The sequence below is a fragment of the Actinokineospora lacus genome (genome assembly GCF_053813445.1).
In genome coordinates, this window is record NZ_JBQERA010000007.1 from 169121 (window position 1) to 399806 (window position 230686).

The following is a 230686-nucleotide window of genomic DNA, read 5'->3' on the forward strand; positions in this document are numbered from 1 at the left end:
AGCGGTTGACAGCACCGGGTGATCAGTGGTTCGTTGTCCTTGGGAGCGCTCCCAAGGAAGGGACACCGATGTCTCCGAAGACGTCTCGGGCTGTCGCGGCAGCGGCGCTGACCGGCGCCGCCGCCCTCCTGTCGGGCATGGCGCTCGTCAGCACAGCCCCCCACGCCGCCGCCGCTCCGGCTTGTTCGGTCGATTACCGGGTCAACCAGTGGCCCGGCGGCTTCACCGCGGAGGTGGCGCTCACCAACGCGACCGGCGCCGCGCTCTCGTCGTGGCAGCTGACGTGGACCTACGCGGGCGACCAGCGCGTGACCAGCAGTTGGAACACGACACTGCGCCAGAGCGGCCCCGCCGTGACGGCGGCCAACGCCCCCTACAACGGTTCGGTGGGACCGGGCGGCACCGTGCGCTTCGGCATCCAGGGCACCTTCACCGGGGCGAACCCGGTGCCGGTCGACTTCGCCCTGAACGGCCAGTCCTGTCAGGACACCCCGCCCCCGACCACCACGACCACCACTGGGACAACGACAACGACAACGACCACCAACCCGCCCCCGGGCTGCCCGGCCACCGCGGTCTGCGAGAACTGGGAGACCCAGGCGGGCCCGGCCCCCGGCGGCCGCTGGTCGCTGACCTACCCCAACTGCCAGGGCACCGGCACGGCCACCATCGACCCCACAGCGGGCCGAGGCGGCGGCAAGGCCGTCCGCGTCAACGGCGGCGGCGGCTACTGCAACCACGTGTTCGTCGGCACCACCCTGGCCGACCAGAGCGGCAGCACCCTTTTCGGCCGCTTCCACGTCCGCCACTCCACGGCGCTGCCCGCGGCCCACACCACCTTCATGGCCATGCGCGACGCCACCGAGGGCAAGGACCTGCGCATGGGCGGGCAGAACGCGGCCCTGCAATGGAACCGCGAGTCCGACGACGCCACCCTGCCCGAACAGAGCCCCACCGGCGTGTCCATGAGCCGCCCCCTGCCGACGGACCGCTGGACCTGCGTCGAGTTCTCCGTGGACCGGACCTCGGGGGCGATCAACACCTGGGTGGACGGGACCCTGGTCCCCGGGCTGGTGGCCGACGGCGTCGCCACCCATGACGTGGACGGCCAGTGGGTCCGCGGCAAGCCCGCCTGGCGCCCCAACCTCACCGACTTCCGGCTGGGCTGGGAGAGCTACGGCGGCGAGACCGACACCCTCTGGTACGACGACATCGTCCTGAGCCCGACCCGCGCGGGCTGCTGAGGGCACCGGCCCTGTCCAGCGGCTGCCCGGCGGGGTGGGATACGCCTCACCCCGCCGGGCACCCCCGCGCTTGCTTTCGGCCTCAACCACGTGGGGCGGGCAGAGTGCGACTGCGTAGCACTTGCCTGTTCGCGTCAGCTGTTCCGTGACTCAGTGCTTTGTGGTCATCCCCAGATGGCGGGGTCGAGCGGGTCGGGCATGGTGGGGCCGGGGGTGCGCGGTGCTTTCCATCGCTGCCAACGGATACCTGTGGGCCGGGAGCCGGTGCGCGCGTACTCGTGCACCGCGGCGCGGACGTCGGCGACGGGAATCTCGGCGTCGGGGGGTAGTTCCAGCTCATCCTGCTGAACCGCGTAGCTGAGTACTTCGCCGTCGCCGGATGCGTCGCCTCGGCTGTAGTGAGCCGCTTCGGCGTCGGTGTAGTGGAGGGCTCCGGCGTCGCCGTTGATCCCGGCGTGGAGGGTGGTGACGTCGTCACCGCTTCGGGTGATGGTGGCGACGACGCCATGGTTGTCGGCGAGCCCGGCGACGTGGTCCAAGGCCGCGTCGATCTCCTCGGCCGTCGCGGCGAGGTGGCCGCCGTCCTGGTCGTGGGCGTACCAGAGGATCAGGGCTGTCACCCGTGCTCAGTGGCCTCGCAGGTGCTGCACCAGCGACGCCAACGCGATTCCCCGGTGTGAGCGGGCGTCCTTCTCCGCGGGCTCCAGCTCGGCCGAGGTCTTGTCGTCGCCGTCGGGTACGAAGATCGGGTCGTAGCCGAAGCCGTTCTCCCCGCGGGGTTCTCGCGTCAGGGTGCCGCGCCACTCCCCCCGGACGACGGTCTCCTCGCCGGTCGGGAGGATGAACGCCACCGCGCACACGAACGCGGCGCCGCGTCGGGAGTCGGGCACGTCCCGCAACTGGCCCAGCAGCAGGTCCAGGTTCGCCTGGTCGTCGCCGTGCCTGCCCGACCACCGGGCGGAGAGCACCCCCGGCATCCCGTTCAGCGCGTCGACCGCCAGGCCCGAGTCGTCGGCGATGGACGGCAGGCCGGTGGCCGCCACCGCGTCGCGCGCCTTGGCGAGGGCGTTCTCCTCGAACGTCGCCCCCGTCTCCGGGGCGTCCGGGAACGGGGGGAGGTCGTCGAGGCCGAGCACCTCGATGCCCACCAGCCCGGCCGCGGCGAGGATGCGCCGCAGCTCCTCGAGCTTCTTGGTGTTGCGCGAGGCCAGCAGCACCCGGTTCATCCCTTGCCGCCCTTCGGCTTGGGCAGCTCGCCCGGGTACGGCAGCGCGAGGGCCTGGGCCTGGAGCCGGGTCAGGTCCGAGCACCCGGCCAGCGCGATGTCCAGCATCCGGTCCAGGGTCGACCGTGCGAACGTGGCGCCCTCCCCGGTCCCCTGCACCTCGATCAGCGTCCCGGCGTCGGTGGCCACCACGTTCATGTCCACCTCGGCGCGGACGTCCTCCTCGTAGGGCAGGTCCAGCCGCACCCGGCCGCCGACCACGCCGACGCTCACCGCCGCGACGGAGCAGGACAGCGGGTTCGGGTCCTTCAGCAGCTTGGCCGAGCCCAGCCACGTCACCGCGTCGGCCAGCGCCACGTACGCCCCGGTGATCGCCGCGGTCCGCGTGCCCCCGTCGGCCTGGATGACGTCGCAGTCGAGCTGGATCGTGTTCTCCCCGATGGCCGACAGGTCGATGCACGCGCGCAGCGAGCGCCCGATCAGCCTGCTGATCTCGTGCGTGCGCCCGCCGACGCGCCCCTTGACCGACTCCCGGTCCCCCCGGGTGTTGGTCGCCGAGGGCAGCATCGCGTACTCCGCGGTCAGCCAGCCGAGCCCCGAGCCCTTGCGCCAGCGCGGGACCCCCTCGCTCACGCTGGCCGCGCACAGCACCCGGGTCCGCCCGAACTCCACGAGCACCGACCCGGCGGGCCAGTCCTGGTACCCCCTGGTCAGCTTGATGTCGCGGAGCTGATCGTCATTCCTGCCATCGCTGCGAGCCACCCGGTCAGCGTAGTAGGACGCTCAGACGGTGTAGGTGACGCCTTGCTCGACCCGCAGCGCCTCGCCGGGGTACGCCGCCCGGACCTCGGCCAGCACGGCGTCGCCGTCGGCCCACGGCGGGATGTGCGTCACCAGGACGCGCCCGACGCCGCCCGACGCCGCCAGCTCCCCCGCTTGGCGCCCGGAGAGGTGCAGGTCGACGGGCCGGTCGTCGGCGTGGGTCCAGGACGCCTCGGTCAGCAGGACGTCGACCCCGTCGACCAGCGCGCTCAGCGCCGGGTTCGGCCCGGTGTCGCCGGTGTAGACCAGGGTGCGGCCGTCGTGGCCGATGGCGAAGCTGTAGGACTCGCACGGGTGCGCCGCGGGCGCCACGGTCACCGAGAACGGCCCGATCTCCACGGTGCCGGGGCTCAGCGCGCGGAAGTCGAAGACGTCGGTCAGGTCGGTCTCGGCCAGCTCGGCGTCGTTGGTCGCGTAGGCCATGGCGAAGCGGCGCGGGGCCGTCGACGGCGCGTACACCGGCAGGCGCTCGGCGCGCGGGTCGCGGCTGGGCGCGGGGTGGTAGCGGCGCAGGACGGTCAGCGAGGCGAAGTCCGAGCAGTGGTCGGCGTGCAGGTGCGAGAACAGCAGCGCGTCGAGCTGGAACGGGTCGCGGCGGGACTGGAGTTCGGCCAGGGTGCCCGGGCCCAGTTCGACGCCGAGCAGGAAGCCCTCCGCCTCCACCAGGTACCCCGATGCGGGAGCGTCGGGGCCGGGGAGGCTCCCGGAGCAGCCGAGGATCGTGAGCAGCACGCGGTCAGCGTGTCACACCGCCCGCGGGCGGCGTGTGATCACGGGCCGGTCAGGGCGAAGCTGGCCAGTTCGGGGCCGAGGAAGCGGCGCGCGAGGCGGTGGAACGGCTCGGCGGGGCCGGTGGCCAGGAACTCGTGCGCCGGGTCGCCGGTCGCGTCGGTCAGCAGCTCGCCCGCGGTCAGCACGCCGAAGACGCCCTTGGCGCACTCCTCCGCGCTGGACACGAGCGTGACCGAGGGCCCCATGACCACCTGGATCAGGCCGCTGAGCAGCGGGTAGTGGGTGCAGCCCAGGACCACGGTGTCGACGTCGGCCTGCTGCAGCGGCTCGAGGTAGGTCTGGGCGAGCCCCAGCACCTGGCGCCCGGAGGTCACGCCGCGCTCGACGAAGTCCACGAACCGGGGGCAGGCCGCGCTGGTCACGGTGACCCCGGGCGCGGCGGCGAAGGCGTCGTCGTAAGCGCCCGAGCGGACCGTGCCCTCGGTGCCGATCACCCCGATCCGCCCGGTGTGCGTCGCCGCGACCGCCCGCCGCACCGCCGGGACGACGACCTCCACCACCGGGATGGCGTAGCGCTCCCGGGCGTCGCGCAGGCAGGCGGCCGAGGCGGTGTTGCAGGCGATGACCAGCAGCTTCACCCCGCTGTCCACCAGGTCGTCGGCGATGCTCAAAGCCAGCTCGCGGACGCGGGCGATCGGCAGGGGGCCGTAGGGGCCGTTGGCGGTGTCGCCGACGTAGCGCAGGCGCTCGGTGGGCAGCTGGTCGAGGATGGCGCGGGCGACGGTCAGGCCGCCGACGCCGGAGTCGAACACGCCGATCGGCGCACGGGGGTCCACGGCCTAGGAGCGTACGGAGGTCGTCCGCCGGTTGGCGACCGCGACCAGCCAGGCGGCGAGGACGCCGCCGAGCGCGCCGAACAGGTGGCCCTGCCAGGAGATCCGCGGGTCGCCGGGGAGCACGCCGAAGAGCATGGTGCCCCAGTAGAGCAGCAGCGCCGCCGCGACGACGAGCTGCCCGACGCTGCGGTTGAACAGCCCGCGGACCAGCAGGAACAGCATCCACCCGAACACCAGCCCGGACGCGCCGACGGTGACCGAGCCGCTGTCCGCGGTCAGCCACACGCCCAGGCCGCTGACCAGCCAGATCGTCGCGGTGACGGCGATCCACTGGGCGAGCCCGCCCGCCATCGCGAGGAAGCCGAGCACCACGAAGGGCAGGGTGTTGCTGAACAGGTGTCCCCAGCCGCCGTGCAGCAGCGGCGACCAGATGACCCCGTCGAGCCCGGCAGGCTCCCTGGCGAGGATGCCGTTGTGGTCGAGGTCGGCGGGCAGGACGGCGTCGAGCAGCTCGACGAGGTACAGCAGGACGGTGAACGCCCCGACCACGATCGCGGCCTTGAGCGGCTCCCTCGGGAGCACCCGGCCTGCGTCGGACTTGGCGGGTTGGATGGTCACCCGTCGAGGTTACGTCCGATCGGCGGGTGGCGGCTCGGGGAGAAACCCCGAGATCAGACCTTCAGGTCCTTGCGCAGCTTCGCCACGTGGCCGGTGGCGCGCACGTTGTACTGGGCCTCGGAGACCGTCCCGGCGGGGTCGATGACGAAGGTCGAGCGGATCACCCCGGTGACGGTCTTGCCGTACATCTGCTTCTCCCCGAAGGCGCCCCACTCCTTCATCACCGTGCGCTCGGCGTCGGAGAGCAGGGGGAAGGGCAGGGACTCCGCGGCCGCCCACTTCGCCAGCTTGGCCTGCGAGTCCGGGGAGACGCCCAGCACCGCGTACCCCGCCGAGGTGAACACCCCGAGGTTGTCGCGGAAGTCGCACGCCTGCTTGGCGCAGCCGGGAGTGGCCGCGGCCGGGTAGAAGTACACGATCACCGACTGCCCGCGGAAGTCGGACAGCGACACCGGGGCGCCGGTGCTGTCGGGCAGGGTGAAGTCGGGGGCGGGGTCGCCGACGCTCAGGCGCTCAGTCATGCGGCAACGCTATAGCGGCCGCACTGGGGCGCGGGCTCCGCATCGGTGTGCTGGCCGCGTCCGCGGTCGGCCACCACGTGCCGTCCTGGGCGACGTACATCAGCCGTGGCCCGATCTCGCTGATCGTGCGCACCGCGTCCACCAGCCGGTCGACGTGCTCGGTGCCCACGCCCAGCCCCAGGCTGGCCCGTACCGCGGTGGCCGACTCCTCCGCGCGCAGCAGGTGCCGGGTCAGCGGGTGGGCGCAGAACCACCCGTGCCGCACCCCGATGCCGTACTCCACCGACAGCGCCGTGGCCAGCAGCCCGGGGTCCACCCCGTCGACGGTGAACGTCACGATGCCGACCCGCTCCGCCGTCGGCCCGAACAGCGACAGCTCCCGCACCTCGGGGATCTCGGCGAGACCCGAGCGCAGCCGGGACAGCAGCACCGCCTCGTAGGGCATCAGCGAGTCCCACGCCACCTGGAGCGTCTGGCACGCCGCCGCGAGCGCGACCGCGCCGATGGCGTTCGGCGTGCCCGCCTCGTGCCGGGACTCCCCGACCGCCCACTCCACGGAGCCGCAGTCGTCGGACACGTGCACCGTCGCGCCGCCCCCGGGCAGGTACGGCTTGGCCGCCGAGAGCCAGTCCGCCCGCCCGGCGAGCACGCCGATGCCGAATGGCGCGTACATCTTGTGCCCGCTGAACGCCACGTAGTCGATGTCCAGCCCGGCCACGTCCACCGGTCGGTGCGCCACCAGCTGCGCGGCGTCGACGGCGATCCGCGCGCCGTGCCGGTGGGCCAGCGTGACCAGGTCGGCCAGCGGCAGCAGCTCGCCGGTGACGTTGGTGGCCGCGGTGACCGTCACCAGCGCGCGCCCGTCCAGCTCGACCAGTGCCCGTTCCAGGTCGGCGAGCATGTCATCGACGCGCGGCGGGATCGGCAGCGTGCGCGACTCGCGCCACGGCAGCAGGTTCGCGTGGTGCTCGTGGGCGAAGACGATCACGGTGGTGCCCGCCGGGACCGCGCCTGCCAGCAGGGTGAGCGCGTCGGTGGTGTTGCGGGTGAAGATGAGGAGGTCGTCGGGGCGGGCGTTGATGAACCGCCGCACCGTGCGCCGGGATTCCTCGTACCGGGCGGTGCACATCGTCGAGAGCGTGCCCGCGCCGCGGTGCGTGCTCGCGTACCAGGGCAGGAACCCGGCCACCGCGTCGGCCACCGCGGCCAGGCACGGCGTGGTGGCCGCGTGGTCGAAGTTGGCGAACGGCGCCATCGTGCCGTCGGCCAGTGGGACCCGCAGGTCCGAGCCGAGCACGGGCGGCAGAACCGACGCGGCGGTCCGGCCCGCGAAGGGCCTCGCGGTCACGGGTGTCCTTTCATGTGCCCAGTTCCAGGATGGTGATGTACAGCCGCTCCAAGCTGTTGCCCTGCCGCTTGCGGCGCAGCTTCACCTGGCCGATCTCGCCGGTCGAGCGCACGTGCGTGCCGCCACAGGGGATCGTCATGTCGCCGCTGTGCCAGATCCGGGCCTCGTGCTCGCCTGCCACCGGGACCGTGCGGATCTCCAGGTCCTTGGCGATCATCTCGTTGGCCTTCTGCTCCCACTCGGCGACTTCCTCCGCGGTGATGCGCTCGCGGGTGTGGAAGTCGAAGCGGGCGGTCTTCCCGTCGATGCGCGCGCCCTTGGTGTAGAGGTCGGGGCGGGCGGTGGTGGCGAACCAGAAGCCCAGGTGCGCCGCGGAGTGGTGGCGCATGTTGGCCATCCGCCGCTCCCAGTCCACCCGGACGTCGACCTCGGCGCCCACCTCGGGCGGCGCGGTGTCCTCGGCGAGGAGGTGCCCGACGTCGCCGTCAATCATGATCATGTCGGGGAAGTCGTCGTGCGCGAACGGGCGCCCGCCGACCTTCTGCGTGTCCGCGATCCGCGACTCGCCGACCCACCCGGTGTCGCCGACCTGGCCGCCGCCCTCGGGGTAGAAGACCGTCTCGGACAGGAACACCTGGTTCCCGCGCACGCCGGTCACCCGTGCCGCGCACTCGCGGCGGTACGGCTCGTCGATGTAGAGTTTCGCGACCAAGATCATCCTCCAGCGGCGTCGGACACGACAGCGTCGACTGGGGAGTGGGGGTGATCGGGCAGTGCGTCGAGATAGTCCAGCACGCCGTCGTAAGCGAAGGTGAGTATACAGGCGCCCTCGGGCATCTCCCTGGCCAGCCTGATCGCCGCGACCACGTTGGCCGCCGAGGAGATCCCCACCGCGAGGCCCTCGGTGCGCATCAGCCGGGGGATCATCGCCACCGCGTCGTCATAGGACACCTGGGCCTCGGCGTCGACCAGGGTCATGTCCAGCACCGCGGGCACCAGACCCACGGCCAGCCCCTGGATGCCGTGCGTGACGAACCGGTTCTCCCGCAGGGAACAGCCTTCCGGCTGCACCGCGACGATCCGCAGGTGGGGGTCGCGCTCCTTGAGCACCCGCCCGACGCCGGTGATGTGCCCGCCGGTGCCCACGCCCGCGACCATCAGGTCCGGGGTGCGCCCATCCATCGCGGCCAGGATCTCCAGCGCGGTGGTGCGCTCGTGGATCTCCGGGTTGGCCGGGTTGCCCTGCTGGTTGAGCATCACCCAGTCGGGGTTGTCGAACAGCAGGCCCAGCGCCATCTCGGCGTGGGAGTTGTTGCCCAGTGTGTGGTCGGAGAGCCGGACCTCGGCGCCGTAACCGCGCAGCAGGCGCATCTTCGAGCGGCTGTAGTTGTCCGGGATGACCAGGACCAGTTTGTAGCCCAGGATCGCCGAGGCCATCGCCAGGCCGATGCCGGTGTTGCCGCCGGTGGACTCGATGATGGTCTGCCCGGTGCCGCGGGTCAGCTCCCCGTCGCGCTCGGCGGCCAGGATCATGTTGAGCGCGATGCGGACTTTGTGGCTGCCGCCCGGGTTGACCAGTTCCAGCTTCACGAGCAACTCGCGGCCGAGGTCTGGTTCGACGCGGGAGAGGCGCACCATCGGCGTCCCGCCGATGACGTCGAGGACCGAGTCGCCGATGGCGCCGCGAATGGCGGTCACGCCTCGACTCCCGTCTGCGCCGGGGTGCTGGCGCGTCCGACCGGGTCGCCGAACGCGGCGATTTCCACGTAGCGGCCCGCCGTCTCGGAGAAGTCGAACAGCCGCGCGCCGCGCGCGCCGTCGGCGGTGGCGTCGATGACCAGGTGGCGCACCGGGTACACCGGCATGCCCTCGAAGACCGCGTGCCGGTGGTCCTCGTCGCTGAAGTACGCGCCGACGTCGGGGTGGGAGTGGTAGATGACGCGCACCGGGTCTTCCCCGTCGAAGGACTCGGCCAGCGTGCGCAGGTCGGCGCCACCGAAGGCGTACCCGGTGTGGACGGTGCGGGTGAAGTCCTCGGGGCGGCCTGCGGAGAGTTGGTCGATGACGTTGGCGCACTCGGTCACCCCGCTCTCCCTGATGAACCCGCACGCCTCGGCGGGGTGGGCCGCCGTGGCGTGGCGGTAGAGGCGGTCGAGGGTGTCGGCGGTCGGGTAACCGTCGGCGTCCACCGTGCCCTCCACCACCGGCTCCGGGGTCGCGCTCCGGCGCTGGCCGTACTGGGTGACGGCGAAGGCGCCCAGGATCAGCAGGGTCAGCGCCAGGTCGATGAAGTCGAAGCTCGCGCCCTCGACGAACACCCCGAAGAACTGGGCGACGATCGGGAACAGGACGAACACAAAGGACACGGTGACGGTGTCCATCCGCTGCACCAGCCAGAAGTACACGGCGAAGCCGATGACGGAGGCGACCACGCCCAGGTACAGCGTCGCCCCGACGCTGCGCGCGGTGAACGCCTCGGCGCCGGGGCGCTCGATGAGGAACCCGAGTCCGGCCAGGATGACCCCGGCCAGCGCCATCGGCATGGTGTTCAGCGTCATGGAGTGGATGGCGCCGCCGTGCTTCTTGATCAGGATGTACGCCAGCGCGTGCATGACCGCGGCGGACAGCACGGCGGCGATGCCCCAACCGCTGGTCACCGCGACGCCCTGGGAGTGCAGGATCAGCGCCCCCAGCGCGGTGAAGGCGACGATGACGGCCAGCCCCTGCACCACGGTGATCCGGGTGCGCAGGATGGGCACGCTGAAGACGACCATCATCACCGCGACCGAGGAGAAGATGATGGCTGTCAGGCCGGAGGAGATGAACTGCTCACCGTAGTTGTAGAGGAAGAACGGCACGGCGAAGTAGAAGGCCAGGATGAACCCGAAGAACCAGGTCAGGTGCTTGGGGTACCACAGCGGCTTGCCCATCGCCCGGCAGGCGATGATGAACACCGGCGCGGCGACGACGAAGCGCAGCCCCGAGGCGGTCAGCGGCGGCATGTCGGTCACGGCCAGCTTGATGGCGATCCAGGTGGACCCCCAGATGAGGCAGACCATCACGAAGCTGGCGGCCAGCAGCAGCGTCGGTTTGCGGGAACGGCGCGACGCGGCCGTGTCTTGCGTGGACACAGGACTCTCCAAAGATGGCTGGCAGGGGGAGGTCAGGCGAGGCGGGCGAGCGGGCGTACTCGGGCCCGCCGGGCGACCGGGATGCCCACGGTCACCTCGGAGCCACCGTGCCGCAGCCGGACGTGGGCCACCGAGCGCAGTCCGCGCGCCCGTGGCGAGATCTGCAGGGTCAGGCACTTGGCGTTGCCCTGCAACAGGTTCCAGTCCCCGGGGGCCAGCGGCTCCTGGCTCGGGCCGAGCAGCTGGACCTCCATGCCGGGGCGGTCCAGGTCGGTGCCGTAGAGGCGGAACCGGTATTCGCCGAGGGCTTCCACGCCGTAGACGGTGATCGGGCGGGGACCGGAGACCATCTGGAACTGGTGCAGCACGGCGACCTGGGCGCCGTTGGGCACGTCGGCGCGGACGAGGGCGTGGCTGCCGATGACGACGTCGTCGCCCACCGAGACCGGCCCGAGGACGCGGGCGAAGCCGCCCACCTGCACCCGGTCGCCGAGGCGGGGGTGGCGGCGTCCGCCGGGGTTGTCGGCGATGCCCAGCGCGCCGAGCACGACGCCCTGCAGGATGTAGCAGTCCGCGCCGATGGCGACGTCCTCGCCGATGACGGTGCCGATGCCGTGGTCGATGACGAACCGCGGCCCGATCGTGGCCGATGGGTGGATCTCCACCCCGGTGCGCACCTTGGCCACCTCGGCGATGGCGCGGGCGGTGATCAGCAGCTGCCACGGGTCGCCGGGGGCGGTGCGCACCGCGTGCGCGACGCGGTGGGCGAGCACCGCCTGGAAGCAGGAGTAGGCGGCCAGGACGTATTCCCATGAGCCGTGGCTGGCCGGGTCGCGGTGGGCGAGGGCGATGAGGTCGCCGACGGCGGACCCGCTCGCCGCGGCCACGACCGCGTCGGAGTCCACCCCCAGCCCGGTCAGACGGGACGCCCAAGGCGCGAGTAGCTCGGCCGCGGCGGTCGCGACGGCGGGGTGCGCGTCCTGGTCTTCCCGGTCGGCATCGAACTGGGCGAGCGACATCAATTCCCCCAAGGCGGCTCACTGCTGTCGATGAGCTTATCCTTCACGTACGTCGCCACGGGCTCGAACGGCAGGATTGAAACGAGTCCCAAGAGTGGGGGAAACGGCCCGCGATCACCATGTGTAGCGTGTCGTGGCGCGCTCGACGTCGATGTCAGGGGCCACGTGGAGTTATTCGAGTTCGCGGCGATAAGTGAGCGTGAGTCCGCTTTTCTGACCGGCACAACCGGTCGCGGTCGGACTCTGGTTTTTATCACGGGCCGGCGTGACGGATTCAGAAAAGTGCCGGTCTCACCCATTCAGTCCAATGGGTGGCGGTTCTTGATTGACCAGTCAATTACGGAAATCCGGTGCCCGCTGCGCGCAGGGTGTTCCAGGGCTCACGCTTCGCCGTCGAAGACGGTCACCGCGACCGACGCCGCCGGGTCGGGCTTGGCCTGCACCCGGATGTCCGCCTTGCGCTCGGGCACCGCGAAGGCGACCGAGAACCGCACGCTCTGGCCCGGCGCGATCTCCTCGGCGCCCACCAGCCCGCTGTAGCCCTGCGTGGAGTCGACCACCTGCCTGGTCTCGCGTGCCTCGACGCTGGCCCTCAGCGCCAGCAGCGTCGGCTGGTACGGGCCGGTGCCGTCGTTGCGGACGGTCATCTCGAAGCCCACCGCGCGCGCCGCGGCGGGGGTGGCCGACGTGGTGGGCACGAAGGAGGTGGGCGGCGAGACCGCGATCGACAGGCCGCCGCCGAGCGCCGTCAGCTCCCCGCCGGGGGCGATGGTGCCCGGCCGGGCGGCGCGCTCGGGGGCGGAGGTGAGCGGCTGGCTGGTGGGAGTGCTGGACTCGGCCGCGCCGCACCCGGCGAGCACGGCCAGGAGGACGCAGGCGGCGGCACGCCCGACGGTCTTCACGTCTCCAACCACTTCCTCGCCTGGGGGGACACAGCGGTACTCGTCCACGATGTCCGCTGGCGGTTCGCCATGCCCATGCCAAAGCCGGGATGAGTCGCACCTGGGGCCAGGCTGTGGCCGAGCCGTGACCGGAGCGGCACCAAGAGTGACCGGGGTCTCAGGCCGCCATGGCGAAGAAGAGGACGACCACACCCACCGTCGCCAGCCACAGCGCGATCAGCCAGCCGAAGTCCCGCCACGGCGAGATGGCCTGGTTCTCCTCGCCGGGCACGTACACGCCGCGCTCCTCGAACCGGTCGACCCACCGGAGGAGCACCGCGATCGGCCTTGGCCTGCGCATGGCGTGATCGTCCCACGCCCGGTGGCCAGAGGTGTGGCGGATATCGCCCAGCGGGACCGCGGTCCGCAGGCAAGCGTTGTCACCCGATTGGTACTCCCTGAGGATGATCCGGTATCCGCCCGTGGATCGACGCCCGCGTACGGCGGGGTGGCGAGACTGGGGCGCATCACCGATGAGGGGACCGAACAGTGGGGATCAGGAAGCTGGCGGCGCTCGGCGCCGCCGTGGTGCTCGGGCTGACCGGGACGGCGGGCGCGGCCGTCGCCGCTCCCGAGGGGGCCGGGGCCATTGACCGGGCCGTGGTGCAGGCCGCGCTGGACCGGATGGCCGCCGACGGCGCGCAGGGCGTGCAGGTGCGCGTCGTCGACGGCGGCAGGACCCTGCTGCTGCGCAGCGGGACGGCGCGGCTGGGGAGCGCGCGGCCGGTGCCGCTCGACGGCCGCTTCCGGGTGGGCAGCGTGACCAAGACCTTCACCGCGACCGTCGTGCTCCAGCTCGTCGCCGAGGGCAGGGTGGCGCTGGACGAGCCGGTGGCGTCGTACCTGCCCGGCCTGCTGCCGGACGGCGACCGCGTCACCGTGCGCATGCTGCTGCAGCACACCAGCGGCCTGTACGACTACACCAGCGCGATCGGACTGGACCCGGAGAACTTCCCGAAGATCCGCTTCCGCGAGTTCGCCCCGCGCGAGCTGGTCGCGGTGGCCACCGCCCGCCCGCTGGAGTTCGAGCCGGGCGCCCGGCACTCCTACTCGAACACCAACTACGTCGTCGCGGGCCTGCTGATCGAGAAGGTCACCGGCCAGTCCTACGACCGCGCGGTGGAGCGCCGGGTGCTGCGCCCGCTGGGGATGCGCGAGACCCGGATGGGCGGGCGCACCCCGCACGGCCCGCACGCCCACGGGTACATGTCCATCGGCGACCGCCCGGTCGACGTCACCGCGATGAACTCCTCGATGGCCTGGGCCGCGGGCGCGATGATCTCCACGACAGCGGACCTCGACCGCTTCTACGCGGCCCTGCTCTCCGGCCGGGTCCTGGCCCCCGCCCAGCTCGCCGAGATGACGACGACGGTCGAGGGATACGGCCTCGGCCTGCACGAGACCCCCCTGCCCTGCGGCGGTTCCGTCTGGGGCCACAACGGCGGCATCCCCGGCTACGCCACGTTCGTCATGAGCACCGAGGACGCCACCACCCGCGTGGAGATGTCGGTCACCACGGCGCCGGACAACGAAGCGGGTCTGGACGGCCTGAACGACGCCCTGATCGAGGTCTTCTGCCCGTAACCCAACAAACGACGGCCCGCCGCGAGCCCGCGGCGGGCCGTCGTCGGGTCAGTCTGTCGTGAACGGCGTGTGGCCCGGCTCCAGCCGGGTCAGCCTGTCGTCCAGGGATCGGCTCCACACCGCCGCGGGCACGGCCGACGTCACCGACGCGCGGACGCAGTGGGTGAAGCGGTAGCGCAGTATGCTCCCGGTTGTGACCGCGGATGAGTTCGTGCCGGTCGGCTTCGACCCGCCGACCTCACTCGTCACCGACCGGTTCCGCCTCGAACCGCTGGGGCCGCGGCACAATGCGGCCGATCATGCCGCCTGGATGTCGAGCATCGAGCACATACGCTCCACTCCCGGCTATCCGGACGGCGACTGGCCACCACGCGACGGCATGACGCTCGAGGAGAACCTCACCGACCTTCGCCGCCACGCCGACGACTTCACGCGGGGCGCCGGTTTCACCTTCACCGTCCTCGACCCGGGCGAGGACGACGTCATCGGTTGCGTCTACCTGTACCCCTCGGCCTCCGAGGAGTGGGACGTCACGGTGCAGTCCTGGGTGCGGGCCGACAGATCGGGCCTCGACCTGCCACTCGCCGACGCCGTCGCACACTGGCTCGCCACGGCCTGGCCCTGGAAGCGTGTGGACCGCTGCGGTCGCTGACCCCGTGACGGCACCGCTCAAGCCGCGAGTCGCGCGATTCCGAACGTCCACCTCTGCCGCACGGCGGACCTGGGACAGACCAACCCGAGTTCTCACACCGACCAGACCTGGCCATGTAACCGCTGGTCGGCGCTGTCGTGGGGCCGGAGAGACTCGAACTCTCACTGGCACGGACCTAAACCGTGTGCCTCTGCCAATTGGGCTACGGCCCCCCGCGTGGTAGCCCGGTCAGCCTACTGGTGGCCCATGCGGAAGGCGGAAGGGCCGGTGATCTACCGTGGGGCAGCACCCCCGCCCGGCGAGGAGGACACGTGGCCCGCGACCCCGAGACCATCCAGCGCGAGATCGAGCAGGCGCGCGACGCGCTGGCGGTCACGCTCGACCACCTGGGCGAGAAGGCCAGCCCCAAGCGGATGGTCGACAGCGCCAAGGCCAGCGCGCGGTCCACCCTCGACGACCCGAAGGTGCGCTACGCCCTGATCGGGGTCGGCGTGGTGGTCGGGCTGCTGATCGTGCGCGGCCTGTTCCGCTGACCCCTGTTCCGCTGGCCTTGTCCCGCCGGCCCTGTTCGGCTGGTCTCAGCCCGCGGGCTCGGCGACCGGGGTCTCCTTCGCCGCTCGCGGCGCCGGGGTGACCGCCTTGTCCGCTTCGGCGGGCTCGGCCTCCTCGGCGGGGCTCCCGGAGTTGTCGGCGGATTCGTCTGCGGAATCGCCTGCGGGGTCGCTGGCAAGGTCGTCGGCGGGCTTGGCCAGGCGGGCGGACAGGTAGGCCTCGGTGAAGCCGAAGGCGTCCCCGTCGAGGGTGTGCACGACCGTGCGGACGTTGTCGCCGGGCACCAGCTCCTCGACGAGCTGGTCGGCCCGGTCGCGGGCGGCGATCAGGCCGGGCGCGGTGGCGGTGAGCGTCTTGCCCGCCGCGGTGACCTCGACCGCCCAGTCGTCGCCGTCGGGTGTGTAGTTGGCCAGGATCGGCTCGAACATGACTCGCGCCCCTCAGGTCGTCGGCGTTCCACCAGTGTGGACTGCCGCTCATCCGTCCTATGACGCACTAAACCCAATCGGCTGTGTTCTCGCGCGCCGAATGTGCATGTTGTGAGCCCGGAATCGGTAATGTATCTCACCCGGGCGGGTGAGTCGGACCGATCAGGCCACTCAGGCCGTCCCAAAGCGAGGTCAGCAGGTATCCGGCCGCCTCGTCCGCGCTGACCGAATCGTCCTGGTTGACGTACCACAGGGACAGTCGCTCGCAGGCGCCCACGACGATCTGCGCCGCCGCCTCCAGCAGCACCGGCGGCGCGTCGGGCACGAAAGCGCGGAACAGCGCGATGTCGATCTCGACCTGCTCCTGGCGCCCGGCCTCGATCTCCTCGGCGGCGGCCGGGCCCGCGGCGGCCGCCGCCCCGCGCAGCATCAGCGACCAGGCCCTGCGGTGGGAGTCGGTGAAGCGGAAGAACGCGGTGACACCCCGGCGCAGCGCCTCCTCGGCGGTCCGCGCCCCGACGACGGCCTCGGTGGTGGCCCGCGCCAGCTCCGTGCGCGCGGCGCGGATGCAGGCGACGAGCAGGCCCTCCTTCGAGCCGAAGTACTCGTAGATCATCGGCTTGGAGACGCCGCAGCGCTCGGCGATGTCGTCGACGGAGGTGGCCAGGTACCCGCGCTCGGCGAAGATCTCCTCGGCGACCGCCATCATCTGCCGCTCGCGCTCAGCGCGCGGCATCCGCTTGCGTCGCTCCGTCGTGGTCACGAGATTGACTCTACCCGAAGTAACCTACTCCCAGTAGGATGGACCGCGAGTAACAGTCACGAGCATGGAGGACCGGGCATGGGCAAGCTCATCCACACCGGTGTGGTGGTCATCGGGACCGGGTTCTCCGGCATGGGGATGGCCATCCAGCTGCGCCGCGAGGGCCGCGACGACTTCGTCGTGCTGGAGAAGGCCGCCGACTTCGGCGGGACCTGGCGCGACAACACCTACCCGGGCTGCGCTTGCGACATCCAGTCCCACATGTACTCCTTCTCCTTCGAGCCCAAGGCCGACTGGTCGCGCTCCTTCGCGCCGCAGCCGGAGATCTGGGCCTACATGCGCGCGGTCGCCGAGAAGTGGGGCCTGCGCCGCCACACCCGCTTCGACTGCGAGGTCGCGGGCGCGCGCTGGGACGCCGACGAGGCCCGCTGGCACATCGCCACCACGACCGGCGACACCTACGTCGCCCAGTACCTGGTCGCGGGCATCGGCGCGCTGCACCTGCCCGCCGTCCCCGCGCTGCCGGGGATCGAGAACTTCCAGGGCAGGACCTTCCACTCCGCGCGGTGGGACCACGACTACGACCTGAGCGGCAAGCGGGTGGCCGTCATCGGCACCGGCGCGAGCGCGGTCCAGTTCGTGCCCCGGATCGCGCCCGAGGTCGAGCGGCTGACGCTGTTCCAGCGCACCGCGCCGTGGGTGATGCCCAAGCCCGACCACGCCATGCCCGCGTGGTCGCAGAAGGCGTTCGCCGCGCTCCCCGGCGCGCAGAAGGCGTACCGCGGGTTCCTGTACTGGCTCAACGAGGTGCGCGCGGTCGGCTTCAACGGAAGTCTCGGCGTGCTCAAAGCCGCGTCGCGCCTGGCGGCGTGGAACATCCGGCGCTCGGTCAAGGACCCGGAGATGGTCGCCAAGCTGACCCCGGACTACGTCATGGGCTGCAAGCGGGTGCTGATCTCCAACGACTACTACCCGACCTTCAACCGCCCCAACGTCGACCTCGACACCTCCGGCGTCGCCGAGGTGCGCGCGAACAGCGTCGTGGGCGGGGACGGCCGCGAGCACGAGGTCGACGCGATCATCTACGGCACCGGCTTCCACGTCACCGATGCCTTCGACCACCTCGACATCACCGGCCGCGACGGGGTGGACCTGGCCAAGACGTGGCGGGAGAAGGGGATCAACACCTACCAGGGGATCACCGTCGCGGGCTTCCCCAACCTGTTCTTCCTGCTCGGCCCGAACACCGGCCTCGGCCACAACTCGGTGGTCTTCATGATCGAGTCCCAGATCCGCCACATCGCCGACGCGCTGCGGCTGGTGGACCGGCACGGCGGGCAGTCCATCGAGGTCCGCCAGGGCGCCCAGGACCGGTTCAACGCCGAGATCCAGCGCAGGCTGGCCGACGGCGTGTGGACGCGGGGCGGCTGCACGAGCTGGTACCTGGACTCCCAGGGCGTCAACCGCACCATCTGGCCGGGCTTCACCTGGCGCTACTGGCTGCAGACCCGCGCCGTCGACCCGGCGGCGTACGAGGTCGTCGCCCGCCGCCGCGAGCTGGTGGCCAAGTAGGGGTCAGGGCGCGGGTTCCGGGGCGGCGAGCGGGCGCAGCTTGGAGATCAGCTCCACGGTCTCCAGCCTGCACAGCTCGGCGAGGCGCTCCAGGGCGTCGCTGTCCAGGAGCACGATCGGCGGCTCCGGTCCGACGTGGCCCGCCAGCCGCCCGGCTGCCCAGCGGCGCAGCGGCGTCAGCTCGACCCGCGCGTCGCCGACCACCCGCCGCAGGTCGACGTGGACCCGGCCGCTCGGGGTGCCCGCGAAGACGCGGTCGTGCACCCGCGACATGACCACGTGCGGCAGCTCCTCCAGCGCCATGCACAGCTCCACGAACCGCACGACGGAGCACTGCCGGGTGCCGAGTTCGTAGGTGGCGAGGGTCTGCAGGGAGATCTCGGTCTGCAGCCGGTCGTTGAGCTCCTTGCGCGTCCACCCGCGCCGTTTGCGCACCTTGCGCAACTCGTCGCCGAGCACCCGCTGGTAGACGGCCGCCTCGATGCGCACGTCAGCTCCCTTCCCCGCAAGCCCGGTCGACGCCGGACATGAACGGAAGTGCCGAACCGGCCCTTTCTGACGCGGATTCCGCCGATTCCCGCGCAAGTTAGGCCGAACGGGTGGTCGCCATTCCCATGTACACCTGATCTCGGTGTGGCAACGCGGTGGCGGCGGCGTCCTGGCCGGGGCTCACGAATCGACATCATCCACCGTCTTCACCCAACACCGGCCATCCCGGCCGCCGATGGCCGCGATCGCTTGGCGAGCCGGGACCCGCGGCCTAGCGTTGGGCCATGGAGCTGGAACTGCGCCATTTCCGGATCATCTGCGCCGTCGCCGAGGCGGGCAGCATCACCAAGGCGGCCTCGACGCTCGGGCTGGCCCAGCCCGCCCTCACCGCCCAGCTCCACCGCATCGAGCGCGCCCTGGGCGGACCGCTGTTCGAGCGCGACCGCCGCGGCGCCCGGCCGACCCCGCTGGGCGAGCTGGTGCTCGCCCGCGCCAAGCTGCTGCTGCCCGCGGTCTCCGGCCTGCGCGAGGAGGCCGCCCGCTTCGCCAACACCGCGGCCCAGCCCGGCGACACCCCGGCCCGGCTGCGCCTGGGCTCGGCCACCGGCCCCGTCCTCGGCGGGCTCGTGCACCACCTCAACGCCGTGCACCCCGACCTCGACGTCACCACCCACGTGTCCTGGTCGTCGGAGGAGCTGGCCGGGATGCTCGCCGACGGCCGCGTCGACTACGCCCTCGTCGGCGTCTGCGGCGACGCCCCGCCACCGGCCCAGCCCGGCCTGAACTGGCGCACCCTGGCCACCGACCCGGTGTTCGTGCTGCTGTCCACCGACCACGCCCAGGCGTCGCAGCCCGAGGTCGAGCTGTCCGCGCTCGCGGGCGAGCAGTGGGGCGCCACCCCCGGCGACGGCTGCTTCGCCGAGTGCTTCGCCATGGCCTGCGCCCGCTCGGGCTTCACCCCCCGCACGCTGTACGAGACCGACGTGGTGACCTGCATCGACATGGTGGAGGCGGGCGACGCGGTGGTCCTGTGCCAGCCGATGTTCCGCGAGATGCCCGGCGTCGTGGCCGTGCCGATCGCGGGCAACCCGCTGCGCTGGCGCAACCTCATCGGCTGGCACCCCGACAGCGCCACCGCCCCGTTCGCCGACCAGCTGGTCAAACTGGCGGGCGCGGCGTACCTCGACGTGATCACCCGCAGGCCCCGCTACGCCCGCTTCCTGGAGCGGTTCCCGATGTTCGGGGTGGAGCAGCCGGGCAAGGCGCGCTCGGTGCTATGACCAAGTGTTATTACCTGTGACCGATTTCTCTGGTTACCGTTCGTCCACTGCCTACCCGGGTGGCAGCCATCGTCGTAATCTCGCCCCTGCGTTCAGAGGAGACGGCATGGCTAGGACTACTCCTGCCTTGCTCGCGGCCGTATTAGCGGCCGCAGGAACATTCGTGGCACTCGCCCCCACGGTGTCCGCGGCCCCCACCGACACCGCCCAGATGCACAGCGCCCTCCAGCGCGACCTGGGCCTGACCCCCGACCAGGCCACGGCCCGGCTCGCGGACGAGGCCAGCGCCTCCCGCGCGGACCGCGCCATCCGCAAGGGCCTCGGCAGCCGCTTCGGCGGCAGCTGGTACGACGCGGCCAAGGGCGCGCTCGTCGTCGCGGCCACCGACCCGGCCTCGGCGCGCACCGCGCGGGCCAACGGCGCCGAGGTCCGCATGGTCGCCCGCAGCGAGTCGACCCTCGACGCGCTCAAGGGCAGGCTCGACGCGAACAAGGCCACGAGCCCGCGCTCGGTCGTCGGCTGGTACGTCGACATCCAGACCAACTCCGTCACCGTCCTGGCCCGCCAGGACGGCCTCGCCGCCGCGCACCGCTTCGTCGCGGCCAGCGGCGTGCCCGCCCGCGCGGTCCGCGTCGAGGCGTCCACCGAGTCCCCGCGCCCGCTGATCGACGTGGTGGGCGGCAACGCGTACTACATCGGCAGCGGATCGCGCTGCTCGGTCGGCTTCTCGGTCAACGGCGGGTTCGTCACCGCGGGCCACTGCGGCCGCACGGGCGCCTCGACCACCCAGCCCAGCGGCACCTTCGCCGGGTCCAGCTTCCCCGGCAACGACTACGCGGTGGTCAACGTCGCCTCCGGCAACACCCTGATCGGCGCGGTGAACAACTACTCCGGCGGACGCGTGGCGGTCGCCGGTTCCCAGGACGCGCCGGTCGGCTCGTCGATCTGCCGCTCCGGCTCGACCACGGGCTGGCGCTGCGGCACCATCCAGGCCCGCAACTCCTCGGTCACCTACCCCGAGGGCACCATCACCGGCCTCATCCGCACCTCGGCCTGCGCCGAGCCGGGCGACTCCGGCGGCTCGGCGATCTCGGGCAGCCAGGCCCAGGGCGTCACCTCGGGCGGGTCGGGCAACTGCCGCACCGGCGGGACGACCTACTTCCAGCCGGTCAACGAGATCCTGCAGGTCTACGGGCGCACGCTGATCACCAGCGGCGGCGGCCCCAACCCGCCGCCGCCGGGCGACTGCTCCGGCGCCACCACCACCTACACCGGGTCGCTCTCCAGCGGCGGCCAGCAGGTGCAGCCGAACGGCAGCTACTACACCTCGCAGGTCTCCGGCACCCACAAGGGCTGCCTGACCGGCCCGTCCGGCAGCGACTTCGACCTGTACCTGCAGAAGTGGAACGGCTCGGCGTGGGCGTCGGTGGCCAGCGGCACCACGCCGTCGGCCAGTGAGACCGTCTCCTACAACGGCACCGCGGGCTACTACCGCTGGTCCGTGCTCGCCTACAGCGGCTCCGGCAGCTACACCCTGAAGGCAGGCAGGCCGTAGCACTCGCGCTTAGGCCCTGTCCAACCGACGCGCCCCACCCCGTCCCAGGGTGGGGCGCGTCGCCAGTTCACGGTGGCCAGTTCACGACGGCCAGTTCACGACGGCTCGCGACGGCTGGTTCACGACGGTCGGTTCCGCGACGGTCAGGTCGCGACGCGGATGCGGTCGCGGCCGTGCCGCTTCGCCTCGTACAGCGCCGCGTCCGCCGACCGCAGCAGCGTGTCCAGGTCGGTGCGCGGCCCCGCGCCCCCGGCGATCCCGATGGACGTGGTGCGCCCGAAGATGGTCACCCGCCGCCCGCGCTTGTCGGTGGCGGAGACCCGCATCTCGGCGATCCCGCGCCGCACCCGCTCGGCGACGGCCAGCGCGGCGACCGCGTCGGTGTCGGGCAGCAGCAGGACGAACTCCTCGCCGCCGAAGCGCCCGACCACGTCGCCGTGGCGGGTCGTCTCGCGCAGCACCGCGCCGACCGCGCGCAGGACCGCGTCCCCCGCCGGGTGGCCCCAGGTGTCGTTGACCTGCTTGAAGTGGTCCAGGTCGATCACCGCCACGGCCAGCGCGCCCGCCGAGCGCCTGGCCCTGGCCACCTCGCGGCCCGCCTCCTCGTGCCAGCCGCGGCTGTTGAGCAGCTGGGTCTTGTAATCGGTGCGGGCGTCGCCCCGCGCGGTCTCGATCTGCAGCGCGCCCCAGTCCAGGGCGGCCAGCAGCGGGACGAGGAACAGCGGCGCCATCCAGGCGTGGGCGATGGCCAGGGCGGCGACCACCGCGAGGCAGACCATCAGCGCGCCGCCCAGGTTGTCCCGGCGGGTGCCCGCGATCGCCTCCCAGGTGGGCCGCTCGCTCGACAGGGCGATCACCCCGGCGACCGCGGCGGCGTTGACCAGGAAGTAGGCCGCGCCCGCGCCCGCCAGGACCAGCGTGTCCCGGACCCCGAAGGACGCGTCGACCGTCACCCCGGCCAGGCGGACGACCGCCATCGACGCCAGCGCGGCCAGCAGGATGCCCGCCGTGCCGAAGGTGTAGCGGTAGAGCGGGCGGCGGGCCACCGGGTACAGCTGCGCGCGCAGCAGGATCAGCGCGGCCACCGCCATCCAGGCGGGCAGCAGCACCATGCCGGGCAGAATCCACACCACGCTGGTGTCCATGTGCGGGCCGGATGCCTGGTCGCGGCGGGCCTCCTCGGTGCGCCGCGAGAGCCAGCGGTGCGCGGCGCCCGCGGCGACCAGGACGAGGAAGCGCCGCCAGTCCAGTGCCCCCGGCGCCGCCGCGGTGGCCATGGCGGCGACGGCGGTGGCCACCGTGACCGCCTCGAACGCCACCACGTAGCCGCGGGCCGGGCGGGGCAGGTCGGCCAGGCGCGGGCGCCCAGCCAGCCGCCGCGGCACCGGCTGGGGCACACTGGCCGTGGCCCCGGCGTCCGGTGTGGACCCCGCGGGAGGTGTGTCCGATGAGCCGGGACCGGTGACCTCGACCCCTGTCCCGTCGTTGTTCCCGGTGCGGTCCGATTTCGTGCAGGCCGGTTCGGTGCCGTCCGGATTGGCGCCGTCCGGTTCGGACATCTCCGGTGAGGGAGGAGACCCCGATGAGTCGCGATTGGTGATGCTTCCGTGGCCCGTCGTCGCCACCTCCTCACGCTGTCGCAGAGCTGGACGCGGGAGCCACGACCGGGTTCCACCGACACCGTCGCCCCGCGCCCGCCGCGCGTGTCGACCCCCGTGCCCACGGTAGTCCTTTCGGCACGGCCACCTGCCGCTGAACGGACCAGGTGGGCCGGTCAGCTGATGCTGGTGCACGTGATCGTTCGCGGGCAACGTGACCGAACTCACCTGAGCGCGGGTGTCTGCCACTCCCGCAGCGACGGCGGCTGGCGGCGCTCCAGGCCGTAGGGCTCGAGCACCCCGCCCAGCACCTCGGCGAACGCCCGCTCCACCGAGGCCAGGTCCCACTCGTCGCGCTCCAGCACGGGCGCCTTGAAGGACGGGCTGCCCAGCAGGTGCAGCCGCGTCCCCGTGCAGCGCACCACCTGCCCGGTGATCCCCGCCGCGCGGTCCGACAGCAGGAACCGCACCACCGGCGCGATCCGGTCCGGGGTCTCCGTCGGCCCGGACAGCTCGGCCCTGCGCGGGGACTCCCACACCATCCGGGTGTACGCCTTGGGGCACAGCGCGTTGACCCGGATGCCCGCGTCCTCCAGGTCCAGTGCCCACGACCAGGTCAGCGAGGCCACCGCGCCCTTGCTGGCGGCGTACACGCCGAGCCCGCGCTGGCCGAGCAGGGCCCCGGAGGACACGTTGACGATCGAGCCCGAGCCCGCCTCCCGCATCCGCGCGATCGCGGCCAGCCCGACGTTGACCACCCCGAGCACGTTGACCTCGACCAGCTCGCGCGCCCTGGCCGGGTCGTCCTCCCACGGCATGGCCGAGTAGTTGAGCCCGGCGTTGTTGACCAGCCCGTGCAGCGCGCCGAACTCCGTCACCGCGGTGTCGACGATCCGCTCGGCGTCCAGCGGGTCGGCGACCGAGGCGACGCACGGCACCGCCGCCCCACCCGCCGCCCTGATCCGCTCGCACACCTCACCGACCACGTCGGCGTCGACGTCGTTGACCACGACCCCGGCCCCCGACGCGGCGAGGTACGTGGCGAAGGCCGCCCCCAGCCCCCGCCCGGCCCCGGTGACCACGACCGCCTTGCCGTCCATGCCGCTGTCCCCGGTGTGGCCCACAGTGCTGTTCATCTCGTGTCTCTCCCGACAGCCGGCCCCGATCAACACCGCGACCCCACGGCGTACAGCGGCTCACTGCCGCACCGGCTGGTGTCGAGTGTCCAGTCCGGAGGTGGAACACGGGCCGGGCAGACGCCGAGCGGCAGGTTCCGGCGGTAAAGCGCCAGAAACTCACCAAATCGGTTCAGTCGGGCTGAACAGGCGCGCCGAACACCTTGGCTGTCGCCGGCACCGCTTAACACCCTGTTATGTCAGCTGTCGCTGAAAGTAATCAGGGCATCTCATGCACTGCTCGCCGGTAACGTTCCAAGCACCGCAGCAAGGCATCGCGCAAGTCGCGGTACCAGCGTTCCGCGAAGACCAAGCCCACCAGTCCCGTGCCACCCGACCCAGGGTGAGCAGAGCAGCGAACGGGCGCGGTCATGGGCGGGCGAAGGCGGCCAGGAGGGCCTTCACGTGGGCTTCCTCCGGTACCCGCAGCTCGGCGAAGATCGACAGCGCCGCTCCCCAGTCCGCGACCGCGCCCGAGATGTCGCCCGACACCTGCCGCACCAGTGCCCGCACGTGCCGGGCGCGGCCGCGGGCCAGGCGTTGGCCTGCCCGCTCGGTCACCGCCAGGCTCTGCTCGGCGAAGTCCGCCGCGGTGGCGGTCTCGCCCGCGTCGAGGAAGGCGTGGGCCAGTTCGGTGAGGGCCCTGCCTTCCAGCAGCCGCATCCCGGTGTCGCGCATCAGCGCCAGCGCCGCCGTCCCGTGCCGGACGGCGGACTCCAGGTCCCCGGTCCGGCGGGCCAGGGCGCACAGGCCGGTCAGGACCGACGCCTCGCCGTAGCCGAAGTGGATCTCGCGGGCCAGGTCCAGCGCCGCCTGGTAGTGCTTGGCCGCCGCCGACCACTCGCCGGTGCGCTGCTGGATGGTGGCCAGCACGTCCAGCGCGCTCACCTCGTGGCGGCGCTCGCCCAGCTGCCGCGCCAGGTCCAGGGCCGTGCGGACCCCGGCGGCGCTCTCGGTGAACTCCCCGGCGTCCAGGCCGGTCTCGGCCAGGCACACCAGCATCGCCACCTCGCCGTGGCGGTAGCCGTAGCGCCTGCACACCGCCAGGGCGCGCTGGTAGCACTCCGCCGCCATCCGCAGGTCCCCGAGCGCCCAGTACGCCAGCCCGAGCCCCTGCGCCGCGGCTCCCTGGACCTGCCGGTGGTCGATCCGCGTCGAGAGCTCCAGTGCCTCGGTGTGCCGCTGGATCGCCGCCTCGGGCTTGCCCAGCGACAGCGCGACCGCCCCGGTGTAGTGCAGGGCCGCCGCCTCGCCCCTGCGGTTGCCGATCGCGCGGTTGATCACCAGGGCTTCCTCGTAGAACGCCTCGGCCTGGGCGGGCTGGCCGAGCTGGGAGTACGCCCGGCCCAGGTTGTGCAGGGCGGCGGCCTCGACCACCCGGTTGCCCGTGCCCCGGCTCAGCTCCAGCGCCCACCGGTGGTGCTCCACCGCCGCCGCGTAGTCGCTGAGGTTGCAGTGCACCAGGCCCAGCAGGTCGTGCACCGACGCCTCGGCGTCGACGTCACCGGCGGCGCGGGCCGCGGTCAGTGCGGCGGTCGCGGCGATCACCCCGTCGGCGCCGCCGCCGCGGTTGACGAAGTAGCCCCGCAGGGCCTCGGCGAGGCGCCACGAGTGCGACGGCAGGCCGATCTCGGGTGCGGCGATGGTGGAGGCCACCAGGTTGGCGCGCTCGTCGTCCAGCCACGCCAGTGCCGAGCGCTCCGCACCGGGGCTGGTCACCGCGGGCGCCCCGATCTGCCACAGCACCGCGCTGTGCGCGCGGATCGACTCGATGTAGTGGTCGAACAGCCTGGCCAGCGCGGCCCTGCGCTCGGCGGGGCGGTCCTCGCTCCCGGCCCGGCTGCGGGCGTACTCCCGCAGCAGGTCGTGGAAGGCGTGGCGGCCGGGCGCGGACTCGCGGATCAGGTTGCCCTGCACCAGCACGCTCAGCAGCCGGGTGGTCGCCGCCGGGGCCAGGCCCGCCAGCGCGGTGGCCGCCGCCAGGTCGACGTCGGCGCCGGGCACCAGCCCGAGCAGCCGGAACAGCCGCCGCGCCGCGGGCGCGAGCTTGTCGTAGGACAGGTCGAAGGCCGCCCGCACGGCCGCGGACTCGTCGCCGTCGACGGCCAGCCCGCTGAGCCGACCACGTGCGCGCAGCTCCCGGGTGTGGTCGGCCACGCTGTCGCCGGGGCGCACCGCCAGGTTCGCCCCGGCGATGCGCAGCGCCAGCGGCAGGTGCCCGCAGGTGTCGGCCAGCTCGGCGGCCGCGCGCGCCTCCCGCCGGGCCCGGCCCTCGCCCAGCAGCCCGCCGAGCAGGTCCACCGACTCGGCGGGGGCGAGCACGTCCAGCGGCACCGAGTGCGCGCCGTCGCGGGCGGTGAGGCCGGTGAGCCGGTCGCGGCTGGTGATGAGGACCAGGCAGCCCGGGGCGCCGGGCAGCAGCGGGCGCACCTGCTCGGCGGTGGCGGCGTTGTCCAGCAGCACCAGCACCCGCCGCCCGGCCAGCATCGTCCGGTACAGCCCGATGGCCTCGTCGCCGTCGACCGGCACCCGCTCCGGCGGCACGCCGAGGGCGTGCAGGAACCGCACCAGCACCTCGTGGGTCGACGGCGGCGTCCGCGAGGCGTACCCGCGCAGGTCGACGCTGAGCTGCCCGTCGGGGAACCGGTCGCGCACCTGGTGGGCCCAGTGCACGGCCAGCGCCGTCTTGCCCACGCCCGCGCTGCCCGAGACCACCGCCACCACCGCGCCCGCCTGCCGCTCCGGCGTGGGCAGCAGCGCGGTGAGCCCCGCCAGCGCCGCGCGGCGGCCGACGAACCCCGGCGGGTCCGGCGGCAGCTGCGCGGGGGCGCGCCGCGGGTCGGGGCCTGGGTCCGGCGCGCGCAGCACCCGCAGGTGCGCCGCGCGGATCTCGGTGCCCGGCTCCACCCCCAGCTCGTCGCCGAGGCGGGCCCGGATCTCGGCGAACACCCGCAGCGCGGCGGCCTGCTCGCCGGTGCCCGCCAGGGCCAGGATCAGCCGGGCGTGCAGGCCCTCGTGCAGCGGCTCCTCCTGGGTCAGCGGCCGAACCCGCTCCACGGCCACCGCCGGTCTGCCCAGGGCCAGTGCCAGGTCGGCGTGCGCCAGCGCGGCCTGACGGCGGCGCACCGCCAGCCCGATCGTGGCGGGGTGGCTGCGCAGCCTGCTGCCCAGGTCGGCCAGGGCGGGGCCGCGCCAGCAGGCCAGCGCGCGGTCGTAGAGGTCGAGGGCGGCGGCCGGGTCGGTGCGCGCGCGGGCCTCGGCGCGGGTCAGCAGGTCCTCGAACACCAGCGCGTCGACCTGCTCGGGCCGCACGTCCAGGGTGTACCCGCCGGGCACCGACGTGATCAGCGTCCGATTGCGCCTGCTGACCGCGCCCAGCGCCCGCCGCAGGCGGGAGACGTAGGTGTGCACCAGGCCGACGCAGGTGTCGGGCGGCCGGTCGCCCCACAGGACGTCGACGATCTCCTCCCGGCGCACGGGCTGGTTGGCGCGCAGCGCCAGGAGTGCCAGGAGGGACCGCTGTTTGTGCGCGCCCACCTCGACCGCGCGCCCCCCGTGTGCCACGCTGAGAGCGCCGAGGACGCCCAGCCCCAGCCGGGCGGTCTGCGGCGGCGCGGTCTCGCCCGCGCGCCGGGTGAGGTCCTCGGGGGCGACGCCGACAGCGGCGGCGAGCTTGCGCACCGAGTCCGACCGCGGGTGCTCGACCGACCCGCGTTCGATGTAGCGCAGGGCGCGGACGCTGACGCCGGACAGCTCGGCCAGCTGCCGCTGGGTGAGCCTGGCCCGCAGCCGGTGGGCGCGCAGCACCTCGCCGAAAGCGGCGGCACCCTGCCCGCCCATCCGCACCACCCCTCTCGGGTGAACTTGCCGCCAGCCTGCCGGGAAAGTTGCCGGTACGATCATCCTAGGGCAACTCGCCGCGACATTGTCGCAGGTCGCGGCCATTCTATTGGGCCAGCGTGAAGATCGCCCGCAGTACAGGACTCTTGCCAACGGTAGGCCGTAGCCTGGTTCGGCGGGCGGCGTCCTGGGGGTGCGCCGCCCGCGCTGATCGGTAGCCTGCCGGGGTGGGGGGAACCACGAACGCGGCCAAGGCGCCGGTCCGGCTGCGGCTGGGCTGGCTGTTGTTGATCATCGTCGCCGCCTGCGGGTACGCGGTGGTGGCCTCCCGCGCGCCCCGCCCGCCGGACGCGGTCCCCGCGAGCCCGGTCACCGCCGCGGTCGACGCGCTGCTCGACCCGCGCCCGCACACCGATCCGGCCGCGCTGCTGCCCGCCGACTTCGCCGAGGTCACCGGGGCCCTGCACGCCCTGGCCGGCGCGCCGGACGGCACGGTCCGCGTGGTGCACGTCGGCGGCGGCTGCTCGGCTCCCTGGGGCGACACCGCGACCCGTTGGGACTTCTCCGTCGGCTGCCAGGCCCACGACCTCGGCTACGACCTGCTCCGCTACGCCGCGGCCACCGGCGCCCCGCTCGACGCCGAGCGCCGCCGCGCCCTCGACGCGCGCCTGTCCGCCGACATGCACGCCCAGTGCGTGCTCAACCCGCGCGACTCCGCCGGGCTGTGCCGGATCGTGGCCTCGCTGTTCACCGTCGGCCTGGTCGTCAACTCCTGGCACCAGAGCTGGGGACCGCCCGCCGCGGAGCCGGTCGGGGTGTGGGCGGTGGTCCTGGTGATGGTGGTGGTGCTGCTGGCCGTGCGGCTGCCGGTGTTCCGGCGCTCGCCGCGCCCGCTGCCGGGCCCGCCGCCCGCGCCCGACCCCGGCCACGCCGACCGCGCGGCGTACGTCGGGCTGGCCGGGGTGGTGGCGCTGGGCGCGGTCGTGCTGGCCGAGACGGTGCTGGCCTTCGCCCCGCTGACGGCCGTGCCCGCCGCCGCCCTGTGGCCGCTGACCTGGGTGCTGCAGCTGGTGCCGCTGTTCTTCTTCGCCTGCGGCCACGCGAGCCTGCTGGCCTGGCGGACCGCGCGGGCGGGCGGCCACGGCTACGGCGGGTACCTGGCGGGGCGGCTGTGCTGGCTGCTGCGGCCGGTGCTGGCCCTGGTCACCGCGTGGCTGGCGGTGCCCCTGTCGCTGGAGCTGTTCGCCGCGCCCGCCGAGGTCGCCACCGCGTTCCGGCGGCTGGTGGTGCAGCCGCTGTGGCTGCTGGGGCTGTCCCTGGTGGTCGTCTCGCTCGTGCCACTGCTCAGCGCCGCGCACCGCCTCTTGGGGAACTGGGCCTGCGTCGTCTGGCTGGCCGTCCTGCTCGGGCTGGAGTGGGCCGGGCCGAGCACGGTCGCCGACTACGCCGCGGGCATCGCCCTGGCGCTGCTGTTCGCCCAGCTCGCGCACTCCTACGCCGAGGGCTCGCTGTGGCGGGTGCGGCGGTTCTGGCTGGTCGTCACGGGTGTGCTCGCCGCGGGCGTCCTCGCGGTGGCGACCGCGGTCGGCTGGGTGCTGCCCATGCTGATCGCCGAGCCCGCGGGCCCGCCGAGCTTCGTGCCATCGGCGCTCGGGGTGCTGCTGGTCGGGATCGGGCAGGTCGCGCTGGTGGCGCTGGTGCGCGGGCCGGGCGTGCGGGCGGTCGCCGCGAGCGCCGCGGTCCGGGTGGTGCGGATCGTGCGCACCGCGCCGATGACGGTCTACCTGGCGTACCTGTGCGCGGTGCTGCTCATCGCGGGCCTGCTCACCACGCTGACCGCGGGCGCGGTCCCGGGGTTCGCCGCGCAGTGGCTCGCCCAGCCGTCGACGCTGCTCGCCCTCGGGCTCGTCGCCGTGCCCGGCCTGGTCGGGTTCCTGCTGTTCGAGTGGCGCACCGCCCCGGAGGTGGGCGCGGCCGATCGGCTCTCCCGGTGGGACGGCGTGGCGGCCGCCCTGGGCGTCGCCTACGCCGCGCTGGGCGTGCTCGGGTTCGCCGCGGGCCCCCAGGCGTCGGTGGCCGGGCTCCCGCTCGACCCGATGGCGGGCATCATCCACCTGCTGCTCGGGTGGTACCTGCTGCACTCGGTCCGGGTGGGCACCAGCTCGCTGCCGGGGCCGTGGCTGCTGGCCGCGCTGGCCTGCGGGCCCGCGGTGCTGGCCGAGCCGAGCGTCGCGGGGCTGGTGGTGCACGGGGCGACGGTCGCGCTGGCGATCATCGCCGCGGTCGCCTGCCGGGGGCGCCGACATGTGCGGGCAGCTGACCGGGGACGACTCCTCATGTGCCACGCTAGCGAGCAACCCGGGAGCGGGTGACGGCGTCCTCTACGGGAGGGACTCGTCAGGGGAGGGAGTAGGGCGTGGAGTACCGGCCGCCGAGGTCAGGCAGTCGCGACGGCGCGCGTCGCCCGGCCCCGCCGGATGAGCGGCGTCCGCGCAGGCTCTCCGAGCTGCGCACCGAGCGCCTGGCCCCCCGTCCCGCGCCCCGGCCCGTGGAACGTCCCGCGCGCCGCCCCGCCCCGCCCCCACCGCCGCGGCCAGGCGTCGTCGCGAGCAAGGTGTTCGCGGGCCTGCTCTCGCTGCTGGTGCTGGCCGCGACCGGCTACTACTGGCAGGTCGCCGACGACTTCTCCGACGGGCTGACCACCACCAACGTCATCGCCGGGCCCACGGAGCGCCCCGAGGACGGGGCCATCGACATCCTCATGGTCGGCATGGACAGCCGCACCGACGCGCAGGGGAACCCGCTCTCGGACGAGCAGCTGCGGATGCTCAGCGCGGGCGAGGCCGACGGCGAGCAGAACACCGACACGCTCATCCTGATCCGCATTCCCAACGACGGCGGGCAGGCATTCGGCGTGTCCATCCCCCGGGACTCCTATGTGGACATCCCGGACCACGGCAAGCACAAGATCAACTCAGCCTACGCGCGGGCGAAGATCCAGTCCCGCAAGGACCAGCAGGCCGAGGGCGTCTCCGACGAGCGCACCCTGGAGCAGACGGGCAACCGCGAGGGCGCCGTGAGCCTGATCGCCACGGTGGAGAAGCTGACCGGCGCCTCGATCGACCACTACGCCGAGGTGAACCTGCTCGGCTTCTTCGACATCACCAACGCCGTCGGCGGCATCGACGTCTGCCTCAAGAAGGCCGTCCGCGACCGCTTCTCCGGCGCGAACTTCCCCGCGGGCCAGCAGAACCTCAAAGGTGTGGCCGCGCTGGCCTTCGTCCGCCAGCGCCACAACCTGCCCAACGGCGACCTCGACCGCATCGTCCGCCAGCAGGTCTTCATGACCGGCATGGCGCGCAAGGTGTTCTCCCAGGACATGATCGTGCCCGGCTCGGCGAAGCTGACCGCGCTGCAGGAGGCCATCAAGAAGTCGGTGGTGCTCGACGAGAACTGGGACATCATCCAGTTCGCCCAGCAGATGGTGGGCTTCACCGGCGGGAAGCTGGAGTTCCTGACCATCCCCACCGGCCGCATCGACCTGCCGACCCCCTACGACGGCTCGGCCGTCGAGGTCAGCCCGGCCGCCGTCCGGACCTTTGTGGACAGCCTGCTGCGCGGCGGCCCGGCCGCGGCCCCGCCGGAGGACGCCGCCGCGGCCAAGCCGACGGTGACGGTGCTCAACGCCACCGGCCGCACCGGCCTGGCGGGCGAGGTCAGCACCGAGCTGCAGGCCGCGGGCTACGAGACCGGCGAACCCGACAACTCCGCGATCCGCGACAAGACCGTCGTGCGGCACGCCACCGGCGAGGAGGCGGGCGCGGTGGGCGTGGTGGGCGCCCTCGGCGGCGACTACGCCGTCGAGCCGGACGCGAACCTCTCCGCGGGCCAGGTCAAGGTCTTCCTCGGCCGCGACTACCAGGAGGCGGGCCAGGGCCTCGCCGCCGACCCGCTGCTGACCCTCAACGGCGCCAAGCAGGGCCCGGTCTGCGTGAACTGAGGAACGCGGGCCACTCCCCGTCCGGAGTGGCCCGCGTCGTGGGGACGGATCAGAACTGGAGCGCCCAGCTGTCGATCCGGCCCACGTCATTGCTCGCGACGTCGGTCACGCGCAGCTTCCAGGCGCCCGCGGCGGTCTCGCTCGAGGCGTTGACGGTGTAGGTGGCGATGACGTTGTCGGCGGAGTCCGAGCTGGAGGAGTTCTTCAGCCGGTACGGCGACCCGTCCGGCGCGACCAGGTCGATCTGCACGTCGCCCCGGTAGGTGTGCAGGATGCTGACCGACACCGACAGGTCCGAGGGCGCGTTGCCGCTGACGCCGGAGACCGTGATCGAGCTCTCGACCGTGGCCAGGTCCTGGATCGCCACGTCGGTGCCGTTCTCGAAGCGCGGGTCGGGGTCGCCGCCGCCGGTCCCGGCCAGCGTCCAGATGCTGTGCGCGATGGCGTCGGTGTTGCGGTCCAGCGCGGTGGCGTTGACGTTGCTGGTCCGGTCGCACGAGCGGTGGTAGCAGGCGTCGTAGGCCACGCCCGCCGTTCCGCCCCACTTCTGGGCCTGGGCGCTGGTCTTGATGCCCTCCGCGCCGGTGAAGGTGCCGCCGACGGGGATGCCCGCGCGTGCGAAGGCGGCGTGGTCGGAGCGGCCGCCGACGGAGGTCAGCTCGGTCTGCACGTTGATGCCGCTGAAGTAGCCCTGGAGCACCTGCTGCAGCTGCAGCGACCCGGCGGGCTGGCCGGAGGCGCTGTAGACGAAGTACCCGGGGTTGGGCGAGCCGGTCATGTCGAAGTTGAGGTACGCGCTGATCTTCGACTTCTCCGTGGTGGGCAGGCTGTTGACGTAGTTCGTCGAGCCGACCAGGCCCAGCTCCTCAGCACCCCACCAGCCGAACCGCAGGTGCTTGCCGGGGGAGAAGTTCGTCGACGCCACCGCGAGCGCGACCTCGAGCAGCCCGGCCGAGCCGGTGCCGTTGTCGTTGATCCCCGGCCCCACGGACACGCTGTCGAGGTGCGCCCCCGCCATCACGATGGAGTTGGGATCGCCGCCGGGCCAGTCGGCGATGAGGTTGTAGCCGGTCGCGCCGTTGTAGGTGAACGACTTCACCGACGTCGTGTACCCGGCCGCGTCGAGCTTGCCCTTGACGTAGTTGACCGACGCCAGGTAGCCGGGGCGCCCGTGCGCGCGGTTCCCACCGTTGTTGGTCGCGATGGTCTGGAACTGGTTGAGGTGCGCTTGCACGTTGGCGACGGGGATGTTGGGCGCGGCCACGGTCTGCGTGGCCGTCGCCAGCGGGGCGACCAGGAGCGCGCCGGTCAGCGCCACTCCGACCGCGATGGGCAGGATCGGATAACGGGACATGGTTGCTGCCTCCAGCAGGGTATGGGGAGAACCGTGCTGGATGGTCGCGCAACGCGCGTTCACTCAGTAGGGGCCGGGCGAGGGGTGAAATTGCCAGTTGCGCATCAGTGAATACGGCAATTGCCCCACGCGCGGCGTCCGGGGGGTCAGCAGTAGACCGAAACGAGCTGCCCCGAGTCCAGTCGGTACAGGTCATAGGCCAGGCCCCACGGCGGCTGGACCGTCCGCACGAACTCCGCCCCCGCGGGCGCGCGCTCCGGACAACGCGGCCCCGCCGCCTGCGCCGCCGTCGGCACGGCCAGCATCAGGGCCACCGCCACGGACACCCCGGCCACGAACTTCCTCGCTGACATCGCGTCGCTCCTCCCAGTGGATGATCACTGATGTCGAGTGTGGTCGGCGGCACCCGAGATGTCCGGCGCGAATCAGGGACTTGAAACCGATGTCTTCCCGGCGTCGTGGTCGATGTCGCTCGCGCGGGCTGTGAGCGAGCGGAGGAGAGGACGCCACTGTGCGGCCTGACGGTGACGACGATCCAGGGTGGGTGCTCGCCATCCGCTGCTTGCCGCCACAATGGCGGATATGACGGAGGGCACACCGACACCGGCGACGCCCTTTGCCCACCTCGACGCCCCCAACCGCGACCTCTACCGCGCCGCTCTGCGGACGTTCGCCCGCGCCAGGGATCGCTTCATCGTGCACATGCGGCCCGAGGACGTGGCCGCCGACCTCGGGCGCCCCGGCGACGCCGAACCGGTGGCCGAGGCGCTGAACAAGCTGGTGCACTGGGGCAACCTGCACCGTGACCCGGACACTGGCCGGGTCACCACGGTCTCGGACTTCCACCGCGCCCGTTACCTCTACCAGCTCACCGCCGAGGGCCAAGCGGCTGAGGCGGCGATCGCCCTCTACGAGGACGCCATCGGCCGACGCGGTCAGCTCCAGTCGGTCGCCCTGGCTGACATCGCCGACCAGCTCCGTGCCCTGGTGGGACTCGCGGCTGATCCCGACCCGGCCAAGCTGCACCTTCTGATGCTCGGACTCGCCGACCGGTTCACCGGTTTGGCCGACAACGCGCAGGCGTTCATGGCCTCGCTCCGCCGGGTGATCGACTTCTCCGATGGAGACGTGACTTCGTTCATTGCCTACAAGCAGCGGCTTATCGACTACATCAACCGGTTCATCGCCGACCTTGCCAACCGCGGCGCTGAGATCGCGGCCCTGCTAAGCGGCATCGAGGATGTCGACCGGCTCCTGACTGTTGTCGCCCGTCGCGAAGCCGCGGACGCGGGGCCGGACGCCGACCAGGCCGCCGCGGTCGCCGCTGCCCTGGACACGTGGCGCAACCGCTGGCGCGGCCTGCACGACTGGTTCATCTCCGCGGACTCCCGCCACCCCTCCCAGGCCCGTCTGCTGCGCGGCGCGGCGGTCACCGCGATCACCCAGCTCATCGACACCGTCGGCGTGCTCAACGAGCGCCGGGCAGGCCGCTCGGATCGCTCGGCGGACTTCCGCGCGCTGGCCCGGTGGTTCGCCGAGGCTCACGACGACGACGCGCGGCACCGGTTGTGGCGGGCCGCCTTCGGCCTCAGCCCGGCCCGGCACCTGTCGGTCACCGCCGCCACACTCGCCTCCTGGCAGGAGGACCCACCCGCACCGGGCACCGCCTGGCGCGACGCGCCCCCCGTCCATGTCAGCCCGCAGTTGCGGCGAACCGGCTCCTACGAGCGCCGCGGCCGCCCATCGCAGGTCGCCGACCGCGCCGAACACCGCTGGGTCCTCAAGGTGCGGGCGGAACGCGAAGCCGCCGAGGCGGCCGAAGCGCGACGGCGGCTGGCCACCGGCCCGATCCGGCTCTCCGACCTGGGTACCCTCGACACCAACGAGTTCCGTCTTTTCCTGCGGCTGCTCGGTGACGCGCTCTCGGCCAGGCTGCCGCACGAGACCGAGGTCAAGACCTCGACGGGCGACGGGACCATGCAGATCCGGCTCTCCCTCGTCCCGGACGGGGTCGTGGTCGAGATCCAGACCGTGGACGGGGTGCTGCGCGGTCCGGAGCACATCGTGGAAATCGTCGACCTGACCGTACAACGGGAGCGTGGATGACCTCGTTCAGCACGCCGGATGAGCTGGCCGCCCAGCGGCGCACGGCGCTACGGGCGCTGCTGGCCCGGCCACTGCTGGTCGCGGGTCGCGACGACGACGCGATCCGGCTCGTTCGCAGGCACGAGCGCGACCTGCGTGACTGGCTGTCCCAGGAGACCGGCTGGCGGCTGCGGGTGGACTCCGAGGCTGTCCGGCTGTTCAAAACCTCGACCACCCACGACGACAGCACCCACCCCGCCCGCGACGGTCGGGGCAGGCCCGCGTTCGGCCGCCGCCGGTACGTGCTGCTGTGTCTCGCGTTGTCCGTGCTGGAGCGCGCCGACGCTCAGATCACGCTGGGCAGGCTCGCCGAAGGCGTCCTCGCCGCGGTGGCCGAGCCTGAGCTGGCCGACGCGGGGATCGAGTTCACCCTGGGCCGCCGGGATGAGCGCTCCGACCTGGTGGCCGTGGTGCGCCTGCTCATGGGATGGGGAGTGCTCGACCGGGTCGCGGGGGAGGAGGACGCGTACTTGTCCGCCACCGGCGACGTGCTGTACGACGTGCGCAGACGCGTACTGTCCACTTTGCTCACTGGGCACCGCGGTCCGTCGACGGTCGCCGCGCCCGACTTCGACGGCAGACTGAGCGAACTCACCGACGAGCCCACGCCGGACACCGACGAGCTGCGCAACCGGGCGCTGCGCCAGAGGCTCACCCGCAGGCTCTTGGACGACCCCGTCGTCTACTACGACGAACTCACCGAGGACGAGCGCGCCTATCTGGTCAGCCAGCGGCACGCGATCACCAGGCGGATCGCCGACGCCACCGGCCTGGTGACCGAGATGCGCGCTGAGGGTGTCGCGATGGTCGACCCCGACGACGACCTCACCGACGTGCGCATGCCCGAGCAGCGCACCGACGGGCACCTCACGCTGCTCATCGCCGAGCACCTCGCCGCCGCGGCCGCGCCGGTGCCGGTCCAGCGGCTGCTGGCGCTCGTGCGGGATCTGACCACCCAACACGCCTCCTTCTGGCGCAAGGGCGTCACCGAACCGGGTGCGGAGACCGAACTGCTCGACGGCGCACTGGGCAGGCTCCGCGCCCTGCGCCTCGTGACCGACCTGCCCGGACCGATGATCGCGCCGCGACCCGCGATCGCCCGCTACGCCGTCGAGGCCCCGACCATCCGCGAGCAGAGGAGAGCCCGATGACAAGTCCGGTTCCGCGGGTACGGCGATGGCAGCCCCTGCGCGCCGGTCTGGTGGACATCTTCTACTACGACATCGAAGAGTTCCACTTCCATGACGGGCGCCTGCTGCTGCGCGGCAACAACGGGACCGGTAAGTCGAAAGTCCTCGCTCTCGTGCTGCCGTTCCTGCTCGACGGCGAACTGGCCCCGCACCGCGTCGAACCCGACGGCGACCGCAACAAGCGGATGGAGTGGAACCTGCTGCTCGGCGGACGGCACCCGCACACCGAACGGCTCGGCTACACCTGGCTGGAGTTCGGCCGCCTGCTGGCCGACGGCACCGCCGAGTACCGCACGGTCGGCTGCGGGCTCAAGGCCGTCGCGGGCCGCGGCATCGCCCGGCACTGGTTCTTCGTCACCAGCCAGCGGGTGGGCTCCGAGCTTTCCCTGGTCAGCCCCACCAGGGTGGCGTTGACCCGGGAGCGGCTGCGGGAGGCCGTGGACGGATTCGGCACGGTCTACGACACCGCGACCGAATACCGCAGGGCTGTCGACGAGACCTTCTTCCGGTTCGGCCAGCGCCGGTACGAGGCGTTGGTCAACCTGCTCATCCAGCTTCGTCAGCCGCAGTTGTCCAAGCGCCCGGACGAGAAGCTGCTGTCGAGGGCGCTCACCGAGGCGCTGCCGCCCCTGGACCCGGCGCTGGTCACCACTGTCGCGGAGGCGTTCCGCGGACTGGAGGAGGAGCGCGACGCGCTGCGCGGGCTCACCGAGGCCGAGACCGCGGCCAAGGCGTTCCTCGGCCACTACCGCCGCTACGCCAGGGTCGCCGCCAAGCGCCGGGCGGCGCCGCCCCGCCTGACGCACAGCCGCTACGAGAAGCTGGGTGCCGAACTGGCCGAGGCCGAGACCGCGCATGGCGCCGCGGAGGCGACGCTGGCGGCCGCGGAGCGGTCGCTGGGCGACATCGAGGCCGAGCGCAACCTGCTCACCGCCCGGCGCAGGGCCTTGCAGGACAGTCCCCGGATGCGCGACGCGGAGCTGATGACCCAAATCCGCACCGAGACCGAGCGCCTCGCCGCGTTCGCGCGTTCACGCGAGGGCGAGCGCGGCGCCGCCGCCGAAACGACCCGCCGCAGGGAGACCGCCCACGCCCGCGCGCGGGCTGCCGCGCAGGGGGACGGTGCCGCCCTGCACGGCCTCCGACAGGTCGCGGGCGACACCGCCGAGGCCGCCAGGCTGACCACCCGGCACGCCGAGGTCGTGGCCGCCTTCGAGGCCGACGAGCCGCCCTTCACCGCCACCGTGCGGGCCGGGCAGGACGTGGTGGACCGGCAGGTGCGCGCTGTCGAGGAGCTGGACCGGCTGCTGACCGCGTCGGGCTGGGCCGAGAACGCGCTGATCGTCGCCCGCACCGAGGTGGACCGGGTGACGGGCGAGCAGCAGGCCGCCGCCGAGCGGATCGCCGCGGCCGAGTCGACGGCGTCCGCCGAGAGCCGCGCGGTGGTCGAGGTGTGCGCGGCGTACCTGGGCCAGGTCACCCGGTTCACCCTGCCCGATCCCGACGAAGCGCTGGGCTCGCTCGACGCCTGGGCGGTGGCACCCGAGGGCGCCAACCCGTTCGCGGCGGCGGTGGAGGACGCGGTGGCCCAGGCGACGGCCGACCTGGGCAGGCGGCAGGCGCGCGTCGAGGCCGAGGCCGCCGCGATCGCCGCCCTGATCGCCGAGAGCCGCGCGGAGACGGCGCGGCTGGAACGCGGCGGTCACGACGCCCCGCCCGCCCCGCACAGCCGTGGTCCCCGGTCAGACCGGCTCGGTGCTCCACTGTGGAGGGTCGTCGACTTCGTCGACTCGGTGTCCGAAACCGATCGCGCGGGTGTGGAGGCGGCGCTGGAGGCGGCGGGCGTGCTCGACGCCTGGGTCGCCCCGGACGGCACGCTGCACGACGCGATCACTGACGACGTCTTGTTGCTGCCAGGGGAAAGCGCTCCGCGCGGCGGGCTTTCGGCTGTCCTGCTGCCCGCCGTCGACCGGGCCGACGAGCACGCCGACGCGCTCACCGACGACGCCGTGCGCGCCGTGCTCCGCTCGATCGGGCTCGGCCCCGGCGCCGCGAGCTGGGTGGGCACCGACGGTCGGTTCGCCATCGGCGTCCTGGCGGGTTCCTGGCACAAGGACGCGGCCGAGCACATCGGCGAGGGGGCGCGCGAAACCGCCCGCCGCGCCCGGCTGGCCGCGCTGCGGGCCGAGTTGACGAACCTGACCGCCGAGGCGGACCGTCTCGTCGCTGCCGCCGACGCGCTCGTCGCGGACCTGTCCGCGCTCGCCGGTGAGCGCCGGTCCCTGCCCGGCGACTCGGCGCTGCGAGAGGCGCACTTGCGGGTGGCCGCCGAGTACCAGGCGAAGCAGGACGTCGACCGCAGGCTGGCCGAGGCGCGCGCGGCGGCCGAGTCCCGTCTTGAGCAGGCGCGCGTCGCCCGCGTGCGGGTCGACGAGTTCGCACACGATGTCGACCTGCCCGGTGATTTCGACGCGTTGCGGGACATCCGGGATGCCGTCGGTGACTACCGGGTCGCGCTGGCCCGGCTGTGGCCCGCGGCCGTCGCCGCGCACCGCGCCGAGCGCGCCGCCGCCACCGCCGCCGAGGAACTGGCCGCGGCGGTGGAGCACCAGGCCGAGTCCGAGGCCGCGGCTGAGGACGCGACCGCGAGGGCCGATGCCGCCGCCGAGCGGCTCCGGGTGCTGGTGGACACCGCGGGCGCGGGAATCGACGAGCTCTACGCCGAACTCGCGGCCGTCGACACCCATTTGTACGGCTGTGATGAGCGCGCGAAGACCGCCCGCGGCGAAGAACGCGGGGCCTTGGAGGCCAGGGGTGAGGCGCTGGGGCGTCAGCGGACGCTGCGGGCGGAGATCATGGTGGTGACCCAGGAACGGGACCGCGCCATCGCCGAGCTGCGCGCGTTCGCCGAGACCGGCGTGCTCGCCACCGCCCTGCCCGACCTGGCTGTTCCCGACCCGCGAACCGAGTGGGCGGTCACGCCCGCGGTCACCCTGGCCAGGGCCATCAACGGTGATCTGTCCGATGTGGATGACAGCGAGCGGCAGTGGGAGCTGGTGCAGCAGAAGGTGTCGCACGAGCAGAAGACCTTGACCGACGTGCTGTCCGCGCACGGCCACTCCGCGGGCTTGGCGGTCCACAGTGGAGTAATGGTGGTCGACGTGCGCTTCCAGGGCCGCAGGCACGACATCCCGGCGCTGGTGGACTCATTGGCGGCCGAGATCGGCCAGCGCGGCAGGCTGCTGTCGGCCAAGGAGCGCGAGATCCTGGAGAACCACCTGGTCAACGAGGTCGCGGGAACTCTCCAGGAGTTGATCAGTGGCGCCGAGGACCAGGTGCGCGGCATCAACGAGGATCTCGACGCCCGCCCCACGTCCACTGGGATGCGACTGCGCCTGCTGTGGCGGACGGCACGCGACGCGCCCGACGGGCTGGGACGGGTCCGCGACCGGCTGCTGCGCCAGACCGCCGACGCCTGGAGTGCCGAGGACCGCGCTCTGGTCGGCGGCTTCCTCCAGGAGCAGATCAACCGCGAGCACACCGGCGACAGCGGGGGAAGCTGGGCCGAGCAGCTGACCAGGGCACTGGACTACCGGTCGTGGCACGAGTTCGCCATCCAGCGCCACCAGGACGGCCAGTGGCGTTCGGCCGCCGGGCCCGCCTCGGGCGGTGAACGCGTGCTGGCCGCGTCGATCCCGCTGTTCGCCGCGGCGTCGTCGTTCTACTCCTCGGCAGGCGATCCCGACGCGCCCCGGATGATCGCGCTGGACGAGGCGTTCGCCGGGGTGGATGACGACTCCCGGGCCAAGTGCCTGGGCCTGCTCGCCTCGTTCGACCTGGACGTGGTGATGACCAGCGAGCGTGAGTGGGGCTGCTACCCGCAAGTGCCCGGCCTGGCCATCGCCCAGCTCTCCCGCCACGACGGCATCGACGCCGTCCTGGTGACCCCGTGGCGCTGGGACGGCCGCGAGCGGGTCATGCTGCTCAGACCCGAGCCCGCCGTTCTCGCGCCGGAGGTGCCGAGGCTGTTCGGGTCGTGAGCGACATCGAGCGGCTGCGCAGGCTGCTGGGCACGCCCGCCACCGCCCGCTTGCTCGCCAGGCTGCGTCGGCGGGTGGAACTGGGCCGCCCGCTGACCGGCACGGTGACCCTGTCCGACGCGAGCCCGGACGAGCGCCGGGCCGTCGAGCAGATCCTCGGCAGGCGGGCCGGGCTGGGTGCGTCCGTGACCGTGCCCCTTGACGAGCTGGACGCCGTGCTGCGGCGCGCGGACATCGTCCCGGCCGGATTGGCTCACGCGGTGGCGCTGCTGGTCGGGGAGATCCCGGGGCCTGCTGAGCGCGCGACGGAGCAGGCCGCGTGGGCCTCGGCACTGGCACAGGCGGACGAGCTCGCCGAGCGCAGGCCGCGGCTGTGGCCTTGGCGGGAGTGGCTGGCCGCCACCGGCATGGTCCGCAGGCTGGAGCCGGACGCGCGCCGCGCCGCCGAGCTGGTGGCGCGGGCCGTCCGGGTGGTCGACGCCCTGCCGTCGACTGGGGTGGCCCTGCGCACGCTGGCCGCCGAGCGGGCCGGTGGCTCACACGCGCTCGACCACGGCCGTCCGCTGGCCACCCTGGTCCTCGCGGCGGCCAGGGTGCTGGCCGGGGAAGCCCCTTCGGGGAGCGGGGTCGCCGCCGAGCGCCAGGCGGCGTGGGCGCGGGTCGGGGTGTACCGGGACGCGCTGTCGTCATGGGTGCTGTGCGCGGGTCTGCCGGGCGGAACCGGCACCACCACGGCCCGTGCCCTGGCCGTCGCGGGGGAGGGTGGCGAACCGGTGGTGCTGACGCTGCGCCAGCTCGCGGGCGAGCGTCCCGACTGCGGCGTCGGCGCGCGGCGGGTGTGGGTCTGCGAGAACCCGATCGTGGTGGCCACCGCGGCCGACGAGTTGGGCGCGCACTGCCCGCCCCTGGTGTGCCTGGGCGGGCAGCCCTCCACAGCGGTGCTCACCCTGCTCGACTTGCTCGCCGCTGGCGGCGCGACCTTCAGCTACCACGGCGACTTCGACTGGGGCGGTCTGCGCATCGCGAACACGCTGGCGGGATCGGTGGCGTGGCGGCCGTGGAGGTTCGACGCGGCGGCCTACCGCGCTGCCCTGGAGACGACCACCGGGGACGCGCTGACCGGCAAGCCGGTCCAGGCGAGCTGGGATCGCGACCTGACGGCGGCGATGGCCGACGCGGGCAGGCGCGTTGAGGAGGAGACCGTCCTCGCCGACCTGATGGGTGACCTGAGGGCGGGATGAGCGCCCTCAGCTCGACGCGCGGAACTCGCCAGGCCTGCTGGTGCGGAGCCGAGCAGCGTCACTCCCGGTCTGGGGCCGCCAGTCGCGCGGTCACCCGCTCCCGTAGGCGCGCGGCGCGCGGGTCGTCGAACTCCGACAGGATCGACAGCGACTCGGCCCAGGACGCGCGGGCTGGTGCGTGCTCGCCGGTGTCGGCCAGCGTGGTGGCGAGGTTGTCCAAGGCGAGTGCCAGGTGCCAGCGGTCCCGGAGGTCGCGGTGTGCGGCGACGGCGACCCGGTGGAACTGGGCGGCGTCCTCCGGCCTGCCGAGGCGTCGGTAGGCGAGACCCGCACCGTCCAGGGCAATGGCTTCCCGGCCGCGATCGCCCAGTCGCCGCAGGATCGACGCCGAGTGGTGGAACAGGGGCAGGGCGTCCGCGGGGTCGTCCTCGGCCAGGCACAGCCGGGCCGTTTCCAGCAGGCCGACCGCCTCGCACATCGGGTAGCCGTCCTCGCGCGCGATGCTCACCGCGGCGCGCAGGGTGGAAGCGGAGTCGGGGTACTGGTTCAGTCCGCGATGGGCTATGGCCAGGCAGATCAGCGCGTTGCTCTCAGCGAGCCGGTCGCCGACCGCGCGGCTGATGGACAGCGATTCCCGCAGCAGGTCCAGGCCCGCTGCGGGCTCGTCGAGATCGCATCGAAGCACACCGAGATTGCTCAGCAGCCAGGCCTCGTGGCCGCGGTCGCCGATCTCGCGGAAAGCCGCGAGCGACCGCTCGAAGTGCTCGCGGGCTTCGGCCAGTCGGTGGCGGCGGTTCGCCAGCAGGCCGAGGTCGTTGGTGGACTGGGCGATCCCGAACCGGTCATCGATGGTTTCGCGGACCGCGAGCGCGGCCTGGTGGTGTTCCTCGGCCTTGTCGAGCTGGTTCGACTGCAGGTACGCCATCCCGAGGCTCGCCAGCAGTTGGGCTTCTCCGAACCGGCTCTGCGCTCGGCGTGCCGCGGCCAGTCCGATGACGCCGGTCTCGATCCACTCGCTGAACGGGTTGTGGATCGCGTAGACGCTCCAGAGCACCGCGGGCAGCTGCCAGGCCAGCTGGTCCCTGCCGGTGTCGGCCGCGGCGCGGGTGGCTGCGACGAAGTTCGCGCGCTCCATCTCATACCAGCGGAGAGCGGCGTCGTTGTCGGTGAACACCAGCGGCGCGACGTGTGCGTCGGGCGGGTCGAGCAGCACCTCCCGGTCCAACGGGCAGAGCACCGCCACGGCAGCGCGCGCCGACCGCACGTACCAGGTGATGACCCGCTCAACGGCTGCGATCTGGTCGGCCGCCGTCTCCTGCGCGATCGCCTGGTCCAGCGCGTAGGCCCGCAGCAGGTCGTGGAACTCGTACCGGCCAGGCGAACGCTGTTCGAGGACATGGGAACCGACCAGGGCGTCCAGCAGCGAACGGGCGCGTCCGGTGCCGACGCCCATCAGCGCGGCGGCGGCGGGCACGCTGATCTCGTGGCCGGGATGCAGGCCGAGGAGCCGGAACATGCGTGCCGCGTCGGCGGGCAATGCCCGGTAGGACCAGGCGAACACCGCTCGAACCGCGTCGGACTCCTCGTCATCGTCGGAACTCAGCGCGTCCCACAACCCGGACTCGTCGCGCAGGTCGGCGATGAGTTCGCTGAGCAGCATCAACGGTCTGCTCGACGCGCGTTCGGCCGCGATGCGCAGAGCCAGCGGCAGCCGCGCGCACAGGGCCGTCAGCTCGACGAGGTCAGCCAGGTCGTCATGCCCGCGATAGCCTGCCGTGACGGCTTTCAGCAGCTCGACCGCTTCCGCCTCGGACAGCGTGTCCAGGGGCAGCCTGCGCGCGCCGTCCCTGGCCACCAAGCCGGACAGCCGGTTGCGGCTCGTCACCAGGACCAGGCAGTCCGCGTTCCCGGGAAGCAGCGGCCTGATCTGTCGCACGCTCGCGGCGTTGTCCAGCAGGATGAGCACCCGCTGGTCGGCCAGAATGGTCCGGTACAGCGACGCCTTGTCCTCGATGTCGGCGGGAATGGCGTCAGGCGGAACGCCCAACGCGCGCAGAAAGCGGTCGAGGGCCTGTTCCGGCGTCACCGGTCTGCCCGCGTCGTAGCCACGCAGGTTCACGTGCAGTTGGCCGTCGGGGAAGCGGTCCCGTGTCCGGTGCGCCCAATGCAGTGCCAGCGACGTCTTGCCGACGCCCGCGGTTCCGGTGATGACGTGGATCCCGACCACCAGGGGTTCGCCGCGATCGGTCACGGCAGCGCTCAGCCGGTCCAGTTCCGCGGCGCGATTGACGAAACCGCTCACATCGCCGGGAAGCTGGCGCGGAATCCGCCGCGCCGGGTCGCTCTGGCCGCCATGGATGTGGACGCCACCGTGCACAGTGCCTGCCTGGACGATCTCTGACGCCGACCCGGCGACTTCGGCGCTGTTCTCGCGGGCGGGTTCCTCGTCTCGGGACATCGAACGTGGTCCTTGGGTCGCCGGTGCGGTTGGCTTCCTGCTACGCGACCGGAGGGGCGAGGTGAACGACCTCGCGCTCGTAGAAGCTCTCGATGTCTTCTCCGATCGCGTAGAGATCGGCGAGGAATCGCCTGCAGCGGGCGATGGTGTCCGGGGCGTGGATGCGGATAGCGCCGTTGTGGCTTCCGTTTTCCCCGTACGCGATCTCATACATCACCGTCTCGCCGAGAGTGATCATCTCCGGAAGCGGTTCGTCCTCTTCGAAGCCGGTGATCTCATCCGCCCGAACTATCCGCAGCTGCTCCCCTGCCTGGGCGCGCACCCGGAGGGGCTCGAACGACCACTGGACGTACGGCTGGATGGGCAGCTCCACGACCTTGATCCACCAGGTGCGGATACCGCGCGCGGCGTCGTCGCGGTACTCGCGCTCCAGTTCCGGCCGGAGTGACTCGGCGAGTCGCCTCGCCTCGTCCCAGTCGCCGCGGAGGTAAGCGTGCCAACTCGGCATCTCCGGCTCTTGGAAGAGTTGTCGCCTCTCCAGCTTCCAGAACTCGCCGCCTGCCTTGCCGAGCAGGCTGTAGTCCTTTCTGAAACTGTCTTGATAGGAATTGAGGTCCAGAAAGTTCCCGTCCGCACCGGAAAGCAGCTCATGCATTAGGAATATCGATCTTTGCCGCGACAAGCATCGCCCCGGGCAGGACGACCAAGCGTTCGTCATCGCCGACGGTGACGTCCTCGGGCAGTTGCGCCCGATAGAGCTCGGTCAGATCTCGACCTATCACGGCGACGTCGCCGTTGGAAAGTTCCCAGATATCCGGGCAGCCGTTCTTGCTGGTGGCACTGGCGGAATCGCCGCTGCGCCAGCTTCCCGGCTGCTTTGGTGAGATTCCCAGCCGTCGGGCCAGAGTCGCGGACGGGTCGGGTTGCCAGTTTTCCATTGAAACTCCCTGTTGGGTATTGTTTACCGCATGATCAAGGGTAGCAATGAATATGACAGTGCGGCGCGCGGGCATGGTAAGCCGGTTAGGTGAGATAAGTAGCCTGAACGTGTTTCGGTCGCAACGCGCAGTGCGCGAGAACCGTCGCGTCCGCCATTTGCCGCGCTTACCGTGGTCCTGTCGGTCGAGTGAGGATCACGCGGAGTGCGATTGGCTGCTGACCGGTGTTGCCGGAACAGGGGGCGGGCGGACTCTCGCGGTTCCGGATCGCGGTTGCCGCGTGGGTGCCCGTACGGCCGCAGGATAGGGCCTCGCTCAAGCCCACGCCGAGGTTCTGCCCGCGACCTCCGCGGGTGTGGCTCAAGTTGCGCGCCTCCAGGGGCGCGGGTGCGGCGGGAGGCGGCCGGGAACTTGCCCGGTCATCGGTCTGGGCGATGCCCATTGAGACGGAACCGCGAGAAAATCGAAGGGTCTAGACCATGCGGCAATTCGCCCGATACTGTGCTGGCAGGTGAGTGAGTCGCGGTTTTCGCATCGACGTGCAGCGAATGGTTTGGCCTGCGAGGGAGTCCCCATGTGGTTGCGAGTGAACAGAAGTCCTGTCCATCGCCTGCGGGGGCGCAGTCTCCTGGTCGCGGGCATGACCGCCGTGGTCGGGGTCGCGGGTGGGCCGTCGGCCGCGGCCGGAAGCGGGGCGTCCGCCGCCGTGGGCGCCGCGCTCGTCCCGCTTCCGGTGGTCGTCGAGCACGATCCGGAGGCGGCGCCATTCGTGCTGAGCCGTTCGCTGGCGGTCGTCGCCCGAGGCGGCACGGCGCACGTCGGCGAGCAGCTCGCGGTCCAACTCCGCAGGGCGACCGGGTTTCGGGTGCCAGTCCGGGCTCACGGTGGCGGGAACACCATCCGGATCACGGTGGACCCGGCCGCGGACTACACCGTGGGCGGCGCGCTTCCAGCGGCCGAGTCCTACGTCTTGGACGTGCGCGAACGCGGGGTGGAGATCACCGCGCGGACAGAGCACGGCGCGTTCAACGGTGTCCAGACGCTGCGCCAGTTGCTGCCCGCGTGGGCGGAGTCGGCGACGCCCGTCGTGGCCGACTGGCGGGTGCCCGCGATCCACGTCGAGGACGCGCCGCGCTTCTCCTACCGCGGCATCATGCTCGACGTGGCCCGGTCGTTCCAGGACGTCGAGGAGGTCAAGCGGCACATCGATGTGCTGTCCGCGCTGAAGATGAGCGTGCTGCACCTGCACCTGGCCGACGACCAGGGCTGGCGCATCGAGATCACCAACGAGGGCAAGGCGCCCGGCGACCCGATCGACTACACCGCGCTGACCCGCGAGTCCGGCGTCACCGCGATGGCCGAGCGCGGCTACCGCAACGAACTGGGCCGCAGCGGCCACTACACCCAGGCGCAGTACCGCGAGATCGTCGCCTACGCCCGCGACCGCTTCGTCACCGTCGTCCCCGAGGTCGACGTCCCCGGCCACACCAACGCCGTCCTGCACGCGATCCCGCAGCTGAACACCGAGCGCTCGCTGCCCGCGAGGAACCCCGAAACCGGTGTGGTCGACTGGAACGGCACCGCCGCGGTCGGCTACTCTGCCCTCGACGAGCGGCTCGACCTCACCTACACCTTCGTCGAGCACGTCTTCGGCCAGCTGGCCGAGCTGACCGGCGGCCCGTACGTCCACCTCGGCGGCGACGAGTCCCATGCCATGGGGCACACCAGGTTCGTGGACTTCGTCACCCGCGCGGTGCCGCGCGTCCAGGCCGCCACCGGCGTCGGCACGATGGGCTGGACCGAGTACGCCGAGGCCGGGCTCGCGCAGGGCCCCGGCTACTGGGACGGCTCGGTCGTGCAGTACTGGATCGGCTCCGGGGACTGGGTGCGCGACTTCGTCGCCAAGGGCGGCAAGGCCATCGTGTCGCCCGCGAGCACCTCCTACCTCGACCAGAAGTACAACCCGACCACCCCGATCGGCCTGAGCTGGGCGTGCAAGGGGATCTGCGACTTCGAGCGGTACTACGGCTGGGACCCGACGACGACGGTTTCCGGCGGCCTGCCCGAATCCGGCCTGCTGGGCGTCGAGGGTCCACTGTGGTCGGAGACGGTCCGCGGCGGCGACCAGGCGCAGTTCCTGATGATGCCCCGCGCCGCGGCGATCCTGGAGATCGGCTGGACTTCCGCCGCCCGCAAGGACATCACCGACTTCACCACCCGACTCGGCCTGCTCGGCCCTCGCCTCACCGTCGCGGGCGCCAACTTCCACGAGAGCCCCGGCGCGCGGTGGGCGACCACGGTCGCGGGCACCGACGCCACCGCCCGGCGCGGCGCCACCGCCCGCCACGCCATCGGCCTCGTCGCCGCCCCCGGCACCACGCTGTCCGCCGACGGCAGCCAGATCCTGTCCGCCACCGCGCTCACCGCGACCGCGACCTGCGGCCGCCGCGTCCTGCCCGTCACCTTCACCCAGCGCCAGGCCGCGGGCCCGGTCCACGCCACTGGCCTGTACACCGCCGGTATCGAGGCCGCCTTCACCAAGGACACCGAGTGCGTGCTGACCCCGTCCACCGGCGACCCGGTCACCGTCCGGGTCCGGGTGTCAGACCGCGATCTGAGCGTGGCTGACGCATCGGGCACCCCGACACTCTCGATCGGAACCCCGGGAGCAGCCGTGAGGCCAGGCACCTGGGTGCCACTGACCCTGACCGGCTTCACCCCCGGCTACGTCGACATCCGCATCGACGACACCACGGCGTACACCGTCCGCACGGGACCCGACGGCCGCTTCACCCGCACCGGCCTCATCCCGGCGACGACACCACCCGGCTCCCACACGATCAGCGCGGTACAGGGCGACCGCTCGGCGAGCGTCCCCTTGACGGTCGCCTCCGGCTGACGCGCGCCGCCCACCTCACGACGGGTCTGCACGTCGTGTACTTGATCCGCGATGGAGAGACAGTAAGTGGTCGACAGACTAACTTGGCCTATTATTGAGACCATGACGATAGCGGCGACCCCCATCCCGCTGTCGGAAGCGAAGGCCCAGCTGTCGGCGCTGGCCCGAAGGTCCGCCAGCAACACGAACGGATCACACTGACTCGCAACGGCGAGCCCGAAGCGGTGCTGCTGTCAGTCGACGATCTTGAGGGTCTTGAGATGACCCTGGAGATCCTGGGTGACAGTGAGTCATCCGCGCGGATCTCCGAGAGCCTGAGCGCGCTCGGCCGGGGTGCGGCAGGGGCTGACCTGGCCACCCGGCGAGCGGTACGAGATTCGTTTCCAGCCTGCGGCGCGGCGGGCGTTCTCTCCTCGACTGCCCGAATCGGTAGCCGCCGCGGTCATCGAGTTCTGCGACAACGCTCTTGCAGTCAATCCCCACCGTGTGGGAAGCCGTTTTCGGTCCACTCGCCGGGTGTCATGGCGCCCAACGAGGCGCCTACCGGATTGTGTATCGGGTCGACGACTCCGGTCTGGTGGATGTCGATGAACGCGAGCCGGAACTCGGATGGGCACCGTCGTTTAAGGGATCGCTCGGCGTGGTCACGATTGAGGTGACACCTCGTTGACGCGTTCCCTGGTCGCGACGACGCGGGCGTAGCGGGTGCCCGCGGTGAGCAGGATGAGGCCCGCGGCGATGAACGCGGCGACGCGGGCGATGCCGTCCAGGGCGGCCAGGTCGAACAGGATCAGCTTGGCGACCGACGCGGTGACCAGGGCCAGGCCGGTCGCGCGTAGCGCAACGCTGCGGATGCCCTTGGCCAGCAGCACGAGCGCGGCGGCCGTCCAGGAGACGGTGATGAGGACGTGGCCGGTGAGGAAGCCGGTCCGCCCGGGGATGGCCAGCAGGGTGGTGCTCAGCACCAGGGCCGCGGCGCCGTAGAGGGCGACGGCGCCCATGGCCAGCCACGGCGGCAGGTTCTGCGCGGGGGCGGGCAGGGCGCCCGCGCGGGACGCCGCCCACGGCACCGCGATCGCCGCCGCCAGCAGCAGCGCCGCGACCAGCGCCGCCCCCGGTCGCGGGGCGTGCCGGAACTCGGCGAGCAACTCGGGCGGGATGTCCTCGGTCAGCGCCCGGATGGCGCCGAGCGCGGCGAACCCGCCGCCGCCGTACAGCGCGGTGCGGTCGAGGGTCTTCCCGGCGACGGCGGCCAGCAGCAGCCCCTCGGCCAGCAGCGCGCCCGCCAGCGCGGCGCCGTCGAAGACCAGCGCCGTGGCCTGCAACGCGGCGACCATGCCCGCGATGCCCGCAATACCGATCTTGGTCATGGCCCAGACGGCCAGCAGCGCCACCGCGGCGCCCGCGGTGATCGCCACGGCCTGGCCGGTCGGCAGGAAGACGGCGGCCGTCATCACGGGGATCACCGCGACACCGAGGGAGGCGAGCGCGCCCGGCTCGGCCGGGGTCCGGCGCAGGGTCAGCAGGGCGAGGACGACCCCGACGACGCTGGTGGCCACGGCGGTGGCGGTGTTCGCCCACGACCCGGGCTCGGCCAGGGTCACCGAGGCCACCGCGGAGGCCGCGACCGGCGGGACCCGCGCGGCGAGGGCGGCGATCGGCCAGTCGCGGGTGAGGTGGATGGGGGTGGTGGCCAGGGTGACCACCAGCAGGAAGGTGACCAGCGCCGGCGTGAACCCACTGGTGATCACCGGGGCGCAGACCGCGCAGCCGATGACCACCGCGGCGGCCAGCAGCGCCGAGTCCCACCGGGTCGCCAGCAGCACCCCGCCCACGGTGATGGCCAGCCCGAGCGCGAGCCCGACGACGACCGGCAGGTAGTCGTAGAGCGCCGTGGCGGCGACGGTGTCCAGGTAGAGCACCGCGATGCCGGTCGCGGCCAAGGCGAACGCGCCGGTGCGCGCGGCCGGGTTGCGGTGCAGCCGCAGCCCGGTCCCGATGAGCCCGAGCCCGAACGCGGCGCCGACGAGCACCCGCGGCAGCGGGCCCAGCCAGCCCCGCTGGATCGCCAGGACCAGCAGCAGCACGACACCGAGCAGGGTCACCGCGCCGCCGACCCAGGCCAGCAGCTTGCTTCCCGCGCCCTCCTGGCTCAGCCGCTCGCCCAGCGTCACGCGCCGCGGCGGCGGGACGGCGTTGGGCATGGGGCCGGGTTCCCCGGTCATTGGCGGGCCGAAGCCCTGGTAGGGCGCGAACGGCTGCTGCTGCGGGAAGGGCTGGTGGGAGAAGGGCTGTTGCGCCGAGGTGGGCTGCGGAATTCGCGGCTGCTCGGACCCGGGCCGGCGGGGGAAGGGCTGTTGCTCCTGGGTGGGCCGCTCCGGGAAGCCGGGCTGTTCAGGGATGGGCTGCCGCGGGAAGCCCAGTTGTTCGTGCGTGGGGGAGGCGTGCTCCGGGGTGCCCGTCGCGTCCGGGCGCAGTGTGCGCAGTTCGGCGCCGACATGGGAAAGCCTGCGGCTGAGATCCTCGACCTCGGCGGCGAGGCGCACAAGCGGGGAATCGGACATGCCACCAGGGTGGCGCTACCGGCGGCTCCGCAGATGCGTAACCCTACTCAACCTGACGTAACAATCTCACCGAAGTCCACTGTGGATAGCAGTCGGCCTGCCCGCTCGGCGACGATCAGCCGAGCCCGCGGCGTGTGCGTCCACTCACCCTCCGGCACTCGACCGAGGAACTCCGCCCGCAGCCCGTCGACGAATTCCGCACCCCGCTCCATGGCGAACCCCCGCAGCGACCCATGCTGGGTGATCGCCTCGAAGAACGTCGCCGCGCTCGGATGGCTCATCGGATAAGACGCGGGCTCATCGCGCCTGACCACCCCGCTCGACCCGTTCACCGCAGCGACGAGCCCGGCCTCCCAGGAGTGATCACGCACCCCCACGTGCGGCCGCACGGTGTCCCGGATGGCCGCGAACGGTCCCTCGACCTCGGTGACACCGGGCCAGTACACGACGGAGAGCCGACCCGACGGCCGCAGCGCCGAAGTCCACGACGCGATCGCGCTTTCCGGATCGGGGAGCTGCTGGAGCCCGAACACCGACACCACCGCCGCACACCCCAAACGCCGGATCAATCACCGACGCGTCGTCCTCGCGCACACTCACCATCGGCCACCCCGCCGCCCGCTCCCGCGCCAGCCGCGCCATCCCGCCGGAAGCGTCGATGCCGACGACCTCACGGTCGGGGAAATGCCGGACCAGTGCGGGCAACTCGGGGAACGTCCCACAACACGGCACCACAATCGGCCCATCGGGCAACGCGGCGCCGGTGACCGCCCCCACCGCGGCCTCCACCCAAGGCGCGAACCGGGGAACGAAGTACGACTCGTACCCCTCGGCGGCCTCGTCCCAGCCGTTTCCAGTCATGCGCGCTTCCCCAGCCTCACTGCGGGGGTATCACTGCGGAGTATCACTGCGGGTCGCCTCGCACCCAACGCACTCTGCCACGACAACGCGCACGCCTACCACGTCGCCTCCCGGCCGTTGGCCGTCACGACGTGGAGCTCCTCGCGCCGGTCAGCGTCGCCCCGACCAAGAGCATGGGTGGCAGGGGGTTGTGTGCTCAGCGACCGTGTTGTCGCCATCAAAAGGGGTATCCCCACCGCGACGACCAGCCACAGCGGGGCGATCAGCCGGTCCCCCTGGGCCGCGATCGGGTGCATCACCTGCGTCACCACCCCGGTGGCGGCGACCGCCCCAACCACCACCAACCCTGCCGGGCTGTACCGGGCGAGTCCCCACACGCCCGCCGCGACCGCGACCAGCAGCATCGGCGCCGCGAGGTGCGCGCCAGCCCACTGCTCCCAGAAGATGCCGTTCATCTCCCACAGGCGCTCCCACGGGTCATGCACGTCCGGCAACCGGAAGTGATCGGTCCACTTGTCCTGGAGGGTGTCCGTCGTGCCGGACCAGCCTCGCCACACCGACGCCGCGTGGACCGCGACCGCACACCCACCGGACACCAGGGCCAACGCCCGCACCCCGCGATGCCGGTACCGGGGCCACGCCAGCAGCAGCAGACCGGCCCCCGCCAGAGCCGCGGCGAGCATCATGCCCGTCGAGTACTTCGACGCCGACGCCACCCCCAGCCCGGCCATCAACACCGCCAGACCGTGGCCACCACCGCGGTCGACCAGCATCCACGCCCCCAACAACGCCCCAACGGCCCCGGCGAACACGACGCCCTCGGCGAGAGCCCACGACCCCCACACACCGATCGGGGACACGTACAACAGCACCTGCCCCACCACCGCCCACCCAGGGCTGACACCCATGCGTCGCAGCAGCAGCCACACCAATGCCCCCGCCGCCGCTGTGCAGAGGGCCGCCGCGAGCCACATCCCCCAGGGCACCCCCAGCACAGCGACCAGCGGCGCCGCCAGCAACGGGTACCCGACCCTCGGCGAGAAGATCGCTTGGTAACGGGCGCCGATCGGTATCATCGCGTCCCGGTAAGTGTCCGCGCACCGGGCCTCCGCCCCCGTAGGCGCGGGCTCGCGCAGCTTGACCGGGTTGCGCTGTCGCGCCCGCTCCGCCCCCTGGGCGGCGGCTGAGCAATGCGCCCCCACCGCTCGTGTGTGCGCGGCGCGCGGATCGACCCCCAAGTAGTACAAGGCCGTCACGCTGTACTGGTAGGAGTCGGAGCTGTACCGCAGTGTCGGAGACGACAGGGCTCCCGCAGCGAGGTAGACGAGCGCAGCGACGAGCGACATCACGGTCAGGCGCGCGGGCATGGGGGACGGTAGGCGCGGCGGGCCTTCCACGATCGAGAAGGGTGACGGCGGGAAATCGCAGCGCTGCGTGAGGCATTGGCGCCAATGTCACCTGATTGGGACCGGGGGCATCGGGGCAAAGCCGTCCGTAAACCGTCCCTACGCAGAGACCCCGTCCAGTGTGGACGGGGTCTCATCTGCGTTTATGTGCGCCGCCAGGGACTCGAACCCCGAACCCGCTGGTTAAGAGCCAGCTGCTCTGCCAGTTGAGCTAGCGGCGCTCGATCTGACGGGGAGAAAGTTAGCACAGGGTCAGCGGCCGGAAGAAATCGGGGGTGGGGGGCGACGCAACCCGACCACCCGGTCAAGCGTCACCCATTCGTGCGGCACACTTGTTCGCACAGGTCAGCACGGAGAAAAGGTGGGGGAGATGGCGCGGCTAGGGGGACGGGTGGGGGTGCTCGTGGCGGTGTTGGTGGCGCTCGGGGCATGTTCTGCGGAGGGGCCTGAGCAGCAGGCGGGGCCGGGGACGGCCGAGGTGACGACGACCACAACGACGCCGCCGGAGCCGTTCAGCCTCAAGCTCACGCCCGCGGACAAGGCCGACGGGGTGGAGCCGGGGCGGCCGGTGACCGTCGCGGTCACGGGGGGTGTGGTCGCCGAGGTCGTCGTCAAGAACGAGGCGGGCAAGGTGGTCAAGGGGGCGTTGGCGGCGGACGGTCGCGCGTGGACCTCCGCCGAGCCCCTGGGCTACGGCAAGACCTACACCACGACCGCCACCGGCAAGGACGCCGAGGGGAAGGCGACCACCTCGACGGCGACCTTCACCACCGCCAGCCCCGCCCGGCAGACCGCGCTGTCGATGAACCCGCTCGACGGGCAGACCGTCGGCGTCGGGCAGCCCTTCGCGTTCTACTTCAGCAGCCGGATCGCCGACAAGGCGGCGGCGGAGAAGGCCATCAAGGTCACCGCGTCGCCCTCGGCGGAGGGCGCGTTCTACTGGTTCGACGACTCGACGGTGCACTGGCGGCCGAAGGAGTACTGGAAGCCCGGCACGAAGGTGACCGTCGACGCGCGGGTGTACGGCAGGCACTTCGGCAACGGCACCTACGGCCTCGAGGACCGCAAGGCCGTCGTCACCATCGGCGACTCGGTGGTCATGACCGCCGACGGCAAGTCGCACACGATGACCGTCAAGATCAACGGCAAGGTGGCCAGGTCCATCCCCATCTCGATGGGCAAGCCGGGCCACGAGACGCCGGTGGGCACCTACGTGGTCATGAGCGAGCACACCGACTACACGATGGACTCCTCCACCTACGGCGTCCCGATCGACGCCTCCGAGGGGTACCGGACGACCGTCGCCGTGGCGTCGCGGATGTCCAACAGCGGGATCTTCTACCACTCGGCGCCGTGGTCGGTGGGGGACCAGGGCAGGCGCAACGTCAGCCACGGCTGCATCAACGTCTCCACCGAGAACGCGCGGTGGCTGCAGAAGATCTCCCGCAAGGGCGACGTCATCACCGTGGCCAACTCCGGCGGTCCGAAGCTGGAGCCATGGGACGGCCTGAGCGTCTGGCAGGTGCCGTGGGCGACCTGGAAGGCGGGCGGGGCCCGGTAGACAGCAGCGGGCCCCCGGCCGGGACAGCCGGGGGCCCTTCCTGTGGAGAGACCGGCCTTACGGCAGGGTGCCGGTGTACTGCTGGATCCAGCTGCGGAACACGGTCACGTCGCCGTAGATCGACGGGGTCACCGCGCACGTCGACCCGCCACCGGAGCGGCTGGTCGCGCCGATGAGCTGCCAGGCCCCACCGACGGACTTGATCTGCGGACCGCCGGAGTCGCCGTAGCAGGCGCCCGCGCGGCCGCCGGGGTTGCTGGTGCAGATCTCGACCGGGTCAGAGATGCCGGAGCAGCCGCTGGCGGAGACGATCGAGGTGTCGAGCTGCTGCAGGGTGACCGGCGCGCCACAGCCGCCGCGGACCGGGCAGGTCTGGCCCCAGCCGATGATGCGGGTCGGGGTGCCGATCGGGCCCGCCTCGGCGGCGATGCGCACCGGCGCCTGGGTGACGCTGGTGCTCAGCTGAACGAGCGCGATGTCGTACGGGCCGCGGTAGGACGGGTGGATGATGATGCGCGACGCGCGCGCCACCGTGCCGCCGCTGGTGCGGTTGGTCGTGCCGATGCGCGCCTGCGTGCTGCTCGGCGAGCGTCCCTGCACGCAGTGCGCCGCGGTGACCACCCAGTCGGCCTTGATCAGCGAACCGCCGCAGAAGTGGCCGCCAGTGGTGGACTGCAGGGACACCATGAAGCTGTAGACCTGGGTGGCGTTGGTACCGCCGACGATCAACGTGCCGACGTCGCCGTCACCGGACGGCGGCGCGGCAGTCGCCGCGGTTGGCGCCATCACCGCGGCAGCCGCGGCGACCAGGCCGACCAACAGGGTGCGAACCTTCATAGTCGGGACTCCTTCCACCGCCGGGGCCCTCGACCCGGCGATGGTTCGTCACGCTAGGTGCTCCAGAGCACACTCCGACACCCGCCGACCGGTGGTCTTGCTTCCCAGAGGGGGTGGGGGTTCGTGGGAAATAAACAGGCCGTTGGATTATCGCCATTCACGCGCGGCAGGCTCCCAGCCCACCCCGGGCGGCATGGACCCCACGAGCGGGTCGGCGAACCGGACCACCCCGGCCACCACGTCCGCCAGGCTCTCAGGCAACCCACTGCCAGGCCCGAGGCGACGCCGGAACTTGTCGTACTCCCCCTGCCGCAGTGCCGCGAAGGTGCCGACTTCCTCCGAGAGCGGCCGGATCCGCACACCACGATGATTGGTGGTGGCTTCCAATGCGGCACGCGCCGTGGCGAATGTCATGGACTGTTTGCCGGTCAATGTGTAGATGTCGACGTAATCGCGGACCCTCGTGTTGGCCTCGCCCAGTTCGATCGCCGTGCTGGTCTTCTCGGCGAGAACTGATTCAATCGGGTAGCCGAGCAATTGCACGTCAGGGAGGTCGGGCCGTTGGGACGGCAGTCTGATGACCTCGGGAGCCGGAGTCACCGGATCGCCTACATTGATGTCGAGCTTGAGCCGCGCTCTCGCGGGCGACACCTGGCAGTCCATGGTGACCCGCACACCGGTGTACTGCGCGTCCTCCCGGATTGTCTGCATGGCGAGTGTGTCGGGGAGGTAGAGCACACCATCGTCTTGGTCGAGGGAGACCTGGGTGATGGCATGGACCCGATCGGCGATGGCATCCTGTTCGTTGGTGAGATTCTGGGCGAGCAGATCGACGTCGGAAGTGGGCCTGCGGGCATTGAACACGGCCAGTAGTAGGCCGCCCTTGAGTACAAACGAATCTTGATAGGGGGATGCCGCGAGCCTGGCTAGCCAGCGCTCCAGGACGTAAAGGGTGATCAATTCATCGGTCGAATAGGTTTCCCGGCGTGCCCGATTTTGAAGTTCCAGGTACGCACGTCCGGATGCCGTCTTCTTCGTCGGCTTGCTCATCCCGCGCTCGCCACGTCGATAGCCATGCGCACAGGGCCATACACGCCCAGGGTGCGGGCGAGTTCGAGAAGTTTGCCCGGGCGCGCGTCGCGGAGGCGCAGATAGCGGCGCAAGGCTCCGAGCGCGAGGAATTCACCGAGCCGGTCGCGCAGGCGCATCATGTCCACCACCGTCCGCTCGGCGCTGTACACACGCACGTTCTCGCCGGGGGCCGCTTCCACCTGGGACAATCCCAGCTCAAAGGTGTTGGTGGCGAAGCGGAACACCTCGGTCGGTGGAAAGTCGATTCTCGGCGGTCGGTGTGGACGTGGCACGGCTATCTGCACCTCTCTGGGGATCTCATCGGTCAGGTCATGGACGACCAGCGCGGAGACGCAGCACACGATGGCGACCGGAGTTCGGTAGGCAATGCCGAGCAGGTCGACCCACGTCGGGAGGGGCGCGTCGATTTGCCGGAAGACACCTCGCGACAGCTGCATCAGGTCACCCGCGTCGCGCATCTTGTATAAGGCACGAGGGTGGATCCCGGCTTCACGCGCGATGCGGGTGGTGAAGGTCGGCGGCAGCGCGTCCAGACTGGCGTCCATGGATAAGAGTGTCGCCATGTCGGGGTTGTCTGGCAACAGTTTGTCCACCCCGGATCGGGTGAAACAACGAAGGCCGATCCGGGGTGCGGATCGGCCTTCGGGTGGGGTGAGTGACGGGACTTGAACCCGCGACATCCTGGACCACAACCAGGTGCTCTACCGGCTGAGCTACACCCACCATGTGCTGCCGCCACATCGTAGCGTGTGCGGTTGGGGGGTTTGAACCGGGTTAGGTCAGCAGGGTCCCGGCGACGGCCTTGGCCTCGTCCGAGGTGGGGCCGGGCTGGGGGACGAAGACGGTGCCGCGGTAGTAGCGCAGCTCGCGGATGGACTCCTGGATGTCGGCCAGGGCGCGGTGGGCGAGGCCCTTGTCCGGCTGGGCGTAGTACACCCGGGGGTACCACCGGCGGGCCAGTTCCTTGACGGAGGAGACGTCGACCATCCGGTAGTGCAGGTGGGCGTCCAGCGCCCGCATGTCGCGGGCGATGAAGCCGCGGTCGGTGGCGATGGAGTTGCCGCACAGCGGCGCCGTGCGGACCTCGGGGACGTACTGGCGGACGTACTCCAGCACCTTCTGCTCGGCGTCGGCCACCGACAGGGTGGAGGCGCGGACCTCCTCGGTGAGGCCGGAGCGGGCGTGCATCTCGGCGACCACCTCGGGCATGCCCGCCAGGGCCGTCTCGTCGGCGTGGATGACGAGGTCGACGCCGTCGCCGAGGACGTTCAGCTCGGAGTCGGTCACCAGGGCGGCAATCTCGATCAGGGCGTCGCGCCCGAGGTCGAGGCCGGTCATCTCGCAGTCGATCCATACCAGGCGGTCCGTCACCCGAGGTAGCTTAGCCGGATAAGTGATCCGCGCTCGCGCTGCGGATGGGGCACCGCCGATCTACGCTGCCGCTGGACGCTGAGTGTTGGGGTGATCGCGGTGAGTGAGGCCAGGCAGATCGCGGACGGCTACGCCACCGAGGGCGCCGCCGTCGAGCTCGGGTCCGTCGTGCTCGACGGCACGGCCGACCCCGCCGCCGCCGTGCGCGTCCCGCTGGCGACGATGAACCGCCACGGCCTGATCGCGGGCGCGACCGGCACCGGCAAGACGAAGACGCTGCAGGTGCTCGCCGAGCAGCTGTCCGCGGCCGGGGTGCCGGTGGTCATGGCCGACGTCAAGGGCGACCTGTCCGGCTTGTCCGCTCCGGGTGCGCCGGACGCCAGGATCGACGCCCGCGTGCGCGACACCGGCGACCGGTGGAGCCCCACCGCCTTCCCCGTGCAGTTCCTCTCCCTGGGCACCGGCGGCGTCGGCGTGCCCGTGCGCGCGACGGTCACCGGGTTCGGCCCGCTGCTGCTGTCCAAGGTGCTCGGTCTCAACGACACCCAGGAGTCCACCCTCGGCCTGGTCTTCCACTGGGCCGACCAGCGCGGCCTGCCGCTGCTGGACATCAAGGACCTGCGCGCGGTCATCACCCACCTCACCAGCGACGAGGGCAAGGCCGACCTCAAGGGCATCGGCGGGGTGTCATCGGCGACCGCGGGGGTGATCCTGCGCGCCCTGGCCAACCTGGAGTCCCGCGGCGGCGCCGAGTTCTTCGGCGAGCCGGAGCTGGCCGTGCCCGACCTGCTGCGCACCGACGGCGACCGCGGCGTGATCAGCCTGCTGGAGCTGGGCAACCTGCAGGCCGACCCGGCGCTGTTCTCCACCTTCCTGATGTGGCTGCTCGCCGAGCTGTTCGAGGAGCTGCCCGAGGAAGGCGACCTGGACAAGCCCAAGCTGGTCTTCTTCTTCGACGAGGCCCACCTGCTCTTCGCCGACGCGTCCACGGCGTTCCTGGAGCGCGTCGAGCGGACGGTGAAGCTGATCCGCTCCAAGGGCGTCGGGGTGTTCTTCTGCACCCAGCTGCCCTCCGACGTGCCCAACGCCGTGCTGTCCCAGCTGGGCGCCCGCGTGCAGCACGCGCTGCGCGCCTTCACCCCGGACGACCAGCGGGCGCTGGCCAGGACCGTCAAGACCTACCCCGCCACCGAGCACTACGACCTCGGCGCGGCGCTGACCTCCCTGGGCACCGGTGAGGCGGTCGTCACGGTCCTGTCGGAGACGGGCGTGCCGACCCCGGTGGCCTGGACCCGGCTGCGCGCCCCGCGCTCCCTGATGGGCACCATCGGCGACGACGCCATCCGCGCCGCCGCCGCGTCGTCGCCCCTGCACGCCAAGTACGCCGAGACCATCGACCGCGAGTCGGCCTACGAGCGGATGGCGGCCAAGGCCGCCGTGCCGGAGCTGGCCGAGGACGACCCGCCACCGCCGCCACGGCAGCAGGACGAGCCCGCCTTCTTCGAGAAGGTCATGGCCAACAGCGCGGTCAAGTCCTTCCTGCGCTCGGCTGCGAGCGCGCTGGGCCGCGAGATCTCCCGAGGCGTCCTCGGCACACGCAAACGTCGCTAGTGCCCCGCGCCGGGAGTTCGGCGCGTTTCTCGACGGCCCAGCTTCCCGCTGGCCGCACCGGGAAAAGATCCCGAGTACCACCCAGTACGAGGGACTTTGCCCGGCACGCCCAGCCGAAACCTGGACCACCGACAAGACACCCAACTCCCGGCGCGGGGCACTAGTCCACTCGGCGTAGTCGGTGTGGCGGGCTGCCCGCCCATGGATCACGCTGTGCGGCATGGGCAAGGACGTCGAGCAGACCGAGTTCACCCGGGCCGACCGGCAGCGCTTCCGGCAGAAGGTCCGCACCTGCCTCGACGTGTTCGCGCGGATGCTCGCCGAGGCGCGGTTCGAGCCGAGCAAGCCGATGGCGGGCATGGAGGTCGAGCTCAACCTGGTCACCGCGGCGGGTGAGCCCGCGATGCGCAACGCCGAGGTCCTCGACGCGATCGACGACCCGGCGTTCGTGCCGGAGCTGGGCCAGTTCACCATCGAGATCAACGTGCCGCCGCAGCGGCTGGACCCCGCCGGGCTGGCCGTCTTCGAGAAGAAGGTCCGCGACGACCTCAACGTCGCCGAGTCCAAGGCCGCCGGGGTCGGCGCGCACATCGCGATGGTGGGCATCCTGCCGACGCTGCGCCGCGAGCACACCTCCGCCGCCGCGCTGTCGGAGAACCCGCGCTACCAGATGCTCGACCAGCAGGTGTTCGCCGCGCGCGGGGAGGACCTGCAGATCGCCATCACCGGCGCGGAACGGCTGGCCATGCAGGCCGAGTCGATCGCCCCGGAGGCCGCGTGCACGAGCGTGCAGTTCCACCTGCAGGTCACCCCCGACGACTTCGCCCGGTTCTGGAACGCCAGCCAGGTCATCGCCGGGCCGCAGGTGGCCCTGGGCGCCAACGCGCCGTACCTGTTCGGCAAGCAGCTGTGGGCCGAGACCCGCATCGCGCTGTTCGAGCAGGCCACCGACACCCGGCCCGACGAGCTGAAGGCGCAGGGGGTGCGCCCGAGGGTGTGGTTCGGCGACCGGTGGATCACCTCGATCTTCGACCTGTTCGAGGAGAACGTGCAGTACTTCCCCGCCCTGCTGCCGATGTGCTCGGACGAGGACCCGGTCGCGGTGCTGGAGCGCGGGGACGTGCCGCTGCTCGAGGAGCTGCGGCTGCACAACGGGACGGTCTACCGGTGGAACCGCCCGATCTATGACGTCGTGCGCGGCAGGCCGCACCTGCGGGTGGAGAACCGGGTGCTGCCCGCGGGGCCGTCGGTGGTCGACACCATGGCCAACGGCGCGTTCTACTTCGGCCTCGCCAGGGCCCTGGCCGACGAGGACCGCCCACTGTGGACGCAGATGAGCTTCGTGGCCGCCGAGGACAACTTCCACGCCGCGGCCCGCAACGGGATCGAGGCGCGGGTGTACTGGCCCGGGGTGGGCGAGGTGCCGCTGACCGAGCTGGTGCTGCGCCGCCTCCTGCCGATGGCGCACAGGGGGCTGGACGCCTGGGGCGTCTCCGGCGAGGACCGGGACCGCCTGCTCGGGGTGATCGAGCAGCGGTGCCTGACCGGCCGCAACGGCGCGACCTGGCAGGTCTCTACGGTGCGGGCTCTTGAGGAGTCGACGTCGATGGACCGGGACCAAGCGCTGGCGGAGATGACCCGGCGCTACCTGGAGCTGATGCACGCGAACCAGCCGGTGCACGAGTGGCCGCTCTGACCTCCAGGAACGGGGTCAGCAGGTCGGGGATGGCGGCGTCGGCGAGGACGACGCCGTCGGACTCGGCGATGTCGGTGACCGCGTAGTGGCCGTTGCCCGCCGCGGTGACGGCGGTGACGGTGACCAGGCCGACGCGGCGCTGGAACACGGACTGGTCGACGCGCCAGCCGATGATGCCGGTGCGCTGCAACGCCACGGTGCGCCGGTTGAGTGAGCCCGCCCGGGTCACCAGGTAGCGCTCGGTGAGGGCGTGGCCGAGGTTGCGGTAGCGGTCGAGTCCGATGAGGACGGACAGCGGGACCGTCGCCGCGACGAGGGCCCACGGCCAGTGCGGCCAGTCGGCGACGGCGCTGAGGACGGCCAGGGCCGTGGTGACGACCACCGGCGGCGCGGTGGCCCGGACGAGGCGCCGGGTGCGGGCGGCGCGGGGATGCCTGGTGAGCGCGGTGGTGGTCGGGGTCTCCGCCAGCCGCAGGACGTCGGCGGCGACGCGGTGGGACTCGGTGCGCGGGGCCGGGGGGACGAGCAGGCTGCTGGTGGCCTGGCGCGCGCCGAGGCCGGTGGTCACCGCGTTGAGCCGGGCGCCGCGCGCGGCGCGCAGCAGCAGCGGCTCGTGCAGGGCCACGCCGCGCAGGCGGTTCTCCTCCACCGAGACCGAGCGGGTGGTGAGCAGCCCGCGCCTGATTCTGAGCGTGTCGTCGGAGTGCCTGCTCAGGCGGAAGTTGTGGTTCTGCAACAGGTAGATGAGCAGTGAGGCCACTGTGGACAGGACCAGGACCGCGGCCGCGGCGATCAGCAGCACCGTGGCCAGCGGCTGGGCGCTGAGCCAGCCGAACATCCCGCGCAGGACGCCCACCTCGGAGAATTCCAGGTCCAGCTCGCCGGCGATGTTCATGCCGAAGCCCACGGTGATCGCGATGCCGAGCAGGCCGGACAGGGTCAGCGGCGCGTAGCGGTACCAGCGCTTGTCCAGCCGGGTGATCTCGGTGTCGGTCTCGGCCTGCGGCGCGGCGGCGCGGCGCAGCAGGAACGCCTGGCGCAGCCGTTCGGCCTCCACGGTGGTCACCGCGTCGAGGACCACGCCCTCGCCGGGCTGGCGCTCCTGCTGCCCGGTCCCGACCCGCACGGCCGAGAGCCCGAACAGCCGGTGGCCGAGCTTGGCCGTCAGGTCGACGGTCCTGATCCGGTCGCGCGGGATCGCCTTGCGCTGGCGGAAGACCACGCCGCTGTGCAGCTCGACCTGGGTGTCGGTGACCCGGTACTTCGTCGTCAGCCAGGCGAACAGTCCATAGAGGATGATCAGCGCGACGGTGCCGACCCCGGCGACCACCCGCCAGGTCTCCACGTTGCCGAGGAACACCAGCGCGAACAGCAGCGGCAGCAGCCCCAGCAGCTCGTTGAGCGGCTTGACCACGATCATCCGCGGGTCGAGCCTGCCCCACTCCGACGGCGGCTCCACGACCGGGGGCGCCGCGGGCAGCGCCGCCTGGCTCACGTCGCGTCCCCCGGCACGGCCTGGGTGGTGGCCGTCAGCTCGTCGACGATCCGCGCCGCGACCGCCTCGTCCAGGCCCTCGATCTTCACCGGACCCGCGGCCGACGCCGTGGTGACCGTCACCGTCGCCAGGCGCAGCACCTGCTGCAGCGGCCCGCGCCCGGTGTCGACGGTCTGGATGCGGGACACCGGCGCCAGCCGCCACTCCTGGTTGACCCACCCGCTGCGGGTGAACACCGCCGCGGGCGTGGTCTCCCAGCGGTGCACCCGGTACCGCCACGTGGGCATGACGGCGACGTGCACCAGCGCCACCGCGCCGAGCACCGCCAGCCCGGTCCCGAGCCACCAGGGCGCGTCCGCGGCCAGCGCGAACCAGATGCCCAGCCCGCCGAGCACCACCGCCCAGCCCATGCCCGCCCGCAGGGTCCACTGCAACACAGCCCGTTTGCTGACCAGGTTCACCGGCGCCCGGAGCCGCCACTCGTGCTCGCTCACCCGCCCAGTCTGCCGCCTCCGGGAATCATCCGACGTCAGCCTCAGGTCGCAGCGTGCGCCACAGTGGCCGCAGCACCGCGCCCGCCAGGACGGCCGCGGGGTGTTCGCCGTGGTCAGGGGCCTCGGGGGCGGTCTCGGGGGTCAGGCGGTGGACCAGGTTCAGCGCCTGCCGGTGGACCGACGGGGCGAGGGCCCGCAGCAGTTCCAGCGCCAGCCCCTCCGGCCGCTGCACCACCTCGGCCCTGCCCTCCAGCGCGGCCACGACCATGCGCGCGGCGGTGTCCGGGAGAACGCCGGGACGCCGCGGTAGGCGTCGGTGGCGTTGATCATCGGGGTGCGGACCAGCGGCATGCGGACCGAGCAGAAGGTGACGCCGTCGGCGAGGAGTTCGCGTCCGGCGGCGCGGCCGAAGTGCTCCAGGGCGCCCTTGGAGGCGAGGTAGGCGGCGAAGCGGGGGGTGTCGCTCTGCAGGCCCATGGTGGTGACGTTGACGACGCGGCCGAAGCCCTGGGCGCGCATGGCGGGGAGCAGGCCCAGGGTCAGGCGCAGCGGCGCGAAGTAGTTCAGGGCCATGGTGCGCTCGTAGTCGTGCAGGCGGTCGACGGAGAGGTGGACCGAGCGGCGGATGGAGCGGCCCGCGTTGTTGACCAGCATGTCCACCGGGCCCAGCTCCTTGACCAGCGCGTCGACGGCGTCGCCGTCGGTCAGGTCGCAGGGGTGCGCGGTGGCGTGGGCGCCGATCTCCCCGGCCACCTCGGCCAGCTCGTCGGCGCGGCGGGCGACCAGCAGGACCCGCGCGCCGCGCGCGCCCAGCGCCAGGGCGGTGGCGCGGCCGATCCCGGACGACGCCCCGGTCACCACGATCCGCTTCCCGCGCAGCCCGCCCCGCTCGCGCTCCGGGTCGAGGTGGGCGGCCCAGTACCGCACCAGGCGCTCGGCGTAGGAGGCGAACGGCGCCAAGGTGACCGCGCCCGCCAGGGCCGCCTCGGTGCGCGTGGAGTCGAAGACCGCCCGCATGTCCAGGTGCGGCATGACCTCGCCGGGGATGCCCGCCTCGGCCAGCACGGCGCGCGCCACCGGCCCCACGCGCACGGGGGGCAGCCGCACCGGCAGGGTCGCCGCGACGCGGGGCGCGCCGAGGGCGGCGGCGAAGGCGTTGTAGACCTCGGTGACGGGCTGGCGGCCGTTGTGCGTCAGGTGGTACGTGCTGCCCGACGGCGCGTCGAGGTGCATCAGGTGGGCCATCGCGTCGACGACGTAGTCGACCGGGACGACGTTGGTGGCGCCCAGGTCGGGCACGACCAGCGGCAGGGCGCGCGGGAGCCGGGCCAGCCGGGCGATGGTGGGCAGGAAGTAATAGGGACCGTCCACTTTGTCCATCCGGCCGGTCCGCGAGTCGCCGACGACGGCCCCGGGGCGGTAGATCCGGCACGCGACCCGGTCCTGGGCGCGGACCAGCTTCTCCGCGGCGAACTTGGTGGCGTGGTAGGGGGAGTGGTGGGACTGGCCGAGGTCGAAGTCGGCCTCGGTGAAGCGCCCCCGGTGATCGCCCGCCACCGCCACCGACGACACGTGGTGCAGCAGCCCGGCGCGCACGGTCGCGGCGAAGTCGATCACGTGCGCGGTGCCGGTGACGTTGACCGCGTCGTTGTCGTGGCGCGACGCGGTGAGGTCGTAGACCGCGCCGAGGTGGACGACGTGGTCGACGCGGCCGGTGAGCGGTCCGGGGTCGACGCCGAGGCCGGGTTCGCGGAGGTCGCCGACGACCGGCGCCAGCCGCTCGTCCCCGGTGGGCAGCTTGGGCAGGGACTGGGCTCGCACCAGCACGTGGACGGTGTCGCAGTCGGGTCGGGCAAGCAGCCGGGCGAGCAGCGCGCGGCCGAGGAACCCGGTCGCGCCGGTCACGAAGTACGTCGCCATCCTGTGCCTCCTCGCACAGGATTCTGCCATTATCTACTGACAAGTAGGAAGGCGGTCAGTGCTCCACCTCCGCGGCGTCGACCACGGCGTCGCGCAGGGCGGCGCGCAGCCTGCCGACGTCCAGCGGCGAGAAGACCGCGGTCTCCCCGGGCGGGGCCACGAGCACCACCCGGCCTTGGCGCACGAAGATCGTGACGTCCCGCCTGCGACCCGCGATGTCGCGGCAGTTGACCGTCCACTCCCGGTGGCTGCTCACCGTGTCCCACCCTCTCCACGAACCGACGTCTGCCCGTTCCCTACCTATGCGACGCGGACGGTAACGAGCCGTGACGGTGTGAGGTGACGGCAATTTCGGGAAATCACTTTCCGCCTGGTGGAAGGGCCACGGGACGGAACCGGACCGTCTCGGCCTCCCGCCGGACCACGTACCGCCCTGGGCGCCGGGCCGTGGGTCTGATCAGCGCGAACGCGGCCAGGCCCGCCACGGCCAGCACCGCGACCACCGCGGCCATCGGCACCGCCGAGCCGGTCCCGCCCAACCCGACCAGGGGAGCGGCCAGCCCGCCGATGAGGAACTGGACCACCCCGAGCAGGGCCGAGGCCGTGCCCGCCCGGCTCCCGTGGTCGGCCAGCGCGAGCGCGGTCGCGTTCGGGTTGACCACGCCGACCGCGGCCACGACGACGAACAGCGGACCCAGCAGCCACAGCAGGCCCAGCCCGCCCACCGCCGCGGCGAGCACCCCGATCCCGCCGAGCGCGGAGGCGAGCAGCCCGACGGTGAGCAGCTTGCGCGGGGTGAACCACCGCAGCAGCAGCCGGTTGCCCTGCGCGGCCGCCACCAGCCCGAGCGCGTTGACGCCGTAGACCACGCTGTAGGTCTGCGGGCTGAGGCCGTGCAGTTCCCGCAGCACGAAGGGCGAGCCCGCGACGTAGGCGAACATCGCCCCGGACGCGAAGCCCACGCACATCGCGTACGCCACGAAAGTGCGGTCGGTGCCCACCCGCACGTACGTGCGCGTGATGGTGCGCGGGTCGGCGGGGCGGCGCCTGTCCTCCGGCAGCGTCTCCCGCAGGCAGACCAGGACCGCGATCAGCAGGGCGACGCCGAAGTAGGCCAGCACGACGAAGACGCCCGACCACATCGTCCAGCGCAGCACCAGGGCGCCCACCAGCGGCCCGAGGATCGGCGCCAGGCCGGAGACCAGTATCAGCATGGAGAAGAAGCGCGCCACCGCGGCGCCGGTGAACAGGTCGCGCACGGCGGCGCGGGCGATCACCACCCCCGCCGCCGCGCTCATGCCCTGGATGAAACGCAGCGCCACCAACGTGTGGATCGACGGGGCGATCGCGCAGGCCAGCGACGTCACGCTGTAGCAGGCCAAGCCGATGAGCAGGGGATTTCGCCTGCCGTAGGCGTCGGAAAGCGGACCGGTCACGGCCTGGCCCAGTGCCAGGCCGACCATGAACGCGGTCAGCGTGAGCTGCACCTGGGCCTGGCCGGTGCGCAGCGCGGCGGCGATCTCGGGGAACGCCGGGAGGTACATGTCGATGGATAACGGACCGAACGCGGAGAGCCCGCCGAGGAGTAGCGCCAGCCGGACCTTCACCCACAGCGACGGTCTGCTCACCCGATCAGTCTAGATCTCCGGGCAAAAGAGGGTTACCCCCCATCGGCTATCTGGGTCACACTGGGTTGGTACGTCCGTGCGTTGTCACTGATCAACAAGGCCATGGCCCGCCAGGGGGCCAGAACGCGGTGTTTCCCCCTGGCGGGTCGGCTGGGCACCAGATCGGTCCCTTGACAGACTGGCGACCGACAGACTGGGCGACTGACAGACTGGGCGACCACAGCGGGAGGGGAGCCATGGCCGAGCTGATCGACGCGGTCCTCGCCGATGCCGCGCGTCTCACCGCCGCGGGCAGACCGCAGGCCGCCATCGAGACCCTGCGGCCCGTCATCGCCGAGCACCCCGACCACCCCGGCGCGTGGTGCGGCCTGGCCGCCGCCCTGCTCGACGTCGGCGACGCGCAGCACTGCCTGGACGCGGCGAAGCGGGCGATCACCCTGGGCGAGCCCGCGTGGGCGCACCGGCTGGCCAGCCTGGCGCTGACCGAGCTGGGCAGGCATGAGGAGGCGGCGATCTCCGCGCGCGAGTCCGCCCGGCGCAGTCCCGGGGACTGGCGCGGCTACGTGACGCTGGCCGAGGCGCTGGGCCCGATCGCGCCCGCGGAGGCGCTGGCGGCGGCGCGGCGGGCGGTGGCGTCCGCGCCGGAGGAGCCGCGCACGCACGAGGTGCTGGGATCGGCGGCCGAGCGGGCCGGGGACGCCGACGCCGCCCGAGAGGCGTACGCGGAGTCACTGCGGCTGGACCCGACGAACCCCGACGTGCGGGAGGCGCTGGCCCGCCTGGGGCGCAGGACCTCCGCTGGCGGGCGGTTCGGGGATGTGCCGTGGGAGCGGGTGACCGGGTGGCAGGAGGCGGAGCCGGAGCCGGAGAAGCCCCCCGCCGTGGACTGGGTCCTGGTGGACGCCGAGCCCGCGGGCTTCGGCGGGGAGTCGGCGGAGCGCTTCGCGAAGGCGCGGCGGAAGGGCGCCCGGCAGCCCGCGGCCCACTCGGGCGCGAACGGGTCGGGGACAGCCCGGTTCCCCGAAGACACCGAGGACGCGGCTGGCGGGGACGCCACTCGGTTCGACGCCAAGCGGTTCGGCAAGGACTCGACCCGGCCGCGCAAGGGCACGGGCAAGGCCCGGTTCGAGGACGTGGCCGAGGAGGCCGGGACCGGCCGCGGCGACAGGGACGCGACCCGGCCGCGCAAGGGCGCGCGCAAGGCCCGGTTCGAGGACGTGGCCGGGGACGCAGGCCGGGCTGACGCTGGCCGGGCTGACGCTGGCCGGGCTGACGCTGGCCGGGCTGACGCTGGCCGGGCTGACATGGGCCGGGCTGGTACTGGCCGGGCTGATGCGGACTGGGTTGACGCGGACCGGGTTGACGCTGGTCGATTCGACGCGGGTGGGTTTGACGCCGGTGGGTTTGACGCGGGCCGGTTCGAGAAGGACTCGGCGCGCAAGGGCGCCCGGTTCGAGGGCGCGGCGCGGGAGGGGACCGGGTCGGCTCGGGTTGGCGCGCGGTCGCGCAAGGGTGCGGGCAAGGTCCGGTTCAAGGACGCCGCGGACCGTGACGGCGCCGGGTTCGCCGCGGTCGAGGACGTGGCGGGTCGCGATGGCGGGCAGCGCGATGGCGCGCGGCCTGGTCCCGGTGACGACCGGTCGCCGTTCGTCGAGCGGGCCGAGCGGGTCGTCGAGGGCGGCACCGAGCGGGTCGTGCGCGACGGGTCGGCCCCGCGGCGGGACCCGCGGTTCGGGCGGGCGCAGCGGATCGGGCTGTGGCTGGTGCTGCGGCGCTGTGCCGGGTGGCTGGCGGTGGGCTCGTTCGTGCTGCTGATCGCCGGGATGCCGACGCCGAACCCGCTGCTGGTGTGGTTCGCGCTGGGGTTGCTCGTGGCGGTGGCGGGAGTGGGCGGGCGCGCGGTGCTCAGGCTGCCCACCGACCTCCGGCTGACCCCGGGGTTCCTCTGGGCCCGCGACCGGCTCATGGCGGTGACCGCGGGCGCGCTCGTGCTGGGGCTGGGCCTGCTCGGGCTGTGGTCGGCCGCGCTGGCGCTGGGGGTGGCAGGCATGACGCTGCTGAGCCCGGTGACCGTCCTCGGGCTGTTCGCGCTGCTGCTGGGCAGCTTCGGCCTGTGGCGGGTGCACTCCGACCGCGGGCGGTGACACACTCTCGGCCGACCCGCACGACGACGGTGAGGACGAGCGATGGGCCAGCACGCCGGCTACCAGAACGAGATCTACCTGCAGGGCCTGGCCGAGAAGGTGCCGCCGTTCACCACTGACGGGACCCGCCTGGAGGAGGCCGCCGCGGAGGTGATGGAGTCCGGGCCGCTCGGCTACGTGGCCGGGGGCGCTGGCTCCGGGGCCACGGTGCGCGCCAACCGCGCGGCGTTCGACCGCTGGCGGATCGTGCCCAGGGTGCTGGCCGAGGCCACCGACCGCGACCTGTCCACCACCGTCCTCGGCACCGCGATGCCCGCCCCCGTCCTGCTGGCCCCGGTCGGCGTGCAGTCGATCGTGCACCCGGAGGGCGAATTGGCCACGGCGCGGGCGGCGGCGGGGCTGGGCGTGCCGACGGTGCTGTCGACGGCGTCGTCCTACGCGCTGGAGGAGGTGGCCGAGGTCGCGGGGCCGCGGTGGTTCCAGCTGTACTGGCCGAACGAGCCGGAGGTGTGCGCGAGCCTGCTGCGGCGGGCCAGGGAGGCCGGGTACGAGGTCCTGGTGGTCACCCTCGACACGTGGACGCTGGCGTGGCGCCCGCGTGACCTCGACCAGGCGTACCTGCCGTTCCTGCGCGCGACCGGCGTGGCCAACGCGTTCACCGACCCGGCGTTCCTGGCGGGCCTCGACCGCTCGCCCAGCGAGGACCAGGCGATGGCGGTGCTGCGGTGGGTGTCGCTGTTCACCGGGCAGGACAAGAGCTGGGACCGGCTCTCGTTCCTGCGCGACCACTGGGACGGGCCGATCGTCCTCAAAGGAATCCAGCACGTCGAGGACGCCCGGCGGGCCGTGGCGGCCGGGATGGACGGGATCGTGGTGTCCAACCACGGCGGGCGGCAGGTCGACGGCGCGGTGGGGGCGCTGGAGGTGCTGCCGGAGATCGCCGCGGCGGTCGGCTCCCGGCTCTGCGTGCTGTTCGACTCCGGCGTGCGCACGGGGGCCGACGTGCTCAAGGCGCTGGCCCTCGGCGCGCGGGCGGTGCTGGTGGGGCGGCCCTACGTCTACGGGCTGGCGCTGGCCGGTGAGGACGGCGTCCGGCACGTGCTGCGCGGCCTGCTGGCCGAGCTGGACCTGACGCTGGGGCTGTGCGGGAAGCGGTCGCTGTCCGAAGTGGACTCCGGCCTGCTCAGGGCGGTCTGACCGGCCTACTTCGCCTCGGCGTAGCAGTCGACGACGACCGCCTGGAGGGGGAAGCGGACGGGGGTCTCGGGGAAGACGAGGGCGGTGGCCTCCTCGGCGGCGGCGTCGAACTCGGCGGCCACGGCGGGGGCGTCCGCCTCGGGGCAGTGGACCATCACCTCGTCGTGCTGGAAGAAGACGATGCCCGCGTCGGGGGCGGCCCCGCGCAGGCGGCGGCGCAGGGCGGCGAGCATGGTCAGGGCCCAGTCGGCCGCGCTGGCCTGGACCACGAAGTTGCGGGTGAAGCGGCCCCAGTCGCGGGCGGCCTGGCGGCCCCGGCGGGCGGCGGCCTCGTCCTGGTCGTCGGTGGTCAGGGCGTGCCAGTCGGCGCTGGGCGGCGGGCTGGTGCGGCCGAGCCGCGAGCGCACGACCCGGCCCTGCTCGCCGGTGCGGGCGGCCTGCTCCACGTAGTCCACCGCGTCGGGAAAGCGTTTGCGGAGCACGGTGAGCAGGGACCCGGCCTCGCCGCTGGTGCCGCCGTACATGGCGGAGAGCATGGCGACCTTCGCCCGGCCGCGGTCGCCCGCGAAGGCGTCGGCGGCCAGGCTGGTGTACAGGTCCACCGACGCCGACACCTCGGCGAAGCGCCGGTCGCCGGAGAGGGCGCCGAGGACGCGGGGCTCCAGCTGGGCGGCGTCGGCGACGACCAGGGACCAGCCGGGGTCGGCGCGCACGGCGGTGCGCAGCGCCTTGGGCAGCTGCAGCGCCGCGCCGCCGCGGGTGGCCCAGCGGCCGGAGACGACGCCGCCGACGACGTAGTCCGGGCGGAACCGCCCGCCCGCCACCCAGGTCTCCAGCCACGACCAGCCGTGCGCCACGTAGAGCCGGGCCAGCTCCTTGTACTCCAGCAGCGGCTCCACCGCCGGGTGGTCGACCTCCCGCAGCACCCACGCCCGCGCCGAGGCCACCTCGATGCCCTCCCTGGCGAACGCCGCGACGATGCTCGCGGGCGCGTCCGGGTTCACCGACCGGCCGCCGAACGCCGCGGTGATCCGGTCGGCCAGCGCGGCCAGCCGCGCCGGGCGGGCCCCCGCGGCCGGGCGGGGGCCGAGGGTCTCGGCCAGCAGGTCGGCGTGCACGTCGGCGCGCCAGGGCAGGCCGTGGTGGGTCATCTCGGCCGCGGCCAGCGCGCCCGCGGACTCGGCGGCGGCCAGCAGGCGCAGGCGCTCGGGGTGCGCGGTCGCGGCGACGCGGCGCTCCTGGTCGGCGTAGACCGCCACGGCCGCGTCGAGCGGGTCGACCCCGGCCGGGGTGGTGCCGCGGTCGGGCTCGAACAGGGTGGGCTGCTCGCCGCGCACGAGCGGGCGCGGGTCGGGCGGCTCGGCCCCGCCGCGCAGCCTGGCCCACGCGGCGGCGAGGTTGCGGGGGCGGCGCGGGGTCTCGGCGAAGCCCAGCAGCAGGGCCTCGACCAGGGCGAGGTCGTGGCAGCGGGCCAGCAGGACGCCGTCGGCGAGCAGCCCCGGGTACAGCTCCTCGGCGGTGGGCACCACCCACCGGGGCGCGTGCGCGGCCTCCACCCGCCCCATCCAGTCGGCCAGGTCGGCGGCCTCCACCGGGGGATCGGCGGCGTCGAGCACCCTGGCCCGACCCCGGCCATCCCCTGTCGGCACCACCACGACCCGCACGGACGTGATTGTGCGCCATGGGACCGACAACCGGGTGACTCAGCGCCCCGCCGCCGACTTCGCGGCCACCGGGACGACTCCTCCGACGCTCGGTTGACCGGTGGCCAGGGCTTGTCGTACCACGCTGTCCAAAGTGGACAGGAGTAGGTCGACGAGGGTGGACCGGTCGCCGCGGCCGCGGCCGGTCCACTCGATGGTCAGCTCCTCGGCGAAGGCCCACCACGCGCGCACCGCCAGCTCCGTGACCTCGCCCGGCGACCCCAGCCCCAGCGCGTCGATGGTGCGCTCGGTCAGCGCGCCCTGGGTCTCGTCGTGGACCAGGCGGACCCAGTCCTGGCCGCCCGCGCGGAACAGCCCGACGTACTGCGAGCGGCGCCGGGTCAGGAAGGCGATGTAGCCCTCCACCAGCGCGCGGGCCCGCTCGGGGGCGGGGGCGTCCTGGTCGACGCGGGTGGCGCGGAGCATCCTGCGGCTCGCGGCGCGGACGACCTCGACGTAGTAGTCCTGCTTGGTGGGGAAGTAGTGGAACAGCAGGCTGCGGGAGATGCCCGCCTCGGCGGCGACGTCGTCGACGGTGATGTCGTGGATCGGCGTCGCGGTCAGCATCCGCAGGCCGATGCCGATGAGCTGGCGGCGGCGGTCCTCGGCCGTGCGGCGCACCCGCGTGGTCCGCGTCACCTGGGTCATCGGTCCTCCTGCTGTTGAGCGCTGCTCGATAAGGAGGGTACCTTGTCGAGCAGTGCTCAACGAGGAGGCAGCCGTGGAATTCGCCCACTCCGCCAAGGCCGCGGACCACCTGGCCCGGGTCACCGAGTTCATCGCCACCGAGATCGAGCCCGTGGAGCCCGCCTACCACCGCGAGCTCGCCGCGCTGGACAACCCCTGGACGGTCCTGCCGGTCATCCCCGAGCTCAAGGCCAAGGCCCGCGAGCGCGGCCTGTGGAACCTGTTCCTGCCCTCGGTCTCGGGCCTGAGCAACGTCGAGTACGCGCCGCTGGCCGAGGCCATGGGCCGCAGCGCCATCGCCCCGCAGATCTTCAACTGCAGCGCCCCGGACACCGGCAACATGGAGGTCCTGCACCTCTACGGCAGCCCGGCCCAGCAGGAGCGCTGGCTGGAGCCGCTGATGGCGGGCGAGATCCGGTCGGCCTTCTGCATGACCGAGCCCGACGTCGCCTCCTCCGACGCGACGAACATGGCCGCCACCGCCGTGGTCAAGGACGACGAGGTCGTCCTCAACGGCCGCAAGTGGTTCTCCACCGGCATCGGCCACCCCGACTGCAAGGTCCTCATCTTCATGGGCCTGACCGACCCGGAGGCCCACAAGTACCAGCGCCACTCCATGGTGCTCGTCCCGCTGGACACCCCCGGGGTCACCGTCGAGCGGATGCTGCCGGTCTTCGGCCGCCACGACGAGCCCCACGGCCACGGCGAGGTCACCTTCACCGACGTGCGCCTGCCCGCCGACGCCGTCATCGCCGGGCCCGGCCGCGGGTTCGAGATCGCCCAGGGCAGGCTCGGGCCCGGCCGCATCCACCACTGCATGCGGCTCATCGGCCTGGCCGAGAAGTCCCTGGAACTGGCCTGCAGGCGGGCGACGGCGCGCACCGCGTTCGGCAAGCCGCTGGCCAACCTCGGCGGCAACCGCGAGCGCATCGCCCAGGCCCGCATCGCCATCGAGCAGGCGCGGCTGCTGGTGCTCAGCACGGCCTGGAAGCTCGACACCGTCGGCGCCATGGCGGCCCGCTCGGAGATCTCCCAGATCAAGGTCGCCGTGCCGAACATGGCCCTCGGCGTCATCGACATGGCCATCCAGCTGCACGGCGGCGCGGGCATGACCGACGACTTCCCGCTGGCCGCGGCCTACGCGGGCGCCCGCTCGCTGCGCCTGGCCGACGGGCCGGACGAGGTGCACCTCGGCGTGATCTCGCGCATCGAGCTGAAGAAGTACCAGCCGTGAGCCGCCGGGTCCTGGTCACCGGCGCGGGGTCGGGCCTCGGCGCGGCGCTGGCGGCGCGGTTCGCCGCCGCGGGCGACCGCGTCCTGGTGACCGATGTGGACGGTGACGCCGCGAAGTCCACCGCGGCGGCGATCGACGCCGAGCACCTGGTCCTCGACGTCACCGGCGATGACTGGACCACGGCCCGCCAGTGGTGCGCCGAGCACTGGGACGGGCTCGACGTGCTGGTCAACAACGCCGGGGTCGGCTCGGGCGGGCGCGTCGAGCGCATCCCGATGGCGGACTGGGACTGGATCTGGGAGATCAACCTGCGCGCGGTCGTGCGCGGCTGCGCGGAGTTCGTGCCGGTGTTCAAGGCCGCGGGCGCCGGGCACCTGGTCAACGTCGCCTCCCTGGCGGCGATCATGAACCTGCCCGGCATGGCCTCCTACAACGTCACCAAGGCCGGGGTGCTCGCCCTCTCGGAGACGCTGCGCCACGAGTTGCGCCCGTACGGGATCATGACGACCGTGGTGTGCCCCGGCTTCTTCCAGACCAACCTCAACGACCGGCTCCGGACCCCGGACCCGGCCGCCCTGCGGATCAGCAGGAAGCTGATGGCCTCGGCCACCGTGACCGCCGACGACGTCGCCGCCCAGGTGGTCGCCGCGGTCGCCGCGCGCCGGTTCCTCGTGCTCACCCACCGCGAAGGCCGCAGGGCCCACCGGCTCAAGCGGCTGCTGCCTGGACTCGTGGACCGCCAGGTGGCCAAATACTGGGCCCGCATGCGGCCCGCGATGGACAAGGACGTTCCGTGACCCGCAAGAACATCCTCATCACCGGCGCCAGCTCCGGGCTCGGCGCGGAGATGGCCCGCCAGTTCGCCGCGCGCGGCCGTACCCTCGCGCTCGCCGCCCGCCGCACCGAGAACCTCGACGAGCTCAAGGCGGAGATCACCGCCAAGCACCCGGGCGCCAGGGTCGTGCTGCGCGAGCTCGACGTCAACGACCACGACGCGGTGTTCACCGTGTTCAAGGAGTTCCGCGACGAGCTGGGGACCATCGACCGGGTGATCGTCAACGCCGGGCTCGGCAAGGGCAGGCCGATCGGCACCGGCGGCTTCGCGGCCAACAGGCAGACCGCGGAGACGAACTTCGTCGCCGCGCTGGCCCAGTGCGAGGCCGCGATGGAGATCTTCCGCGAGCAGAACGCCGGGCACCTGGTGATGATCTCCTCGATGAGCGCCATGCGCGGGCTGCCCAAGAACGTCACGACCTACGCGGCCACCAAGGCCGGGGTCTCGGCGCTGGCCGAGGGCATCAGGGCGGAGATGCTGCGCACCCCGGTCAAGGTCACCACCATCCTGCCCGGCTACATCCAGTCGGAGATGAACGCCAAGGTCGGCAAGACCCCGCTCATGGTCGACACCCGCACCGGCGTCACGGCCATGGTCAAGGCGATCGAGCGGGAGGTCGCCAGCGCGTGCTCGCCGTCCTGGCCGTGGACGGTCATGGGCTTCGCGATGCGCCACCTGCCGCTGGGCGTGGTGGCGAGGATGTCCTCGTGAGCCAACCCGACATGAGCCACCCCGACACGAGCCAACCCGACATGAACCACCGGGACCAGCCGCAGGAGGTGCGCGGCGAGGACAGCTTCGACACCGCCGCCGTGCACGGCTGGCTCAAGTCCATTGTGGATCTCGACGGCGAGCCGACCGTGCGCCAGTTCCCCGGCGGCGCGTCGAACCTGACGTACCTGCTGTCCTACCCCGACCGGGAGCTGATCCTGCGCCGCCCGCCGGTCGGGCGCAAGGCGGTCTCGGCGCACGACATGCGCCGGGAGTACCGGGTGCAGCGCGGGCTCAAACCGGTCTACCCCTACGTGCCGACCGTGATCGGGCTCTGCGACGACCACGCCGTGCTCGGCTCGGACTTCTACGTCATGGAGCGCGTCCCCGGCACCATCCTGCGCCGCGACCTGCCCGAGGGCATGGAGCTGGGCGAGTCCGGCGCCCGCGCCCTGTCCACCGCCCTGGTGGACCGCCTGGTCGACCTGCACCGCGTCGACCCGGCCGCGGCGGGCCTGTCCGACCTCGGCAAGGGCGCCGGGTACGTCGGCCGCCAGGTCGGCGGCTGGTCGGCCCGCTACACCGCCGCGCGCACCGACAACGTGCCCGACTTCGCCGCCGTCATGGACTGGCTGGCCGCGCGCCTGCCCGACGACGTGGCCACCGTGGTCATCCACAACGACTGGCGCTTCGACAACGTCGTCCTCGACGACGACCTGGCCGTCACCGGCGTGCTCGACTGGGAGATGTCCACCATCGGCGACCCGCTGATGGACCTCGGCGGCGCGGTGGCGTACTGGATCGAGGCGGGCGACGACGAGGTGTTCCAGCAGGCGCGGCGCCAGCCGACCCACCTGCCCGGGATGCTGACCCGCGCCGAGCTGGTCGAGCACTACTGCGCCACCTCGGGGCTCAGCCCGGCCAACTGGGCGTTCTACGAGGTGTTCGGCCTGTTCCGGCTCGCGGTGATCATGCAGCAGATCTACTACCGCTACCACCTCGGCCAGACCCACAACGAGCGCTTCAAGGACTTCTGGATGTTCGTGGGCTACCTGGAGTGGCGCTGCCGCGAGGTGATGGGCCGGTGAGCGCGGTCTACCTCGTCCGCCACGGCCAGGCGTCCTTCGGCGCCGCGGACTACGACGTGCTGTCCCCGGTCGGCGAGCGCCAGGCCAAGCTGGTCGGCGCCGAGCTGGCCGAGCGCGGGGTCCGCCCGGCCGCGGTGTGGTCGGGCACGCTGCTGCGCCAGCGGGCCACGGCCGAGATCGCGGTGGCCGCGGCGGGGCTCCCCCTGGGGTGCGCCACCGACGACCGCTGGAACGAGTACGACCACCTCGGCCTGGTCGGGGCCATGGTCGACCCGCTGCCCACCGACCCCCGCGACTTCCAGGGCGCCCTCGACCGCGCCCTGCACCGCTGGGCCGCCGAGGGCGCCTCGGCGGGCACGGCCGGGGCGTACGCCGACTTCGCCGACGCCGCTGAGGCCGCCCTCGCCGACGCCGCGCGCGGCGGGACCGCGCTGGTGTTCACCTCCGGCGGGGTGATCGCCGCCATCTGCGCCGGGCTGCTGGGCCTCGGCCCGGCGGGCCTGGTCGCGCTGAACCGGGTGGTGGTCAACGCCGCGATCACCAAGGTCGTGATCGGGCGCTCCGGCGCGTCGCTGGTGTCGTTCAACGAGCACGGGCACTTCGAGGGCGCGCGCCGCGACCTTCTCACCTACCGTTGACCCCGTGACGACACGCAGGCCGGGGATCGACCCCGTGGTGTGGAAGGCCCCGCGCGCGGGGCGACGACCGATGCCGTCGCTGCCGCCGCTGACCGTGTGGCACGTCAACGGCAGCGGCGCGGAGGACGTGCTGGTCGACGACCACGGCCACGTCTACACCGGCGTCGACGACGGCCGCGTCCTGCGCCTGACCTCCGACGGCAGGCGGCTGGACACCATCGCCGACACCGGCGGCAGGCCGCTGGGCTTGGAGCACCACCCCGACGGGCGGCTGCTGGTCTGCGACGCCCGGCGCGGGCTGCTCGCCGTCGACCGGGTCGGCGGCGCGGTCGAGGTGCTGGTGGCCAAGGGCCCGGACCTGCACCTGTGCAACAACGCCGCGGTGACCGCCGACGGCACGGTGTACTTCACCGACTCCACCAGCCGCTTCGAGCTGGCGCACTGGAAGGCCGACCTGCTGGAGCACACCGGCACGGGCCGGTTCCTGCGCCGCACCCCCGACGGCGCCGTCGAGGTGCTCAGGACCGGGCTCCAGTTCCCCAACGGGGTCGCGCTCGCGCCGGACGAGTCGTGGGTCGTCTTCGCCGAGATGTGGGAGTACCGGCTGGTCAGGCTGTGGCTCTCCGGCGACCGGGCCGGGCAGTTCGACGTGCTGGCCGACAACCTGCCCGGCTTCCCCGACAACCTCTCCACCGGCAGCGACGGGCTGGTCTGGATCGCCTTCGCCAACCCGCGCGACCCGCTGGTCGACGTGCTGCTGCGCACCGCCCCGGCACTGCGCAAGGCGCTGTGGAAGGTGCCCCCGCGGCTGCAGCCCCGGGAGAAGCGCACCGCGTGGGTCCGCGCGGTCGACGGCGCCACCGGCGGGCTCGTGCACGACTTCTACGGCACGCCCGAGGACTACCACATGGTCACCGGGGTCCGGGAGCACAAGGGCCGGGTGTACCTGGGCAGCCTGGAAGAACGCGCAGTGGCGTTCTTCGACCTGCCCTAATGTGGCCCGCATGTCACCCCGAATCGCCACCGCCGAGCGCCCCGACCGCGACGAGCTGCTGCGCTTCCTGCGCGGGCGGTCCCGCTGCGTGCTGATCACCAGGCGCGCCGACGGGTCGCCGCAGGTCTCGCCGGTGGCGGCGGGGGTGGACGCCGCCGGTCGGCTGGTCGTCTCCACGTACCCGGAGCGGGCCAAGGCGCACAACGCGCGACGCGACGGCGCGGTCTCCGCGTGCGTGCTCTCCGACGAGTGGGACGGGCCCTACGTGCAGGTCGACGGGCGCGCTGAGGTGCTCGGCCTGCCCGAGGCGCTGGAGCCGCTGGTCGAGTACTACCGGTCGATCTCCGGGGAGCACCCGGACTGGGACGAGTACCGGGCGGCGATGACCAGGCAGGGCAAGTGCCTGATCCGGGTGGAGATCGAGAGCTGGGGCCCGATCGCTACCGGCGGGTTCCCCTCGCGGTTGGGCTGAGCGCGCGGTCGAGAACGCGGGCGCCGAAGGCCAGGGCGAGGAACAGCGCGGCGACGAGCAGGCAGTTGAGCAGGACCGCCGGGTAGCCGAGCCGGGTGACGTCGACGAACGGGTACGGGTAGAAGTCCGCGATGGGGCCGCGCGCCAGCGTGAAGACCAGCCAGAGGGCCGGGAACAACAAGGCGCAGGCGGCGGTGCGCGCCGCGATGCGGTCCCGGGGGCCGTGGAGCAGCCAGCCGACGACGGTGAGGACCGGCGAGGCGGTGTGCAGCAGCAGGTCGGCGACGTGGGCGGGGCCCTGCAACTCGTACAGCCCGCGCAGGACGGTGTGGTAGACGACGCCGGTCACCGCGATGCCGATGAGCCCGGCGAGGCGGAACACCGCGAAGACCGGGCCCGCGCGGTCGGGGTCGCGGGCCAGCAGGGCCGAGGTGGCGACGACGATCACGTTGGACTGGATCGTGAAGAAGCAGAACATGTTGAGGACCCGGCCCGCGGGCGTGGTGAACACCCCGGTGGTCGCGGTGGCCGAGACGGCGGTCTGCACGGCGAGCCCGGCCAGCGCCACGACGGCGGTGACGCCGAACCACACCCGGGCGGCCGATCTGCTGCGCATGCCGGTCAACCTAGTCCGGCGCCGGGACAGCGCAACCTGGGATTACTCCGGTAATTCGCCGAATCGGTGTGATCTGAGTGGCATCCGGGTTGGGTGGCGGGCAGTCTGGGGATCATCGGTGATAGATCCGTTATAGTCGTTCACAACCTGTGTTCGGTAATCCCCACCTGCCTGGAGGACCACCGTGATGCCGTTGGCGGTGAACACCCGGCGGACCAGGTCCGCCGTCGTGGTGGCCGCCCAGGGGCGCATCGACTTCTCCGGCGAGCGGCCGTGGCGCGAGCAGGTCGAGGAGGCGTGCGGGGAGAACTCGGCCAAGACGCTCGTCGTCGTCGACCTGACCAAGGTCGGCTACCTCAGCGTCGGCACCGCCCCCCTGCTGATCCGGGCCCACTACCACTGCCTGCACCGCGGGCGGCGGCTGCGCGTGGCGGTGCGGCCGGGGCCGGTGCTGCGGACGCTCCAGCTGACCGGGGTGGGGGAGATCGTGGCGCTGTTCCCCGACCTCGACACCGCCTTGCGTCCGCTGGTGGCGTCGCGCTGGTGACTTTTCTCGCCGGGTACTCGTCTGTGTAACACCGATATGCGCCGATCGGGCGTGAGGATAGCCGATCGGGTTATCGCCATCGTAATAATTCCGGCAACCTTGTGACGGATTGTCCTATTCCTCACCCCATCGAGTTTCGTCGCGCTGTTCACCAGGGAGCACGGTCGGAGCGTCCGCGATGGCATCGGTCAGGGGGAATCCGTAGCGACCTCCGTGCGCGACTTGAGCGGTTGGCAATCCGAAGGATGTCCCCGCCCACCCCCACGTGTGAGTGTGGATCGGCAACGTTGGGGAGGTAGCACATGACGGCCGCCGAGTTCGGCTACACCCAGCCGCCGGTCCCCTCGCGGGCCCGCAGCGCCAAGGAGCGCAAGGCGGGGCGGCCACGGCCGATGTGGCTGCTGCGGGCCCAGCTCACCGAGCTGCGCGATGAGATCACCGCAGGCAAGCCGCAGGCCGTGGAGCGCCAACACGCGCTGGGCAAGCGGACCGCCCGCGAGCGGTTGGACACGCTGCTGGACGAGGACTCCTTCGTCGAGCTGGACATCTACCGCACGCACCAGGCACGTGGCTTCGGGCTGGACGACAACCGCCCGCACAGCGACGGCGTGATCGCCGGGTCGGGCACGATCGATGGGCGCAGAGTGTTCGTCTACGCCCAGGACTTCGCCCTGTTCGGCGGCTCGCTGGGCGCCGCGCACGCCGCGAAGATCCACAAGGTGATGGACCTCGCGCTGGCCGCGGGCGCGCCGCTGATCGGGCTCAACGACAGCGGCGGCGCGCGCATCCAGGAAGGGGTGCTGTCCCTGGACGGCTACGGCGGCATCTTCCGCCGCCACGTCGAGGCATCCGGGGTGATCCCGCAGATCAGCGTGATCCTGGGCCCGTGCGCCGGTGGCGCGGCCTACTCCCCGGCCCTGGCCGACTTCACCTTCATGGTCCGCGACACCGCGCAGATGTACCTGACCGGCCCGGACGTGGTGAAGACGGTGACCGGCGAGGACGTCACCCACGACCAGCTCGGCGGCGCCGACGTGCACGGCACGCGCTCCGGGGTGGCCACCTTCGTGCACGACGACGAGGAGAGCTGCCTGCACGACGTGCGGTACCTCATCTCGCTGCTGCCCTCGAACAACCTCGAACCCGCCCCGTCCTACCCGGCGTGCGGCGCCGAGACCGACGAGCGGCCCCGGCTGGCCGAGCTGGTGCCGCCGGAGCCCAACCAGCCCTACGACATGCGCGAGGTGATCGCCGAGCTGGTCGACGACGGCGAGTACCTGGAGGTGCACGAGGGCTGGGCGGGCAACATCGTGTGCGCCCTCGGCCGCGTCGACGGCGAGGTGGTCGGCGTGGTCGGCAACCAGCCGCTGGTGATGGCCGGGGTGCTGGACAGCCCCGGCGCCCAGAAGGCCGCCCGGTTCGTCCGCTTCTGCGACGCGTTCAACATCCCGCTGGTGACCATGGTCGACGTGCCGGGGTTCCTGCCCGGCACCGAGCAGGAGTACGGCGGGATCATCCGCCACGGCGCCAAGCTGCTCTACGCCTACTGCGAGGCGTCCGTGCCGCGGGTGCAGGTCATCGTGCGCAAGGCCTACGGCGGGGCGTACATCGTGATGGACTCGCGCAGCGTCGGCACCGACCTGTCGCTGGCCTGGCCGACCAACGAGATCGCGGTCATGGGCGCCGAGGGCGCGGTCAACGTCCTGCACCGCAAGCGCCTCGCCGTGGCCCCCGACCCGGACGACCTGCGCGCCGAGCTCATCCAGGAGTACACCGACAACCTCATGCACCCGCTCTACGCCGCCGAGCGCGGCTTGGTCGACGACGTCATCGACCCCGTGCGGACCAGGGCCGCCGTGGCCCGCGGGCTGGCGATGCTGCGCCACAAGCGCAGGCAGGCGCCCCGGCGCAAGCACGGGAACATCCCGCTGTAGCGCGCGATCAAGCGCCACGCGGCCGTTCGCGGACAGAACGGCCGCGTGGCGCCGTCCGCCCGCGGTCAGCCGCGGGCTCGACTCTGGCCGAGGTGGTTGATGACTGTCCTGCGGACGACCGTGCGCGCCGTGCGCGGCGCCATCCAGGTGGACCGCGATGAGCCCGACGTGCTCATCGCCGACACCGCGACGCTGGTGACCGAGGTGCTGACGCGCAACGCGGTCAGCGACCCCGACGAGATCATCAGCATCCTGTTCACCATGACCCCGGACCTGCGCGCCGGGTTCCCCGCCGCCGCCGTGCGCGGGCTGGGCCTGGCCGACGTGCCGGTCATGTGCGCGACCGAGCTGGCCGTGCCCGACGGGCTGCCCCGGGTGATCCGGCTGCTGGCCCACATCCACACCGACCTCGCCCAAGCCGAGGTCGCCCACGTGTACCTGCGGGGCGCCGCCGTGCTCCGTCCCGATCTCGCGGCCCGCTGGTCCGGGACCGCTGCCGAGGAAAGGAATCGCGCTCATGGTCATCGTGATGTCGCCTGAAGCGACCCCCATGCAGATCGCCGCGGTCGTGGAGCGAGTCGAGGCCGAGGGCGGGCAGGCGTTCGTCAGCCGCGGCGTCCGCCGGGCCATCATCGGCCTGGTCGGGGAGATCGAGCGGTTCGCCACGCTCGGCCTCGCCGCGCTGCCGGGCGTCGAGCGGGTCAAGAAGATCAGCGCGGGCTACAAGCTGGTCAGCCGCGAGCACCACTCCGCGCGGTCGTCGGTCGAGGTCGGCGGTGTCGCCATCGGACCCGACGACGTCACCCTGATCGCCGGGCCGTGCGCGGTGGAGACCCCGGAGCAGACCCTGGAGGCGGCCATCATGGCCCGCGACGCCGGGGCCACCCTGCTGCGCGGGGGCGCCTACAAGCCCCGCACCTCCCCGTACGCCTTCCAGGGCCTGGGCAAGCGCGGCCTGGAGATCCTGGCCGACGTGCGCGCCGAGACCGGCCTGCCGGTGGTGACCGAGGTGGTCGCCGCCGACGACGTCGAGACCGTCGCCGAGTACGCCGACATGCTCCAGGTCGGCACCCGCAACATGCAGAACTTCCCGCTGCTGCAGGCCGTCGGCGACGCGGGCAAGCCGGTCATGCTCAAGCGGGGCATGACCGCCACCATCGAGGAGTGGCTGCTGGCCGCGGAGTACATCGCCCAGCGGGGCAACCTCGCCATCGTGCTGTGCGAGCGCGGCATCCGCACCTACGAGACGGCCACCCGCAACACCCTGGACGTCTCCGCCGTGCCGGTCGTGCAGCACCTCTCGCACCTCCCGGTGATCGTCGACCCCTCGCACTCCGGCGGCCGCCGCGACCTGGTCATCCCGCTGAGCCGGGCGGGTCTCGCCGCGGGCGCGGACGGCCTGATCGTCGATGTCCACCCGCACCCGGAGACCGCGCTCTGCGACGGCCCCCAGGCCCTGGTGGGCGCCGACCTGGCCGAGCTGTCCCGGGTGGTCGCCGACTTCGCCGCCGTCATGGGCCGCGGCCCCATCCGGCGCCGGCTGCTGGCGGGCTGAGGCCGGTGCTCCACAGCTGAGGCACGACCCAGGCGTGTCCCGTGGGTCACGGCGGGGGCAGCTCCCACCGTGACCCACCGGACGCGCCTGGCGCGTTCCCGTGGTGGGCGCCGCCCGCCGTGCTTGCGCTCGGCTGCGGCGGACGGCGCCTGCCCTGGGGGTGGAACCTGTATCCAGGATAGAAAGTCCTGGCCCCCAGGGTAAGTGAACCGCGAATCGGTCCACAGTGAATTCATCCCATCGAGAACCCCCAAAAGAAAGCGCCGCCCCGGGAGTGGTCCGGGGCGGCGCCTTCTTTTGGGGCGCCTCGACTCAGGCCGCCGCGTGCTCGGTCTTGGCGATGAAGCCCTCACTGTGCAGCGGGGTGTTGACGTAGGCGGCCAGCTTCCACTGGCCGTCCTCGCGGGCCACGACCCACGCCGCGCGGATGGAGCTGTGGTGGGCCACCTCGGACTCACCCGGGTCGAGCACGCCGCCCTGCGAGAGCAGGATCGCCGCGTCCGGGCCGAGCGGGCGCATGTCGATCGGCTTGCCGGTGACCTGGGTGCCCTTGTAGACACCCTCGAAGGCCGCCACCAGGTAGTCCCGGATGGCGTCGCGGCCCTTGAGGTGCACACCGGGCAGCGTCATGGTGCCGTCGGCGGTGAAGACCCCGGAGAAGGTGTCGGAGTCGTGGTAGGCCCACGCGGCGACGACCTTCTGGGTCAGGGAGGCGATGGCGACCTTGTCGCCGTCGGAGAGCGTGGTCATGTGCGCGATCCCTTTCCGAGGTGTCAGATGTAGAGGGTGTTCGGCTCGAGGCCGCACAGCACCCGGCCGTACAGCTCGGCGTTGGTGTTGGGGTGCATCAGGGCGTGCAGGTTGACCGCGGCGATGTCGCGGGTGATCCGCTGGATCGGCACGTCGGTGTAGATCGACGAGCCACCGCTGGCCGTGGCGAAGGTGTCCACCGCCTCCTTGGACAGCCGCACGACCGCCCCGAGGTCCGCGCGGGCGCGGGCGCGCTCCTCCAGCTTCCACTCCGTGCCGTCGAGGGTCTTGTCGTCGACCAGCGTGGAGAGCCGGTGGGCGTGGAACTCGGCCTGGTCCAGCTTCATCGTCGCCTCGGCCACCTGCAGGTGGGTCAGCGGCGCGTCGCGCTGGGACTCGTAGCCGGTGTAGGTGATCTTCCGGTTCGGCAGGCGGCGGTGGAAGGCGTCGCGGGCCGCGCGGCCCATGCCCACCACCGTGCCGACCGAGGACGCCGCGGCCACCGGGAGCAGCGGGGCGTTGTAGATCGGGGACTCGGCGTTGCCCTTGGACGCCGACTGGCCCTGCAGCACCGCGGGCAGCGGAACGACCCGCTGCGCCGGGATGAACAGGTCCTTGGCGACCGTCGAGACGCTGCCGGTGCCCTTGAGGCCGGAGGTGTACCAGTCGTCGACCACGAGCAGGTCCGACATCGGGACCAGCGCCATGATCGGGTACGGCTCGCCCTCCGGGGGCACGAAGATCGCGATGACCTCCTGCCAGTGCGCGTGGTGGGCGCCGCTGATGAACTGCCACTTGCCGTTGACCACCACACCGCCGTCGGCGGGGGCGGCCATCGCCGAGGGGCTCAGCGTGCCGCAGATGCGGGTGTTCGGGGTCGAGAACACCTCGTCCTGCACCTCGTCGGGGAACAGGCACGCCATCCAGCCCGGGATGGTGTACACCGACGCGACCCACGACGCCGATCCGTCGCCGCGGCCCAGTTCTGCGGCCACGTCCACCAGGGTCCTGGTGTCGGCCTCGAAACCCCCGTACCGCTTCGGTCGACGCAGCTTGAAGATCTCGGCGTCGGCCATCGCGTCGATCACGTCGTCGTGGAGCCGCCGGTTCTCCTCCGACCAGCTCGCGTGCTTCTGCAACAGCGGCGCCAGCTTGGCGGCGCGCTGGACGAGTTCCTCCCTGGAGGGAACTTCGGTCGTCATCGCCTATTCCTCCTACGCGCATAGATGCTCGTCAGGAACCGTCCCACTCCGTGAAGCGCCGCCGCACCTTTGATACTGCGCGTTTCCGTTTCAGCAAAAGGAAGTTCGCACGCAGGGAGACCCGTGACCCCGCCCGCCGATGCCAATATCGATCTCAACGCCAGGCGAGCGAGGACAGCGGACGAAAGAGGGATGGTTACCGGTGACCGAGCAACAAGACCAGTCGCGGCCCAAGACTCGCCCGCTGACCGGCGACGAGTATATCGAGAGCTTGCGCGACGACCGTGAGATCTACATCTTCGGCGAGCGCATCAAGGACGTCACCGCGCACCCGGCTTTCGCCAATTCGGTGCGGATGACGGCGCGGCTCTACGACGCGCTCCACGACCCGGCCAAGCAGAAGGTGCTGACGTGTCCCACGGACACCGGCAGCGACGGCTACACCCACAAGTTCTTCACCACCGCCCGCAGCGCCGAGGACCTGGTCGAGCACCAGCAGGCCATCGCGGAGTGGTCGCGGATGAGCTACGGCTGGATGGGCCGCAGCCCCGACTACAAGGCGGCGTTCCTGGGGACCCTGGGCGCCAACTCCGAGTTCTACGAGCCCTACGGTGCCAACGCGCAGCGCTGGTACAAGGAGTCCCAGGAGAAGGTGCTCTTCTGGAACCACGCGATCGTGCACCCGCCGGTGGACCGCAACCTGCCGCCGGACCAGGTCGCCGACGTGTTCGTGCACGTGGAGAAGGAGACCGACTCCGGGGTGATCGTCAGCGGCGCCAAGGTGGTCGCCACCGCGTCCGCGCTGACGCACTACAACTTCATCGCCCACTACGGACTGCCCATCAAGGACAAGCGCTTCGCCTTGGTGGCGACCGTGCCGATGGACGCGCCGGGCATGAAGCTGATCTGCCGCTCCTCCTACGCGGCCACCGCCGCGGTGATGGGCAGCCCGTTCGACTACCCGCTGTCCTCCAGGATGGATGAGAACGACACCATCCTGATCCTGGACAAGGTGCTCATCCCGTGGGAGAACATCTTCATCTACGGCAACATCGGCAAGGTCCAGCTGTTCACCGGCCAGTCCGGGTTCATCGAGCGGTTCACCTTCCACGGCTGCACCCGCCTCGCGGTCAAGCTGGAGTTCATCGCCGGGCTGCTGGCCAAGGCCCTGGAGATCACCGGCAGCAAGGACTTCCGCGGCGTGCAGGTCCGGCTCGGGGAGATCCTGGCCTGGCGAAACCTGTTCTGGGCACTGTCGGACGCCGCGGCGCGCAACCCGGTGCCGTGGAAGAACGGCGCCGTGCTGCCCAACCCGCAGTATGGTCTGGCGTACCGGTGGTTCATGCAGGTCGGCTACCCGCGCGTGCGGGAGATCATCATGCAGGACGTGGCCAGCGGCCTGATCTACCTCAACTCCAGCGCCGAGGACTTCAAGAACCCGGAGATCCGCGGGTACCTCGACAAGTACGTGCGCGGCTCGAACGGGGTCAGCGCGGTCGAGCGGGTCAAGGTCATGAAGCTGCTGTGGGACGCGGTCGGCACCGAGTTCGGCGGGCGCCACGAGCTCTACGAGCGCAACTACGCGGGCAACCACGAGAACACCAGGGCCGAGCTGCTGGCGTCGCAGACGATGAACGGCCAGGTGGACGCGTACAAGGCGTTCGTCGACGAGTGCCTGTCCGAGTACGACCTCGACGGCTGGACCGTGCCGGACCTGGACTCCTTCTCCGAGCTGCGCTCGCGCCGCAACAGCCTCCTCGACGGGTGAGCGGGATGCGGACTCTCGCCGCCGCCGTCGGCCGCGCGCTCGCCGACAGCGGTGTCCGCCACGCCTTCGGGGTGGTCGGCAACGGCAACATCTACGCGGTGGAGGCCCTGGTGGCCAACGGCGTGGAGTACGTCGCCGCCCGCCACGAGGGTGGGGCCATCACGATGGCCGACGCCTACCACCGGGCCACCGGCGAGGTCGCGGTGTGCACCACGACCTACGGGCCCGGCCTGACCAACGTGGCCACCGGCCTCGCCGAGGCGGCCAAGCACCGCAGCGGCGTGCTGGTGCTGTGCGGCGACCGGCCCGAGGGGACGCCGCCGCGGCCCACCGACATCGACCAGTCCGCGTTCGTGGAGACCCTCGGGGCGCACGCGGTCCGGGTCACCGACGCCTCCCAGGGTCGGGCGGCGGCGGTGGCGGCGCTGGAACTGGCCCGCGCGGGCCACGCCGTCGTGCTGTGCCTGCCCGACGACCTGCTGCTCGCCGCCGTGCCCGAGGACGGGGCCGTGGTGTCGGTGCCCGCCGCCGAGCCCGCGGGCGCCGGGGACGTCGACGCCCTCGTGGCCCTGCTCGCGCAGGCCCGCAAACCGCTGCTGCTCGGCGGTCTGGGGGCGTGGCGCAGCGGGGCGGGCCCGGCGATCGCCGAGCTGGCCGAGCGGGTCAGCGGCCTGCTGGCCACCTCGGTCATGGGGGACGGGCTGTTCGCGGGCAACCCGTGGTCGGTCGGGATCTGCGGCGGGTTCGCCACGCCGCGGGCCGCCGAGCTGATCCGCGAGGCCGACCTGGTGGTCGCCTTCGGGGCCAGCCTCAACCACTTCACCCTGCACGGCGGGGAACTGCCGCACCCGGACGCCACCCTGGTGCGGGTCGACCTGGCGGGCGCGCGCCCGTCGCCGCGGGTCGACATCGACATCACCGGCGACGCGGCGGCCACCGCGGCGGCGCTGCTGGAGCGGCTGCGCCCGTCGCCGAGCCGCTGGCGCGAGGAGGTCAGCCTCGCGGGCACCGCGTGGGCCGACATCCCGCACGACGAGCAGGGCACCGACGACCGGATCGACCCGCGCACGCTGGTCAAGGCGCTGGGCGAGCTGCTGCCCGCCGAGCGCACCCTGGTCACCGACGGCGGCCACTTCGTCGGCTGGCCGATCATGTACTGGCCGGTGCCCGACCCGGCGGCGCTGGTGTTCACCGGGGCGTCCTTCATGAGCATCGGGCTCGGCCTCGCGGGCGGGGTCGGCGCCGCGGCGGCGCGCCCGGACCGCACCGCCGTCATCGCCGTCGGCGACGGCGGCGCGCTGATGGGCCTGCCCGAGCTGGAGACGCTGGTGCGCACCGCCGAGTCGGCGCTGGTCGTGGTCTTCGACGACGCCGCCTACGGCTGGGAGGTCCACGTCTACGGCGACCAGACCAACGTGCTGGACACCATCGCCTTCGGGGACACCGACTTCGCGGGCGTGGCCCGCGCCCTGGGCGCCCGCGCGGCCACCGTCCGCACCGTCGACGACCTCGCCGCCGTCCGGGCGTGGCGCGACTCCGGGGCCCGCGGCACCCTCGTGCTCGACTGCAAGGTGGTCCCGCAGGTGGTCGCGGGCTACCTCGCCGACCTGCGCGCCCGCCTCCGCGCGGGCGCGGCGACCCGCCCCGCCCCCGGCCTGCCGCGCGCGGCGTGACGACTCGAAAGGAGCAGGGCATGACCGTCCTGGACGTCTGGCTCGCCGACCTCACGTTCCCTGACTACATGGCGCCCCTGCGGCGCATGGCCGCGGAGTTCCAGGCGCGCCACCCCGAGTACGAGGTCCGGGTGCGGGACAGCAACTTCCGGCGGATGCCGGAGGAGATCCACCAGGCCGCGCTGGCCGGCAGCAGGCCCGCGATCGCCGAGTACTACTACACCGCGACCCTGGCCGCCCGCGACGCCGTCGACGCCGAGGGCCTGCCGCTGTTCACCTCGGTCTCCGACGCGGTCGCGGGCCGCTCGGAGATCCTGGGCGAGCCGGTGGTCCTCGACGACATCATCGCCCCGCTGCGCGACTTCTACTCCCACGACGGCGACCTGATGTCGATGCCCACGGTGGGCACGACCAGCCTGCTCTACACCAACCGGACCCTGATGGACGCCGCGGGCGTGGAGCGCGTCCCGACCACGTGGGCCGAGCTGGAGGCCGCGTGCGAGGCGGTGGCCCGGATGCCGCAGGCCCCGCCGCACACGATCACGTGGGCCAACCACGGGATCTTCTTCCAGCAGGCCCTGGCGACGCAGGGCGCCCTGTTCGCCGAGCCGGACAACGGGCGCACCACCCGGCCGCGCACGCTCAACCTGGGCGGCAAGGAGATGGTGACCTGGGCGCAGTGGTGGCAGAAGCTGCACGCCGCCGGGCACTACCTGCACACCGGGAAGATCGCCGACTGGATGGGGACCTTCCAGGCGTTCGCCGCGCAGCAGGTGGCGTTCCGGTTCAGCTCGTGCACGGACGTGAAGTACACCGTGGCCGCGGCCGAGGCCGCCGGGTTCGAGCTGGAGGTCAGCAGGCTGCCGTACAACGACCTCGCGCCGTTCGGCGGGAACGCGATCGCGGGCACGTCGCTGTGGCTGGGCAACGGGCTCGACGACGCCACCCGGGAAGGGGCGCTGGCGTTCATGCAGTTCGTGAACAACCCGCGCAACGCCGCCGAGTGGCACAAGGTGAGCAGCTTCATCCCGGTGACCAACAGCGCGATGGACGTGCTGACGGCGGACGGGTGGTTCGAGAAGCACCCGTACCATCGCGTGGCGCCGGACCAGCTGGCGCTCGCCGACGGCTCGCTCGCGGCCCGGGGCCCGCTGCTGGGGGACTACGCCGGAATCCACGACGTGCTGACCGCGGCCATGGCCGACGTGCTGGAGAACGGGGCGGACCCGGCCGAGCGGTTCGCGGTGGCCAACGTGGACGCCGAGGCCAGGCTCTACGCCTACAACACCGACGTCCGCGGCATCGCAACCCGCGGGTCGAACTGCTTCAGCGTCGACTGACCAGCCGACGAGTGGCCCGCCGGGGTGATCCGGCGGGCCATTGTCGTGCCTGGAGCAGGAATCCGGGAGCAGGAATCCAGGGGCAGGAATCCGGGGGCAGGCACAAAAGAGCCGCCCACCCGTTCCCGGGTGGGCGGCTCGTTGTCCCGCGTCAGTCCTGCGGGAGTTCGATCGACAGGCTGTGGTGGAAGACGTTCAGCGGGTCATAGCGCTTCTTGACCTGCTGCAGCTTCGGGTAGTTGCCCTTGTAGTACAAAGTGGACCACGGCACGCCGGAGGTGTTCAGCTCCGGGTCCGCCAGGTCCTGGTCCGGGTAGTTGATGTAGGACCCGTCGTTGTACTCGTTGGGCACCGGGACCCCGCCGGTCTCGGCGTACATGTCGCGGTACAGCGCGCGCACCTGCCCGATGTTCGTCTCGTCGTCGGCCTCGCCCGCCCACCACGCCATGTACGCGGCCTTCATGATGGAGTCGCGCTGCGCGGTGGCCGTGTCGGCGGGGCGGACGGTGTTGACCTCGCCGCCGTAGCCGATCAGGATCAGCTCGGCCTTGCTCGGCTCCTCGCGGCCCAGGTGGTCCCAGGCCACGTCGATCTGCCGGTCGGTGTACCCGCGCCGCAGGTATGCCGCCTTGATCTTGATGCGCCGGACGTCGGGGCTGCCCTGGTCGCCCCAGCCCGGGAACGCCGCGAAGTACAGCCACGGCTTCACCGTCTGCATCCGCATCACCGGCTCGACCCCGACGCCCTCGTTCACCGCGTCGAAGTACCCGTCCAGCAGGGCTTCGGCGCCGGGGACGGCGTCGTCGACCATCCCGCCGATGATCAGGATTCCGCCGGAGCGGTGGGTGGAGTAGAAGAACGCCGAGTGCGCCGCGTGCGGGGAGTCCGGGGAGCTGTTGCGCTCGAACCAGTCACCCACGTTGCGCAGCAGGCGCTTGAAGCCCGCCTCGGTCATCGACTCCCACGACCAGGCCACCATCCCGTTGCGCCACTGCGCGGGCGCGGTGGGCAGCAGGTCCTGGGGCTCGGTCGAGGTCACCCCGGGCGAGCGGACCCAGTACCGGGTCACGATGCCGAAGTTGCCCCCGCCGCCGCCGGTGTGGGCCCACCACAGGTCGCGGTTCGGGTCGTCGGTCTCGTTGGTGGCGATGACCGCCCGCGCGGTCCCGTCGGCGTCGACGACGACGACCTCGACGGCGCACAGGTAGTCCACCACCGCGCCGAGGCGCCGGGAGAGCGGCCCGTAGCCGCCGCCCGCGAAGTGCCCGCCGACCCCGACCTCCGGGCACTCCCCGCCCGGTACCGTCACGTTCCAGCCCTTGAACAGCGTCCGGTAGACGTGCCCCAGGGTCGCGCCGGGCTCGATGGCGAAGGCCAGGCGCTCGGCGTCGAAGTAGACCCTGGTCATCTCCGACATGTCGAGCAGGACGCCGCTGTCCGCGGTGGCGAAGTCCTCGAACCCGTGGCCGCCGCTGCGCACGGTGATCCGCTCGCCCGCGGCCACGGCCGCGCCGACGGTGGCCACGACCTGCTCGGTGGTGGTGACCACGCGGACGTAGTCCGGCCGGGCGACGAAGCGGTGGTTGGTGCCGCGGATGAGGCTGTCGTAGCGGGGGTCGGCCGAGGTGATGGTGGCGGGCCCGAACTCCGGAACGGCCCCGGCCGGGACTCGGTGCTCTGTCTCGGTCACTTGCCTATGCCTTTCATCAGGGAGTGAACACGTGGCAGGCGCCGGGGTCCTGCTCGCCCGCGGCCAGCGCGGCGAAGACCCGGGCCACGGACTCGGGACCGCTCAGGCGCTCCAGCGCGCACCAGCCCGGCACGGACTCGATGAACCGCTGCTCGGCCTCGTGGTAGCGCGCGAAGTAGGCGTCCTCGCCCTCGGCCGCGATCGTCGCGCCCTCGACGGCCGGGGTGAAGAAGATCTTCGGCGTCGGGCCGGGCAGCTCCGGGGGCACCACGACGGCGTCGGGGTGGGTGTAGCCGACCAGCGCGGTGTGCGCGAGCTGCCCGCCGAAGCGCTCGTGCACCGCGGCGAGGGTGGCCACCTGGCCGGTGAAGTCCACGAACACCGTCGGGCCGGGCAGCGACAGCGACCCGATCTCGGCGTAGGTCGCCACCGAGCCGTACACCCCGCGCGAGCGCACGAAGTCGACGTTGCCCGGCGAGGTCAGGCCGACCGTGGTCAGGCCCGACTCCCGGTGCAGCAGGTCGGCCATGCCCAGCGCCGTCTTGCTCGACGCGCTGCTGACCAGCACCGACTTGACGCCCGCGCGGGCGTGCTCGGCCAGGAACGCCGCGAGGTTGTACGAGGCCGGGAACAGCGGGCGCAGCACGGCCCGGAAGTCGTCGAGCACGTCGGTCTCCCCGACCCGCTGGTACGTGCGGTACCAGGGGTGCAGGAAGGCCCGCTCCGGCGCGGGGTCGACGAACCCGCGCGCCACCGGGTCGACGTCGACCACGTGCCCGGTGGCCATCGGCAGGTAGCCGAAGAACCGGCTGCCCTCGGCCACCTCGGGGTGCCGGGACTCGACCACCCTGGCGAAGGCCCACACCGGCACCCGGCCGTAGCCCTCGGGGCCGGGGAAGACGTTCCAGAACGGCAGCAGCGAGTCACCCAGCCGGGCGTAGGTGACGTTGATCTGGGTCAGCGCGAACCGCTCGGTGGCCAGGCGCACCTGGCCATCGCCGAGCGCGGCGCCGGGTTCGGCGACGATCTCGCTGACCGCGAGGTCGTCCTTCTTGACCAGAACTTCCCACGAGTCCACTTCAGACACTCCCGTCAGGCGCGCTCTGCGGTCAGGAAGACGAAGGTGCCCGGGCTCCACCGGTGCTTCACGGTCAGCCCCGCCTCGGCCAGCCACGCCTCGATGTCGGCCGGGTCGAACATGTCCATGCCGTCCTCGCTGTTGGGGAAGCGGTGGGACTTCTGGAAGTGGCTGTAGAGCGCGTCGTCGCCCCAGCGGAAGGTCAGCAGGGTGAACGTGCCGCCGGGGCGCAGGCACCGGCCCACCTCGGCGATGGCCGCGCGCGCGTCCGGCATGGCCTGCAGGGCGTTCCAGCACAGCACCGCGCCGAGGGTCCCGTCGGCGAAGGGCAGGTCCATCGCGCTCGCCTGCAGGGCGGGCACGTCGGGCAGCGCGCTGCGCAGCACCGCGAGCATCGGCAGGCTCACGTCCAGCGCGATCAGCCGCTCGCTGCCGACGACCTTGTCCAGCACCGACGTCCACCGGCCCGCGCCCGCGGCCAGGTCGAGCACCGGGCCGTCGACGGGGAAGACGTGCTCGGCGATGTAGTCGTCCTCGTCGGTCGGGGCCACCTGCCCGCCCCAGTTGGAGCCCATCGCCCGCAGGAACGCCGGGCGCAGCACCGTCTCGTAGTACAGGCCCATGCTGGGCATCGCGGCCAGCTTCTCCAGCAGGGCGGCGGTGTCGTCCTTGGCCTCGGTGGCGGGCGCCGCCGCCCCGGGCATCAGGTTGAGGATGCCGTTGGCCGCGGTGTGCGCGGTCGCGCACGCCGGGCAGCGCGCGCCGTCGTCGGTCAGCTCCAGCCCGCCGTGGCAGGCGGGGCAGCGCAGCAGGGCGGCGTGGCGGGCGAACAGGGCGGCGGTGTCCGCCCCGTCGGAGCGCAGCGACTCCACCGGCGGCACGGGCGGGGTGACGATCGGCGCGGGCACGCCGTTGCAGACCGCCCAGTACGCCTTGGCCCCGGCGTGGCCCATGATCGTGCGGGTGTCGTTCTCCCAGTTGCGCAGGAACTGCTCGTCGGTCAGCGCCCCGATCCAGGACTGGTCGAAGGCCTTCTCGCTCTCGTCGAGCGACCACACCGACGGCGACGGCCACACCCGGCCCAGGTCCGGGGCAGTGCGGTCGGGCGGGGTGAGGATGCGGCGCATCCTGGTGATGTCGTCGTCGTGCAGGCCCAGCCCGTCGGCGACGGGCAGCACGCGCTCGCGGTCGCCGGGGAAGTGCGCCAGCAGGTACACCAGCGCCAGCGTCAGCGGGTCGCCGTCGCGGCTGGCGGCCAGCAGCTCCAGGTAGCGGTCCAGGCCCTCGCGCACGGCGGTGGCCACCGGGCCGTCGGTGGCCGGGAACTCCGCCTCGGCCAGCACACCGAGCAGCACGGCGAGGTAGCCCGCGCGGCGGTCGTCGACGATGTCCAGTGTGGACACCAGCAGCGGCACGGCGGGCAGGGCCGCCTCGGTGAGCGCTCCCCTGTCCCACAGGGCGGCGACCAGGCGCCGGAACCGCTCGTCGAGCTGCTCGGGGCCGCTGCCCGCGAACGCGTCGACGAGATCGGCGACGGTGGAATGGGTGGGCACACTCATCTGCTCGTCCCTTCGCGAATCCGGCGGGGAATACTCGTCCCCGGAGGATCGTCACACCGGTGGGCAATCCTTGTCATACGCCCGCGTGCGGGAATTGCGCACGCCCCCGGACACGACGCGGAGGGCCGGACCCTCACAGGTCCGGCCCTCCGCGATCGGGTGTCTTCTTACGGAACGATTTCCAATTGCGCCATCATGCCGATGGCGGAGTGCTCCAGGAAGTGGCAGTGGTAGACGTAGCGGCCCAGGAAATCACCGTTGAAGGTCGCCTGCACCCGGACGGATTCCCCGGGCGGGACCAGCACGGTGTCCTTGCGGCCGCGGTCGTCGGGCAGCGGCGCGTTGCCGTTGCGGTCGAGCACCTGGAACTGCACGAGGTGCATGTGGAAATTGTGGATGAAGCCGAACTCGCCGTCGGCGTTGGTGACGTTCCAGACCTCGGAGTGGCCCCTGCGCACGGTGAAGTCGACCCGGTTGGCGTCGAACACCTTGCCGTTGACCACGCCGTCGGGGATCTCGCCGCCGCCGGAGAAGTCGGTGCCCAGCGTCACCTCGCGCACCACGTTCGGCGTGGGCAGCGCGGGCAGCGGGCGCAGGACGTCGGGGATGCGGGAGTCGTCGTAGGCGCGGGTGACCACGTCGAAGCGCAGCACCGGGCCGCTGGCGTCCTGCAGGACGAGCTGGTGGCCCACCGGGAACCGGGAGAAGTCGATGACGATGTCGACCCGCTCGCCGGAGCTGATGGCCAGCTCGGTGCGGCGCACGGGGGCCGAGAGCAGCCCGCCGTCCGAGCCGACCTGGACCATCGGGTAGCCGCCGAGGCTGAGCCGGAAGACCCGCTCGGTGGCGCTGTTGAGCAGCCGGAAGCGGTACTTGCGGGCCGCGACCGGGAAGTACGGGGCGACCTTGCCGTTGGCCAGGATCGTGTCGCGGTCGGCGGGGTTGCCGCCGAAGACGAGGTTGCCCGCGGCGTCGAAGAGGGCGTCGCGCAGCATGATCGGCACGTCGTACTGGCCCGAGGGCAGCCGCAGGGACGCCTCGACCGGGTCGTTGACCAGGTAGAAGCCGTGCAGGCCGCGGTAGACGTGCTCGGCCTCGTTGTGGTGGGAGTGGTCGTGGTACCAGAGCGTGGCGCCCTGCTGGGTGTTCGGGTACCGGTACTCCCGGATTCCCGTCGGGTCGATGACGTCCATCGGGTGCCCGTCGCTGCTGGCCGGGACGTGCCCGCCGTGCAGGTGGACGTTGGCCACGCGGTCCAGGCTGTTGCGGTAGGTCACCCGCACCGGCCTGCCGGTGGTGGCCCGGATGGTCGGGCCGACGAAGCTGCCGTCATAGCTGTAGATCGGCGTCTGCACGCCGGGCAGCAGCTCGGCGGTGGTGGGGCGGATGCCCAGCTGGTAGACGTCCACGCCGCCGCTGGTCGAGATCGGCCGGGCGGTGTTCGGCACCGGCATCCGGACGGCGAACTGGCGGACGGAGTGCTTGACCGGGTCGCCCACACCGGGCGTGGCCGCGCCCTTGCCGAGGCCGCTCAGGTACGGCAGGGCGCCCGCGCCCGCCGCGGCCGTCCCGACCCCCAAGGCCAGCATTTGTCGTCTGTTCAGCATCTGCTCCCCAATCGCACAGTGGCGGCCACCGACCCCCGGACCGCTGTCACTCTTTTGCGGATTACCGCGAGCAAAAGGCTGTCACCGATCACTCGGGGGTGGCGTCTCCGATGTTGCTCACTCGATTGAGTGACGAGAAAGGTGAGTTATAGTCGAATTGCCTTCCCCGGCCCGGGGCGGGCGCTCCACCATGGCCGTTAGGCCGTCTGGCCCAAGGTGCGCACTCTGGAAGATGCGCTGTTCTCGTCGCGGGGACTTGAATATGGTTTCGGCCCCGAAGTGACGAGAGGATGAGTAAAGTGACTGCTGACGCCCCACCCAGGGCAGGGCGGCGGGAGTGGATAGGGCTGGCAGTATTGGCCTTGACCGCCATGCTCGTGTCCGTAGACGTCTTTGTCCTGCTACTGGCCTTACCGCACCTGACTGCGGATTTGGGCGCGAGCAGCATCGAGCAGCTCTGGATCATGGATATCTACGGATTCCTGGTCGGCGGCTTCTTGATCACGATGGGCAGCCTCGGTGACCGGATCGGGCGGCGCAAGCTGCTGCTGATCGGCGCCGCGGCATTCGGTGCGGCGTCCATCCTCGCCGCCTACTCCACCACCCCCGAAATGCTGATCGTGGCGCGCGCGCTGCTGGGCATCGCGGGCGCGACGCTGGCCCCCTGTACCTTGGCGCTGATCAGCAACATGTTCCGCGACCCCAAGCAGATGGGCGCGGCGATCGGCATCTGGTCGGCCTTCTTCACCGTCGGCGCGATCGTGGGTCCGGTCATCGGCGGGTTCCTGCTGAACTACTTCTGGTGGGGCTCGGTCTTCCTGGTCGGCGTGCCGGTGATGGTGCTGGTGCTCGTCCTCGGCCCGATCCTCATGCCGGAGTACAAGAACCCCGACGCGGGCAAGCTCGACCTGCTCAGCGTGGTGATCTCGCTGGTGGCCATCCTGCCGCTGATCTACGGCATCAAGGAGCTGGCCAAGCACGGGTTCTCCGTGCTGCCGGTCGTCGCCATCGTGGTGGGCATCGTGAGCGGCGTGCTGTTCGTGCGCAGGCAGAAGGCGCTGACCGACCCGTTGCTCGACATCTCGCTGTTCCGCAACAGCGAGCTGAGCGTCGGCCTGGTCATGCTGGTCTCCTACTCCACGCTGACCGCCGGTGTCATGATGCTGGCCACCCAGCACTTCCAGATCGTCGACGGCCTGTCCACAGTGGAAGCGGGTCTGGCGCTGCTGCCCGGCCTCGTCCTCGCCACGATCAGCACGGCGGGATCGCCGCACCTGGCGCGCTGGATTCGTCCCGCGCACATCCTGACCGCCGGACTGGCCATCGTCGTCGTCGGCCTGGTGATCATCGCCACCTACGACGGCACCTCCGGGGCCACCCCGCTGATCATCGGCTTCTCGATCTGGTGCCTGGGCGGTGGTCCGCTGATGTCACTGGGCATCGGCCAGATCATCGGCGCGGCGCCGCCGGAGAAGGCGGGCGCGGCCTCGGCGCTGCCGCAGATCGGCAACGAGCTGGGCTCGTCGGTCGGCTTCGGTGTCCTCGGCAGCATCGCCGCTGTCGTCTACACCAGCCATGTCAGCTCGAACCTGCCCGCGGGCCTGCCGCCCGAGGCGGGGACCGCCGCGGCGGAGACCGCGGCGGGCGCCCAGGTCGTCGCCGAGGGCCAGCCGGACGCGGTCGGGTCAGCGCTGCTGGACGTGGCCGCCTCGGGTGTGACCAGCGGCCTCAACCTCGCGGCGTGGATCAGCGCCGGGGTGCTGACCGCGGTCGCCGTCCTGGTGTTCATCAAGTTCAAGCACATCCCGCCGTTCGGCAGCGACGCGGGCTCGGGGGACTCCACCGACGCCGAGGCCGCCACCGCCGATCACCCCGATGACGCCGACGCCGAAGCCCGGCGGAAGCCCGTCACGGAACCGGTCGCGGGCGCCTGAACGGCGCCGCTCGACCACTGAAGTATCCACAGGTTAAGGAGATCACCACAATGCCGCAGTTCGCGATCCTCATCTACGAGCGGGAGACCCCCAACGGCATGGCGGACATGCCCCCGGAGGTGATGGAGGCGCACGGTAACGTCGAGGGCCTGGTGAAGGAGTCCGGCGGCTCTGTCGTCGCGGGCTTCGCCACCGAGCAGACCAAGCTCGCCCGCTCCATCCGCGGCGAGGACGTCACCACCGGCGCGTTCCACGCCGACAACAAGCAGCACCTCTCCGGCTTCTTCGTCGTCGAGGCCCGTGACATCGACCACGCCGTCGAGATCGGCAAGTTCGTGCCGATCATGGACGGCGGGGTCGAGGTCCGTCCGCTGCTGGGCTGACCGACCTTCCCGGTAAGGCAATACCGGGGCCGAGCGAATGACGCGCACTGTCTGCTTCAGACAGTGCGCGTCTTCGTGTGCTGAGGTCGTGGCCGCAGTGCGGCGCGGCAGTGCGGCGCGGCAGTGCGGCGCGGCAGTGCGGCGCGGCCCAGGCGCGAGGCGCGAGACGACCACGCGACGCGAACAACACCGGCGGGAAAGCGGATGCTGGTCGCGTCGCGTGGTCGTTCCGGGTGGGTCAGGCCGGTGGGTCAGGCCGGGCGCCGGACGACGGCCAGGACCATGGACAGCCGGACCGGGTTGGTCATCACGCCCATGATCTCCTCGGCGGGCGTGCCGAAGCGCTCGATCAGCTCGTCGTACTTCTCCTTGGCCAGCGCCGCCATCCGGTCGTGGGTCCGCATGGTGTGGTCGCCGATGTCGGTGACCTCGACGAGCTCCAGCGGCGAGTCGATCAGCAGCGACCGGTAGCCGTCGAGGTCCAGGACCTCCGAGAGGGCCATGTTCTCCAGGTCGGTGCGCTCGTCGCTGGACAGCTCGCCGCGGCGCAGCAGGTCGGTGATGACGAAGGTGCCGCCCGGCTTCAGCACGCGGGCGACCTCGCGCAGGGCCGCCGCGCGGTCCATGTGCAGCAGCGACTCGATGGCCCACGCCGCGTCGAAGGAGGCGTCGGGGTAGGGCATGGCGTGCGCGTCGGCCTCGTCGAAGGTCACCGACTCGCTCATGCCGCGCTCGTCGGTGATGCGCTTCGCCTGGGCGATCTCCGCCGGGTTGACCGACACGCCGACGGCCGTGGCGCCCGTGGCCTTGGCCAGCTTCAGCGTCGGGACGCCGATCCCGCAGCCGATGTCCAGGACGCGGTCGTCGGAGGTCAGGGCGAGCTTGGCGATGAGCAGGTCGGTCATCCGCTCGGTGGCGGTTAAGTCGCTGCTGTCGTCGGCCTCGGAGGTCCAGTAGCCGACGTGGAAGTTCTCGCCCCAGATCGCGATGAGGACCTGGGTCACGATGTCGTAGAAATCGGACACATCGTTCGTCTGGGGCAGCGTGCTGTCCGTCGTCATGTCGTCTCCGCCAAAAGTGAGAGGTGCGATATCTTCGCGGGAAAGTGACTGGCGCACGCCTTTCTTTTCGCTGGCGCGCTATTTTGACCGTTTCCGGCCAATCGCGGGCGTCGACCGCTGGTGGCCATGCTGGCAGCGGCGATGGTTCCCGATGTCTTCCAGCGTGCGCAATCTGCTGGCCTGTGCGGGGCGTATCCGCACCGTATCGGCACAGTGACGCCTTTATCCTAACGTGCTCAGCTTGCGCGATCGGGGTGGATCGGAACTGGGCCTGCTGTTAGTTTTCAGGCGTTCCTCACGTTTTTGGTCCTTGTCCCCCGCGAATGGCCCACCTGGTAGAGGCGTACGGCCCAAACATTTCCGGTGGGGGGAAGCCTTTTCAGTCGCGTCCGGAGGAGAGATTCGCCATGACCGCCCACAGTGGACCCTGGCCAGCCGACATGTCCGCCTTCTGCTTCGAGATGCCGCACTCGGCGGACTCCATCCTCTTCGAGTCGGGCAAGGGGGTGCGGCTCTTCGACGAGCAGGGTCGGGGCTACTTGGACGCGCTGTCCGGGGTTTTCGTCACCTGCTTCGGCTACGACTGCGAGCCGATCACCAGCGCCATGACCGAGCAGTTGGGGCGCATGGCCTTCAACCCCCCGCTGCACGGCACCAACCGCAACGCGCTGCGGCTCGCCGAGGCACTGGTCGAGCTGGCGCCGGAGGGCATCACCTCGGTCAAGTTCACCAGCGGCGGCTCCGAGGCCGTCGAGGCCGCCGCCCGGATGGCCCGCTTCTTCCACCGCTTCAGCGGGAACCCGGGCAAGGTCAAGATCCTCAGCAACTACGACGGCTACCACGGCTCCACCTTCGGCGCGCTGTCGATCACCGGGCACCCGGTCTCGGGCATGTTCGGCCCCGGCCTGCCCGGCATCGTGCACGTCTGGCCGCCGGAGTTCTTCGAGTCCACCCAGAACCTGTCCAAAGAAGACGCCTGTGAGCTGGCCGCGGCCACTGTGGAGCGGACCATCCTCGCCGAGGGCCCCGACTCCGTCGCCGCGCTCATCGTGGAGCCGCTGAGCTACCTGCGCGCGATGGCCGTGCCGACCGCGGCGTACTTCGCCCGGCTGCGCGAGATCTGCGACCGGCACAACGTGCTGCTGGTCTTCGACGAGATCGTCACCGGCTTCGGCCGCACCGGGGCCAACTTCGCCGCGCAGACCTTCGGCACCACCCCGGACCTGATCTGCGTCGGCAAGGGCATCTCCGGCGGGTACGCCCCGCTGGCCGCGGTGCTGGTCGGCGAGCGCGTCGCGGGGCTGCTGGGCGGGCCGAAGGGCCCCAAGGCGTTCGGACCGTCCCACACGTACTCGGCCAACCCGCTGACCTCCGCGGCCGGGCTGGCCGCGGTCAACCACTTCCGCGACGGCCGCTTCCTCGACGTCATCGCCGCGCTCGACGCGACGCTGCGCCCGCGGATCACCGCCCTGGTCGGCGACCGGGGCACGATGCACGGCGCGGGCCTGCTCTACGGGATCAAGCTGAAGGACCCCGAGGGCATCGGCACGGGCACCGCGGTCGCGCTGGCCTGCCTGCGGCGCGGTCTCATCATCCGCGGCGACGACGACTACATCGTCATCGCCCCGCCGTTCGTCACCACCGAGGCCGACGTGCAGGAGATCTGCCTGACCCTCGGCGACGCCCTCGACGAGGTGTGCGGGCCGGTCTCCGCGTAACCGGGTCTCGCGGGACCGGCCGGACCGAGGCCGGACCCGCGCCGGGCGCCTTTCGCGCACACCCAGCCGAAAACGGTGAACCACCGATAAAAGCCGGTTTTCCGGCACAGAGAAACAAGGCGCCTTCTCGGCCGCGCGAGAGCGGGTCGGACGGCGGCGAGGAGGATTGGGATGACAGCTGGGAGCGTGGTCGGGGCCTTACCGCGGGCCGGACGACGGGAATGGCTGGGGTTGGCCTTGCTCTGCTTGGCCTCCCTGGTCGTCGCGGTGGATGTCTTCGTGCTGTTGCTCGCCCTGCCGCACGTGAGCGCGGACCTGGGCGCCGACAGCGTTGAACAACTGTGGATCATGGACATCCACGGCTTCTTCCTCGGTGGTTTCCTCATCACCATGGGCGGCCTCGGCGACCGGATCGGGCGCAGGCGGCTGCTCATGATCGGCGCGGCGGCGTTCGCCGTCGCCGCGGTGCTCTCCGCCTTCGCCACCAGCCCGGAAATGCTGATCGGGGCCCGCGCGCTGCTGGGCATCGCCGGGGCCACCCTCGGCCCGTCGGCGGTCGCGCTCATCAGCACGATGTTCCCCGACCCCCGGCAGATGGGCCTGGCCATCGGCATCTGGACGGGCACCTTCACCGTCGGGGCGATCATCGGGCCGCTGGTCGGCGGGGCGATGCTGGAGACGTTCTGGTGGGGCTCGGTGTTCCTGCTCGCCGTGCCGCCGATGCTGCTGCTGCTCCTGCTGGGCCGCACGCTGCTGCCGGAGAGCGAGCACCGCAGGAGCACGCCGCTGGACCTGGTGAGCGTGGCGCTGTCGCTGGCGGCGATCCTGCCGTTCGTCTACGGCGTCAAGGAGATCGCCAAGTTCGGCTGGCAGGCCGTGCCGCTGGCCGCGATGGCCGTCGGAATCGCCGTCGGCGTGGCGTTCGTGGCCCGGCAGCGGACCATCACCGAGCCGCTGCTGGACCTCAAGCTGTTCCGCAACCCGGACTTCGGCATCGGCCTGGTCAGCATGCTGTTCATCAGCGTGTTCACCGCGGCGACCATGATGCTGATGACGCAGAGCTTCCAGATGGTGCAGGGGCTCACGCCGTTCGTCGCGGGCCTGGCACTGCTGCCGGGCATGGCCATCAGCACGTTGAGCGCCATCGGCTCGCAGCTGCTGGCCCGCCGCTACGGGCCCGGCTACCTCATCGCGGGCGGCCTGGCCATCGTGGTCGTCGGCCTGCTGATGGTGACCCAGGTCGAGGCCGACTCCAGCCCCGCGCTGCTGATCGCGGGCTTCGCGGTCTGGTGCCTCGGCGGCGGTCCGCTGCTGTCGCTGGGCGTCAACCTGATCGTGGGGGCCGCCCCCGTGGAGAAGGTGGGCACCGCGGCGGCGATGCCGCAGATCAGCAACGAGCTCGGCTCGGCGATGGGCTTCGCCATCCTGGGCAGCGTGGGCGCCACGGTCTACCGCTCCAGCGTCGAGGTCGGGCCCGACGTGCCCGCCGAGGCCGCCGCGGTGGCCGGGGAGAGCCTGCCCGGCGCGCTGACGGTGGCCGGGTCGCTGCCCGCCGAGACGGCGGGGCCGCTGATGGAGTCCGCCCGCGAGGCGTTCACCAGCGGGATGCACACCGTCGCTTACATCAGCGCGGTGGTCATGGCCGGTGTGGCGGTCCTGGTGCTGACCAAGCTGCGCCACGTCCGCCCGCTCGGGCAGCAGAGCAAGGCCGGGTCGGACAAGGCGCCGCTGTCCTCGGTGTGATCTTGACCGCGGAAAGCGCCGCCGGACCCCAGGTCCGGCGGCGCTTTTTGCCGCGCACGGCCGTTTTCGCTCTCCGCGCGTGCTCACTTCCCGCGCCGCGGTTGTTGCGGGGTCGCGCGCACTGGTAGACAGCAAGCGGGTCCGCGAGTGGGGAAGCCGGGCCGATTCCACAGAGCCAGAAGGGGCTGTCATGAGCCTGGCCGACATTGACGCACTGCGGCGCGACTTCACCGGCGAGGTGATCCTGCCCGGCGACGAGGGTTACGAGCAGGCGCGCAAGACCTACGCCGCCGTCGGGAGCCCGGCGGTCGTCCTGCGGCCCGCCGGGGTCGACGACGTCATCACCGCCGTCCGCTTCGGCGCCGCGTCCGGCCGCACCGTCTCGGTGCGCAGCGGCGGGCACCACATGGCCGGTTTCGGCACCAACACCGACGGTGTCGTCATCGACCTGTCCAAGCTGGACAAGGTCGAACTGGCCGGGGACCGGGTCGTCCGCGTGGGCCCCGGCGCCACCTGGGGCGAGGTGGCCAAGTTCCTGCAGGACCACGGCCTGGCGATCTCCTCGGGCGACACCAAGTCCGTCGGCGTCGGCGGGCTGACCCTCGGCGGCGGCATCGGCTGGCTGGTCCGCCAGGTCGGCTCCGCGGTCGACCAGCTGCTGGCCGCCACCGTCGTCACCGCCGACGGCGCGGTGCACCGCGCCAGCGCCACGGAGAACCCGGACCTGTTCTGGGCCCTGCGCGGCGGCGGCGGCAACGTCGGCGTCGTCACGCTGCTGGAGTTCTCCGCGGTCGAGCTCGGCCGGGTGCACGCGGGCGCCATCGACTACGGCCTCGACGAGCTGGGCCAGGTGCTGCGCGGCTGGCGCGAGCACATGCGCACCGCGCCGGAGCAGCTCAACAGCTCGGTGACCATCATGCCGTCCTTCGGCCCGGACTTCCCGGCGATGGCCCAGGTCCTGGTCTGCTACGCGGGCGCCGACGCCGAGGCGGCCGAGGCCGCCATCGCGCCGCTGCGGTCGCTGGGCACGGCGCTGCGCGAGGACGTCCAGGAGAAGGACTACTTCGACGTGCTGGACGACCCGCAGTCGCCCGAGGGCGTCCGCTCGGTGGTCAAGAGCCTGTTCGCCGACGACTTCGGTGACGCCCTCATCGACGCGATCGTGGCCGCCTTCGGCACCGAGAACCCCCCGGTGCTCCAGGTCCGCGCCCTGGGCGGCGCGTTGGCGCGGGTGCCGTCGGACGCGACCGCCATGGCCCACCGCGACGCCGAGGTCATGATGTTCTCCGGCACCTTCGTCGCCCCCGACGCCAGCCAGGCCGATGTCGACGCCGCGCTGGGCACCTGGCGCACGCTGGCCGCGCACGGCACGGGCCAGTACGCCAACTTCCTCAGCGACGTGACCGAGCAGGACGTCGCGCTGCTGTACCCGAGCGAGACCCACGCCCGCCTCGCGCGGATCAAGAAGACCTACGACCCGGCGAACCTGTTCGACCAGAACGCCAACGTCAAACCCGCTTCCTGAGCATTCGTCCACTGTGGGCCCTTTCCCGATGGGGAAGGGCCCACAGTCGTTTTTCGGTGGCGACATGAGATGGTCATACGCGACATGTGTGAGTTTCACTCACCGCGGCTGACCTGGGCACTTCCGCCGATCGTCTGTCCACACTGGACGGCATAGCCGGAGATGCGACCGGCACCCCACGGGTGTGACGATCAATGTCGACGCAGGTTTTCCGGCGACGCGAGCCGCTGGACCGCGGGCCTACGCCGCCGCACGGATAGGAGTACGTCATGGATTTCCCGTCCATTCAGGGGTGCTTCGCCACCCAGGTGAGTCGGGTGCCGGACGCGGTGGCCGTCTCCGCCGGCGGGGTGGAGGTGACCTACCGTGAACTCGACGAGCGGGCCAACCGCCTGGCCAACCGGCTCGTCGACCTCGGTGTCGGTCCCGAGATCCCGGTCGCGCTGCTGCTGGAGCGCTCCGTCGAGCTGATCGTCTCCGTCCTGGCCGTGCTCAAGGCGGGCGGCTTCTACCTGCCCCTGCACGACGCCTACCCGGCCGACCGCAAGCAGTGGATCGTCGACAACGCCAGCCCGCCCACCGGCATGGTCCTGCTGACCGACTCGGCGAACCAGGCCGCGGGGCTGCCCAGGACCACCAACGTCATCGTGGTCAACCGCGACGACCTCTCCGGGCAGCCGAGCACCGACCCGAGCGGGCCCACCAGCGCCGACCAGGCCGCGTACCTGATGTACACCTCCGGCACCACCGGCCACCCCAAGGGCGTGGTGGTCACCCACCGCGGCGTGCTCGGGCTGGTCAACGACTCCTGCTGGGCCAGCGGCTGGCACGACCGGCTCCTGCTGCTCGCCCCGCACGCGTTCAGCGTCTCGACCTACGAGCTGTGGGTGCCGCTGCTGCGCGGCGGGCGCATCGTGCTCGCCCCGCCCGGCGACCTGGACGTGTCCACGCTGCGCAGGCTCATCACCGCGGAGAAGATCACCGGCCTGCACCTGACCGCCGGGCTGTTCCGGATCGTCGCCGAGGAGGCGCCGGACTGCTTCGCCGGGGTGCGCGAGGTGCTCACCGGCGGCGACGTCGTCGCGCCCGGCGCGGTCAAGCGGGTCACCGACGCCTGCCCCGGCACCGTGGTCCGCGCGATGTACGGCGCCACGGAGGTCTCGCTGTTCGCCGCGAACACCCCGATGCGCAACCCGTACGACACCGCCGCGGGCGTCCCGGTCGGGCTGCCCATGGAGGGCATCCGCGCCTACGTGCTCGACCCGGCCATGACCCCGGCCCCCGAGGGCGAGCCGGGCGAGCTGTACCTGGCCGGGCGCAGGCTCGCCCGCGGCTACTTCGGCCGCACCGACCTGACCGCCGAGCGCTTCGTCGCCGACCCGTTCACCGGGGCGGGGGAGCGCATGTACCGCACCGGCGACCTGGTGCGCCGCGGTGACGGCGGGACGCTGGAGTTCGTCGGCCGCGCGGGCGACCTGGTCAAGATCCGCGGGTTCCGGGTCGAGCTGGGCGAGATCGACTCGGTGGTCTCGCGCTTCCCCGGGCTGGCCCACGTGGCCGTCGTGGCCCGCGAGGACGAGCCCGGCGACACCCGCCTGGCCGCCTACGTCGTGCCCGCGGGCGGCGCCGAGGTCGACCTGGGCGCCCTGCGCGCGCACACCCGCGGGCTGCTGCCGGAGTACATGGTGCCCCAGTTCGTCGTGCTCGACGCGCTCCCGCTGACCCCCAACGGGAAGCTCGACCGCAAGGCCCTGCCCGCCCCGGCCGTGGAGTCCGAGTCGGACTACCGCGCGCCGAGCACCGCGCGCCTGGCCGTGCTGTGCTCGCTGTTCGCCGAGGTGCTCGGCGTGGAGCGGGTGGGTGTGGACGACAGCTTCTTCGACCTCGACGGCCAGTCGCTGCTGGGCATGCAGCTCATCAGCCGCATCCAGGCTGTGCTGGGCGTCGAGCTGACCATCGCCGACCTGTTCAACGCGCCCACGGCCGCGGCGCTCGACGAGCTGGTCGGGCCGCAGAGCGAGGAGAACGTGCGATGACGAACCCGTTCGACGTCCCGGAGGCCAGCTTCCAGGTGCTGGTCAACGCCGAAGGCCAGCACTCGCTGTGGCCGGTGTTCGCCGCCGTGCCCGCGGGCTGGGTGGTCGCGTTCGGACCGGCGGCGCGCGAGACGTGCCTTGAGCACGTGCGCACGCACTGGACCGACCTGCGCCCGCTGAGCCTGACCACCCAACTCGACGCCGCCGCCTAGGAAGGGTGCGCACAACCATGACCGTCTCCGAGACCTCCCCCGCGTCTCAGGGGTTGGGTGGCGCGCTGCCGCTGTCGCTCAACCAGGAGTTCCTCTGCGCCTTCGACAAGGGCGAGGAGGAGGGCGCCTTCTGCAACCGGCACACCCTGGTCTACGGCTGGCGGATCACCGGCGCCGTGGACACCGCGGCCCTGCGCCTGGCGCTGGACGACGTGGTCGTGCGGCACGAGAGCCTGCGCACCGTCATCGAGCGCGCCGCCGAGCCGCGCCACCAGGTGGTGCACCCGCCGATGCCGGTCCCGCTCGGCGAGCACGAGCTGCCCGGCGTCGACCCCGCCGAGCGGGAGACCCGCGCCGAGGAGTTCCTCAACGAGATGGAGGCGCGGGCCTACCCGGTCGGCGTCCTGCCGCACCTGTGGGCCGAGCTGGCCCGCTTCGACGGCGAGGACTCCATCCTGGTGCTGGCCACCCACCACACCGCGACCGACGCCTGGTCCATGGGCGTGATCATGCGGGACGTGGCGCGCTGCTACGCGCGGCGGCTCGGCTTCGACGCCGAGCTGCCGGAGGTCACCCAGTACGGGGAGTTCGCCGCGTGGCAGCACTCGGCCGAGGCCGCGGCGGGCATGGCCAAGCCGCAGGCGTACTGGAAGGCCAAGCTCGACGGCGCGGAGATCCAGGCCGTCCCGACCGACCGCCCGCGCTCGGCGGACAAGCCGAACTCCTACGCCGTGCACCGCTTCACGGTGCCCGTCGAGATCGGCCAGACCGCGGTGAAGTTCGGCAAGTCGGTGCGCAGCTCGCCGTTCATGGTGCTGCTGGCCGCCTACAAGGTCGTGCTCAGCAGGCGCACCGGGGTCACCGACCTCGTGGTGCCGACGTTCACCTCCGGCCGCTACCAGCCGCGGTTCCTCGACTCGGTCGGGCCGTTCTTCAACTTCGTCGCCCTGCGGACGGACCTGACCGGCGCGGCGACCTTCCGCGAGGTGGTCGAGCGCACCCGCGGCACCTGCATCGAGTCCTACACCAACGACATCCCGTTCCCGATCGTGGTGGGCCAGGCGCCCGGGGTCATCGCCCAGTTCGCCAGGCAGGACCACGCCGTGATCGCCTTCGAGATCCTGCAGTCCCCCGCGGACCTCGAGGTCCAGCGGGTCGGCGGCCTGACGATCACCGAGCTGCGCAGGCGCGTGCTGTCCCAGCGGGTCGCCTCGGCCATCCCCGACGGCGGGCTGTGGGCGATGGACGTGCTGCCCAGCGGTGAGCTGGTGGGCAGCCTCAAGTACGACACGAACCTCGTCGACGAGAGCACGGCCGTCGCGCTGGTGACCGAGTTCGTCTCCGTGCTGGCCGCCGCCGTCGCCGCGCCGGACGCGCCGCTGCAGTCAATCGAGTAGAACAGGGGAACGCGCCGCCATGACGATCGCGCCGAACGCTCCGGTGACCGGAGCCCGTGTGCCTGAGCCCGGTCTCACTCCCGCGGAGGTCATCGCGCGGGCGGAGGCAATCGCGCTGACGCTGGTCGAGCGGCAGGGGGAGACCGAGGCCCTGCGGCAGTATCCCGAGGACGTCCACCAGACGTTCTCCGACGCGGGCTTCTACCGCCTGCTGACCCCCGCCCGCTACGGCGGGTACGAGTTCGGGGTGCGCACGTTCGGCCAGGTGGCGATGGCACTGGCCAGGGGGTGCCCGTCCACCGCGTGGATGTACGTCTTCGGCCACGCCCACGCGCTGGCCGCGGCCACCCTGTTCGAGAAGCCGACCCAGGACGCCCTGTTCGCCGACGGGGAGTTCATCTGCCCGACCACGGTCGGGCCCGCGGGCTCGGCCGTCCCCGTCGACGGCGGGTGGGTGGTGAACGGGACCTGGGGCTACTGCTCCGGCTCGCCCTACGCCACGCACTTCATGGCGCACGCCCTGGTGGCGCCCGCGGGCGAGGGGCTGCCGCCCACCCCGCTGCTGTTCGTGGTGCCGCGCTCGGCCTTCCGGCGCCACGACGACTGGGGCAGCCAGCTCGGGCTGCGGGGGAGCGGGTCGCACTCGATCACCGTGGAGAACGTGTTCGTGCCCGAGGGCCACGCCCTGGCGACGCACCTGAGCCAGTACAGCGTGGTCGACGGCACGCCGGGACGCGCGCTGCACGGGTCGGAGTACGGCGGCGGTCCGCTCAGCTTCATGCTGCTGGAGCTGGGTTTCCTCGCGGTCGGGATGGCCAAGGGGGCGCTGGACGCCTACGCCGGGCTGATGCGCTCCAGGATGACCGCGTTCGTCCCCTTCGTGCCGCGCACGGAGGACCCGGACTTCCAGTTCAACTACGGCGAGGCCGCCGGGAAGATCGCCACGGCCGAGACCGCGGTGCTGGGCGCGCTGGCCCAGTGGAGCGAGCTGAGCGCCCAGGGCGCGGCCGCGTTCACCCGTGAGGAGGAGATGCGGCTCTCCACGATCAGCCGGGAGGTCATCCGCCTGGCCTGGTCGGCCGTGGAGTCGCACCTGGTGCCCACCGCCGGGTCCAGCTCCGTGAAGCAGGGGGAGCGCATCGAGCGCGTCTGGCGGGACATGTCGATGCTGCACAGCCATGCCGGGGTCGGCGGCTTCCTGGCGACCCGCGCCAACCGGGAGCTGGCGAAGGCGCACTTCGGGATCGCTGCCTGACACGCTCGGCAAAGCGGGGCGTGGCCATCGGCCACGCCCCGCTTGTCGTTGTCCGCCAGGCGAAAGACGGCGTCAGGCGAAAGACGGCGGCGGGTGACGGCGGCGGGGGTGACAGCAGCGGGGTGACAGCAGCGGGGAAACAGCAGCGGGGAAACAGCAGCGGGGAAACAGCAGCGGGGAAACAGCAGCGGGGAAACAGCAGCGGGGAAACAGCAGCGTCCCCGGCCCTGGTGGGCCGGGGACGCTGTGGGTGTGCGGGGTGTGCGGGGTGTGCTGTGCTCAGGCCGCGCGGCGGCCGTTGTTGCGGTTGTTCTTCCTGGGCGCCGCCTGCTTGACCGGTGCCGCCTGCTTGACCGGTGCCTCCGGTGTGGAGGGACGCGCGGGAGCGGCGGGGGCCGCCACCGGCGCGGGCGTGGCGGACTTGCGGCTGAGCAGCGCGGAAAGACCGCTCAGCGCGACGTTCCAGAGGACTCGGGCGACCAGGGCCGGGCGCTTGAGGGACTCCGGGCGGTCGATCAGGCCCGCCGCGCGCATGTAGGCCGCGGTGACCTTGCCGTCGCGGGCGGCGGCGGTCTGGACGAGCTTGAGGAAGAACTGCCCCATCCGGACCTCGACGGTCCGCTCGCCCTGCACCCCGGGGAAGGAGAGGTCGACCATGTTGGTCATCTGCCACGGCGGGTCGATGACGGTGGTGGCCAGGTCCTCGAAGTAGGAGAGCGGGTCGGGGTCGCCGTTGCTGTGCAGGTGCTGGCGCAGGACCAGCGCGCTCAGGGCGGAGACGGTCATGCCCTGCGCGTACACCGGGTTGAAGCTGGTGACCGCGTCCCCGGTGACCAGCAGGCCCAGCGGGAAGCGGTCCAGGTCCTCGTAGTGGCGGCGCAGCGTGGTCGGGTAGTGGAAGGCCACCGGCTCGTCCAGCAGCTCCGCGTCGCGTACGGCGGCCTGGATGTCCGGCACGGCCAGGGTGCCCAGCCAGTCGACCAGGCCCTCCTGGTCGGTCGGCGGGTGGTCGCCGAGGATGCCGTAGGTGGTCAGCTCGACCCGGCCGCCGTCGGTCTTGGTGAAGATGGCGCCGCGGGGCAGCTCGGGGGAGGCGACCGGGTTGATCGAGAGGTCGCCGCGGTACGGGTCGGTGGTGAGCCGGTAGTGCTGGGAGACGTAGCCCAGGCCGACCTTCTTGCGCTCCTCGACGACCCGGCCGTAGCCCAGCTGCTCCAGCCACACCGGGGTCCGGGAGCCGCGGCCGGTGGCGTCGACCACCAGGTCCGCGGTGATGGTCTCCTCGGTGTCCTCGTCGGTGTTGTGGACGCGGACGCCGGTGACCCGGTCGTTCTCCGGGGTGGTGACCAGGCCCTGGACGGTGCGCCGCTCGGCGAAGGTGACGCCGCGGAGGGCCTCGACCCGCCCGCGGATGTGGAACTCCAGCTTGGGCCTGCTCGCCGAGACGCAGACCAGCCCGGCGCCCTGCTGCACCAGCGCCTTGCCGTTGAAGATCCAGCGCACGTCGCCCGCGAGGTCGCCGGTCGGCACGCCGTCGGCGAACAGCTCCTCGGTGATGCCCGGGAACAGGCTTTCCATCACCTGCTGGCCGCGCGCCAGCAGGCCGTTGATGTGCCTGCTCTGCGGGCAGCCGCGCCGCGGCTCGGTGACGCCGACCAGGGTGTCCCGGTCGACGATGACGACCTCGTCGTAGGCCTCGGTGAGCACCCGGGCCGCGAACAGCCCGGCGATGCTCCCGCCGAGCACCACCGCCCGGGTCGTGTGGACGTTCCCCATCGGGGGCCCCTTCTCTCTAGAGGGTCGGGCGGCTCAGCCGGGCATCGAGGCGGTGAGGCCGCCGTCGACGACCAGTTCCTGGCCGGTGACGTAGACCGACTGGGTGGACAGCAGGAAGACCACGGCGCCCGCGATCTCGTCGGCCTCGCCGAGGCGGCCGAGGGACACCTGGCTGCGGAAGAACTCCCGCATCTGGTCGTTGCCCCCGGTGACGCCGTCGAACATCTCGGTCTGCACGTGGCCGGGGGTCACGACGTTGACCCGGATGCCGCGCTCGGCGAGGTCGGGGGCGAAGCTGCGGGCCAGGTTGAGCACGCCCGCCTTGCTCGCGGCGTACACCGAGGCCATGCCCGCGCCGCGGTGCACGAGCCAGGACGAGTTCAGCACCACGGAGGCGCCGTCGGCCAGCAGCGGCAGCGCCTTCTGCACGGTGAAGTAGGCGCCCTTGAGGTTGGTGCCCATCACCTTGTCGAACTCGGCCTCGGTGACGTCGGCGGCCCGCGCGGCCGAGGCGACGCCCGCGTTGGCGAACACCCCGTGCAGGGCCCCGAACCGCTCGCCCGCCGCGGCGTAGAGCGCGTCGAGGTCGGCGGTGCTCGAGACGTCGGCCGGGACGGTCAGCACCTGCTCGTCGGCGTTGAGGGTCTTGGCCGCGGTCGCCAGACGCTCGCCGTCGCGGCCTGCCAGGACGACAGACGCGCCCGAGGCCACCAGTCGCTTGGCGGTGGCCAGCCCGATTCCGCTGCCACCGCCGGTAATGAGGACGGTCTTGCCGTCGAATTCACCCATGGTGACAAGTGTCGCACTCGCGATGTCATTCTTTGATCTCCGGAAATGCGCTGGAGAAGAATGTCCACAATGAAGCCTAAAAGGATTCCACAATGGCCGGTTGGAAACGTTGGCGTTATTGTTCTCCCATTGACGCGAAAGAGGCCCGGCAGCGTGGCTGCCGGGCCTCTTTCCGCGGGGTTCGGGTCAGGCGGCGTTGACGCCCTCCGCCACGGCGGTGAGGCGGACCGGCAGCGACCGGTGCCCGTTCATGATGAACGTCGGCAGCGGCTGCAGCTCGTCGCGCTCGACCGCGAGCGAGAGCTGGGGGAAGGTGTCGAACAGGGTGCCCAGCCCGATGGCGGCGACCATGCGGGCGATGCCCGCGCCGAGGCAGTAGTGCGGGCCGTAGCCGAAGGACAGGTGGCGCTTGTCCTCGCGGGTGAGGTCGTAGTCGACGGCGGTGGCGCCGTGCAGGCCGGGGTCGCGGCCGACGGCGGCGTAGTTGACCAGGATCGCGTCGCCCTGCGGGATGACGGTGCCGTCGAGGTCGATGTCGTTGACCGCGTAGCGCAGCGGCAGGCTGGCCAGCGGGGACTCCACCCGCAGCGTCTCGTCGATGACGTCGTCCCAGGTGGCCTTGCCCGAGCGGATCAGGTCGAGCTGGCCGGGGACGGTCAGCAGCGCGGTGATGGCGTTGTCGAAGAAGTTGATCGTGGTCTCCGAGCCCGCGCCGAGGATCGCGAAGATCGTGTCGGCGAGCTCCTGCTCGGACAGCCGCGAGCCGTCCTCGTCGCGGGCGGCGATGAGGTCGGAGGTGATGTCCTCGCCGGGGGTCGCCCGCTTCTCGGCGATCAGCTCGGTCATCGCCCCGCGCCAGCCCGCCAGCACGGCCTGGGCCTGCTCGGGGGTCACGGTGGTGTCGACCATCATGTCGATGACCTTGGCCGTGGCGACGCGCTGCTGCTCCTTCATGCCGATCAGGTCGGCGACGAGCATCGCGGGCAGCGGGTAGGCGAAGTTCTCGCGCAGGTCGACGACCGCCCCCTCGGGCTGGGCCTTCAGGCCCGCGATCAGCATCTCGGTCAGCTCCACCACGCGCGGGCGGATGGCCTCGGTGCGCCGCGGGGTGAATGCCTTGCCGACGAGCTTGCGCAGGCGCACGTGGTTCTTGCCGTAAGCGGTCACCATGTTGTCCATGGCGATCCAGCTGATCATCTCCCAGTCCGGCGGGATCTCGCCGTTGATGAACGCGGGCCAGTGGTTGCGGGCGCTCTTGGTGACGTTCGGATCGGTCAGCACGCGCTTGATGTGCTCGTAGCTGTTCAGCGACCAGGCCAGCACGCCACCGGGCAGTTCGACCTGGGTCGGGCCCAGCGCGCGCAGCCCCGCGGCCTCGGCGTGGATATTCCGGCCGCTCGTGTCCAGCGCGGGACAGCGATTCTCCATCGGATGTCTCCCAGTTCCTTTGTGCCGAGACGGCCCTTTCACCAGCCGTGCGTCGTTGCGTGCCGATCGTACGTCCGCTCTCGGGGGAGTCGAAGGAATTGGGCATTCTAGGACAGCAATTTCGCGGTGGGTGTGCTATTCACCTGTACCGGTGTGAATAATTCCCTGTGCCGCGGGGGTGTGCGTGGTTTGTCAGAGTCCTGTCAGGACCTGCTGCTTAGGTGGTGGCGCTCAAGCGGGAGGGATTGGACCATGGTGACTTCGCACGAGTCCGTGGCCATTGTCGGGATCGGACTGCGGCTGCCGGGGGGCGCCCGCACACCGGAGGAGTTCGCCGGGTTTCTCCGGGCGGGCCGCGACGGTGTCGGGGCGCCACCGGCCGAGCGCGCCGACGCCGGGACAGGCGGGTACCTGGAGCGGATCGACGAGTTCGACCCGGCGTTCTTCGGCATGACCCCGGCCGAGGCGCGGTACACCGACCCCACGCAGCGGCTGCTGCTGGAGACCGCGTGGGAGGCGCTGGAGAACGCCGCCATCGACCCCACGGCCCGCCGCGGCGGCAACGGCGGGGTGTACGTCGGCGCGGGCGTCTCCGAGTACGCCATGGAGATCGACCGCCTGCGCGAGGAGGACATCGACGGCGCCCTGGCCGCGGGCATCACCCCGTTCGCGCTGTCCGGGCGGCTGTCCTACTTCCTGGACTGGCGCGGCCCCAGCATGACCGTCGACACCGCGGGCGCCTCCTCGCTGACCGCGCTGCACCAGGCCGTGGTCGGCCTGCGCCGCGGCGAGTGCGACATCGCGCTGTGCGCGTCCGCCAACACCCTGCACAACCCGCGCCCCAGCGCGATCCTCGCCGCCGCGAACGTCCTCTCCGGACAGGGCAGGTGCCGCGCCTTCGACGACGACGCCGACGGGTACGTGCGCGCCGAGGGCGCGGGCGCGGTCGTGCTCAAGCGCCTGGCCGACGCCCAGCGCGACGGCGACCGCGTCCTCGCCGTGGTGCGGGGCTCCGCCGTCGGGCAGGACGGCGACGGGCCGGGCATCTCGGTGCCCAACGGCGCCGCGCAGGAGCGGGTCATCCTGGCCGCGCTCGCCGACGCCGGCCTCGCCCCCGCCGACGTCACCTACGTCGAGGCGCACGGCCTGGGCACCCCGCTCGGCGACCCGATCGAGCTGGGCGCCATCGCCGACGTCTTCGCCGACGCCCCGGTCACCGTCGCCTCGGTCAAGACCAACATCGGGCACCTCGAACCGGCCGCGGGCCTGGCCGGCCTGGTCAAGACCGTGCTGCAACTGCGCGACGGGCAGGTGTACCCGCACCTGAACTTCCAGACCCCGTCCGCGCGCGTCCCCTGGGACCGCTACCCCATCACCATCCCCACCGAGACCGCGCCCTGGACCGCGCCGACCCGCCGCGCCGTGGTCAACAGCTTCGGCTTCGGCGGCACGATCGCCGTCGCCGTGCTGGAGCAGGCGCCCGCGGCGGCCGAGCCGACCGCCGACGACGGCGGGCACGTGTTCACCCTCTCGGCGAAGAACCGCCGCTCCCTGCGCGCCCAGGTCGAGCGCTTCCGTGCCCACCTGGACGAGGACACCGCCGACCTCTGCTACACCGCCGCCGTCGGCCGCGCCCACTTCCCCCTGCGCGTCGCGGGCGTCGTCCACGACCGCGAGCAGCTGGCCGCCCTCCTCGACGCCGAGCCCCCGGACGGCCCCGACGAGAACGCCAAGGTCGCCTTCCTGTTCGACGACGCCCACGGCGCCGCGCCGGACGACTCCGCGCTGCGCGGGCGTTTCTCCGCCTACCGCGAGGCCGCCGCCGAGTGCGGGCGCGCCTTCGCCGGACGCGGCGGGGACCACGCCGCGCTGTTCACCACCCAGTACGCCCTGGCCCGGCTGTGGCTGTCGTGGGGCGTCAAACCCGGCATCATGCTCGGCCGCGGCGTCGGCGAGATCGTCGCGGCGACCATCTCCGGGCTGTTCACGGTCCAGGACGCGGCCACCCTGGTCGCCGCCCGCGAGGACGGCATCGAGGACGCCACCGCCGGTGTCCGGTTCAACGAGACCGCGCTGGCCTTCGTCGCCGCCCTCTCCGGCAAGGTCGCGCGCCGCGCGGAGATCACCAAACCGGACTACTGGGTCCGCCAGGCCACCGCGGCCCCGGACCTCGCCGCGGCCCGCGCCGCCGTCGAGCGCCGTGGCGCGCACGTGTTCCTGGAACTCGGCCCGCCCACCGGCGAGCCCGACCGGCTGGCCTGCCTCGGGGACGACGACGCCCCCCTGCGCGCCCTCGCCGAGCTGTACCGCAAGGGCGTCCCCGTGCGCTGGGCCGACTTCTACCGCGGCCGCGAGCGCCGCCGGATCACCCTGCCCACCTACGGGTTCGACCGCAAGCGCTTCTGGCTGCCCTCCCCGGCCCCCCGCCTCGACGCCCAGCACCACCCCCTGCTGGGCGTCGAGGTGGGCTCGGCGGAGGCGCGCGCCGAGGGCCTGCGCGAGTTCCGCGCGCTGATCAGCCCCGAGCACCCCGCCTACCTCGCCGACCACGTCGTCGCGGGCCAGGTCGTCTTCCCCGGCGCGGGCTACATCGAGATCCTGCTCGCGCTGCAGGACGCCATCTACGGCGACGCCGGGCGCACCCTGTCCGAGGTGCGCATCCTCGAACCGCTGTTCCTCACCGGCCTGACCGAGATCCGCACCCGGGTCTGCCACGCGGGCTCGGTGGAGATCCTCAGCGTGCTCGACGGCGGCGTCACCCGCTGCCACGCCACGGCGATGCTCGGCGGCCCCCGCGACCTCATCGAGCCCGGCCCGCCCGGCCGCGACCTGCGGGTCCGCGCCGCCTCGACCAGGGCGGCCGAGGACATCCGCGAGAACGACGAGCTGTACCCGGACTTCGCCGCCGTCGGCATGGGCTACGGCCCGCAGTTCCAGCGCGTCCTGTCCACCGCCCGCCACGGCGCCGACTTCGCCATCGGCGACCTGCGCGGCGAGGACACCACCGGGATGGCGTTCCTGCCGCCCCCGGTGCTCGACGGCGCCCTGCACACCGTGGCCCCGCTCATCGACGACGGCCACAACTACCTGCCGGTGCGCTTCGGCGAGCTGCGGCTGTTCAAGAAGCCCAAGGCGCGCGACCTGCGCGTCCTGCTGCGCCTGACCGAGAACGCCCACCCCGACATCGACCGCTCCGTCGACCTGCTGGTGCTCGAGGACGAGCAGCCGGTGGCCGAGGTCCGCGGGCTGGGCTTCAAGCGGCTCTCCGCGGGCCCCGCGTTCCTGCACCGCGCGGCCTGGGTGAAGCGCTCGCAGCGCCCGCCCGCCGCCGAGGGGCCCCGGCACGTCCTGCTGGTCAACGGCGACCCGGATGCCTATGCCGGGCGCGCCGCCGAGCTGGGGGTCCGGCTCTCGACGGACCCGGAGCTGATCGCCGAGGCCACCGACGTGTGCTGGTTCTGGCGGCCCGGCGGCGACCTGGCGGGCGAGTGCGCCGCCAACCTCGCCGACCTGCGCGCCCTGGCCGCCCGGCTCACCGGCCAGCGCCTCTGGCTGGTCACCGAGCGCGCCCAGTGGCTGCCCGGCGACACCGCTGGTGACACCCCGGACAGCGTCACCGACGACACCCCGGCCGGCATCACCGACGGCATCACCGACGGCACCGCTGGCAGCACCATCGGCAGCGTCCCGGGCGACACCATTGGCAGCGTCACGGGCATCAGCATCCCGGGCAGCAGCACGGGCGGCAGCAGCACGGGCAGGGCGGCCGCGGCCACCGCGTGGGGCCACGGCCGCGCGCTCGGCGCCGAGCGCCCCGACCTGCGCGTGACCCTGGTCGACCTGCCCACCGGCGGCGACCCGGCCCTGGTCGACGAGTGGGCCGCCCGCGACGGCGGCGAGTTCCAGCTGGCCTACCGCGACGGGCACCGCCACGTGCGCAGGCTGCTGCCCGTGCGCCCGGCCGAGGAGGGCAACACCGCGCTGGCCATCACCGCGCACGGCCGCTTCGCCGACATCAAGCCCGTCCCCGTGCCCGACGAGCTGCCCTCCGGCGGCGACATCCAGGTGCGCGTGCAGGCCGCGGGCCTGAACTTCAAGGACGTCCTCAACGCCCTGGGCATGCTCAAGCAGCACGCCGAGAGCACCGGCGCGGAGTACCAGCCGCAGCCGCTGGGCTTCGAGTGCGCGGGCACCGTGCTCGCCGCGGGCCCGACCGCGGAGTTCCAGCCCGGCGACGAGGTCATCGTCAACTACCCAGGGCTCATGCGGCACCGCGTCACGGTCCCCTCGGCGACGGCGGTGGCCAAGCCCGCCCGGCTGGGCTGGACCGAGGCGGCGGGCCAGCCGTCGGCCTACGTCACCGCCCACTACGCCCTGCACCACCTCGCGGGCATGAAGGCGGGCGACCGGGTGCTCATCCACGCCGCCGCGGGCGGGGTCGGGCAGGCCGCGGTGCAGCTGGCCAAGGCCGCGGGCGCGGAGGTCTTCGCCACCGCCAGCCCGCACAAGTGGCCGGTCCTGGCCGCCCAGGGCGTCACGCACCTGATGAACTCCCGCGACCTGGACTTCGCCGAGCAGGTCCGCGCCGCGGGCGGGGTCGACATCGTGCTCAACAGCCTCAACAAGGAGTTCATCCCCGCGGGGCTGGGCGCGCTGCGGCCGGGTGGGCGCTTCGTCGAGCTGGGCAAGGTCGACGTGTGGGCGCCCGAGCAGGTCGCGGCGAACTTCCCGGGCGTGCGCTACCACAACTTCGACTTCAGCGAGCTGCCCGCCGACGAGGCGGTCCGGCTCAACAAGGAGATCATGCTCGACGTCACCGCCCGGCTGGCGGCGGGCGAGCTGGACCCGGTCACCACCACCGGCTACTCCCTCGACGAGGTCGAGGAGGCGTTCGGCGTGCTCAGCCGCGGCGCGAACGTCGGCAAGCTGGTGCTGCGCTTCACCGACCCGCACGCCCCCGAACCGCGCCCGGTGGCCATCCGCCCCGACCGGACGTACGTGGTCACCGGCGGGCTGAGCGGGCTCGGCCTGCGCACCGCGGCCAGGCTGGCCGCCCTCGGCGCCGGTCACCTCCTCCTGGTCGACGCCCCCGACGCCCCTGACCTGGACGTCGCCGAGCCGGACCTGTCCGGCCTGCCCGCCACCGCGCACCGTGGCGGCGACCTGGCCGCGGCCCTGTCGGGCAAGCCGCCCGTCGGCGGTGTCGTGCACGCCGCGAACGGCTTCGCCGAGAAGGTCCACGGCGGCGTGCTGCTGCACGAGGCGGACCTCCCCGAACTGGACTTCTTCGTCGCGTACCGGTCGCTGGCCTCGGTGCTGGGCGTCGCCGACGCCGAGCAGGCCGCCGCCGACGAGTTCCTCGACCACCTGGTCCACCAGCGCGCCCGCGCCGGGCTGCCCGCCCTAGGCATCGCCTGGGGCCCGGTCGGCGAGGAGACCGACGGCCTGCGCGCGATCGGCCCGGCGAAGGCCATGCGCACCCTGACCGCGCTGCTCAGCGGCTCCGCGGTCTCGGTCACCGCGGGGCAGGTCGACTGGGCCGACGACGCGCTGCGCGGGGACCTGGCCAGGCCCGGCGGCGAGGCGGGCGGCGCGCAGGTCGACCTGCCCGCGCTGCTGGCGCTGCCCGCGCACCAGCGCCTGGCGTCCCTCGACGAGTTCATCCGGGTCAAGGTCGCCGAGGTGCTGCGGTTCCCCGACGTCGACGACGTCGGCTCACGCACCAAGTTCGCCCGGCTCGGCCTGGACTCCCTGGTCGCCGTCGAGCTCAAGAACGCCCTGGAGGCCGCCCTCGGCGTCCCGCTGCCCGCCGCGGTCGCCTTCGACCACCCGACCGCGCTCCAGCTCGCCCAGTTCGTCGACACCCTGCTGGTCCCCGCCGCTTGACCTGGTGAAGGAGCGCGATGGCCCGACTGTTCGCAGGCGTCGAGATGCCGACCTGCCAGGAGTACCGTGCGTGGCGTGTCGCAGCCACCGTCCGACCCGTACCGGCCCGATCCCTACCGGCCCGATCCGTACCGCGGGCAGCAGCCCCACCGCCCGCCGGTGAACAGGCCGGTTTCCGGGCAGGCCGAGCCGTACTGGGACGGCAGGACGCCGCAGCAGGCCCCGTCCCACCAGGAGCGCCTCCACCAGGAGCACCTCCAGCGGGAGTGGCAGCGCGGATACGGCGAGTCCCCCGCCCAGCCCCGGAGCACGGTCGGCCGGGACGCGCCGCCGCGGCCGAGCGCGCCGCGGTCGCGGGGGCGGAGGGTGCTCGGGGCCGGGCTCGTCCTGGCCATCGTCGGCGCGCTGGTGCTGCTGGTCAGCGTCACGGTGCTGCCGTGGGTGAGCGGGGGCGGGGGAGACCTGTCGCTGGCGGGCATCTGGCAGCGGGTGACCGACGGGCAGGCGGGCGGCTTCGGCGACTGGTACGTGGCGGTCCTGAGCTACCCGCTGGTCTTCCTGGGCGTGCTGCTGTCCTTCGCCGCCGTGCTCGAATCGGTGGCGATGAAGGTGATCTGGGTCGCGCTCACCGTGCTCGGCCTGGGCTACGTGGCCCTGCGCTACGGCCTCGGACCGGCGACCGGGCTCTTCGGCGAGGCGAGCGGTTTCTCACCATTCGAGATCGCACTGGCCGCGGTGTCACTTGTTGCACTCGTGATCGTGCTGTTCGTGCTCAAGTCGGCGGTCGGGATGTTCCGTCGAATTGCCGGATTGATCCTGCTGGGACTGTCCGGTGTGCACATTGGCGCGGTGGTGGACCTGGTGGGGGCCAACGGGTTCACCGAACTGAGTGCGGGAGCCTATGGTCCGGCGCTGGGATATCTGCTCACCGGTGCCGCGGCTTTTGTCGGTCCGCGAAGGCTGGTCCCCGGGGCTTGACCGGTGGCATGATCTTCAGCGGTGAGGTAATTTCGTCCGCGGGCCGAGAGGCGCTGCAACGGACTTGGTCCGCCACGCTCGGTCCAGTCCACCATTGCAAGGGCGCCTCCCACGACACGGGAGGTGACGGGTGCGTACAACCCTGACGGAACTGTTGGACCAGCGGATCGCGGTTCTCGACGGTGCCTGGGGCACCATGCTGCAGAACGCGAAGCTCACCCCCGAAGACTACCGCGGGGACCTGATCGGCGATCACCCCTGCGACGTCAGCGGCGACCCCGACCTGCTCAACCTCACCCGCCCGGACGTCATCCTGGACATCCACCGCCAGTACCTGGCCGCGGGCGCGGACATCACCACCACCAACACCTTCACCGCCACCGGCATCGGCCAGGCCGACTACCAGCTGCAGCCGCTGGTGCGCGAGATGAACCTGCGCGCCGCCCAGCTGGCCCGCCAGGCGGCCGACGAGTTCGGCGGGCGGTTCGTCGCGGGCTCGATCGGACCGCTCAACGTCACCCTGTCGCTCTCGCCCAAGGTGGAGGACCCGGCCTACCGGGCGGTCACCTTCGACGACGTCGTCGCCTCCTACGCCGAGCAGATCGCCGCGCTCGCCGAGGGCGGCGTCGACCTGCTGATGGTCGAGACCATCTTCGACACCCTCAACGCCAAGGCCGCCGTCGCCGCGGCCCGCGAGGTCGCCCCGCACCTGCCGCTGTGGATCTCGGTCACCATCGTCGACCTCTCCGGGCGCACCCTGTCCGGGCAGACCGTCGAGGCGTTCTGGAGCTCCATCGAGCACGCCGACCCGCTGGTGGTGGGCCTGAACTGCGCGCTGGGCGCCGAGGAGCTGCGCCCGCACGCGGTGGAGATGGCCCGGCTGGCGGGCACCTACACCGCCTGCCACCCCAACGCCGGGCTGCCCAACGCCTTCGGCGGCTACGACCAGACCCCGGACGAGACCGCCCAGCTGCTCGGCGAGTTCGCCAAGGACGGCATGGTCAACATCGTCGGCGGCTGCTGCGGCACCACCCCGGCGCACATCGAGAGGATCGCCGCGGCGGTCGCCGGGCTGTCCCCGCGGCACGTGCCCGCCCCGCAGGCGAGCACCCGGTTCAGCGGCCTCGAGCCCTTCGCCATCGGCCCGGACACCGGTTTCGTCATGATCGGCGAGCGGACCAACGTCACCGGGTCGGCGAAGTTCCGCAGGCTGATCGAGGCCAAGGACTTCCAGGCCGCCGTCGACGTCGCGCTGGACCAGGTGCGCGGCGGGGCCAACCTGCTCGACGTCAACATGGACGCCGACCTGCTCGACAGCGAGCAGGCCATGACCACCTTCCTCAACCTGATCGCCACCGAGCCCGAGGTGGCCCGCATCCCCATCGTGGTCGACAGCTCGCGGTGGAGCGTGCTGGAGGCCGGGCTCAAGTGCGTGCAGGGCAAGGGCGTGGTCAACTCCATCAGCCTCAAGGAGGGCGAGGGCCAGTTCCTGGAGCAGGCCCGGCGCATCCGCGACTTCGGCGCGGGCGTGGTGGTGATGGCCTTCGACGAGCAGGGCCAGGCCGACACCGCCGACCGCAAGGTGGGGATCTGCGGGCGGGCCTACGACCTGCTGACCCAGAAGGCGGGCTTCCCGCCCGAGGACATCATCTTCGACCCCAACGTCCTGGCCGTGGCCACCGGCATCGCCGAGCACGACAACTACGCCAAGGAGTTCCTCGACGCGCTGCCCAGGATCAAGGAGCGCTGTCCGGGCACGCGCACCAGCGGCGGCATCTCCAACCTGTCGTTCTCCTTCCGCGGCAACGACATCGTCCGCGAGGCCATGCACTCGGCGTTCCTGTTCCACGCCGCCAAGGTCGGCCTGGACATGGGCATCGTCAACGCGGGCCAGCTCGCGGTCTACCAGGACATCCCGGCCGAGCTGCTGGAGCTGGTCGAGGACGTGCTCTTCGCCCGCCGCCCCGACGCCACCGACCGGCTGGTCTCCTTCGCCGAGACGGTCAGCGGCAAGGGCAAGAAGCGCGAGGTCGACCTCACCTGGCGCGAGGGCCCCGTCGAGAAGCGCCTGGCGCACGCGCTGGTGCACGGCATCGTCGACTTCATCGAGGCCGACACCGAGGAGGCCAGGGCCGTCGCGGCGCGCCCCCTCGACGTCATCGAGGGCCCGCTGATGGACGGCATGAAGATCGTCGGCGACCTGTTCGGCGCGGGCAAGATGTTCCTCCCCCAGGTGGTCAAGAGCGCCCGCGTGATGAAGCGCTCGGTGGCGTACCTGGAGCCGTACATGGAGGCGGAGAAGGCCAGGCTCGCCGAGGCGGGCACGGTCAGCCGCGGCAACGGCAAGGTCGTGCTGGCCACGGTCAAGGGCGACGTCCACGACATCGGCAAGAACATCGTCGGGGTCGTCCTGGGCTGCAACAACTACGACGTCATCGACCTGGGCGTCATGGTGCCCACGGCCAAGATCATCGACACCGCCGTCGCCGAGGGCGCCGACGCGATCGGGCTGTCCGGCCTGATCACCCCGTCCCTCGACGAGATGGTGGCGGTGGCCACCGAGATGCAGCGCCGCGGCCTCAAGCTGCCGCTGCTGATCGGCGGCGCCACCACCTCCCGCCAGCACACCGCCGTGCGCATCGCCCCGGCGTACGAGGAGACGGTCGTCCACGTCCTGGACGCCTCCCGGGTCGTCGGCGTCGTCTCCGACCTGCTGGACGCCGACCGCGCCGCGGAGCTGGCGAGCACCACCAAGACCGACCAGCAGCGCCTGCGCGAGCAGCACGAGGCCCGCGAGCGCACCCCGATGCTCACGGTGGCCAAGGCCAGGGCCAACCCCGAGCGCGTCGACTTCTCCGACCTCCCGGTCCCGGCCTTCACCGGGACCCGCCACGTCACGCCCGCCATCGCCGAGCTGCGCGAGATGATCGACTGGCAGTTCCTGTTCCTGGCCTGGGAGCTCAAGGGCAAGTACCCGGCGATCCTCGACCAGCCGGTGGCCCGCGAGCTGTTCGACGACGCGAACACCCTGCTGGACCAGATCATCGCCGAGAACTCCTTCGAGGCCCGCGGCGCCTACGGTTTCTGGCCCGCCCACTCCGAGGGCGACGACATCATCCTGGAGGACGGCCCGTCCTTCCCGATGCTGCGCCAGCAGACCCAGAAGCCCGAAGGCCGCCCCAACCGGTGCCTGGCCGACTACATCGCCCCGGAAGGCGACCACATCGGCGGCTTCGCGGTCACCATCCACGGCGCCGAGACCCTGGCCAAGCACCACGAGTCCCAGCACGACGACTACCGGGCCATCATGGTCAAGGCGCTGGCCGACCGCCTCGCCGAGGCCTTCGCCGAGCACCTGCACCTGCGGGCCCGCCGCGAGTGGTTCGAGCCCGGCTCGGAGCCCGCCATCGAGGACCTCCACGCCGAGCGCTTCCGCGGCATCCGCCCGGCCCTGGGCTACCCGGCGTCGCCGGACCACAGCCTCAAGCAGCACCTGTTCGACCTCCTGGACGCGGACTCCATCGGCATGGCGCTGACCGACAGCTTCGCCATGACCCCGGCGGCCAGCGTCAGCGGCCTGATCTTCGCCCACCCGGCATCCCGCTACTTCACGGTGGGCCGCCTGGGCCGGGACCAGGTCTCCGACTACGCCACCCGCCGCGCCCTCACGCTGTCCGAAGTGGAGCGTTGGCTGCGCCCCAACCTCAACTACGAGCCCCGCTGACCCGACACGGGACACGGGACAACCACACCGAGACAGCCCGCCGGTACTCCACAGCCGTGGACGTACCGGCGGGCTGTCCTCGTCGGGGGAAATCCGGGCGCCAACGCCAAAACCGGCCTGACCCGGAGAGGATCAAGCCGGTTTTGGCCCCCGAAACCTAGAAGGACGCCACCTCCGCGACGACCTTCTCCCCGACGACCTCGGCCGTGCGCACGGGGTCGGCCCCGTTCACGATCCCGATGGCCAGCTGAATACCCAGCTGCCCCAGGTTCCCCAGGAAGTCGACCAGCTCACCGGTCCCCGACCCGTCGGCGTTCACCGAGAACGGCAGGATGCACGTCTTCTCGATCGACTCGTAGTCCCGCCCGTACTCATCGCAGTACTCCCGCAGCAGCGCCAGCTTCTCCGCGAGGTCCGGCGTGGGGTAGAGGTTGCACGCGTCCCCGTACTGCGCGACCAGCCGCAGGGTCCGCTTCCCGCCGCCGCCGATCAGGATGGGCGGGTGCGGCCGGGACAGGCTCTGCGGCATGTTCAGCGCCCGCTCCAGCCGGTAGTGCACCCCGGCGAAGGGCTTCTCGTCCCCCCGCTCGCCGTCCCACAGCTGCCGACAGATCCGCAGGGCCTCCTCCAGCATCTCGAACCGCGCCCCGACCGGCGGGAACTCCACCCCCATCCCGGCGGCCTCGTCGGCGTCCCACCCGGCGCCGATGCCCAGGACCGCGCGGCCCCCGGACAGGATGTCCAAAGTGGTCACGGTCTTCACCAGCACCGCGGGCGCGCGGAAGTGCACCCCGGCGACGATCGGCGCCAGCTGGCACCGCTGCGTGTAGGCCGCCATCAGCGCCAGCGTGGTGAAGCACTCCAGCTGCGGCGATTCCGGCCCCCCGGCGTGCGGCCCCTGCCACAAGTGGTCGCCCACCCCCAGCAGCGCCACTCCTGACTCATCTGCCGTCCTGGCGAAGCGAACGACCGTGTCCGCCATCGCGGAAGGCCCGCCGTCCCAGGCGAAATCACCGAACTCCAGCCCGATCCTCACACCACGCCTCCGTTTCGCGCGCGTACTCGGACGTCCATCGTCCCAGCCGGGCGCGCATCCCCGCTCTCCCAGCGTGCCCATGGTCTGGGCGCAACCAAGGAGATGCGGTGCACGTGGGCCTGCTGTGACGCTAACGCGCGGGAACACCGCAGGTGAGAGGCCCAAATCGAGGAGCCGACGTGACGCAGAACATGGAGAGGGTGAACCTGCCCGTCGCTGAGAAGCCGGCTTCGGGCACACCCAATGGAGTAAGGCCGCGCGCGGAGAAGCCGTTGTGGCGGCGGCCGTGGATCGTGCCCCTGTGGCTGGTTGTGGTGGGCTACCTGGCCTTCCAACTCAGCCCGTTCGTGGGGACGCCGGAGGCCCAGGCGCCGGTCCCGCCGCACGCCGGGTTCCCCGCCTACTACCCGATCCTGATCACCCACATGGTGTTCGGCACGATCGCGCTGCTGACGATCTGCCTGCAGCTGTGGCCGTGGCTGCGCCAGACGCGTCCCGCCCTGCACCGCTGGAGCGGGCGCGTGTACGTGGTCTCGACCGTCGTCGCCGGTGTTCTCGCACTGATCATCGTCGGGTTCGCCCCGCCGGTGGGCCAGATCGGCGTCAGTTTCGCCACCCTGGTCTGGATGGGCACCGCCGTCGCGGGCATGTGGGCCGCGCGCGCCCGCAAGTTCGCCCGGCACCGCCGCTACATGCTCTACAGCTTCGCCGTGGCCATGAACAACGTGTGGGGCGTTGTCATCGTCAACATCGGGCTGGCTCTGCCGACACCGCCGGACATCAACTACCTGCTCGAGGCCGCGCGCTGGGTCGGCTGGGTGGTCAACCTGATGCTCGTGCAGTGGTGGCTCAACCGCACCGCCGATCGCCGAGTCCGGATCTGAAACCCCACGACCAACATGATCGCCAAGCTCAAGGCAGGAGGTGGCCGCGATGAGCACCAAGGTGGGTGAACGCGCGGTTGTGTTAGGTGGCAGCATGGCAGGTCTGCTCGCAGCCCGCGTGCTGTCGGAGTCGTACGCCGAGGTGCTGATCGTGGACCGCGACACCCTGCTCGGGGTGACCACGGCCCGGCGCGGTGTGCCGCAGGGCAGGCACGTGCACGGGCTGCTCGCCCGCGGCCAGCAGATCCTCGACGAGCTGTTCCCCGGCTTCACCAGCGGCGCCGTCGCCGCGGGCGTGCCCACGGGGGACCTCGGCGAGCTGCGCTGGTACTTCAACGGACAGCGCCTGGCGCCCGCGACCACGGGCCTGGTCTGCGTCTCGGCCGCCAGGCCGGTGTTGGAGAGCCTGGTCCGGTCCCGCGTCACGGAACTGGGCAACGTGGACTTCGTCGAGCGGACCGACATCGTCGGCCTGGTCACGACCCCGGACAACTCCCGGGTGACCGGCGTCCGGGTGCAGGCGCAGGAGGAGGGCAGCGAGCCGAGGGTGCTCGACGCCGACCTCGTCGTCGACGCCACCGGCCGCGGCTCGCGGACCCCGGTGTGGCTGGAGGAGCTGGGCTACGAGCGGCCTGCCGAGGACCGCATCAAGATCAACCTCAGCTACACGACCCGACACTACCGACTGCCGGACGAGTCCATCCTCAACGGCGACCTCTCGATCAACCCGGTCGCCTCGCCCGGGTTCCCCCGGGGCGCGTTCTTCTCCCGGATCGAGGGCGGCAAGTGCGTGCTGTCGCTGACCGGCGTCCTCGGCGACGCGGCGCCGACCGACCCCGACGGCTTCCTCGCCTGGACGAAGACGCTGCCGGTCCAGGACGTCTACGACGTCATCAAGGACGCGGTTCCGCTGGACGACGCGGTGACCTTCCGGTACCCCGCCAGCCAGCGCCGCCACTACGAGCGCCTCACCCGTTTCCCGGGCCACTACCTGGTCCTGGGCGACGCGGCGTGCAGCTTCAACCCGGTCTACGGCCAGGGCATGACGGTCGCCGGGCTGGAGGCGCTGGCCCTGCGCGAGCACCTGTCGGCCGGGGTCGCCCCGGACGCCAGGCAGTTCTTCAAGGACATCTCGGCGATCATCGACGTCCCGTGGGACATCTCCGCGAGCGGTGACCTCAGCTTCCCCGATGTCGAGGGCAAGCGCACGACCAAGGTCAAGGTGGGCAACGCCTACATGGCCAAGCTCCAGGCCGCCGCCACCCGCGACGGCCAGGTCACCAGGACGTTCATGCGGGTGGCCGGGCTGGTCGACCCGCCCAACGCGCTGATGAGCCCGGCGATGATGCTCCGGGTGCTGCGCAAGTCCAAGAACACCCCGCCTCCCGCGGGTGGTGTCGTCGATCAGGCCGCCTGATCGGTGACCCGCGAGCCGCCCCGGTCCACACAGGACCGGGGCGGTTTCGCATAGCGTTTCTTCGCAGTGCCAGGGCACGCGAAACACCCCGGCTGAGCGAACTCAGCCGGGGTGTTTCGCCAGGGCTCAGACCATGCGCGCGAACTTGCGGATGTCCTCCACCAGCAGCTCGGGCTGCTCCAGCGCCGCGAAGTGCCCGCCGCGCTCGAACTCGGTCCACTGGGAGATGCTGGGGATGTCCCGGTACGCGAAGGGCTTCACCGGGACGAACAGGTCCTTGGGGAAGACCGCCACCGCGACCGGCATCGACAGCGGCGGCGGGACCGCCCCGCTGGCGGCCATGCGCACGCCCTCGGCGCCCTCGTAGTAGAACTGCGCCGAGGAGCCCGCCGTCGCGGTCAGCCAGTAGATGGTGACGATGGTGAGGATCTGGTCGCGGTCGATGGCGTCCTCGGGCGCCTTCGCCGAGTCGGTCCACTCCTTGAACTTCTCCACGATCCAGGCCAGCTGCCCCACCGGCGAGTCGGTGAGCGCGTAGGCCAGGGTCTGCGGCCGGGTCGACTGGATCTTCATGTACCCGGACTGGTCGGCGTCGAATCGGCCGAGCCTGCCGAGGCGCTCCATGTCCTCCGGGCCCAGGGCCGCCATCTCGGCGGGGTCGCCGGAGGGGAAGGTCATCAGCATGTTCACGTGGACGCCCGCCAGGTGCTCGGGGTCGACCTGGCCGAGGACCAGGGACACGACCGAGCCCGCGTCGCCGCCCTGGGCCAGGTAGCGGTCGTAGCCGAGGCGGTTCATCAGCTCGGCCCAGGCGCGGGCGATGCGCACGACGTCCCAGCCGGTGTCCGGCAGGGTGGAGAAGCCGTAGCCGGGCAGCGACGGGATGACCACGTGGAAGGCGTCGGCCGGGTCGCCACCGTGGGCGCGCGGGTCGGTCAGCGGGCCGATGACGTCCAGGAACTCCGCGACGCAGCCGGGCCAGCCGTGGGTCAGGAGCAGGGGCTTGGCCGTGGGCTCGGGGGAGCGCACGTGCAGGAAGTGGATGTCGGCGCCGTCGATCTCGGTGGTGAACTGGGGGTGCTGGTTGATGCGGGCCTCGGCGGCGCGCCAGTCGAAGCTCGTGCGCCAGTAGTCGGCCAGCTCGCGCAGGTAGTCCAGGGGGACACCGCGGTCCCAGCCGACACCGGGCAGTTCGGCTGGCCACCGCGTGGCGGCGATCCGCCGGTGTAACTCGTCGAGGTCGGCCTGGGGGACGTCGATTCGGAACGGCTGCATGGTCTGTACCTGTCCATCCGCGTGAGTGGCGACGGGTGAATTCTCGCTTTCGCCAGGCCGGGGCGCATCTCTCCGGCTGCGGTCTACAAAGGAATGTGCCGGTGGACGACGAAAATCGGGGAACCGGCGTGCCGGTTCCCCGATTTCGGGTGGTGCCCATCCCAGCGCGGTTATCCCAGCGCGGTCACCTCAGCGCGGTCACCTCAGCGCTTGAGGCGGTACGCGACGATCTCGGCCTTCTCGTTCGCCGACTGCGGCCACGTGCTGGCGGCCAGCAGCGTGTCGCCGTGGATGGCGACCGGGGCGTTGCCCGCGCCGCGCAGCTTGCCCTGCCACGCGCTCTGGCCGGTCTTGGTGTTGATCGCGTGGATGCCGCCGTCGAGGGTGGTGGTGAACACCAGGTCGTTGACCACGGTGGAACCGCCGAACGGCGAGTAGGGCAGGTGGTGCGACCACTTGATCTTGCCGGTCACCAGATCGAGGGCGACCATCTCGCCGGTGCCCTCGAAGAACGGCGGGATGATCGGCGGCGGGGTCTGGCGCTGCCAGGTCACCGGGTGGTTGTTCACCGCGGCGTAGATCGTGGTGTCGTCGATCGCCGCCGGGGCGGGCAGGCCGCCGAGGACGCCAGGGTAGAGCTCGAAGGGCATCCGCGGCATCCGGGACATCTCGCCGCTCATCGCGATCAGGTTGTCGTCGTCGTGGCCGTTGTGACGGCCGACCGGGGTCTTCCACAGCAGCTCGCCGCTGTGGCGGTCGAAGGAGTAGACGTAGCCGGTCTTGCCGGAGCCGATGACGACCTTCTGCCCGTTCGCCTTCGCGATGATCGGGGTGTTCTGCAGGTCCCAGTCGTAGATGTCGTGCGGCAGGACCTGGTTGTACCAGAGCAGCTTCCCGGTGCGGCCGTCGAGCTTGACCACGGAGTTCGTGTAGAGGTTCGGGCCGGGGCGGCTGGAGCCCCACGGGAACTCCTCGGTGCCCAGGAACGGACCGGGGTTGGCGATCGCGGCGTAGACGTCACCGCGCTCGTCGAAGGACGGCGGGTACCAGAGGCCGCCGCCGGAGTTGATCTCCTTGTTGCCCCACAGGTCCGTGGGCACGGTGTTGAACTTCCACTTGGTACGCCCGGTGCGACCGTCCAGCGCGAACAGCACGCCGACGCCGTTGCCCTTGAAGAAGCTGGTGCCGTTGCCCGGGACGGTGGAGATGTAGACCGTGCCGCGGTGGACGCCGGGGGCCATGTCGATGCCCTCGTTGACGCCGTCGGCGCCCGGCCGGGTCAGCTTCTTGCGCCACAGCTCGCGGCCGGTGCGCGCGTCGAGCGCGAACGCCGAGTCGACCGTCGCGCCGTAGACCCGGCCCTGGTCGACGGCGACGCCGTTGGGGCCGTTGGTGAGCGAGTTGTACATCTTCGTCCACAGTTGACGCCCGCTGCGCAGGTCGATCGCGTAGACGTTGGACGAGAGGTCCTGGGTGTAGACGACCCCGTTGGCCACGACCGGTGTGGTGGCGTAGGAGCCGTGCCAGCCGGTGTTCAGGTGGATCGGCACGCGCCAGGCGACTTCGAGGTCGCCGACGGTGCGCGCGTTGATCGGGCCCCCGACGCGGCGGGTGCCTTCCTTGTCCGCGTTGGGTTGTCCCCAGCTCTGCGCGATGCCTCCGCGCCGATCATGGGACGAATCGGCGACCGAGGGGACTCCCGCCGCGCTCGCCGCGACCAAGGTGATCCCCACGGCGGCGAGATAGAGTGGACGGCGGAACCTTCGGCCGCCGCCGAGTAATGTCGGACGCATGTGTATTCGACCCCAATCTCCAGCGACGCATCGGCGCTGACGCCTGGGTCAGCGTTCTGGCGCCCCGAACGCTACCGGCGAACGGGTGAGCGGGCTTCTTCCGGAATGCTGGCCTCCGTGGTCCTCCTTGACTGGGAAACCCCTGCCGCACAAGGGGAAACAGGCCGTGACCGACGATCAGCCGGGCGTGACCGGTGCTTGACCGTCGCGTGCGCGCGCTGGTAGACACCTCGCAGACCGCTGGTCGACCATCCCTTTTGGACATTCGCTGGAGGACCGTGATGTCAGTTCCCGAGTTGGTCGCAGGCGGCCTGAACTTCCCCACGAGCATCGCCTTCGACGACGCGGGCCGCGTCTACGTCGCCGAGTCCGGCCTCGGCTTCGGCGACGCCGTGCCCGGCGGGAAGGTGTGGCTGGTGGACGGCGCCGAGCGCACGCTCGTCGCCGATGAGCTGGCCGCCCCGATCACCGGGCTGTGCTGGTTCGAGGAGGACCTGTTCGTCTCCGAGGGCGGCGCGGGACGGATCACCCGCATCGCCCCGGACGGCACCCGCACGCCGGTGGTCAAGGACATGCCCGGACCGGGCAACTACCACACGAACATGGCCGTGGTCGGCGCCGACCGCAAGCTCTACTTCAGCCAGGGCGCGATGACCAACCTCGGGGTGATGGGGCTCGACGCCTACGAGCTGGGCTGGCTGCGCATGCTGCCGCACCAGCACGACATCCCGGGCCTGGACGTCGTCCTCGCGGGCGTGGACGTCACCACCCGCAACCCGCTCTCCGAGGAGCCGGGCGCCGAGGCGGCCACCGGCGGGTTCGTCCCGTTCGGCGCGGAGACCGCCGCGGGCCAGCGGGTCCCCGCCGGGCTGCCGTGCTCGGCCGCGGTGCTGCGCTGCGACCTCGACGGCGCTGAGCTGGAGCTGGTGGCCTGGGGGCTGCGCAACGCCTTCGGGCTCGGCTTCCTGCCCGACGGGCGGCTGCTCGGCGTCGACCAGGGCGCCGACGACCGCGGCAGCAGGCCCATCGGCGACGCCCCCGACCTGCTCTTCGAGGTGCGCGAGGGCGCGTGGTACGGCTGGCCGGACTACGTCGGCGCCATCCCGGTGAACGACCCGGCGTTCGTGCCGACCCGCGGCCCCGCCCCGACCTTCCTGCTCGCCAACCACGACGAGCTGCCCCCGCCCGAGCCCGCGCTGGTGGCCTTCGAGCCGCACGTGTCGGCCACGAAGTTCGCCGTGGTGCCCGAATCCGCCGCCCAGCACCCCGGCCAGCTCGTCGTCGCCCTGTTCGGCGACGAGGCCCCGATGTGCCTGCCCTCCGGCGGTCCCGCGCTGGGCCGCTACCTGGTGCGCGTCGACCCGGCGGACTGGAGCGTGCACCGCCTCGGGGTGGACCTGTCCCTGCACCGCCCGATCGACGTCGGGTTCGGCCCGTCGGGATCGGACCTCTACGTCCTGGACTTCGGCAGCTTCGAGATGTCCGACGACGGCGTCGAGGCGACCGCGGGAACCGGCGCCCTGTGGCGGGTCCAGTCCTGGTCGGACGCCCCCGAGCAGGACTGAGGTCCCTCTCTTGTGGACACCGTCCGCCGCGGTCCGGCGGGCGGTGACCACGACTGGTGCCCCGCGGCCTCGTGGCCGCGGGGTATCGCTGTTGTCTGGACGAAGTCGACCGGCGGGCCAGGGACGAGGAGCGGTCGGGTCACTCCCCGCCGCGGCGGGTGGAGTTGCCCGCGTACTCGGCCGCGGCGGTGGCGTCGGCGAGCCGCAGGCGCCCGCTCTGCCCGTAGAACTCCACCGGGTTGCGCCAGAACACCTGGTCCACCGCGTCGGCGCCGAAACCGGCGCCCAGCATGGCCTCCGCCGTGCGCCGCGTGGTCAGCGGGTCGCTGCGGCCCCAGTCGGCCGCGGAGTTGACCAGGACGCGCTCGGTGCCGTACTCGGCGAGCAGCGCCACCATCCGCTCCGGGCTCATCTTGGTGTCGGGGTAGATGGAGAAGCCCATCCAGCAGCCGCTGTCGGCCACCGCGCGCACGGTGACCTCGTTGAGGTGGTCGACCACGACCCGGTGCTCCCCGATGCCGGACTCGGCCACCACGTCCAGCGTGCGGCGCGTGCCGGTGGCCTTGTCGCGGTGCGGGGTGTGCACCAGGGCGGGCAGGCCGTGCTCGACGGCCAGGGCGAGCTGGGCGGCGAAGGCGGCGTCCTCGGCCGGGGTCATCGAGTCGTAGCCGATCTCGCCGACGGCGACCACCCCGTCCTTCAGCAGGTACCTCGGCAGCTCGTCGAGCACCTCGGTGAGCCGGGGATCGTTGGCCTCCTTGGGGTTCAGCGCGATCGCGCAGTGGTGGCTGATCCCGAACTCGGCCGCGCGGAAGGGCTCCCAGCCCAGCAGCGCGTCGAAGTAATCGATGAAGGTCCCCACGGATGTGCGCGGCTGCCCGAGCCAGAAGGCGGGCTCGACCAGGGCGCGCACCCCGGCGGCGGCCATCGCGGCGTAGTCGTCGGTGGTGCGGGAGGTCATGTGGATGTGCGGGTCGAAAATGCGGATCACACCAGCTCCTCGGTGATCGGCCGGATGTCGGCGGGCACGGCGCGCCCGGCCGCGACCCGTTCCTCGGCGAAGCGGGCCAGCATCGCCGCCAGCTCCGCGTCCGCGCGCTCGGGCAGCCCGTCGACGGCGGCCAGCGGCAGGCCCATGAACACGCACTTGAGCACCGCCTGTCGGAACGCGGCGGGGCTGAGGTGGAGTGTGGCGTAGCGGCCCACGGCGGCCAGGACGAGCCGGGAGTCGTTGGTGCGCAAGGCGTCCTCGACGATCGGCAGGGCCGCCGGGCCCACCGCCACCGCTGGCAGCGCCAGCAGCACCGCCCGCCGTTCCGCGGCGTCGCCGTGGCGGTAGAGCCGCAGGAGGGTCTCGGCCAGCGCGGGGCCGGACAGCGGAAGGCTGGTGATCAGCTCGACCCGCGCGGCGTCGGCGCCCGCGGACCCCTGGCCGCAGTGCCTGCCCGCCACCGGGAACAGCGTGAAGATGGCGGCGGGGTCGCGGCGCACCGCGTCGGCGGCCGCGCTCAGCCAGGCGCTCACCGGCGGGCCGCCCAGTCCAGCAGCGTGGCGAACTGGCGCTCCAGCACGTGCTCGGTACTGGCGACCGGGTCCTTGAAGAAGAACCCCAGCTCGGGCACCGCCCCACCCCGTCGGACCCCGGCGATCAGCCGCGCGAGGTCGAGCACCAGCGGCGCGGCCAGCGCCGAGTCGCAGCCCTGCCAGGTGAACTGCATCGTCATGCGCACGCCGAGGAACCCGGCGAAGCCGATGTGGTCCCACGCGGTCTTCCACTCGCCCAGGTCCGGGACGTGGTGGATGTGCACGCCGCCCTCGACCGGGTGCCCGAGGATCGCGCCGAGCACCTGGGCCTTGGAGTCGGCCTTGCTCGCCGCGCGGTCGGGGTCGGCCAGCGTGGCCCCGTCGCCGCCGCCGAGGAGGTTCGTGCCCGACCACGACCGCACCCGCAGCGCGCGGCGGGCGAACATCGAGGCCAGCGCGGACTTCACCAGCGTCTCGCCGGTCTTGCCGTCGCTGCCCGCGTACGGCACGCCGCGCTCGCGGGCCAGCTCGTCCAGCGCGGGCAGCCGCGCCCCGGTCGACGGGGTGAAGTCGACGAACGGGCAGTCGGCCAGCAGCGCGGCGCACGCGTAGAGCGAGCTGGCGGGCAGCACCGACCTGGTGCTCAGCGCGGCGGCCAGCAGCGGCCACGACGCGTGCGCCGGGTCCGGCGCGGACCGGGGCTCGGTGGCCGCGACGTTGACCACCACCACCCGCTCCAGCTCGTGCGCCTCGCGGAACTCGGTGAGGTCGGCGACCAGCCGGGCGATGGTCTCGGCCTGTGCGTCGGCGCGCTCCCCCCGCCGGTCGAAGTCGGTCTGCCCGCCGGTGCTGGCGCGCGAGGTCGCGACCTGCTCACCCCGCTGGTCGAACTCGGTCCGCCGCCCGGTGTCGGTGTGCGGGGCGGGGACGTCCGCGCCCGGGCGGATGGCGGCGTCGGCGGCGAGCAGGTCGGTCCGGACCAGCTCGGCGAGCCCCGGCGGCAGCACGCCTGCCTCGGTCAGCATCTCCGCGCGCTTGACCAGGCCGGTCTCCACCACGTCGTGGCCGCCGAAGACGAGCTCGTCGTACCCGGGCAGCCCCAGGCCCGCGAACTCGGGCAGCGCGGTGACACACCCGGTCGGCGCGGCGATGCCCGCCCGCAGCGCGGCGGCGCCCGCCACCGTCGTCGTCGCCACCGAGCCGCGGGCGCCGATCAGCCAGATTCCGGTACGCATCGCGGGGTCCCAGCCCTTCCGTCGGCGGCCTCTCCCCCCGCATCGTCGGCCACGATCGGGTGAATCAGCCAGTGCCGTCCTCATCCGCCGGGCGGACGCGGTCACGGTCGGGGGATGAGCTCCTCACGCCGCCATCTGTCCACAGCGGACTCATGCGGTGGCGGCGGTGCTCTCCTTCCTGCCGCCGGAGTCGGGCAGGATCAGCTCGCCCTTGGTCAGCCAGGCGAGGCCGAAGGCGAAGGAGGCGGCGAACTCCAGCCACAGCGTCAGGCGGAGGTCGTGCGTCACGTCCTGGAAGAACATGCCGGTGACGACGATGAGGACCAGGGACGCCAGGATCACCAGCCCGCAGACGAGGTACACGCCGTTGCGCTTCATCTTGCGCTCGGGAGTCGGGTCCTCGCCGTTGGTGCGCCGGAACAGCACGAGGCAGAAGTAGGCGAGCGAGAGGAAGAACACCGCGGCGGAGACCACGTGCAGCACGCCGAGGACCTTGTCGGCGGCGGTGGCGTCCCGCGCGGGGGTGGTCGGGAGCAGCGCCACCCCGATCGCGGCGACCGCGGTGATGTTGCTGACCAGGTTGTCGATCGGGCCGTGGCCCCGGTAGGACAGGAGGAACACCCCGATGGCGCACATGGCGCCGACGTACACATCACGCAGGTCGCTGTAGTAGTACCCGCTGATGGAGTGCAGCAGCTGCCCGTTGAGCAGCAGGTTCCCGACCGTCAGCACGACCGGGAGCGCCATCCCGATGATGCCGATGGCGCGCCGCAGGTAGAGGTACGAGTGGACGAGGGTGTCGTGTATGGGGCTCATGGCCGCCTCCCGACTCAATGAAGCCGATACTCGGTATATCGGCACCCGCGGGCGGAAGCGTACCCAGACCACCTGAACGGACTATCCGCACAATCCGCACACGGCCTGCGCCGCGCCGCCGCCCAGCAGGTACGGCTTCAGGTGCCGGGCGATGGCCTCGGCCAGCACCGGCGGCACCGCGTTGCCGATCTGCCTGGCGATCTGCAGCTTCGTGCCGCACCACCGGAAGCGCGCCGGGAACGTCTGCAGCCGGGCGGCCTCCAAGTGGGTGATCGGCCGGTCGACCCGGTGGCCGGTGGGTCCGGGCTCCCACTGGGGGTGCAGGTACTGGCCCTTCTCCGGCTTGAAGAACTCGGTGCGGATCGTCAGCGACGGCATGTCCCAGCGCATCCGGCCCATGACGTCGGTGGTCCCGGTCTTCTTCTCCCGCCAGCAGCGCGAGAGCAGGTGCTCGGGCAGGTCGAAGCGGCCCCCGCCCGGCGGGACGTGCCGGTACCGCTCCAGGGACAGCGCGGTGGGGTTGCGACCGATGTGCAGCGCGGGGCCCGTGAACACGCCGGGGACGTCGAGGCCGAAGAACTCGGCGCGGGAGGCGGGCAGGTCGGTGGTGGCGGGCACCTCCGCGAGCCCGGTCAGCACATCCCTCGTCGTGTGCCACCCCGGCAGGCCGCCCGGCGTGCCCGGCCGGGCGTGCGTGGGCGCGGGCAGGGGGATGGGGCCGATCCTGGAGCCGATTACGATGGTGCGCTTGCGCCGCTGGGGGACGCCGAAGTCGGCGGCCAGCAGGAACCCGGCGGTCAGCTCGTAGTCCCGCAGCAGCCCGCCGGGGGCGGCCTCGGCCCGCAGCAGCGCGAACTCGCTGGAGGAGAAGAACCGGTCGACGTTCTCGATCACGAACACCTTCGGCGCCGCGTGCCGGACGAACCGCAGGTACTCCTTCCACAGCGAGTTGCGCGGATCGTCGACCTCGCGCGACCCGAGGTTGGAGAACCCCTGGCACGGCGGCCCGCCGATGACCAGGTCGGCCTCGGGGATCTCGGCGTCGGCCACCGCGGCGATGTCGGCGTGGCGGGTGTGGTCCTCGCCGAAGTTCGCGGCGTAGGTGGCCGCGGCGTGCAGGTCGACCTCGACCGCGAGCACCGGGGCGTACCCCCGCGCCGCGTGGAAACCCGAGGTCATGCCCCCGCAGCCGGCGAACAAGTCGATCATCGTCAACGGCCCGGTCTGCACCGGCCCAGGCTAGTCGACGGCATGGGTCCGGCCCGGCAGGCCGCGTCGCCTGCCGGGCCGGACATGTCAGCCCCGATGGGTCAGGGGCTGGTGCAGGTGAGTGCCGGGGCACCTCCGGCGGTGCCGTTGGCCTGGAAGCCGAACGTCGTCGAGCCGCTGGCCCCGACGCTGCCGTTGTGGCCCGCGTTCTTGACCGTCACGGCGGACCCGCTGCTCGTGAGCGCGCCGTTCCACAGGTTGGCGATCGTCTGCCCGCTGCCCAGCGTCCAGCGCACGGACCAGCCGCTCAGCGCGGAGGTTCCCGAGTTCCGGACCGTGACCTCGGCCTGGTACCCGCCGCCCCACGAGTTGACGACCTTGTACTCCGCCGCGCAGCCGCCGGGCGGCGGGGGCGTGGTGGGGGTGGTCGGCGTGGTGGGCGTGGTCGGGGTGGTGCTGGTCGGGTCGCCCGCGCGGCCGACGCCGGTCACCTCGCCGTTGCCGCCGTCGAAGGTGACGTCGGAGCAGTTGTAGAAGGTCTCGGTGCTGTCCGAGCGCGACCACACCGAGTAGATGATGTGGCGGCCGGACTTGGCCGCGGGCATGCGCCCGTTCCAGTAGTAGTGGCCGTCATTGGTGCCGACCGAGCCCTGCTGGGCCGGGTTGGTCACCGACAGGAACGGCTGCTCCTCGATGTCCGCCCACGACAGCGGCCGGTTGGGGCTCCAGCTGTCCTTGGTGACGTACATGTGGAAGGTGCCGGGGTGGGCCGCCCAGTTGCTGTACCACCAGTGGAAGTCCGCGCCCGCGCTCAGGTGCGTGACCGGGTAGTCGGACCTGGCGATGTCGAAGCCCGAGAAAGTCGGGTTGTTGGCGCTGCACAGCTTGCCGTCGGGGATGAACCCCCGCGTGCGGCCCGCGCCGTCGGAGCGCAGCGAGCCGAACCAGTTGTACAGCGCGTTGGTGCCGCCCGCGTCGACCGCGGCCTTGCAGGCCGGGTTGATCGGCACGATGTTGCCCTGCGGGCTGCGCCCGTCCTGCCAGCACAGGTACGTACGGCTGCCGGGCTTCATCATGGCACCGTGCGCCGACGCCGGGCTGACGGCCACGATCAGGCCCACCGCCGTGGCCACCGCGGCGGCCGCGCTCAGGAACGCAAGCTTCCGTCGCATCCTCACCGTTGTCCCTTTCGATTACCTCGTCGTATCGGGAGGGTTGGGAGCGCTCCCAGAAGCAGTTCACAGAGTAGCCCGATTGGCCCGTTCTGTGAATACCCGGTTACATGCGCCCTACTGCCCGCCTGCGCCCTGTGGCGTAGCGGCCACCGGATCGGCCGCCGCCCAGAGGGACCAGTCAGCCCCGGGTCCGTCCGGGTCCGTGATCAATTCCCGTGCGGCAGTGGAACTGCTCTGTGGTCCTGCCCGCCCCGGTGCGACATGGTGGAAATGATCACCCGTACGGAGGGCAGTCGATGGAACCCCGCTTCACCGTCCTGCTCGGGCCCGACTACGCGGGCAAGTCCACTGTGCTCAGTGAGATGGCCAGGCGTGGCTGGCACTGCGTCTCCTACGACGACGACTTCCTGCCCGCCGACTGCGCGCTCGTGGCCGACCTGCGCGACGGCTTCCTCGGGCGGGCGCTGAGCGGGGCGGGCAAGCCCTACTCCGCCGACTTCGTCGTCACCGTCCTGCAGACGGCCGTGGTCCACCTGCGCGACCAGCTCGGCCGCGGCGCGCGGGGCCAGCCGGTCCTCGTCGACTCCTACTACTACAAGATCCTCGCCAAGTGCCTGGTCACCGGGCTGCTCAGCCCGTCCATGCTCGCCTGGTGGCGGACGTTCCCGCGGCCCGCCCAGGTCGTCTACCTCGACGTCGACCCGGCCGAGGCGTGGCGGCGCAGCGGGCACGGCGCGAGGCTCAACGCTTTCGAGCACCACGGCGCGACCCCCACGTGGGAGGGGTTCCGCCGGTTCCAGCTGGAGCTGCGCGCGCGCCTGTTCGACGAGATCGACGGGCTGCCCGCCCTGGTCGTCGAGCACGGCGCCGCGGCAGGCGCCATCCGCGCACTCACCGGGAGCGACGATGTCCACTCCACCGCGGCCTGACTACCGGGACCGGGTGCTCGCCGAGCGCGACGCGCTGGAGCGGGCGCTCGCCGAGCCCGCCACCGCGCAAGCGGCGGTGCTCGCCGAGCTGCTGGCCGCCAACGCCGAGACCGCCTTCGGCGTCGAGCACGGGTTCAAGACCATCCGCACCGCCGAGGAGTACCGCGCCGCCGTCCCGATCCGCGACTACGACGCCCTCGCGCCGTGGATCGACCGCGCGGCGGCGGGCGAGCGCGCGGTGCTCTCCGCCGACGACCCGGTCGTGTACTTCATGAGCAGCGGCAGCACCGGCGACAGCAAAAAGGTCCCGGTGACGCGGGAGTTCATGCGCACCGGCTTCTTCCCGCCCTTCTACGCCGCGTGGGCGCCGTTCGTCGAGCACTTCCCCGACGTCGTCACCCGGGCGGACAGCACGCTCAACCTCAAGCACGACCCGGTCAGCGCCACCGCGACAACCGCGTCCGGGCGCCCGCACCTGGGCGCCAGCCAGGTCGACTTCGGCGCGGCGTTCGGCGAGCCGCTGGCCGCGGAGCCCGGCTCGCGCGCACCGTGGGCGACGCTGCCGGTCCCCGTGGCGGACACCGACTACCTGGAGAAGGCGTACCTGCGGCTGCGGCTGGCCGCCGAGCACGACGTGCGGTGCGTCATCGGCATCAACCCGGCCGTGGTCGCCGCGCTGCCCTACCAGCTCGACATGTGGTGGCCGCGGCTGGTGCGCGAGCTGCACGACGGCACCGTCGGCGGAATCCGGCACGGGGAGCCGAACCGGGAGCGGGCCGCCGAGCTGGAGCGGCTGGCCACCTACTTCGGCACGCTGGCGCCCGCGCACGTCTGGCCGCGCTTCCAGGTGATCTTCTGCTGGACCACCGGCCTCGCCTCGCTGTACCTGCCCCGGCTGGCCGAGTCCTTCGGGCCGGGCGTGGTCGCCCTGCCCGCGCCGGTCGCGGCGTCGGAGGGGTTCGTCGGGGTCGCCCTCGACCGCCACGGCGCGGCCTGCTCGCCCGCGGTGACCGCCGCCTTCCACGAGTTCGCCGACGCCGACGTCCCGCTGGCCGCCGACACCGAGACCTGCTCGTACGCCGAGCTGGAGGTGGGCCGGGAGTACCACGTGGTGCTCAGCCACGTCGGCGGCCTGTACCGCTACGCCCTGGGCGACGTGGTGCGGGTGGTCGACCGCAAGCACGGCGTGCCCAGGGTGCTCTACGCGGGCCGCAACACCGTCTCCGACCTCGCCGGGGAGGCGCTGCGCGAGTCGCACGTCGTGCGCGCCCTGGGCGACGCCCTCGCCGCGGGCGGGCTCTCGGCGCGCAACGCCACCTGCCGCGCGGTGTCCTCGCGGTACGAGTTCGCCATCGCCACCGACGCGCCCGTCGACGCCCGCGAACGCGCCGCGCTGCTGGCCGCCATCGACGCCCGCCTGCGCCACCACTCGGCGGGCTACGCCACCGCGCGCCGGACGGGCAGGCTGGCCGACCCCGCGCTGCACCTCCTCGACGGCACCGCGTTCCTGCGCGAGTGGCACGCCAGGGTGGCCTCGGGAATCCGCCCACCCCAGGTGAAGGACCGCGTCTTCCAGCGCGACGCCGCCACCTGGTCCGCACTGCTGGAAGGGGCCCGGCCATGACCGCCTTCGACGCCGTGGCCCGGACGTCGCTGCTGACCGCCGCCTTGCGCAGCCGGGAGAGCAGCGCGGCCAACCGCCTCTACGAGGACCCCTACGCGCGGCTGCTGTGCGGCGCCGAGGGCCAAGCCCTGGTCGACCGCATCCAGCAGGTCACCAGCCGCGACCGGGTCTGCGACGACGGGCGCCGGATTCCCGACACCGTGGACTACAACGCCATCCGCACCCGCTTCCTCGACGACTGGCTGCGCGCCGCGCTCACCGAGACCGGCCACGAGCAGGTGGTGATCGCCGCCGCCGGGATGGACACCCGCGCCTACCGGCTGGCCTGGCCGCACCCGGTCACCGTCTACGAGATCGACCGGGAACCGGTGCTGGCGCACAAGAGCGGCAGGCTCGCCGGGCACACGCCCGCGGTGGCCCGCAGGGAGGTGCCCGCCGACCTGGTCGCCGACGACTGGCGCGCGGCGCTGACCGCCGCGGGGTTCGACCGGACGCGGCCCGCGGTCTGGCTGGTGGAGGGGCTGTTCTACTACCTTCCGCCCACCGCGGCGCACCGGCTGCTCGCCGAGCTGTCCGCGTTCTGCGCGCCGGAGAGCCGCCTGGCCGCCGACCTGGTCAACACTCTCGCCCTGGACGCCCCCTCCACGCGCGAGCTGATGGCGCTCTACGCCGACTGGGGCTCGCCGTGGCTGTTCGGCTGCGACGAGCCGGAGCTGGCCTTCGCCGCGCACGGCTTCTCCGTCGCGGCCGTGCAGCCCGGCGAGCCCGGCGCGGACTTCGGCCGCTGGTCGGACAGCGTCACCCCGCGCGACGTGCCGGGCGTGCCGCGGGTCTTCTACGTCCACGGAAAGAAGGTCTAGCGATGCGCACCGCAGTCGTCGTCGGCGGGGGCCCCACCGGGCTGGCCGCCGCGCTCGCCCTGCGCCCGCTCGGCTACCGGGTCGAGGTGCTCGACCGCGACCCGGGGCCGGTGCCCGAGAGCGTCGCCGCGGCCAACGCAGGCTGGGTGCGGCCGAGCTCTCCGCAGGCCCTGCACTCGCACTCGTTCACCAGCCTGGCGGTGTTCCGCCTGCGCGAGCACGCCCCGGAGGTCTACGCGGCGCTGCTCTCGGCGGGGAGCCCGGAACTGGACCTCGCCGACGGCGCGCTGCCGTTCCTCGCCTGTCGCCGCCGCACCTTCGACCAGGTCTTCGCCACCGCGTCCGGGGTCGAGGTCCGGCGGGGGACCAAGGTCAGCGGGCTGGTGATCGACGGTTCGCGCGTCGCCGGGGTGCGATTATCCGGCGGCGGACGGGTCGACGCGGACGTGGTGGTCGACGCCTCCGGGCGGCGGTGCGAGTCGCGGCGGTGGCTGGCCGACGCCGGGCTGCCGGTCGCGCCGGACCGGACGAGCCCGTCGGGGATCTCTTGCTACACAAGGTTCTACCGCAGTCTGGACGGCTCGCTGCCGGGTGCGCTGAACCTGGGCACGGCCGCGGGCGGGGCGTTCGGCACGTACCTGGCCTTCGTCCACCCCGGTGACAACGGCACGTTCTCCGTCGGCGTCGGGGTGCTGCCCGAGGACCGGGTGCTGCACTCCGTCCACCGTGGACCGGTGTTCGACGCGGTGGTCGGCGCGACGCCGCTGGCGTCCTGGATCGACCCGGCGGTGGCCGAGCCGATCTCCCGGGTGCACGCGATCACCTTCCCCGACAACACCGCGCGGGGCGTGGCCGGTTCGGCCCAGGCCCCGGTGGCGGGGCTGTTCCCGGTGGGGGACGCCGCGTGCGTCACCAACCCCCTGTACGGGCGCGGTGTGGCGCTGGGCATCGCGCACGCGTTCCGGCTGCCCGAGGTGCTCGACGAGCCCGGCGCCGCGGCCGCGCTCGTCGAGGACCTGCTGTTCCCCTGGTACGACCGCGCGGTCATCGACGACCTGGACCGCAACCGCCGGTGGCGCCAGGCCGTCCTCGGCGAGGACGCCCCGCCGGTGGAGCACCTGTCCTTCGGCCACGCGACGCTGGCCTCGACGCGCGACCCGGTGCTGTGGCGGCGGCTCGCGGCCGTGCGCATGTCGCTGGGCCACCCCGAGGAGTTCTACGCCGACCCCGACACCCGCGCCCGCGTCGGCGCCGCGCTGGCCCAGGGCGTGCCGCCGCCCGCGGGGCCGAGCCGCTCGGCGCTGGTCGAGCTGGTGGGGGAGGCGGCGTGAGAGCCAAGGTCCTGCTCGCCCCGGTCACCGTCACGCCCACGAAGCCGCTGACCCCCAGCCACGTCAAGGGTCTGCTGTGGGTCGACGTGATGTACCGCGCGACCGGCCTGTGCGCTGACGTCGACTACCAGTACAGCCTCACGACGTACAACGCCACCTCGCAGACCCTCGGGTTCTGGGAGTACCTGGACCGCGAGCACCCCGACCTGGACTACGCCGACGTCGCCGAGTCCGACATCGGCGCGCTCTACGTGCGCTACCAGGCCGAGGACACCCGCGCCGAGTTCGCCGCCCTGCGCCCGTACCTGCGCGCCGTCGAGAGCTCCGGCTGGGTGCACCCCGCCAGCGCCCGCCTGGTCGCCCTGTGGCGGGAGCACTACGCCAGCCTCGGCATGCACGACCCCGGCCTGGCCGAGTTCCGCCCGCCGCCGCTGGAGCAGGAGGACGTCCTCGACCGGCTGCGCGGGCGGGGGCTCTGCCTGGACAGCCGCGACGGCGGTGGCGCGGTCTACCTCGACTGCACCCGCTTCGGCCTGCCCCTGCGCCAGATCGCCACCCCAGCGGCCCAGCCGAACTACCTGCTGCTGGCCCTGCGCGAGCTGGTCCCCCAGGCCGAGCGCTACGACGAGATCGTCCTGATCCACGACCGCGAGCTGACCGAGGACTACGTCCTGCTCCAGCGCACCCTGGACGCCCTGGGCGCCAGCACCGTCCGCGTCGCCCTGGACCGCGTCCCCATCGACGGCGTCGTGAAGTCGAGCCGCCACGGCGGCTGGGAGTCGGCCACGCTGCCCGCCATCCTCGCCGAGTGCCCCGCCGACGACCCCGCTGTCCTGCGGCTGGGCCTGCGGATGTACTTCCTGGCCGTCCTGGGCAAGGACCGCACCCAGTCCTTCCGCGTCGACCTGCTGCGCGCCACGCTCAAGCGCGCGGGGAAGCTGCTGGCGGGCGCGCCACCGCGGCTGGACCCGGTGGACCTGGCCGCCTTCGTCGGGGGCCACCGGGGCGACAACCGCCACGTCGACCCCTACCGGCTGACCTCGGGGCTCCTGGCCAAGCACCGCAGACCCCCGGTCCGCGACGTGGCCGAGGCGGTGTACTGCTGATGCCCAGCCAGGACGCCCTCCGCCACGCGCTGGCCCACCGGGTGGCCGAGGCCGCCGCCGGACCCGGCCGGGCGATCGCCGTGCCCTCCGGCGAGGTCGACCTCGACGCCCTGGCCGCCACTGCCGGGCAGGCGCCGGACACCACCGCCGTCGCCGTCCTGCGCCGCTTCGACGCCGCCGCGTTCGCCCGCTCGGCGCTGGCCTTCGCCGCCGGGCTGGACGAGGCGGCCGGGGACGAGTGGTTCCGGGCGTACACCCGCACCGTGTTCCTCGTCGGCAACCCGGCCAACCTCGGCCGGTTCCCCTTCGCCGCGCACGCCGACGACGGCTCGGTCGGCTGGCTCGGACCCGGCCCGGCCGCGGCGTTCCTCGGCCTGCGCCGCCTGCTCAAGCTCTACGCCCCCGACGCCGCCCCCGAGCCGCCGGGGGAGATCGCGCTGCGAGTGCCGGGGCGCGGGGTCGGCCGGACGCTGCTGCTGGAGGTGGCGACCGCCGGGGTGTCCACAGGGGACTACCTCGTGCACGTCAACCACATCATCGCCGAGGCCGTCCTCACCCGGACCGTCGGCCCCGGCGACCGCCTGCTGCTGCGCCACGTGCCCGTCGTCGCCGACGGGCCGAGCCTGCGGCTGCGCGTGCAGCGCGACGCAGGCGACCCGAGCAGGCTGCGGGCCTACGCCCGACTGTCTACTATGGATACGGAGAACGCCCATGACCGCAGGCTCCAGCACCGAGCGCCAGGCAGCGCTGCCTGAGCTGCCGCTGCCGCCGGGACCCCGGCTGCCGATGGCGGTGCAGACCATGCTCTACCGCGTCCGCCGCCACCAGTGGCTGCCCGAGCTGCAGCGCCGCCACGGCGATGTCATCGCGCTCAGGACCTTCCCCGAGGGCGACGTCGTGCTGCTGGCCGACCCCGAGCACATCCGCGCCGTCTTCGCGGGCTCGCCCACGACCTACCACGCGGGCGAGGGCAAGCTCATCATGACGCCGATGCTCGGCGCGCAGTCGGTGATGCTGACCGACGAGGAACCCCACCAGCGCGTCCGCAAGCTGCTCATGCCCGCCTTCACCGGCGCCGCCCTGCGCGGCTACCGCGACCTGATGGCCGTCGCCGCCGACGCCGAGGCCGCCGCCTGGCGCCCCGGCGCGCCCTTCGCCGCGCACCCGAGGATGCAGGCGGTCACCTTGGAGATCATCCTGCGGGTGGTGTTCGGCCTGGCCGACGGCCCGCGCTACACCGAGCTGCGCGAGCTGCTCGCCAAGGTGATCGACATCGGCGCGCTGCACCTGATCGGCTGGCAGAACCCCCGGCTGCAGCGCTTTGAGCCGTGGCGCGGCCACGCCAGGATGCAGCAGCGCGTCGACGTCCTGCTGCGCGCCGAGATCACCGAGCGGGCCCGCGCGCGCGACCTCGCCGAGCGCCGGGACGTCCTGTCCCGCCTGCTGGTCGCCAACCAGGGCGCGGCCGACGTGCTGACCCACACCGAGATCCGCGACCAGCTCGTCACCCTCCTGCTGGCCGGGCACGAGAGCACCGCCACCGCCCTGGCCTGGGCCTTCCACGACCTGGCCCGCTCCCCGCGGTGCCTGGCCAAGGCCACCGCCGCGGCGCACGCGGGCGAGGACGGCTACCTGGAGGCCGTGGTGAAGGAGTCCATGCGCCTGCACCCGGTGGTCTACGAGGTGGCCCGCAAGACCACCGAGGACGTGGTCATCGGCGGGTACCGCATCCCGGCGGGCCGCACCATCATGCCCTCGATCTCCCTGGTGCACTTCGACGAGCGCAACCACCCCGACGCGATGGCCTTCCGCCCCGAGCGCTTCCTCGACGGCGAGGTCTCACCCAGCACCTGGCTGCCCTTCGGCGGCGGCATCCGCCGCTGCCTCGGCGCGGCGTTCTCCCTGCTGGAGGCCGTGGAAATCCTCCGCGCCGCCCTGACCCGCTTCCACATCACCCCCGAGCACCTCGCCGCCGAGCCGCCGGTCCCGCGCAACGTCACCATGCCCCCGGCCAAGGGCGCGCGGATCACGGTCTCAGCGGCCGGCTAAGGCCCGCTGGGGCTGGTCCTCGTAGTACGGCGGCAGCGCCCCGCCGAGCAGCATGGGCCGGACCAGCTCGCGCAGGGACGCCACCTCGTCGGCGGAGTTCACGACCAGCAGGTCCGTGCGCTGGCCGTGGTCCCGCAGGTACTCGGCGGACCACGCCGAGGCCACTCCGTCGATGGCGCGCGCGGGATCGGTGGCGTAGACCGAGACGTTGGTCGTGCGGCAGCCGTGGTTGTCCTCAGCGGTGTGCTGCTCATACCGCTCCGCCATCAACCGGTACAGCTCCAGGTCGTCGGGCGAGGTGAGCACCCGCAGCTCCACCGGGTCGGCGGCCATACACCCGGTGGAGCTTCGATTCGTTTCACTCGAACGGATTACCGACCCCGAGGACGGCGCCCGCCGCCGGGCGTGAACCGCGGGCCGCTCCTACGCTCACGGCGTGAGCGAAGGCGGGAGCACGCTGACCGTGGTGCTCGCCGGGTCGGTGAACCTGGCGATCGCGGTGCTGAAACTGGTCGCGGGCCTGGTCACCGGGTCCGCGGCGATGCTGGCCGAGGCCGGGCACTCCGTCGCCGACACCGTCACCGAGATCCTGCTGCTGACCGCGCTCAAGGTCTCCGCCCGTCCCGCCGACCGCCGTCACCCCTTCGGCTACGGCAAGGCGCGCTACTTCTGGTCCCTGCTCGCCGCGGTGTCCATCTTCGTCTCCGGCGCGGTTTTCGCGCTGTACGAGGGGTTCTCCACGATCTTCGGCCCGCCGGAGGGGCAGACCTCGCCACATGTCGCCTACATCGTGCTGGCGGTGGCGTTCGCCCTGGAGTCGGTGTCCTGGTTCCAAGCGGTGCGCCAGGTGCGCCGGGAGGCGGGCGCCACGCCCATTGCGGTCCACTTGCGACAGAGCGACGACCCGACCGCGAAAACCGTGCTGTACGAGGACTCCGCCGCCTTGATCGGTCTCCTGCTGGCGTTCGCGGGCGTGGCCGCGCACCAGCTGACCGGCTCGTCGGTGTGGGACGGCGTCGCCTCGGTGGCCATCGGCGTGCTGCTCGGGCTCGTGGCGTTCCTGCTCGGCCGCGCCAACGCGGACCTGCTGATCGGGCGCCAGGCCGCGCCCGAGCTGGTGCGCGCGGTGCACGGCGTCCTGGCCGCCGCGCCGGAGGTCGACGCGGTGGTGGACCTGCAGACCATGCTCATCGGCGCCGACCGCGTCCTGGTCTGCGCCCGCGTGGACTTCGCCGACGCGCTGACCTCCGCCGACCTGGAGCGCGCGTGCGTGCGGCTCGCCGCCGAGCTGGCCGAAGCGCAGCCGGACGTGGCGGAGGTGTTCATCGAGCCGGTCCCGCGCACCAACCACGGCCTGCGCTCGGCGGTCCTGGCCCGCTACGGCAGGCTCGGCTGACCGCGCAGCGTCTGGCGGGGTGTGCGCCCGTAGGTGCGGTGGTACAGCGCGGCGAAGCGCCCTTGGTGGTGGAAGCCCCAGCGGGTGGCGACGGAGGTGACGGTCTCGTGGGGACCGGCGGCGGCCAGGTCGCGGTGGGCACGGGCCAGCCGGACCGCGCGCAGGTGCTCGGTGGGCGTGGTGTCGAGGTGGCGGCGGAACAGCAGTTGCAGCGTCCTGGGCGTCACGTGCGCCGCCCTGGCGATCTCGGTCAGGCCGACCGGGCGGTGGGCGTGGGCGGCGATGTGGTCGACCGCGCGGCGCAGGGCGGCGGGGGAGGCGTCGTGCCCCTGCCCGTCCCCGGCGGAGGGGAACGCGGCCAGCACGGCGGCGCAGAGCGTGCGGGCGGCGTTGTCCAGCACGAGCGGGCCCGCGGCCGGGTTGGGCAGCACCTCGTCGGTGAGGAAGTCGATGGCGCTCACGCAGAGCCGCGCGGCCGCGGTGGAGACGGGCTGGTGGCTGGTGAACCGGGTCGTTCCCCCGAGGTCGGCGATGGCGCTGTCCTCGATGGAGACCAGCTGGAGCACGACGTCGTCCCAGCGCACGATGTACGGCCGGTCGGGCGGGGCGACCAGGAACACGTCGTCGCGGCCCGCGCGCACGGACTCGCCCCCGGTGTCGCGCTCGATCCGGCCCTCCAGCACGCGGGCGAGGATCAGCCTGCCCAGGGGCAGGGCCCGGTGCTCCACCGCCATCGAGTGGGTGAGGGTCGACAGCGTCAGCGGGCCCGCTTCCCGGAAGGAGTGCGCCATGCGGAAGCGGTCCCGGCCGCCGCGGATGCGCATGGTGTTCTCGACGTACGCCTCGCGCATGAACGCGTGCGCCTCGTCAGGGTTCGTGGTGGTGAACACGCTGCCTGCTGCTGGGGCCACTGTTGATCTCTCCTGTCAGCGACCCCCACCATAACCGTGCCCTAGGTCGCCCGCTGGGGTCCTCCCATGGCCTGGTCCAGCGTCTCGGCTGTGGAAACAACGCCGTCCAGGCCGGTCAGCGCCAGGCTCCGCGCCACCGGCCCCGCTGACGGCGCCACCACGACCAGCGGCGTCTCGGTGAGCAGCGCGCGGTGCTGCGCCCCGACCAGCACGCCCACGCCCGCCGACCCGCAGAAGGTGACCAGCGCCATGTCCGCCACGACCCCCAGGGGGCGCGCGGCGAAGGCATCGGTGATGGTCCGCTCCAGGCCACTCGCGGTGGCCAGGTCCACCTCGCCGCGGATGCGCACCACCGCCCAGCCCTCGATGGAATCCGTCCGCGTGGACAGCTGTGTCATCCCGTTGCCTCCCCACTTGTTGTGCAGTGGACGGTGGCCCTTGGCGGGAGCGGGCGAAAGCCGGGAAGCGAAACAGGTTGTCCGCGAAGCGAAGGGCGACGACGATCCGGCCGCGACCCCTTACTCTCATCGGATGGCTTCCGACTCGACCTGGTACGCGGTGCTCGATGACATCATCTGCGGCGCCCACCTGTCGACCGCCGAACGTCTTGTCGCCCTCGTCAACTCGGCCTGCGAGCGAGTGGGGATGAGTTCCGTCATCTACCTGGCCGACATGGGCCAGCACAGCCTGCGCCCGGTGGAGGCGGGCCGGGAGGACCTGGTCGTGGACGGCACCATGGCCGGGCGCGCCTTCCGGTTCACCGAGATCGTGCCCGCCGAGGGCGTGCTGTGGATGCCGATGGTCGACGGCACCGACCGGGTGGGTGTGCTCCGGCTGGAGCTGCCCGCCGACGCCGACCCGCACGACCCGACGCTGCGGGCCCGGTGCTGGACGCTGGCCGGGCTGGTCGGGCACGTGGTCGTGGCCAAGAAGCCCTACGGCGACCTCTTCCACCGGGTGCGGCGCACCGTCCCGCTGACGGTGGCGGGGGAGTTGCTGTGGCAGTTGCTGCCGCCGCAGACCTTCGCCTGCGCCGAGCTGGTCGTCTCCGCCGTCGTCGAGCCCTTCCACGGGGTCGCGGGCGACGCGTTCGACTACGCGGTCAGCGACACCCACGCCTACCTGGCCCTCTTCGACGCCACCGGCCACGACCTGCGCGCGGGCCTGCTCACCAGCACCGTCCTGGCCGCGACCCGCAACGCCCGCCGGGCGGGCGCCGACCTGCCCGAGATCGCCGCGGCGGCCGACCGCGCCCTCGCCGAGGAGCACCCGACCAGCGGTTTCTGCACCGCCGTGCTGATCGAGCTCGACCTGCGCAACGGCAGGCTCCACTACCTGCTGGCCGGGCACCCGCCGCCGGTCGTGCTGCGCGACAACCGCGTGGTGAAGACCTTCGACGCCCGCCCCCGCGTCCCCTTCGGCGTCGACGGGCCCGCGGGCGGCCTGGGCACGGAGCACCTGGAACCGGGCGACCGCCTGCTGCTGTACACCGACGGCATCACCGAGGCCCGCAGCCCCTCCCGCGAGCTCTTCGGCCTGGACCGCCTGGTCGACCTGACCGAACGCCACGAGTCCGCCCAACTGCCCGCCCCGGAAACCCTGCGCCGCATCACCCACGCCGTGCTGGAGCACCAGAGCGGCACCCTGCAGGACGACGCCACCCTCATGCTGGTCGAGTGGTCGACCAGCGCCGCCGCCCGCCTGCTGCCCCGCCTCTGAGCAGGCCACTCGCGGGCGTGACGGCTTGAGTCGTTCGCGGTGCGGCAGGTGTACGAGGTCGAGCACGGTGTGCGCGGGGCTCCCGGGGTCGGCGACGAGGTCGAGGTTCGCCCCGCGCAGCTCGCGCAGGACGCCCGCGTCTGTGCTGGTGAGCAGGCTGACCTGGGTGAGGGCGACGGTCACCGCCCGTACTGCGGGCGTGGCGGTTTCAGCCGTTCGCGGTGCGGCAGGTGTACGAGGTCGAGCACGGTGTGCGCGGGGCTCCCGGGGTCGGCGACGAGGTCGAGGTTGGCGCCGCGCAGCTCGTGCAGGACGCGCACGCCCGCGCTGGCGAGCAGGCTGACCCCGGTGAGGTCGACGGTCACCTCCCGCGCGCCGCCGCGGGCCGCCGACAGCAGCGCGGTGGTGAACTCGTCCGCGGAGGTCGCGTCGATCGGGCCGTGCACCCGGACGACGGGCAACGCGCCGCCGGTGTCGATGTCCACGCTGAACGGCGCCCGGTCGGGCTCGACGGCCATGTGGTGGTAGGAGGCCAGCACGGCGGGCCGGTGCGGGTGGTGGCGGATGGTCACCTCGGTGCCGTCGTCGTGGCGCACCAGCGTGACCTCGGTGAGCATCCGCATGAGCATCAGCCCGCGGCCGCGGTGGGTGGTCCCGGTGGTCGGCTCGCGCCACTGGCCGCGGTCGCGGACCCGGCAGTCCAGGCGTCCGTCGGGGCGCAGTTCGGCGGCGAGCCGGACCGGGCCGGTCACCCCGGCCGGGTAGGCGTGCTCGACGCTGTTGGTCACCGCCTCGACCACGGCCAGCTGCACGTCCTGCACGTCTCCCGGGGCCGGTCCGAGCCGGTCCAGCCACTCCCCGAACGCGCGGCGGGCCGTGGCCAGGCCCGCGAGGTCGCCGCTGATGGTCAGATCGAGCGGCTCGACCGCGTGCGCCAGGCGCTGCGCGGCCAACGTGGTGACGTCGTCGGTGTAGCCGGTGCGGGTCAGCAGCTCCACCGTCAGCTGGCACACCCGCTCGGCCGCCGTGGGCGCGGCGCCCTCGGGCATCACCCGGTTCGCCGCGGCGTCGGCGGCGACCTGGGCCAGCTCGGCTGTGCTCTCCTGGAACGTCCGGTTCGGCCGCTCGACCAGCCCGTCGCTGTAGAGCAGGACGACCTCGTCGGGCGCCAGCGCGTCGGCGGCGAGCCGGTGGACGGCCCCGGTGCCCAGTGGCCCCGACCCCGACGGGGCCAGGAACCGGGTGGCCCCGTCCGCGCCGACCACCAGCGGGGGCGGGTGCCCGCAGGTGCTGTAGCTCAGGGCCCCGGTGGCCGGGTCGAGCACCGCGAGCACCAGCGTCGCCGCCCGCGTCGCCGCGTGCCTGCCCGCGAAGGCGTCCACCCGGCCCAGCACGGCGCCCAGCTCGGGCTCGGCGACCAGCAGCTCGCTGAGCACCGACCGCAGCTGCCCCATCGCCGCCGAGGCCGCGACCCCGTGCCCCACGACATCCCCGATGACGAGCGCGACCCGCCCGTCGGCCAGCGCGATGGCGTCGAACCAGTCCCCGCCCGCGGCCTGCTCGTGGGCGGCCACGAGGTACCGCGCCGCGACGCGGGCCTGGGGCAGCACCGGCAGCGCGGTGGGCAGCAGCGCCTCCTGCAGCTCGCTGATGACGTCCCGTGCCGCCCGGTAGCGCCGCTCGGCCTCGGTGGCCTCCCGCCGCTGCCGGACCCGCTCGGTGGCGTCGGTCGCGTACGCGTGCAGACCCGTGACCCGCCCGTCGCTGTCGAAGCGCGGCACGACGGAGAAGTCGACGTACAGCTCCGCCCGCTTTCCCGCGACGTCGAGCTGCACCCGCCACTCCAGCGCGGTCTCCGCCCGCCCCGAGGCGTAGACCCGGTCGAGCAGTTCGAAGGCCTGCTGCCCCTGGGCCTCGGGAAGCGCCTCCCGCACCCGCATCCCCACCAGGTCCCGCCGACCGAGGAACGCCCGACACGCCCCGTTCACCGCCGCGAACCGGTGCTCGGGCCCCACCATCCCCACCAGCATGACCGGCATCGTCTCGAAGAAGCCCCGAACGACCGCTGCGTCCCCGACCTTACTGTCCAGGGGGTCAACGGCGCCGTCCACGGCGAGAACCTATCCCAGCCGACAAGCTCGATCCCAGAGCGAGTCACCGGACGCCCCGGAGAACCACGGGGTCCGACCGGCGGCACCCCGCTCCGCCCAGCTGGGCGCAACGCCAAGTCCATCCTCGCGTCCAGCCCGCCGCCGCTGAGCACATCGAGAGCGCCCGCCTACGTGGCAGTCACCTCCGCTCAGCGAACCGCGGTACTCGCGGAGCCACCAGTGCCTCAGCGCCGATGACCACGCCGTCGAGGATCGCCGGGGTGTCGCGCTCGGCGTCCTGGAGGAGGAACCGGCTGCGGGTGGCGGGATCGGTAGGAGCGATATCCGCCGGAACCGCCTGTCGCCGGGCGCTCAGCCGCTACTCTGCAGGCATGGGCGGATCTCGGCGCGGGCGTTCGGCCGCGGTGACGGCGGAGCACCCGACGCTGGTGCCCGAAAGGCCGCGCCATCGGCGGGCGCGAGGACTCGGCACGGCGGGCAGACTGGGCAGCGTGCCCAGGTCCGGCGTGTTCCGCTCTGTCTGCGTGCTGGTGCTGACGCTGTTTCTGGTGCCCGCGCAGGCCGTCGCCGACCACGATCGCCCCACGACGGTGGCCGGGCTGCTCGCCCACTACCGCGACCTGAGCGTGGAGGCCGAGCGGGCAGGCGAGCGCGTGCTCGGCCTCGAACAGCGCATCGCCGAGGTGAACGGTGAACTCGCCGCGATCGACACGGCCCTGGCTGAGCTCGACGGCCCACTGGCCCTCTCCGAGGCCGACCAGCTGGACCGGCTCCTCGCCCGCGCCACCCGGCTCCGCACGGACCTGGACCCACTGCGCGCCGAGCACCGCCAGCTGACCGTCGACCTGCCCAAGCGCATGCGTGAGGTCGAGGCGGTCCTGGAGGCGCTCCCGCCCGAGCAACTCGCCCTCCTGAGCGAGGCCCCCCCGTCCATCCCCGCGCCGCCGGGCGCCACTCGCCACCCCGCGGTCGAGTTCGCCCTGGCCCAGGTCGGCAAGCCCTACGTCTGGGGCGCCGAGGGCCCCGACGCCTACGACTGCTCCGGCCTGGTGCAGACCGCGTTCGCCACCGCGGGCGTGCAACTGCCCCGCGTGTCGATCGACCAGTCCTCCGTCGGCGAGCCCGTCGACCGCGCCCAGATGCGAGCAGGCGACCTGGTCTTCTACTACAGCCCGGTCCACCACGTGGCCATGGCCATCGACAACCGGTACGTCGTCCACGCCGCCTCACTCGGCGTGCCGATCAAGGTCGACCCCGTGGACGCCGTGGGCCCGATCACGGTCATCCGCCGCGTCACCTGACCGCATCGGACCGCCCGCGGCCTGCCTGCCGACCTGGGCCAACCTCAGGCTGACGCTTTCGACGGCCGCGGACCGTACCCGGGTTTCCCGTTGCGGTGAGCCCGCTCCCTGACCTCGACCCCGCCCGTTCCACCGCTGGGCGGCCGACCGCGCGGGCGACCTCCACTGACGCGCATCGCTGCGACACAACGCTGATCGGCGACCGCTGATCTGGTGTGGGCTCCGTTCCCGGCGTGCGGAACCCAGGGGGCGGGGGCTCCGTCAAAGGCGGCGTTGCCGATGAGGGTGGTGCGATGAGGATCGTCTCCTGTGGACAGTGCGGACGCCTGCGATGAGGGGTGCGCGGACGACTGCCCTGGTCTGGGGGCTGGTGGCCTGCGTGCTGTTGGGCGCGGTGCTGCTGCTGAGCGTGCTGAGCCCTGCTGTCCGGGCGGACTTCGGGTCCCCGGCGGTGGTGGGTGTGCTCGTCGGCGGGCTGGTCTGTCTGCTGGTCGCCGCTGTGGTGGTGATGACGCGGTTCGCCGTGGGTGTGCGGTGGGCGGTCGCGGTGCTGGTCGCCGTGGCGGCCGGTGGGGTCGCCGTCGTCGGGATGACCCGGCTGGCCGGGTCCGGCTCGGCGGGTGTCGGGTTGCTGCTGGTGTTCGCGGCGGTGGCGATGGGTGCCGTGGCGGCCCAGATCCCGCGCAGCGGATCGGGGCGGGGAGAACAACGGAGGAAGGGAACGGGATGACCGGCGACGTCATGGCCGAGTTGGCCAGGTTGCGGCACTACGCGAGCGGTCTGCGGACCATGCTGGCGGACGCCCAGAGCGAGGCGCCGAGCCGGGCCGAGGGCGCCGACCGCTCCGGCAAGGTCAGGGCGACGGTGGGCGCCGACGGGCTCCCCGAGTCGTTCCGGGTCGAGGCCGGGTGGCATCGCGCGCTGGAACCCTCGAAGTTCGGCGCCGCCGTGGTGGAGGCGGCGCAGGCCGCGGCCGGGGAGCGGCTGGCGGTCTGGACGCGGACGCTGCGGCAGCGGGGTTGGCAGAAGAAGGTGGACCAGCTGCGCGGCGATGACCCGGTCACCCCGGTCGTGGGCGTGGTGCCGCCCGCTTTCCGCCGGGAGCAGCCGCCTCGGCCGCTGGGTGTCCTCGCCGAGGAGGTGATGAACGCGCTCGACGGTGTCGTCGGGATGCCCGCGCCCGTTCCGGCGACGGGCACCGGGTCGGTGGCCTCGGGCAAGCTCGTCGTCCTGATGTCGAAGACGGGGCTGGTCTCCTGCGACGCCGACCCCGAGTGGGTGGCGCAGCAGAGCGCGACCCAGCTCACCAACCACCTCGGCGACGCGCTGCGCGCGGCCCGCGAGGCGATGCCCGCCGCGAACCCGGGCCCGGCGGGGAACTCGCCGCTGGACTCGCTGTTCGCCGAGATCATGGCCGTCATGGGCGATCCCGACCGTTTGCGGACCTGAAGGAGCCGGACATGACCATTCCCAGCAAGCAGAGCATCCAGGTCGCCACCGACGCGCTGCGGTCGGAGGCGGGGGTGTGGACGGCGCAGTCCGACGTGATGACCTCGATCGCGCGGAAGGCAGAGGGCCTGCGGCTGTCCCGTGTGGAAGCCGGGCTGTTCCAAGTGGTGTTCTCGGCCTACGAGGAAGCGCTCAACACCATCGTCGGCCGCGCGGGTGAGGGCGCGGCCAGGATGACCGAGATGGGGACCACCCTCGTGCAGGTGGCCAACACGTATGACCAGGAAGAACAGGCCAACGAGCACAGCCTTCGCGGCGTGTACTGACCCGAGGGGATCGCAATGACGTTCAGTGAGGCGCAGTTCCAGGCCGCCGTGGACAAGATCAATTCTGGGATGAACGACCTGTCCGGCAAGATCGGGCAGGTCATGCCCACGGCGCAGGCCGCGGTCGGCAAGTGGTTCGTGCCCGATGTCGTCGCCGAGACGGTGCTGTGGCTGGCGGAGAAGGCCGTGGCGCTCGTGAAGAGCATCTGGGACAAGATCGTCGAGGTGATGAAGGGTGTCGCCGCGCCGGTCCTGTTCTTCAAGTACGCCTTCGACTGGCAGGACGTGCGCGGGCTGGCCACGGACGTCGCGGGCTCCCTGAAGCCCGAGGCGCTCACCGGCACCCATCGCTGGAGCGGCTCGGCCGCCGACGCCTACCGCAAGCAGGTTTCCCCGCAGGGCAACGCCGCCGCCCGCATCGGCACCGTCGCGGACAAGACCTCCGTCGCGCTGGGCATCTGCGCCGCCGCGGGCTTGGCCTTCTACATAGCCATCGGTGTCATCCTGGTCAAGTTCGTGGTCGCGATGGTCGGGGTGGTCGCGGCGCTGGGCTCGGTCGCCTTCTCGTGGGCAGGCGTCCTCCTCGCGGTCGAGGAGGCGGGGGTGAACACCGGCCTGATCATCGCCGCTGTCAGCGCCCTCACGGCCGCCCTCGGCGCCCAGGCCCAGCAGCTCGTCGCCCTGCACGGCGAGGCCCGCGACAACAGCGTCTTCCCCAACGGCGCCTGGCCGGACCCGGCCGTGGGCAACTACAGCGACGGCAGCGTCAAGGACGGGGACGCCGACTGGTCACTGGCGGGCTGACCTGAGCAGCAACCCCTGATACGGCCGTTGCGGCCGCGCTGCCGCCGGTAGAGCGCTCCAGTTACCATCACCCGGACAACCCACACCCACCCGGCGTACCACTTCCCGTTGCGGCGCAGTGGTTTCCGGCGCGGAGGTCAGCGTGACAGCGAGAGGCAGCGCAGCAAGTGCTCGGCGGCAGCTCGGCCGCGCTCGGTCAGCTCGCAGGCCTGGAATGGGAGCAGCGCCATGGATTTCGTGACGTCGAGAGATGGCACGTCGATCGCGTGCGAACGTCGAGGCGGCGGGCCTGCGGTCGTCCTGGTGGGCGGCGGGCTCGACGACGGCTCGGAGAACGCCGCCCTCGTCCCCGAACTGGCGCGCCACTTCACCGTGTACAACTACGCGCGCCGGGGTCGGGGCGGCAGCGGTGGCGGTGACAGTGGCTACGCCTTGGCACGCGAGATTGAGGACCTCGCGGCGCTGGTTGACGAGGCAGGCGGCCGGGCGCACGTGTTCGGCGCGTCGTCGGGCGGGGCGCTCGCCCTTGAGGCCGCCGCCGCGGGTCTCGCCGCCGACCGGATCGCGGTGTACGAGGTCCCGTACATGAGCGACGACGCCATGGCGAAGCACTGGTCGACCTACGTTGACGAGCTCACGGCACTGCTGGCCGCCGGCCAGCGCTCGACCGCGGTCGAGCTGTTCATGCGGCTGGCAGGCTCGTCGGAACAGGACGTGACCGCCGCGCGCGAGTCGCCGTTCTGGCCCGGCCTCACGGCGCTGGCCCCCACCCTCGCCCACGACGCCGCCTGCCTCGGCGACGGGCTCCCCCCGGTCGACCGACTGGCGCGCATCACGCAGCCGACGCTGGTGGCGACCGGCGGCCTTCCCGACGAGCACATGGGCGGCCTGCGCCCCGGCTTCTTCGACGACGCCGCCGACGCCATCACCTCAGCCCTCCCGAACGCGCGACGACTCGTCGTCGAAGGCCAGTCCCACGTCGCGGACCCGGCGGTATTCGCGGCCACCCTGGAACAGTTCTTCCGGAGGTGACCCCTGCTCAGCCGGCGAACCGGATGCGCCACACACCCTGGTTCTTGCTCACGCAGTGCGAGCACGCCGTAGTAGCGGCCAAGGCAGGCCGCACCCCAGGAGGAATGGGGCTGACCTGCGGAAACGCTTGATCAGTGAGTGCCCCCGGCAGGACTCGAACCTGCGGCCAAGAGCTTAGAAGGCTCCTGCTCTATCCGCTGAGCTACAGGGGCGTGGGACGACGGCCCCGCCGAAGCAGGGTAGTGGTCTCGAAGGGTTTGATCGCCCCAAGTGGCTCGTCTGTTTCGTGGGTGAGCCGGGTGAGTGACCAAACTGTCACCTTGGCGCGGTCGACGCGCGCTCCACGAGGGTGGTCGGGAGGGTGTGCGCGGGGCCCGGTCTTGCGCCGTCGAGGAGGTTGATGGCCAGGTCGGCGGCTATGCGGCCCTTGGCGGTCAGGTCCTGTCTGACGGTGGTCAGCGGGGGGTCGGCCCAGGCCGCGGCCGGGGTGTCGTCGAAGCCGACCAGGGACAGGTCCTCCGGGACGCGCAGGCCGAGGTCGTGGGCGGCGCGGAGGGCGCCGAGGGCCAGTTCGTCGGACATGCACAACAGGGCGGTGGGGCGGCGCTGGAGGAGCCAGTGGGCGCCGGTGCGCCCGTGGTCACGGAGAGAGCCCGGGGTCTCCCACACGGGTGCCTCGCCCAGGACCGACAGGTAGCCCGCCAGCCGCTCCCGCGTCACGCGGTAGACCGAGGACGCCTGCCGCTCCGCGTCAGCCGGGCCGTTGTGGCCGTCGTGGTGCAGGGCGAAGGCGAGGATGCCGACGCAGCGGTGGCCCAGGGACCGCAGGTGGGTCGCGGCCAGGGCCGCTCCGGCGCGGTCGGCCACGTCGACGCGGGCGGAGCCCGCCAGGACGGGCTGGTCGATCACCACCAGGGGCAGGCCGCGCTTGCGGATCTCGACCAGGGCGGGCGCGTCGTCGGACAGGGAGTACGCGACCGCGATGTCGGCGTGCGCGCGGGCGACGCTCTCCCGCCGCGGACCCCCGTCGACGCCGGGCATGAGCAGCATCGGGCGGTCGGCGTCGAGGGTGTCGGAGAGGCTGTCCATGACGATGGTCAGGGCCGGGTCGGAGAACGCGGAGGACAGGCGGGAGCCGAGCATCACCGCGACGGCGCCGCCGCTGCGGGTGGCCAGGCTGCGGGCCACCGGGTCGGGACCGGCGTACCCCAGCTCCGCGGCGGCCAGGATGATCCGCTCCCGCAGGGAGGCCGACAGCTGGTCGGGGCGGTTGTAGGCGTTCGACACCGTCGCCCTGGACACGCCCACCTCGCGGGCCACTGTGTCCAGGGTCGGCTTACGCACCCGTTCCCCGCGCACCTCCGCAGCGTATAGGTCGCCTAAATCACTCCCGATTCTGAAGCGCTTCAGATATTCTCACCGGGTGGGTTTCGTCGCTGTCCTCAGCTTCTTCGCGCTCAACGGCGTGGTCTTCGGGTCCTGGGCCTCCCGGGTGCCCGCGCTGGCGAGCCAGATCGGCGCCGCCGAAGGGGCGCTCGGGCTGGCCCTGCTCGGCGGCAGCATCGGCATGATCGCCGCCGCCACCGTCACCGGGCGGCTGACCGCGCGGGTGGGCGCGCGCGTCGTGCTCGGGGTGTCGACGGCCGCCTCGGCCCTCGCGCTGCCGCTGCTCGGCCTCGCGCCGTCACCGCTGGTCCTGGGCCTGGCGCTGGTCCTGCTCGGCGCCTGGGTGGGCGCCTTCGACGTGGCGATGAACATCGCGGCGGTGACCGTGATCCGCTCCAGCGGCAGGCCGCTCATGCCGATCTTCCACGCGTCCTTCAGCTTCGGCGGCATGTTCGGGGCCGCAGGCGCCGCGCTGGCCGCCTACCAACAGGTACGCCCGTTCGCGCACCTGTTGATAGTGAGCTGCGTGGTCGCCGTCGTTCTTCTGTTCTTCGTACGCCACGTCCCCAACGAAGTCCGGGCCGCGCCGGACGCGCCCGTCGTGGCCGGTCCCGCGCCGTCCCGCAGGCCGGTCCTCTGGCTGCTCGCGGGCGTGGCGCTCTTCTCGGCTGTCGCTGAGGGCGCCAGTGCCGACTGGTCCGCTCTGTTCGCCGCTCAGTACCGCGGCATGGGAGAGGCTTCAGCGGCGATCGTGTACGGCGTCTTCTCCGTCGCCATGGCCCTCACCCGCCTGTCCGGCGAGTGGGCGCAACGCCGGTTCGGGCCTCACCGCCTGCTCGTCTTGGGCGCGCTGGTCGGCGGCGGCGGCCTCGTGCTGACCGCGGCGACTCCTTCGGCCGTGCTGACTTTCGTGGGGTTCGCCCTGGCGGGCTCCGGGCTGGCCTTCATGTTCCCCATCGCGCTCGACCTGGCCGCCGCGTCGGGGCGGCGCGCGGACGGCACCGGCGGCGAGCGCGAGCTGGCGTTCGTGACCGCCATCGCCTACAGCGGCTTCCTCGCCGGTCCGCCGCTGGTCGGGGGCATCGCGCACGTGTCGAACCTGGCCGTCGCCCTCGGCGTGGCGGGCGTGATCGCCTGCGTCATCGCGCCGATGGCCCTGGCCGCCCGGGCCGCGGGCAGGCGTGACGAAGCCCCGGTGCGCGTTCCGTAACACGGTCTCGGCGTGCCCGCGTTCTCGCACTACGCTCGCGATGTGGACAAGCCTCAACGCGCCCGCGGCGTCGTCTCACTCCTGGCCGTCGGCGTCGGGCTCGCCGCCGTGCTGGCCGCGCTCCTGGTCTCGCTTTCCGGAGACGGCCTCTACGCCGTGCTCGGGCTGCCCACTCCCGACGCCTTCACCCGCCACGGCCTGACCGTCGTCCGGGTCCTCGCCGAAGTTGGCGGCGTCGTCACCATCGGCTCCCTGCTGTTCGCCGCGTTCCTGGTGCCCCCGCAGAAGTCCGGCGTGCTCGACGTCGGCGGATACGGGGCCCTGCGCTGGGCGGGCGGCGGCGCGCTGCTGTGGTTCCTCGGCGCCCTGCTGTCCGCGCCCTTCCTCGCCGCTGACGCCGTCGGCAGGCCGGTGGTCGACGTCCTGCCCGCCGACACGCTGTTCTCTCTGGTCGGCGCCTTGTCCCAAGCGCAGGCGTGGCTGTTGACCGCGGCCATCGCGCTCGTGGTGTTCGTCGGCACCCGGTTCGTGCTGACCTGGGGCTGGACGGTCGCGCTGTTCGCCGTGGCGCTGCTGGGGATGACGCCGGTCGCGGTGACCGGGCACTCCTCCAGCGGCGGCTCCCACGACATGGCCACCAACAGCCTGCTGTTCCACCTCATCGCCGCGGCGCTGTGGGTCGGCGGGCTGATCGCGCTGCTGGCGCACGGCAGGCGCGCGGGCGCGAACCTCGCCCTGGCGACCACCCGGTTCTCCACGATCGCCCTGGTGTGCTGGATCGTCATGGCGGCCTCCGGTGTGATCAACGCGCTGATCAGGCTGCCGCTGGCCGACCTGTTCACGAGTACCTACGGGCTGCTCACCGTGGCCAAGGCCGCGGCGCTGCTCGTCCTCGGCGTGTTCGGGTACTTCCAGCGCGAGCGCGGCGTCAAGGCCGTGGTCGAGCGGGGCGCGGGCGGTCCGCTGATGCGGTTGGCCGCGGGCGAGGTCGTGCTGATGCTGGTCACCTTCGGGTTGGCCGCGGGGCTGGCCAGGACGCCGCCGCCGGAATCGGCGATCACGGTGCCCGACCGCGTCGAACTGGCCCTGGGCTTCCCGCTCACCGAGCCCCCGACGGTGGCCAACCTGCTGCTCGACTGGCGTTTCGACCTCGTCTTCGGCACGCTCGCGCTCGCCTTGGCCGGGCTCTACCTGCTCGGCGTGCGCAAACTGCGCGGCCGTGGCGTGCGGTGGCCGGTGGGCCGCACCGCCGCCTGGCTCGCCGGGTGCTTCGTGATCCTCTTCGCGACGTCGTCGGGGTTCGGCAAGTACTCCCCGGGCATGTTCAGCATCCACATGCAGACCCACATGATGCTGTCGATGCTGGCGCCGGTGCTGCTGGTCCTCGGCGCGCCGATGACCCTGGCGCTGCGCGCGATCCCCCCCGCCGGGTCGGATGCCCCGCCCGGCCCGCGCGAGTGGCTGCTGGCCTTCGTGCACTCGCCGATCGCCCGCGCGCTGACCAATCCCGTCGTCGCCCTGGTGCTGTTCGTCGGCTCGTTCTACGGGCTGTACCTGTCGGGCCTGTTCGACTCGGCGCTGCCGCTGCACTGGGCGCACCTGCTGATGAACGCGCACTTCCTGCTCGTGGGCTACATCTTCTACTGGCCGGTCATCGGCATCGACCCGGCGCCGCGCCGCCTGCCGCACCTGGGCAGGCTCGGCCTGGTGTTCGCGTCGCTGCCGTTCCACGCCTTCTTCGGCGTCGTCCTCATGGGCATGCAGACCGTGATCGGCGAGGCCTTCTACCGCGGGCTGGCCCTGCCGTGGAACAGCGATCTGCTCGCCGACCAGCGCCTCGGCGGCGGCATCGCCTGGGCGTCCGGCGAGATCCCCCTGCTCGTGGTGCTGATCGCGCTGCTCGTGCAGTGGGCCCGCGCCGACGACCGCGAGGCCCGCCGCTCGGACCGCAGGGTCGACTCCGGCGACGCCGACGACCTCGACGCCTACAACGCGATGCTGAAAAAGCTGGGGGAACGCCAGCAATAGCACAGAATCCGTTTCCCGAGTCCGCGGTTGTCCACAGCCCCGGAAGTTGTCCACAGGATCGGAACTGGGGGTGGCCGCGCACCGGCCGCGACGTCGAACCTGGTCATGACGGGTCTGCCGAGGCCCGCGGACCACGAGGGAGACGCGCGTGTACGAGACGATGGTGACCATGGTCGGCTGGGTGGCGGGCGAGCTCACGCAGCGGCGCCGCGGCGACGGCACGACCTGGGCCCGGTTCCGGCTGGCGGCCGTGGAACGCCGGTTCGACCCCGACAAGGCGGACTGGGTCGACGCCAACCGGATGTTCGTCTCGGTCCACTGCTGGCGCAAGCTCGGGGACAACGTGCTCGCCACGCTCAAGCGCGGCGACCCGGTCGTCGTGCACGGCCGTCTGCGCCTCTACGAGCACGACTCCGACCAGCAGAGCCGGTTCGACCTCCAGCTCGACGCCCACAGCCTCGGCGTCGACCTGAGCAGACGCGCCCCCGTCGACAACGAGACGCCCACCGAGCGGCCGGAGCTGGCCAGTGTCGCCTGATCGAGTGGTCGTGACGCCTGGCGCCCGGGTCCGTCGGGCAAGGCCCTGCGCGACCACTGACCTCCCCAGACAGGTCCGCGCGGGAGGGCGGGCAGGCCACAGGACCCTGCCGCGCTCAACCCGTCGGCCGCACCGCTCTACGATCGCGGGCATGGCCGAGTTCATCTACACCATGAAAAAGGTGCGCAAGGCGCACGGGGACAAGGTCATCCTTGATGACGTCAGCCTGTCCTTCCTGCCCGGCGCGAAGATCGGCGTCGTCGGTCCCAACGGCGCGGGCAAGTCCAGCGTGCTCAAGATCATGGCGGGGCTCGACCAACCCGGCAACGGCGAGGCGTTCCTGTCCCCGGGCTACAGCGTCGGCATCCTGCAGCAGGAGCCGCCGCTGACCGAGGACAAGACCGTCCTGGGCAACGTCGAGGAGGCCGTGGGCGAGGTCAAGCAGAAGCTCGACCGGTTCAACGAGATCGCCGAGCTGATGGCCACCGACTACAGCGACGAGCTGATGGAGGAGATGGGCAGGCTCCAGGAGGAGCTCGACCACGCCGACGCGTGGGACCTGGACTCCCAGCTGGAGCAGGCCATGGACGCCCTGCGCTGCCCGCCCCCGGACGCCGACGTCACGCTGCTCTCCGGCGGTGAGCGCCGCCGGGTCGCGCTGTGCAAGCTGCTGCTCTCCAAGCCCGACCTGCTGCTCCTCGACGAGCCCACCAACCACCTGGACGCCGAGAGCGTGCTGTGGCTGGAGCAGCACCTGGCCCAGTACGCGGGCGCCGTCCTGGCCGTCACCCACGACCGGTACTTCCTGGACAACCTGGCCGACTGGATTCTGGAGATCGACCGCGGCCGCCTCTACCCGTACGAGGGCAACTACTCCACCTACCTGGAGAAGAAGCGCGAGCGGCTGGAGGTCCAGGGCAAGAAGGACGCCAAGCTGGCCAAGCGGCTCAAGGACGAGCTGGACTGGGTCCGCTCCAACGCCAAGGCCCGCCAGACCAAGTCCCGCTCCCGCCTGGACCGCTACGAGGAGATGGCCGCCGAGGCCGAGCGCACCCGCAAGCTCGACTTCGAGGAAATCCAGATCCCGCCGGGCCCGCGCCTGGGCAACGTGGTCGTGGAGGTCGAGAAGCTGCGCAAGGGCTTCGGCGACCGGGTGCTGATCGACGGGCTGTCGTTCAACCTGCCGCGCAACGGCATCATCGGCGTCATCGGGCCCAACGGCGTCGGCAAGACCACGCTGTTCAAGACCATCGTGGGGCTGGAGGAGTCGGACGCGGGCCTGGTCAAGATCGGCGAGACGGTCAAGCTGTCCTACGTCGACCAGAACCGCTCGGGCATCGACCCGAAGAAGACCGTCTTCGAGATCGTCTCCGGCGGCCTGGACTACATCGAGGTCGGCAACGTCGAGATGCCCTCGCGCGCCTACGTCAGCGCGTTCGGGTTCAAGGGGCCTGACCAGCAGAAGCCCGCCGGGGTGCTCTCCGGCGGCGAGCGCAACCGGCTCAACCTGGCGATGACCCTCAAGCTCGGCGGCAACCTGATCCTGCTCGACGAGCCCACCAACGACCTGGACGTGGAGACCCTCGGCTCGCTGGAGAACGCCCTCGAGCAGTTCCCCGGCTGCGCCGTGGTCATCTCCCACGACCGGTGGTTCCTCGACCGCGTCGCCACCCACATCCTGGCGTGGGAGGGCAACGAGGAGGACCCTGCCAAGTGGTTCTGGTTCGAGGGCAACTTCGAAGGGTACGAGAAGAACAAGATCGAGCGGATGGGCGCCGAGGCCGCCCGCCCACACCGGGTGACCTACCGCAAGCTCACCCGCGGCTAACCGGGTAGGCGACGTGGTGGCGTGGACGGACACACCCGCGGCGGACGGCGCGGCCGAGTGCGCTGCACTCGTGGCCGCCGCCGCCCGCCTGCGGTGGAGCGCGCCCGAACTGGCGGTCCAGTTCGCCGCGCGCGCCATCGCCCGCGGGGCCGAGGCCGCCACGGCCACCCAGGCGAGACAGCTGGTGGCCCTCGGCCTGGCCGGCCTGGGCCGGGTCGCCGAGGCCGTCGAACCCGGCATCGCCGCCCTGCGCTCGGCCGTGGCCGCAGGCCGGGTCGAGGACGCCGTCACCCTCCGCACCATGCTGGCCGCCTGCTCCCGCGCCCTCGGCGACCCCTTGGCGGGAACAGAAATCCTGCGCCCAGCGGTGACCGGCCTGGCCGTGGCAGGCCCAGCCGCCGCCGGGCGGGACCCAAGCACCGTCCCGCTGGGTGAGGGACAACCAGCCGCGGCCCCACCCGGCGGCGACCCGACCGCCACAGGCTCGCCTGGCGAAGGCGCGCCAGGCGCCGGCCTGCCTGGCCCCGGTCCGGCTGGCGCAGGTACGCAAAGTGGTGGCCCGCTAGATATGGGTCTGTCTGGCAGGGGCGCGGGTCTGTCTGGTGCCAGCTCGGTCGTCGCGGGTTTGCCTGGCGATGATCCGACCCGCGTGGGTATGCCCAGTGGCGGCCCGCACGGTTTGGGCCTGTCCGGTGGGGACGCGGGTCCGTTTGGCACCGGCCCGACTGGGACAGGTCCACCAAGTGGTGGCCCGCTCGGTGCGGGCCTGTCGGGTGGCGACGCGGGTTTGTTTGGCGCCGGTCCGGCCGGCTCAGGTCTGTTTGGCGCCGGTCCGGCCGGCGCGGGTTTGCCTGGCGGTGGTCCAGCTGGGGCGGGTATGCCAGGTGGTGGCCCGTTCGGCGCGGGCCTGTCGGGTGAGGACGCGGCTGACGGGGGACCGGCTGGGGTGGGGTTGGTCGTCGCGGGGCAGGGGGCGGGGTTGCCGCCGGTGGTGCGGGCTCGTGCGCTGGCCGAGTTGGCGGCTTGCCTGTCGCACCTCGCGGGGCGTGATGACCTGGAGGACACGCTCGCGGAGGCTGATCGCCTGCTCGCCGCCGATGAGGGGCTGTCCGTGGCGCAGCGGCGGGTCGAGCGGGCCATGGTGTGCGCGCTCACCGCCGCCTATCACCGTCGCCACGGCGACACCGAGAGCGCGGCGGACGCGGCGCGCGAGGGCTTGGCGATCCTTCCCCGGCCCCCTCACGGCGATGCGGGCACGTCCGGACACGGTGGCGGGGCGCGGGGGGACCGGCACCGTCCCGCCGATCCAGAGGGCGGGGCGGACGTGTCCGGGGTGCGGGCCCGGCTCACCTACGAGCTGGCCTGCGCGCTGCTCGACGAAGGTGCGATGGACGAGGCCGTGGCCACTTGCGCCGCGTTGCTGGGCGAGCCGGTGCGGGCCACGGCGGCGTCATCGGTGGGCAGGCTGCGGCTGGCGATCGCCACCCGGGTGCACTTACCCGCCGGTCGGACCGATCTCGGCCGGACCCTCCTGCTCGACACCATCGACACCGCCCAGCGCCATGGTCACGACACCGTCCTCGCCGACGCCCTGACCTTCCTCGCCCACGGCGAGGAGACCGCGGCCCGCCCCACCGAGGCCCTGCACGCCCTGCGCTCCGCCCGCGCCGCCGAACACCGCCACCACCGCGCCGCAGCCCGCGCCCGCAGGCTGATCACCGCCGAATTCACCCCCAACCGCGACCCCGACCGCGCCGTCGCCCTGCTCCGCGCCGTGGTCCGCCCGCCGGCCCCCGCGGTCCCACTCCCAGCCCAGTCCCGCCGCCTCGCGTCCGCAGACGGCTCCCGCGACCTCCCCGACCCCGCCCAGCCCCACCACCGGTCCGAGCCCGACAGCGCGCACCAGTCGTCGGCGCCTGCCATCTCCCGTCGCCAGTCCGACTCCGGCCAATTCCCCCACCCGCCTGACCCCGGGCGTCCCGGTGACCGGTCTGGTTCCGACCGGCTCGCCCGCTCGTCTGAAGCCGGACAGCCCGGCGAGCGATCTGAGTCCGGCCAGTTCCGCCGCTCGTCTGACGTTGGGGGATCTGGTCGCCAATTTGAATTCGGCCAGTTTTCCCGCTCAGCTGAGTCCGGGTCCCACCGTCAGCCTGAGTCTGACCAGGCTTCCCGGTCGTCCGAGTCCGGACAGACCGGTGACCAGTCGGAGTCCGGGCAGCCGGGTGGGTGGACTGAGTCTGGGCAGTTCCGCCGGTCGTCTGAGGTGGGGGACCAGGTTGGGTCTGGCCAGGTTTCTCGCTCGGCTGAGTCCGGGGGCCGTCGGCGGGCTGAGTCCGGTGGGGTCCACCGGTCAGTGGAGATCGGGCGGTCCCACCGGGCGGCTGAGCCTGATCAGTCGCGGTCGGTGGGTGAGGCGGATCAGCTCGCCCAGGCGGCTGGAGCGGTCGGGGCTGACCGGTATCGGGTGGCTGGGGCCGATGGTGAGGGGCGCGGGGCGGCTGTGACGGGGCGTCGGCGTGCGGTGGTGGAGCCGTCTTCCCCGGAGCCGCTGGGGGACCGATCTGGCGAGGGAGTCCCAGTGGACGCGCGTGGGCAGGGTGTCGAGCGGACGTCGGCCGCCTCACCGGGGGGTGGCAGGGCGGGTGCTCCTGAGGCATCGGCGGACACGCCGGACCTGCGGGTGGACGAGCCGGGGTTCACGCTGATCCTGGTGCGGGTGGAGCCGGTGGGGCATCCGGAGGCGATCGATCCGGCGGAACCCGCGCTGCCGGTGGGCGATGACCGGACGATCAACGCGCTGGCCTCGCGGGTGCGGGATCTGGCGCCGAGCGGGACGGAGTTGGTGCGGTCCGATCGCGGGGAGTTCGCCGTGCTGCTCCCGCGCACGGTGACGATCATCGCCGAGCAGTTCGCGGGGATCATCCGGAAACAGGCCGCGCGGGGGGTGTGGCTGACGGACGCCGGGGGTATGCCGGTGACCGTGCGTACCGCTGTGGCCAACCACGTCGCGGGCGGAGTCGCGCGGGGCCTGGAAACCCTGCTGCAGGCCGCTCGCGCCACCCTGCGGGGTGTGCCCGTCGAGCAGGCGCCGCCCGCCGAACCGGTTCAACCGCCAACGACACCGCTCCCTGACACCGCCGCGCGCCCGTCCCGCAGGGACAGGCGAACCGAGGCCGTCCCGTCCGACGCCCACGAGGTGCTGAGCCGCTTCGGCATCACCGCCGCCGCGGGTGGTGGCCGCCGCCGCGCCCCCGACGACGACCTCGACCCCTACCTGACCGTCGGCGCCGCCATCTCTCCCGATTCAGCCGCCGACACGCCCATCGACCCCGACGGCATACCACCGGTCGAGCCCGCACCGGACGAGATCCCCCCGATCGAACCCGGCCCTGACCAGCCGCCGACTCGACCCAACCCCAGCGAAATCCCCCCCGTCCCCGACGAGCCGAACCAGATCCCGCCGCTGCGCCGCGACCCCAGCGAAATCCCACCGCTGCGACCGGAGCCCAACGAGATCCCGCCTCTCCGACACGACCCCAGCGAAATCCCTGCGGTCCCGGATGAGCCGAATGAGATCCCGCCCGTGCGGCTTGGCTCCGGTGAGATTCGGCTGGCCCGGCCTGACTTGAATGAGTCTTCGTCCGCACGACTTGGCCCTGGTGAGATCCCCCCGGTTCGGGGTGAGTCGAATGAGATCCCGCCGATGAGGTTTGGCTCTGGTGAGGTTGGGTTGGCGCGGCCTGACGTGAACGAGTCTCCGCAGGTGCGTTTTGGTGCCGGTGAGATCCCTGCGATTTCGGGTGAGTCGAATGAGATTCCGCCGGTTCGGCTTGGCTCCGGTGAAGTTCGGCCGGTGCGCCCCGATCCTGACGAGACCCCGCCGGTCCGGGATGAGCTGGACGAGATCCCGCCACTGCGACTCGGCCTCAGTGGGAGTCCGGCGGTGCGACCCGAGTCGAACCAGGTTCCGCTGGGGCGACCTGAGCCCGGCGAGATCCCGTCGGTGCGGCCCGACCTGAACGAGGTCGGCCCCGCCCGGGATGGGGTTCCGTCGGGCCGTCCAGGGTTCGCTGGGATTCCTTCGGCTCGACCCGGTCTGGGTGGCATGTCACCGGGTCGGGGCGAGCAGTCCGAGGCAGGCGACAGGACGTCGGACTCCAGGGGGCACAGCGAAGGTCCCGAGGGGAGCGTTCCCGCGCGGGAACCCAGCGCCGGGCAATCGGACAACCGGAACGGCATCGCCGCGCAGCCGGCAGATCCGCTGCCCACCGCGGCGAGCCTGCTGGAGCGGTTGAGCAAGCTGGCTTCCGGGGAGTCCACACCAGACATCCAGGAGTCCGCGCCGGAGCCCACTGTGGACAAGAAGCGGGAGCCGGGGCAGCGCAGTGACACCGCCATCGCGTCCCGCCCGTCCCCGGCCATGGCGGAATGGCTGCGGCGCGCCGGACGTCCCCTGCCCGAGGACGATCTGATCGAGGAGCCCACGCCGGAACCGACCGCCCCCGAGCCGTCGTCCCCGGTTTCCGCTGAGCCGGACCCACGGTCGACAACCCGTCACCAGTCGTACCCGCGCCCCGGCGACCACCCGGCCATCCAGCAAGCCGGTCAGTCATCCGCGCGTCCCGCCGATTACCCGGGTTCTCGCCAAGCAGCCGAGCACGTGGTCGCTCGGCACCCCGTCGAGCAGGTGGCCATGCGGCAATCTGGCGGGTATCCGGGCATCCGGGCATCGGGAGATCACGCGACCGCCCGGCAATCTGGTGAGTACGCGGCGACCGGGCAAGCCGCCGCGTACCCGGCTACTCGGCACGCCGATCACTCAACCGCCCGGCAGCCCGTCGACCGCCCGGTTGCCCAGCAAGCGGTTGGCCATTCAAGCATTCAGCAGCCCGCTGGTCGCCCGGCTACGCGGCAAGCCGACCACGCGAATACTCGACAGCCCGGCGAGCACCCGGCCACTCGGCAAGCGGCTGAGAACTCGATCACCCGGCAGCCCGCTGACCGCCCGGCTGCTCAGCAAGCGGCCGGCAGGCAGCCGGTCGATCCCTCGGCTCCCATCATCCCCACCCGCCCCGGCAGCAGGCGGGACCGCTCCTCCAGTGGTCTCGCCGACCTCCTCGCCGAGGCCCTCGCCGCCTTCCAGTCCACCCAACCCGCCGAGGCGACCTGGGAGGACCAGCCCGAACCCCGCTCCCCCCTCAACGCCGCCCTCGCCGCGCGCCGCCCCATCGACCCCGCCCCGCGCCAGGAGGACGGCGGCAGGCGCCGCGCCCCCGACGACACCGAGGCGGTGGGCGGGCGCAGGCGAGCCCAGGGCGACCCGGGCTACACCCGCGTGGGCCGGGGCTGGCGTGGCCCGGCCGAGGCGACCCCGGAGGAACCCGAGGACTGGGCGCCCGGCCGCCGCGCCGCGCGCAGGGCGCGGGAGGAGGTCGGCCCGCGGGAGTGGGTGGCCGACGCCAGGGCGGCCGATCCGACCGATTCCCCGCCCAGCGCCTGGGATGAGGGCGGGCGGCACCGCTCCTCGGGCTGGGCGCCTGCCGACGTGGACGGAGCGTGACGGGAATATTGCCGACGGGCAGCGGTTTCTCCGCCAGTGTCAATGACTGGTGAACGCTGCGGGCAAGACGCGGCCTGCCGGGAGGCGGCACTACCCTGAAGGACGTTATGTGGCACATCGACGTGTCACAACGACTGTGGAGCCGACCTGAAGATGACCTCGACTGGTACACCGTCCCGAACCGAGAGGGCCGCCAGCGTCGACGGCTCGCCGCTCGGCGGGAGCCCGGTCGCGCGCAGCCCCGAGCAGACCCGGGACGAACTCATCGCGCGGGCCGCCGAGCTGGACCCCGACATAGCCGACCTGATCAGCCTGTACTACCGCCACATCCCGCCGGAGGAAGTGCTCGACGACGACCCGCGCGACCTCGTCGGCGCGGTGCGGTCGCACACCCAGCTCGCCGAGCGGCGGGTGCGGGGCAGGCCCGCGGTGCGGATGCTCAACCCCGAGGCGCGGACCGACGAGTGGTCCTCGCCGTGCTCGGTCATCCAGCTGGTGACCGACGACATGCCCTACCTGGTCGAATCCGTCACCGCGGCGCTGGCCCGCGGCGGGGCCCAGGTGCAGCGGGTGATCCACCCGATGGTCGTGGTCCAACGCGACGTCGCCGGGAAGCTGCAGGCCGTGCTGCCCAGCGCCGACGCCGAGGCGCCGCCCGCGGAGGCGTTCACCGAGAGCTGGATGTCGATCGAGGTCGACCGGGTCATCGATCCGGAGCGGGCCCGCGAGATCGAGACCGTGCTGCACTCGGTGCTGACCGACGTGCGCGAGGTCGTCGAGGACACCGACCGCATGGCCGGGACCGCGATGACGCTGGCCGACCAGCTCGAGCAGAACCCTCCCCCGCTGGACCCCGCGCAGGTCACCGACGGCGCGGAGCTGCTGCGCTGGCTGGCCGACGGCCACTTCACCTTCCTCGGCTACCGCAGCTACGAGCTGGTCGACGACGGGGGCGAGCCCGCCCTGCGCGCCATCCTGGCCAGCGGCCTCGGCGTCCTGCGCCAGGACAGCCTCGCCGCGCGCAGCCTGACCGCGGGGCCGGACGCGGGCAGGCACGCCCTCTCACCGAACCTGCTGGTCCTCACCGAGGCCAGCGCCCCCTCGACCGTGGCCAGGACGGCATACCCCTATTACGTGGGCGTGAAGACGTTCGACAGTGACGGCAACGTCACCGGCGAGCACCGCTTCCTGGGCATCTTCACCACCTCCGCCCTGCACGAGGACGTCCTCGACATCCCGGTCGTGCGCCGCAGGGTGCGCGACGTGATCCACCGCGCCGGCTTCCCGATGGAGTCCTACTCCGGGCAGCGGATGCTGGAAGTCATCCAGAACTGGCCGCGCGCCGAGCTGTTCTCCGCCACCGCCGAGTCGCTGTACACCACCGCCACGGGTGTCATCGCGCTGGCGGACAGGCGCAGGCTGCGGCTGTTCCTCCGCAAGGACCCCTACGGCCGGTTCTTCACCTGCCTGGTCTTCCTCCCGCGCGACCGCTACACCACCACCTCCCGCATCGCGATGCAGGAGGTGCTGCTGGAGGAGCTGGGCGGCACCAACCTGGAGTTCAGCACCCGCCTGGGCGAGTCGCCGCTGGCGCAGGTGTACTTCATCATCCACACCGACCCGGCCGCCAGGACCGAGCCGGACGTGCTGCGCATCCAGGAGCGGCTGACCCTGGCCGTGCGCACGTGGGACGACCGCATGGTCGAGGCCCTGCTGGGGGAGAAGGGCAACGGCGCGGAGTCGGCCACCGAGCTGGGCCAGCGCTACGCCGCGGTGTTCCCCGAGGCGTACAAGGAGGACTTCGACGCCCCGGTCGGCCTCGCCGACGTGCGCCGCCTCATGGCCCTCGGCGACAACGACATGGCCGTCTCGTTCTACGTCCCCGAGGGCGCCGAGGCGGGCGAGCGGCGGCTCAAGCTGTTCCTCGCGGGCGCCAAGGTGACCCTCTCCCAGGTCCTGCCGGTCCTGCACGCGATGGGCGTCGAGGTGCTCGACGAGCGCCCGTACGAGCTGCGGCGCGAGGACGGCGCCGAGTGGTGGGTCTACGACTTCGGCCTGCGGATCGATCCCGCGGTCCTGGAGGCCCGCACCGACGACGACGTCGACCGCCTGCCCACCGAGTTCGAGGAGGCGTTCACCGCCTCGTGGCGCGGCGAGGTGGACCCGGACCGGTTCAACGCCCTGGTCCTGCGCGGCGGCGTCACGTGGCGCCAGGCCGCGGTGCTGCGCGCGTACTCGCGCTACCTGCGCCAGGCGGGCACGCCCTACAGCCAGGAGTACATCGAGGACGCCGTGCTCGCCCACACGCACGTGGCGACCGCGCTGATCCAGCTGTTCGAGACGTGCTTCGACCCGTCGCTGTCGGCGCAGACCCGGGCCGCGCACGCCAGCGCGCAGATCGCCGACATCACCGAGATGATCGACGGCGTCACCAGCCTGGACGAGGACCGCATCCTGCGCAGCCTGCTGACGGTCATCCGGGCGACGCTGCGCACGAACTACTACGTCCGCGACGACGACGGCGCCCCCCGCCCGTACCTGGCGGTCAAGCTGGAGCCGGGCGCGATCCCGGAGCTGCCCGAGCCCCGGCCCCGCTTCGAGATCTTCGTCTACTCCCCGCGCGTGGAAGGCGTGCACCTGCGCTTCGGCACGGTGGCCCGCGGCGGGCTGCGCTGGTCCGACCGCAGGGAGGACTTCCGCACCGAGGTCCTGGGCCTGGTCAAGGCGCAGGCGGTGAAGAACGCGGTGATCGTGCCCGTCGGCGCGAAGGGCGGGTTCGTGCTCAAGCGCCCGCCCGTCCCGGTGGGCGACCCGGCGCTGGACCGCGAGGCGTTCCTCGCCGAGGGCGTGGCCTGCTACCGCATGTTCATCTCCGGCCTGCTGGACCTGACCGACAACCTCGACGGCACCACGGTCGTCCCGGCCCGCGACGTCGTGCGCTACGACGATGACGACACCTACCTCGTCGTCGCCGCCGACAAGGGCACCGCGACGTTCTCCGACACCGCCAACGAGGTGGCCCGCGAGTACGGCTTCTGGCTGGGCGACGCCTTCGCCAGCGGCGGCTCGGTCGGCTACGACCACAAGGCCATGGGCATCACCGCCCGGGGCGCGTGGGAGAGCGTGAAGCGGCACTTCCGCGAGCTGGACGTCGACACCCAGGCCGAGCCGTTCACCGTCGTCGGCGTCGGCGACATGTCCGGCGACGTGTTCGGCAACGGGATGCTGCTCTCCGAGCACATCCGGCTGGTGGCCGCCTTCGACCACCGGCACATCTTCATCGACCCCGACCCGGACGCCGCGGTCTCCTTCGCCGAGCGCGGGCGCATCTTCGGGCTCGCGCGCTCGTCGTGGGACGACTACGACCGCGCCAAGATCAGCGCGGGCGGCGGCGTCTGGCCGCGCACGCTCAAGTCGATCCCGGTCAGCCAGGAGGCCGTCCGCGCGCTGGGCCTGCCCGAGGGCACCACGAAGCTCTCGCCCGCCGAGCTGATGAAGGCCATCCTGCTCGCCGACGTCGACCTGCTGTGGAACGGCGGCATCGGCACCTACGTCAAGTCCAGCGCCGAGACCCACGGCGACGTCGGCGACAAGGCCAACGACCCGCTGCGGGTCGACGGCGCCGACCTGCGGGTCAAGGTCATCGGCGAGGGCGGCAACCTGGGCCTGACCCAGCGCGGCCGCATCGAGTTCGCCCGCGCGGGCGGGCGGGTCAACACCGACGCGCTGGACAACTCCGCGGGCGTGGACTGCTCCGACCACGAGGTCAACATCAAGATCCTGCTCGACCACCTGGTCCGCGCGGGCGAGCTGGACGGCGCCAACCGCGACGAGCTGCTCGCCGAGATGACCGGCGAGGTGGCCGAGCTGGTGCTGGCCGACAACTACCGGCAGAACGCGGTGCTCGGCGTCAGCCGCGCCCACGCCGCGCCGATGCTGTCGGTGCACCAGCGGCTGGTCGACAACCTGGAGAACGCGCGCGTCCTGGACCGCGGGCTGGAGGCGCTGCCGTCGCGGGCGCAGTTCAAGGCCATGGAGAAGGCGGGCGACGCCCTGAGCTCCCCGGAGCTGTGCACGCTGCTCGCGCACGTCAAGCTGGCGCTCAAGGACGAGCTGCTCGCCTCCGACCTGCCCGATCTCGACGTGTTCTCGCGCAGGCTGCCGGACTACTTCCCGACCCAGCTGCGCGAGCGCTTCGCCACCGCGATCGCCGCGCACCCGCTGCGCCGCCAGATCACCACGACGGTGCTGGTCAACGAGGTCGTCGACGGCGCGGGCATCTCCTTCGCGTTCCGGCTGGCCGAGGAGACCAGCGCGTCGGCCACCGACGCGGTGCGCGCCTTCGCCGTGGTCACCAGGGTCTACGACCTGCCCGCGATCTGGCGGGAGATCGACGCCCTGGACACCCTGGTGCCCACCGAGACCGCCGACCGGATGGTGCTGGAGACGCGCAGGCTGCTCGACCGGGTCTCGCGCTGGCTGCTCACCAACCGCCCGCAGCCGCTGGCGGTGGGCGCGGAGATCTCCCGGTTCCACGAGGTCGCCCGCGAGCTGGCCCCCGCGGTCGGCGGGTTCCTGCGCGGGCGCTCACGGGAGAAGGCCGAGCAGCACGCCGAGTCGCTGGTGTCAGCGGGCGTGCCCGCGAGCCTGGCCGGGCAGGTCTCGGCGCTGCTGGAGTCCTACAGCCTCCTCGACATCACCGAGATCGCCGAGCTCTCCGAGCGCGACGCGGGCCTGGACGCCGAGCGCTCGCCGTGGGAGACCGCCGAGCTGTACTACGCGCTGGCCGACCACCTGGACATCGACCTGATGCTCACCGCGGTCAGCGAGCTGGAGCGGGGCAACCGCTGGCACGCCCTGGCCCGCCTGGCCCTGCGCGACGACCTGTACGGCTCGCTGCGCGCCATCACCATCGACGTGATGCGCCAGAGCGACCCCGGCACCCGCGCCGCGGAGAAGATCGCCGCCTGGGAGCACGTCAACAGCTCCCGCCTGGCCAGGGCCCGCGCCGCGCTGGCCGACATCCAGGCGTCGGGCAGGCTCGACCTGGCCACGCTGTCGGTGGCCGCGCGGCAGATGCGCAGCATGGTGCGCTGACCGAGCGCCGCCCGCCGGGGGTTCCCGGCGGGCGGCGGGCTCGGGATAGGCTTCGGGGTCGTTGTTTCCGGGGAGGGGACCTTCGTTGGGCGTGTTCGTGACCGAGGTGCGGCCCCGCTGGTCGGACATGGATTCCTACGGCCATGTCAACCACGCCAGCACCGTGACCCTCCTGGAGGAGGCCCGCGTGGACCTGCTCTTCCACGAGGCCACCCTGCGCGGCGCCGAGGACCTGGCGCGCGGGGTGGTGGTCGCCAGCCTCACGGTCGACTACCACGCGCCCCTGTACGCCACCGGCCGCGCGGTGCGGGTGGCGGTGTCGGTGCGCGAGATCAGGGCCGCGTACTTCATCCTGGACTACGTGATCCACAATGGACTGACCGAGGCCGACACGGTCGCGGTCACCGCCCGCACGACGCTGGCGCCCTTCGACCTCGCGGCGGGCAAACCCCGGCGCATCACCGACAGCGAGCGCGACTTCCTCGCCGCGTGGCACAACGGAGGCGGCCGTGGCTGAACTGCACTTCGCCGACCCCGAGGAGCGCGCCGACCTCGGCGCGTTCGTCGCCAGGGCGGTCCGGCTCGACCAGCAGGCGGTCGTCCGCCTGAAGGGCCGCGAGGACGGCCGCGTCGACGCCTGGGTCGCCACCCCGTTCGACGTGCTGGCCACCCGCTCGGCGCGGGGCACGCTGAGCCCGACCGACGTGACGGTCTCGGGCAACGAGCTGCTGGCCGGGCTGTCGGTGGTGCGCGACGAGCGCATCGACCCCGGCCACCCGCGCGACCTGCAGTGGCGCTCGCCGCTGCCGCCCGGCAAGCACTGGCAGGTCGTGGACCGGGTGCCCGCCCGGACGGTGGCGTCCCTGGCGGACAAGGGTTTGGCCGTGGCCCGGGAGAACGTCGGCCCGCAGGGCACCCCGCCCGCGTCGCTGCTCGACCAGACCGTGCTGACGGTGGAGGGCGAGGGCATGGCGGTGAAGGTGCCGCTGCGCTGCCTGTTCGCCATGTCCGGCATGGGCTTCCTCGCCGACGACGAGGACGACCACATCCGCGTCACCGCGACTGACGCCTGGATGCGCCTCGACGCCCGCTACGGCGCCGTGGTCCGCCGCAGGCACGCCCTCCTGCCCCTGCTGGTCTGACCCCCGACGAGCCGCTACCCGTGCTTCGAGGGCACCCACCCGGACGGGTGAATGTCGTTCTTGGCGAGGGTGGACCAGAGTTCGGCCAGTGCGGCTTCCCGGTCGACGTAGAAGTCGGATTCCGGGATGCGGAAGAAGGTCCAGCCGCAGCGCTCCAGATCGCGTTGCCTGGCCAAGTCGCGGGCGTACTGGTCGGGGCCGTGCCACGCGTCGCCGTCGCATTCGATGGCCAGGCGGGAGCGGCCACCGAGGACGACCAGGTCAATGCGGTACCGCAACGCCTCGAACTGCGGGTGGACCGTATAGCCGCGATCGATGAGCCGGTTGAAAACCCGCTGCTCGAATAGGGAATCGAACCGGGCATCGCGGACATCGTCGGATACCCGTGAGGTATGCGTGCTCTCGGGGTCGTTGGCGCGACTGCTGACCCCGAGACAGTAGTCCAGGAGTTGAAACCGCATGTCGTCCGGATTTCCCAGGTTCGAGAGCGTGACGGAATGGAATAGCCACATCTGGTCCTTCGCCCTGGACGCGGCGACATTGAAGCGCTGGACGTAGCTCTCCGCGGTGAGTGGTTGGAGGCGTCGGCCCTCCTCGACCGCCGCGACCATCGACAGGAACACGACGTCGCGCTCCGACCCCTGGAAGTCGGCGGAGTCACCGCACCGCAGGTCTCGTTCCTGCCATTCCTCGATCGGGACCCGCTCCTGAAGCGCCCGCTCGATCCCCTTCGCCTGTGCCGGTCCCAATAGCGAGATCACGCCGAAGGTCTTGCCGTCATAGGCGGGATCGCTCAGGCACTTCATCACCTGTTCGACGATCGCTTCGACCTCGGGCGGATTGACCTTGGCTGTGGACCCCTTGGTATAGCCGCCGCGGACATGGACGGTCTTGATCGGGTCGAGACGGTCGACGCCGTACTGGCGTACCGGGATGAGCCGGATGCCGTCCTTCGCATAGGCGATCTTGTTGGAGAATTCGATGATCTCGGGCATACAACGCCGGTGCTCGGTCAGCGTGATCACATCGCCGTAGCGCATCTTGGCTTCGTCGAACAGGCTGCGTTGCGGGTTTTGCCAGGACGCCTTGTACCGGTCGTCGGCGATGTACTGGTTCGCCAGATCGCGCATCAGCTGCTGGTCGACCCCGACGGCAGAGGGGGAGACCTGCTTGTCATCGCCGACGATCACCAACTTCGGCGCGAGGTACTGCAGGAACGTTGCCTCCAGCCCGGCCTGGGACGCCTCGTCGACGATCACCACGTCGAACATGTCGGGCCTGATGCGCAGCTGCTCGGCGATCCGGTACACCGGCATGATCCACACCGGCACCGAGGACCGGCAGCGGTCCATCGCCTGACGGATCTCGGACCTCTTGGCCGTGGCGTACTTCCCCGTTCCCTTGCCGAGCCCTTTCACCAGCTGGGCGTACTGATTCAGGTCGGCGCGTGCCTGACCGGTCAGCCGGTCTTTTGACACGGCATGGCCCCATGCCCTGGTCGCGGCGAGCTGCTCGACGGCGTCGCGGACGCGGTCCTCGGTGTCGGCGATCCGCGCCTGGATCTCGTTGACATCGATAACCGGTCGGGAAGTGATCCACGCGCCGGTCGTGGCCCATGACCACGCCGCCTCAAAGGAACCGAGGCGCTGAGGCCAGGAGGCGTCTTGGGGAGTCGCTTCGACGGCCTTGGCCAGGGCCGGACACGCGGTGCCAAGGCGGCTCACAAGCTCACCGCGCCGCTGGTCAGCCTGGCGCACCTCGAGAATCCTGGCCACCCGTTGGTATGCGGCGGCGTAGGCGTTGTGGTCCCGCCGATCGGCGGCCTCGCTCAGGGCACTGACGGAAGGTGTCGCGTTGTCCCATTTCGCCGCTTCGTGCAGCACGCGCGCGGTGTTCTCGGCGGGAGCGGCCGCTGCCTGGTGGCCGTCATGGGAGTCGGCGGCGTCCACCATGTCGAGATAGGACTTGAGAGCATCGGCGTCACTCCAATCCGGCTGGGACAGGTGGAACCGGTGCAGGGTGCCCTGCTGACCACTGACGTCCGCGCCCAGCCGCAGCACCTTGCGCAGCTGATCGACCTCGGTGACGTGCCATGACAGACGCTCGTGTGGCGTGTCCTCCAGCGGAATGTCCGCAGAGCCCGGCCAGGCCCTGTCGAGCGCGTCGAGCAGTGCGCAGGCGTGTCCCCAGTCGAGGAACGAGTCCAGATGCCGCGTGGTCACCGGTGGGAGTCCGTTGACTCGGACACCGGTGAACAGTGCGGCGGACTGCTTGACGATCTGCGCGGAGAACACGCCAATCTTGGGCAACCCGGTGGGCTCGATCTTCAGTTTGCCGCCGTTCGCCAAGTGCTCGCGCAGGCCGCGGGCGAGGTGGAGCAGGGGTTCCCGGGCGCCGTTCACCTCGATCCTGGTGTGCCCCAAGCTCGCGACCACCGGACCGCACTGCTGGATGAGGTTGGTGATGGCTTGTTCGCGCGCGGTCCATCGACCCGCGTGGCCGTTGAGGACATCCTGCGCTGCCTGGGGAATCCACCGCTCCGTCCTGCGGCGGATCTCGATGGTCCGGTTTCGGATACCGGCCAGCGCGGCTCGGAACTCCTGGCGCACGGGGCGGGGGATCGAGTGCACGGCGGGATACGCGGGCATGGTCCTGACCCGGGCCCACTCTGCGCTGTGCTGGGCGGCCGTCCTCTCCGCGGCGACGTTCTCGGCGAACGTCGAGGGGGTCGGTATGTCCGCGAGGTCCACGGTGCGCAGCGCGGACTCCGGCAGGTCAGCGGCCAAGTCCGGATCGGTGAGGAGCCGGTGCAGCTCGCCGATCTCGGCGGTGCGCAACGGCGGGGGAGTGTCGGGTCCGCCCGTGAACAGCGACGCCAGCCAACCGAACTGGTCGGCCTGTCGCGAGTGCTGTTCAGCGATCTTGGCGAGTGTGCCGCTGAATCCGGCTCGTTCGTGCAGGCTGACCTCAGCTTCCTTGGCGCTGATCAGGTCGGAGCGAAGGGCCGCCCGCAGCTGTCTCAACCTGTCGATTTCTGCCTCAAGCCCGCGAATCTCCCGCTCGGCGTCCGCAGGGTCGTATTCCGAAGCCGCGTTGCTGATTCCTTGGACCGCCAGTTTGAGATCGGCCAAGTCCTCTCGGGACGTGCCCGCAACGGACACCGATAGAGGTTTGATCGTCGAGGGCAGCTTTTCCCGCACTTCCTTCAACGCTCGGTCGGTGTGGGCGGTCACGAGCACCCGGTTGCCGCGTGCGAGCAGATGCGACAGGAGCGCGGCGACCGTGTGGGTCTTCCCGGTCCCAGGCGGACCCTGCACGAGGGTTTGCGCGCTGTTGTCGACCTTTCGGATGATCTCCAGCTGCTTGTCGTTGACCGGGAGTGGCAGGAAGGGATCGTCATCGACGGTGATCAGGGCGCCCTCGCCGTGGGGTGCGCCTGTTCGCGGCTCGTGGTTCGGATCGATCAACGGGATGACACCGTCAGGGACGACGTCGGACTCCGCCAGCTGCGCGACGATCGTCTCGTAGATGTCGACAATGCCCTGCTGGGACCGCTTGCGCAGGATGAGAGCGGGCGCGTACGCGGCCGTTGCGCTGGTCGAGGGCGAGGGAGGGGCGTCGTGGGGACGGTAATCGCCGTCAGCGTCGAGGATGTTGACCAGGCGCTGCGCGAGTAGCCCGACCTCGTCTCGGTCGAGCGGATGTGCGGTGCTCACGCTCGCGTCCTCGCGCACGGCATTGATCCGCGGCGAGGTCGTCAAGCTGGGATCGAGCATGTCCAGCTCGGTCCTGTACGCCTCCAGTGATTCCGAGCGGACGACCGCCAGCGACCCGGTCTCATCGTCGAAGGTGATCGAGACCGGTGCGGTGAGCAGATGTCGCAGCACTGGTTCGTGTCCCTCGGGCTGCCACGCCAGACAGCCCACCGCGACGACCAGCTCGAAGTCCTCGGGATGGCCGGTTGCCTTGAGAAAAGTGGAGAACAGCTCTTGGTATAGATGGCGCGCAGGCCGGTCGACCAGTTCCAGCTCCGCCCACGCCTGCCACTTCACCAGCCAGCGCTGGTAGGCGTCTTGGACGTCGGGTCGTTCGGTGACCTCGACCCGCCGCATCTGCTCGTCATGGTGGGGCAGGTGGATGAACTCACGAAGGGCGGGCGCTTGTTCCGGTGTGTCGAGGTCGCCGATGAGCCAGTCCCGCAGCTCACTGTGAGGTTGGGGGACGTCTTGGCGGATCAGCCGGGCAACAGACAGGATGGGGTCGTCAGCGCCTGGGGCCACATGGCGTTGCACGGCTGGGTGGTCCGGCAGAGCGGACCACCACACCACCTTCTCGTACTTGCTGACTATCCGGGTGGGTTTGGTGCGCTGCTGCTGGGCGCGCGCGAGGAATTGGAATAGCCGCTTTGCTCGGTCGACGAGTGTGCTCGTCGCGGCATCATCGCTCATCCTGCTGCTACCCCCGTGCATGTGGTGCTTACTACAAGCCTGTGGATATGTAGTCGCGCACCGAATGCCGGACGTTTCCGATGCGCCTGTTCGGACTGATGACTCAGACCAGCCACACGGAGGCGTCCGGGGGCAGGAGCGTGCCCTCCAGCGGCGCGCTCGACAGCAGCACCTCGCCAGGGGGCAGTGGCACCGGGGCCGCCGAGGTGTTCAGGGCGCAGATGAGCCCGCCGCCCTTGCGGCGGAAGGCGAAGCAGCCGGGGGGAGCGCCGTACCACTCCAGTTCCGTGCCGTCGAAGGCCGCGTGGGTCTTGCGGATCTCCACGGCCTGCCGGTACAGCGACAGCATGGAGCCCGGGTCCTCCAGCTGCGCCTCGACCGTCAGCGGGCCCCAGTCCTTGGGGATCGGCAGCCAGGTCGTCTCGGCGGTGGTGAAGCCGAACGGCGGTTCCACGCCCTCCCACGGCACCGGGACGCGGCAGCCGTCGCGGCCCCGCTCCGCCCCGCCCGAGCGCCGGAAGATCGGGTCCTGCAGGGCCCAGTCCGGCAGGTCGGCGTTCGGCAGCCCCAATTCCTCGCCGTTGTACAGGTACGCCACCCCGGGCAGCGCCAGCTCGACCAGCGCCATCGCCCGCGCCCGCCGGGTCCCGGCATCCCCGTCCCCGTAACGGGTCACGTGGCGCACCACGTCGTGATTGGACAGTGTCCAGGTGGGCGAGGCCACGACCAGCGAGCGCTCGATGGCGCGGCGCACGGCGTCGGCGTCGAAGTCGGCCTGGGCGAGCTTGAAGTTGAAGCCCAGGTGCAGCTCGTCCGGCCGGAGGTAGCGGGCGAAGCGCTCGTCGTCGTCGACCCAGATCTCGCCGACGGCCATCGTGGCGGGGTAGCCGTCCAGGACACCCCGGATCAGGCGGTGGACCTCGTGCACGGCGTCGTTGTCGAAGCGGGGGTCCACCACGTCGGGCTGCTGCGCGCCCGCCATGACGGCGACCGCGGCCGGGTCCATGTCGGGCAGGCCGTCGGGCTTGGCCATGCCGTGGGCGACATCGATGCGGAACCCGTCGACGCCGCGGTCGAGCCAGAACCGCAGGGTCTCGACCAGGTCGGCGCGCACGTGGGAGTCGTCCCAGTTCAGGTCCGGCTGCTCGGGGGAGAACAGGTGCAGGTACCACTGGCCGTCGGGCACGCGGGTCCACGCCGGGCCGCCGAAGACGCTGGTCCAGTTGTTCGGCGGGGCGTCGCCGCGGCCGTCGCGGAAGTAGTAGCGGTTGCGGGCGGGGCTGCCCGCCGGGGCGGCCAGCGCCTCCTGGAACCACGGGTGCTGGTCGCTGGTGTGGTTGGGGACCAGGTCGACGGTGATCTTGATGCCGTGGTCGTGCGCGTCGGACACCAGGCGGTCGAAGGCGGCCAGGTCGCCGAACAGCGGGTCGACGTCGCGCGGGTCGGACACGTCGTAGCCGTGGTCGGCCATGGGGGAGCGGTAGAACGGGGTGAGCCACAGCGCGTCGACGCCCAGCAGCTCCAGGTAGCCCAGCCGGGACCGGATGCCCTCCAGGTCCCCCACGCCGTCACCGTCGGAGTCGGCGAAGGAGCGCACGTAGACCTGGTAGAACACCGCGTCCTGCCACCACGACACCCCCCCGGGGCGCGAGTCGGCGCTTCGTCGCACGTTGCCTGCCATTCCAGCCTGTCGGGCTCCCCGAAGCCCGCACGAGTTGACTCTTTCAGACCCAGCTGTTCATCAGGCTGTTCGCGGCCGATTCCAGGTACTGCCACAGCTGCGCCTGGTGCCGCTCGTCCAGCCCCGCCTCGTCGACGGCGACCCGCATGCAGCGCAGCCAGGCGTCGCGTTCGATCGGGCCGATGGTGAACGGATTGTGCCGCATCCGCAGGCGGGGGTGGCCCCGCTGATCGGAGTAGGTGTGTGGACCGCCCCAGTACTGCATGAGGAACAGCCGCAGCCGGTCCTCGGCCGGGCCGAGGTCCTGCTCGGGGTAGAGCGGGCGCAGCACCTCGTCCTTGGCGACCTCGACGTAGAACCGGGCGATGATCCGGCGGAACGTGTCCTCACCGCCGACCGCGTCGTAGAAGTTCTCAGGTGTTGCCACCCCACCATCCTCCCCCACGCCCGCCTATGCCGGGGGCGGGGGGAACAGCCTGGCGAACGGCGGCTGGATGTCCGCGGCCTCCATCGCCCCCATCGCCCGCGCGCGAAGGGCCCGCTGCACCGCCCACTGCCTGCCAGGACGCACCTTCACGGTCACCCGCAGGGTCATCCCCTCCGGGGTGACCTTCTCCACACCGAGGACCTCCGGCGGCTCGATCACATCGCCCGAGAACTCCTTGTCCTCGGTCAGCTCCGCGCTGACCCGGCGCAGGATCTCGTTCACCTGTTCGACGTCGACGCTGTAGCCGACCGGCAGGTCCACCAAGGCCACCGCGAAGCCCTGGCTGGAGTTGCCGACCCGCAGGATCTCGCCGTTGCGGACGTACCAGACGGTGCCGTTGACGTCGCGCAGCGTCGTCACCCGCAGCCCGACGCCCTCGATGGTGCCGATGGCCTCGCCGAGGTCCACGACGTCACCCATGCCGTACTGGTCCTCCAGCAGCATGAAGATGCCGGAGAGGAAGTCCTTGACCAGGTTCTGCGCGCCGAAGCCGAGCGCGACGCCGACGATGCCCGCCGAGGCGATGATCGGCGCCAGGTTCAGCCCCAGCTCGCCGAGGACCAGCACCACCGCCAGGCCGTAGACCACGAAGGTGATGATCGACTTCAGCACCGAGCCGATCGTCTTGGCCCGCTGGGCCCGCCGCTCGCTCAGCATCGACCCCAGCGCGTTCGGCGCGCGCTCCCGCAGCGGGCGCAGCAGCTTCGGGGGTTTCCCGTCGCCGGTGGTGAGGCGGTCGATCAGCCTGCGCGCCATCAGCCGCAGGACGGCGGCGACCAGCACGATCAGCAGGATCTTGGCGGGCTTGGCGACCAGCCAGTCCGCCGAGGCGGCCACCCAGGCGTTGCCCGTCAGGTCGTAGACCTCTCGACACCACGAGCCGGTCTCGTCCAGGCACGGCGGCGGTTCGAGGTGGAGGGGAAAGTTGGCAGTCATCGGCGCCGACGATAGCCAGGGCACGCGCCGGGGTTCAAAGAGCGTGCGCCGCGTTGCTCCACTAGGGCACTGTTGACGCGGCGGTCCTGGCTAGATGCGGGACACGTCACACAACAGACGTGCGTTCAAGGGCCGACTTATGGTCGACTTAGACAGCACTGGTGGAGGTGGTCGAGTGCCAGACCGACAACCGACTCCCATCGGCGCCGTCCACGGGGTGGCGCCGATGGCCTCGTTGTGCGCGAAACCGTCCTCCGGACTGGACGCGCGCATGGCCCAACTGCCCGATCCGGGCGGCGGACCCCTCCCGGTCCAGCGTCAGGGCCCCACGTGGAGTCGGCGTCGAGTCCTGCTGCTCAACGCCACGTACGAGCCGCTCACCGCGCTGCCGATGCGGCGCGCCGTGGTGCTGGTGGTCTGCGGCAAGGCCGAGGTCGTGCACGGCGACCCCGCGGGCCTGGTCGTGCACTCGGCCAAGTCCAGCGTCGAGATGCCCTCGGTGATCCGGCTGGCCACCTACGTGCGGGTGCCCTACCGCGGTCGGGTGCCGCTGACCAGGGCCGGGCTGATGCTGCGCGACCGCTACCGCTGCGCGTACTGCGGGGGTCGGGCGGAGACGATAGACCACGTGGTGCCGCGCAGTCGCGGCGGGCAGCACACGTGGCAGAACTGCGTCGCGTGCTGTGCCAAGTGCAACCACCGCAAGGCCGACAAGCTCCTGACGGAGCTGGGCTGGAGGTTGCGGGTGGTGCCTTCGGCGCCCCGGGGGCCGCACTGGCGGCTGCTCGCCGGGGTGGTCGACGCCGACCCGCTCTGGTTGCCCTATCTGGGGGAACCCGCCGCGTGATCGTCGATCGGCCTGCTCGTCGAACTGAAACTGTCGGTGATCCTGGGTACTGTCGGTGCTGTGAGGTCAGGCTGCGGTGACACGGGGGCCGCCCGTGACGCGCGTGCCCCGGGTGACCCGGGTGCCGAAGTCCACGGCGGTCACCCTGGTGCCCCTGGTCACGCGGGTGCCATTGGTGACCCGCGTGCCGCGAGTCACGCGCGTGCCGAAGTCGACCGCGGTGACCCGAGTGCCGAATTCCATGGTCGCGCCGTTGGTCACGCGCGTTCCGCGGGTGACGCGGGTGCCGAACCCGGCGGTGACCCTGGTGCCGAAGTCCTCGGTCGCGCTGGTAACCCGCGTTCCCCGGGTGACCCGGGTGCCGAACTGCATGGTCGCGCCGCTGGTGACCCGGGTTCCGCGAGTCACGCGGGTGCCGAATTCCATGGTCGCGCCGTTGGTCACGCGCGTTCCACGGGTGACCCGGGTGCCGAATTCCATGGTCGCGCCGCTGGTGACCCGGGTTCCGCGAGTCACGCGCGTACCGAAGTCGACCGCCGTGACGCGGGTGCCGAACTCGGCGGTGACCCTCGTGCCCCGGGTTCCCCTGGTGACCCGGGTGACCCGGGTGCCCATCCGGGCCAGTTCAGCGGCGACCCTCGTGCCCCTGGTGACGCGGGTTCCCCTGGTCACCCGCGTGCCGCGCTCCTCGGCGGTGACCCTGGTGCCGCGCGTGACCCGGGTGCCCCTGGTGACCCGGGTGCCGAACTCGGCGGTGACCCTCGTGCCCCGGGTGACCCGGGTTCCCCTGGTGACCCGCGTGCCGCGGGTGACTCGCGTGCCCATGACGAGAATCTCCTTCTCGTTGGCCGAAACTCTGGTGCGGTCGGTCTCCGGGGTGTCAGGATGCACAACAGTGACCCTCGTGCCCCGCGTGACATGGGTACCCCGGGTGACGCGAGTGCCACCATTCAGGTAATGCGTGGACTCGCCCGTCTGGGTGAAGATCCTTGCCTCATCGAGGGAAGCAATGATGTACATGGAGTGTCCTCCCGGGAGCGGTCACACATCGATCAAGGAGTGAGCTGTTTCGCAAGGGCCGTATAGGTGAAAGCTATGACCCTGGTGGGTAACCGACAAGACGTCAACCCACCGCAAGGCCGTTCGCCTGCCCACTTAGGGCCGTTCGCCTCTTGTTGGTACGCCCTTTGTGCTACCCGGGGGGCTGGCCGTCGGCCTAATGGCCTTACCAAGAGAGCACCAACCATTTACTGAGAGTTACTCCCGCTTGAGTGCGGGTAGGGCGGCGCGGGGTGGTGGGCTCATTGTGGGTTACCGTAGCGCCCGTGACGATCGTCGAGACCCTTCTCGTGTTCGCCGTCATTCCGCTGGCGATCTACGGAATGGTCGCGCTGGTGACCTTGCGCGACCGGTTCGCGAAGAATCCCCGGTACCGCCCAGGCCAGGAGTGGGAGTTCGACCCGGTCTGGTGGACGGCCAACCCCGCGGGCCTGCACTCGAGCCACAGCGCGGCCTCCGCCACTGACAGCGCGCCCCGGCGCACGGCCAAGGGAGGTGCCCGTGGGAGCTGGTGAGCTGGTCCGCCACGCCGACACCGGTGTTGAGGACCCCGACCACGGGTACGGCTCCGCGGTGACCGCGAGCGGCCGGGTCTCGGTGGCCAGGGCCAAGACCCCGGCCGAGCCGGGACTGCCGTTCTCCACCGTCCAGCTGACCCGTCTCGACGAGGCGCTGACGCTCTCCTCGCGCTCCACCGGGCTGCTGTTCAGCATCTACCTCGGCGCCCTCGGGGCCGACTCCCGCGACCGCGCGGAGGAGCTGCACGCGGCCATCGGCGAGCACTCCGCCAACGCCGTCCTCATAGCGGTCTCACCCGGACAGCGCAAGGTCGAGATCGTCACAGGCACCGAGTCCGCGCGCCGGTTGCCCGACCGCGGCTGCAACCTGGCCATCATGACGATGGTCGCCTCCTTTAAGGAGGGCGACCTGACCGGTGGCCTGGTCAGCGCGCTGCGCATGCTGGCCGACCAGGCGGGAACCGCGCCCCGCAAGTGATCCGCTGATCCACTGATCCGCCGATCGACTCCGCTCCACTGGTGAACCACGACGAAGGGCCCGGACGACATGGTCCGGGCCCTTCGTCGTGTGCTCACGATCCGTCGAACTCCCGGGCGGCCAGGGCGCGCAGGATGCCCGCCCTGCCCTCGGAGACCAGCCTGCGCAGCGCGGGCGGGTGGTCGGCGGCCAGCCACGCGTCGGAGGACTCCACAGTGGAGGGGGCCACCGCCCAGGCCGGGTACAGGCCCAGCACCATCGACTGCGCCCGCTCGCTGGAGCGCCGGGCCCACACGTCGGCGACGTCCTCGAAGTAGCGCGCGGCGAACGGGGCCAGCAGCTCGCGCTGGGCCGGGTGGGAGAAGCCGTTGATGATGGCCTCGCTCACCGCGTTGGGCAGCTCGTCGTCGTGCACCGCGCGCCGCCACGCCTCGGTCTTCGCCGCCTCGGTGGGGACCAGCGCGCGGGCCCGCTCGGCGTGCCGGTTGCCCGCCGCGGTGGAGTCCGCGCGCAGCTCGGCGTCGATCTCGTCCTCGCCTGCGGCGCCGTGCGCCACCAGGGCGAGCAGCAGGCGCCAGCGCAGGTCGGTGTCCACGGCCAGGCCGGGCAGCGGGTCGCTGCCGTCCAGCCAGCCGCGCAGCACCGCCGTCTTCGCCGCGTCGAGCGCGGAGCCGGTCAGCGAGTTGACGTAGGCCAGCTGGTGGTCCGAGCCGGGCTCGGCGGTGCGGGCCAGCTCCAGCACCCGGTCGGTGAACGACGCCCACCCGGTGGGGGAGTAGGCCGGGTCGGCGTAGGAGGCCAGGGCGGTCTGGGCCTGCAGCAGCAGCCGCTGCACGACGCCGACCTCGGTCTCGGCGGCCAGCCCGCGGCAGACCAGGGTGACGAAGTCGCGGGCCTTCAGCTCGGCCTCGCGGGTCATCTCCCAGGCCGCCGACCAGCACAGCGTGCGCGGCAGCGGCTCGGTGATGTCGCCGATGCGGTCGACCAGCGTGGTCAGCGAGCCGGGGTCGAGGCGCATCGTGCAGTAGGTCAGGTCGTCGTCGTTGACCAGCACGAGCTTGCCGCGCGAGACGCCGACCAGGTCGGGCACGTCGGTCTGCTCGCCGTCGACGTCGACCTCGACGCGGTGGGTGCGCACCAGCCTGCCGTCGACGTCGTCGTACACGCCGATGGCCACGCGGTGGGTGCGCAGCTCGCCCGCGCCGGGCTTGGCGCCGCCCTGCAGGACCGTGAACGCGGTGAACTTGCCGTCGGCGACCTCGAAGCGCGCGCGCAGGGAGTTCAGGCCGGTGGTCTCCAGCCACTGCGCGCTCCACCACGACAGGTCGCGGCCCGACGCCGCCTCCAGCGCGGCCAGCAGGTCGCTCAGGGTCGCGTTGCCCCAGGCGTGCTTGTCGAAGTAGACCCGCAGGCCGGACAGGAAGTTCTCCAGCCCCACGTAGGCCACCAGCTGCTTGAGCACGCTGGCGCCCTTGGCGTAGGTGATGCCGTCGAAGTTGACCTCGACGGCCTCCAGGTCCGGGATGTCGGCGGCGACCGGGTGGGTTGAGGGCAGCTGGTCCTGGCGGTAGGCCCAGGACTTCTCGATGTTGGCGAAGCTGGTCCAGGCGTGGACGTACTCGGTGGACTCGGCCTGGGCCAGCACCGACGCCCAGGTGGCGAAGGACTCGTTGAGCCACAGGTCGTCCCACCAGCGCATGGTCACCAGGTCGCCGAACCACATGTGCGCCATCTCGTGCAGCACGGTCTCGCAGCGGCGCTCGTAGGCGTAGCGGGTGACCCTGCTGCGGAAGACGTAGTCCTCCAGGAAGGTCACGCAGCCCGCGTTCTCCATCGCGCCCGCGTTGAACTCCGGCACGAAGCACTGGTCGTACTTGCCGAAGGGGTAGGGCACGCCGAAGGCGCGGTGGAAGAAGCCGAAGCCCTGCTTGGTCTCGGTGAACAGGCGCTCGGCGTCCATGAACTCCGCCAGCGACGCCCGGCAGTAGATGCCCAGCGGGATCGTGCCGTGCTCGTCGACGTAGGCGTCGCGCCACTCGGCGTAGGGGCCCGCGACCAGGGCGACGAGGTAGGTCGACATGCGCTCGGTGGTGGTGAACTCGTGGCGGACCGCGCGGTTGTCCCCGGCGGGGACCTCCGACTGCAGCGGCGCCGCGGAGTTGGAGATGACCTTCCAGTCGGCCGGGGCGAGCACCGCGAGGGTGTAGACCGCCTTGAGGTCGGGCTGGTCGAAGCAGGCGAACATCCGCTTGGCGTCGGCGGTCTCGAACTGCGAGTACAGGTACACGCCCTTGTCGACCGGGTCGACGAAGCGGTGCAGGCCCTCGCCGGTGTTCATGTACTCGCAGGTGGCGACGATGGTCAGCTCGTTGTCCGCGGCCAGGTCGGGCAGCTCGACGCCGGTCCCGGGGGTGTAGCCGGAGACGTCCAGCGCCACGCCGTTGAGCTCGGCGGACTCCACCGAGCGGGCCACGATGTCGATGAAGGTGCGGGCGCCGGGCTCGCGGGCGCTGAAGCGCACCGTCGTGCGGGAGCCGAAGGTGGCCTCTCCCGGCTGGCCGAGACCGTCGGTGAGATCCAGCTCGACGGTGTAGGACTGCACCTCCAGCAGGGCGGCCCGCTCGCGGGCTTGGTCACGGGTCAGGTTGGGCGCGGCCACGGGACACCTCGGGGAACTCGGGTTCACGGCGAGGCGGGGGTCCTCGCAGGGTCGGTACTGACAATCGCATCCAATCACGCTTCGGGTACCGAGCGGGGTGAGGTGGGCGCGGGAAGGATTGCGTGCGCCGCCATGTTGCACGGCTTGGGCGGACGCACTGCCGCCGAATGGACCCCGAGCATGGAGAGCCACACATGACCGCCGCTGCCGAGAAGGCCCGTGTCGACTTCTACTTCGACCCCGTGTGCCCCTTCGCCTGGATCTCCTCGCGCTGGATTCTGGAGGTCGAGCGGCACCGCGACCTCGACCTGCGGTTCCGGGTGATGAGCCTGGCGGTGCTCAACGAGGGCCGCGAACTGCCGGAGCAGTACCGCGACCTGATGGAGAAGGCGTGGGGCCCGGTGCGCGTGGCCATCGCCGCGGCGCAGGCGCACGGCGACGAGGTCCTGCGCGAGCTCTACACCGCGCTGGGCACCCGCATCCACAACGGCGGCGACAACGACTACCAGGCGGTGGTCGTCGAGGCGCTGGCCGAGCTGGGGCTGCCCGCGTCGCTGGCCGAGGCGGCGACGTCCACCGAGTACGACGACGCGCTGCGCAAGTCCCACCACGAGGGCATGGACCCGGTGGGCATGGACGTGGGCACCCCGACCATCCACGTCGACGGGGTGGCGTTCTTCGGCCCGGTGCTCAACGCGATCCCGCGCGGGGAGGAGGCGGTGAAGGTCTTCGACGGCGCCCGGCTGCTCGCGGGCAACCCGCACTTCTTCGAGCTGAAGCGCACCCGCGCCGATGGGCTGGACTTCTCCTGATGTGACCTTGCGCGCCGTGCGCGCCGCCAACCGGATGTGACACCCTGAGCCCGTACTCGCGTGTAGGTGTCACATCCGGTTGGAGGACCCATGGCTGCTCCCGTCACCGCCCGTACCGGCCACGTCATCGGCGGGGCGTTCCTGGACTCCGGGAGCGACCGGATCGAGGTGGTCAACCCGGCGACGGAGGCGGTCATCGCCAGCGTCCCGTCGGGCACGGCGGCCGACGTCGACGCGGCGGTCTCGGCGGCGTCGGCCGCGCTGCCCGCGTGGTCGTCGACGGACCTCGCCGAGCGCGCCGCCGCCGTCCGCCGGGTGTCCGAGCGGCTCGCCGCCCGCCGTGACGAGCTGGCCGCGACGATCACCGCGGAGATGGGCTCGCCGATCACGTTCTCCACCAAGGTCCAGGCGACCCTGCCCGCGGTGACCTCCGCGGGCGTGGCGTCGCTGGTCGAGTCCGGCTACTCCTTCACCGAGGAGATCGGCAACTCGCTGGTCGTCCGCGAGCCGGTGGGCGTGGTCGGGGCGATCACCCCGTGGAACTACCCGCTGCACCAGATCGTCGCCAAGCTCGCGCCCGCGCTGCTCGCGGGCAACACCGTCGTGCTCAAGCCCAGCGAGGTCGCCCCGCTCAACGCGTGCCTGCTCATGGAGGTCTTGGCGGCGGCGGGCATCCCCGACGGCGTGGTGAACCTGGTCCACGGCGTCGGCCCGGTCGTCGGCGAGGCGATCGCCGCGCACCCCGGCGTCGACATGGTCTCCTTCACCGGCTCGACCGCGGCGGGCAGGCGCGTGTCGGCGGTGGCGGCGGCGACCATCAAGCGGGTCGCGCTGGAGCTGGGCGGCAAGTCCGCGAACATCGTGCTGGACGACGCCGACCTGGGCCTCGCGGTGAAGATCGGCCTGGCGAACACCTTCATCAACGGCGGCCAGACCTGCACGGCCTGGACCAGGATGCTGGTCCCCGCCGCCCGCCACGACGAGGCCGTCGCCCTGGCCTCGGCCGCGGCGGCGAAGTACACCGTCGGCGACCCGACCGACCCGAAGACGCGCATCGGCCCGATGGCCTCGCTCGCGCAGCGGGACCGGGTCCTGGACTACATCCGCGTCGGCCAGGAGGAGGGCGCCGTCCTCGCCCACGGCGGCGACGTGTCCGCGCTGCCCCCGGTCGGCGCCTACGTGCCGCCGACGATCTTCGCGGGCGTGCGCTCGGACATGCGCATCGCCCAGGAGGAGATCTTCGGGCCGGTGCTGGCGATCCTCCCGTACTCCGACGACGACGAGGCCGTGGCGATCGCCAACGACTCGGTGTACGGCCTGTCCGGCTCGGTGTTCTCCGCCGACACCGACCGCGCCCTCGCCATCGCCCGGCGGATGCGCACCGGCCAGGTGGACATCAACGGCGGCGCGTTCAACCCGCTGGCCCCCTTCGGCGGCTACAAGCAGTCCGGCAACGGCCGCGAGCTGGGCCGCTACGGCGTCGAGGAGTTCACCGAGGTCAAGTCCATCCAGCGCTGACGCCTCACCGCGGGTCGTTCTCCGCCATCTGGGCGGCGCGACGCTCGGCGCGCATCTCCCAGGGCGCCTGCGGGAGGACGTGGCCGGTCTCCAGAAGGGACTTGAGGTTGGCCATCACCGCGGGCCAGCCCTCGGAGATCGCGTCGTGGTCGTCCTGGGTGGCCAGGTTCTCGTGGGTGACGGTGAGCCGGACGATCTCGCCGTGCGGCTCGATCTCGAAGGTGACCTGCGACGGCTCGCCGAAGGTGACCACCAGCCGCGTGGGCGGCACGGCTTCCACGACCGTGCCGACCACGTCGGCGATGCCGGAGCCGTCGGTGCGCCGGTGCTCCCAAGTGGAGCCGACCTGCCAGTCCGAGATGTTGCTGTGGCCCCAGTACTCGGCGGTGACGTCGGCGTCGGTCAGCGCGTGCCAGACCTTCTCCGGCGTGCTCTGGATGTAGGTCACGTACACGTAGGTCGGCGGGTGGTCCATGTCGGGTTCCTCTGCTCGTCGCTTCAGCGCGCCCAGCGCCCGCAGGCGGGGGCGCTCGAACTTGTCGATCCACCGTTCCTGGATCGCGTGCAGGGGAACGGGGTTGAGGTAGTGCAGCTTCTCCCGTCCCCGGCGGACCGCGCTGATCAGGTTGGCGGCCTCCAGGACGGCCACGTGCTGGCTCACCGACTGGCGCGCCATGTCCAGGTGCGCGCACAGCTCGCCCAGCGTCTGCCCGTTGCGCTCGCGCAGCCGGTCGAGCAGGTGCCGCCGGGTCTGGTCGGCCAGTGCCTTGAAGACCTTGTCCGTCTCTGCGGTCACGGCCAATTATGCAGGCATTTGCCTGCCTATTGTCAACCCCGGCCGAGCTCGTCGCGCTGCGCGGCGACGAATCGGGCGTCGACCGGTTCGCCATGGCCGGGGACGACCGTCTCCGGGCGCAAGGCCAGCAGGACGTCGAGGGCGCCCGGCCAGCGGTCCGGGTGCGCGTCGGGTCCCACCGACGGTGGCGCTCCCTGCTCCACCAGGTCACCGGCGAACACCACGCCCGCGTCCGGCACGTGCACGGCGATGTCGTGGTCGGTGTGCGCCCGTCCGGGGTGCAGCAGCGTGACGGTGCGCCCGCCGAGGTCGAGGTGGACGCGGTCGGTGACGTCGTGGGTCGGCAGGACGGGCCGGGCGCCCGCGACGCGGGCGGCGATCTCCGGCCTGCCCTCGTCCCGGTAGCGCTGGGCCCACTCGGCGGCGTGCTCGCCGGTGGCGATGGCGGCGCGGCAGCGCGGGTGGGCGTGGACGTCGGCGCCGGGGAAGGCCGCGGTGCCGAGGAAGTGGTCGAAGTGCGCGTGGGTGATCACCACCGTCCACGGCAGACCGGTCAGCGAGCGGACGGCGGCGGCGAGTTCGGCGCCGTGGGCCTCGTCCATGCCGGTGTCGACGACCAGGCAGCGCCGCGTGCCGACGACCAGCCCCAGGGTCTGGTCCAGCTCCGCGTAGCGGCGGGCGTGCACTCCGGGAGCGACCTCGATCCAGCGCATGGCCCCAGTGTCCCGCTAGGTCGTGTCCCACACCTGAAACACGGCCTAGACGTACACGCCGTCGGTCAGGCGGGGGACGGTGGCGCTGGCGCCGTAGGCGGCGGCCAGGGCCACATCGGCGGCGTGACCGCCCGCGGCCAGTTCCCGGCCCGAGGCGCACGCGCCCAGGATGGCGGACAGGTCGTCGCTGTAGGCCAGGAACGCGGCCTCGGCGGCCCTGGCCTCCGGGGACCGCGCGCCGCCGAGGGCGTGGACGATGGCGCCCGCGCCGAGCAGGTCCTCCACGGCCGGGCGCAGCGCGTCGTGCGGCCACCGCTCGCCCGCGGGGATGACCGCCACCGGCCCGCCCGCCGCCTTGGCCGCCGCCGCGACGGCCTCGGCGTTGCGCAGGCAGCCCGCGAGCACCGTGCCCGTCGCCGCCGCGCTCAGCGTCGCGCCGTTGGGGGAGGGCAGGGCGAGGAAGGTGCCCGCCGGGATGGCGGTCAGCGACGCGGGCCGCAGCGTCCACTGCCCGTCGCCCGCCAGGACCGCGCCCGCCTGACGGGCCGCTGACTCCGCGCGGTCGTCGCGCCAGCGCACCGGCAGCACGCGGGCGCCCCGCGACAGGGCGATGTCCACCGACGTGGAGAACGACAGCACGTCCACGATCACCACGGTCGGGCAGGTGGCGAGCGTGGCCAGGCCCTCGGGCCCCCACTCCAGGCGGACGTCGAAGCCGGACTGGTCGTATGCGTTCCGCGTCACGCGCACAGTCTTATCCGGACCTCGGTACCGCGCTCGCGGAGATTCGGTGGCACACTGCGCGGCGTGCGCGTCTATCTGGGTTCCGACCACGCGGGGTTCGAGCTGAAGGCCCACCTCGCCAAGCACCTCGCCGCCGCGGGGCACGACGTCATCGACGTCGGCCCCGCCGAGTACGACGCGCAGGACGACTACCCGCCGTTCTGCATCGAGGCCGCCCGCCGCGTCGTCGCCGACGACGGCAGCCTCGGCGTCGTCATCGGCGGCTCGGGCAACGGCGAGCAGATCGCCGCGAACAAGGTGCCCGGCTGCCGCGCGGCGCTGGCCTGGAGCCCGGAGACCGCGCGGCTGGCCCGCGAGCACAACGACGCCCAGGTCATGGGCCTCGGCGCGCGGATGCACACGCCCGAGGAGGCCGCGGCCATCGTCGAGGCGTTCCTGGCCACGTCGTTCTCCGGCAACGAGCGCCACGCCCGGCGGATCGCCCTGATCTCCGACTACGAGCGCACCGGCGAGCCCCCGGCCCTGGGCTGATGCCCGAAGGCCACACCCTGCACGCCCTCGCCCGCGCCCACCAGCGCCGGTTCGCGGGTGCGCCGGTCGCGGTGTCGAGCCCCCAGGGCCGCTTCGCCGCGTCCATTGTGGACGGACGCGTGCTGCGGCGCGCGGAGGCCCACGGCAAGCACCTGTTCCACGTCTACGGCCCGGACGCGATCGTGCATGTCCACTTGGGACTGTGGGGCGTGTTCACCGAGTCGGCGCTGCCCGTGCCGGAGCCCGTCGGCCAGGTCAGGATGCGCGTGGTCGGCGCCACGCACTACACGGACCTGCGGGGCCCGAACGTCTGCGAGGTCCTGACCGAGGTCGAGGTGAAGTCCCTGCGCGCCCGCCTCGGCCCGGACCCCCTGCGCCGCGGCGCCGACCCCGACCGGGTCTGGTCCCGCATCAGCCGCTCCCGCGCCCCGGTGGGCGTGCTGCTGATGGATCAGGCCGTCATCGCGGGCGTCGGCAACGTGTACCGCGCCGAAGTCCTGTTCCGCCACGGCATCCACCCGCTGACCCCCGGCCGCGACGTCGACCACGCGGTGTGGGCCGACATCTGGACGGACCTGGTCACCCTCATGCGACTGGGCGTCCGCCGCGGCCGCATCGACACCGTCCGCGACGAACACCTCCCCGCCGCCATGGGCCGCGCCCCCCGCGCCGACCGCCACGGCGGCGAGGTCTACGTCTACCGCCGCGCCGGCCAGCCCTGCCTGATCTGCTCAACCCCCGTCGCCATGGCAACTCTCGCCACCCGCAACCTCTACTGGTGCCCAACCTGCCAACCCGAACGCTGAACCGCGGCCGACTCCTCGACCAGCCGCGGTTGGCCTGCGGGGCAGGCCCATTGGGTTTCCTTGAAGGGGGATTGGCGGCCCAAGCGCGCGGGTGTCAGGGTATGCAGCCGATGCTGCGCCAGTTCCCCCGGTGGGTCGCGCGGATCACCAGCGCCTTGGAGCACGGCAGGCCCGGGGTGACGGTGCGGCTGTTCGCCTGTTCGCCCACGAGCGGGAGCGGCGGCACCTGACCGGCCTGGTCGACGCGGCCGGTGGGTCAGAAGAAGTCCATGCCGCCGCCGAAGTCGCCCCCGCCGTGGTCCCCGCCGCCCAGGTCGCCTCCCCCGTAGTCGCCGCCGCCGTGGTCCCCGCCGCCCGCGTCGCCGCCGGTGTCCGCGCCCTCGGCGCCCGCGTCGGCCTGGCCCGCGTCGTAGCCGGAGGCCCAGGCGTCGGCGGAGGCGACGCCCGCCATGCCCGCGAACATCGTGCTGAACAGCAGCATCGAGCCGACGCCCCACGCGCCCGCGACCAGGGCGGGCCGCCACCACGGCTCGCTGTACCAGCCGCGGGGGACCGAGCGCCCGGCGACGCGGCCGCCGGGGTAGTAGTACGGCGTGCCCTGGCCCGCCTCGGGGGAGGCGCTGTAGTTGTGGCCCTCCACCGCGACGCGGCGGTGTTCGCTGACCGCGCCCGCGCGGGCCGCGTCCGGGTCGACCGGGAGGTCGGGCCCCGGGTCCAGTCCCATGGCGAGGCGGGCCGCGCGCACGTAGTACAGGCCCTCCAAGGCGGTCTTGGTGACCAGGCGGCACTGCTCGACGGTCATCGCCTGGTCCATTTGCGACCCGGCCGCCGTGTAGCGCTCCGCGGCGTCGGCCAGCGCCTGCTGGGTGGCCTGGGTGGTGCCGCTCAGGTTCATGACCTGCCCGCCGAGGCGCTCCACCCAGCGGCGGGCCTCGGCCTTCGCGTCGTCGATCTGGGACCGGCGTTTGCCCGCCTGGTTGCGCGCGGCGGCCAAGCCGATCACGACGACCGCCAGGACCAGCACGATCAGCACGATCTCCACTGCGACCTCCTCGCGTCACCATGACAACGGGGCGGCCACCCGCAGGGTTCCCGAGGTCAGAAGACCTCCAGCGTGCGGGGCTCGCGGTCGGACAGCAGCGCCGCCGACAGCGCGGCCACCGCGCCGGTGGTGCGCTCGGTGACGCGGCCCGCGTCGGCCAGGCGGGTCAGCCGGGTGCCGCCGAGGTAGGCCGCGCCCAGCTCGGTGCTCCCCGTGGCCAGGTCGGCGGGGTCACTCGTGCGGGTGACCGTCGGCACGCCCTTCTCGTCCACGGTGAGGCGGACCCGGCCCGCGTTCCACGGGCAGTGCTCGTCGGCGACCTCAACCACCACGTCGACGGGGCGGCTGTAGCGCCGCTGGGCGAGGGCGCGGTCCACGTCCACCAGGCGGATGTAGAGCCCGTCACCGGTCTTGGCGAGGGCGGCCCGGGAGTTGTCGAGCATCAGCGGCAGCGGGTCGTCGACGGCGGCCCAGTACTCGACCTCCCCGGCGAGGTCGGTGTCGAGCAGGTACCGCAGCAGCGCGGCGTGGGCCTGCGGGGTGGTCGCGACCAGTTCCTGGATCTGCACCTCGCCCGCGAAGCCGCGCTCGCCGTAGTGCGGCCTGACCCGGTACGCCGCGTAGCCCTGCGGGTGCACCGCCCACCGCTGCCCCGACCTGCCGTTGCGCAGGCTCTCGGGGTCGAAGGCGAAGTCCCGCCAGTCCCGGTCGACCCGGCCCAGCGCGCCCGCCCGGTCGGCGGCGTAGGTCTCGTACAGCGCCTTGGCCAGCGGCAGCGCCTCGTCGGCCGACAGCTCCCGCACCCGCTCGCCGCCGAGGTCCACCCCGGCGCGGAAGGGCGCCTTGGCCGAGATCGAGTAGGTGATGTGGAAGGTCGCGGGCCCGTACCCGAAGCGCTGGTAGATCGCCGCCTCGGAAGCCCACAGCGCCGCGACGGCAGGCCCGCCCGCGTCGTGGATCTCCTGGAACTGCGCGCGCATGATCCGGGTCAGCAGCCCCCGCCGCCGGTGGTCACCCGCGACCGCCACGAAGGTGACCGCCGCCAACGGCACCACCGTCCGCTCCGGCAGCGTCAACCGCCGCTCGATCACCGACCCGCTCCCCACCAGCCGTTCGCCGTCGAACACCCCCACCTGCCGCGACCCCTCCAACTGGATCGCCATACGAGCGGTCCGGTCCGCGAGGTTGTCGGCACTCAGAAACGCCCCATGGAACAGCTCAGCCAGCGCGCCACGATCCTCAACGCCCAGCCCTCGAAACGTGTATTCGCCCACCCCGCAGGTGTACGCCCACCCACCCCAACCCCGCCACCCAGTTTCCGCGACCCGATTGAACCCGCCGCGTCCTGACCGCGCCCTCTGCCTGGGCTACCAGGGCCAAGGCGCCTGCACCTATTCGCTGGGAGTGGAGACGTGAGCGTGTGGGGCTTCCACTGCGGTGAAACCCCCACCTCCAAGCGGGGTGTCACCGAGCACGATGTGGGCTCCGCTGATCCCGTCGAATCACATGAAAAGGGCCTCTCACCAGTGGTGAGAGGCCCATTGTCGGGCTGACAGGATTTGAACCTGCGACCCTCCGCTCCCAAAGCGGATGCGCTACCAAGCTGCGCCACAGCCCGGGGTCTGCCCGATCAGCCTAGCGCGACCCGCTAAGCTGTTTCCCGTGCCGGTCCCCAGGGGCCGCGCGCGGGCGTAGCTCAATGGTAGAGCCCTAGTCTTCCAAACTAGCTACGCGGGTTCGATTCCCGTCGCCCGCTCAACGACCCGGCCGGGTCCGCCTTCACGGTGGACCCGGCCGTTCGTGTGGACGGGGGTGTCGCTCGCCACAGCCAGTCGGGTGAAACCCCTTGGGAGTTCTGGAGTTCACGGTGAACGCCTTGGTGTCCGGCGGTGGGTTTCGGTAGGCAGGACGCATGCCGTACAACGCTGTGGTCGAGTCCGCTGTCAACCGGGCCGTGGTTGAGCTGAGCGCGGTCGTGGTTGACGACGCGGGGTTGGTGCTGATGGTGCGACAGGGGCGGGCGCTGGAGCTGCCCGCCGGTCCGCTGTTCGCCGGGGAGACCGCCGAGGCCGGGGTCGCGCGGGTGGTGGCCTGGTCCACCGGGGTGCTGGTGGAGGTCGGCGACCTGGTCGGCGTGCACAGCGGGCGGGAGTTCGGGGTGTGCTTCCGCGCCCGGCCGCTCACCGGGGAGCTGCGGGCCCGCGCCGAGTGGGTGGAGCCCGAGGAGTTCGCCGCGCTGCCGGTGCCGCGGGAAGCGCGGCTGCGCGTCGAGCACGTCTTGGCGTGGTGAGCCGGGCCCTCCGCCAGAGCGCAGGGCCCGACCCGGTCAGCAGTCGCGCAGTTCCGGCGACTGGTTGAGCAGCTGCCCGCGGGGGCTGATGAACGCGCGGTACCGGTCGCTGTCCACCGCGGCCGGGCGGAACGCCGCGACGCGGTGGCAGTTCTGGAAGGCCAGCTTCACGCCGAAGTGGCGCTCAAGGCCGCCGCGGATGGCGTCGGAGGCGAGGGCGCGCAGCAGCTGGCCGCGCTCGGCCTCGCTGGGCGGTGGGATCTCGTGGTCGGCGAAGCCGTCCGCCCGGTCCCGCACGTCCGTGGCCACCCGGGAGACGACCTCCCAGGCGTAGGGCAGCGACACGCGGACGCAGTCGACGAAGTCGGCGTCGTCCACCGGGCCGCGCTCGGCTCGGGCGAGCAGGTCGGCGGGAACATCGAGAGACATCGCACCTCCATGGGGATGGTCTCGTTCCTGCCTACCCGCCGTGTTGAGCGATGATCAACCCTTACCACCGGAATGGTTGAAACCCGCTTCCACCGGTTGCGCGGCCCCCTGGCCGCCGGTACCTGGCCAGGGTGACCATCGGTGTCTTCCTGCTCGCCCCCCGCTTCCCCGGCCAGACCGACCGCGGCGCCCTCGGCCGCGCGCTGCGTGCCCTCGACGCCGCCGAACACGCGGGCCTTCCCGAGGCGTGGATAGCCGAGCACCACTTCATGCCCTACGGCGTGTGCCCCGACGCCCTGACCTTCGCCGCCCTCGCCCTGGGCCGGACCCGGCGCATCGCCGTGGGCACCGCCGTGAGCGTGCTCAGCACCGCCCACCCGGTCGCCCTCGCCGAGCGCGCCCTGCTGCTCGACAACCTCGCCGACGGCCGGTTCCGCCTCGGCGTCGGGCGCGGCGGTCCCTGGGTGGACCTGGAGGTCTTCGGCGCCGGCCGCGAGCGCTACGAGCACGGCCTCGCCGACACCCTCGACCTGCTGCTGCGCGCGCTGGTAGGCCCCACGGTCAGCGGCACGAGGCGGTTCCCGTTCCGCGAGGTCGCCGTCGTGCCCGCGCCCGCCACCTACCCGCACCCGCCGGTCGCCGTCGCCGCCACCTCCCGCGCGACCGTCGCCCTGGCCGCCGCCCGCGGGCTGCCCCTGCTGCTGGGCATGCACGTCGGCGACGACGACAAGCGCGGCATGGTCGAGCACTACCGCGCCGCGGGCGGGCCCGCCGACGCCGAGCACGTCAGCGCGGTGCTCGCCCACGTCGCCGACAGCCGCGCCGAGGCCGTCGCCCAGGTCATGGCCACCGCCCCGGGCTGGCTGCGCGCGGGCCTGGCCGCGCACGTCCCCCTCGACGGCGCGCTCGGCCCGACCCGCGACCCGCACCGCTACGCGCGGCTGCTCTGCGACCTGCACCCCGTCGGCGACCTGGACTACTGCGCCGAGCAGTTGGCCAGGTCCACGGCGCGGACGGGCGTGCCGCGGACCATCGCGTTGGTCGAGGCCACCGGCGACGCCGAGCACACCCTGCGCACCGTCGCGGCGCTCGGCGCGCTGCACAGGGCACTCGTGCCTACCCCGCCCGCGTCCGACCTGGGCAAGCTCGCCTAGACTCGGGCGCTGATCCCGGCGGCCAGCTGCGTCGCGGGGCCCATTCGGAAAGTCAGTCGCAAGGAGAACACGTTGAAGAGCACCGTCGAGCAGCTGAGCCCGACGCGGGTACGCATCAACGTCGAGGTGCCGTTCGACGAGCTCAAGGCGAACTTCGACCGCGCCTACCGCAAGCTCGCGGGCCAGATCCGGATTCCCGGCTTCCGCCCAGGCAAGGCCCCCGCGCGGGTCATCGAGTCCCGGGTCGGCCGCGCGCCGATCCTGGACGAGGTGGTCAACGAGGCCATCCCGGCGAAGTACATGGAGGCCGTCAACGCCGCCGAGATCAAGGCGCTCGGCCAGCCCGACATCGAGCTGACCAAGTTGGAGGACGGCGACCACCTCGCCTTCACCGCCGAGGTCGACGTGCGCCCCGACATCACCGTCCCGGCCTATGACGGCTTCGCCGTGACCGTCGACGAGGTCGAGGTCACCGACGAGGAGGTGGCCGAGCAGCTCGACGAGCTGCGCGCCCGCTTCGGCACGCTGACCGGCGCCGAGCGCCCGGTGGAGACCGGCGACTTCGTCTCCATCGACCTGACCGCCACCGTCGACGGCGTCGAGGTCGAGGACGCCAAGACCTCCGGCCTGAGCTACGAGGTCGGCACCGGCCAGCTCATCGAGGGCATCGACGAGGCCCTGGTCGGCGTGTCCGCGGGCGAGTCGGCCACCTTCTCCACGGCCCTGGTCGCCGGGGAGTACGCGGGCAAGGACGCCGAGGTCATCGTGACCGTGCAGTCGGTCAAGGTGCGCGAGCTGCCCGAGCCCGACGACGAGTTCGCCCAGCTGGCCAGCGAGTTCGACTCGGTCGACGAGCTGCGCGCCGACCTGCGCGAGCGCCTCGGCCGGGTCAAGAAGATGCAGCAGGGCGTCCAGGCCCGCGACAAGGTCCTCGAGGCGCTGCTGGAGGCCGTCGACGTCCCGCTGCCGGAGAAGGTCGTGCAGACCGAGGTGGACAACCGACACCACGACGCCGTCCACTCTTTTGAGCACGACGACGCCAAGCTGACCGAGTTCCTGGAGTCGCAGGGCCGCACCCGCGAGGACTTCGACAGCGAACTGCGCACGGACGCGGAGAAGTCGGTCAAGACCCAGCTCGTCCTCGACGCCATCGCCGAGACCGAGCAGGTCCAGGTCAACGACGCCGAGCTGACCGAGCGCATCATCTACCAGGCCCAGCGCTTCGGCGTCAGCCCCGACGAGTACGTGCAGCGGGCCCAGCAGTCCGGCCAGCTCGGCGCGATCTTCGCCGACGTGCGCCGCGGCAAGGCGCTCGCCGCGGTCGTCCGGGAGGCCAAGGTCACCACCGAGGCGGGTGCCGAGGTCGACCTCTCGGAGCTGTTCGGCAAGCAGGCGGATGAGGCCCCGGCTGAATGAGTGGCAGCGTCTGTGACGCTGTGAGCGAAAGTGGGCGGTGTCGGGCAGTCGACGCCGCCCGCCTTCGTTAATGTCGATTGGGAGATCACTGGTAGTGGCTTCAGACTTGGGAGAAGGCAGGCAGACGTGACGCAGCACCCCACGCCCCACATGCGGTCGGCGACCGCGGGGCTCAACCTCAACGACTCCGTCTACGAGCGGCTGCTCCGCGAGCGCATCGTCTTCCTCGGCTCCGAGGTCGACGACGACATCGCCAATCGCATCACCGCGCAGCTGCTGCTGCTGGCCGCCGAGGACCCGGAGAAGGACATCACCTTCTACATCAACTCCCCGGGCGGCTCGGTCACCGCGGGCATGGCCGTGTACGACACCATGCAGCTCATCGAGCCCGACGTGGCGACCTGGGGTCTGGGCTTGGCGGCGTCGATGGGGCAGTTCCTGCTCGCGTCGGGCACGCCAGGCAAGCGCTACGCGCTGCCGCACACCCGCGTGATGATGCACCAGCCCTCCGCGGGCATCGGCGGCACGGCATCGGACATCGCCATCCGCGCCGAGGTCTACGCGAAGTGGAAGTACGAGATGGCGGTCATCACCGCTGAGCAGACCGGGCAGACCGTGGAGAAGGTCACCCTGGACGCCGACCGCGACCGCTGGTTCACCGCCGAGGAGGCCAAGGAATACGGCTTCGTCGACCACGTGGTGTCCCGCGTCGGCCGCACGGTTAACTGACCGCACGAACAGGAGCCTCGCCGTGAGCAACCTTCAGTCCCGCTACGTGCTGCCCTCGTTCGTGGAGCGCACCAGCTACGGGGTCAAGGAGTCCAACCCCTACAACAAGCTGTTCGAGGAGCGGATCATCTTCGTCGGCGTCCAGATCGACGACGCCTCCGCCAACGACGTGATGGCGCAGCTGATCTACCTGGAGTCCGCCGACCCCGACCGCGACATCACGATGTACATCAACTCCCCGGGTGGCTCGTTCACCTCGCTGATGGCCATCTACGACACCATGCAGTACGTCCGTCCCGACATCCAGACGTTCTGCCTCGGCCAGGCCGCCTCGGCCGCCGCGGTGCTGCTGGCCGCCGGTACCCCGGGCAAGCGCATGGCCCTGCCCAACGCCCGCGTGCTGATCCACCAGCCCGCCACCGAGGGCACCTACGGGCAGGTCTCCGACCTGGAGATCCAGGCGGCGGAGATCCAGCGCGTGCGCCGCCAGATGGAGGCCATCCTGGCCAGGCACACCGGCAAGGACCAGGAGCGCATCCGCACGGACATCGAGCGCGACAAGATCTTGACCGCCGCCGAGGCGGTGGAGTACGGCATCATCGACGAGGTGCTGCCGTACCGCAAGCTCTCGGGCAAGTAATCGAGATCGACCTGTCCGACGCGGCCGAAACCGCACGAAAGCGACCGACACACGGGCCGCTTTGGGCTTATCGTGACGGTGCAGAGCAATTCGGCCGCGTCGGGGTACAGGTTCTCCCGTAACACGGGGGTAGACAGGTACCGTCGAGGGCAACGGACGCGACCGGCCCGGTGCGCACGCCAGGGTCGTGCCGCACCCGGCGAGGCCGGGACGGTCGCGGTCGGTCGGACAGCCAGGTGCGCTCCCCCAGGCGCACCGGAGGGGACAGAGGTCAGCGACCATGGCACGAATCGGTGATGGCGGAGACCTGCTCAAGTGCTCTTTCTGTGGAAAGAGCCAGAAGCAGGTGAAGAAGCTCATCGCCGGCCCCGGCGTCTACATCTGCGATGAATGCATCGATCTCTGCAACGAGATCATCGAGGAAGAGCTGGCCGAGGCGGGCGACGTCAAACTTGACGAGCTGCCGAAGCCGCTGGAGATCCACGAGTTCCTCGACCAGTACGTCATCGGGCAGAACGACGCCAAGCGGTCTCTGGCCGTGGCGGTCTACAACCACTACAAGCGCATCCAGGCTGGCGAGCGTGCCCGCCCGGAGGGTCGCGAAGGCCGTGGCGAAGAGACCGTAGAGCTGGCGAAGTCGAACATCCTCATGCTCGGCCCCACGGGCTGTGGCAAGACCTACCTGGCCCAGACGCTGGCCAAGCTGCTCAACGTGCCCTTCGCCATCGCCGACGCCACGGCGTTGACCGAGGCGGGCTACGTGGGCGAGGACGTGGAGAACATCCTCCTCAAGCTGATCCAGGCCGCCGACTACGACGTCAAGCGGGCCGAGACCGGCATCATCTACATCGACGAGGTCGACAAGATCGCCCGCAAGAGCGAGAACCCGTCGATCACCAGGGACGTCTCCGGCGAGGGCGTGCAGCAGGCGCTGCTGAAGATCCTGGAGGGCACCACCGCGAGCGTGCCCCCGCAGGGCGGGCGCAAGCACCCCCACCAGGAGTTCATCCAGATCGACACGACGAACGTGCTGTTCATCGTGGCGGGCGCCTTCGCGGGCCTGGAGCGGATCATCTCCGACCGGGTCGGCAAGCGCGGCCTGGGCTTCGGCGCCGAGATCCGCACGAAGGCGGAGACCGACGCCGCCGAGGTCTTCGCCGACACCATGCCCGAGGACCTGATCAAGTTCGGTCTCATCCCGGAGTTCATCGGCCGCCTGCCCGTGCTGGCCAGCGTGACGAACCTGGACAAGACCTCCCTGGTCCGCATCCTGACCGAGCCGCGCAACGCCCTGGTGAAGCAGTACAAGAAGCTGTTCGAGATGGACGGCGTCGAGCTGGAGTTCACCGACACCGCCATGGAGGCGGTGGCCGACCAGGCCATCCTCCGCGGCACCGGCGCCCGCGGCCTGCGCGCGATCATGGAGGAGGTCCTGCAGTCGGTGATGTATGACATCCCGTCGCGGACCGACGTGGCCAAGGTCGTGATCACCGAGCAGACGGTGCGGGAGAACGTCAACCCGACCATCGTCTCGCGCCAGCCGACGCGGCGGGAGCGGCGGGAGAAGTCGGCCTAGACCTGCTGGTCTAGATCGGCCAGCCCAGATCTGCCTGCTCAGATCTGCCGGCTCAGACCTGGTCACCGAGCCAGGTCAGGACGTCAGGGACCACGCGGTCGAAGAACCCGCCCCCGTGTTCGCCGGGGCCGGTGTACGCGACCGCGGGGTTCGCCTGCTCGATGAACAGCCGCGCGCCGTCGATGAACATGTCCTCGGTGCCGCACCAGATGCCCACCGGGGTCCGCTCCAGGGCGGGGATGTGCCGCAGCGGGTCCAGGGCGGCCCATTCCCGCTCGCCCGCGAAGATGCCGCGCTTGTCCATCTCCGGCCAGTTCGTGATGAGGGCGGGGGCGATGGTGGCGACGGCGCGCAGCGGCGCCTTCCGCTCGCACCGGCGCCGGGCGTAGACGAGCGCGCCGAACCCGCCCATGGAGATGCCCGCGCAGGCGAAGGGCGCGCCGAGGTGCCGCGCCGCGAGCCACCGGGGGACCTCGTCGAGCAGCATCGCCATCGGGTCGTCGCCGGGGGTGCTCTCGTGCCAGTAGTTGTCCCCGCCGTCGACGGAGACGAACGCGAACGGCGGGATCGCCTCGTGGGCCACCAGGCTCACCAGGTGCTCGGCGAGCCGCCCCGGGAAGGCCGTGGCCGCGTCGCCGCGGCGGCCGTGCAGGAACAGGCAGACCGGCAGGTTCTTGGTGGGCAGCTCGGTCGGCAGGATCGTCACCATCGCGACCTCGCGCCCGCGGGCCGCCGACCGCAGGCGCTCGGTGCGGACGACCGGCTTGGGCACCCGCTGGCCCGCCGCGCCGATCGTGCGGGCGAACAGGGCGGCCTGGGGCAGGGTGCCGGTGGCGATGGCCGCCGCGGTGCCCGCGACGGCGGCCGCCCCGGTCAGCAGCAGTGAACGCCTGCTCAGCATGGCCCCTCCTGCCACAGGGTTTCCAGGTGGCCGGCGGTGCGCGCGTCCTTTCACCACATCGGGGGTTAGCCCGAAAGTGTTTCCTTGGTCGTGTTTCCGGTGTGGAGCTGAACATGGCCGCGCCGGTCCGGCGCACCACACCGGGGAACGCGGTCTAGACGACGCCGCGGGCCCGCAGGTCGTCCGGGGACCAGCCGAGCCAGGTGAGGACGGCGTCGGTGTGCTCGCCGGTGGCCGGGACCGCGGCGGGGGTCCAGTCCCAGGTGTCGGCGTCGACGGGCGGGCGCAGCATGGGCACGGCGCCGCCGGGCACGGCGACGGCGCGCCAGCGGTCGCGGGCGGTGAGCTGGGGGTGCTCGGCCAGCTCGGCGACGCCCCGGGTCCGGGCGGCGGGCACGTCGGCGGCGTCCAGGGCGGACAGCAGGGTCTCGGCGTCGACGGTGTCGAAGTACGGCTGGAGCTCGGCGTGCAGGGCGCCCCGGTGCGCGACCCGGTCGGCGACGCTCCGGTAGTCCGGGTGCTCGGCCAGGTCCGCGCGCCCGGCGACCCCGCACAGCCGCCGCCACTGCCCGTCGTTCTGCACGGCCAGGTGGACCGTGCCGCCGCCCGCGCAGGTGAACGGGCCGTACGGGGCGATGGTCGGGTGGTGGGCGCCCGCGCGCTGCGGGTCGCGGCCGGTGCCCAGGGCGTAGAGGACCGGCTGGTGCATCCACTCGGCCAGCGCCTCCATCAGGGTCAGGCGCAGCGTGGCGCCCTCGCCGGTGCGGCCCTTGCGCAGCAGGGCGGCCAGGATGCCCGCGTGCAGCTGGACCCCGGCGGCGATGTCGGCCACGGAGATGCCCGCGCGGGCGGTGTCCTGGCCGGTCCCGGTCGCCGCGATCAGCCCGGTCTCGGACTGGATGAGCGCGTCGAACGCCTTGCGGTCGCGGTACGGGCCGCCCTCGCCGTAGGAGGACAGCTCGGCCACGACCAGGTCCGGGCGCCCCGAGCGCAGCGTGTCCGCGTCCACCCCGAGCCTGCGCGCGGCGCCGGGGGAGAGGTTGCAGGCCACCACGTCGGCGCGGGCGAGCAGGTCGGCGAGGACGGCGGCGCCGAGGTCGTGCTTGAGGTCGAGGGTGAGCGACTCCTTGCCGACGTTGGTCCAGGCGAAGTAGCTCGACACCTCGCCGCACGCCGGGTCGTAGTGGCGGGCGAAGTCGCCGCCGCCCGGCCGCTCGATCTTGATGACCCGGGCGCCGAGGTCGGCCAGCAGGCGGGTCGCGTAGGGCACGGCGACGGCCTGCTCGAGGCTGACCACCAGGATCCCGTCGAGCGGTCTCACGCGACGCGCTCCGCGCCGGTGTAGACGTTCATCGACGTCCCGCGCAGGAAGCCGATGAGGGTGATGCCCTGCTCCTCGGCCAGTTCCACGGCCAGCGACGAGGGCGCCGACACCGCGGCCAGCACCGGCACGCCCGCCATCGCCGCCTTCTGCACCAGCTCGAAGGACGCCCGCCCGGAGACCATCAGCACGGTCCCGGCCAGCGGCACCAGCTCGCGCATCAGCGCCCAGCCCAGCACCTTGTCCACGGCGTTGTGCCTGCCGACGTCCTCGCGCACCGCCAGGGCCTGCCCGGTGGCGGTGAACAGCCCCGCCGCGTGCAGGCCGCCGGTCGCGGCGAACACCTTCTGGCCCTCGCGCAGCGCGTCGGGCAGCGCGGTGAGCACGCCCACGGGCACGGCGGTGGTGTCGGCGGCCGGGGAGTGGCGGGTGCGCAGCCGCACCGCGTCCAGCGCGGCCTTGCCGCAGACGCCGCAGGACGAGGTGGTGTAGAAGTTGCGCTCGACCCCGGGGTCCGGCGGCGCGACGCCGGGGGCGAGGGCGAGGTCGAGCACGTTGTAGGTGTTGCGGCCCTCGGCGTCCACGCCGTCGCAGTAGCGGGCCAGCGCGATGTCGGCCCGGTCGGCGATGACGCCCTCGGTGAGCAGGAACCCGTGCGCCAGTTCCACGTCGTGGCCGGGGGTGCGCATCGTGACCGCGAGCGCCCGCCCGCCGACGCGCAGCTCCAGGGGTTCCTCGGCGGCCAGCGCGTCGGAGACCCGGGTGCGGCCTTCGGCGGTCACCCGCAGCACCGGCCGCCGCACTGTCACCCGTCCCATGGGGTTCAGCCTACGGAAAGAGGCGCCGCCCCCGACGCGTGCGTTCGTCGGGGGCGGCGGGTGTGGCGTGGCTAGACGCGCTGCCAGAGGGCGGGGGTGTTGGGCGGCTCCCAGCCGGGCATGGACGTGTGCGGCTGGATGACGCGGTAGGACGAGCCGCCGTAGGTGACGGTCGCGCCGGAGCCGTAGTAGGTGTACGGCGCCCAGGTGCCGCCGGGCGGGACCGGCGTGGTGGTGGTCGGGTCGGTCGGCCGGGTGGTCGTGGTCGGTCGGGTGGTGCTGGTGGGCGGGCCGCTGGTCACCAGGCGCAGGTTGTAGACCTGCAGGATCTCCAGCAGGGGCTGGAAGTAGATGGTGCCGCCGCTCTGGCAGTTGCCCGACCCGCCGGAGGTCACGCCCTGGGCCTGGTCGCCGGTGATCCACGAGCCGCCGGAGTCGCCGGGCTCGGCGCAGGCGTTGGTGCGGGTCAGGCCGGTGATGGTGCCCTCGGGGTAGGTGACCGAGGTGTTCTTCTGCAGGATGGTGCCGCAGCGCCAGCCGGTGGTCGAGCCGGAGCGGCAGACCGAGGAGTTGACCGGGGCCTCCTGCGAACCGGCGACCGGGACGGTGCCGGGGTAGCGGTTGACCAGCGCGCGCGGGGTGTTGCCCGCGGCGGTGCGCACCCAGGCGTAGTCGTTGCCGGGGAAGCTGGACCCGGCCACGGTGCCGCTCGGGTTCTGCGTCGCCGTGCCCGTCCGTCCACAGTGGCCCGCGGTGACGAAGCCGCCCTCGACGGCGAAGCCGATGGAGCAGCGCCCGGAGCCGAAGGTGTAGGCGTTGCCGCCGATGATGTCGATCATCGCCCGCGGGCTCTCGGTGCTGGCCTCGAAACCGACGATGCCGCCGCGCAGACCGGCCTTGGCCGCCCACGCCTTGGCCGCGGGCTCGCCGCCGGACTTGGCGAGCACGACGACCTTGTTGGCCATGACGTCGACGTACCAGCCGGGCACGGCCTTGGGGGCGGCGGCGGACTTGGCGTCGAGCAGCGCCTTGGCGGCGTCCAATTGGGACGCGCTGTGGGTGACGGTCTTGGCCACCGCGCCGTGGCCGCGGACCGCCGCCGCGAGCGCGGGGTCGGTCACCGCGACGGTGAGCGTGGTGCCGGTGCTGTCGAGCCAGGCGCCCGCGTAGCCGGGACCGAGGCTCGCCTTGAGGGCGCTGTCGGTGCGGGCGGCGGTCTTCTCGGTCGCCAGGCGCGCGCGTGCCTGGTCGGGGGTGATCTTGAGGTCTCGGGCCATCGCCGTGATCATGCCGGTGTCCTCGGCGCTGGACCTGGCGGTGGCGCTCGGCGTGAGGGTCAGGGCGGTGGCCAGGCCCGCGGCCGTGACTGCCGCGGTGGCGGCGGCTACCAGTTTGCGTTTCATGTCCGCTCTCCTTCGAGCATGCAGGGGGACGCCTTAAAGGTATGGACCAATCTCGAACATTGGTACATACCAATCGGACATACCGCCGCCGTCCGGGCCGCGGACATGACGCCGCCCCCGACGCCTGCGTCTCGTCGGGGGCGGCGGGGGGACCGGGCACCCCTGCGTGGCGCCCGGTCCCGGGGAAGGGCAGCTAGACGCGCTGCCAGAGGGCGGGGGTGTTCGGCGGCTCCCAGCCGGGCATGGCCGTGTGCGCCTGCAGGGCCCGGTACGCGCTGCCGCCGTAGGTCACCTGGGCGCCCACCGCGTAGTGGGTGTACGCCGCCCACGTGCCGCCACCGGGCGGGGTGGAGGTGGTCGTGGTCGGGTCGGTCGGCCGCGTGGTGCTGGTCGGCGGCGTACCGGTCGTCACCAGGCGCAGGTTGTAGACCTGCAGGATCTCCAGCAGCGGCTGGAAGTAGAACGTGCCGCCGGAGCTGCAGTTGCCCGAGCCGCCCGAGGTCACGCCCTGGGCCTGGTCGCCCGCCAGCCACGAGCCGCCGGAGTCGCCGGGCTCGGCGCACGCGCTGGTGCGGGTGAGGCCGGTGACGGAGCCCTGCGGGTAGTTGACCGTCGAGTTCTTCTGCTGGATGGTGCCGCAGCGCCAGCCCGTGGTGGAGCCGGAGCGGCAGACCGACGCGCCGACCGGGGCCTCCTGCGAGCCTGCGACCGGGACGGTGCCCGGGTAGCGGTTGACCAGCGCCCGCGGGGTGTTGCCCGTGTCGACGCGGACCCACCCGTAGTCGTTGCCGGGGAAGCTGGAGCCCGCCACGACGCCGCTCGGGTTGGAGGTCCGGGTGCCGGTGGTGCCGCAGTGGCCCGCGGTGACGAACCCGCCCTGCACGGAGAAGCCGACGGAGCAGCGCCCGCCGCCGAAGTTGTAGGCGTTGCCGCCGATGACGTCGATCACCGTGCGCGGGCTCTCGGTGCTGGTCTGGAAGCGCACGGCCGCGCCGCGCAGACCCGCCTTGCCCGCCCACGCCTTGGCGGCGGACTCGCCGCCCGCCTTGGTCAGCACGACGACGGTGTTGGTGGTGACGTCGACGAACCAGCCGGGCACGGTCTTGGGCGCCGCGGCGGCTCGGGCGTCGAGCAGGCCCTTGGCGCTGTCGAGCTGCGCCTGGCTGCGGGCCACGGTCGTGGGGACCGCGCCGAGCCCGCGCACGGCGTCGGCCTGGGCCGCGTCGGTGACCGCGACGGTCAGGGTGGTGCCGGAGGCATCCATCCACGCCCCGCCGTAGGCACCGCCGAGCCGGGCCCTGAGGGCGCTGTCGGTGCGCGCGGCGGCGTGCTCGGTGGCGAGCCTGCGCTTGGCCTGGTCGGGGGTGATCCGCAGGTCGCGGGACAGGGCGGCCAGGATCGATGACTGGGTCTCGTCCGCGGTGGGGGTCTGCCCCGCGGTCGCTGACGGCGTGAGGGCCAAGGCCGTGGCCAGGCCCGCCGCCGTGACTGCCGCTGTGGCGGCGGCGATGTGCTTCCGATTCATTTTCCGCTCTCTCCTCGAGGGCGTGCAGGGTGGGACCTCCTGTCGACGGTAGGAGGCCGATCACCGGTATTGGTACATACCAATCGGGTCATACCGCCGAGCCGGCAAGCTGAGGGCATGGACAACTCAGCCCCCGCCCCCGGCGGATCGCTGCCGCGCCGCCGGGTACTGGTCACCGGCGCGTCCGGGGACATCGGCGCCGCCATCGCCCACGCCTTCGCCGCCCTCGGCGACGCCGTCGCCGTGCACTACTCCTCCGCCCAGGACCGCGCGCAGCGCCTGGCCGAGGACCTGCCGGGCGACGGGCACACCGTCATCGGGGCCGATCTCGCCGACCCCAAGGAGACCGCCAACCTGGTGGTGGACACAGTGGACGCCCTGGGCGGCATCGACGTGCTGGTCAACAACGCCGCCGTGCAGTACCCGGCGCACCCGCCCGCCGCGACGTCCTATCAGGACTGGCGCGAGGCGTGGCGGGAGACCTTCGCGGTGAACGTCCTCGGCACGGCCAACCTGGCCTACCTCGTGGCGGCCAGGATGATCGAGCAGGGCACGGGCGGGCGGATCGTCAACATCGGCTCGCGCGGGGCCTTCCGCGGCGAGCCGGACCACCCGGCGTACGGCGCGAGCAAGGCCGCCCTGCACTCGATGGGGCAGTCCCTCGCGGTGGCACTGGGCCCGCACGGCATCGCGGTGACCTCGGTGGCGCCCGGTTTCGTGCGCACCGGCCGGGTCGCGGGCCGCCTGGAGGGCGCATCCGGGCAGACGATCTCCGCGCAGAGCCCGTTCGACCGGGTGGCCACCCCCGGCGAGGTCGCCTCCGCGGTGGTCTACCTGGCCTCGCGCGAGGCCCTGTGGGCGTCAGGGGCAGTGTTGGACCTCAACGGGGCTTCCTACCTGCGCACGTAGGGTCCGCACCCCTAAAGTCAGCGGGTGACCTACGACAGCGTGGTTGTTGGGGGCGGCCACAACGGCCTGGTGGCCGCCGCGTACCTGGCCAGGGCGGGCCATTCCGTGCTGGTCCTGGAGCGCCTGCCGCACACCGGGGGCGCGGCGGTGAGCGCGAGCCCGTTCCCCGGCGTGCGGCTGTCGCGGTACTCCTACCTGGTCAGCCTGCTGCCCGACCGGATCGTCGCCGACCTCGGGCTGCGCCTCGACCTGCGCTCGCGCCCGGTCGCCTCCTACACCCCGGTGGTCCGCGACGGCCGCCCCGGCGGCCTGCTCGTCGAGCGCGACCCCGGCCCGGCCACCGAGGCGTCCTTCCGCGAGCTGACCGGCTCCGACGCCGAGTACACCCGCTGGCGGGAGTTCTACGCCGAGGTCGACACCCTGGCGAAAGCGATTGCGCCCACCCTGCTGGAGCCGCTGCCCAGCCGCGCCGAGGTGCGCTCACTGGTGGGTGACGCCACCTGGGCCCGCTTCGTCGAGCAGCCCCTCGGCGAGACGATCGCCGAGACCTTCACCGACGACGTGGTGCGCGGCGTGGTCGCCACCGACGGCCTGATCGGCACCTTCACCTCGCTGTTCGACGCCGGTCTCGCGGCGAACCGCTGCTTCCTCTACCACGTGGTCGGCAACGGCACGGGGGAGTGGCGGGTCCCGGTGGGCGGCATGGGCTCGGTGACCGGCGAGCTGCTGCGCGCCGCGCGGTCGGCGGGCGCGGACGTGCTGACCGACGCCGAGGTGCTGCGCGTGGACGCCGACGGCGACGCCGCCGAGGTGGTGTACCGCCACGGCGACACCGAGCACGTCGTCGGCGCGCGGCACGTGCTGGCCAACGTCGCCCCCGCGGTGCTGGACCGCCTGCGCGGGCGGCAGGCGGAGGCCGCTCCGGTGGGCGCGCAGCTCAAGGTGAACGTCCTGCTCGACCGGCTGCCCCGGCTGCGCTCCGGCGTCGACCCCCGGGTGGCGTTCGCGGGGACCTTCCACCTGGACGAGTCGCTGGAGGAGCTGGAGCGGGCGTTCTGGACGGCCGCGGCGGGCGGGCTGCCCGAGCGCCCGCCGGGGGAGACCTACTGCCACACGCTGACCGACCCCTCGATCGTGGACGGTGACCGGCACACGCTGACGCTGTTCGGCCTGCACCTGCCCACGGCGCTGTTCGACGGCGACAACCGGGGCGTCTGCGCGGAGCTGGTCGACCGGTTCACCGCCGGTTTCGACCGGCACCTCGCCGAGCCGCTGCTGGGCTGCGTGGCGCTCGACGCCGACGGGCAGCCGTGCGTGGAGGCGCGCACGCCCGTGGACATCGAGGCCGACCTCGCGATGCCCGGGGGCAACATCTTCCACGGGGACCTGTCGTGGCCGTGGGGGGAGGGCTGGGGCGTGGAGACCGACGTGGCCAACCTCCACGTGTGCGGCGCGGGGGCGCTGCGCGGCGGCGGGGTGAGCGGCATCGGCGGGCACAACGCGGCGATGGCCGTGCTGGCCGCGCCGCCGCCCGGGGGACGGCGGCACGGGTCACAGCGGAACACGGCCTAGGACAGGCCCTAGGAGGCGAGCGCCTTCTTCACGTCGGCCAGGCTCGGGTTGGTCAGCGCCTTGCCGTTGGGGAAGTGCAGGGTCGGCACGGTCTGGTTGCCGCCGTTGACGGTCATCACGAAGTCGGCCGCGGCGGGCTCCCGCTCGATGTCGACCTCCACGAACTCGATGCCCTCCCGGTCGAGCAGGGTCTTGAGCCTGCGGCAGTAGCCGCACCAGGTGGTCGAGTACATGGTCAGCGTGGTGGGCGCGCTCATCGGGCTCCTCCGTGGTCGATCGGTACCGGGTGCAACGCTCCCAGTCTCGCGGAGATGCCCGCAACGCCTGGGCTGCCCATCACATTGGCAGACCCTCACATCGGCGCGGCTCAGGAAACCGGCTCCAGCCGGACCACCAGCGACTTCGACGTCGGCGTCCCCGAGGTCTCGGCCACCGAGTCCAGCGGGACCAGGGAGTTGGCCTCCGGGAAGTACGCCGCCGCGCACCCGCGCGCGGTGGGGTAGGCGACCACCCGGAACCGCTCGGCGCGCCGCTCCCCGTCCTCCCACTCGCTGACCAGGTCCACCACCGTCTCGTTCGGGATGCCCAGGTCGGCGAGGTCGTCCGGGTTGACGAACACCACCCTGCGCCCGTCCTTGATGCCCCGGTAGCGGTCGTCCATGCCGTAGATCGTGGTGTTGTACTGGTCGTGGCTGCGCAGGGTCTGCAGCAGCAGCCGCCCCGGCGGGACCGTGAGCACGGTCAGCTCGTTGGCGGTGAACAGCGCCTTCCCGCTCGCCGTCCCCCGGAACTCGCGCGCGTCGCGCGGGGCGTGCGGCAGGACGAACCCGTCGGGCTGGCGCACCCGGGCGTTGTAGCCCTCGCAGCCGGGCACGACCCGGGCGATGCGCTCGCGGACGAGGTCGTAGTCGGTGCGCAACGACGCCCACGGCACCGGGTGGCCGGGCCCGAGCAGCGCGCCCGCCAGCCCGCAGACGATGGCGACCTCCGAGAGCAGCGCCGGGCTCGCGGGCTCCAGCCGCCCGCGCGAGCGGTGCACCACCGACATCGAGTCCTCGACGGTGACGAACTGCTCGCCTGCGGCCTGGGTGTCGCGTTCGGTGCGGCCCAGGGTGGGCAGGATCAGCGCGGTCCGGCCGGGCACGACGTGCGAGCGGTTGAGCTTGGTCGAGACCTGCACGGTCAGCGCGCAGCGGCGCAGCGCGGCCTCGGTGACCGCGGTGTCGGGGGTGGCCGCGGCGAAGTTGCCGCCCACGGCCATGAACACCGACGCCCGCCCGTCGCGCATCGCCCTGATCGCCCCGACGGTGTCGTGGCCGGGCGCGCGCGGCGCGGAGATCCCGAACTCGCCGTCCAGCGCGGCCAGGAACTCCTCGGGCATCTTCTCCCAGATGCCCATGGTCCGGTCGCCCTGGACGTTGGAGTGCCCGCGCACCGGGCACAGGCCCGCCCCGGGCTTGCCGATCATCCCGCGCAGCAGCACGACGTTGGCGATCTCGCGGATCGTGGCCACCGCGTGCTTGTGCTGGGTCAGGCCCATCGCCCAGCACACGATCACCCGGTCGGCGTCGGCGACCATCCGGGCGACCTGCTCGATCTGCTCGTGCGGCAGGCCGGTCGCGGCGGACACCGACGGCCAGTCCAGCTCGCGCACGTGCTCGGCGTAGCGCTCGAAGCCCTCCGCGCAGCGCTCGATGAAGTCGGTGTCGACGATCGTGCCGGGGCGCGCGTCCTCCCAGCGCAGCAGCAGGTTGCCGATCGCCTGGAACAGGGCCTGGTCGCCGCCGAGGCGGATCTGGCAGAACACGTCCGCCAGCGCGGTGCCCTTGCCGACCAGGCCGCGGGGGTTCTGCGGGTTCTTGAACCGCAGCAGCCCGGCCTCCGGCAGCGGGTTCACCGCGATGATCTTCGCGCCGTTGCCCTTGGCGGCCTCCAGCGCCGAGAGCATCCTCGGGTGGTTGGTGCCCGGGTTCTGCCCGACCACGACGATCAGGTCGGCCTGTTCGAGGTCGGCCAGGGTGACCGAGCCCTTGCCGATCCCGGTGGTCTGGGCGAGCGCGGCGCCGGAGGACTCGTGGCACATGTTGCTGCAGTCGGGCAGGTTGTTGGTGCCGAAGGACCGCACGAGCAGCTGGTAGAGGAACGCGGCCTCGTTGCTGGTGCGCCCGGAGGTGTAGAACACCGCCTCGTCCGGAGTGGACAGCGCGCGCAGGTGCTCGGCGATGAGGGCGAACGCGTCGTCCCACTCGATGGGTTCGTAGTGGGCGGCCCCGGGCCTGAGGACCACCGGGTGGGTCAGCCTGCCCTGCTGGCCCAGCCAGTAGTCGCTGCGCCGGGCGAGGTCGGCCACCGGGTGCTCGGCGAAGAACTCCGGCCCGACCCGGCGCCTGGTCGCCTCCTCGGCGACGGCCTTGGCGCCGTTCTCGCAGAACTCGACGCCCTTGCGGTGCTTGCCCTGCCCCTCGGGCCACGCGCAGCCGGGGCAGTCGAACCCCTCGCGCTGGTTGATCAGCCGCAGCGTCCGCGCGGTGCGGACCAGTCCCATCTGCTCGACGCCGTGCTTGAGCGTCGCCGCCACGCCGGGCAGGCCGGCCGCGTAGGTCTTGGGCTTGCCCGTGGCCAGGTCGTCCTCGGTGACATCCGCGTCGGGAGCCTCACGCACCATGGGTCCATCCTGCGGCACCATCGAGTCCGACGCGAGGAGGACACCGTGGCCGATACCCAACCGCTGCGCGAGGCCGCCACCACCTGGGCCACCGCCACCAGCGACGCGACCGCCCTCGGACCAGCGGCGGAAGCCCACGAGCGAATGCGCCGAGCCTGGGCCGACGAGCTGGCCGCCTACGCCGAGCTGGCCGAGCGATGACCTGGTTGACCCCGGTGGCGCCGCGCCCGAGCGGGCTGGCCCGCCCGCCCGGGATGCTCGGCGGGCTGCGCCACGTCCGGGCGGATGAGCTGGCCGCCTACGCCGAGCTGGCCGAGCGGTGACCCAGCTGACGGCGCTGGTGCTGCGCCTGCGCAGGCTGGGCCGCCTGCCCGGGATGCTCGGCGAGCTGCGCCGCGCCCCCGTGGGCGACCCGGCCGCGGTCCGCGCGCTGGCCGCCGCGCACCGGACGGCCGCGGCGGCGCTGGCCGTCCCCGCCGCCCGGCAGGCCCCGGCGGTCCTCACCAGCGCCGCCGCCGCGCTGGAGGAGTACGCCGTCGCCTTGGCGGCGGCCCAGACCGCGCACGCGGGCAGCCGGGGCCGCGGCAGGCGCGCCGCGCACACCGCCGCCCTGAACGCCGCCGACCTGCTCGCCCGCCGCTGCGGCGACCTCGCCGGGCGGGCCAGGGTGGCGGTCGGGGTCGCCGCGGGCCTGCCGGTCGCCGAGGCCGACATCCTCGCGGGCGCCGCCGCCCGCGGGTACGACTCCGGCGTGCTCGGCGCGCGCCACCTGCGCCAGGCGGGCGCCCGGCTCGCCGCGCTGGACCCGGCGCGGCGCGCGGGCGTGGAGGCCCTGCTGGCCGGGGCGGCGTCACCGGTGGAGCGGGCGTGGCTGCTCAAGGCGCTGGCCTGCGGGGTGGATGGCCTCGACGCCTTCGCCGAGGCCATCCGCGGCCGGGACCCGTCCTGGCTGGCGCAGCGGCTGACCCTGGTCGACCGCCACGCCCCCGGCACGCAGTCCCGCCTGGGCGCCGCCGTCCGCCAGTACGAGCCGACGACCTGCGGCACGACCTGCCTGATCGTCGCCCGCGCCGAGTACGACCCCCGCTACGCCCTGACCCTGACCACCGACGCCTTCGAGACCGCCTTCCGGAGCGCCCGCGCCGCGGTGCACCGCGAGACCAACCGGCTGTACCCGCGGTTCGCGGGCACCTCACCGCGGGGCATGGCGTCCTGGCTGGCCCGCCACCTGCGAGTGCCGCACCGCTGGCGCCTGGTCGACGACACCGACCCGCGCGACGTGTCCCGCGCGCTGCGCGACGTGCTGGCCGCCGTGGACGCGGGCGACCCGGTCCCGGTGCTGGTCGGCTCCGTCGTCCCGCGCCACTACGTGCTCGTCGTCGGCCACCACGACGGCTCGGTGCTGGTCTTCGAGCCCACCGCGGGCCGCACGGTCGTGGTGTCCGACCAGGCGTTCCTCGACGGCGACCTGCGCGCCGCCCTCGGGTTCGCCCACCTGCAGGCCGTCGTCCTGCCTGCTCAGGCCGGGCAGCCGCTCTCCGCCGGGAGCTCGGACTTCGGGTCGAAGTAGGCGGCGCGGTCCTGGCGCGGGGTGGGCACGCGGGTGAGCGCGCGGTCGCGGAACGCCGGGGCCAGGAAGCCCTTCTTGTACCAGTCGCAGGCGATGGAGTAGCCGAAGCCGCCGACGTGGCCGTACCAGAGGCCCTGGCTGCTGGAGACCCAGCGCTCGCCCTTGCGCAGCACGTAGTCGACCTCCGCGCGCACCACCACGATGATGTCCATCGGGTCGGTGATGGCCGAGGGGTCCTCGGGCTCGAAGGCGTAGGCGAACAGGAAGTTCGTGTGCACGACCAGCTCGTCGGGACCGCCCGCCTCGACGGTCATGCCGCCGGTCACCTTGGGCTCGGCCGACAGCAGCGGGGTCTCGGGGGCGATCAGGCTCACCAGCGCCTGGGCCTGCGGTTCCAGGCCCGTGCCGAACAGCGGTTCCAGCTGCTTGCGCGAGTCGGGGGCGAGCAGGGCCAGGTAGGCGCTCGGGTCGTGCCTGACCAGCATCGCGCGGTCGAGCCTGCTGGCGATGACGGCCTGCCGCACCTGCCCGGTCGCCGCGGCGACCTCGTCGGCGGAGAACTCGCCCACCTGCATGGGGGCCGGGACGGTGACGCCCGCCACGCCGTCGGCCCACGTGGCGGCCGGGGTCCTGGCGAAGGGCGCGGAGACGTCCACGGTCTGGGTGAGCGCGCCGCTGGGCCCGGTCGGGCCGGGCTCGGCGGCGCGCGGGGCGCGGTCGAACATGCCGACGCCGACCAGCAGCATCAGCACGGCGAGGATGGCGACCAGGACGGTGGCGGTGACCAGCCACCGCTCGGCGCGGCGGCGGCGGGTGGCGCGCAGCATCGCCCGCACGTCAGCCTGAGCTGACTCCCGCACGCGGCGACGCCACTCGGCGTCCTGCACCGCGGCGTGATCGCCGTAGTCCCGATGGTCCACTGCCCCCCCAAGGGCGTTCGGGCGGGTTGACGCCCACCCGCCGGAAAAATGTCTGCTCTGGTGCACTCGACATCGATGCGGCCCACCCCGGCGTTAACAGATCGTTCGGGGGACTCCGTTGATCGTGCGGTGAACGGCAGCCAAACCCGGACCAACGGTCGCCGTGGTCGGGTGGCGGAAAACCGCCGCTTCCGTTCGGCATTCGGCGTTGGGCCGTTCGGCCTCAGCCGAAAGAGAACGCCGGTGTCGCACCAATGGCGGTAGCGCTGTCTGTCCAGTGAGTTCTCGTGAGGTGGGCGAGGCCGCTCCCGCCTCGACCGGTGATCGCCGCCCTTCGTAGACTCAACGACCGTGACCGAGACCTCAGCTCCGCAGACCACCGACCTCCCGCAGGCATGGGAGCCTGCCACGGTAGAGGCGGCGCTGTACCAGGGCTGGGTGGACGCCGGTTACTTCACCGCCGACCCCGACAGCGACAAGCCGCCGTTCACCATCGTCCTGCCGCCGCCGAACGTCACCGGCAGCCTGCACATGGGCCACGCCCTCAACCACACGGTCATGGACGCGCTCACCAGGCGCCGGCGTATGCAGGGCTACGAGACGCTGTGGCTGCCGGGAATGGACCACGCGGGCATCGCCACCCAGAACGTCGTCGAGCGCAAGCTGGCGGGCGAGGGGCTCTCCCGCCACGACCTGGGCCGCGAGCGGTTCGTCGAGCGGGTGTGGGAGTGGAAGGCCGAGTCCGGCGGCAAGATCCTCGACCAGATGCGCCGCCTCGGCGACGGCGTCGACTGGTCCCGTGAGCGCTTCACGATGGACGACGGCCTCTCCCGCGCCGTGCAGACCATCTTCAAGAAGCTGTTCGAGGACGGCCTGATCTACCGCGCCGAGCGCATCATCAACTGGTGCCCGCGCTGCCGCACCGCGCTCTCCGACATCGAGGTCGACCACTCCGAGGACGACGGCGAGCTGGTCTCGATCCGCTACGGCGACGGCGACAACGCCATCGTCGTGGCCACCACGCGCGCGGAGACGATGCTGGGCGACACCGCCGTCGCCGTGCACCCCGACGACCCCCGCTACCAGCACCTGATCGGCACCGAGGTCGAGCTGCCGCTGACCGGCCGCCGCATCCCGGTCGTGGCCGACGCCCACGTCGACCCGGACTTCGGCACGGGCGCGGTCAAGGTGACCCCGGCGCACGACCCGAACGACTTCGAGATCGGCCGCCGCCACGACCTGCCCAACATCACGATCATGGACGAGACGGCCGTGATCACCGTCCACGGTCCGTTCCAGGGCCTCGACCGGTTCGAGGCCCGGTCCGCCGTGGTCGCGGCCCTGCGCGCCGAGGGCCGGGTCGTCCAGGAGAAGCGGCCCTACCTGCACTCGGTCGGGCACTGCTCGCGCTGCGACACCGTTGTCGAGCCGCGCCTGTCGTTGCAGTGGTGGGTCAAGGTCGAGCCGCTGGCCCGCGCCGCCGGTGACGCCGTGCGCGACGGCCGCACCGCGATCCACCCGCCGGAGCTGGCCAAGCGCTACTTCGACTGGGTCGACAACATGCACGACTGGACCATCAGCCGCCAGCTGTGGTGGGGCCACCGCATCCCGGTCTGGTACGGCCCGAACGACAAGGTCGTGTGCGTCGGGCCCGACGAGGAGCCACCGGCCGGCGAGGGCTGGACCCAGGACCCCGACGTCCTCGACACCTGGTTCTCCTCGGCGCTGTGGCCGTTCTCCACGCTGGGCTGGCCCGAGCAGACCAGGGACCTGGCCAAGTTCTACCCGACCAGCGTCCTGTCCACCGGCTACGACATCCTGTTCTTCTGGGTCGTCCGGATGATGATGTTCGGCCTGTACGCGGTCGGCAGCCAGCCCTTCGACCACGTGTACCTGCACGGCCTCATCCGCGACGCGCAGGGCAAGAAGATGTCCAAGCAGCGCGGCAACGGGATCGACCCGCTGGAGTGGCTCGACCGCTACGGCGCCGACGCCTGCCGCTTCACCCTGGCGCGCGGCGCCAACCCCGGCAGCGACATCGCCCTGGCGGAGGAGTGGGCGTCGGGCTCGCGCAACTTCACCACGAAGCTGTGGAACGCCACCCGCTTCGCCCTGATGAACGGCGCGTCGACCGCGAACCCGGTCCCCGACCGGGCCGAGCTGACCGACGCCGACCGCTGGGTCCTTGACGGCCTCGACGCGCTGGTGTCCGATGTGGACGAGCTGTTCGACGGCTTCCAGTTCGCCAAGCTCTGCGACGCCCTCTACCACTTCACCTGGGGCGAGTTCTGCGACTGGTACGTCGAGCTGGCCAAGGTCCAGATCGCCGAGGGCGGCGCGCGGGCGGATGCGACCAGGGCGGTCCTCGGCCACGTCCTGGACGTGCTGCTGCGCCTGCTGCACCCGGTGATCCCGTTCGTCACCGAGGTCCTGTGGAAGGCCGTCACCGGCGGCGAGTCCGTCGTCATCGCCGCGTGGCCCACGCCCTCCGGGGCGTCGGTCGACGAGGTCGCCCGGACGCGGGTCGAGGGCGTCCGCAAACTGGTCACCGAGATCCGCCGCTTCCGCGCGGACCAGGGCGTCAAGCCCGGCCAGCGGGTCACGGCCCGCCTGTCCGGAGTGGACGTCGCCGACCTGACCGCGCACGCCCAGGCCATCACCGCCCTGGCCCGCCTCCAGGCCCCCACGGGCGACTTCGCCGCAGGCGCGTCCCTGGAGGTCTCACTGCCAGGCGGCCCGGTCGTGGTCGAACTGGACCTCTCCGGCACTGTTGATGTGGCCGCCGAGCGCAAGCGCCTGACCAAGGACCTGACGGTCGCGGAGAAGGAACTCGCCCAGTGCGAGGCCAAGCTCACCAACCCGAAGTTCACCGACAAGGCCCCCGACGACGTGGTCGCCAAGGTCCGCACCCGCCGGGACACGGCGGCGGCGGACATCGACCGCATCAAGGTCCGCCTGGCAGCCCTGCCCGCGTAGGGCGTGCTCAAGGGGCGCCGATCCGGCTGTCCGTCACCGTGTGCCCACCGCCAGCCGTCAGCGGAGGTCCCCTCCCTATGTCGCGGCAAGGGCGCGGGTTGGGAGTCATGAGTCGACCCAGCTGAGGCGGACGTCGTCGGGGCCGCCGAGGACGCGGGCGGCCAGTTCGGCGGAGCCGAAGGAGCCCCGGACGGTGTGGCCGGACTCGTCGGGGACGCCGAAGACGGTGACGCTGTCGTCTTCCAGGCCGGTCTGCATGCCCCACGCGATGACCTGGAGGTCGACGGGCGAGCCGTCGTGGTCCCGGACGACACCGCACAACGCGAACCGCCGAGGCGCGAAGTGTTGGGCCATCAGGGGAACCATCGTGTCGATCTCCGGCTCGGTGAACGGCTGCAAGGTGCCGTCCTCGCCGAACCTGACTGCTGGCCACTCGTTCATGTCCGCCTCCGCAATTTTGCGATTCTTCGCAAACTCTCGCATCGATTTGAGAAGCGACACAATGACGCTATCGGGTGATGTGCACTGGCATGATCTCGGGGAAGATGAACGAAACACGAGGCTGGAGGTCTGGGTGTCTACTCTGAAGAAGGCGACCCTTGTGGGTCGTGGTCTCGCAGGCGAACTGCGGCTGCTGCGCAAGACCAAGCGGATGAGCTGCCAGAAGGTGGCCGACCAACTCGGCTGGCAGGCATCGAAGATCTCCAGGATGGAGACCGGCAACCAGGGCATCCGACTGGCAGACTTGGCTTCTCTGCTGGTGGTCTACGGAGTGATCGGCAAGGAGCGTGACCGCCTGCTCAGGATGGCTGAACGCTCTGACGATCTCGGATTCTGGGAGAGCCAGCGAGCCCTCTCGGACGAGTCCAAGACCCTCATCCGCCTCGAACGCGAGGCCACAGGCGTCACCTCCTTTCAACCACTCCTCGTTCCGGGTCTCGTTCAGACCGGCGACTACGTTCGCGCTGTCATGACAGCTGCCCAGATCCCGTCCGGTGACATCGATGCCCGGGTCGCGGCTCGGCTGGCCAGGCAGTCCATCCTGACCAAGGAGCAGCCGCCGTCACTGTCGTTCATTGTCGACGAACCGGTGTTGTGGCGAATGCTCGGCGGCCCGAAGGTCATGGCCCGACAGTTGCGCCACATCTTGGAGGCCATTGAGCGGCCGAACGCCAGCCTCCGGGTGTTGCCCCGGTCGCTTCACGGGCACCCCGGGCTGGACGGGTCGTTCACACTGTTGGACTTCGACGGCAACAAGCCGGTCGTGCACCTTGAGCACAAAGTTTCCGGCCTGTTCCTGGAAGAACCGGATCAGGTGCAGTTCTTCCGGCGCGAGGCAGATAGGCTGTCAGAGTTGGCACTGAGCCCCGCCGAGTCGGCGGAACTCGTTGCGACCATCGCACAGCAGCACGACCGAGAGTGAGGGTTCGATGGACCTCTCCGCGATCCAGTGGCGCAAGTCCAGTCGCAGTGGCTCCAACTCCGATTGCGTAGAGGTAGGTTTCGTGTGGCGTAAGTCCAGCCGCAGCGGCACCAACGCTCAGTGCGTCGAGATCACCCACGCTCCTGAGATCACCGCCGTCCGTGACTCCAAGCACCCGGCGGGTCCCGTCCTCACCTTCCCGCCCGCCGCCTTCGCCCACGCCCTCCGCGCCCTCTGACTCATCCCAGTCGAGCCCGCAGCTCGGCCGCGTGGGGATCGTCAAAGTCGCCCAGTACTTCCCGGGCCTCGGCGGCATGCCGCTGGGACTCGGTCGTCTCTCCGATCTCAGCCAGCGCCAGCGACAGGTGAACGAGCGAGAGCCCGAGCCGCCACCGGTCGCCCAGGTCCCGATGGGTCGTGACCGCCCGCCGGTGGAACTTCGCCGCCTCATCGGGCTGGCCGAGTTCGCGATAGGTCTCGCCTGCCTCGTCCAGTGCCTGGGCCTCTCGACTGCGGTCGCCGAGCCGTCGCTGGATCACGGCCGCGCGCTGGCTGACACGAGCGCGTCCGCGCCTCGGCCGGACGCGCGCAGCACCCTGCAGTGCTCCAGCGACCAGGGCGCCTCAGCCATCGCATCGCCGTTGGATCTGGCCAGCGCGAGCGCTCGTTCGACAGCCAGCGCGGCCCGGTCGCCGCGTCCGAGCTCGCGTTCCACCTTGCTGGTCAGGTACAGCGCGTTGCCCTCGCCCGCCTGGTCGGGTTCCCGGCGGAAGATCTCCAGGGCCTCGGCCAGCAGTTCCCCGGCCACGCTGTGCTCGGTCAGCTCGATGTGGGTCTCGGCGAGGTTCCCGAGGACCAGCGCGCGCCAGTAGTCGTCCTCCAGCTGCCGCACAATGCCCAGCGCGTCGTGAAACGCGGAGCTTGCCTGGTTGAGCGACCGCCTGCGCAGGTGCAGGAGCCCGATCCCGTTGAGCGCGATCGCTTCGCCGAGCCGGTCACCCAGTTCCCGGCGCAGCGCCAACGCGGCCGAGTGGTGCTCGGCGGCCTCGGTGAGGCGGTGCGATTGGGTGTGGGCCATGGCGAGGCTGTCGAGCAGCTCGACCTCGGCCGCCTTGTCCCGCAGCACCCGGGCCGCCGCCAAGCCGATCTCCCCGGTGCCGATCCACTCGCGGAACGGGTTCGCGGCCATGTAGACCCCGCGCAGGGTCACGGGGAGCTGCCAGGCGATGCGGTGGAGCCCGGCGTCCGCCGCCGCCTGGACCGCCGCGACGAGACCGAGGCGTTCCGTCTCGTACCACTGCCGGGCTTGATCGGGACCGGAGAACGGCGGCACCGTCACCTCCTCCGCCACGACGCGGGCCTCCCGGGGACACACCGCCGCGCGCAACCGCTCGGCGGTGTGCAGGTACCACCGCAGCACCCGTTCGAGGGTGGCTGTGCGCGCGTCCTCAGGCTCCTCGGCCCGTGCCTGCTGGGTCGCGTAGCTGCGGAGCAGGTCGTGGAACTGATAGCGGTCATGCGTGACGGGTTCGACCAGGTGGGCGTCGACAAGCACCTCCAGCCGCTGACGCGCGTCGGCGGGGGAGATGTCCGCCAACGCCGCGACCGACGCGGCGCTGAACTCCGGCGCCGGGTGGATGCCCAGGAGCCGGAACGGGCGGCGTCCTCCGGCAAGGCGCGGTAGGACCAGGCGAACACGCTGCGGACCGCGTCGGCCTCGTCCTCGTCGTCGGTGGACAGCGCGTCCCACAGACCCGATTCGCCGCGCAGGTCCTCGATCAGCTCCGCCATCGGTGTCCTCGGCCGCCGGACCGCCCGCCCGGCGGCGACCCGCAGCGCCAATGGCAGGCGGGCGCAGAGCCGGGCCAGTTCGGCCAGCTCACCGGACTCGGCGTCAGCGCGGTAATCCGCGATCACAGTGCGCAGCAGGGACATCGCCTCGGCCTCGGTCAGCACGCCGAGGGACACCCGGTGCGCGCCCTCCCGGAACACCAGGCCGGAGAGATGGCTCCGGCTGGTCACCAGCACCAGGCAGCCCGCGGTGCCCGGCAACAGCGGTCGCACCTGTCCGACGGTGGCCGCGTTGTCCAGGATGATCAGCGTCCGCCGACCGGCGAGCAGGGACCGGTAGAGCGCGGCGCGGTCGTCGAGGTCGGCGGGCAGCTCGGCCGCGGGCACGCCGAGCGCGCGCAGGAAGCTGTCGAGCACTTGGTCAGGGCTGGCGCGCGGACCGGGGTCGTAACCGCGGAGATTGGCGTAGAGCTGGCCGTCCGGGAACCGGTCGCTCACCTGGTGTGCCCAATGCAGTGCGAGCGAGGTCTTGCCGACCCCGGCGGTGCCCGCGATGACGGTCACGGCGACCACCATCGGTTCCGAGGCGTCCCCGGCGAGCACCCGGTCGAGGCGGCCGAGTTCGTCCGAGCGGTTCACGAACGAGCGGATGTCCGCGGGCAACTGCCTTGGTGGCACCCGGCCCGGCAACGGCCCGGGACCGTGGAAGTGCACGCCACCGTGAACGTCCCTGGCCTGGACCACGTCCGCCGCCGATCCCGAGACCTTCGACCGCGTCTCGTCTCCGGGTGGGCGTCGACGGTCCTCTGAGGGCACGCGTCACCCGGCGTGGGGCAGTCTCAGCGGAGCGACCTCGCGCTGGAAGAACGACGCCAGCTCCTCGCCCCCGGCATAGAGTTCCTCGATGAACGACACGTAATTCGCCGCGGTTCGGGCATCGGAGAATCGGACCGCTCCGGTGAGCACCCCATCGGCGTCGTAAATGATCTCGTACACGGTGTCGTCTCCCACGGTCAGCACCTCGGGCAGCGGAGTGGCCTGCTCGAATGGCCGGACTTGGTCTCCGGTGACGACCCGGATCAGCTCACCGCATTCGGCACGCACCTTCAACAGGCGTAGCTCCCAATGCAGGTAGAGCGTGATCGGCTGCTCGACAACGCGCACGCGGAACAAATCGATACCGCGTCGACTCGATTCCCGGGACAGTTCGACGAGTTCGGGCCGCTCGGCCTCGATCAGCCGGAGCGATTCGGCCCAGTCGCCGCTGGCGAATGCCTCCCAACTGGGATACCCCGGCTCCCGGAATTCCTGCCCCCGCTCGAGTTTCCACGACGCGTGCCCGTCGGAGACGTCGAACCGCCGTTCGTAGTCTTCCTGGTAAGCGTGGACATCGAGGCGCGCGCCCGCGCTGCCCGGCGCCCGGTCAAGCATCAGGGATGTCCGCTTTGGCCGCGACAATGGTGGCATGGGGAATGACGACCAGTCGTTCATCGTCGGCGATGGTGACCCCATCGGGGAGTCGAGATTCATACGATGCGGTGAGATCTCGGCCGATCACCACGACGTCGCCGTTGTCGAGTTCCCAGATATCCGGGCATCCTGTGCGGCCGCTGGTCCTGTCCAGTTCTTCCGCCGACTGCCAAGCCTGCGTGCGAACGACGCGGTGGGATCTGCTTCCCAGGCTCTTCGCATGGTGGCCCCCTAAGGCTGGAGAATCGGGATGACCAGGATAACAAAGGATTGACCACGAATGCCTGCTCCGTTCGAAGTGAATGGGCTTCGTGCTTCTAGTGGGTGATGAAGCCTTAAGGCGGATCGGGCTCGCCCAAGGTCGGCTGGGCGGTGCCGTGCGCGGGGCCAACCGGGTGATAACGGTCACCCGAGTAGACTTACCCGGTCACTCTCGACGTGCATGAGGAGCAAGCGTGCCCACTGCGGATTCCGATGTCCTGGCCGAACTGGTCCAGGTCGAGTCCGAACTGGACACCCGCTGGCCGGAGAGCAAGATCGAGCCGTCGCTGACCAGGATCACCGCGCTGGCGCACCTGCTCGGCGACCCCCAGCACACCTACCCGGCCATCCAGATCGCGGGCACCAACGGCAAGTCGTCCACCACCCGGATGATCGACGCCCTGCTCACCCGCCTCGGCCTGCGCACCGGTCGGTTCACCAGCCCGCACCTGCAGCTCGTCACCGAGCGCATCGGGGTCGACGGCGCGCCGATCGACCCGGCCCGCTACGTCGAGGTCTACCGCGACGTCGAGCCGTTCCTGGCCATGGTCGACGCCCAGTCCGACGTGCGGCTGACGAAGTTCGAGGTGCTGACCGCGATGGCCTACGCCGCCTTCGCCGACGCCCCGGTCGACGCCGCCGTGGTCGAGACCGGCCTGGGCGGCTCGTGGGACGCCACCTCGATCATCACCCCCCGCGTGTCCGTCGTCGGCCCCGTCGGCATCGACCACGTCGAGTACCTGGGCCCCGACCTGCTGGGCATCGCCAGGGAGAAGGCCGGGATCATCAAGTCCGGATCGGTGGCCGTGCTGGCCGAGCAGGACCCGGGCGTGGCCCGCGTGCTGCTGGAGCGCTGCGCCGAGGTCGACGCCACCGTCGCCCGCCAGGGCCTGGAGTTCGGCGTGCACCACCGCGACGTCGCCGTCGGCGGCCAGATGATCTCCATCCAGGGCCTCGCCGGCCTCTACGACGAGATCTTCCTCCCCCTGCACGGCGCCCACCAGGCCGACAACGCCGCCCGCGCGCTCGCCGCCGTCGAGGCGTTCTTCGGCGCGGGCGCCGACCGCCAGCTCAACGTCGAGGCCGTCCGCGAGGCGTTCGCCTCCCTCGTCGTCCCCGGCCGCCTCGAGCGGATGCGCACCGCCCCCACCGTCTTCATCGACGCCGCCCACAACCCGCACGGCGCCGCCGCCCTCGCCGCCGCCCTGGACGCCGAGTTCGACTTCCGCAGGCTGGTCGGCGTGGTCGGCGTGATGGCGGACAAGGACGTCGCGGGCATCCTCACCGCCCTGGAGCCGGTCTTCACCGACCTGATCGTCACCACCAACAACTCGCCGCGCGCGATGGACCCCGACCTGCTCGGCGGCCTGGCCGTCGACATCTTCGGCGACGAGCGCGTCACCGTCGCCCCCCGCCTGGACGACGCCCTGGAGACCGCCGTCGGCCTCGCCGAGGAGACCGACGACCCCGGCCAGCCGGTCTCCGGCGGCGGCGTGGTCATCACCGGCTCGGTCGTCACCGCGGGCGAGGCCCGCACGCTGTTCGGCAAGGAGCCGGTGTGAAAGACCCGATGAAGGGCTTCCGCGGCGTGATGTCCGCGATGCTCGTGCTGGAGGCCATCGTCCTGCTCCTGGCCGTCCTGCTCCTGGCCAAACGCGAGGACATCACCTCAGGCGCGGTCTGGACCGTCGGCGTCCTGGCGATGGCGATGGTCCTGCTGTGCGGGTTCGTCAGCAGGCCGTGGGCCCTGGGCGCGGCCCTGGGCATGCAGGGCCTCCTCCTGCTCGGCTTCTTCATCACCCCCTCCCTGGGTGTCGTCGGCGTCCTCTTCAGCCTCGCCTGGGGCTGGATGACCTGGATGCGCCAGGACGTGCTCAAACGCATGTCCGACGGCAGGCTGCCGGGCCAGCAGCAGACGTAGGGTCGGCCGCGTGACCCCCGAGGACCTCGCCCGCCTGCGCCGCGCCCGGGACACGATGGACCGCGACTACGCACAGCCCCTCGACGTCACCGCGCTGGCAGGCGCCGTGCACATGTCCGCAGGGCACTTCTCCCGCAGCTTCCGCGCCGCCTTCGGGGAGACGCCCCACGCCTACCTCATGACCCGCCGCATCGAGCGGGCCAAGGCACTGCTGCGGCGCGGCGACATGTCCGTCACCGAGGTCTGCATGGCCGTCGGCTGTTCCTCCCTCGGCTCCTTCAGCACCCGCTTCACCGAACTCGTCGGCGAGACGCCCAGCGCCTACCGCGCCCGCGCCCACGACCTCGGCGCGGAGATCCCCGCCTGCTACGCCAAGCTGTTCACCAGACCGGTCAGGAATCGAGAAGCACGCCAAACTCGCAGGTCGTAGCGTCTCCCATATGGACATCAGGCTTTCACACTGCTTCATCGTCGTCGACGACCACGACAAGGCCATCGCCTTCTACAACGGGGTCCTCGGCCTCCAGATCAAGAACAACGTCGAGTTCGAGGGGATGCGCTGGGTCAGCCTGACCCCGCCGTCGCAGCCGGAGATCGAGATCGTCCTGGAGTCGCCGACCGGCGACCCCAACGCCTCCCCGGCCGACGTGCAGGCCGTCACCGACCTGCTCGCCAAGGGGATGCTGCGCGCGGTCCTGTTCACCACCGACGACGTCGACGCCACCTTCGAACGCGTCCAGGCCAGCGGTGCCGAGGTCCTGCAGGAGCCCATCGACCAGCCCTACGGCGTCCGCGACTGCGCCTTCCGCGACCCCGCGGGAAACATGATCCGCTTCAACCAGCCCAAGACCGGCTAACGTGCGGGGCCATGTACACCTCTGAGCAGCTGACGGAGTCCATGCCCTTCGCGGTCGCCACCGGCGTCCGGATCACCTCGGCATCTCCGGAGGAAGTACGCGCCACCCTGCCGTGGCAGGACGACCGCTGCACCGTCGGCGGCGTCCTGCACGGCGGCGCCCTCATCACCCTCGCCGACAGCGCGGGCGCCGTCTGCGCCTTCCTCAACCTCCCGCACGGCGCCAAGGGCACCTCCACCATCGAGACCAAGACCAACATCTTCCGCGCCGTCACCAGCGACGTCGAGGCGATCGCCCGACCCCTGCACATCGGCTCCACCACCATCGTCGTGCAGACCGACCTGCACGCCGACGGCAAGCGCGTCGCCCAGACCACCCAGACCCAGATCGTCCTGCGCTGAACCGTCCTGCGCTGAACCGTCCTGCGCTGGACTGTCCCGCGCTGAATCGTCCTGCGCTGGACCGTCCTGCGCTGAACCGTCATCCCCCGGCCAACTCGGGTTGACCCCAGCGCCGCCCGCCGCGATTACAACCACCCCATGACCAACCTGACCCGCCGGACCCTGCTGCGCGCGGGCGGCATCAGCGCCGCAGTGGGCGTGGCCCTGCCCGGAGTGGCCTTGGCGCGCCGCTCCCGCCCCGTCCTCACCCACGGCGTGCAGACGGGCGACGTGACCGCCCACGGCGCCGTCCTCTGGACCCGCGCCGACCGCCCGGCCCGGATGCTGGTCGAGATCGCCCGCGACCCGTCCTTCCGCGACGCCCGCGTGCTGCGCGGCCCGGAGCTGACCCCGGCCACCGACGGCACCGGCAAGCTGCGCCTGGACCACCTGCCGCCCGGCCGCGAGGTGCACTACCGCGTCACCGCCGACGACGGCCGCGCGTCGAGCGAGCCCCTGACCGGCTCCTTCCGCACCGCCCCGGTCGGCCCCGCCGACGTGCGCTTCACCTGGTCGGGTGACGTCGCCGGGCAGGGCTGGGGCATCAACCCGGACACCGGCGGCATGACCGCCTACCGCGCGATGCTGGCGCGCCGCCCGGACTTCTTCATCAACAGCGGCGACACGGTCTACGCCGACAACCCCCTCCAGGAGACCGTCACCCTGCCCGACGGCCGGGTCTGGCGGAACCTCGTCACCCCGGCGAAGTCCAAGGTCGCCGAAACCCTGGACGAGTACCGCGGCCAGTTCGCCTACAACCTGCTCGACGACAACGTCCGCGCCTTCGCCGCCCGCGTCCCCAGCGTCGTGCAATGGGACGACCACGAGGTGGTCAACAACTGGTACCCCGGGGAGATCCTGACCCTGCCCCAGTACACCGAGAAGCGCGTGGACGTCCTCGCCGCCCGCGCCTTCCAGGCTTTCCACGAGTGGCAGCCCATCGACGCCCGCCGCGCCGTCGACGGCCGCGTCTACCGCAGCTTCACCTACGGCCGCCACCTTGAGGTGTTCGTGCTGGACATGCGCTCCTACAAGGACGCCAACACCGCTCCCCGCGACGGCCGGGGCGTGGTCCTCGGCGAGCGCCAGGCCCGCTGGCTGGTCGACGGCCTCAGCCGCAGCCGCGCCACCTGGAAGGTCATCGCCGCCGACCTCCCGATCGGCCTGACCGTCCCCGACGGCGCCGACATCGAAGGCGTCGCCAACGGCCTCCCCGGTGCCCCCGGTGGCCGCGAGCACGAACTGGCGGGCGTCCTGCGCACCCTGGCCCGCCGCCGCGTCCGCAACGTCGTCTGGCTGACCGCGGACGTCCACTACACCGCCGCCCACCACTACTCCCCGGACCGCGCCGCCGTGGCCGACTTCGACCCGTTCTGGGAGTTCGTCTCCGGCCCCCTGCACGCGGGCGCCTTCGGCCCGAACACCCTGGACCCGACCTTCGGCCCGGAAGCGGTCTACGTCCACGCCCCTCCGCGCGCGAACCTCTCTCCCCTTGAGGGCTTCCAACACTTCGGCGAGGTCGACATCAACGGCCGCACCGGAAGCCTGACCGTCCACTTGCGAGACGGCCAAGGCGCGGCCCTCTGGTCGAAGACCCTGAACCCCGCCTAGCGGCGCCCTCACCATGCCGAGGACGAGCACCTTGGCGGGCGGGACGGTGCTGGGTATGGAGAAGACGGCTGTCCTCGCTGTGCCGACGGCTGACCCCGTCGGCACAGCGGGACTTCGCGAGGGTGCCCGCTGAGTCCCGTGCGGCATCAGGCGTCCACCCGCGATCGGCGCAGCGCCAGCACCGCACCCGCCGCCGCCGCGGCCACCGCCGCCCCCAGCGTGTTGTTGAGGAAGTCCTGCGTCTCGCAGATCCCGCGGCCGGTGATTGGCTGCAACAGCTCGATTGCCGCGATCAGCGCCACCGTCGCACCCAGCACCGGCCACACCCGCCGCACCGCTAACACCCCGAACACCACCAGGGGCATGAACAGCAGGACGTTCAGCACCTCGTTGGCCCCGACCAGTGACAGCCCGTTGACGTGGCAGAGCGGCTGGTCCACGGAGACACCGGCCATCGACGAGTGGTTCGGGACCGTGCGCGACATCGTCACCCCCAGCGCCACACCCAGCGACACCCCGGCCGCCAACGACGGCCCCCGCCGCCATCCCAACCGTCCGGCCGTCCACCACCCCGCGGCCCCCGCGACCACCATCCCCACCATGACCCCGGTCAGGATCAAAGGGTTGCGCAGCACGCTGGACGCCACCGCCAACAGCGACTCCAGGCTGACCATCATGTCGTCCCCATCCGACTCCCCAGCGCGAGTGCCCGTCACCCGCGTCTGTCGGCGTCGCCGGGTTCTCACCTCCGGGCCGCGAGGCCA

194 protein-coding genes, 6 tRNA genes, 2 pseudogenes and 1 riboswitch (1 of these 203 only partly in view) are annotated in these 230686 nt (G+C 72.1%); of the genes and pseudogenes, 103 read left to right on the top strand and 99 right to left on the bottom strand.

Annotated elements, in window-relative coordinates; genetic code table 11:
- Both ACTG9Q_RS19240 and ACTG9Q_RS19245 read left to right on the top strand, forming a co-directional pair.
- Positions 1-22: the end of an SRPBCC family protein gene (locus tag ACTG9Q_RS19240; protein ID WP_455574197.1), read on the top strand. The gene continues 443 nt to the left of window position 1, outside the view; the window shows 22 of its 465 coding nt (coding positions 444-465); the start codon falls outside the window, past its left edge; the stop codon is at positions 20-22.
- A 46-nt stretch (positions 23-68) separates the two neighbouring features.
- On the top strand, positions 69-1244 hold the full coding sequence (locus ACTG9Q_RS19245; protein WP_455574198.1) for a cellulose-binding domain-containing protein: 1176 nt from the start codon (positions 69-71) through the stop codon (positions 1242-1244).
- Positions 1245-1408: 164 nt separating this feature from the next.
- Here the strand turns inward: ACTG9Q_RS19245 and ACTG9Q_RS19250 are convergent, their stop codons facing one another.
- From ACTG9Q_RS19250 to ACTG9Q_RS19315, 14 genes are all read right to left on the bottom strand, one after another.
- Positions 1409-1864 (bottom strand): Imm1 family immunity protein, encoded by a 456-nt coding sequence (locus ACTG9Q_RS19250; protein ID WP_455574199.1) that lies wholly within the window; start codon positions 1862-1864, stop codon positions 1409-1411.
- Between the two features lie 6 nt (positions 1865-1870).
- Entirely contained in the window at positions 1871-2470 is a 600-nt protein-coding gene (gene rdgB, locus ACTG9Q_RS19255) for an RdgB/HAM1 family non-canonical purine NTP pyrophosphatase (RefSeq protein ID WP_455574200.1), read from the bottom strand.
- Complete coding sequence (gene rph / locus ACTG9Q_RS19260; RefSeq protein WP_455574201.1) at positions 2467-3231, bottom strand: ribonuclease PH; 765 nt, start codon at positions 3229-3231, stop codon at positions 2467-2469. Before rph ends, rdgB begins: the two co-directional genes overlap by 4 nt.
- A 21-nt stretch (positions 3232-3252) precedes the next feature.
- Positions 3253-4023: an MBL fold metallo-hydrolase gene (locus ACTG9Q_RS19265; RefSeq protein WP_455574202.1), complete on the bottom strand. Its 771-nt coding sequence runs from the start codon at positions 4021-4023 to the stop codon at positions 3253-3255.
- Between the two features lie 38 nt (positions 4024-4061).
- On the bottom strand, positions 4062-4859 hold the full coding sequence (gene murI / locus ACTG9Q_RS19270; protein WP_455574203.1) for a glutamate racemase: 798 nt from the start codon (positions 4857-4859) through the stop codon (positions 4062-4064).
- A 3-nt stretch (positions 4860-4862) separates the two neighbouring features.
- A complete protein-coding gene (locus ACTG9Q_RS19275) occupies positions 4863-5441 on the bottom strand; it encodes a rhomboid family intramembrane serine protease (protein ID WP_455574422.1) in 579 nt (192 codons plus the stop codon).
- An 89-nt stretch (positions 5442-5530) separates the two neighbouring features.
- Entirely contained in the window at positions 5531-5998 is a 468-nt protein-coding gene (bcp, locus tag ACTG9Q_RS19280; RefSeq protein WP_455574204.1) for a thioredoxin-dependent thiol peroxidase, read from the bottom strand.
- Positions 5991-7346 (bottom strand): aminotransferase class V-fold PLP-dependent enzyme, encoded by a 1356-nt coding sequence (locus ACTG9Q_RS19285; protein ID WP_455574205.1) that lies wholly within the window; start codon positions 7344-7346, stop codon positions 5991-5993. The genes bcp and ACTG9Q_RS19285 overlap by 8 nt, the downstream gene beginning before the upstream one ends.
- Positions 7347-7356: 10 nt before the next feature.
- Entirely contained in the window at positions 7357-8058 is a 702-nt protein-coding gene (locus tag ACTG9Q_RS19290; protein ID WP_455574206.1) for a hypothetical protein, read from the bottom strand.
- Positions 8059-8060: 2 nt separating this feature from the next.
- Positions 8061-9044, bottom strand: a complete 984-nt coding sequence (locus ACTG9Q_RS19295) for a PLP-dependent cysteine synthase family protein (RefSeq protein ID WP_455574207.1) — start codon at positions 9042-9044, stop codon at positions 8061-8063.
- Positions 9041-10477, bottom strand: a complete 1437-nt coding sequence (locus ACTG9Q_RS19300) for an EamA family transporter (protein ID WP_455574208.1) — start codon at positions 10475-10477, stop codon at positions 9041-9043. The genes ACTG9Q_RS19295 and ACTG9Q_RS19300 overlap by 4 nt, the downstream gene beginning before the upstream one ends.
- A 32-nt stretch (positions 10478-10509) precedes the next feature.
- The gene (locus ACTG9Q_RS19305; RefSeq protein ID WP_455574209.1) at positions 10510-11496 is read right to left on the bottom strand and encodes a serine O-acetyltransferase; all 987 of its coding nucleotides are present in this window, start codon (positions 11494-11496) and stop codon (positions 10510-10512) included.
- 380 nt (positions 11497-11876) lie between these two features.
- Entirely contained in the window at positions 11877-12398 is a 522-nt protein-coding gene (locus ACTG9Q_RS19310) for a hypothetical protein (protein WP_455574210.1), read from the bottom strand.
- Positions 12399-12555: 157 nt separating this feature from the next.
- A complete protein-coding gene (locus ACTG9Q_RS19315) occupies positions 12556-12738 on the bottom strand; it encodes a hypothetical protein (protein WP_455574211.1) in 183 nt (60 codons plus the stop codon).
- Positions 12739-12926: 188 nt separating this feature from the next.
- On the opposite strand from ACTG9Q_RS19315, the gene ACTG9Q_RS19320 reads away from it, so the two are divergent.
- Entirely contained in the window at positions 12927-14021 is a 1095-nt protein-coding gene (locus ACTG9Q_RS19320) for a serine hydrolase domain-containing protein (RefSeq protein ID WP_455574212.1), read from the top strand.
- 48 nt (positions 14022-14069) lie between these two features.
- On the opposite strand, the gene ACTG9Q_RS19325 is transcribed toward ACTG9Q_RS19320, so the two are convergent.
- Positions 14070-14270: a YxiG-like protein gene (locus tag ACTG9Q_RS19325; protein ID WP_455574213.1), complete on the bottom strand. Its 201-nt coding sequence runs from the start codon at positions 14268-14270 to the stop codon at positions 14070-14072.
- On the opposite strand from ACTG9Q_RS19325, the gene ACTG9Q_RS19330 reads away from it, so the two are divergent.
- Positions 14215-14673 carry a GNAT family N-acetyltransferase gene (locus ACTG9Q_RS19330; protein WP_455574214.1) on the top strand — a complete coding sequence of 153 codons (459 nt, stop codon included), beginning with the start codon at positions 14215-14217 and terminating at the stop codon, positions 14671-14673. The genes ACTG9Q_RS19325 and ACTG9Q_RS19330 overlap by 56 nt on opposite strands.
- A 138-nt stretch (positions 14674-14811) precedes the next feature.
- Here ACTG9Q_RS19330 and ACTG9Q_RS19335 read toward each other — a convergent pair.
- Positions 14812-14885: transfer RNA gene (locus ACTG9Q_RS19335), tRNA-Leu, on the bottom strand.
- 99 nt (positions 14886-14984) lie between these two features.
- On the opposite strand from ACTG9Q_RS19335, the gene ACTG9Q_RS19340 reads away from it, so the two are divergent.
- Positions 14985-15206: a DUF3618 domain-containing protein gene (locus ACTG9Q_RS19340; RefSeq protein WP_455574215.1), complete on the top strand. Its 222-nt coding sequence runs from the start codon at positions 14985-14987 to the stop codon at positions 15204-15206.
- Positions 15207-15251: 45 nt separating this feature from the next.
- Here ACTG9Q_RS19340 and ACTG9Q_RS19345 read toward each other — a convergent pair whose 3' ends face one another.
- Complete coding sequence (locus tag ACTG9Q_RS19345; protein ID WP_455574216.1) at positions 15252-15653, bottom strand: hypothetical protein; 402 nt, start codon at positions 15651-15653, stop codon at positions 15252-15254.
- Positions 15654-15789: 136 nt separating this feature from the next.
- Positions 15790-16416 (bottom strand): TetR/AcrR family transcriptional regulator, encoded by a 627-nt coding sequence (locus ACTG9Q_RS19350; protein WP_455574217.1) that lies wholly within the window; start codon positions 16414-16416, stop codon positions 15790-15792.
- Between the two features lie 78 nt (positions 16417-16494).
- Between ACTG9Q_RS19350 and ACTG9Q_RS19355 the strand changes: the two genes are divergently transcribed.
- Positions 16495-17988 (top strand): flavin-containing monooxygenase, encoded by a 1494-nt coding sequence (locus tag ACTG9Q_RS19355; protein WP_455574218.1) that lies wholly within the window; start codon positions 16495-16497, stop codon positions 17986-17988.
- A 3-nt stretch (positions 17989-17991) separates the two neighbouring features.
- Here the strand turns inward: ACTG9Q_RS19355 and ACTG9Q_RS19360 are convergent, their stop codons facing one another.
- Positions 17992-18477, bottom strand: coding sequence for a helix-turn-helix transcriptional regulator (locus ACTG9Q_RS19360; RefSeq protein ID WP_455574219.1), 486 nt, complete (start codon positions 18475-18477; stop codon positions 17992-17994).
- Positions 18478-18761: 284 nt separating this feature from the next.
- Here ACTG9Q_RS19360 and ACTG9Q_RS19365 point away from each other — a divergent pair, with 284 nt between their 5' ends.
- Both ACTG9Q_RS19365 and ACTG9Q_RS19370 read left to right on the top strand, forming a co-directional pair.
- Positions 18762-19757 (top strand): LysR substrate-binding domain-containing protein, encoded by a 996-nt coding sequence (locus tag ACTG9Q_RS19365; RefSeq protein ID WP_455574220.1) that lies wholly within the window; start codon positions 18762-18764, stop codon positions 19755-19757.
- 163 nt (positions 19758-19920) lie between these two features.
- On the top strand, positions 19921-21312 hold the full coding sequence (locus ACTG9Q_RS19370; protein WP_455574221.1) for a S1 family peptidase: 1392 nt from the start codon (positions 19921-19923) through the stop codon (positions 21310-21312).
- Positions 21313-21455: 143 nt separating this feature from the next.
- Here ACTG9Q_RS19370 and ACTG9Q_RS19375 read toward each other — a convergent pair whose 3' ends face one another.
- From ACTG9Q_RS19375 to ACTG9Q_RS19385, 3 genes are all read right to left on the bottom strand, one after another.
- On the bottom strand, positions 21456-22871 hold the full coding sequence (locus tag ACTG9Q_RS19375) for a diguanylate cyclase (RefSeq protein ID WP_455574222.1): 1416 nt from the start codon (positions 22869-22871) through the stop codon (positions 21456-21458).
- A gap of 263 nt (positions 22872-23134) precedes the next feature.
- On the bottom strand, positions 23135-24046 hold the full coding sequence (locus tag ACTG9Q_RS19380; protein ID WP_455574223.1) for an SDR family NAD(P)-dependent oxidoreductase: 912 nt from the start codon (positions 24044-24046) through the stop codon (positions 23135-23137).
- 408 nt (positions 24047-24454) lie between these two features.
- The gene (locus ACTG9Q_RS19385) at positions 24455-27925 is read right to left on the bottom strand and encodes a tetratricopeptide repeat protein (protein WP_455574224.1); all 3471 of its coding nucleotides are present in this window, start codon (positions 27923-27925) and stop codon (positions 24455-24457) included.
- A 227-nt stretch (positions 27926-28152) separates the two neighbouring features.
- On the opposite strand from ACTG9Q_RS19385, the gene ACTG9Q_RS19390 reads away from it, so the two are divergent.
- Positions 28153-30297, top strand: a complete 2145-nt coding sequence (locus ACTG9Q_RS19390) for a phospholipase (protein ID WP_455574225.1) — start codon at positions 28153-28155, stop codon at positions 30295-30297.
- A 44-nt stretch (positions 30298-30341) separates the two neighbouring features.
- Entirely contained in the window at positions 30342-31925 is a 1584-nt protein-coding gene (locus tag ACTG9Q_RS19395) for an LCP family protein (RefSeq protein WP_455574226.1), read from the top strand.
- A gap of 49 nt (positions 31926-31974) precedes the next feature.
- On the opposite strand, the gene ACTG9Q_RS19400 is transcribed toward ACTG9Q_RS19395, so the two are convergent.
- Positions 31975-33279, bottom strand: a complete 1305-nt coding sequence (locus tag ACTG9Q_RS19400; protein ID WP_455574227.1) for a M28 family peptidase — start codon at positions 33277-33279, stop codon at positions 31975-31977.
- A gap of 146 nt (positions 33280-33425) precedes the next feature.
- The gene (locus ACTG9Q_RS19405; RefSeq protein ID WP_455574228.1) at positions 33426-33632 is read right to left on the bottom strand and encodes a hypothetical protein; all 207 of its coding nucleotides are present in this window, start codon (positions 33630-33632) and stop codon (positions 33426-33428) included.
- Positions 33633-33861: 229 nt separating this feature from the next.
- Between ACTG9Q_RS19405 and ACTG9Q_RS19410 the strand changes: the two genes are divergently transcribed.
- From ACTG9Q_RS19410 to ACTG9Q_RS19425, 4 genes are read left to right on the top strand one after another with little or no spacing between them, the layout of a single operon-like run.
- A complete protein-coding gene (locus ACTG9Q_RS19410; protein WP_455574229.1) occupies positions 33862-35385 on the top strand; it encodes a TIGR02677 family protein in 1524 nt (507 codons plus the stop codon).
- Positions 35382-36575 carry a TIGR02678 family protein gene (locus ACTG9Q_RS19415; RefSeq protein WP_455574230.1) on the top strand — a complete coding sequence of 398 codons (1194 nt, stop codon included), beginning with the start codon at positions 35382-35384 and terminating at the stop codon, positions 36573-36575. The genes ACTG9Q_RS19410 and ACTG9Q_RS19415 overlap by 4 nt, the downstream gene beginning before the upstream one ends.
- Positions 36572-40654, top strand: coding sequence for a TIGR02680 family protein (locus tag ACTG9Q_RS19420; protein WP_455574231.1), 4083 nt, complete (start codon positions 36572-36574; stop codon positions 40652-40654). Before ACTG9Q_RS19415 ends, ACTG9Q_RS19420 begins: the two co-directional genes overlap by 4 nt.
- On the top strand, positions 40651-41895 hold the full coding sequence (locus ACTG9Q_RS19425; RefSeq protein WP_455574232.1) for a TIGR02679 family protein: 1245 nt from the start codon (positions 40651-40653) through the stop codon (positions 41893-41895). The genes ACTG9Q_RS19420 and ACTG9Q_RS19425 overlap by 4 nt, the downstream gene beginning before the upstream one ends.
- A gap of 58 nt (positions 41896-41953) precedes the next feature.
- Here the strand turns inward: ACTG9Q_RS19425 and ACTG9Q_RS19430 are convergent, their stop codons facing one another.
- Genes ACTG9Q_RS19430 through ACTG9Q_RS19440 form a run of 3 tightly spaced genes read right to left on the bottom strand, consistent with a single transcriptional unit; the run spans position 41954 to position 45291 of the window.
- Positions 41954-44353, bottom strand: coding sequence for an ATP-binding protein (locus ACTG9Q_RS19430; RefSeq protein ID WP_455574233.1), 2400 nt, complete (start codon positions 44351-44353; stop codon positions 41954-41956).
- 40 nt (positions 44354-44393) lie between these two features.
- Positions 44394-45008 carry a DUF6879 family protein gene (locus tag ACTG9Q_RS19435; RefSeq protein WP_455574234.1) on the bottom strand — a complete coding sequence of 205 codons (615 nt, stop codon included), beginning with the start codon at positions 45006-45008 and terminating at the stop codon, positions 44394-44396.
- Entirely contained in the window at positions 45001-45291 is a 291-nt protein-coding gene (locus tag ACTG9Q_RS19440) for a hypothetical protein (protein WP_455574235.1), read from the bottom strand. The genes ACTG9Q_RS19435 and ACTG9Q_RS19440 overlap by 8 nt, the downstream gene beginning before the upstream one ends.
- A 640-nt stretch (positions 45292-45931) precedes the next feature.
- Between ACTG9Q_RS19440 and ACTG9Q_RS19445 the strand changes: the two genes are divergently transcribed.
- Positions 45932-48190 carry a family 20 glycosylhydrolase gene (locus tag ACTG9Q_RS19445; RefSeq protein ID WP_455574236.1) on the top strand — a complete coding sequence of 753 codons (2259 nt, stop codon included), beginning with the start codon at positions 45932-45934 and terminating at the stop codon, positions 48188-48190.
- Positions 48191-48387: 197 nt separating this feature from the next.
- On the top strand, positions 48388-48849 hold the full coding sequence (locus tag ACTG9Q_RS19450) for a type II toxin-antitoxin system Phd/YefM family antitoxin (protein WP_455574423.1): 462 nt from the start codon (positions 48388-48390) through the stop codon (positions 48847-48849).
- Here ACTG9Q_RS19450 and ACTG9Q_RS19455 read toward each other — a convergent pair.
- The 4 genes from ACTG9Q_RS19455 to ACTG9Q_RS19470 form a co-directional block, all read right to left on the bottom strand.
- On the bottom strand, positions 48835-50754 hold the full coding sequence (locus ACTG9Q_RS19455) for a DUF2339 domain-containing protein (RefSeq protein WP_455574237.1): 1920 nt from the start codon (positions 50752-50754) through the stop codon (positions 48835-48837). The two genes, ACTG9Q_RS19450 and ACTG9Q_RS19455, sit on opposite strands and share 15 nt — an antisense overlap.
- A 47-nt stretch (positions 50755-50801) precedes the next feature.
- The gene (locus tag ACTG9Q_RS19460) at positions 50802-51296 is read right to left on the bottom strand and encodes a hypothetical protein (protein WP_455574238.1); all 495 of its coding nucleotides are present in this window, start codon (positions 51294-51296) and stop codon (positions 50802-50804) included.
- Positions 51297-51710: 414 nt separating this feature from the next.
- Positions 51711-52982, bottom strand: a complete 1272-nt coding sequence (locus ACTG9Q_RS19465; protein WP_455574239.1) for a hypothetical protein — start codon at positions 52980-52982, stop codon at positions 51711-51713.
- 187 nt (positions 52983-53169) lie between these two features.
- Positions 53170-53242 (bottom strand) — tRNA-Lys (locus tag ACTG9Q_RS19470).
- A gap of 149 nt (positions 53243-53391) precedes the next feature.
- On the opposite strand from ACTG9Q_RS19470, the gene ACTG9Q_RS19475 reads away from it, so the two are divergent.
- A complete protein-coding gene (locus ACTG9Q_RS19475; RefSeq protein ID WP_455574240.1) occupies positions 53392-54582 on the top strand; it encodes a L,D-transpeptidase in 1191 nt (396 codons plus the stop codon).
- A 57-nt stretch (positions 54583-54639) separates the two neighbouring features.
- Here ACTG9Q_RS19475 and ACTG9Q_RS19480 read toward each other — a convergent pair whose 3' ends face one another.
- The 5 genes from ACTG9Q_RS19480 to orn form a co-directional block, all read right to left on the bottom strand.
- Entirely contained in the window at positions 54640-55419 is a 780-nt protein-coding gene (locus tag ACTG9Q_RS19480; protein ID WP_455574241.1) for a S1 family peptidase, read from the bottom strand.
- A 147-nt stretch (positions 55420-55566) separates the two neighbouring features.
- Positions 55567-56469, bottom strand: a complete 903-nt coding sequence (locus ACTG9Q_RS19485; protein WP_455574242.1) for a nucleotidyl transferase AbiEii/AbiGii toxin family protein — start codon at positions 56467-56469, stop codon at positions 55567-55569.
- Complete coding sequence (locus ACTG9Q_RS19490) at positions 56466-57056, bottom strand: type IV toxin-antitoxin system AbiEi family antitoxin domain-containing protein (protein ID WP_455574243.1); 591 nt, start codon at positions 57054-57056, stop codon at positions 56466-56468. The genes ACTG9Q_RS19485 and ACTG9Q_RS19490 overlap by 4 nt, the downstream gene beginning before the upstream one ends.
- A gap of 102 nt (positions 57057-57158) precedes the next feature.
- Positions 57159-57234 (bottom strand) — tRNA-His (locus ACTG9Q_RS19495).
- A gap of 51 nt (positions 57235-57285) precedes the next feature.
- The gene (gene orn / locus ACTG9Q_RS19500; protein ID WP_455574244.1) at positions 57286-57882 is read right to left on the bottom strand and encodes an oligoribonuclease; all 597 of its coding nucleotides are present in this window, start codon (positions 57880-57882) and stop codon (positions 57286-57288) included.
- 99 nt (positions 57883-57981) lie between these two features.
- Here orn and ACTG9Q_RS19505 point away from each other — a divergent pair, with 99 nt between their 5' ends.
- Both ACTG9Q_RS19505 and ACTG9Q_RS19510 read left to right on the top strand, forming a co-directional pair.
- Positions 57982-59493 (top strand): helicase HerA-like domain-containing protein, encoded by a 1512-nt coding sequence (locus tag ACTG9Q_RS19505; protein ID WP_455574245.1) that lies wholly within the window; start codon positions 57982-57984, stop codon positions 59491-59493.
- Positions 59494-59713: 220 nt separating this feature from the next.
- A complete protein-coding gene (locus ACTG9Q_RS19510; RefSeq protein WP_455574246.1) occupies positions 59714-61189 on the top strand; it encodes a glutamate--cysteine ligase in 1476 nt (491 codons plus the stop codon).
- 67 nt (positions 61190-61256) lie between these two features.
- On the opposite strand, the pseudogene ACTG9Q_RS19515 reads toward ACTG9Q_RS19510, so the two are convergent.
- The 6 genes and pseudogenes from ACTG9Q_RS19515 to ACTG9Q_RS19540 all read right to left on the bottom strand — a co-directional run.
- Positions 61257-62609 (bottom strand): annotated as a pseudogene (locus ACTG9Q_RS19515) (PH domain-containing protein); the annotation flags it as partial.
- Positions 62610-62680: 71 nt separating this feature from the next.
- The gene (locus ACTG9Q_RS19520; protein ID WP_455574247.1) at positions 62681-63178 is read right to left on the bottom strand and encodes a PH domain-containing protein; all 498 of its coding nucleotides are present in this window, start codon (positions 63176-63178) and stop codon (positions 62681-62683) included.
- Positions 63179-63203: 25 nt separating this feature from the next.
- A complete protein-coding gene (locus ACTG9Q_RS19525; protein ID WP_455574248.1) occupies positions 63204-63410 on the bottom strand; it encodes a hypothetical protein in 207 nt (68 codons plus the stop codon).
- Positions 63338-65098, bottom strand: a complete 1761-nt coding sequence (locus tag ACTG9Q_RS19530) for an SDR family oxidoreductase (RefSeq protein WP_455574249.1) — start codon at positions 65096-65098, stop codon at positions 63338-63340. The genes ACTG9Q_RS19525 and ACTG9Q_RS19530 overlap by 73 nt, the downstream gene beginning before the upstream one ends.
- A 55-nt stretch (positions 65099-65153) precedes the next feature.
- A complete protein-coding gene (locus ACTG9Q_RS19535; protein WP_455574250.1) occupies positions 65154-65354 on the bottom strand; it encodes a hypothetical protein in 201 nt (66 codons plus the stop codon).
- Between the two features lie 103 nt (positions 65355-65457).
- Positions 65458-66726: a multidrug effflux MFS transporter gene (locus ACTG9Q_RS19540; protein WP_455574251.1), complete on the bottom strand. Its 1269-nt coding sequence runs from the start codon at positions 66724-66726 to the stop codon at positions 65458-65460.
- A gap of 236 nt (positions 66727-66962) precedes the next feature.
- On the opposite strand from ACTG9Q_RS19540, the gene ACTG9Q_RS19545 reads away from it, so the two are divergent.
- Together ACTG9Q_RS19545 and ACTG9Q_RS19550 are read left to right on the top strand one after the other, a co-directional pair.
- Positions 66963-68870, top strand: a complete 1908-nt coding sequence (locus ACTG9Q_RS19545; protein ID WP_455574252.1) for a tetratricopeptide repeat protein — start codon at positions 66963-66965, stop codon at positions 68868-68870.
- A 42-nt stretch (positions 68871-68912) separates the two neighbouring features.
- The gene (locus tag ACTG9Q_RS19550) at positions 68913-70067 is read left to right on the top strand and encodes a lactate 2-monooxygenase (RefSeq protein WP_455574253.1); all 1155 of its coding nucleotides are present in this window, start codon (positions 68913-68915) and stop codon (positions 70065-70067) included.
- Between the two features lie 5 nt (positions 70068-70072).
- Here ACTG9Q_RS19550 and ACTG9Q_RS19555 read toward each other — a convergent pair whose 3' ends face one another.
- Together ACTG9Q_RS19555 and ACTG9Q_RS19560 are read right to left on the bottom strand one after the other, a co-directional pair.
- A complete protein-coding gene (locus ACTG9Q_RS19555; RefSeq protein WP_455574254.1) occupies positions 70073-71731 on the bottom strand; it encodes a bifunctional 3'-5' exonuclease/DNA polymerase in 1659 nt (552 codons plus the stop codon).
- A gap of 39 nt (positions 71732-71770) precedes the next feature.
- Complete coding sequence (locus ACTG9Q_RS19560) at positions 71771-72418, bottom strand: TetR/AcrR family transcriptional regulator (RefSeq protein ID WP_455574255.1); 648 nt, start codon at positions 72416-72418, stop codon at positions 71771-71773.
- A 73-nt stretch (positions 72419-72491) separates the two neighbouring features.
- On the opposite strand from ACTG9Q_RS19560, the gene ACTG9Q_RS19565 reads away from it, so the two are divergent.
- The 7 genes from ACTG9Q_RS19565 to ACTG9Q_RS19595 are packed head-to-tail and all read left to right on the top strand — an operon-like array spanning position 72492 to position 78429.
- Positions 72492-73691 (top strand): acyl-CoA dehydrogenase family protein, encoded by a 1200-nt coding sequence (locus tag ACTG9Q_RS19565; protein WP_455574256.1) that lies wholly within the window; start codon positions 72492-72494, stop codon positions 73689-73691.
- Positions 73688-74488 carry an SDR family NAD(P)-dependent oxidoreductase gene (locus tag ACTG9Q_RS19570; RefSeq protein WP_455574257.1) on the top strand — a complete coding sequence of 267 codons (801 nt, stop codon included), beginning with the start codon at positions 73688-73690 and terminating at the stop codon, positions 74486-74488. Before ACTG9Q_RS19565 ends, ACTG9Q_RS19570 begins: the two co-directional genes overlap by 4 nt.
- Positions 74485-75237 carry an SDR family oxidoreductase gene (locus tag ACTG9Q_RS19575; protein WP_455574258.1) on the top strand — a complete coding sequence of 251 codons (753 nt, stop codon included), beginning with the start codon at positions 74485-74487 and terminating at the stop codon, positions 75235-75237. The genes ACTG9Q_RS19570 and ACTG9Q_RS19575 overlap by 4 nt, the downstream gene beginning before the upstream one ends.
- 41 nt (positions 75238-75278) lie before the next feature.
- Positions 75279-76325, top strand: a complete 1047-nt coding sequence (locus tag ACTG9Q_RS19580; protein WP_455574424.1) for a phosphotransferase family protein — start codon at positions 75279-75281, stop codon at positions 76323-76325.
- Complete coding sequence (locus tag ACTG9Q_RS19585; RefSeq protein WP_455574259.1) at positions 76322-76963, top strand: histidine phosphatase family protein; 642 nt, start codon at positions 76322-76324, stop codon at positions 76961-76963. The genes ACTG9Q_RS19580 and ACTG9Q_RS19585 overlap by 4 nt, the downstream gene beginning before the upstream one ends.
- Before the next feature lie 4 nt (positions 76964-76967).
- The gene (locus ACTG9Q_RS19590; RefSeq protein WP_455574260.1) at positions 76968-77957 is read left to right on the top strand and encodes an SMP-30/gluconolactonase/LRE family protein; all 990 of its coding nucleotides are present in this window, start codon (positions 76968-76970) and stop codon (positions 77955-77957) included.
- 10 nt (positions 77958-77967) lie between these two features.
- A complete protein-coding gene (locus ACTG9Q_RS19595) occupies positions 77968-78429 on the top strand; it encodes a PPOX class F420-dependent oxidoreductase (protein ID WP_455574261.1) in 462 nt (153 codons plus the stop codon).
- Here the strand turns inward: ACTG9Q_RS19595 and ACTG9Q_RS19600 are convergent.
- Entirely contained in the window at positions 78398-79045 is a 648-nt protein-coding gene (locus ACTG9Q_RS19600) for a Pr6Pr family membrane protein (RefSeq protein WP_455574262.1), read from the bottom strand. The two genes, ACTG9Q_RS19595 and ACTG9Q_RS19600, sit on opposite strands and share 32 nt — an antisense overlap.
- Positions 79046-79232: 187 nt before the next feature.
- Between ACTG9Q_RS19600 and ACTG9Q_RS19605 the strand changes: the two genes are divergently transcribed.
- The 4 genes from ACTG9Q_RS19605 (at position 79233) to aroF (ending at position 83081) form a co-directional block, all read left to right on the top strand.
- Positions 79233-79592 carry an STAS domain-containing protein gene (locus ACTG9Q_RS19605; RefSeq protein WP_455574263.1) on the top strand — a complete coding sequence of 120 codons (360 nt, stop codon included), beginning with the start codon at positions 79233-79235 and terminating at the stop codon, positions 79590-79592.
- Between the two features lie 392 nt (positions 79593-79984).
- A complete protein-coding gene (locus ACTG9Q_RS19610) occupies positions 79985-81526 on the top strand; it encodes an acyl-CoA carboxylase subunit beta (protein WP_455574425.1) in 1542 nt (513 codons plus the stop codon).
- Between the two features lie 99 nt (positions 81527-81625).
- A complete protein-coding gene (aroH, locus tag ACTG9Q_RS19615) occupies positions 81626-82066 on the top strand; it encodes a chorismate mutase (protein WP_455574264.1) in 441 nt (146 codons plus the stop codon).
- Positions 82056-83081 carry a 3-deoxy-7-phosphoheptulonate synthase gene (gene aroF, locus ACTG9Q_RS19620; RefSeq protein WP_455574265.1) on the top strand — a complete coding sequence of 342 codons (1026 nt, stop codon included), beginning with the start codon at positions 82056-82058 and terminating at the stop codon, positions 83079-83081. Before aroH ends, aroF begins: the two co-directional genes overlap by 11 nt.
- A 312-nt stretch (positions 83082-83393) precedes the next feature.
- Here aroF and ACTG9Q_RS19625 read toward each other — a convergent pair whose 3' ends face one another.
- Together ACTG9Q_RS19625 and ACTG9Q_RS19630 are read right to left on the bottom strand one after the other, a co-directional pair.
- Positions 83394-83831: an SgcJ/EcaC family oxidoreductase gene (locus tag ACTG9Q_RS19625; RefSeq protein ID WP_455574266.1), complete on the bottom strand. Its 438-nt coding sequence runs from the start codon at positions 83829-83831 to the stop codon at positions 83394-83396.
- Positions 83832-83854: 23 nt separating this feature from the next.
- Complete coding sequence (locus ACTG9Q_RS19630) at positions 83855-85033, bottom strand: acyl-CoA dehydrogenase family protein (RefSeq protein ID WP_455574267.1); 1179 nt, start codon at positions 85031-85033, stop codon at positions 83855-83857.
- A gap of 202 nt (positions 85034-85235) precedes the next feature.
- Here ACTG9Q_RS19630 and ACTG9Q_RS19635 point away from each other — a divergent pair, with 202 nt between their 5' ends.
- Genes ACTG9Q_RS19635 through ACTG9Q_RS19645 form a run of 3 tightly spaced genes read left to right on the top strand, consistent with a single transcriptional unit; the run spans position 85236 to position 89814 of the window.
- Positions 85236-86801, top strand: coding sequence for a 4-hydroxyphenylacetate 3-hydroxylase family protein (locus tag ACTG9Q_RS19635; protein WP_455574268.1), 1566 nt, complete (start codon positions 85236-85238; stop codon positions 86799-86801).
- A gap of 5 nt (positions 86802-86806) precedes the next feature.
- Complete coding sequence (locus tag ACTG9Q_RS19640; protein WP_455574269.1) at positions 86807-88474, top strand: thiamine pyrophosphate-binding protein; 1668 nt, start codon at positions 86807-86809, stop codon at positions 88472-88474.
- A gap of 20 nt (positions 88475-88494) precedes the next feature.
- On the top strand, positions 88495-89814 hold the full coding sequence (locus ACTG9Q_RS19645) for an extracellular solute-binding protein (protein WP_455574270.1): 1320 nt from the start codon (positions 88495-88497) through the stop codon (positions 89812-89814).
- 151 nt (positions 89815-89965) lie between these two features.
- Here ACTG9Q_RS19645 and ACTG9Q_RS19650 read toward each other — a convergent pair whose 3' ends face one another.
- From ACTG9Q_RS19650 to ACTG9Q_RS19665, 4 genes are all read right to left on the bottom strand, one after another.
- Positions 89966-91504 carry an FAD-binding protein gene (locus ACTG9Q_RS19650; RefSeq protein ID WP_455574271.1) on the bottom strand — a complete coding sequence of 513 codons (1539 nt, stop codon included), beginning with the start codon at positions 91502-91504 and terminating at the stop codon, positions 89966-89968.
- Positions 91505-91520: 16 nt separating this feature from the next.
- Positions 91521-92582 carry a DUF2855 family protein gene (locus ACTG9Q_RS19655; protein ID WP_455574272.1) on the bottom strand — a complete coding sequence of 354 codons (1062 nt, stop codon included), beginning with the start codon at positions 92580-92582 and terminating at the stop codon, positions 91521-91523.
- Positions 92583-92596: 14 nt separating this feature from the next.
- The gene (locus tag ACTG9Q_RS19660; RefSeq protein ID WP_455574273.1) at positions 92597-94141 is read right to left on the bottom strand and encodes a methyltransferase domain-containing protein; all 1545 of its coding nucleotides are present in this window, start codon (positions 94139-94141) and stop codon (positions 92597-92599) included.
- Positions 94142-94308: 167 nt separating this feature from the next.
- Complete coding sequence (locus ACTG9Q_RS19665; RefSeq protein WP_455574274.1) at positions 94309-95748, bottom strand: multicopper oxidase family protein; 1440 nt, start codon at positions 95746-95748, stop codon at positions 94309-94311.
- 290 nt (positions 95749-96038) lie between these two features.
- Between ACTG9Q_RS19665 and ACTG9Q_RS19670 the strand changes: the two genes are divergently transcribed.
- Positions 96039-97682 carry an MFS transporter gene (locus tag ACTG9Q_RS19670; protein WP_455574275.1) on the top strand — a complete coding sequence of 548 codons (1644 nt, stop codon included), beginning with the start codon at positions 96039-96041 and terminating at the stop codon, positions 97680-97682.
- Positions 97683-97732: 50 nt separating this feature from the next.
- Positions 97733-98065: a YciI family protein gene (locus tag ACTG9Q_RS19675; RefSeq protein ID WP_455574276.1), complete on the top strand. Its 333-nt coding sequence runs from the start codon at positions 97733-97735 to the stop codon at positions 98063-98065.
- A gap of 251 nt (positions 98066-98316) precedes the next feature.
- Here ACTG9Q_RS19675 and ACTG9Q_RS19680 read toward each other — a convergent pair whose 3' ends face one another.
- The gene (locus tag ACTG9Q_RS19680; RefSeq protein ID WP_455574277.1) at positions 98317-99126 is read right to left on the bottom strand and encodes a methyltransferase domain-containing protein; all 810 of its coding nucleotides are present in this window, start codon (positions 99124-99126) and stop codon (positions 98317-98319) included.
- A 407-nt stretch (positions 99127-99533) separates the two neighbouring features.
- Here ACTG9Q_RS19680 and ACTG9Q_RS19685 point away from each other — a divergent pair, with 407 nt between their 5' ends.
- From ACTG9Q_RS19685 to ACTG9Q_RS19715, 7 genes are all read left to right on the top strand, one after another.
- A complete protein-coding gene (locus ACTG9Q_RS19685) occupies positions 99534-100844 on the top strand; it encodes an aminotransferase family protein (protein WP_455574278.1) in 1311 nt (436 codons plus the stop codon).
- Between the two features lie 171 nt (positions 100845-101015).
- Entirely contained in the window at positions 101016-102587 is a 1572-nt protein-coding gene (locus ACTG9Q_RS19690; RefSeq protein WP_455574279.1) for an MFS transporter, read from the top strand.
- A 190-nt stretch (positions 102588-102777) separates the two neighbouring features.
- A complete protein-coding gene (locus ACTG9Q_RS19695) occupies positions 102778-104112 on the top strand; it encodes an FAD-binding oxidoreductase (protein ID WP_455574280.1) in 1335 nt (444 codons plus the stop codon).
- A 269-nt stretch (positions 104113-104381) separates the two neighbouring features.
- Positions 104382-106148, top strand: coding sequence for an amino acid adenylation domain-containing protein (locus ACTG9Q_RS19700; protein WP_455574281.1), 1767 nt, complete (start codon positions 104382-104384; stop codon positions 106146-106148).
- On the top strand, positions 106145-106360 hold the full coding sequence (locus ACTG9Q_RS19705) for an MbtH family protein (protein WP_455574282.1): 216 nt from the start codon (positions 106145-106147) through the stop codon (positions 106358-106360). Before ACTG9Q_RS19700 ends, ACTG9Q_RS19705 begins: the two co-directional genes overlap by 4 nt.
- 17 nt (positions 106361-106377) lie before the next feature.
- Positions 106378-107757 carry a condensation domain-containing protein gene (locus tag ACTG9Q_RS19710; RefSeq protein WP_455574283.1) on the top strand — a complete coding sequence of 460 codons (1380 nt, stop codon included), beginning with the start codon at positions 106378-106380 and terminating at the stop codon, positions 107755-107757.
- Between the two features lie 58 nt (positions 107758-107815).
- A complete protein-coding gene (locus ACTG9Q_RS19715; RefSeq protein WP_455574284.1) occupies positions 107816-109012 on the top strand; it encodes an acyl-CoA dehydrogenase family protein in 1197 nt (398 codons plus the stop codon).
- Between the two features lie 279 nt (positions 109013-109291).
- Here the strand turns inward: ACTG9Q_RS19715 and ACTG9Q_RS19720 are convergent, their stop codons facing one another.
- From ACTG9Q_RS19720 to ACTG9Q_RS19730, 3 genes are all read right to left on the bottom strand, one after another.
- Positions 109292-110788 (bottom strand): NAD(P)/FAD-dependent oxidoreductase, encoded by a 1497-nt coding sequence (locus ACTG9Q_RS19720; RefSeq protein ID WP_455574285.1) that lies wholly within the window; start codon positions 110786-110788, stop codon positions 109292-109294.
- A 33-nt stretch (positions 110789-110821) separates the two neighbouring features.
- The gene (locus tag ACTG9Q_RS19725; protein ID WP_455574286.1) at positions 110822-111577 is read right to left on the bottom strand and encodes an SDR family NAD(P)-dependent oxidoreductase; all 756 of its coding nucleotides are present in this window, start codon (positions 111575-111577) and stop codon (positions 110822-110824) included.
- A gap of 186 nt (positions 111578-111763) precedes the next feature.
- The gene (locus tag ACTG9Q_RS19730; protein WP_455574287.1) at positions 111764-113005 is read right to left on the bottom strand and encodes a cytochrome P450 family protein; all 1242 of its coding nucleotides are present in this window, start codon (positions 113003-113005) and stop codon (positions 111764-111766) included.
- A gap of 252 nt (positions 113006-113257) precedes the next feature.
- On the opposite strand from ACTG9Q_RS19730, the gene ACTG9Q_RS19735 reads away from it, so the two are divergent.
- From ACTG9Q_RS19735 to metH, 3 genes are all read left to right on the top strand, one after another.
- Positions 113258-118891, top strand: coding sequence for a type I polyketide synthase (locus ACTG9Q_RS19735; RefSeq protein ID WP_455574288.1), 5634 nt, complete (start codon positions 113258-113260; stop codon positions 118889-118891).
- A 75-nt stretch (positions 118892-118966) separates the two neighbouring features.
- Positions 118967-119869, top strand: coding sequence for a hypothetical protein (locus ACTG9Q_RS19740; protein ID WP_455574289.1), 903 nt, complete (start codon positions 118967-118969; stop codon positions 119867-119869).
- Positions 119870-119908: 39 nt separating this feature from the next.
- Positions 119909-119984: riboswitch (S-adenosyl-L-homocysteine riboswitch) on the top strand.
- 15 nt (positions 119985-119999) lie between these two features.
- The gene (gene metH / locus ACTG9Q_RS19745; RefSeq protein WP_455574290.1) at positions 120000-123593 is read left to right on the top strand and encodes a methionine synthase; all 3594 of its coding nucleotides are present in this window, start codon (positions 120000-120002) and stop codon (positions 123591-123593) included.
- 157 nt (positions 123594-123750) lie between these two features.
- Here the strand turns inward: metH and ACTG9Q_RS19750 are convergent, their stop codons facing one another.
- Complete coding sequence (locus tag ACTG9Q_RS19750; RefSeq protein ID WP_455574291.1) at positions 123751-124629, bottom strand: TIGR03560 family F420-dependent LLM class oxidoreductase; 879 nt, start codon at positions 124627-124629, stop codon at positions 123751-123753.
- A gap of 179 nt (positions 124630-124808) precedes the next feature.
- Between ACTG9Q_RS19750 and ACTG9Q_RS19755 the strand changes: the two genes are divergently transcribed.
- Complete coding sequence (locus ACTG9Q_RS19755) at positions 124809-125513, top strand: DUF2306 domain-containing protein (RefSeq protein ID WP_455574292.1); 705 nt, start codon at positions 124809-124811, stop codon at positions 125511-125513.
- 49 nt (positions 125514-125562) lie between these two features.
- Complete coding sequence (locus ACTG9Q_RS19760; protein WP_455574293.1) at positions 125563-126930, top strand: FAD-dependent oxidoreductase; 1368 nt, start codon at positions 125563-125565, stop codon at positions 126928-126930.
- 126 nt (positions 126931-127056) lie between these two features.
- On the opposite strand, the gene ACTG9Q_RS19765 is transcribed toward ACTG9Q_RS19760, so the two are convergent.
- Both ACTG9Q_RS19765 and ACTG9Q_RS19770 read right to left on the bottom strand, forming a co-directional pair.
- Entirely contained in the window at positions 127057-128205 is a 1149-nt protein-coding gene (locus ACTG9Q_RS19765; RefSeq protein WP_455574294.1) for an epoxide hydrolase family protein, read from the bottom strand.
- A gap of 203 nt (positions 128206-128408) precedes the next feature.
- Complete coding sequence (locus ACTG9Q_RS19770) at positions 128409-129938, bottom strand: outer membrane protein assembly factor BamB family protein (RefSeq protein WP_455574295.1); 1530 nt, start codon at positions 129936-129938, stop codon at positions 128409-128411.
- 341 nt (positions 129939-130279) lie between these two features.
- On the opposite strand from ACTG9Q_RS19770, the gene ACTG9Q_RS19775 reads away from it, so the two are divergent.
- Positions 130280-131563, top strand: coding sequence for a PQQ-dependent sugar dehydrogenase (locus tag ACTG9Q_RS19775; protein ID WP_455574296.1), 1284 nt, complete (start codon positions 130280-130282; stop codon positions 131561-131563).
- A 139-nt stretch (positions 131564-131702) separates the two neighbouring features.
- On the opposite strand, the gene ACTG9Q_RS19780 is transcribed toward ACTG9Q_RS19775, so the two are convergent.
- The 6 genes from ACTG9Q_RS19780 to ACTG9Q_RS19805 form a co-directional block, all read right to left on the bottom strand.
- Positions 131703-132551 (bottom strand): TatD family hydrolase, encoded by an 849-nt coding sequence (locus ACTG9Q_RS19780; RefSeq protein ID WP_455574426.1) that lies wholly within the window; start codon positions 132549-132551, stop codon positions 131703-131705.
- Positions 132551-133087, bottom strand: a complete 537-nt coding sequence (locus ACTG9Q_RS19785; protein ID WP_455574297.1) for an EboA domain-containing protein — start codon at positions 133085-133087, stop codon at positions 132551-132553. The genes ACTG9Q_RS19780 and ACTG9Q_RS19785 overlap by 1 nt, the downstream gene beginning before the upstream one ends.
- Entirely contained in the window at positions 133084-134322 is a 1239-nt protein-coding gene (locus tag ACTG9Q_RS19790) for an inositol-3-phosphate synthase (RefSeq protein ID WP_455574298.1), read from the bottom strand. The genes ACTG9Q_RS19785 and ACTG9Q_RS19790 overlap by 4 nt, the downstream gene beginning before the upstream one ends.
- Positions 134323-134472: 150 nt before the next feature.
- Complete coding sequence (locus tag ACTG9Q_RS19795) at positions 134473-135138, bottom strand: DUF998 domain-containing protein (RefSeq protein ID WP_455574299.1); 666 nt, start codon at positions 135136-135138, stop codon at positions 134473-134475.
- 81 nt (positions 135139-135219) lie between these two features.
- Complete coding sequence (locus tag ACTG9Q_RS19800; RefSeq protein ID WP_455574300.1) at positions 135220-136368, bottom strand: DNA cytosine methyltransferase; 1149 nt, start codon at positions 136366-136368, stop codon at positions 135220-135222.
- 80 nt (positions 136369-136448) lie between these two features.
- Positions 136449-137519 (bottom strand): lytic polysaccharide monooxygenase, encoded by a 1071-nt coding sequence (locus ACTG9Q_RS19805; protein ID WP_455574301.1) that lies wholly within the window; start codon positions 137517-137519, stop codon positions 136449-136451.
- Between the two features lie 299 nt (positions 137520-137818).
- Between ACTG9Q_RS19805 and ACTG9Q_RS19810 the strand changes: the two genes are divergently transcribed.
- From ACTG9Q_RS19810 to ACTG9Q_RS19840, 7 genes are read left to right on the top strand one after another with little or no spacing between them, the layout of a single operon-like run.
- Positions 137819-138451 (top strand): hypothetical protein, encoded by a 633-nt coding sequence (locus ACTG9Q_RS19810; RefSeq protein ID WP_455574302.1) that lies wholly within the window; start codon positions 137819-137821, stop codon positions 138449-138451.
- Positions 138429-140075, top strand: a complete 1647-nt coding sequence (locus ACTG9Q_RS19815) for a GH3 family domain-containing protein (protein ID WP_455574303.1) — start codon at positions 138429-138431, stop codon at positions 140073-140075. The genes ACTG9Q_RS19810 and ACTG9Q_RS19815 overlap by 23 nt, the downstream gene beginning before the upstream one ends.
- The gene (locus ACTG9Q_RS19820) at positions 140072-140935 is read left to right on the top strand and encodes a class I SAM-dependent methyltransferase (RefSeq protein ID WP_455574304.1); all 864 of its coding nucleotides are present in this window, start codon (positions 140072-140074) and stop codon (positions 140933-140935) included. The genes ACTG9Q_RS19815 and ACTG9Q_RS19820 overlap by 4 nt, the downstream gene beginning before the upstream one ends.
- A 2-nt stretch (positions 140936-140937) precedes the next feature.
- A complete protein-coding gene (locus tag ACTG9Q_RS19825; RefSeq protein WP_455574305.1) occupies positions 140938-142266 on the top strand; it encodes an NAD(P)/FAD-dependent oxidoreductase in 1329 nt (442 codons plus the stop codon).
- Positions 142263-143372, top strand: coding sequence for a hypothetical protein (locus ACTG9Q_RS19830; RefSeq protein WP_455574306.1), 1110 nt, complete (start codon positions 142263-142265; stop codon positions 143370-143372). Before ACTG9Q_RS19825 ends, ACTG9Q_RS19830 begins: the two co-directional genes overlap by 4 nt.
- Positions 143372-144127: a DUF6182 family protein gene (locus tag ACTG9Q_RS19835; RefSeq protein WP_455574307.1), complete on the top strand. Its 756-nt coding sequence runs from the start codon at positions 143372-143374 to the stop codon at positions 144125-144127. The genes ACTG9Q_RS19830 and ACTG9Q_RS19835 overlap by 1 nt, the downstream gene beginning before the upstream one ends.
- Complete coding sequence (locus ACTG9Q_RS19840) at positions 144084-145421, top strand: cytochrome P450 (RefSeq protein ID WP_455574308.1); 1338 nt, start codon at positions 144084-144086, stop codon at positions 145419-145421. Before ACTG9Q_RS19835 ends, ACTG9Q_RS19840 begins: the two co-directional genes overlap by 44 nt.
- Here ACTG9Q_RS19840 and ACTG9Q_RS19845 read toward each other — a convergent pair.
- Complete coding sequence (locus tag ACTG9Q_RS19845) at positions 145407-145754, bottom strand: hypothetical protein (protein ID WP_455574309.1); 348 nt, start codon at positions 145752-145754, stop codon at positions 145407-145409. The genes ACTG9Q_RS19840 and ACTG9Q_RS19845 overlap by 15 nt on opposite strands.
- Before the next feature lie 103 nt (positions 145755-145857).
- Between ACTG9Q_RS19845 and ACTG9Q_RS19850 the strand changes: the two genes are divergently transcribed.
- On the top strand, positions 145858-146817 hold the full coding sequence (locus ACTG9Q_RS19850; protein WP_455574310.1) for a cation diffusion facilitator family transporter: 960 nt from the start codon (positions 145858-145860) through the stop codon (positions 146815-146817).
- On the opposite strand, the gene ACTG9Q_RS19855 is transcribed toward ACTG9Q_RS19850, so the two are convergent.
- On the bottom strand, positions 146799-147728 hold the full coding sequence (locus ACTG9Q_RS19855; RefSeq protein ID WP_455574311.1) for an AraC family transcriptional regulator: 930 nt from the start codon (positions 147726-147728) through the stop codon (positions 146799-146801). The two genes, ACTG9Q_RS19850 and ACTG9Q_RS19855, sit on opposite strands and share 19 nt — an antisense overlap.
- Positions 147729-147769: 41 nt before the next feature.
- Positions 147770-148126 (bottom strand): STAS domain-containing protein, encoded by a 357-nt coding sequence (locus tag ACTG9Q_RS19860; RefSeq protein ID WP_455574312.1) that lies wholly within the window; start codon positions 148124-148126, stop codon positions 147770-147772.
- A 133-nt stretch (positions 148127-148259) separates the two neighbouring features.
- On the opposite strand from ACTG9Q_RS19860, the gene ACTG9Q_RS19865 reads away from it, so the two are divergent.
- Entirely contained in the window at positions 148260-149447 is a 1188-nt protein-coding gene (locus ACTG9Q_RS19865) for a PP2C family protein-serine/threonine phosphatase (RefSeq protein WP_455574313.1), read from the top strand.
- Positions 149448-149626: 179 nt separating this feature from the next.
- On the opposite strand, the gene ACTG9Q_RS19870 is transcribed toward ACTG9Q_RS19865, so the two are convergent.
- On the bottom strand, positions 149627-151558 hold the full coding sequence (locus tag ACTG9Q_RS19870) for a SpoIIE family protein phosphatase (RefSeq protein ID WP_455574314.1): 1932 nt from the start codon (positions 151556-151558) through the stop codon (positions 149627-149629).
- A 371-nt stretch (positions 151559-151929) separates the two neighbouring features.
- On the opposite strand from ACTG9Q_RS19870, the gene ACTG9Q_RS19875 reads away from it, so the two are divergent.
- The 6 genes from ACTG9Q_RS19875 to ACTG9Q_RS19900 all read left to right on the top strand — a co-directional run bounded on the left by ACTG9Q_RS19875 (position 151930) and on the right by ACTG9Q_RS19900 (position 156470).
- Positions 151930-152859 (top strand): C40 family peptidase, encoded by a 930-nt coding sequence (locus ACTG9Q_RS19875; RefSeq protein ID WP_455574315.1) that lies wholly within the window; start codon positions 151930-151932, stop codon positions 152857-152859.
- Positions 152860-153190: 331 nt separating this feature from the next.
- Positions 153191-153589 carry a hypothetical protein gene (locus tag ACTG9Q_RS19880; RefSeq protein WP_455574316.1) on the top strand — a complete coding sequence of 133 codons (399 nt, stop codon included), beginning with the start codon at positions 153191-153193 and terminating at the stop codon, positions 153587-153589.
- Entirely contained in the window at positions 153586-154308 is a 723-nt protein-coding gene (locus ACTG9Q_RS19885; RefSeq protein WP_455574317.1) for a hypothetical protein, read from the top strand. Before ACTG9Q_RS19880 ends, ACTG9Q_RS19885 begins: the two co-directional genes overlap by 4 nt.
- A gap of 11 nt (positions 154309-154319) precedes the next feature.
- Positions 154320-154634, top strand: a complete 315-nt coding sequence (locus tag ACTG9Q_RS19890; RefSeq protein WP_455574318.1) for a hypothetical protein — start codon at positions 154320-154322, stop codon at positions 154632-154634.
- Positions 154635-154649: 15 nt separating this feature from the next.
- Positions 154650-155438 (top strand): hypothetical protein, encoded by a 789-nt coding sequence (locus ACTG9Q_RS19895; protein ID WP_455574319.1) that lies wholly within the window; start codon positions 154650-154652, stop codon positions 155436-155438.
- A gap of 228 nt (positions 155439-155666) precedes the next feature.
- Entirely contained in the window at positions 155667-156470 is an 804-nt protein-coding gene (locus ACTG9Q_RS19900) for an alpha/beta fold hydrolase (RefSeq protein WP_455574320.1), read from the top strand.
- Between the two features lie 139 nt (positions 156471-156609).
- Here ACTG9Q_RS19900 and ACTG9Q_RS19905 read toward each other — a convergent pair.
- Positions 156610-156682: transfer RNA gene (locus ACTG9Q_RS19905), tRNA-Arg, on the bottom strand.
- Positions 156683-156785: 103 nt separating this feature from the next.
- The gene (locus tag ACTG9Q_RS19910) at positions 156786-157814 is read right to left on the bottom strand and encodes a LacI family DNA-binding transcriptional regulator (protein WP_455574321.1); all 1029 of its coding nucleotides are present in this window, start codon (positions 157812-157814) and stop codon (positions 156786-156788) included.
- A 79-nt stretch (positions 157815-157893) separates the two neighbouring features.
- Here ACTG9Q_RS19910 and ACTG9Q_RS19915 point away from each other — a divergent pair, with 79 nt between their 5' ends.
- From ACTG9Q_RS19915 to ettA, 4 genes are all read left to right on the top strand, one after another.
- The gene (locus tag ACTG9Q_RS19915) at positions 157894-159066 is read left to right on the top strand and encodes an MFS transporter (RefSeq protein WP_455574322.1); all 1173 of its coding nucleotides are present in this window, start codon (positions 157894-157896) and stop codon (positions 159064-159066) included.
- A gap of 42 nt (positions 159067-159108) precedes the next feature.
- Positions 159109-161094, top strand: coding sequence for a cytochrome c oxidase assembly protein (locus ACTG9Q_RS19920; protein WP_455574323.1), 1986 nt, complete (start codon positions 159109-159111; stop codon positions 161092-161094).
- A gap of 148 nt (positions 161095-161242) precedes the next feature.
- Complete coding sequence (locus tag ACTG9Q_RS19925) at positions 161243-161632, top strand: single-stranded DNA-binding protein (RefSeq protein WP_455574324.1); 390 nt, start codon at positions 161243-161245, stop codon at positions 161630-161632.
- Between the two features lie 151 nt (positions 161633-161783).
- The gene (ettA, locus tag ACTG9Q_RS19930; RefSeq protein ID WP_455574325.1) at positions 161784-163460 is read left to right on the top strand and encodes an energy-dependent translational throttle protein EttA; all 1677 of its coding nucleotides are present in this window, start codon (positions 161784-161786) and stop codon (positions 163458-163460) included.
- On the opposite strand, the gene ACTG9Q_RS19935 is transcribed toward ettA, so the two are convergent.
- On the bottom strand, positions 163447-163902 hold the full coding sequence (locus ACTG9Q_RS19935) for a hypothetical protein (RefSeq protein ID WP_455574326.1): 456 nt from the start codon (positions 163900-163902) through the stop codon (positions 163447-163449). The genes ettA and ACTG9Q_RS19935 overlap by 14 nt on opposite strands.
- Positions 163903-164955: 1053 nt before the next feature.
- Entirely contained in the window at positions 164956-165363 is a 408-nt protein-coding gene (locus ACTG9Q_RS19940; protein ID WP_455574327.1) for a hypothetical protein, read from the bottom strand.
- A gap of 2202 nt (positions 165364-167565) precedes the next feature.
- Between ACTG9Q_RS19940 and ACTG9Q_RS19945 the strand changes: the two genes are divergently transcribed.
- The 4 genes from ACTG9Q_RS19945 to ACTG9Q_RS19960 all read left to right on the top strand — a co-directional run bounded on the left by ACTG9Q_RS19945 (position 167566) and on the right by ACTG9Q_RS19960 (position 175259).
- Complete coding sequence (locus ACTG9Q_RS19945; protein WP_455574328.1) at positions 167566-169020, top strand: hypothetical protein; 1455 nt, start codon at positions 167566-167568, stop codon at positions 169018-169020.
- A gap of 153 nt (positions 169021-169173) precedes the next feature.
- Positions 169174-174117, top strand: a complete 4944-nt coding sequence (locus ACTG9Q_RS19950) for an NAD-glutamate dehydrogenase (RefSeq protein WP_455574329.1) — start codon at positions 169174-169176, stop codon at positions 174115-174117.
- A 91-nt stretch (positions 174118-174208) separates the two neighbouring features.
- Positions 174209-174634, top strand: a complete 426-nt coding sequence (locus ACTG9Q_RS19955) for an acyl-CoA thioesterase (protein ID WP_455574330.1) — start codon at positions 174209-174211, stop codon at positions 174632-174634.
- Positions 174627-175259, top strand: a complete 633-nt coding sequence (locus ACTG9Q_RS19960; protein ID WP_455574331.1) for a hypothetical protein — start codon at positions 174627-174629, stop codon at positions 175257-175259. Before ACTG9Q_RS19955 ends, ACTG9Q_RS19960 begins: the two co-directional genes overlap by 8 nt.
- A gap of 14 nt (positions 175260-175273) precedes the next feature.
- Here ACTG9Q_RS19960 and ACTG9Q_RS19965 read toward each other — a convergent pair whose 3' ends face one another.
- The 4 genes from ACTG9Q_RS19965 to ACTG9Q_RS19980 all read right to left on the bottom strand — a co-directional run bounded on the left by ACTG9Q_RS19965 (position 175274) and on the right by ACTG9Q_RS19980 (position 182811).
- A complete protein-coding gene (locus tag ACTG9Q_RS19965) occupies positions 175274-179707 on the bottom strand; it encodes an AAA domain-containing protein (RefSeq protein ID WP_455574332.1) in 4434 nt (1477 codons plus the stop codon).
- 103 nt (positions 179708-179810) lie between these two features.
- Positions 179811-181388, bottom strand: coding sequence for a glycoside hydrolase family 13 protein (locus tag ACTG9Q_RS19970; protein ID WP_455574333.1), 1578 nt, complete (start codon positions 181386-181388; stop codon positions 179811-179813).
- 43 nt (positions 181389-181431) lie between these two features.
- Entirely contained in the window at positions 181432-181815 is a 384-nt protein-coding gene (locus ACTG9Q_RS19975) for a globin (RefSeq protein ID WP_455574334.1), read from the bottom strand.
- Between the two features lie 24 nt (positions 181816-181839).
- The gene (locus ACTG9Q_RS19980; RefSeq protein ID WP_455574335.1) at positions 181840-182811 is read right to left on the bottom strand and encodes a mechanosensitive ion channel family protein; all 972 of its coding nucleotides are present in this window, start codon (positions 182809-182811) and stop codon (positions 181840-181842) included.
- A 175-nt stretch (positions 182812-182986) separates the two neighbouring features.
- Between ACTG9Q_RS19980 and ACTG9Q_RS19985 the strand changes: the two genes are divergently transcribed.
- Entirely contained in the window at positions 182987-183658 is a 672-nt protein-coding gene (locus ACTG9Q_RS19985; protein ID WP_455574336.1) for an HNH endonuclease, read from the top strand.
- A 66-nt stretch (positions 183659-183724) separates the two neighbouring features.
- On the opposite strand, the gene ACTG9Q_RS19990 is transcribed toward ACTG9Q_RS19985, so the two are convergent.
- Positions 183725-184483, bottom strand: a complete 759-nt coding sequence (locus ACTG9Q_RS19990; RefSeq protein ID WP_455574337.1) for a hypothetical protein — start codon at positions 184481-184483, stop codon at positions 183725-183727.
- Positions 184484-184983: 500 nt separating this feature from the next.
- On the opposite strand from ACTG9Q_RS19990, the gene ctaJ reads away from it, so the two are divergent.
- Both ctaJ and ACTG9Q_RS20000 read left to right on the top strand, forming a co-directional pair.
- Positions 184984-185232: an aa3-type cytochrome oxidase subunit CtaJ gene (ctaJ, locus tag ACTG9Q_RS19995; protein WP_455574338.1), complete on the top strand. Its 249-nt coding sequence runs from the start codon at positions 184984-184986 to the stop codon at positions 185230-185232.
- Positions 185219-185713, top strand: a complete 495-nt coding sequence (locus ACTG9Q_RS20000; protein WP_455574339.1) for a DUF5130 family protein — start codon at positions 185219-185221, stop codon at positions 185711-185713. Before ctaJ ends, ACTG9Q_RS20000 begins: the two co-directional genes overlap by 14 nt.
- Positions 185714-185807: 94 nt before the next feature.
- On the opposite strand, the gene pepN is transcribed toward ACTG9Q_RS20000, so the two are convergent.
- Complete coding sequence (pepN, locus tag ACTG9Q_RS20005; protein ID WP_455574340.1) at positions 185808-188372, bottom strand: aminopeptidase N; 2565 nt, start codon at positions 188370-188372, stop codon at positions 185808-185810.
- Positions 188373-188566: 194 nt separating this feature from the next.
- On the opposite strand from pepN, the gene ACTG9Q_RS20010 reads away from it, so the two are divergent.
- Both ACTG9Q_RS20010 and ACTG9Q_RS20015 read left to right on the top strand, forming a co-directional pair.
- Positions 188567-189184 (top strand): mycothiol-dependent nitroreductase Rv2466c family protein, encoded by a 618-nt coding sequence (locus ACTG9Q_RS20010; RefSeq protein ID WP_455574341.1) that lies wholly within the window; start codon positions 188567-188569, stop codon positions 189182-189184.
- A 90-nt stretch (positions 189185-189274) separates the two neighbouring features.
- Positions 189275-190702 carry an aldehyde dehydrogenase family protein gene (locus ACTG9Q_RS20015; RefSeq protein WP_455574342.1) on the top strand — a complete coding sequence of 476 codons (1428 nt, stop codon included), beginning with the start codon at positions 189275-189277 and terminating at the stop codon, positions 190700-190702.
- 4 nt (positions 190703-190706) lie between these two features.
- Here ACTG9Q_RS20015 and ACTG9Q_RS20020 read toward each other — a convergent pair whose 3' ends face one another.
- From ACTG9Q_RS20020 to ACTG9Q_RS20030, 3 genes are read right to left on the bottom strand one after another with little or no spacing between them, the layout of a single operon-like run.
- Positions 190707-191498, bottom strand: a complete 792-nt coding sequence (locus ACTG9Q_RS20020) for an ArsR/SmtB family transcription factor (protein WP_455574343.1) — start codon at positions 191496-191498, stop codon at positions 190707-190709.
- A 32-nt stretch (positions 191499-191530) separates the two neighbouring features.
- Positions 191531-192211: an MBL fold metallo-hydrolase gene (locus tag ACTG9Q_RS20025; RefSeq protein WP_455574344.1), complete on the bottom strand. Its 681-nt coding sequence runs from the start codon at positions 192209-192211 to the stop codon at positions 191531-191533.
- Between the two features lie 45 nt (positions 192212-192256).
- A complete protein-coding gene (locus tag ACTG9Q_RS20030) occupies positions 192257-192955 on the bottom strand; it encodes a 2-phosphosulfolactate phosphatase (RefSeq protein ID WP_455574345.1) in 699 nt (232 codons plus the stop codon).
- A 63-nt stretch (positions 192956-193018) separates the two neighbouring features.
- On the opposite strand from ACTG9Q_RS20030, the gene ACTG9Q_RS20035 reads away from it, so the two are divergent.
- The 3 genes from ACTG9Q_RS20035 (at position 193019) to ACTG9Q_RS20045 (ending at position 194522) form a co-directional block, all read left to right on the top strand.
- Positions 193019-193486 (top strand): ribose-5-phosphate isomerase, encoded by a 468-nt coding sequence (locus ACTG9Q_RS20035; RefSeq protein ID WP_455574346.1) that lies wholly within the window; start codon positions 193019-193021, stop codon positions 193484-193486.
- Positions 193486-194292: an Fpg/Nei family DNA glycosylase gene (locus ACTG9Q_RS20040; protein ID WP_455574347.1), complete on the top strand. Its 807-nt coding sequence runs from the start codon at positions 193486-193488 to the stop codon at positions 194290-194292. Before ACTG9Q_RS20035 ends, ACTG9Q_RS20040 begins: the two co-directional genes overlap by 1 nt.
- Positions 194293-194393: 101 nt before the next feature.
- The gene (locus tag ACTG9Q_RS20045; RefSeq protein WP_455574348.1) at positions 194394-194522 is read left to right on the top strand and encodes a hypothetical protein; all 129 of its coding nucleotides are present in this window, start codon (positions 194394-194396) and stop codon (positions 194520-194522) included.
- Positions 194523-194548: 26 nt separating this feature from the next.
- On the opposite strand, the gene ACTG9Q_RS20050 is transcribed toward ACTG9Q_RS20045, so the two are convergent.
- The 3 genes from ACTG9Q_RS20050 to ACTG9Q_RS20060 all read right to left on the bottom strand — a co-directional run bounded on the left by ACTG9Q_RS20050 (position 194549) and on the right by ACTG9Q_RS20060 (position 196952).
- Entirely contained in the window at positions 194549-195334 is a 786-nt protein-coding gene (locus tag ACTG9Q_RS20050) for a hypothetical protein (RefSeq protein WP_455574349.1), read from the bottom strand.
- A gap of 56 nt (positions 195335-195390) precedes the next feature.
- On the bottom strand, positions 195391-196608 hold the full coding sequence (locus tag ACTG9Q_RS20055; protein WP_455574350.1) for a GNAT family N-acetyltransferase: 1218 nt from the start codon (positions 196606-196608) through the stop codon (positions 195391-195393).
- 270 nt (positions 196609-196878) lie between these two features.
- A tRNA-Pro gene (locus tag ACTG9Q_RS20060) sits at positions 196879-196952 on the bottom strand.
- Between the two features lie 67 nt (positions 196953-197019).
- On the opposite strand from ACTG9Q_RS20060, the gene ACTG9Q_RS20065 reads away from it, so the two are divergent.
- A tRNA-Gly gene (locus tag ACTG9Q_RS20065) sits at positions 197020-197090 on the top strand.
- A gap of 156 nt (positions 197091-197246) precedes the next feature.
- Positions 197247-197624 (top strand): NUDIX hydrolase, encoded by a 378-nt coding sequence (locus tag ACTG9Q_RS20070; protein WP_455574351.1) that lies wholly within the window; start codon positions 197247-197249, stop codon positions 197622-197624.
- A gap of 36 nt (positions 197625-197660) precedes the next feature.
- On the opposite strand, the gene ACTG9Q_RS20075 is transcribed toward ACTG9Q_RS20070, so the two are convergent.
- On the bottom strand, positions 197661-198053 hold the full coding sequence (locus ACTG9Q_RS20075) for an SCO5389 family protein (protein ID WP_455574352.1): 393 nt from the start codon (positions 198051-198053) through the stop codon (positions 197661-197663).
- Positions 198054-198184: 131 nt separating this feature from the next.
- Between ACTG9Q_RS20075 and ACTG9Q_RS20080 the strand changes: the two genes are divergently transcribed.
- From ACTG9Q_RS20080 to clpX, 5 genes are all read left to right on the top strand, one after another.
- Entirely contained in the window at positions 198185-199207 is a 1023-nt protein-coding gene (locus ACTG9Q_RS20080) for an LLM class flavin-dependent oxidoreductase (protein WP_455574353.1), read from the top strand.
- Between the two features lie 72 nt (positions 199208-199279).
- On the top strand, positions 199280-200623 hold the full coding sequence (tig, locus tag ACTG9Q_RS20085; protein WP_455574354.1) for a trigger factor: 1344 nt from the start codon (positions 199280-199282) through the stop codon (positions 200621-200623).
- A gap of 150 nt (positions 200624-200773) precedes the next feature.
- Positions 200774-201352 (top strand): ATP-dependent Clp protease proteolytic subunit, encoded by a 579-nt coding sequence (locus ACTG9Q_RS20090; RefSeq protein WP_455574427.1) that lies wholly within the window; start codon positions 200774-200776, stop codon positions 201350-201352.
- A gap of 22 nt (positions 201353-201374) precedes the next feature.
- Positions 201375-201992 carry an ATP-dependent Clp protease proteolytic subunit gene (locus ACTG9Q_RS20095; RefSeq protein ID WP_455574355.1) on the top strand — a complete coding sequence of 206 codons (618 nt, stop codon included), beginning with the start codon at positions 201375-201377 and terminating at the stop codon, positions 201990-201992.
- A 280-nt stretch (positions 201993-202272) separates the two neighbouring features.
- A complete protein-coding gene (gene clpX, locus ACTG9Q_RS20100; protein WP_455574356.1) occupies positions 202273-203568 on the top strand; it encodes an ATP-dependent Clp protease ATP-binding subunit ClpX in 1296 nt (431 codons plus the stop codon).
- Between the two features lie 52 nt (positions 203569-203620).
- On the opposite strand, the gene ACTG9Q_RS20105 is transcribed toward clpX, so the two are convergent.
- The 5 genes from ACTG9Q_RS20105 to ACTG9Q_RS20125 form a co-directional block, all read right to left on the bottom strand.
- Positions 203621-204469: an alpha/beta hydrolase gene (locus ACTG9Q_RS20105; RefSeq protein WP_455574357.1), complete on the bottom strand. Its 849-nt coding sequence runs from the start codon at positions 204467-204469 to the stop codon at positions 203621-203623.
- 154 nt (positions 204470-204623) lie between these two features.
- Positions 204624-205790, bottom strand: coding sequence for a CaiB/BaiF CoA transferase family protein (locus ACTG9Q_RS20110; RefSeq protein WP_455574358.1), 1167 nt, complete (start codon positions 205788-205790; stop codon positions 204624-204626).
- The gene (gene fdhD / locus ACTG9Q_RS20115; RefSeq protein WP_455574359.1) at positions 205787-206608 is read right to left on the bottom strand and encodes a formate dehydrogenase accessory sulfurtransferase FdhD; all 822 of its coding nucleotides are present in this window, start codon (positions 206606-206608) and stop codon (positions 205787-205789) included. The genes ACTG9Q_RS20110 and fdhD overlap by 4 nt, the downstream gene beginning before the upstream one ends.
- 71 nt (positions 206609-206679) lie before the next feature.
- On the bottom strand, positions 206680-208011 hold the full coding sequence (locus ACTG9Q_RS20120) for an alpha-lytic protease prodomain-containing protein (protein WP_455574360.1): 1332 nt from the start codon (positions 208009-208011) through the stop codon (positions 206680-206682).
- A 193-nt stretch (positions 208012-208204) separates the two neighbouring features.
- A complete protein-coding gene (locus tag ACTG9Q_RS20125) occupies positions 208205-209536 on the bottom strand; it encodes an alpha-lytic protease prodomain-containing protein (RefSeq protein ID WP_455574361.1) in 1332 nt (443 codons plus the stop codon).
- A 117-nt stretch (positions 209537-209653) separates the two neighbouring features.
- On the opposite strand from ACTG9Q_RS20125, the gene ACTG9Q_RS20130 reads away from it, so the two are divergent.
- Both ACTG9Q_RS20130 and ACTG9Q_RS20135 read left to right on the top strand, forming a co-directional pair.
- Complete coding sequence (locus tag ACTG9Q_RS20130) at positions 209654-210445, top strand: SDR family NAD(P)-dependent oxidoreductase (protein WP_455574362.1); 792 nt, start codon at positions 209654-209656, stop codon at positions 210443-210445.
- Between the two features lie 24 nt (positions 210446-210469).
- The gene (locus ACTG9Q_RS20135) at positions 210470-212017 is read left to right on the top strand and encodes a phytoene desaturase family protein (protein ID WP_455574363.1); all 1548 of its coding nucleotides are present in this window, start codon (positions 210470-210472) and stop codon (positions 212015-212017) included.
- 8 nt (positions 212018-212025) lie between these two features.
- On the opposite strand, the gene ACTG9Q_RS20140 is transcribed toward ACTG9Q_RS20135, so the two are convergent.
- Positions 212026-212274: a mycoredoxin gene (locus ACTG9Q_RS20140; protein WP_455574364.1), complete on the bottom strand. Its 249-nt coding sequence runs from the start codon at positions 212272-212274 to the stop codon at positions 212026-212028.
- 110 nt (positions 212275-212384) lie between these two features.
- Positions 212385-214682: an FdhF/YdeP family oxidoreductase gene (locus tag ACTG9Q_RS20145; RefSeq protein ID WP_455574365.1), complete on the bottom strand. Its 2298-nt coding sequence runs from the start codon at positions 214680-214682 to the stop codon at positions 212385-212387.
- A gap of 45 nt (positions 214683-214727) precedes the next feature.
- On the opposite strand from ACTG9Q_RS20145, the gene ACTG9Q_RS20150 reads away from it, so the two are divergent.
- From ACTG9Q_RS20150 to ACTG9Q_RS20160, 3 genes are read left to right on the top strand one after another with little or no spacing between them, the layout of a single operon-like run.
- Positions 214728-214883, top strand: a complete 156-nt coding sequence (locus ACTG9Q_RS20150) for a hypothetical protein (protein WP_455574366.1) — start codon at positions 214728-214730, stop codon at positions 214881-214883.
- Positions 214880-215005 (top strand): hypothetical protein, encoded by a 126-nt coding sequence (locus ACTG9Q_RS20155; RefSeq protein WP_455574367.1) that lies wholly within the window; start codon positions 214880-214882, stop codon positions 215003-215005. The genes ACTG9Q_RS20150 and ACTG9Q_RS20155 overlap by 4 nt, the downstream gene beginning before the upstream one ends.
- On the top strand, positions 215002-216252 hold the full coding sequence (locus tag ACTG9Q_RS20160; protein ID WP_455574368.1) for a hypothetical protein: 1251 nt from the start codon (positions 215002-215004) through the stop codon (positions 216250-216252). Before ACTG9Q_RS20155 ends, ACTG9Q_RS20160 begins: the two co-directional genes overlap by 4 nt.
- On the opposite strand, the gene ACTG9Q_RS20165 is transcribed toward ACTG9Q_RS20160, so the two are convergent.
- Positions 216201-217172, bottom strand: a complete 972-nt coding sequence (locus ACTG9Q_RS20165; protein WP_455574369.1) for a hypothetical protein — start codon at positions 217170-217172, stop codon at positions 216201-216203. The two genes, ACTG9Q_RS20160 and ACTG9Q_RS20165, sit on opposite strands and share 52 nt — an antisense overlap.
- A 351-nt stretch (positions 217173-217523) precedes the next feature.
- Here ACTG9Q_RS20165 and ACTG9Q_RS20170 point away from each other — a divergent pair, with 351 nt between their 5' ends.
- Positions 217524-220148: a valine--tRNA ligase gene (locus ACTG9Q_RS20170; protein ID WP_455574370.1), complete on the top strand. Its 2625-nt coding sequence runs from the start codon at positions 217524-217526 to the stop codon at positions 220146-220148.
- Positions 220149-220253: 105 nt separating this feature from the next.
- Here the strand turns inward: ACTG9Q_RS20170 and ACTG9Q_RS20175 are convergent, their stop codons facing one another.
- Positions 220254-220502: a hypothetical protein gene (locus ACTG9Q_RS20175; RefSeq protein ID WP_455574371.1), complete on the bottom strand. Its 249-nt coding sequence runs from the start codon at positions 220500-220502 to the stop codon at positions 220254-220256.
- Positions 220503-220515: 13 nt separating this feature from the next.
- On the opposite strand from ACTG9Q_RS20175, the gene ACTG9Q_RS20180 reads away from it, so the two are divergent.
- From ACTG9Q_RS20180 to ACTG9Q_RS20190, 3 genes and pseudogenes are all read left to right on the top strand, one after another.
- Complete coding sequence (locus ACTG9Q_RS20180; RefSeq protein WP_455574372.1) at positions 220516-221571, top strand: helix-turn-helix domain-containing protein; 1056 nt, start codon at positions 220516-220518, stop codon at positions 221569-221571.
- A 7-nt stretch (positions 221572-221578) separates the two neighbouring features.
- Positions 221579-221647 (top strand): annotated as a pseudogene (locus tag ACTG9Q_RS20185) (DUF397 domain-containing protein); the annotation flags it as partial.
- 6 nt (positions 221648-221653) lie between these two features.
- A complete protein-coding gene (locus tag ACTG9Q_RS20190; RefSeq protein ID WP_455574428.1) occupies positions 221654-221809 on the top strand; it encodes a DUF397 domain-containing protein in 156 nt (51 codons plus the stop codon).
- A 1-nt stretch (position 221810) separates the two neighbouring features.
- Here ACTG9Q_RS20190 and ACTG9Q_RS20195 read toward each other — a convergent pair whose 3' ends face one another.
- From ACTG9Q_RS20195 to ACTG9Q_RS20210, 4 genes are all read right to left on the bottom strand, one after another.
- The gene (locus ACTG9Q_RS20195) at positions 221811-222110 is read right to left on the bottom strand and encodes a tetratricopeptide repeat protein (RefSeq protein WP_455574373.1); all 300 of its coding nucleotides are present in this window, start codon (positions 222108-222110) and stop codon (positions 221811-221813) included.
- Complete coding sequence (locus ACTG9Q_RS20200; RefSeq protein WP_455574374.1) at positions 222107-222991, bottom strand: tetratricopeptide repeat protein; 885 nt, start codon at positions 222989-222991, stop codon at positions 222107-222109. Before ACTG9Q_RS20200 ends, ACTG9Q_RS20195 begins: the two co-directional genes overlap by 4 nt.
- A complete protein-coding gene (locus tag ACTG9Q_RS20205) occupies positions 222907-224001 on the bottom strand; it encodes an NB-ARC domain-containing protein (protein ID WP_455574375.1) in 1095 nt (364 codons plus the stop codon). Before ACTG9Q_RS20205 ends, ACTG9Q_RS20200 begins: the two co-directional genes overlap by 85 nt.
- Before the next feature lie 180 nt (positions 224002-224181).
- A complete protein-coding gene (locus tag ACTG9Q_RS20210; RefSeq protein ID WP_455574376.1) occupies positions 224182-224853 on the bottom strand; it encodes a DUF6879 family protein in 672 nt (223 codons plus the stop codon).
- Positions 224854-225287: 434 nt separating this feature from the next.
- Here ACTG9Q_RS20210 and folC point away from each other — a divergent pair, with 434 nt between their 5' ends.
- The 6 genes from folC to ACTG9Q_RS20240 all read left to right on the top strand — a co-directional run bounded on the left by folC (position 225288) and on the right by ACTG9Q_RS20240 (position 229922).
- Positions 225288-226655: a bifunctional tetrahydrofolate synthase/dihydrofolate synthase gene (gene folC, locus ACTG9Q_RS20215; RefSeq protein ID WP_455574377.1), complete on the top strand. Its 1368-nt coding sequence runs from the start codon at positions 225288-225290 to the stop codon at positions 226653-226655.
- Complete coding sequence (locus ACTG9Q_RS20220; RefSeq protein ID WP_455574378.1) at positions 226652-227014, top strand: DUF4233 domain-containing protein; 363 nt, start codon at positions 226652-226654, stop codon at positions 227012-227014. The genes folC and ACTG9Q_RS20220 overlap by 4 nt, the downstream gene beginning before the upstream one ends.
- Positions 227015-227069: 55 nt before the next feature.
- Complete coding sequence (locus ACTG9Q_RS20225; RefSeq protein ID WP_455574429.1) at positions 227070-227444, top strand: helix-turn-helix transcriptional regulator; 375 nt, start codon at positions 227070-227072, stop codon at positions 227442-227444.
- 10 nt (positions 227445-227454) lie between these two features.
- Positions 227455-227871, top strand: a complete 417-nt coding sequence (locus ACTG9Q_RS20230; protein ID WP_455574379.1) for a VOC family protein — start codon at positions 227455-227457, stop codon at positions 227869-227871.
- 11 nt (positions 227872-227882) lie between these two features.
- A complete protein-coding gene (locus tag ACTG9Q_RS20235; protein ID WP_455574380.1) occupies positions 227883-228272 on the top strand; it encodes a PaaI family thioesterase in 390 nt (129 codons plus the stop codon).
- Positions 228273-228410: 138 nt separating this feature from the next.
- Positions 228411-229922 carry an alkaline phosphatase D family protein gene (locus ACTG9Q_RS20240; protein WP_455574381.1) on the top strand — a complete coding sequence of 504 codons (1512 nt, stop codon included), beginning with the start codon at positions 228411-228413 and terminating at the stop codon, positions 229920-229922.
- Positions 229923-230068: 146 nt separating this feature from the next.
- Here ACTG9Q_RS20240 and ACTG9Q_RS20245 read toward each other — a convergent pair whose 3' ends face one another.
- A complete protein-coding gene (locus tag ACTG9Q_RS20245; protein WP_455574382.1) occupies positions 230069-230599 on the bottom strand; it encodes a VanZ family protein in 531 nt (176 codons plus the stop codon).
- Positions 230600-230686: the final 87 nt, after the last annotated feature.

Bases quoted from the DNA above. Each gene is read 5' to 3' on its own strand.
- ACTG9Q_RS19245 (WP_455574198.1), top strand. From the start codon at position 69: ATGTCTCCGAAGACGTCTCGGGCTGTCGCGGCAGCGGCGCTGACCGGC.
- rdgB (WP_455574200.1), bottom strand. From the start codon at position 2,470: ATGAACCGGGTGCTGCTGGCCTCGCGCAACACCAAGAAGCTCGAGGAG.
- bcp (WP_455574204.1), bottom strand. From the start codon at position 5,998: ATGACTGAGCGCCTGAGCGTCGGCGACCCCGCCCCCGACTTCACCCTG.
- ACTG9Q_RS19305 (WP_455574209.1), bottom strand. From the start codon at position 11,496: ATGTCGCTCGCCCAGTTCGATGCCGACCGGGAAGACCAGGACGCGCAC.
- ACTG9Q_RS19315 (WP_455574211.1), bottom strand. From the start codon at position 12,738: ATGCGCAGGCCAAGGCCGATCGCGGTGCTCCTCCGGTGGGTCGACCGG.
- ACTG9Q_RS19345 (WP_455574216.1), bottom strand. From the start codon at position 15,653: ATGTTCGAGCCGATCCTGGCCAACTACACACCCGACGGCGACGACTGG.
- ACTG9Q_RS19355 (WP_455574218.1), top strand. From the start codon at position 16,495: ATGGGCAAGCTCATCCACACCGGTGTGGTGGTCATCGGGACCGGGTTC.
- ACTG9Q_RS19365 (WP_455574220.1), top strand. From the start codon at position 18,762: ATGGAGCTGGAACTGCGCCATTTCCGGATCATCTGCGCCGTCGCCGAG.
- ACTG9Q_RS19375 (WP_455574222.1), bottom strand. From the start codon at position 22,871: ATGTCCGAACCGGACGGCGCCAATCCGGACGGCACCGAACCGGCCTGC.
- ACTG9Q_RS19380 (WP_455574223.1), bottom strand. From the start codon at position 24,046: ATGAACAGCACTGTGGGCCACACCGGGGACAGCGGCATGGACGGCAAG.
- ACTG9Q_RS19385 (WP_455574224.1), bottom strand. From the start codon at position 27,925: ATGGGCGGGCAGGGTGCCGCCGCTTTCGGCGAGGTGCTGCGCGCCCAC.
- ACTG9Q_RS19400 (WP_455574227.1), bottom strand. From the start codon at position 33,279: ATGTCCCGTTATCCGATCCTGCCCATCGCGGTCGGAGTGGCGCTGACC.
- ACTG9Q_RS19405 (WP_455574228.1), bottom strand. From the start codon at position 33,632: ATGTCAGCGAGGAAGTTCGTGGCCGGGGTGTCCGTGGCGGTGGCCCTG.
- ACTG9Q_RS19410 (WP_455574229.1), top strand. From the start codon at position 33,862: ATGACGGAGGGCACACCGACACCGGCGACGCCCTTTGCCCACCTCGAC.
- ACTG9Q_RS19415 (WP_455574230.1), top strand. From the start codon at position 35,382: ATGACCTCGTTCAGCACGCCGGATGAGCTGGCCGCCCAGCGGCGCACG.
- ACTG9Q_RS19420 (WP_455574231.1), top strand. From the start codon at position 36,572: ATGACAAGTCCGGTTCCGCGGGTACGGCGATGGCAGCCCCTGCGCGCC.
- ACTG9Q_RS19430 (WP_455574233.1), bottom strand. From the start codon at position 44,353: ATGTCCCGAGACGAGGAACCCGCCCGCGAGAACAGCGCCGAAGTCGCC.
- ACTG9Q_RS19435 (WP_455574234.1), bottom strand. From the start codon at position 45,008: ATGCATGAGCTGCTTTCCGGTGCGGACGGGAACTTTCTGGACCTCAAT.
- ACTG9Q_RS19440 (WP_455574235.1), bottom strand. From the start codon at position 45,291: ATGGAAAACTGGCAACCCGACCCGTCCGCGACTCTGGCCCGACGGCTG.
- ACTG9Q_RS19445 (WP_455574236.1), top strand. From the start codon at position 45,932: ATGACCGCCGTGGTCGGGGTCGCGGGTGGGCCGTCGGCCGCGGCCGGA.
- ACTG9Q_RS19455 (WP_455574237.1), bottom strand. From the start codon at position 50,754: ATGTCCGATTCCCCGCTTGTGCGCCTCGCCGCCGAGGTCGAGGATCTC.
- ACTG9Q_RS19465 (WP_455574239.1), bottom strand. From the start codon at position 52,982: ATGCCCGCGCGCCTGACCGTGATGTCGCTCGTCGCTGCGCTCGTCTAC.
- ACTG9Q_RS19475 (WP_455574240.1), top strand. From the start codon at position 53,392: ATGGCGCGGCTAGGGGGACGGGTGGGGGTGCTCGTGGCGGTGTTGGTG.
- ACTG9Q_RS19480 (WP_455574241.1), bottom strand. From the start codon at position 55,419: ATGAAGGTTCGCACCCTGTTGGTCGGCCTGGTCGCCGCGGCTGCCGCG.
- ACTG9Q_RS19485 (WP_455574242.1), bottom strand. From the start codon at position 56,469: ATGAGCAAGCCGACGAAGAAGACGGCATCCGGACGTGCGTACCTGGAA.
- ACTG9Q_RS19490 (WP_455574243.1), bottom strand. From the start codon at position 57,056: ATGGACGCCAGTCTGGACGCGCTGCCGCCGACCTTCACCACCCGCATC.
- ACTG9Q_RS19510 (WP_455574246.1), top strand. From the start codon at position 59,714: ATGGGCAAGGACGTCGAGCAGACCGAGTTCACCCGGGCCGACCGGCAG.
- ACTG9Q_RS19530 (WP_455574249.1), bottom strand. From the start codon at position 65,098: ATGGCGACGTACTTCGTGACCGGCGCGACCGGGTTCCTCGGCCGCGCG.
- ACTG9Q_RS19545 (WP_455574252.1), top strand. From the start codon at position 66,963: ATGGCCGAGCTGATCGACGCGGTCCTCGCCGATGCCGCGCGTCTCACC.
- ACTG9Q_RS19550 (WP_455574253.1), top strand. From the start codon at position 68,913: ATGGGCCAGCACGCCGGCTACCAGAACGAGATCTACCTGCAGGGCCTG.
- ACTG9Q_RS19560 (WP_455574255.1), bottom strand. From the start codon at position 72,418: ATGACCCAGGTGACGCGGACCACGCGGGTGCGCCGCACGGCCGAGGAC.
- ACTG9Q_RS19580 (WP_455574424.1), top strand. From the start codon at position 75,279: ATGAACCACCGGGACCAGCCGCAGGAGGTGCGCGGCGAGGACAGCTTC.
- ACTG9Q_RS19595 (WP_455574261.1), top strand. From the start codon at position 77,968: ATGTCACCCCGAATCGCCACCGCCGAGCGCCCCGACCGCGACGAGCTG.
- ACTG9Q_RS19600 (WP_455574262.1), bottom strand. From the start codon at position 79,045: ATGCGCAGCAGATCGGCCGCCCGGGTGTGGTTCGGCGTCACCGCCGTC.
- ACTG9Q_RS19605 (WP_455574263.1), top strand. From the start codon at position 79,233: ATGCCGTTGGCGGTGAACACCCGGCGGACCAGGTCCGCCGTCGTGGTG.
- ACTG9Q_RS19610 (WP_455574425.1), top strand. From the start codon at position 79,985: ATGTGGCTGCTGCGGGCCCAGCTCACCGAGCTGCGCGATGAGATCACC.
- aroH (WP_455574264.1), top strand. From the start codon at position 81,626: ATGACTGTCCTGCGGACGACCGTGCGCGCCGTGCGCGGCGCCATCCAG.
- aroF (WP_455574265.1), top strand. From the start codon at position 82,056: ATGTCGCCTGAAGCGACCCCCATGCAGATCGCCGCGGTCGTGGAGCGA.
- ACTG9Q_RS19625 (WP_455574266.1), bottom strand. From the start codon at position 83,831: ATGACCACGCTCTCCGACGGCGACAAGGTCGCCATCGCCTCCCTGACC.
- ACTG9Q_RS19630 (WP_455574267.1), bottom strand. From the start codon at position 85,033: ATGACGACCGAAGTTCCCTCCAGGGAGGAACTCGTCCAGCGCGCCGCC.
- ACTG9Q_RS19640 (WP_455574269.1), top strand. From the start codon at position 86,807: ATGCGGACTCTCGCCGCCGCCGTCGGCCGCGCGCTCGCCGACAGCGGT.
- ACTG9Q_RS19645 (WP_455574270.1), top strand. From the start codon at position 88,495: ATGACCGTCCTGGACGTCTGGCTCGCCGACCTCACGTTCCCTGACTAC.
- ACTG9Q_RS19660 (WP_455574273.1), bottom strand. From the start codon at position 94,141: ATGAGTGTGCCCACCCATTCCACCGTCGCCGATCTCGTCGACGCGTTC.
- ACTG9Q_RS19665 (WP_455574274.1), bottom strand. From the start codon at position 95,748: ATGCTGAACAGACGACAAATGCTGGCCTTGGGGGTCGGGACGGCCGCG.
- ACTG9Q_RS19670 (WP_455574275.1), top strand. From the start codon at position 96,039: ATGAGTAAAGTGACTGCTGACGCCCCACCCAGGGCAGGGCGGCGGGAG.
- ACTG9Q_RS19675 (WP_455574276.1), top strand. From the start codon at position 97,733: ATGCCGCAGTTCGCGATCCTCATCTACGAGCGGGAGACCCCCAACGGC.
- ACTG9Q_RS19680 (WP_455574277.1), bottom strand. From the start codon at position 99,126: ATGACGACGGACAGCACGCTGCCCCAGACGAACGATGTGTCCGATTTC.
- ACTG9Q_RS19685 (WP_455574278.1), top strand. From the start codon at position 99,534: ATGACCGCCCACAGTGGACCCTGGCCAGCCGACATGTCCGCCTTCTGC.
- ACTG9Q_RS19690 (WP_455574279.1), top strand. From the start codon at position 101,016: ATGACAGCTGGGAGCGTGGTCGGGGCCTTACCGCGGGCCGGACGACGG.
- ACTG9Q_RS19695 (WP_455574280.1), top strand. From the start codon at position 102,778: ATGAGCCTGGCCGACATTGACGCACTGCGGCGCGACTTCACCGGCGAG.
- ACTG9Q_RS19700 (WP_455574281.1), top strand. From the start codon at position 104,382: ATGGATTTCCCGTCCATTCAGGGGTGCTTCGCCACCCAGGTGAGTCGG.
- ACTG9Q_RS19705 (WP_455574282.1), top strand. From the start codon at position 106,145: ATGACGAACCCGTTCGACGTCCCGGAGGCCAGCTTCCAGGTGCTGGTC.
- ACTG9Q_RS19710 (WP_455574283.1), top strand. From the start codon at position 106,378: ATGACCGTCTCCGAGACCTCCCCCGCGTCTCAGGGGTTGGGTGGCGCG.
- ACTG9Q_RS19720 (WP_455574285.1), bottom strand. From the start codon at position 110,788: ATGGGGAACGTCCACACGACCCGGGCGGTGGTGCTCGGCGGGAGCATC.
- ACTG9Q_RS19725 (WP_455574286.1), bottom strand. From the start codon at position 111,577: ATGGGTGAATTCGACGGCAAGACCGTCCTCATTACCGGCGGTGGCAGC.
- ACTG9Q_RS19730 (WP_455574287.1), bottom strand. From the start codon at position 113,005: ATGGAGAATCGCTGTCCCGCGCTGGACACGAGCGGCCGGAATATCCAC.
- ACTG9Q_RS19735 (WP_455574288.1), top strand. From the start codon at position 113,258: ATGGTGACTTCGCACGAGTCCGTGGCCATTGTCGGGATCGGACTGCGG.
- ACTG9Q_RS19760 (WP_455574293.1), top strand. From the start codon at position 125,563: ATGAGCACCAAGGTGGGTGAACGCGCGGTTGTGTTAGGTGGCAGCATG.
- ACTG9Q_RS19765 (WP_455574294.1), bottom strand. From the start codon at position 128,205: ATGCAGCCGTTCCGAATCGACGTCCCCCAGGCCGACCTCGACGAGTTA.
- ACTG9Q_RS19775 (WP_455574296.1), top strand. From the start codon at position 130,280: ATGTCAGTTCCCGAGTTGGTCGCAGGCGGCCTGAACTTCCCCACGAGC.
- ACTG9Q_RS19790 (WP_455574298.1), bottom strand. From the start codon at position 134,322: ATGCGTACCGGAATCTGGCTGATCGGCGCCCGCGGCTCGGTGGCGACG.
- ACTG9Q_RS19795 (WP_455574299.1), bottom strand. From the start codon at position 135,138: ATGAGCCCCATACACGACACCCTCGTCCACTCGTACCTCTACCTGCGG.
- ACTG9Q_RS19805 (WP_455574301.1), bottom strand. From the start codon at position 137,519: ATGCGACGGAAGCTTGCGTTCCTGAGCGCGGCCGCCGCGGTGGCCACG.
- ACTG9Q_RS19810 (WP_455574302.1), top strand. From the start codon at position 137,819: ATGGAACCCCGCTTCACCGTCCTGCTCGGGCCCGACTACGCGGGCAAG.
- ACTG9Q_RS19815 (WP_455574303.1), top strand. From the start codon at position 138,429: ATGTCCACTCCACCGCGGCCTGACTACCGGGACCGGGTGCTCGCCGAG.
- ACTG9Q_RS19820 (WP_455574304.1), top strand. From the start codon at position 140,072: ATGACCGCCTTCGACGCCGTGGCCCGGACGTCGCTGCTGACCGCCGCC.
- ACTG9Q_RS19825 (WP_455574305.1), top strand. From the start codon at position 140,938: ATGCGCACCGCAGTCGTCGTCGGCGGGGGCCCCACCGGGCTGGCCGCC.
- ACTG9Q_RS19835 (WP_455574307.1), top strand. From the start codon at position 143,372: ATGCCCAGCCAGGACGCCCTCCGCCACGCGCTGGCCCACCGGGTGGCC.
- ACTG9Q_RS19840 (WP_455574308.1), top strand. From the start codon at position 144,084: ATGACCGCAGGCTCCAGCACCGAGCGCCAGGCAGCGCTGCCTGAGCTG.
- ACTG9Q_RS19845 (WP_455574309.1), bottom strand. From the start codon at position 145,754: ATGGCCGCCGACCCGGTGGAGCTGCGGGTGCTCACCTCGCCCGACGAC.
- ACTG9Q_RS19860 (WP_455574312.1), bottom strand. From the start codon at position 148,126: ATGACACAGCTGTCCACGCGGACGGATTCCATCGAGGGCTGGGCGGTG.
- ACTG9Q_RS19865 (WP_455574313.1), top strand. From the start codon at position 148,260: ATGGCTTCCGACTCGACCTGGTACGCGGTGCTCGATGACATCATCTGC.
- ACTG9Q_RS19875 (WP_455574315.1), top strand. From the start codon at position 151,930: ATGGGCGGATCTCGGCGCGGGCGTTCGGCCGCGGTGACGGCGGAGCAC.
- ACTG9Q_RS19880 (WP_455574316.1), top strand. From the start codon at position 153,191: ATGAGGGGTGCGCGGACGACTGCCCTGGTCTGGGGGCTGGTGGCCTGC.
- ACTG9Q_RS19885 (WP_455574317.1), top strand. From the start codon at position 153,586: ATGACCGGCGACGTCATGGCCGAGTTGGCCAGGTTGCGGCACTACGCG.
- ACTG9Q_RS19890 (WP_455574318.1), top strand. From the start codon at position 154,320: ATGACCATTCCCAGCAAGCAGAGCATCCAGGTCGCCACCGACGCGCTG.
- ACTG9Q_RS19895 (WP_455574319.1), top strand. From the start codon at position 154,650: ATGACGTTCAGTGAGGCGCAGTTCCAGGCCGCCGTGGACAAGATCAAT.
- ACTG9Q_RS19900 (WP_455574320.1), top strand. From the start codon at position 155,667: ATGGATTTCGTGACGTCGAGAGATGGCACGTCGATCGCGTGCGAACGT.
- ettA (WP_455574325.1), top strand. From the start codon at position 161,784: ATGGCCGAGTTCATCTACACCATGAAAAAGGTGCGCAAGGCGCACGGG.
- ACTG9Q_RS19945 (WP_455574328.1), top strand. From the start codon at position 167,566: ATGTCACCGGGTCGGGGCGAGCAGTCCGAGGCAGGCGACAGGACGTCG.
- ACTG9Q_RS19950 (WP_455574329.1), top strand. From the start codon at position 169,174: ATGACCTCGACTGGTACACCGTCCCGAACCGAGAGGGCCGCCAGCGTC.
- ACTG9Q_RS19965 (WP_455574332.1), bottom strand. From the start codon at position 179,707: ATGAGCGATGATGCCGCGACGAGCACACTCGTCGACCGAGCAAAGCGG.
- ACTG9Q_RS19970 (WP_455574333.1), bottom strand. From the start codon at position 181,388: ATGGCAGGCAACGTGCGACGAAGCGCCGACTCGCGCCCCGGGGGGGTG.
- ACTG9Q_RS19980 (WP_455574335.1), bottom strand. From the start codon at position 182,811: ATGACTGCCAACTTTCCCCTCCACCTCGAACCGCCGCCGTGCCTGGAC.
- ACTG9Q_RS19990 (WP_455574337.1), bottom strand. From the start codon at position 184,483: ATGGGCACGCGAGTCACCCGCGGCACGCGGGTCACCAGGGGAACCCGG.
- ACTG9Q_RS20010 (WP_455574341.1), top strand. From the start codon at position 188,567: ATGACCGCCGCTGCCGAGAAGGCCCGTGTCGACTTCTACTTCGACCCC.
- ACTG9Q_RS20015 (WP_455574342.1), top strand. From the start codon at position 189,275: ATGGCTGCTCCCGTCACCGCCCGTACCGGCCACGTCATCGGCGGGGCG.
- ACTG9Q_RS20025 (WP_455574344.1), bottom strand. From the start codon at position 192,211: ATGCGCTGGATCGAGGTCGCTCCCGGAGTGCACGCCCGCCGCTACGCG.
- ACTG9Q_RS20040 (WP_455574347.1), top strand. From the start codon at position 193,486: ATGCCCGAAGGCCACACCCTGCACGCCCTCGCCCGCGCCCACCAGCGC.
- ACTG9Q_RS20045 (WP_455574348.1), top strand. From the start codon at position 194,394: ATGCAGCCGATGCTGCGCCAGTTCCCCCGGTGGGTCGCGCGGATCACC.
- ACTG9Q_RS20070 (WP_455574351.1), top strand. From the start codon at position 197,247: ATGCCGTACAACGCTGTGGTCGAGTCCGCTGTCAACCGGGCCGTGGTT.
- ACTG9Q_RS20075 (WP_455574352.1), bottom strand. From the start codon at position 198,053: ATGTCTCTCGATGTTCCCGCCGACCTGCTCGCCCGAGCCGAGCGCGGC.
- ACTG9Q_RS20090 (WP_455574427.1), top strand. From the start codon at position 200,774: ATGCGGTCGGCGACCGCGGGGCTCAACCTCAACGACTCCGTCTACGAG.
- clpX (WP_455574356.1), top strand. From the start codon at position 202,273: ATGGCACGAATCGGTGATGGCGGAGACCTGCTCAAGTGCTCTTTCTGT.
- ACTG9Q_RS20105 (WP_455574357.1), bottom strand. From the start codon at position 204,469: ATGCTGAGCAGGCGTTCACTGCTGCTGACCGGGGCGGCCGCCGTCGCG.
- fdhD (WP_455574359.1), bottom strand. From the start codon at position 206,608: ATGGGACGGGTGACAGTGCGGCGGCCGGTGCTGCGGGTGACCGCCGAA.
- ACTG9Q_RS20120 (WP_455574360.1), bottom strand. From the start codon at position 208,011: ATGAAACGCAAACTGGTAGCCGCCGCCACCGCGGCAGTCACGGCCGCG.
- ACTG9Q_RS20125 (WP_455574361.1), bottom strand. From the start codon at position 209,536: ATGAATCGGAAGCACATCGCCGCCGCCACAGCGGCAGTCACGGCGGCG.
- ACTG9Q_RS20130 (WP_455574362.1), top strand. From the start codon at position 209,654: ATGGACAACTCAGCCCCCGCCCCCGGCGGATCGCTGCCGCGCCGCCGG.
- ACTG9Q_RS20140 (WP_455574364.1), bottom strand. From the start codon at position 212,274: ATGAGCGCGCCCACCACGCTGACCATGTACTCGACCACCTGGTGCGGC.
- ACTG9Q_RS20145 (WP_455574365.1), bottom strand. From the start codon at position 214,682: ATGGTGCGTGAGGCTCCCGACGCGGATGTCACCGAGGACGACCTGGCC.
- ACTG9Q_RS20155 (WP_455574367.1), top strand. From the start codon at position 214,880: ATGACCTGGTTGACCCCGGTGGCGCCGCGCCCGAGCGGGCTGGCCCGC.
- ACTG9Q_RS20175 (WP_455574371.1), bottom strand. From the start codon at position 220,502: ATGGCCCAACACTTCGCGCCTCGGCGGTTCGCGTTGTGCGGTGTCGTC.
- ACTG9Q_RS20210 (WP_455574376.1), bottom strand. From the start codon at position 224,853: ATGAACGACTGGTCGTCATTCCCCATGCCACCATTGTCGCGGCCAAAG.
- ACTG9Q_RS20225 (WP_455574429.1), top strand. From the start codon at position 227,070: ATGGACCGCGACTACGCACAGCCCCTCGACGTCACCGCGCTGGCAGGC.
- ACTG9Q_RS20230 (WP_455574379.1), top strand. From the start codon at position 227,455: ATGGACATCAGGCTTTCACACTGCTTCATCGTCGTCGACGACCACGAC.
- ACTG9Q_RS20235 (WP_455574380.1), top strand. From the start codon at position 227,883: ATGTACACCTCTGAGCAGCTGACGGAGTCCATGCCCTTCGCGGTCGCC.
- ACTG9Q_RS20240 (WP_455574381.1), top strand. From the start codon at position 228,411: ATGACCAACCTGACCCGCCGGACCCTGCTGCGCGCGGGCGGCATCAGC.
- ACTG9Q_RS20245 (WP_455574382.1), bottom strand. From the start codon at position 230,599: ATGATGGTCAGCCTGGAGTCGCTGTTGGCGGTGGCGTCCAGCGTGCTG.